Raw genomic sequence first — 201,325 nt, 5'->3', positions numbered from 1 at the left:
GCCCCCGGGGGGGCGGGGGGGGGCGCCCGGGGCGCCCCCCCCGGGGGCCCCCCCGCCCCCCGCGCGGGGCGGGGGGGCCCCCCCCCCGGCCGGGGGGGGGGGGCGCCCCCCCCCCCGGCGGGTGGTGGAGCGGGTGGGCGGCGACGCCCGGATCGGGCTCGTGGTGTGCGGAGGCAATGCCACGGTGACCGACATGGCGGCGTGGGCGGACCGCTTCGGGCCGGCCTGACACCCGGCCCGTCCGGACTTCTCGGAAGAGCGTCGGCTCGGCTTCTTTGAAGGAGAGTCAGAATCCGGGCGGACGGGCGCCCTCGCTGAACGCACCCCGGGGCCCCCGACGTACCACTGGTCGAGCCGGAAGCCGGCGGTGCGAGCGAGGGAGGGCCATGGGCAGGGCGCACGTCTCCACACACGGGCTGGTCGCCGGACGCTACCGCCTGTTCGAGGTCGTCCGGCGCGAGACGAACCGTGTCTGCTGGTCCGGGGAGGACGCCACGACGGGCCACCCGTGCCTGGTCACGCAGATCGAGCTGCCGGCGGAAGGTGCCGGGGACGCCGCCCGCCGTGCCCCGGGCCGGGTGGCCCGCACCTGCGGGACCATGGCGTCGCTGTGCCCCGGACGGATCGCCGCGGTGCTGGACGCGGTGGTCGCCGACGGCACCCTGTGGACGGTGACCGAGTGGGTCGAGGGCGTTCCGCTCGCGGACCTCCTGGAGCGCGAGGGCGCCCTCGACCACGTCCGGGCGGCGCGCATCGGTCTGGAACTGCTGACCGTGCTGGAGGCGGCGCACGCCCACGGCGTGACGCACGGTGAGCTGAGCCCGGGCCAGGTGTACGTGCGCGAGGAGGGCACCGTCGTCGTCACCGGCTTCGGGCTGGCCGGAGCCACGCTCGTCCCCCGGCTGACCTCCCCCGCCTACGCCTCGCCCGAACAGGCCCGCAACGAGCGGATCGGGCCCGCCGCCGATCTCTGGACGCTGGGCGCGATCCTGTACACGATGGTCGAGGGCCGTCCCCCTTTCCGTGACCGGGGCCGGCCCGAGGCGACGCTCAAGGGGGTCGACCGCCTGCCGCTGCGGACGCCGGTGCGCGCCGGTCCGCTCGCCCAGGCCGTACGGGGACTGCTGCGCAAGGACTCCCGGGAGCGGCCGACCCGCCCGGCGGTACGCGCGGCCCTCGCCCGGGCCCTGGCGCAGGACCCCGGCCTCACCGCGAGCGAGGAGCCCCGGCCGGAACCGGTCGCCGCCTCCGCCGCCGCACCGCCCGCGAACCGCTGCCGGCCCCGGCGGCTCCCGGTCGTCGCCGCAGGCGCGCTGGCCCTCGCCGCGGTCGCGGTCGCCGCCCTCGCGGTCACCGGCCGTCTTCCCGGCACGGACGGCGGTGCCCCCGCGGACGCCCGGCAGCGTCCCCCGGCGCCCTCCGCGCCGCCACCCGGCTCCGCCACCCCCTCCTCCTCCGCCTCACCCACCGGGCGGCCGGGCGCGAGTGCGCCGGCTTCCCCGGCTCCGGGGGCCTCCGCCCCGGCCGGATTCCGCCGCTACGACGCGCCGGAGGGGTTCTCCGTGGCCCTTCCCGGCGGCTGGCGGCGACTGGACACCGCACGTGTTCCGGACGGCGCGTACCGGGTGGTCTTCGGCACCTCCGGAGATCCGCGCACCCTCGCCGTCACCTACAGCAGGCGCGCGGGCACGGACCCAGTGGCGGTCTGGCGCGACGACGTCGAGCCCGGCCTCGCGCGCTCGGGCGGCTACCGGCGGATCGGCGAGATCCGCGCGGTCACGTACCGGGGGCGCGAGGCGGCCGACATGGAGTGGCTGGCCCGGTACGACGGTGCCCCAGTGCGCACCTTCGGCCGCGGTTTCCTGCTCGGCGGAGGACGGAGCTTCTCGCTGCGCTGGACGACACCGGCCGGCGACTGGGGCGACACCGCGAACGCGCGAGCGCTCGCCGCCTTCCTCAAGACCTTCCGGGAGGGCGCGGCCTGACCCTCTTGCGCCCCGTTTCCCCCGGTTTTCCCTTCGGCCGGGCGGGGACTCGGCCGCCATGGCACACATCGGATACACCATGATGACCGAGCAGGCCGGACCGCGTGAACTCGTCGGCCATCTGGTACGGGCCGAGGAGGTCGGGTTCGACTTCTCGGTGACCTCGGACCACTACTTCCCCTGGCTGCGCTCGCAGGGCCACGCGCCCTACGCGTGGAGCGTGCTGGGCGCCGCGGCGCAGGCGACCTCCCGCATTCCGCTGATGACCTACGTGACGTGCCCGACGTTCCGCTACCACCCCGCGGTGGTGGCGCAGAAGGCGGCCACGATGCAGCTGCTGTCCCAGGGCCGGTTCCGCCTGGGGCTGGGCTCGGGAGAGAACCTCAACGAGCACGTGGTGGGCGGCGGATGGCCGTCGGTCGACGTGCGGCACGAGATGCTCCAGGAGTCCCTGGAGATCATCCGCGCGCTGTTCCGGGGCGGTCACGTGAACCACCGGGGCACGCACTTCGACGTGGAGTCCGCCCGGCTGTGGGACCTGCCGGAGGACCTGCCGCCCATCGGTCTCGCGGTCTCCGGGGAGCGCTCCTGCAAGCTGGCGGGCGAGTTCGCCGACCTGGTGATCGCCACCGAACCCAAGGCGGAGCTGCTGGAGTCCTTCGACCGGCACGGCGGCACCGGCAAGGCGCGCGTGGGTCAGCTGCCCGTGTGCTACGACCCCGACCGGGACGCGGCGATCGAACGCGCCCACTCCCAGTTCCGCTGGTTCGGCAGCGGCTGGAAGGTCAACTCCGAACTGCCCCACCCGGACTCCTTCGAGGCGGCCACCCAGTTCGTGAGGCCCGACGACGTCGCCGGGTCCATCCCCTGCGGCGACGACCCGGACGCCTTCGTGGACGCCGTGCGGCCGTACGTCGAGGCCGGGTTCACCGAGGTCGCGCTGGTGCAGATCGGCGGCGAGACGCAGCACGCCTTCCTCGACTGGTCGGAGAAGACCCTGCTGCCCGCGCTGCGGGAGGCCTTCGGCCGGGACTGAGAGATGACCTGGACGCATCACTCGAACGACCGAGCATCTTGCCCGTGGAGCGGGTACTAGAGGGCTTTACGTCCGTCCCCCTGGAGGCCCTCGTGAACACCGTCGTGCACAAGACCCTGGTCGTGCAGCTCCAGGCGGGCGAGGCCGCCGACCGGTTCCCCGTCCTCGCCCACTTCCGGTACGACGCGGCGGACCCGTTCGCCCTCTCCGTGGTCTTCAGCCACGACGGCCGGGTGCTCGCCGAGTGGGCGCTGGACCGGGAGATGGTCGGCGAGGGACTGACCCGCCCGGTCGGCGTCGGCGACGTGCGGCTGCGTCCCGAGTCGCGGGGCGTGTGGGACGAGCTGCGCATCGAGCTGCTCGGCAACGACCGGGCCGACGGGGACCGCCACCGCGCGGTGGTGTTCGTGTGGGCTTCGGCCGTGGAGTCCTTCCTGCGGGACACGCACGCGGTGGTCCGGCCCGGGGAGGAAGAGGTGTGCGTCGACGACTTCCTCGCCGGGCTGACCGCCGAGGGCTGAGGGACGACCGGCCGCCCGGCTTCAGCGTGTGGTGTGACGGTGCCGGGTCCACAGGGGGAGCCCGAACCAGCACAGCAGGTACCAGAGCACCACGCCGGTGACGAGGTAGGGCACGAAGCCGTCGTGGGTCGCGACGCGCAGGATCAGCAGGAGCGAGCAACCCGTCGTGGCGAGCAGCAGGACGAGGCCCAGCATGGTCAGCCGGGACGCCCACCGCACCGCCTGGGGTTTCACGCGCCGGCCGGAGACGAGGCGGTGCAGCGAGACCGGTCCGATCAGGGCGCCGGTCGTGACGGCCCCGAGGACCACGGTGATCAGGTAGATGGTCTGGTCGACGTCCGAGAGTTTCTCGTACTTCGGCTGGAACACCACGGTGAGCAGGAAGCCGAACAGGATCTGGACGCCCATCTGCGCGACGCGGACCTCCTGGATCAGCTCCGTCCACATCCGGTCGGCGCGCTCCTCCTCGGTCTCGTTGCGGCCCCTGCGCGGGACCTGCCCCTCTTCGGCCGGTTCCGAGTCCGAGTGCGTCACGTGTTCCTCCGTTGCCGGTCGCCTGCGTTCCCTTCCCCCTTCCCCGCGATCCCCGTCCTCAGCCGCCGCTCCGGTACGGCGACGTCCGGTTTGGGTGATCCGGACACGGTTACACGAGCCGGGAACGACCGAGGCGCGGCAAGGAAGGCGAAGGATGTCCGACACACAGCTCACCGTGACGTTCGACGGCGGCGGTATCGAGGACGCGCGGGCGATCGTCCGCGCACTGGAGGGCGTCTTCGGGGCTCCCGGCGACCTCCCCGCGGACGAGGGGGCGACGGTGCGCACCGCGACCTTCGACTCCCCGGACGCCCCGCGAGCGGCGTCGGACCCGGCGGCGGGCGGAACGCTGTCCACCGCGGTGACCGTCACTGTCCAGGGCACCCCCCAGGCGGTGGAGGCGGCGGCCCGGACCCTGTCCGGTGCCTTCACCGCGCGCGACGACGGAGCGGCCTCCGGCGACCAGGAGCGCGAACGGCAGTTGCTCCTGGTGCCGTGAGGCCGTCCGGCGCGTCGCGGACGCCTACCAGCGGCCCTCGACCTGGTCCTTGATGCGGCGGTCGTAGAGGTCCCGGACCGCGGCCAGGGTGTCCTCGGACAGCTCCGGCAGCCGGGCGGCGTCCGTGTTGGCGCGGGCCTGCTCGGGCGAGCGGGCGCCCGGGATCACACTGGTCACACCGGGCTGCTGGATGATCCAGCGCAGCGCCAGCTGGGCCGGGGCGTACCCCTCGGGCGCGAGCGCCGCGAACTCGGCGGCGGCCTCCACCCCGGTGGCGAAGTCGACACCGGAGAAGGTCTCCCCCTGGTCGAAGGCCTCGCCGTGCCGGTTGTAGTTCCGGTGGTCGTTGGCCGCGAAGACCGTGTCCCTGGTGTACTTGCCCGACAGCAGGCCGGAGGCCAGCGGCACCCGGGCGATGATGCCGACGCCCGCCTCCCGGGCCGCGGGCAGGACCTCGCGCAGCGGCTTCATCCGGAACGGGTTGAGGATGATCTGGACGCTGGCCACGTTCGGCCGGGCGATGGCGGTGAGCGCCTCGGCGCAGGTCTCGACGCTGACGCCGTACGCGGCGACGCGCTCCTCCTCGACGAGGGTGTCCAGGGCGTCGAACACCTCGTCGCTGGAGTAGACGGGCGTCGGCGGGCAGTGCAGCTGCACGAGGTCGAGGCGGTCGACGCCGAGGTTGCGGCGGGAACGGTCGTTCCACTCCCGGAAGTTGTCCAGCACGTAGTTCTGCGGGATCTGCTCCACCCGGCGGCCCATCTTGGTGGCGATGAGCACGTGCAGGTCGGGCCTGCTCGCGAGGAAGGTCGCGATGGTCTGCTCGCTGCGGCCGTCGCCGTAGACGTCGGCCGTGTCGAAGAAGGTCACCCCCGATTCGGCCGCCGCCTCCAGTACCGCGAGGGCCTCCTTGTCGTCCACGTCGCCCCAGTCGGCGCCCAGTTGCCAGGTGCCGAGGCCGACGACCGACGCGTGCTGATCCGACCTGCCGAAAGTACGCTCGTCCATGGCGTCAGTCTGTCATCCGCGGTGCGCGGACACCGCGTCGGGACGCCCGGGGCGGTCCGGCCCGCCGGCGGTGGCGAGCCTGCGTGCCTGCACCGTGCGCGCGATCCTCGGGCCCAGCCGGCGCTTGACCCGGCGCAGCGTCTCCAGCCGGCCGGCCGCCCGGTCGAGCCGGTAGTACAGGCGGGGCGGGAGGTACGGCAGCAGCGGCGAGTGGCGCTGGCCGAGCAGGGCGAACATCTCGTCGGGCGGCAGGTGGACGTAGCGGGGCAGGTTCTCGTACCACTGGGCGCTGAGCCGGGCCGCGCTCTGCACCGGGAGCAGGGCGGCCCGGCGTTCGCGTTCGTAGTGCGCGAGGGCGTCCGGCAGAGCGGCCCGCTCGCGCAGCGCCGCGGACAGCGTCATGGCGTCCTCCAGGGCGAGCGTGGTGCCGGCGCCGATGGAGTAGTGCGTGGTGTGCGCGGCGTCGCCGAGCAGCACGAGGTTGCCCCGGGACCAGGTGCGGTTGGTGACGGTGCGGAAGACGGGCCACGCGGTCCCGGCCCGGCCGGACGGCCGGGCGGTGAGCGGGTGCCCGTCCAGCACGTCCGCGAAGAGCTTCTCCAGCAGGACCAGCGCCTCGGCCTCGCCGGCCCGGTCCAGGCCCAGGCCGGTCCAGGTGGCGGGGGCGCACTCGACGACGCAGGTGCTGCCTTCGGGGCCGTAGCCGTAGCCGTACGCCCAGATCCAGCCGTGGTCGGTCTCGACGAAGGCGAAGGTGAAAGCGTCGAAGGCCTTGGTGGTGCCGAGCCACACGTAGTGGTTGCGGCCGCCGGTGATCCCGGTGCCGAAGTGGTCGGCGTGATGGGTGCGCAGGGCGCTGCCCGCGCCGTCGGCCGCCACCACGAGGTCGGCGGCGGGCGGCGCGGCACCGGTGACCGGGCTCTCGAACTCCAGGCGTACGCCCAGGTCGCGGGCGCGTGCCGCGAGGATCGCGAGGAGCCGGTGGCGGCCGATGCCGAAGCCCTCGTCGCCCTGGTGCCGGGTGGCCCGGTCGCCCACGTGGGCGACGCCGTCGCGCCAGCGCACCGAGTGCTCCTCGACGGCGCGTGCGGAGACCGGGTCGTGCTCGTGCAGCCGGTCGAGCAGCCCGCGCCAGTAGGTGACGCCCCAGCCGTAGGTGGAGCCCTCCGGGTCGCGTTCGTGGACGGTGACGTCGTGGGACGGGTCCTGCCGCTTCAGCAGGATCGACAGATACAGTCCGGCGGGCCCACCGCCGACGCAGGCGACCTTCACACACACCCCTGGTATGCACTCATCACGGTCATTCGGGACCGCAGAGTAACAAGGGGGAGGCACGGGGCCGGTGCCACGCGGCCGTGGGTCGGCGCGCGTTACCCGGCGGCCGCCGTGCGGCACTCCGGGTGGCCCCAGCCCTGGTCGTTCTTGGCGATCGGCTCGCCGGCCCCGTAGGAGCGGCCGCACAGGCAGCGTCCGGCGAACTTCGCCTTGATGGTGCGCGCGGAGGAGCCGCCCTTGCGGGCCGCGCCCGCCCCGCGGCGCGGGGCCCTGCGGGCCGCCGGGACGTCCGGTGCGGGCGGCGGCTCCGGCGAGCCGAGACCGCTGCCCGCGGGCTCCTGGACGACGGCCGCCTGGCTGGCGGCGCGGTCGGCGAAGTCGTTGAGCCGGTCGCCGTCCACCTGGTGGGCGGGTACGTAGCGGAACTCGACCGAGCGTCCTTCGAGCAGCTCGTCGATGCGCACGACCAGCTCCTGGTTGGCGACCGGTTTGCCGGCGGCCGTCTTCCAGCCGTTGCGCTTCCAGCCGGGCAGCCAGGTGGTGACGGCCTTCATGGCGTACTGCGAGTCCATGCGGACCTCGAGCGGCACCTCGGGGTCGGTCGACGCCAGCAGGCGCTCCAGCGCCGTCAGTTCCGCGATGTTGTTGGTGGCCCTGCCGAGCGGACCGGCCTCCCAGCGCACCGGGGTCTCCGACGCGTCGGCGAGCACCCAGGCCCAGCCGGCCGGACCCGGGTTTCCCTTCGAAGCCCCGTCGCACGCGGCCACTGCACGTTCACGCATGCGCTCGATCATGTCATGGTCCGGCGGGGCCCCGGGACCGGGCTCAGGAGACGTCCGTGACCTTCGGCATCTCCCCTTCGGTCGTCGTGGTGTCGATCACCGAGAAGCTCGCGCCCTGCGGGTCGCTCAGTGCGGCGAACCGGCCGAACGGGGTCGTGACCGGGCCGAACCGCAGGATGCCGCCGAGCCCGGTGGCGCGGGCCACGGCCTCGTCGCAGTCACCGACGGTGAAGTAGACGTTGATGTAGGGCGGTACCTCGGGCGGGAAGTCCTCCGTCATGGCCATGCGGCCCAGGACGGGGTCGCCGCCGAGGTCGAAGAGGCGGAAGTCCACCTGGTCGTCCTCCATCTGCCGAGCCCGGTAGGGGAAGACGGCCGGGAAGAAGGCGTCCGAGGTGGCGGGCTCGCGGGTGAAGACCTCGGCCCAGCAGTACGCGCCGGGCACGGCCGTCGCCTCGAAGCCCTCGTGCGCGTCGCCCTGCCAGACGCCGAAGACGACGCCGCCGGGATCCCGCGCCAGGCACATGGTGCCGAAGTCGCCGACCCGCATCGGTTCGAGGAGCAGCTCGCCGCCGGCCCCGCGGATCCGGCCGGCGGTCGCCGCCGCGTCCGGGGAGGCGAGGTAGAGGCACCACTGGGACCGCTCCTCGCGGCCGGGCGGGGGCGGGACCACGGCGGCCACCGCCTTGCCTTCCGCGTAGCACTGCGTGTAGTTGCCGAACTCCGACGACGTCTCGCCGAAGGTCCAGCCGAGGACGGCACCGTAGAAGGTCTTGGCTCCCTCCACGTCGGTGAACATCGCGTCGGCCCAGCAAGGGGCCCCTTCGGGTCGCACGGCCATGGCTGCCGCCTCCTGTACGGACGGACGAGGGTGGGATGCGAGGGGGGACCGGTCCGCTTCTTCACGCTAGCCACCGCGTCCGCGCTCCGCGCGCCGGCGGCCGGCCCGCCGCGGGGTCACTCCCCCGCGTAGGCCCGCTCCAGCGCGGCGATGTCGAGCTTGCGCATGGACATCATGGCCTTGTTGGCGCGTCCCGCCCTGGCGGGATCGGGGTCGCGGAACATCTCTTCGAGCCTGCGCGGGACGACCTGCCAGGACACCCCGAACCGGTCCTTGAGCCAGCCGCAGGGTCCCTCCTCGCCACCGCCCTCCGTGAGCCTGGTCCAGTAGTGGTCGACCTCGTCCTGGTCGTCACAGGTGATCTGGAAGGAGATCGCCTCGTTGAACCGGAACTCCGGGCCGCCGTTGAGCCCCACGAACTTCTGGCCGTTGGCCGTGAACTCGACGGTGAGCACGGTGCCGGCGGGCTGGTGCGCTCCCTCGGGGTAGCGGGTGACGGCGCCGATCCCGGAGTTCTTGAAGACCGAGACGTAGAAGTGCGCGGCGTCCTCGGCCTCGCCGTCGAACCACAGGCACGTGGTGAATCCGTCGCTGCTCATGACTGCCTCCTGGGGGCGGAACACACGGTCACCTCTGTCGACCGGCGCGGGCCGCCGAACTCATCGCTCTGCCGATGGCGAATCTGCCGCGGGCAGAGAAATGCCCGGTGGGGGCCGCGACGGACCGAGAGTGGGAGAGCGCGGAGCGTTCGGCCGCGCACCACGGTCGCCGGCCGCACCACCCGCCACGACTCGACACCCCCGACACCACTCGACAAGGAGCGCCGATGTCCCCACTCATCTCCGGCCCGGCCGCACTGCCCAGGGCAGAGGAGGGCGACACCCCCGCCACCCGGTTCGACGACCGGCTCGCCGAGCAGCTGCTCGACCAGCGGATCGTGCTGCTGGGCACGCAGGTCGACGAGGTCTCCGCGAACCGGGTCTGCGCCCAGCTGCTCATCCTGTCCGCACAGGACCCGCGCACCGAGATCAGCCTGTACATCAACAGCCCCGGCGGCTCCGTGCACGCGGGGCTCGCCATCTACGACACGATGCGGCTGATCCCGAACGACGTCTCCACGCTCGCGATGGGGTTCGCGGCCAGCATGGGCCAGTTCCTGCTGAGCGTCGGCACGGCGGGCAAGCGCTACGCCCTGCCGAACGCGCGGATCATGATGCACCAGCCGTCGGCGGGCATCGGCGGCACCACCGCCGACATCGAGATCCAGGCGGACAACCTGGACTTCACCAAGCGGACCATCGAGCGGATCACCGCCGAGCACACCGGGCAGAGCCCGGAGACCATCTCCCGGGACGGGGACCGCGACCGCTGGTTCACGGCCGAGGAGGCCAGGGAGTACGGAATGGTGGACCACGTCGTGCAGTCCCTCACGGATGTGCGCCCGGCCGCCACCAAGCGACGGATGGGGCTGTGACATGGGGAGCTACACGATTCCGAACGTCGTCGAGCGGACCCCGCAGGGCGAGCGGTCCTACGACGTGTTCAGCCGGCTGCTGTCGGAGCGGATCATCTTCCTGGGGACCGAGATCGACGACGGCGTGGCCAATGTCGTGATCGCCCAGCTCCTGCACCTGGAGTCGTCGGCCCCGGAGAGCGAGATCGCCGTCTACATCAACTCCCCCGGCGGCTCGTTCACCTCGCTGATGGCGATCTACGACACGATGACCTTCGTGCAGGCGCCGATCTCGACGTTCTGTGTCGGGCAGGCGGCGTCCACGGCCGCCGTGCTGCTGGCGGCCGGCGACCCGGGGCGGCGGTTCGTCCTGGAACACGCGCGTGTCCTGCTGGGGCAGCCGGCCAGCGGTGGGCGGCAGGGCACGGTCTCCGACCTGGCGCTCCAGGCCAAGGAGATGGTCAGGATCCGCTCCCAGGTGGAGGAGGTGCTGGCCCGCCACACGCACCACGACGTCGCGGCCCTGCGCGCGGACATGGACCGCGACAAGGTGTTCACCGCCCAGGAGGCGGTGGCGTACGGGCTGGCCGACGAGGTGCTCGCCCGGCGGCTGGCGCGGGTCTGAGCGGCCGGGCCGGCGCCCCGCCCGGGGCAGGGCGCCGGCCCGGGCGGGCGGGGCGCCGGCCCGTGCGAGGCGGGCGCCGACCCGTGCGAGGCGGGCGCCGACCCGTGCGTCTGTTCAGGCGGCCAGGCACATTCCGTCGAAGCGCGCGCCGGACGGCCCCCGGCCGGTCCTCGCCGCCTGTCCCGCACCGGTGTGCCGGGAGGCGATACGGATCAGCTCGCCCTGCGCGCGGGACAGCAGGTCCGCGAGGCCGAGTCCGAGGGCGCCGGCGGCGGCGGCCAGAACCTCCGAGGACGCCTCCTTGCGGCCGCGCTCCACCTCCGACAGGTAGGGCATGGAGATCCGGGCGGCCTCCGCGACCTCCTTCAGCGTGCGCTCCTGTCCGAGGCGTTCACGCCGCAGTACGTCCCCGATCAGGTCGCGCCACAGGGGCTCGCGCACGGTGGGCGGCCGCCGCTCCGGGGGGACCGGCGGGCCGGCGGGACGGGTCCCGGGGCGCGCGGCCTGCGGGCGCAGCGGAATGACGCGGGCTTCGTTCGGCACGTGGCTGGTCACCTCCTCAGCCTAGGGTCCCGGCCGGATCACGGAAGGGGGCGGCGTTCCGCCCTCAGGGAAATCGAGGCGGGACCGCGGGGTGCCGGCCACCTCCCGCAGGACTACCCTGGACAGGTACGCAGCGCCCCGCGAAGACGCCGCGGCACGCACATCGCGCCTCCCGTGAAATCGGGTGGCATGAGTTGCCGCGACCCGGGTACCCGCAAGCGGGAATCAGCCTAGGGAGACGTCCAACCGTGACTTTCGTGGGAGAGGTAATGGAGACCGCCGTGGTCCGGCCGGAAGCGCAGGTCGTCGAGAAGACCGCCGGGAGCGGGACGGGTGAGGGATCGCCACTGGGACAGGTGGACCCCCGCACCGTGGCTCCCCGCGACGCGCGACAGCTGTCCCGCCAGTTCTTCCGGCGTCTGACGGAGCTCGAAGAGGGCACGCACGAGTACCAGTACGCGCGCAACACGCTGATCGAGATGAACATGTCGCTCGTGCGCTTCGCCGCGGGCCGCTTCCGCGGTCGCGGGGACGACATGGAGGACATCGTCCAGACCGGCATGATCGGCCTGATCAAGGCCATCGACCGCTTCGAGCTGTCCCGCGAGGTCGAGTTCACGTCCTTCGCGCTCCCCTACATCGTCGGTGAGATCAAGCGCTTCTTCCGGGACACCACCTGGGCGGTGCACGTGCCGCGACGGCTCCAGGAACTGCGTGTGGAGCTGGCCAGGGCCCGCGAGGAGCTCTCCTCCCGGCTGGACCGCGAGCCGACCGTCGCCGAGCTGGCCACGCTGATGAACATCAGCGAGAGCGAGGTGGTCGAGGGCCAGATCGCGGCCAACGGCTACAACTCCTCCTCGCTGGACGCCGCCCTCACCGGCGACGGACCCGAGGGCGGCGAGTCCGTCCTGGCCGACTTCATCGGCATGGAGGAGGACGGGCTGCGGCTGGTGGAGGACTTCCACTCGCTGGCCCCGCTGATGGCCGAGCTGAGCGAGCGCGACCGTCAGATCATCCACCTGCGGTTCGTCGAGGAGGCCACGCAGGCGGAGATCGGTGAGCGGCTGGGCTGCTCCCAGATGCACGTGTCCCGGCTGATCAAGCGGATCATCACCCGGCTGCGCGAGGGCATGCTGGGCGAGCTGGGCTGCGCCTGAGCCCCGGCCCCGCGGTGACGACGGTGCCCTTCACTCCTCGGTGAGGGGCACCACGGCGCGTACGCGCTTGCCGACCGGGACGCGCTCCACGACGACCGTCTCGACCAGGGCGTGCACGATCTCGAGGCCGTGCCGGCCGATGCGCTCGGGGTCCCGGGGGAAGCGCTCCGGTACGGCGCCGCTGCTGTCGTAGACGGTCACCGCCACCGAGGTGCCGGTGCCCTCCAGCTCCAGGATGTACGGCCCCATGCTGTGCCGGTCGGCGTTGGTGACCAGCTCGCTCACCACCAGGAGCACCGCGCCGTCGGCGCGTGGACCGATCGTGGAGCACCACTCGGTCCTCAGCTGGTCGAGGAAGAGCGAGGCGAAGGCCCGCGCCCGCGCTATGCATCCCGGCTCGCCGGAGTAGTGCGCCGCCCGCCTCAGCGGTTCAACGGGTACGTCGAAACCAGTCGGTATCACTGCCCCGTCCAGGTAGTCGGTCATGCGTTTCTCTCTCGAAGCCGGACTCGCCGGACGCTGCTGCATCTGCCCCCTACCCCGAACCGCGCGTCGCAGTCCCCGTCTCCTCGCGGTGCGGGCATCGTCACAGTGCCGCGGGGAACCCGGAGGAGCGAGAAGGGTGTGCGATCGGGATCGGGGAAGGGTGTGCGATGAACGAACTGATGGCCGCACGAAGCCTCACCACCCGGCCGGTGGTCACCCTCGGCGGCGATGCCGTCGCCCACGTCAAGGACACCGTATGCGACGCGTCCGCGGGCCGGATCACCGGTTTCACCCTGACCGGGCGGGGCCTGCTCTCCGGCCCGCTCAGAGAGGGGCTGCCGTGGTCGGCGGTGTACGCGCTCGGTCATGACGCGGTGATGATCCGGGACCGGCGCGGTCTGGTCAACGCGGCGGTGATGACGGCGGACCAGCAGAACCTGCGGGCCCGGCTGCTGGGGGCCAGGGTGCTGACCGAGGCGGGCGCGGAGGTCGGCACGGTGCTCGACGTCGTGGTGGAGGGCGGCACCGGTGGACGGGTGCTCGGCTTCCGGGTCGCGGCGAACAGGCACTTCGTGCCGGGTCCCTCCCGGCACCGGCGGCGGGTGTACGTGCCGCGCGGGCAGACGCTCACGGTCAGCGGCCGGGCGCTGGTCCTGCCCGAGGACGCCGTCCGGCACGTCGCGGACGACCTGAACGGCTTCACCGCCCTGGTCGGCGGAGTGCCCGGCCACTGGAGGGGCTCGCTGCCGTGATGCTGTTCACCGAGGTGCGCGGGCTGCCCGTACTTCCGCCGGACGGGGCCGGGCCGCTCGGCACCGTGACGTCCCTGACCGTCGACGTCGTGTCCGGATCGGTCAGTCATGTCCGGTTCCGCGACGGCCGGTTCGGCCGGGAGAAGGCACTGCCGTGGGACGCGGTGCACACCGTCGGGCCCGGCGCCGTCCGCGTCCGGTCCGTCACCGTCCCCGATGCGGAGCCCGCCCACCACGAGCTGCTGGGCCACCGGATCCTCTTCGACACGGGCACCGGGCACGGCACGGTGCTGGACGTCGCGTTCGACCCCCGGACGGCTCGCCTCCTCGCGCTGTTCACCACGCGCGGGGAGCTTCCGGCCGACCGCCTGCTGGGCCTCGGCGACTACGCGCTGGTCGTACGCCAGGGCTGAGCGGCAGCCGGACCTGCTGCGAGCCGTCGCGCCGTGCCGTCCCGCCGCGAGCCGTCCCGCCGTGAACCGTCCCGCCGCGAGCCGTCTTGCCGTCCGGCGCGCGGACGGCCCTTCCGGCGGGCGTGCTCCTCGGCGGCTGCATAGCGTGTCAGCGTGAGTTCGCACAACCCACCGGACCCGCCCGTCCCGCCCCGACCACCCGGCCCTCCGCGACCGCCGGGCGCCCCCGGATCACCGGGCTCTGCCGGGCCCTCCGGCCGGGCGGTCGCCCGTCACGGCTGGGCGCAGGCCCTGGGCACGGTGCTCGCCGCGCTGCTCGCGATGGGGCTGGTGGCCGCGCTCGGACTGTGGGCGGCCGGGGCCGCGGACCTGCCCGACGGTGCCTTCCCGCGGGTCGTCGTCGCGACCGTCGTCACCGCCGTGGGCGGCGCGCTCGAGATGTCCGGCGACGCGGGCGATCTGGCGGCCACCGACGCGGGGCTGACCGTGATGCCGCTGTCCGTCACCCTGACCGGTGCGCTGGTCGTCGCCCGGGGCTTTCTGCGGCCGCTGCGCCACCGGACCGTCGCCGGCGCCGGGGAACTGGCCGGCTGGGCGGGCCGGATCGCCGTGCTGTGGCTGCTCGCCCTGCTCGGGACGGCGTTCGCCGCGCGGCAGACCTTCGAGGTCTCCCTCGGGGAGGGCCTGCTGGGCGACCTCGGTGACCTCTTCGACGTCACCCCGACGGTCGGCTTCACCACGGACGTGCCGCTGACCGTCCTCTTCGGCCTGCTGTGGCTGGCGGGGGTACTCGTCCTCGCTCTGCTGGTCTCGCGCTCCGCGCCGCTGCCCGAAGCGCCGGCGCGGCTGCGGGCGTCGGTGCGTCCGGCCGCGTACGCGATGGTCGTGCTGCTCCTAGCGTACGTCGTCCTCGGTGCCGTCGTCGCCCTGGTCGTCGCCGCGACGCGGGACCGTCCGGCGGACACCTTCGCCGTGCTGCTCCTCGGGCTGCCGAACCTGGCCTGGCCCGCCCTCACGATCGGTCTGGGGGCGACCTGGAACGGGCGGGCCGAGGGGCCGTTCGGACTCCCGATGCCCCAGGTGCTCGACGACGTGCTGCGCACGCCGGACGTCTCGACCGTGAACCTGGGCACGCTCACCGAGCGCGACGGGCGGCTGTGGTGGCTCCTGGTGGCCGCGGCGGTGCTGGTCCTGGCGGCCGGGTACCTGATGGCGTCCCGCTCGCCGGTCCGGACGCCGGCCTGGCTGCTGGGGGTGCGCATGGCGGTGGCCCTGGCGCTCACGGTGCTGATGATCGGCCTCGTCGGACGGATCTCCGCCCACTACGGGCTGTCGGTGCTCGGCATCGGCGACCTGGGCGGCGGACTGTCCGGGCGGTTGTTCCTGCGGCCGCGCCTGTGGGGCGCGGTGGGTCTCGCGCTGCTGTGGGGTCTGGTCGCCGGGTTCCTGGGCGCGCTGCTCGCGCGGTGGACGGGCGAACGGTCCGGCCGGGGTCCGCGCTGAAATCCGGCGAGGGCGGCGTCGCGGAGGGTTCAGGCGACGGGGACGACCAGGGGCGGGGCGGCCCGCTGCATGCGCAGCGCGTCCACGGACTCGGCCATCAGCTCGTACTCGGTGGTCTCGTCACTGGTCGCGATACGCACCAGATGCCCCGCGGCCAACTCGTCGGCGACCAGATCCTGCTGTACGTCGTCGGCGCACCAGATGCGCAGCATGCGCGGCACGTCGGGCGCGTCGTCGGCGACGGGGGTCAGGGCGCCGCGCGGTAAGTGGGGGGTCTCGGGCTGCGGATCGAGCCGTTCGGCGATCCACGCCGCCCGGTCCCGCAGCCACCACAGGGCCAGGGCGAGGGTGGGCGCCCGGTAGGTGCCCAGCGGGACGCCGATGCGCCGGCCGTCGCAGACTCCGTAGGCGGTGACGTGGCACAAGAACTCGTCGTGCACTGCTACCCTCCCCCGTCACCGAACCGCCTGCCGGTCCGGCATGACGTCCGTGCGGCTCGTGTGCTGTGCGTGAGGGCGCTGTCGCGTGGTGTGAGAGGCCCTAGTGGTGAGTATGTTCACGACTGAACCACTGTCACCATGAATTTCCGGCCAGTCTCCTGGCATATTCACCACGATTGATGGCCGAAACGCTGCGCCGTGGCGACGGCCGGGTCCCGCCGCGCATCGCCTCCCCGCGCCGCCCTTCGCGGCGGAGCGCCATGACCCCGCGGGTAATCGACGGCGCCGACGGGTGCGGGCATGGTTGCGGTACCGGGTCGCCGGGACCGGAACCCGGCCCCTGACCAGCACACATCCCCTCGACGGAGGCTGATCGCCATGTCCGCACCCACGCGCCGCTTCGAGAACGCCGTCGCCCGTTACTTCGAGGCCTGGAACGCCGCGCCCGACGCGCGGGCCAAGGCGGTCGCCGCGGCCTGGACCAATGACGGCGGCTACACCGACCCGCTGGCCGACGCCCGCGGCCACGAGCAGATCGCGGCCGTGATCACGGCGGTGCACGAGCAGTTCCCCGGCTTCGTCTTCCGCCTGTCGGGAGTGGTGGACGGGCACCACGACACGGCACGCTTCTCCTGGGAGCTGGTGAACGAGGCCGACGGCTCGGCGCCCGTGGCCGGGTCCGACGTGGTCACGCTGGACGAGGAGGGCCGTATCCGGGACGTCTACGGCTTCCTCGACCGGGTGCCCGCCGGAGCCTGAACCGCCCGGCGGCACGCGCGGGCCCGGGTCCGGAGCAGGTGTCGCTCGCTCCGGGCCCGGGCCCGCACTGCCGTCCGCGCGTCCTGCTAGCCCTTGACGATCTTGTCGATACGGGCCAGTTCGTCGGCGTCGAAATCCAGGTTGCCGATGGCCGCGACGCTGTCCTCCAGCTGCCGCGGGCTGCTGGCGCCCACCAGGGCGGAGGTCACCCTGCCCTGCCGCAGCACCCAGGCCAGGGCCGTCTGTGCCAGTGACTGGCCGCGGGACGCGGCGATCTCGTTCAGGGCGCGCAGCCGGCCGACCAGCTCCTCGGTGACCGCGTCGGAGTTGAGGAAGGGGCTGTCGCTCGCGGCCCGGGAGTCCTCCGGGATGCCGTTGAGGTAGCGGCCGGTGAGCAGGCCCTGCTCCAGCGGGGAGTAGGCGATGGAGCCGACCTCCAGCTCGTCCAGGGTGTCCAGCAGGCCGCTGGTCTCGGGGCGGCGGTCGAGCATGGAGTAGCGCGGCTGGTGGATCAGCAGCGGGGTGCCCAGCTCGGCGAGGATGCGGGCCGCCTCGCGGGTCTGCTCCGGCGAGTAGTTGGAGACGCCGACGTACAGCGCCTTGCCCTGCTGCACCGCGGTGTGCAGGGCCCCCATCGTCTCCTCCAGCGGAGTCTCGGGGTCCGGGCGGTGCGAGTAGAAGACGTCGACGTGGTCCAGGCCCATCCGGGACAGGCTCTGGTCCAGGGACGACAGCAGGTACTTGCGCGAGCCCCACTCGCCGTACGGTCCGGGCCACATCAGGTAGCCGGCCTTGGTCGAGATGACCAGCTCGTCGCGGTACGGCGCGAAGTCGGCCTTGAGGGCCGCACCGAGCGCGGACTCGGCCGAGCCGGGGGGCGGGCCGTAGTTGTTGGCGAGGTCGAAGTGGTTGACGCCCAGGTCGAAGGCGCGGCGCAGGATGGCGCGCTGGGTCTCGACGGGACGGTCCGGGCCGAAGTTGTGCCACAGGCCGAGCGAGAGCGCGGGGAGCTTCAGGCCGCTGCGTCCGGTGCGCCGGTAGGGCATCTCCGCGTAGCGGTCGGGGTGTGCGGTGTACAACGCGACTCCAGAGGGGTTGGCCCCCGAGGTACGGGGCTTGGGTGGAACCGTCCTCCACTCTGGCCTGACCTGCGTGCAGTGGTCCAACAGAAGAATCCGATGGGATTGCGCGGTTAGGCTTCTCAATCGTGGAACTACGTCATCTCCAGCATTTCGTCGCGGTCGCCGAGGACCAGCACTTCACCCGGGCGGCGGAGCGGCTGCTGGTGTCCCAGTCCGGCCTGTCGGCGTCCATCCGGGCGCTGGAGCGGGAGCTGCGGGCGCCGCTGTTCGTGCGCACGACCCGCCGGGTGACCCTGACGGAGGCCGGGCGGGCGCTGCTGGACGAGGCCCGGCGGATCCTCGCCCAGGTGCGGTCGGCGCACGAGGCGGTCGCCGCGGTGCAGGGGGTGCTGCGCGGGACGCTGTCACTGGGCGCCGAGCAGTGCATCGCCGGGGTGCCGGTGGCCGGGCTGCTGGCCGCTTTCCGGCGGCGCCACCCGGACGTGGAGATCCGGCTGCGGCAGGCGGGCTCCGGGGAGCTGGCGGAGGAGGTCGCGGCGGGCCGGCTCGACCTGGCCTTCGCCTACCGCACCCAGGAGGACACCGACCAGCTGCGCTCGGTGTCGCTGGCCGGCGAGGCGATGACGGTGCTGTGCCATCCGGACCACCGGCTGGTGGCGGACGGCGCGGTGCTGACCCCGCACGACCTCGCCGACGAGGTCTTCGTCGACTTCCACCCGGACTGGGGTCCGCGCCGCGTCACCGACGCCGTCTTCGCCGCGGCGGGCGTGCGGCGGACCGTGCCGCTGGAGGTGAACGACGTGCACGGGCTGCTCGACCTGATCGACGAGAACCTCGGCATCGCGGTGGTCCCGCGCCACTTCCGCCACAAGCGGGCCGCCCTCACCTCGCTGCCCCTCAAGGACGCCGAAGGCACGGAGTACGAGACCATCGCGCTGCTGCCGCCCGCGCAGGCCACCAGTCCGGCCGCGCGGGCGCTGATGGGTCTGCTGGAGAGGGAGAAGGGGAACGCGTGAACGGGGAGCGCCGGGGCGCCGACTGCGCGATGGTGGACGTATGCATGCGAAGGACATCCTCATCGAGGGCTACGGCCGCATCCAGGAAGAAGTCCACGCCGCCATCGAGGGCCTGGACCCCGACGGCCTGAACGCCCGCCCCGCCCCCGACGCCAACTCGGTCGCCTGGCTGGTCTGGCACCTCACCCGCGTCCAGGACGACCACGTCGCCGGCGCCTTCGGGCTCGACCAGGTGTGGCTCACCGGGGAGTGGGAGCAGCGCTTCGGCCTCGGCCTGCCCCGCCGCGACACGGGCTACGGCCACGAATCCACCGAGGTGGCGAAGGTGCGGGTCGACTCGGGCGACCTGCTGACCGGCTACTACGACGCCGTCCACGAGCAGACGCTCACGGCCCTGCGCTCCCTGTCCGCCAAGGACCTGGAGCGGGTCGTCGACGACAACTGGGACCCGCCGGTCACGCTCGCCGTGCGGCTGGTCAGCGTCCTGTCCGACGATCTCCAGCACGTCGGACAGGCCGCCTATGTGCGCGGACTCGTTCAGAGCGCGGACGCGTAGCCCGGCAGCACGACGTCCTCGATGAGCGCCTTGCGCTCGTCGAACGGGGCGAAGGCGCTCTTGAGGGCGTTCACGGTGACCGTGCGCAGGTCGTCGATGCCCCAGCCCGCCTGCTCGACCAGGAGGGACATCTCGCGTGTCATCGTCGTGCCCGAGACGAGTCGGTTGTCCGTGTTGAGGGTGACGCGGAAGCCGAGGTCCTTGAGCGCCGTGATCGGGTGCTCGGCGATCGAGGTGGCGGCGCCGGTCTGGAGGTTGGAGGTGGGGCACATCTCCAGGGCGACGCGGCGGTCGCGCACCCAGGCGGCGAGCCGGCCGAGCTTGCCCGCGGCGAGGTCGGGGATGTCGTCGGTGATGCGCACGCCGTGGCCGATGCGCTGGGCGCCGCAGACCTGGAGGGCCTGATGGATGCTGGGCAGTCCGTGCGCCTCGCCGGCGTGGATGGTGAACGGCACGTTCTCGCGGCGCAGGTGCTCGAAGGCGTCGAGGTGGTCGGCGGGCGGGAAGCCGTCCTCGGCGCCGGCGATGTCGAAGCCCACGACGCCGGCGTCGCGGAAGGCGACCGCGAGGTCGGCGGCCTCGCGGACCCGGTCGAACATCCGCATCCCGCACAGCAGGGTGCCGACCCGGACCGGGGTGCCCGCCGCGGCCGCCTTGGCCATGCCGGCCGCCAGCCCCTCCTGGACGGTCTCGACGACCTCGGCGAGGGTCAGTCCGCCGTTGGTCATCAGCTCGGGGGCGTAGCGGACCTCGCCGTAGACGACCCCGTCGGCGGCGAGGTCGAGGACGTACTCCTCGGTGGTGCGCAGCAGCCCCTCGCGGTTCTGCATCACGGCGAGGGTGTGCTCGAAGGTGGCGATGTAGCGCACCAGGTCCCCGGAGTTGGCGGCCTCGTAGTACCAGGCGGCCAGCTCGTCGGGGTCGGTGGTGGGCAGGGTGTGGCCGACGCTCCCGGCCAGCTCCACGACGGTCGCCGGGCGCAGGCCGCCGTCGAGGTGGTCGTGCAGGACCGCCTTGGGGAGGCGGCGGAGGGTCTCGGTGTCTATGCGCGTAGATGACATGTGCGGCGGTACCTCGGCGGTTGGATGGTGCGAACGGGGGGCGGGAGACGCGGGTGCGGTCCGTGGAGCGGGGACGGATCAGGGGGCGGCGGGCTGGAGCAGGTCCCAGCGGTTGCCGTACAGGTCCTGGAAGACGGCGACGCTGCCGTAGGCCTCGTGCCGGGGCTCCTCCAGGAAGGTCACGCCCGCCGCCGTCATGCGGGCGTGGTCGCGGGCGAAGTCGTGGGTGTGGAGGAAGAACCCGACCCGTCCGCCCGTCTGGTCACCGACCCGGGCACGCTGGGCGTCACCCTTGGCGCGGGCCAGCAGCAGGGCGGTGCCCTGCTCCGGGCCGCCGGGCTCGACGACGACCCAGCGGGACCCGTCGGGCCGGGGGGCGTCCTCGGCGAGGCGGAAGCCGAGGGCCTCGGTGTAGAAGCGGATCGCCTCGTCGTAGTCGTCGACGACGAGGGAGACCAGGGCGATGCGTGTCATCGGCACCTTCCGGGACGGGCGATTGACGGGAGAGGTTATACGTAAAACCCTCCGGACGCCAAGTCCGGGTGCGGGACACGCCAGGGAAAGGCCGTCGAGGACGATCGCGGTCGGCCGGCCCGCGGGGTGCGGCTGCCGTTCGTCCCGCACGAGCGGAAGCCCTCCCTCGGGCGCATCGCATCGGTAGGTTCGACATCCGATGTGATCATCTCTCCGACATGGAGGAACCGTGCTCGAAGACAGGACTGCCGTGGTCACGGGCGGCTCCCGGGGGATCGGCCGGGCCATCGTCGAACGCCTGTGCCGCGACGGAGCGGACGTGGTCTTCAACTACTCCGCCGCCGACGAAGCCGCCGACGACGTCGTCCGCACCGTCCGGGCGAACGGCGGCAAGGTGCGGGCGATGCGGCTCGACCTGAGGGAACCGGATGCGGCCGAGCGGCTGATGGAGTCCGCCGAGGCCCATCTCGGCAGCGTGGACGTCCTGGTCAACAACGCGGCGACGTCCTTCACCCCGGCTCCCCTCGCAGAGACGGAGGCGGAGGTGTTCGACGGCGTGATGGCAGCCAACACCAGGTCGGTCTTCCTGACGATGCGTTACGCGGCCAGGCGGATGCGCGACGGCGGGCGGATCGTGAACATCTCCACCATGAACACCGTACGGCCCGTGCCGGGCATCGGGCCGTACGCCGCCAGCAAGGGCGCGATCGAGCAACTGACCGCGGTCGCCGCCCGGGAGCTCGGGCCGCGCGGCATCACGGTCAACACCGTCTCTCCCGGCGCGACCGACACCGACCTGCTCCGGGGGACCAACCCGCCGGAGGCTCTCCAGGCCGTCGTCGGCAGGACTCCCCTCGGCCGGCTGGGGCAACCGTCCGACGTGGCCGACGTCGTCGCGTTCCTCGTGGGGCCGGGCGGCGCGTGGATCACGGGCCAGAACCTGCGGGCGACGGGCGGACTGGCATGACGCCCGATCGTCGCTCCCGGGGGTGCGGCGGCACCGGGTGACGAGCGTCGACGGTCGAGGGGCGCTCGGAGCCGCGTGCCGCCGCGCCGCCGCGTCGCCGCGGTGCGGAGGTCCGACGGGAAAACGCCGGGACCGGCCGGCCGCGCGCTGCTACGGTCGGGCCGCGTGAGCTGGCTACCCGATGACTTCGTCCATCCCCTCCTGGTACCGCTGCCGGGCGGTGATCACCACCTGCGTCCGATCCGGGAGACGGACGTCCCGCTCGACTATCCGGCTGTGATGGGTTCGCGCGAGCGGCTGTGGAGCATCTACGGCCCGGCCTGGGGCTGGCCCGCGGCCACCATGACCTACGAGGCCGACCAGGCCGACCTGTTGCGGCACGAGAAGGAGATCACCGCCCACCAGTCGTTCAACTACGCACTGTTCGACACGGCGGAGACGGCTCTGCTCGGCTGCGTCTACATCGACCCGCCGGAGAAAACGGGCGCGGAGGCCGACATCTCCTGGTGGGTGGTGGACGAGCTGGTGGGCAGCACGGTCGAGCGGGCTCTCGACGCGCTGGTGCCCCAGTGGATCGCCGCCGACTGGCCGTTCGAGCGGCCGCGCCTCGTCGGTCGCGACATCTCCTGGTCGGACTACCTCGCCCTGCCGGACGTCCCGACGCCGACGGCTGGGTAGCTTCTGCCGTACCGCACCGAGGACAGCCACCAGCAGGCTGCCTTCTCCTCGCGTTCGCGGTGTCGCTTGTCCGAGCTTGGCGATGTGGGTGAAAGGACCGCCCGGTGACCGATGCCGAGGGACCGCGCCCATCCGTCCGGCGTCATCGTGACTTCCTGCTGCTGTGGGGGAGCCAGACGGTCAGCGAGACGGGGTCGCAGATCACCGTGCTCGCGCTGCCGTTGGTCGCCGTCGTACTGCTGGACGCCTCCGCGTTCCAGGTCGGTCTGCTGGCGGCGGCTGAGACGAGCGCGTACCTGCTGGTGGCCCTGCCCGCCGGGGCCGTCGTGGACCGGGTGGCCAAGCGCCGGCTGATGATCGGCTGCGACCTCGCGCTGTTCCTGGTGATCGGATCGGTGCCGCTGGCCCATGCCTTCGGGAAGCTGACCCTCGCCCAGCTCTTCGCCGTCGCCGTCGTCTCCAGCGTGTTCTCGGTGTTCTTCTCGGTGGCCTACCAGAGCTACCTGCCGGCCCTGCTCGACCGTGACCGACTCCTGGACGGCAACAGCAAGCTCGCGGCTTCCCGGTCGGTCGCGCAGATCGCCGGGCCCGGTCTGGGCGGAGGGCTGGTGACCCTGATCGGTGCCGCCGGGGCGATGGCCGCCGACGCGCTCTCCTTCGCGGCGTCGGCGGGCTCGTTGACGGCGATCCGTCAGCGCGAGCCCCGCCCCGCCCGCCCCGGACCCGGCCGACGGCCCGCACTGCGGTCGCAGATCCGTGAAGGGCTCGCCTACGTCACCCGTGATCCCATACTGCGCAACTCCGTGGCGTTCAACGGCACGGCCAACTTCTTCGTGATCATGGTGGAGAGCCTCGGCCCGGTGTTCCTCATCCGCACGCTGCACGTGGAGGAGGGCCTGGTCGGGCTGCTGCTGGCGCTGGGGGCCGTCGGCGGAGTGGCGGGAGGCGTGACGGCCCGTCACCTGGCCCGCAGGGTCGGCTCGGCGCGGATCAGCTGGATCGCCATGACCCTGCTTTCGCTGCCCGGCCTGCTCATTCCGCTGGCCGGCCCCGGCTGGCGGGCGCTGCTGTTCGGCTTCGGTTGGATCTCGTGGACCTTCGCCTCGACCGTCGCGGGCATCTCGTTGACCAGTTACCGCCAGGCCGTCTGCCCGCCGGACATGCTCGGCAGGGTCAGTGCCGCCGCCCGCTGGATCAACTGGGGCACGCTTCCGCTGGGGGGTGTCGCCGGTGGCGCTCTCGCCGCCGGCGTCGGCGTACGAGGCACCCTGTGGATCGCGGTGACCGGCGGCTGCTGCGCGGGACTGTGGCTGTTCTTCTCACCCCTGCGCGGCCTGCGTGACATCCCGCTCGGAGAGTTCGGCCCCACGCCCATGGGCGCGACGCCGTGACGGCGTGGTCCCCGGTGCGGGCCGGCCACCCGGGCACACGGCACTTAGATGACTCGCCGTCAGCCCGTGCGGGCGCCGTCGAGCCGGGCCAGGTCCTCGTCGGTGAGGCGGAGGGCACCGGCGGCGACGTTCTCGGCGAGGTGCCCGGGATCGCCGGTGCCGGGGATGGCCAGGACGTGCGGGCCCTGGTGGAGGGTCCAGGCGATCCTGACCTGAGCGGGGCTCGCCCCGTGCGCCCGGGCCACCGCGCGCACCTCCTCCTCGTGCGCGGTGCCGGCGCCGCGCGGTCCGGCCTCGCCCGCGATGGCGTAGAACGGCACGAAGGCGATGCCCTGGGCGCGGCACTGGGCGAGGAGCGCGTCGGTGGCGGGGTCGTGGAAGCCGAGTCCGTACCGGTTCTGGACGCTCACCACCGGCGCGATGGCCCGTGCCTCGGCCAGGTGCCGGGGCTCCACGTCGGAGAGGGCGAGGTGGCGGATCAGTCCCGCCTCGCGCAGCTCGGCCAGGGCGCCGAAGTGCTCGGCGACCGAGTCCTGCCGCATGCGGCGCAGGTAGACGACGTCGAGGTGGTCGCGGCCGAGCTGGCGCAGGTTCTCCTCGACGTGGCCGCGCAGGTCCTCCGGACGGGCCGGGGTGCCCCACTCCCCCGACCAGTCGCGGTACGGGCCGACCTTGGTGGCGACGACCAGGTCGTCGGCGTAGGGCGCCAGCGCGCTGTTGATCAGTTCGTTGGCGGAGCGCAGCGAGGAGAAGTAGAAGGCGGCGGTGTCGATGTGGTTGACGCCGAGTTCGACGGCCCGGCGCAGTACGGCGAGGGAGCGTTCGCGGTCGCTCGGGGTGCCGAGGTGGAAGGCGGCGCTGCCCGTCAGCCGCATCGCGCCGAAGCCGACACGGCGGACGGGCAGGTCGCCGAGGTGCCAGGTGCCCGCGGACTCCGCGGTGATCGTTTCCGAGGTCATCGGCGGAGTTTCGCACACCGGGCGAGGGTCAGCAGTACAGGTTCCCGCCCGGGGAGACGCCGAGGATCTGGCTGAACTGCTGGTACTTGGTGACCCGGCTCTGGACCTGGGCGGGGTTCCTGCCGTCGCACTCCAGCGAGCCGTTGATGGAGCGGATGGTCTGGCCGAAGCCTGCGCCGTTGACCATCGCGTTGTGCGGGGTCATGGTGCCGGGCCCGGACTGGGTGTTCCAGTACCACAGGCCGGTCTTCCAGGCCACGGCCGCGTCGTTCTGCACCAGCCAGGGGTTTCCCAGCAGGTCGATGCCGAGCGCGTCGCCCGCCGCCTTGTAGTTGAAGTTCCAGCTGAGCTGGATCGGGCCCCGCCCGTAGTAGGCGGCCTGCCCCGCCGGACAGCCGTAGGGCTGGCTCCAGTCGCAGTAGTGCGGGTAGTTGGCGGTGTTCTGCTCGACGATGTGCACGAGCCCGCCGGTCTCGTGGCTGACGTTGGCGAGGAAGGCCGCGGCCTCCTGCTTCTTCGTGGTGTCGCTGCCGGTGTTGGCGAACCCGGGGTAGGCGCTGAGCGCGGCGGTGAGACCGCTGTAGGTGTAGAAGGAGTTCCGGCCCGGGAACATCTGGTTGAACTGGGCTTCGCTGACCACGAAGTTGCCGACCGGCGTCTGCGAACCGCCGTCGCAGGCGTACGGGTCCCAGTACCAGGTGCTGATGAGCGGGTCGTAGCCCGGGTTGGCGTGCTCGGCGATGTAGGCCTTGCCGTCGGTGTAGCGGACGACGTCGCCGGTGTTGTAGTTCCGGCCGGCGGACCAGGCGGGGTAGCTGGAGCAGGCGGCTGCCGACGCTTCGTCGGCGGGCCCGAGCAGCGGCACGGCGCCCGCGAGGGCGAGCGCGGTCACCAGGGCGGATGTACGGCGCCTCGACACAGGTCTGTCTCCTTCTGCGGAGCACGGCCGCTCCCCGTACAAGGACAGGGAAGAGCGGAACCTTGTGCGCACGTGCCGGTCGGACCGGCCACGACGTGGGGGCGGCCGTGGAGGGGGGTGTGAGGCACACTCAACCGCGTTGGTATGTACCAGTCAAGGGTGTAGACCAATCCAATCCGGCGTGCGAGCCCGGGAGTTGGTGCGGCCCGGCGGCACCCGGGTGACGTGTGCGGCCGACGTCGTACGCCGGTCAGCCCGCCGCCGCGAGCGCGGGGACGGCCGGACGGGCGGACAGGGCCGCCGAGAACCGGTCGACCACCTGGGCGAGGGCCTGCGCGGTCTCCGGCACGACGGTGACGGTGCCGTCCTCGTGCGCCGTGATGTCCCGGTCCAGGGTGAACCAGCCCTGTACGACGTGCGCGGCGCCCATGGAGTTCAGCACGGGGCGGAGCGCGTAGTCGATCGCCAGGACGTGGGCGGTGGACCCGCCGGTGGCGAGCGGCAGCACCGTCTTGCCGGTGAGGGCGTACTGCGGGAGCAGGTCGAGAAGCGCCTTCAGGACACCGGAGTACGACGCCTTGTAGACGGGTGTGCCGACGACGACCCCGTCGGCGCGGGCGAACAACCCGGCCGCCTCGGTGATCGCGGGGTGCCTGAAGTCGGCACCGAGCAGCGCCTGGGCGGGGACGGTGCGGACGTCGAGCGGGATCACCTCGTGGCCCTGTGCGGTCAGCCGCTCGTCGAGGTGACGCAGCAGCCGGTTGGTGCGCGAGGAGGCGGAAGGACTGCCGGAGACGGACAGGACGGTGGCCATGGTGGTCCTCTTTCGGGAAGGCGGGCGCGGCGGAGGGCCGGCAGAGTCTCCAGCGGGAGTGCGTCTACCGGGACATGGGAAGCACCGGGGGCAACCCGGCTGTGCCACCGCCGGGTTCGGGCGGTGCGGGGAATCGCGCGCAGGGCGGCGCGGAGGGACCGCGGCGCGGGGGAACCGGGCGGCGGGACCGGCGGGATCAGGCCGCGGTGCGACAGGAGGCGCTGGAGACGCGCGCGAGGTCGACATGGCGTCGCCGCGTGAGGTCCGGTCGCGTCATCATGTCGGTGATCGTGGCAGTCGCGGTCGAACACGGTCAAGGAGATGCGGACCGGTCCCGGATCGCGGAACCGGATTTCACACGGGCGTGACAATGCGCGGCGCCGGGATCCGGCCGCCGCGCGACGATCACGCGGGCCCGGGATCCCAGAGCGCCCACGACTACACATAAGGCCGAAATAAGAGCAGAATGAACATATGCGGCGCTACCGCACACCGCACCAGAAGCGGTCGGCCTGCGAAGTCAAAGGAGACGACTCATGGCCAACGTCTCGCACCCCCGAGGTGACATCACCAGCCACCCGGACGCCCCGGAAATGCAAGCGCGCTACGCGCGCATGCTCGGTGGTCGCGACGTGGCACTGGTGGACGGGCCGGTGTTCCTGCTCGGCCTCTACTGTGCCGTGTCCCCGTGGATACTCCACTTCACCACCAGTCAGCCCTCACTCGTGGCCCACAACCTGATCGTGGGCATCGCCATCGGTCTGCTGGCCCTCGGATTCACCCGCGCCCCGGAGCGCATGTACGGCCTCAGCTGGGCCATGTGCGCGATCGGCGTGTGGATGATCATCTCGCCGTGGATCGTGGGCTCGAGCCCGGACGCCGGCGTCATCTGGAACAACATCATCATCGGGGCACTGGCCCTGGTCCTGGGCATGGTCTGCGCCGGCACGGCGGCGCGGAGCGCCCCGCACAGGCACTAGACACAGGGGAGGAAACGGCGCCGGGCCGGCCCGCACCAGCGGGCCGGCCCGGCGCGTGTGCGCCCCGCCCGCGCCACCGGTCACGCGCCCGCGGGCGACGGCCGGGACCGCCGGACTGCACCCGCCCGCAGTGGGCAGACGCACTACTGCGAGAACCTTGACATGAAGGGGTGGAGATGGAGATCGACGGCATAATCAGCGCCATCGTCATCGGTGTCGTCATCGGCGTGCTGGGCAGGCTGGTCGTTCCCGGCCGGCAGCGCATCGGCGTCCTGTGGACGATCCTCGTCGGCATCGCGGCCGCGTTCGTCGGGTCGTGGGTCGCGTCGGCGTTCGACGTGGCCGACACCGACGGGGTCGACTGGGTCGAGTGGCTCATCCAGATCGCTCTGGCCGCGGTCGGCGTGGCCGCACTGGACCGTTCCCGGTCGCGCCCCGGCCGTTGAGGACGGACGGACCCGGCCGTCACCGGTTGCGGAGCCACTCCTCGTACCAGGTGACGGTCGCGTCCACGGTGTCCGCGAGCGCGGTCGGAGCCACCCCGAAGAACCGCTCGAACGCACCGGAGTCCATGATCTGCGGCTCCGTGTGCTGGTAGAACATCTCCTCGTACTCGGCCATCATCCGGTCGTCGAAGGGCCCGTAGGGCCGGGGCCGTTCGAGCACCACGACGTTCAGCGGGCGGCCGACGCGCCGCGCGACCATCGCGTGGATCTCGCGCGTACTGACGGCCGGTGCGGACGGCAGGTGCCAGACCCGCCCGTCGCCCTCGGGGTGTTCCCCGAGTGTGGCGAGGCCGGCCGCCACGTCGGCTATGCCGGTGTAGCTGTGCGGCAGATCGATGTCGCCCAGGGCGACGACCTCCCCACCGGTGAGCGCGCCGGGGAAGACGGCCGCGCCCAGTGACGAGTTGAGGACCCCGGGACCGACGAAGTCGGCGCTGCGGCCGAGGACCACCCGGGCCCGGCCGGACCGGTGCGCGTCGAGGTACCGCTCGTCCAGCTCGGCGCGCATCCGCCCCTTGCGGCTGGTCGCCTTCCAGGGGCTCTCCTCGGTCATCACCACTCCCCCGGTCTCGCCGTACGGGTAGAGCGTGTCGAGTACGACCAGGCGGGCGCCGCTCGCCGCGACGGCGGCCAGGACGGCTTCCTGGATCCGGGGCATCACCTCTACCTGGAGGTGATAGGCGACGTTGACGCAGTGGTGCACGACGTCGGCGTCGCCCAGGGCGGCGCGGGCCCCGTCGGCCGTGCTCACGTCGGCGGCGAACCGCTCGACGCCCTCGATCTCGGGACCGGCGGCCCTGCGGTCCACCAGCCGGACCGGATGCCCTCTGCGCACCAGCTCACGGGCGAGCGCCGTGCCGGCCGGGCCGGATCCCAGGACGGTGTGCGGGGCCCGAGGCTGCGGGGTTGGGGTTGCGGTGGTCATGGCACTCCTGTCGTCCGGCACGTCTCGCACACGCTATAACTTTTCCTCTTGGTTATATACCTTAACTCGCGCGACGAGTTCCGACAACGGTGCCGGGTGAAGGGCCCTAGGCTGGGCGGAAAGGATCAAGCCACCGGAAGGGCGGTACTCCATGGCCGTGAAGGACGCCGAACTGCGCCATCTGCGCCGTTGCGTGGAGCTGGCGGCCGAGGCGCTGGAGGCGGGCGACGAGCCGTTCGGGTCGGTACTGGCGGGCGGGGACGGCGCCGTGCTGGCCGAGGACCGCAACCGGGTCGCCTCGGGCGACCGGACCCGTCACCCGGAGTTCGAGCTCGCCCGCTGGTCCGCCGCCCACCTGACCCCGGGGGAACGGGCGGCGGCCACGGTGTACACGTCCGGCGAGCACTGTCCGATGTGCGCCGCCGCCCACGCGTGGGTGGGACTGGGGCGCATCGTGTACGTCGCCTCGTCGGAGCAACTGGGCGCCTGGCTGGCGGACTGGGGCGTACCGTCGCCGCCGGTACGGGCGCTCCCGGTGCGGGAGGTGGCGCCCGGCGTGACCGTGGAGGGCCCGGTGCCCGGGCTCACCGAGGAGATCCACGCATTGCACCGGCGCTTCCACGGCGGACGCGGCTGAGCGGGGGCGCCCGCCTCGACGGCGGGCGCCCCGGGGAGCACGGTCAGCTCTCGGCGCCCGGCCGGAAGCGCCGGCGGAGGGCGACCCCGCCCAGCAGGAGCGCGGCCGAGCCGGCGAGGGCGGGGAGGGTCCCGTCCGCCCCGGTGTGGGCGAGGGAGACCCGCTCCCGCGGCGGCGCGGCGTGCGGGGACGGCGCGGGTGCGGTGCGCTCCTCCTCGGGGGCGGGCGGCTCCGGCTCCGCCGGGGGCCGTACGGGCCGCGGGTGGTCGCCGGGGCCGTTCGTCGACTCGTTGCCGACGGCCGGGTTGCCGATGCCGACCACGTTGACGCTGTTGCCGGTGACGTTCACCGGGAGGTCCACCGGCAGCTGCACCCCGTCGCCGGAGAGCACGCCCGGCGAGTCGTTTCCGCCGCCCTCGGCGACCGCACCGCCGGACGCCTTCCCGGACGTACTGCCTGAGGTGCCCGCGCCCCGGTGCGAAGCCCGCGGGTGCGACGCCTGGGCCCGGCCGGTGTCGGCGCAGCTGTTGCCCGCGGCCGGGTTGAGGAGACCCACCACGTTCACGGTGTTGCCGCACACGTTGACCGGCACGTCCACCGGGAGCTGGACGGTGTTGCCGGAGATCAGTCCCGGCGATCCGGCCGCGGCCCCTTCGGCGCCCGCGCCGTCGGACGCGAACGCCGCGTACGCCGGCATCGTCACGGCCAGCGCGCCCGATGCGGCGACGGCGAGCACACCATTTCGGGTAACCCTTCTCATGAGGTTCCCTGCCTTCCAGACATGGTCGCGGGCGCTCGCCCGCACCGGTTAAACCGTGTGCGCACCATCCGAGTTATGGCTTATCGGTCTTTCACCCCATCGAGTGGGCGGTTCATCGAACAAGCGGTGCGCCGCTCGCCGGGACACCGCCCGGAGGCGGCGGCCGCGGAGCCCCCTTACAGTGAGCGAGGGCGCCGACCCACCGGTCCGCGACGGGGCGTCCTGGAGGCATCGATGCAGGCCAAGCCCATGCTGGAGACTCGGCCCCCGGTCCGGCGCCGCGCGGCCACCGCAGTGCTCGGTCTGGCCCTGCTGGGTGCGGGCCTGCCCGCCGCGGCCGCCGAGAGCACCGACGGCGCCGCGGCCACGGCGGCCGGGCGGGCCGCCCGGCCCGACCTGTCCCGGTTCTACGACCAGAAGGTCACCTGGTCGGCGTGCCGGGGCACGGAGATGCCCCGGGACCTGCAGTGCGGCAAGGTCACCGTGCCCGTCGACTACGCGCGGCCCGGGGGGAGGACCCTCGACGTGGCCCTCGCCCGGTACCGGGCGACCGGCCGCTCACGCGGCTCCGTCCTGCTGAACTTCGGCGGTCCCGGTGGTTCCGGCGTCGACGAACTCGCCGTGAGCGGCAAGGAGTTCATGCACCTCACCAACGGCTACGACGTCGTGACCTTCGATCCCCGCGGCGTCGGCCGGTCCTCCCCGGTCTCCTGCGGACCGGCCACCCTGAAGATCATGGAGGCGACGGGCGGGGACGAGGGAGCGGCCGACCCGCGGGACGTGCTGGCGCGGCTGCGCGACGCGGCGGCCGAGTACTCCGGCCCCGTGCTGCCGCACATAGGCACGGTGGACGCCGCGCGCGACATGGACGTGATGCGCCGGGCGCTCGGCGACGGCCGGCTCAACTACCTGGGCTTCTCCTACGGGACCCGGCTGGGCGCGGTGTACGCGGCGCAGTTCCCCGACAAGGTCGGCCGGATGGTGCTGGACGGCGTGGACACCCTGACGGAGCCGCTGGCCGAGCAGGGACTGGCCGGGGCGCGCGGGCAGCAGACCGCACTGGAGAACTTCCTCGACTGGTGCGTGGAGGACGTCGCCTGCCCGTTCGGCCAGGACGCCCGCGCCGCCCGGGAAGAGGTCGTACGGCTCGTCGCCTCCCTCGACTCCGACCCGGTGCCGTCGGCCTTCGGCGAGCCCTTCACCGGGCAGGACCTGGTCGGTGCGATCGGTCAGGCGCTGTACAGCCGGGATCTGTGGCCCTCTCTGGAGCGGGCGCTGGCGCAGTTGGTCGGGGACGGTGACACCCGCGGCCTGGAGGGCTTCTCCTCCGGCGGCGTCACCTTCCCGGTGCGCGCCCCCGGCCGCACCTCCCCGCACGACAACGGGGGCGGCGCCGGACTGACCGACGAGGAGGACGTCCCCATGGACAACCTCCCGGCCGCCCTGATGGCGATCAACTGCGCCGACGACCCCGACCGGCCCACCGCCGCCCAGGTCACCGCGTCCCTCGGCCGGCTGCGCGCACGCTACGAGGAGGCCTCACCCGTCTTCGGCCGGTACCGGCTCACCCAGGTGCTGATGTGCTACGGCCGGCCCAGGGGCACGGACTACATCCGGGACGACGTGAAGAAGCTCGACACCGCCAGGATGCTGCTGGTCGGCACCCGCGGCGATCCGGCCACTCCGTACCGCTGGACGACGGAGACGGCCGACCGGCTCGGCCCCTCCGCCGTGGTCCTGGACAACCGGGGCGAGGGGCACACCGGCTACGCGTCCTCCGGGTGCGTGCACCGCAAGGTCGACGACTTCCTGCTGTACGGCTCCCTGCCGCCCGACGGCAGCTCGTGCGGTTCCGGGTCCGCCGGCGAGGACGGTTCCGACTGAACGGGCGGCCGTTCCGAATGCCCGATATGCCCATCGGTCCTATCGTGCTGTCATGGAGCACGATCTGAGTCCCGCCACCCTCGCCGAGCTGCGGCGCCCGCGCCCCTACCCGGCCGTGTCCGTACTGACGCCGACGCACCGCCGCGAGCCGGACAACGCCCAGGACCGCGTCCGGCTGCGCAACGCCGTGGCCACGGCCAAGAAGCGGCTGGAGGAGGACCCCGCGGTCAGCCGCGACCGGCGCGCGGCGGTGTCCGAAGAGCTGGACCGGGCGCTGGCCGAGGTCGACCTGACCCACGCCGAGGACGGTCTGGCGATCTTCGCGGCTCCCGGTGAGCACCAGGTCTGGACGCTCAGCCGCTCCGTGCCCGAGCGCGTGGTCCTCTCGGACACCTTCCTGACCCGCAGCCTCGTCGCCGCGCAGGCCGCCGAGCGGCCGTTCTGGGTCCTGTCGGTCGCCGCCGACCGCGTCAAGCTGTGGAACGGCGGCGGGGGCCGGGTCGTCGAGGAACACCTCGGCGGCTTCCCGCTCGACCGGCCCGAGGAGGACTTCGACCCCGAACGCCAGGAGCGGATCGGCGACGCGCCGAGCACGTTCCGGGACGAGGGCACCCGCAGGTTCCTGCGGGACGCCGACTCCGCGATGGGCAAGGTGCTGCGCGCCCATCCCCGGCCGCTGTACGTCACCGGTCCCGAGCCGGCGCTCTCCCTGTTCGACGAGGCGGGCGCGCTCGCCTCGGACGCGGTGCTCGTCCCGCACGGCGGGCTCGCGCACGGTTCCGCCGAGGCGGTGTGGCAGGCGATCCGCCCGGTGCTGGAGGACGAGGCGCGCGGGTCGGTCGAGGCGGTGGCCAGGGAACTGGACGCGGCCCGCGGCCGCAAGGACTTCGCGGCCGGGGTCGACGAGTTGTGGGAGAGCGCCCACACGGGCCGCGTCCGGCTGCTGGCCGTCGAGGAGAACTTCAAGGTGACGATGCGCGACGACGGCGAGCACCTGCTCCCGGCGAGCGACGGCGACCTCGACGCCCGCGAGGACATCGTGGACGAGATCGTCGAGCAGTGTCTGGAGACCGGCGCCGACGTGCGCTTCGTACCGGACGGCGCGCTAGGGGACGTGGAGGGCATCGCGGGCGTCCTGCGGTACTGAGGCGGGCCGCCGCGCCGGCTGCCGCATCCGGGCCCTTGACGGGCGTGAAAGCCTGTTCGTCGTACACGTACCCGCCGTGCGCGGGTGCGCGGCGGACGGCGAAGGAGCGGGCGCGGGTGAGTGAACTTCTGGGTGTGGCGGTCCTGGGCGCGGGGCACATGGGCGCCGACCACGTACGGCGCCTGGACCGGGTGGTGAGCGGCGCCCGGGTGGCCGCGGTGGCGGACACCGACTCCGAGCGGGCGAAGGAGGCCGCGGCCGGGATCGGCGGGGTCACCGTGCACACGGACGCCGAGGCCGCGCTGGACGCGCCGGGCGTGGAGGCCGTCCTGATCGCCTCGCCGGGCGAGGCGCACGAGGAGGCGCTGCTGGCCGCCTTCGCCCGCGGGCTGCCGGTCCTGTGCGAGAAGCCCATGGTGCCGGACTCCGCGGGCGCGCTGCGCGTGGTGGAGGCGGAGGCGCGGCTGGGCAGGAGGCTGGCGCAGATCGGGTTCATGCGCCGCTACGACGCCGAGTACCGGCAGCTCAAGTCCCTCCTGGACGGCGGACGCCTCGGCCGGCCGCTGATGCTGCACTGCGTGCACCGCAACGTCTCCTCCCCGCCGCACTTCACCTCGGCGATGCTGGTCAACAGCTCCGTCTCGCACGAGATCGACGCGGCCCGCTGGCTGCTCGGCCAGGAGCTGAGCGCGGTGACGGTGCTGCGTCCGCGTCCGTCGGCGGGTGCGCCCGAGGGGCTGCTCGACCCGCAGTTGGTGCTCTTCGAGACCGAGGGCGGCGCCGTGGTGGACGTGGAGATCTTCGTCAACTGCGGCTTCGGCTACGAGGTGCGGTGCGAGGCCGTCTGCGAGGCGGGCAGCGCCCGGATCGGCCAGGCGCACACCATGGTGGTGACGGCGGCGGGCGGCGCGCGGGAGGAGGTGCCGCAGGACTACCTCGTACGGTTCGCGGACGCGTACGACCGTGAGGTGCAGAGCTGGGTGGACGCCACCCGGCGGGGACAGGTGACCGGGCCGGGCACCTGGGACGGGTACGCGGCCGCCGCGACCGCCGAGGCCGGGGTGCGGGCGCTGGAGACGGGCGCGCGCACGCCCGTCGAACTGGCGCCCCGGCCGGCTGTGCACGACCCGGCATAGAACAGGGGTCCGACGAACATCCGAGCGACGACGTTCCGGCGCTCCGGCACCCGCCAAGTCCCGTAGGCAGTCTACGACTTGCCCCGAGTGCGGGGTGGGTGGGACGCGTACCGGACTCGCGCCGGGAAGACTATGGCATATGCCAAAAGCACCACCGTATCGTGTGTCGCCGAATCCCTTACGAGCCGTGGCGGCCTGTGCAACAGTCGTAACGGTCCTTCCCGCCCGTCTCGGATCCACCTCGGTCGTACCGTCAGCACATCGGAGTGCGTCATGTCGTCCCATCTCTCCGCGGACCACCCGGCCGCCCAGCCTCCGGGGAACGGCCCGGTCGAGGCACTCATATCGCAGACGCGGCGGCTGCGGGGCGACGTGGACGCGGTGCGGCGGGGCAGCCGGGACGACGCGGCGGACCCCCGGGGACGCTGGCAGCGCGCCCTGTACGACCTGGCGTTGCACCAACTCACCGATCTCGACGCGCACTTGGCGCAGCTGCGGGACGGTCCGGCGCCCTCGCCACGCCCCGGTTCACTGCTCAGCCGGGTCGGCAGCGCGGAGTGGAACCTGCTGACGGACGAGGCCGAGTGGTCCGGGGAACTCTTCCCCATCCTGGGCCGCGACCCCGCTTCCGCCCCACTGAGCCTCGACGAACTGCCCTCCCTGGTGCTCACCGAGGACCGCCCGAAGCTGACCGCGATGGTCACGGACTGCCTGGTCGACGCCCGGCCCATCGACGGCGAGTTCCGCGTCGTCCACCCCGACGGGGCCGTGCGCACCGTGCACATGATGGGCGAGCCCGTGCTCGACGCCGACGGCAGCACCGCCTCGATGTGGGCGGTGCTGCGGGACGTCAGTGAACTGCGGCGCAGCCAGCGGGCGGTGAGCGAGACCCGTGACGGGCTCCGGCACCCTCCGCCGCCGCCCTGGCACGCCCTCCTGCGCTTCCCGGACGAGGGCCGGCCCGGCCTGGACCTGGCCGCCGCGCACCTGTCTCCGACGGCCCAGCGGTCGCCGTACGGCGGCTGGTACGACGCGTGTCCGCTCGCCGACGGCGACGAAACCCTCCTCACCGTCGGCGACTTGGAGGCACCGGGCACCGAGGCGCACGGCCCGGCGGTGCTCATCGGCGCCCTGCGCGGTCTGGCGCTGGCCGGAGGCCCGCCCGCACGACTCCGCGACCGGCTCACCGGCTTGATCGGGGCCACCGCCCTGCCACCGGTGCGCGCGGCCCTGTACTGCGGGTACCGGCCGGGCACCCGCACCCTGAGCTGGGCGCACACCGCGGGGTCCGCCCCGCTGCTGTTCCGCGGCGGGACGGGGCACGTCCTGTCCGGACAGGACAGGACGGCCGCGCAGGACGTCTCATCCACCCAGGACGTCTCATCCGCCCAGGACAGACCGTCCGGGCACACCGAGGCGGCCCTCGAAGCGGGCGACCTGCTGCTCCTGCACACGGGGGCACTCGAACCGGAGGCCGTGGAGCACCTCCTCGCGCTGGCTCCCGATCTGACCGGGGCGGAATCGGCCCACCGTGCCATGGCGATCGTGACGCGGGAACTCGGCGAGCTGCCGGGGCGTCGGGACGCCTGCCTGCTGGTGGCCCGGATCATGCCCTAGTCCCTCGACGGGACCGGCGGAGCGTGTCGCGCCCTACGCCGGCGCGGCGGTGCCGTCCGGCCCCTTCCCCTTGGCCGACCTCGTCTTGGGCAGCGCCAGCTTGATCTCCTCGCGCAGTTCCTGGATCTTCGGGTAGCCGGTGTACTCGGCGGTGAGCCGGTACATCTGGCGCAGCCGGTCCCAGGTCCGCCGGGAGGAGTTGGACCCCATCGACACCAGAGCCAGCCGCGCGTACCGGTCCGCCTGCTCGGGGTCGTCGGCGATGAAGCAGGCGGAGGCCATCGACAGGTAGTCGAAGATCTTCGACCGCTGCCGGCCGTCGATCCTCAGGGCCAGGGCCTTGTCCGCGTAGTGCTGCGCGTGCGCGGCGGCCCCGGGCTCGAACTCGGCGAGCGTCCGGTAGGCCAGAGCCTGCATGCCGTACAGGTCCTCCTCCTTGAACGTCTGCATCCAGTCCGGGGGCGGCACGTCCGCCTTGTCGGAGACGAAAAGGTCCTCGGCCCGGCCCAGGGTGCGGCGCATCGCCTGGCCCTTGCCCATGGCCGCCTGCGCCCAGGCCTCGATGGTGTACAGCATGGCCTTGGTCCGCGGCAGTACCTGCTCGCCGGAGCCGGACTGGGCGAGCTTCATCAGGTCCAGCGCCTCGTCGGGCTTGCCCAGGTGCACCATCTGGCGGGCCGCCCGGGAGAGGGCCTCGCCCGCCCGGGGCCGGTCGCCGCCCTCGCGCGCCGCGTGCGCGGCGATGACGAAGTACTTCTGCGCCGTGGGTTCCAGGCCGACGTCGTGCGACATCCAGCCCGCGAGGACGGCGAGGTTGGCCGCGACGCCCCACAGGCGGCGCTGGAGATGGGGTGGGTGGTGGTAGGCGAGCATGCCGCCCACCTCGTTGAGCTGGCCCACCACGGCCTTGCGCTGGAGTCCGCCGCCGCGGGCGGCGTCCCAGGCGCGGAACACCTCGACCGAGCGCTCCAGTTCCTCCACTTCCTGCGACCCGATGGGGGCGGCCTCGTACCGGTCGAACCCAGCGGGGTCGGCGTGCAGGGGTGTGCGGAGGTCGGGGGCGTCGGCCGCCAGGGCCGGATCGGTGTGCAGCCAGTCGTGCATGGCGCTGCTGAGTGCGGGGCCCGTGGCGAGCGCGGCGCCCGCGCCCACCAAGCCGCGTCGGTTGAGCATGAGGTCCATTCCCGTGAATTCGGTGAGGACCGCCGCAGTCCGCTCGGGCGCCCACGGCACTCCGTCGGGATGCTCTTCGCTCCCGCCGGGCGGCCGTTTCCCCGCACGCCCGTGCCGGACCAGACCGAGGTCCTCGATGGTCACGACACGGCCGAGACGCTCGGTGAACAGAACCGCCAGCACCCGCGGCACCGGATCGCGCGGGATCTCTCCCATGTCGATCCACCGCCGCACCCGCGAGGTGTCGGTCGCCAGCTGGGGGTGGCCCATGGCCGCCGCCTGCCGGTTGACCAGCCTCGCGAGCTCGCCCTTGGACCAGCCGGCCAGGCCGAACAGGTCCGACAGACGGGTGTTGGGTTCTTTGCTCACGTCAAGCCCCCAGGTTCTCGGCTGAGTTGACAGTAGCCCCGTGCGGGTTGCCGGGCGACTATTCGCCACCGTTCGCCAGGGTGCGCCAGATGGTGTGCCACGGGCGGCCGGGTGTCAGGTAGGAATGCGCCACCCCGACCCGGTCGCCGCGGGGGTACTCCCCAGGGTGGTCCCGGGCGGCCGGTCGGGCGGCGCGACGGCTTTCGGAAGGCGCGACCCCCGGCACCGAACGGGCCGGACGGGCAGCGCACTTCAGGCAGGCACAGCAGGCACACGAAGGGATCTGTCTCGCCCATGTACGCAGCATCGTCCTCCGTGTCCGCCCCGCAGCGCTCGCTGCACCCCCGCCCGACGGCGGGCGGCGGCCCCTACCTCGCCCCCGCGCGTCCGGCGGCCCCGGCGCTCGGAGCCGGCAGGGCGCGGCTCGGCGCGGGGCCCGGCACGCAGCCGCTCAGCGGAAGAATCGACCTGTCCGGCCCCCAGGGCGCCCAACTGCGCACGGCGATCGCCGCCGTGCACCGGATCTGCCCGGAGTTCTCTCCCGTGCAGGTGCTGCGGCGCAGCGGGCGTTCCGTGCTCCTGGTCGGGACGACCGGGCGCAGCACGGCGGTGGCCAAGTGTTTAGTGGACCACTCCCCCGCCTGGGCGGAGCGCAGCCGGCACGAGATAGGGGCATACCGCTCGTTCGTCCGGCAGCGCCCTCCGGTGCGGGTGCCGAGGCTGATCGCGGCGGATCCGGACAACGGCACGCTGGTGATCGAGCGGATGCCCGGACGGGTGGCCGCACTGCAGCGGCATCCCCTGGAGGCCCCGCCGCGGGCGGACATCAGGGCGGCGATCGGAGCGGTCTGCCGGCTGAACGCCTGGCGGCCGCCGGCCGGCACCTTCGACGCCCCGCTGGACTACGCGGCCCGGATCGCCCGCTACCACGAGCTGGGGCTGCTCACCGACCGGGACCTGGGCGACCTGCAGAAGCTGCTGCACGGCATCGCCCATGCCGGCGGACGGCAGGGCATGGGCCAGTTCTGCCACGGTGACGCGCTGCTGTCCAACATCCTCATGTCCCCGGCCGGTCCGGTGCTGGTGGACTGGGAGCACGCGGGCTGGTACCTGCCGGGTTACGACCTGGCGACGCTGTGGGCCGTCCTCGGCGACGCCCCGGCGGCCCGCCGTCAGATCAGCCAGATCGCCCAGTCGACGGGCACGGCGGCGCGCGACGCGTTCCTGGTGAACCTGATGCTCGTACTGACCAGGGAGATCCGTACGTACGAGACGGCCGTGCAGCGTTCGATGCACGACACGGTCGCCGCGCCGTCGGCGCCGGCCCATCCGGGTGCCGCGCCGACCGGCGAGGAGCAGCGGCTGCTGCTGCGCCGGCTGCACGACGACTGTCAGATGGCGCGCCGGGCGGTGCGGGCGGCGGTCGGTACGCGCTGACGGGAGGGACGTAGGGAAGACGGTGGTCCGCGGTGTGCTCCTGCTGGGAGCACACCGCTTTCTGGTGTCTCCGCCAACCGGGTGGGTGCAGGGGCCATTGGTGTACGCCACTGACGCCGCGCAGGCCGGTGCGCCGCCGCCACGAAACCCGCCGGACCCCCTGCTGACGTGGGAAATCGCCGCCGCGACGGCATGATTGACGGATCGTCGGACTGCCGGGTACCACTGACCCACGCCCGGCCCCGCACGTCCCCCCACGCCCCGTCCCGCCCGACCGTCTCAGGAGGCCGCTTTGCGAGGATCCCCCGTCGTGCCCGCCCTGGCCACCGCGGCACTGCTGCTGCCGCTGCTCGGCGCGGCACCGTCCGCCGCCGTGGCCCCGGACGCGCCGCCCTCCCCGGACCGCCTGCAGCGGGCGTTCGCCGCCGCGGCGGCCGAGTACCACGTACCGCAGAGCGTCCTCCTCGGCGTCTCCTATCTGCAGTCCCGCTGGGACGCGCACGGTGGAGCGCCGAGCGTGACCGGTGGTTACGGCCCGCTGCACCTCACCGACGCCCGCACGGCACTGGCCGGGACGCCCCGGTCCCACCACGGCGAGGGTGGCGAGGACCCGCGCGGCGACGACGCGCGCGCCCGGCTGCGTGTCGGTGGGTCGGGGCGGACCGCCACCGCGCCCGCCGCCGACCTGCCGGCCCGGCTGACCACGCTGCCGAAGGCCGCCGGCCTGACCGGACTGAGCCCCGAGTCGCTGCGCACCGACCCGGCGGCGAACGTGGCCGGCGGTGCCGCGCTGCTCGCCGCCGCCCAGCGGGAACTGGGCGAGCCGCTGAGCCCCGACCCGGCGGACTGGTACGGGGCGGTGGCCCGCTTCTCGGGGGCGGAGGACTCCGCGACGGCCGCGTCGTACGCGAACGACGTCTACGAGGTGATCCGCACCGGCGAGCAGCGCACCACGGACGCCGGCCAGCGGGTCGCGCTGGCGGCCCGCCCCGGCCTGGCGCCCGACGTCTCCCAGCTGGGCGACGCGGGTCTGCGCGCGGCGTCCGCGGCCGGCACGGAGTGCCCGAGGTCGGTGTCGTGCGAGTGGGTCCCCGCACCGTACGAGGAGTTCGGCGACGGCGACTACGGCAACCACGACCTGGGCGACAGGCCTGCCTCCCAGCGCATCCGCTACATCGTCGTGCACGACACCGAAGGCACCTGGAACGGCGTCCTCAACCTGGTCCAGGACCCCACCTACGTGTCCTGGAACTACACGCTTCGCTCGACCGACGGCCACATCGCGCAGCACGTGAAGGCGAAGGACGTGGCCTGGCACGCGGGCAACTGGTACGTCAACGCGGGGTCGATCGGTCTGGAGCACGAGGGCTTCCTGACGGAGCCGGACGCCTGGTACACGGAGGCGATGTACCGGTCCTCGGCGCGGCTGGTGAGGTATCTGGCCGGGAAGTACGGCATCCCGCTGGACCGGCAGCACGTGCTGGGCCACGACAACGTCCCCGGCACCACCACGGCCACGATCCCGGGCATGCACACCGACCCGGGCCCCTACTGGGACTGGCGGCACTACTTCCAGCTGCTCGGCCGGCCCGTCGAGCCGACCGCGGGCAGGAAGTCGTCCCTGGTGACGATCCGCCCGGACTACGACGCCAACCGTCCCGAGTACACGGGCTGCGAGACGCCGGGCGAGCCCTGCGCGGCGCACGGCTCCAGCGAGGTGCGGCTGTACTCCGACCACGACGTGAAGGCGCCGCTGATCAAGGACGTCGGCCTCGGCGGCACGCCGACGACCGGGGTGAACGACCTGTCCTCCCGGGTCTCCACCGGCCAGCAGTACGCGGTGGCCGACCGGTGGGGCGACTGGACGGCCATCTGGTACCTGGGCCAGAAGGCCTGGTTCCACAATCCGCGCAGGAGCCCGGCGGCGGTGCCCGCGTCGGGCCGGGTGATCACCCCGCGGAAGGGGCTGGACAGCGTCCCGGTGTACGGGCGCGCGTACCCGGAGAAGGCCGCCTACCCGGCGGACGTGCCCGCCCAGGCGGTGTCGCCGCTGCCGTACACCCTGCCCGCGGGGCAGAAGTACGTGGTGGGTGAGAAGGTGCCCGGCGAGTACTACTACGCGGTCACCTTCGACGAGGCGTCCCACCGGGTGGTGCGGGGCGAGGACCAGTACTACGAGATCCAGTACGGCCACCGGGTGGCGTTCGTGCGCGCCGCCGACGCGACTGTCTCGGCCGCGCGCTGACGGGAGCGGTCTCAGCCCTGCTGGAAAAGCTCCGCCGGGAGCGGCTTCAGCAGGGCGTACAGGTCGTCGGTGATGGGGCGGTCCCAGGCGGCGATGGTCACCAGGACGCCGTCGCTGCGGTCGAACTGCACGCAGGAGATCCGGCTCTCGGAGAGCTTGAGGCGGCGCACGATGAGCAGGTTGTCGCCCTGCATCACGGGCACGTCCTCGGCGCCGACGACCGTGATCTCCTCGTCGTTCTCCAGGGCGAGCAGCAGCTGGGCCACCTCGAAGGGGATCTCCCCCTCGGGGATCTCGCGCGCCGGGGAGCCGTCCGGCAGGTTGCCGATGATCATCGCGGGACCGCGGCCGCCGAACAGGTCGTAGCGCAGGAAGACGCCCTGGCAACTGCCGTCGGGCGCGGGCAGCAGACCGGCGCCGAGATTCCCGGGCCAGTCGCCCGGGTCCATGGCCAGTACGTCGAAGTCGGGCCCGGCGGGCGTGGCGCTGCGGCGGCGGAGGAACGACATGCCGCCATGGTACGTGTCCGGACCGGGTGAACGGTGTGCGGGCGGACGCCCGGCCGGGCTCGGCGACGCCCTGGTGGCGCTCCGGGCGGCGGGCGGACCGGACGCGGTCGCCGCGTGCCGGGTGCGGGTCCGGGCGTCACTCCCGCGGTGGTGCCGGGGGGATCACCGCGACCGGGGCCGCCGCGTGCAGCAGGACGGCGTGGGTGACCGAGCCCATCATGCGGGCGGGGGCCAGCAGGCGGCGCCGGTGGCGTCCGACGACGACCAGGTCGGCGTCCCGGGAGGAGGCGACCAGGTGTCCCGCGGCGTCGCCCGGCGCGACGTACGGCTCGGCCCGGACGTCGGGATGACGCTCGCGGTGGGGTGCGAGGAAGCCGTCGGCGAGGACCCTGGTCTCGCTCTCCAGGGAGACCGCGTCGATCACCGGCGGCACGATCTGCCCCGCGGCGGCCCAGGTCTGCACCGGCCACGGGTAGGCGGCGACCACCTGGAGCCGGGCGCCGCGCAGCTCGGCCTCGGTGAAGGCGAAGGCGAGGGTGGCGTCGTCGGGGCTGTCCACGTGCAGCCCGACCACCACCCGGGGGCCGGGTTCGTCCGGTGCCTCGCCGTGGACCTCGCGCCCGGGGCGGGGCACCACCACGACGGGGCATTCGGCGTCGCGGGCGGCGGCCATGCCGTTGGAGCCCAGCAGCAGGCCGGCGAAGCCGCCCCGGCCACGGGAGCCGAGCACCAGCAGCTGGGCGTCGGCGCCCAGTTCCGGGAGCAGGGCGCCCGGTACGCCCTCCATGCCGACGTATTCCGTCGGCACCGCGAAGGCCCGTCCCTGAAGGTGCGCGCGGGCCTGGTCGAGCGCCGGGTCCTCGGTGGTGTCCGGTGGGCCCGCGACGAGGACGTCGGTCTGGGCCCAGGCGGCGTACTGGCGCACGTGCACCACCCGCAGGGGTGCCTCGCGCCGGTGGGCGGCGTCGAGCGCCCAGTCCAGGGCGCGCAGGCCGTCGTCCGAACCGTCGACCGCCGCGATGACCGGCAGGGTGCTCATGGGTCCTCACCTCCGGAGTACGCACTTCCCCCCGGCGGCGGAGCGAACACCCCGGTTCGGCCGGTCGGCGCACCCCGTGGCGGCTACGTGAGGTCGAACTCTCCGTGTCGCGCTCCGGAGACGAACGCACCCCATTCGTCCGGGGTGAAGATCAACGAAGGGCTTTCCGGACTGCCGCTGTTGCGCATGGCGATGAATCCCTCGACGAAGGCGATCTGGACATCCCCCAGGCCCCGGCTGCTGGACTGCCACTGCGCGTTGCTGAGATCCAGTTGCGGCTTGTCCCAGCCCATGAGCGGGCGCTGGTGGGTGGTGCTCTCGGCCACGTCCGTGCTCCTCCCGGTGTCGTCGTGCGCGGCCAGCCTAGCGATCGGGTCCGGCCTCGGACAGGCCGTGCAGGGGTGGCTTCGGATTCAGGAACCGGTGAAGCGGTCCCGCAGCTCCCTCTTGAGGATCTTGCCGCTGGCGTTGCGCGGCAGGGCGTCCACGAACCGGATGTGTTTGGGTGCCTTGAACGCGGTGAGTTTCTCGCGGGCGTGCGCGATCAGTTCGTCCTCGGTGACCTCGCCGCGCGGGACCACGACGGCCGTGACGGCCTCGATCCACCGCTCGTCGGGCAGGCCGATCACGGCCGCCTCCGCGACGGCTTCGTGCGTGTAGAGGGCGTCCTCGACCTGCCGCGAGGCGACCAGCACGCCGCCGGAGTTGATGACGTCCTTCACCCGGTCGACGATCGTGTAGTAGCCCTCCGCGTCCCGCACGGCGAGGTCGCCGGAGTGGAACCAGCCGTCGCGGAAGGCGGCCTCGGTCTCCTCGGGCTTGTCCCAGTACCCCTCGCACAGCTGCGGGGAGCGGTAGACCACTTCGCCGGGCGTGCCGTCGGGCACGTCCTTGCCGTCCTCGTCCACCACGCGCGCGTCGACGAACAGGACGGGGCGTCCGCAGGAGTCCATCCGGCCGTCGTGCTCGTCGGGCCCGAGGACGGTGGCGAGGGGGCCGATCTCGCTCTGGCCGAAGCAGTTGTAGAAGGCCAGGTGCGGCAGGCGTGCGCGCAGCCGTTCCAGGACGGGCACCGGCATGATCGAGGCGCCGTAGTAGGCCTTGCGCAGGCCGCTCAGGTCGCGGGTGGCGAAGTCGGCGCGGTCGGCGAGGCCGATCCACACGGTGGGCGGGGCGAACAGGCTGTCCACGCGGCCCGCTTCGATCAGGTCGAAGAGCCGGTCGCCGTCCGGTGCGTCCAGGACGATGTTGGTGGCGCCGACCGCGAGGTAGGGCAGCAGGAAGACGTGGGTCTGCGCCGAGTGGTAGAGCGGCAGGGCGTGCACCGGGCGGTCGCCCGCGCGGAGGTCCAGGGCGGTGATGGCGCTCAGGTACTCGTGCACCAGCGCCCGGTGGGTCATCATCGCGCCCTTGGGCAGCGCGGTGGTGCCCGAGGTGTAGAGGAGCTGCACCAGGTCCTCGGCGCCCGGTCCGGGGCCGTCGTACGCGGGTGCCGACGTGAGGCGGGCGAGCAGCGAACCGTCGGCGTCGCGCAGTGGCAGGGCGCGCGTCCCGGCGGGGAGCCGGGCGGCGAGGCCGGGATCGGTGAGGACCAGGGTGCTGCCAGACTGTCCGACGACGTAGGCGAGGTCGTCGCCGGTGAGGTTCTGGTTGACGGGGACGTGCACCAGGCCCGCGCGGGCGCAGGCCAGGAAGGCGATGAGGTAGGCGTCGGAGTTGTGGCCGTAGGCGCCGACCCGGTCGCCCGGGGACAGGCCCTCGTCCAGCAGGACGCTCGCCGCGCGGGAGACCGCGGTGTCCAGTTCCCCGTAGGTCCAGGTGCGGTCGCGGTACTCCACCGCGACGCGTGCCGGAGTGCGCCGGGCGCTGCGCCGCAGCACTCCGTCCACGGTGCTGCCGTGTCCGGTCGTCATGACATGATCCTCGGCCGGTCACGAGGGCGGGTCAAGCCGTGTGCACCGGTCCGCCGGCTCCGCGCGTCCGCTCCGCACGCCCCATTGACACGGCCCGCCGCTGACAGGAAAGTTTCACTCCGCACGGCGATCCGGGAAAGATACTTTCAGCTTCGGTGGCGGGAGGCTCTTCGATGGCCGGTCAGGGGACGCACGGATGCACACGGCGTCAACTAGGGGCGGGTGCCTTGGCCCTGGGCGGTGCACTGGCCATCGCCCCGTTCGCGGCGGGGCCGGCCGCGGCCGCCTCCGGCACGGGCCGCCGGCCCACGCTCCGGCGCGGTTCGGCCGAGCGCGCCGGGCTGCTCCCGGGCCATCTGCGCCGGCTCGTCACCGACGCCGAGGCGTTCCTCGGCCCGTCCCCCGAGCACCCGTGGTACGCGGGGGCCGTGCTGCTCGCAGGCCGGGGCGGCACGGTGGCGCTGCACGAGCCGATCGGGATGGCGGTGCGCTACCGGGCCTACGACGAGGCGACCGACACCGGTGTCGAGTTCCCGGCGGGGCAGCAGATCCCGATGGCGAAGGACACGGTGTTCGACCTCGCGTCGATCTCCAAGCTGTTCACCTCGATCCTCGCCGTGCAGCAGCTGGAGCGGGGCGCGCTGGAGCTGGAGGCGCCGGTCGCCTCGTACCTGCCGGACTTCGGCCGGGCGGGCAAGCAGCAGGTGACGATCCGCCATCTGCTGACCCACACCTCGGGTTTCCGCGCGTGGATCCCGCTGTACAGCGTGCCCACGCGCGAGGAGAAGGTACAACTCGTCTACGACGAGGCGCCGGTGAGCGCGCCCGGCACGGCGTACCTGTACTCGGACCTGAACATGATCTCGCTGCAGCTGGTCCTGGAGAGGATCACCGGCCGCGCCCTGGACGTCCTGCTGCGCGACGAGATCACCGGGCCGCTCGGTCTGGGCCGCACCCGCTACAACCCGCCCGCCTCCTGGCGGCCGGGGATCGCGGCCACCGAGGACGCCCGGCAGCCCTGGTCCGGCCTGGACCGGGGTCTGGTGTGGGGCGAGGTGCACGACGAGAACGCCTTCAGCCTGGGCGGGGTCGCCGGGCACGCGGGGGTGTTCTCCTGCGCGTGGGACCTCGCGGTCCTCGGCCGTACGCTGCTCAACGGCGGCTCGTACGGGCGCTCGCGCATCCTGCGGCCGGAGTCGGTGGAGCTGATGTTCACCGACTTCAACACCGACTTCCCGGGCGACGAGCACGGCCTGGGCTTCGAGCTGTACCAGCACTGGTACATGGGCGCGATGGCGACACCGCGCACGGCCGGGCACACCGGATTCACCGGCACCTCGCTGGTGCTCGACCCCACGACCGACTCGTTCCTCGTCGTACTCGGCAACTCCGTCCACCCGGTGCGGAGCTGGCGGTCCGGATCGGCTCCGCGGGTGGCGGCCGGCACCAACCTGGCACGGGCGGTGCCGGTCCGGCCCGAGCACGGGCGCACCGCCTGGTTCTCGGGGACGGCGAGTTCCGCCACGGCCACGCTGACCCTGCCCGCGCTGGACACGTCGGCGGGGCGGGCTCGGCTGCGCTGCTCGCTGTGGTGGGACACCGAGCCCGGGTCGGACACCCTCGTCCTGGAGGCCACGACCGACGGCGGCGCGTCGTGGCGGCCCGTCCCGTTCACCACGACCCGGCACGGGGAGGCGCCCCGCGAGCATCCCGCGGGCTCGGCGACCGGCTGGTCGGGGCGGGTCTGGCACCGGCTGACCGCCGCCCTCCCGGCCGCGCGCGGACTCACCCTGCGCTGGCGCTGCACGACCGACCGGCTGTACGTCGGACGCGGGGCGTACGTCGACGGGCTGCGCGCGGAGGCGGGCGGCGACGTCCTGTTCCACGACGCGCGCCCCGCGGACGCGGCGCGCGTCGAGGCGGTGGGGTGGTCGGCGTCGGCCGACTAGCGCCGGCCGACGGCCGACCCGGGTCGCCCGGGAGCGCTAGCCGTGGAAGACGGCCTTCTGCACCTCGTTCGGGCCGTCGAAGCTGCTTTCCTCGAGTCCGTCGAGACGGCTCACGACCTTGTCGTCGGCCTTGTTCTTGCGGGCGCAGTCGACGAGCGACTTCTTGTCCGCCGGGTAGTCCATGCCGTTGAGGGCCTTCTGCAGGTCGATGGGGCTGAGGTCCGCCATGACAGGCTCCTTGCCGTGCGGGGATCGGGTACGGAATTTCCGTTATGTCGCGGTACCCGGTCCCGGCCCCGGCATGCGCGCCCGCCCTTCAGCCTTCGGTCAGCCTTCGGTCCCCTCCAGCACCGCCATCGCCGCGTTGTGCCCCGGCACACCGCTCACCCCTCCCCCGCGCACGGCGCCCGCGCCGCACAGCAGGACGTTCGCCCGGCCGGTCTCCACTCCCCAGTGGCCGGTGCCCTCCTGGGCGTGAGGCCAGGACAGCTCGCGGTGGAAGATGTTCCCGCCGGGCAGGCGCAGGTCGCGGTCCAGGTCGAGGGGCGACCTGGCCTCGATGCAGGGCCGCCCGTCGGCGTCGGTCGCCAGGCAGTCGGCGAGGGGTTCGGCGAGATGGGCGTCGAGCTCGGCGAGAGTGGATGTCAGCAGTTCCTCGCGTACGGCGTCGTTGTCCCTCGCGAAGAGGCGGGCGGGTGTGTGCAGGCCGAACAGGGTGAGGGTGTGCATGCCCTTCGCGGCCAGACCGGGGCCGAGGATGGTGGGGTCGGTCAGCGAGTGGCAGTAGATCTCGGAGGGCGGTGCGTCGGGCAGCTCACCGGCGGCCGCCCGCGCGTGTGCGGCGGCCAGCTGCCCGTAGCCCTCGGCGATGTGGAAGGTTCCGGCGAAGGCCTCGCGCGGGTCAGCCTCGGGGTCGCGCAGCCGCGGCAGCCGGGTCAGCAGCATGTTCACCTTGAGCTGGGCGCCTTCGGCGGGCGGCGGCGCCGCCTGCCCGGTGAGTGCCGCCAGTTCCCGCGGGGAGGCGTTGACCAGGACGTGACGCGCGGCGGCGACGTGCTCGCCGTCGGCCGAGCGGTAGGTCACCTCGGCGGTGCGTCCGTCGGCGTCGATCCGCACCGCCTCGTGTCCGGTGGCGAGCACGGCACCGGCGGCTCGGGCCGCTTCGGCCAGCGCGTCGGTGAGGGCACCCATGCCGCCGACCGGCACGTCCCAGGCGCCGGTGCCGCCGCCGATCACGTGGTAGAGGAAGCAGCGGTTCTGGACGAGGGACGGGTCGTGCGCGTCGGCGAAGGTGCCGATCAGCGCGTCGGTGAGGGCCACACCCCGTACCAGGTCGTCGGCGAAGTGGTCCTCGATCGCGACACCGACCGGTTCCTCGAACAGGGCCCGCCAGGCCGCCTCGTCGTCGACCCTGCGGCGCAGTTCGGCCCGGGTGGGCAGCGGTTCGGTGAGGGTCGGGAAGACCCGCCGGGCCACGTGGCCGGTCATGGCGTAGAAGCGCTGCCACGCCTCGTACTCCCGCTCGGAGCCGGTGAGCCGGGCGAAGGACTCGCGGGTGCGCCGCTCGCCCCCGCCGACGAGGAGCCCGGTGGGCCGCCCGGCGCGCTCGACGGGTGTGTACGAGGAGACGGTGCGCGCACGTACCCGGAAGCGCAGGCCGAGATCCCGCACGATCTTCCGGGGCAGCAGGCTGACCAGGTAGGAGTAGCGCGACAGCCGTGCGTCGACCCCGGTGAACGGCCGAGTGGACACGGCCGCTCCGCCGGTGTGGTCCAGTCGTTCCAGGACCAGCACGGAGCGGCCGGCCCGGGCCAGGTAGGCGGCGGCGACCAGGCCGTTGTGGCCGCCGCCGACGATGACGGCGTGGTAGGTGCGGGAGGTGCCGGGGGTGCTGGGGGTGCTCGGCGGGGGCGTCATGGCTCTTGGTAACACGACCCGATCGCGGGCGGCCAGCCCGCCGCCGGCACCGACACGGCCGCCCGCCGGTCACCCCCTGGTCTGCCGTGTCGGCCCGCGACGCTCCCCCACGTCTGCCGTGTCGGCCCGCGACGCTCCCCGGTCTGCCGTGCCGGTCCCCCGTCTGCCGTGTCGGCCCGCGACGCTCCCCCGGTCAGCGTGCCGCCGCCCCGCGCAGCACCGCGACCCTGCGGTACAGCTCCGTGGCCTCGCCGGCGTGGCCGAGCTGTTCCAGGCAGTGGGCCTCGTCGTCGCGGGCGGCAAGCGTGTCGGGGTGGTCGGGACCCAGGACGCGTTCGCGGGCGGCGGCGACCAAGCGGTACTCGGTGAGCGCGGTGGGCCAGCGGTTCAGCCAGCCCAGCGCGACCGCGACCTCGCGCCGGCTGACCAGGGTGTCCGGGTGGTCCGGGCCGAGGACGCGGTCGCGGACCGCGCACACCGCGCGGGCCTCGGCGAGGGCCTCCGCCCAGCGGCCCAGCCTGCCGAGGTTGACGCCCCGTGCGTGCCGGGCGCGCAGGGTCTCGGGATGCTCGGGGCCCTGGGCGCGGGCGCGGTCGTCGATCAGCTCCCCGTACACGGTCAGTGCTTCGGCACAGCGGCCGAGGCGGCCCAGGGCGACGCCGGTCTCGTAGCGGGCGGCGAGGGTGTCGGGGTGGCGCGGGCCGAGCACGCGCGCGCGGGCCGCGGCGACCTCGCGGTAGGTCGCGAGGGCCTCCTGCCAGCGGTCCAGCCGCCCGAGTTCGTAGGCCACCTCGTAGCGGGTGACCAGGGTGTCGGGATGGTCGGGCCCGAGTACACGGGCCCGGGCCTCGGCCACCTCGCGGGCCGTCCGGTGGGCCTCCTCGGTGCGGCCGAGCCGCCCGAGGTTGAAGGCCAGGTTGTGCCGGCAGCGCAGGGTGTCGGGGTGGTCGGCGCCCATGGTGCGCTCCCGGGCGGTCAGGACCGACGCGTACACCTGGTGGGCGTCGGTGTACCGGCCCAGCCGGCCCAGGGTGTAGGCCATCTCCTGACGGACGGCGAGGGTGTCGGCGTGGTCGGCCCCCAGCATCCTGATCCTGGCCTCGGCGACGCCCTTGTACGCGCGCAGCGCGTCGGCGGCGTGACCGGTGCGGCCGAGGACGAAGGCGGCCTCGTAGCGGCTGGCGAGCGTGTCGGGGTGGTCGGGGCCGAGCAGGCGCTCACGCTCGGCGGCGACCGCGCGGTGCACCTCGCCCGCCTCCTCCCAGCGGCCGAGCCGGCCGAGGCTCAGCCCCGCGTCGTGCCGTCCGGCCAGCCCGGCGACGGCCTGCGGCACCCGGCCCGGCCGCTCGCCCGGAAGCGGTACGGCGGCCCCGTCCCCAACGGTCCGATCTCCAACGGTTCGGTCTCCAACGGTTTGGTCTCCAACGGTCCGGTCCTCCGCCGCCGCGTCCCCGGTGGTCCGGCCCCCACCGGCCACGTCCTCGGTGGTCCGAGCACCGCCTGGTCCGTCCTCGGCCGTCCGGCCCTCACCGTCGCGGTCCTCGCCGTCCCGGTTCCGGGCGGGGCGCGGGATCCAGTCGCCGGACAGGCCGGCGCCGGGGTCCGGCGGTGTGGCGCGCGGGCCGCTGCGGGCCGCCCTGCGGCCGGTGGTCATACCGCGGCTCCACGACGGCAACCGGTCGCGGTCCGCGGCCGGTTCACGCGTCCGCGGTCCGGCCGCCACCGACGTGGGCCCGAGCGCCGCCGCGCGTCCGTCGGTGATCCGGCGGCCCAGTTCCCGGGCGTCGTCGGGGCGCTGCTCGGGCCGCTTGGCCAGCAGGTCGAGGATGATCCGGTCCAGGTAGCCGGGCAGGCCGGCGCGACGGGCGGCGGGCGGTTCGGGCTCGGTGTCGCGGTGGCCGACGAGGATCGCCCAGGGGTCGCCGAGGTCGAACGGCGGGACGCCGGTGGCCATCTCGTAGAGCACGCAGCCCAGGGAGTACAGGTCGCTGCGCCGGTCGACCTCGTCGCCGCCGATCTGCTCGGGCGACATGTACTGCGGGGTGCCCATGGCGATGCCGGTGCCGGTGAGGCGGGCGGTGAAGCCCCCGTCGTGACCGAGCCGGGCGATGCCGAAGTCGCAGATCTTCACGGTGCCGTCGGCGGTCCGCACGATGTTCGCGGGTTTGAGGTCGCGGTGGACGATGCCCTGTTCGTGCGTGTAGGCGAGCGCGGCGGCGACCTGTTCGGCGATGTCGACGACGTCCGGGACCGGCAGCGGATGGCCTTTGTTGTCCTCCAGGAGCCGGCTCAGGTCGTGCCCCTCCAGCAGCTCCATGACCAGGAAGAGCACCCCGTCCCACTCGCCGAAGTCGTGGACGACGGTCACCCCGCGGTGCTGGAGCGCGGCGGCCACCCGGGCCTCGCGCCGGAACCTCTCCCGCAGGACGTGGGTGAAGGCGTGGTCGTGCTGCGCGCCCCGCGGCTTGAGGCACTTGACGGCGATGCGCCGGCCCAGTGACTCGTCCCGCGCCCGCCACACCTCCCCCATGCCGCCGCGTCCGATCCTCTCCAGCAGCCGGTACCGGCCCTGGATCAGCGTGCTGTCCCCCATGACTTCGCCGCCCCCGTGGTTCCGTCCGCCCCGCCCTCCCCTGGCCGGTCCAGTATGGCCGCCTGTCGTCCGATTTTGTATGGCGCCGGACGCGCGGCCGGGCCGAGCCGTGCCACGGCGCTCAGGATGTGCCGGGGCGGCAGCTGCCAGCGCAGACGGGCGGGGACCGTCCGCAGCAGGGCGCCCGTGGCGCGCAGCCGGCGGGTGACGGTGGCGGGCGGGGCCGCCGGTGTGCCGTAGAGCTCGTGCGCGTACGGCGGTAGGGAGTCGTACGCCAGCCGGGCGACCCTGTGCCACAGCAGTTCACGGGCTGGGACCAGGAGGGGGTGGACGGGCGGGCGGCGCAGGAAGTCGTCCACCTCGTGCGCGTCCGGCCCGGCGGCCAGTTCGGGTCGTACCCGCGTGAAGTAGGCGGCCAGCTCGCTCCGGTCGGCGGGGGCGGAGCCGGGGTCGAGGCCGACGAGGCGGGCGCTGTGCCGGTGTTCGGCGAGGTAGCGGTCGGCGTCGGCGTCGGTGAGCGGGAATCCGGAGCGGCGCAGGACGTGCAGGTAGGAGCCGATCTCGGCGCAGTGCACCCACAGCAGCAGCGCGGGTTCGTCGACGCCGTAGCGCTCGCCCGTGTCCGGATCCGTGGCGCCGAGCATGCGATGAATCCTGCGCACCCGGGCGCCGGCCCGCTCGGCGGCCTCGGTGGTGCCATAGGTCGTGGTGCCGACGAAGCCCGCGGTGCGCATCAGCCGGCCCCAGGCGTCGCGGCGGAAGTCGCTGTTCTCCATCACCGCGCGCACCGCGCGCGGGTGCAGGGCCTGGAGGTACAGGGCGCGGATGCCGGCCACCCACATCATCGGGTCGCCGTGCGCCTGCCAGGTAACCGAGTCGGGGCCGAAGAGTCCGGGGTCGGTGTTCGTCCGCGTCGCCGTCACGGTGGCAGGCTAACGCCCCCGTGCGCCGCCGCCCCAGGGCTCAGCGCAGGGTGGCCAGGAACTCCCCGCAGGCACGGGCGCAGTCGCGGCAGGCCTTCGCGCTCTCCTCGGCGCCCGGGTGCCCGTCGAAGACGTGGGCGCTCTCCAGGCACACCTGGCGGCACCACTCCAGTTGAGCGCGGATGGCACCCTCGTCCACCTGGTTCTGCTCGGACAGCACCCGGCAGGTCGCGTCGCAGACCTCCGCGCACATGATGCCCCTGCGTCGTACGAGTTCCTGGTTCTCGGTCCCGTCCGGGTCGACGAGGCTCGCCCGCAGGGCGCAGGCCCGGGCGCACTCGGTGCACGCCTGTGCGCACGCGAAGCGGTCCTCGAGGAAACGGAACAGTTCCTGCTGGGAAGTCGTCGTCGATGTCACACCGCGCGGGTTGCCGCTGGGGGCGGCACCAAACCGCGGGTCCCGGTGTTTCCAAGGACTGCGGACCGTGCCTCCCGGCCGGACCCGCTCGCGGCGGTCCGCGGCCCGGCATCGGCCGTTCGCGGACGCGAGCGCCACGGCCGCGGTGAGCTGAATGGTGACGAGGGTCGGGGGTACCCGCGCTCCATGACCAATGCATGGATGGACCTGGCCGCGGGCGGTTCCGGCACGACCGCCGTGTGGCTGATCGTGGCGGGTGTCGTGGTGGTGGCCGTGTTGATCGGCGCCTTCGCTTTCGGCAGCCGGCAAAAGCGCCGGGAGTCGCCCCCGCCGCGTCCCGAGGAACAGCCCCGTATGCCCGAGGGCGGGCCCGTCCACGAGGAGCGGGAGCGCCGGGAGCCGTACGAGATGCCCCGGAGCGACGAGCGCACGCTGCCGCACGAACTCGGCCACCAGGGCAGCCGTACCGCCGCCGACCAGCAGCGGCGCCGCTGGGACGAGGGCAGCAGCGGCTCCTTCGGCAGCGGCGGCTCGGGCGGCCGCTGATCCGCGTGTTCCGGCACGGCGCCGGGGAATCCATGCGCCGTGCCCTCGCTGAGGAGATGGGCCCGCGCCGGTGCGCGGGCCTTTCCTATGGCGGAACGTACCGTCGTCCAGCCGACGGACGGCTCCCCGTCTCCGACGGCGGAGGGCTGCTGCGCAAGACCTGTCCCGAGCACTGGTCGTTCCTGCGGGGCGAGACCGCCCCTCACGGCTTTGTCGTGCGCTTGCTGACTTGGGACCGGGTGACGTTGTTCTTCGATCCCTCGATGACGCCGGTCGTCTAGGACGGCTCGCTGTACTCGGCGTACCTCCTGCTCGCGCCCGCGCTGCTCGCCCGCCGGGCCCGAGGTCCGGCGGGCCCTGCGGGGCCGGCGACGCTTCCGCCGGTCGGCGCGGGGGCGCTCTAGGGAGAAACGGTGGGCTCGCTGGTGGCGCCGGACGGGCAGTCGTCGCTGGAACGGCCGGCCAGCCGCCCGCCGGGCTGTTCGACGGTGACCTTCGCGCTCCCCAGCGCCGGGTCCTGCCGCAGCCGGGCGACGGCGACCGTGCAGGCCAGTTGGTCGACGGCGGTGTCGCTGAGGCTTCCGGCGCTTCGCGGCAGCCGGACGTTGACCGCCGTGCCGTCCGTGCGGATGGTCGGAGCCTCGGCCGTGGGTGGCAGTTCGGTGGTCAGGCCCTGGCCGCGCTCCTGCGCGTCGGGCCCTTTGAACAGCATGAGCACGGTGCCCGCGAGGTCGGCCGAGCCCGGTACGGCACGGGACACCGCCGTCAGGTCGCCGTCCGCGACGAAGTACAGCGGGACGTTCACGCGGGGCATCTCCTGAGGCGCCGTCTCCGACGGGGCGGCCGTGACGCCCGGTCGGAGGACGCCGGTCGCGGGTTCGCCCGCCTCGACCACCCCGGTCTCCGGGATGCCGCAGGCGGAGAGCGGAAGCAGCGCCGCGAGCAGAACGGGGAGTGCGCGCACCGCGCTTCGGCCGGGACGGCCGTGCGGCCGTTGCCCGGGCGGGGTCGTGACGTCCGCCCGTGAGCGCGGCGAAGGGTTCATGTCCTGGCCTCCATCGCCGCGTCCGACTCCGGCTCCGAGTCCGACCTCGACTCCGTTTCTGATCGCGGGTTCGGCTCCGATTCGGACTGCGGGTCCGCGTGCGTGTCCGTGTTCGTGTCCGCGTCCGGATTCTTTTCCTGGGTCCGGTGCGGGGCCGAGTGCGGGAGCGTCGCCCGGTCCTCCGTGTCGTCCGGCCGCAGGGGCAGGACGACCGTGAAGACGGCGCCGCCTTCCGGATGGTTGGCCGCACGGAGGGTGCCGCCGTGCAGACGCACGTTCTCCGTCGCGATGGCCAGCCCGAGGCCGCTGCCCTCGCTCCGGGCGCGGGCGTCGGCCGACTTGTAGAAGCGGTCGAAGACATGCGGCAGCACGCTCTCGGGGATGCCGTCCCCGCCGTCGCGGACGGTGACGACCGCCTGTCTCCCGGCACGCGGGCCGTCCTGGACGCCGAGTTCCAGGCGGACCGGGGGTGCGCCGTGCCTGAGGGCGTTGGCGACGAGGTTCGCCACGATCACGTCGAGGCGGCGCGGGTCGACCCGGCCGCGCAGCTCCCCCGGTTCCGGCAGGCCGGTCTCCACGGTGTCCTGCCAGCCGCGGGAGGCGAGCGTGCGCCGCAGTGACTCGGCCAGGTCGATCTCGTCCAGGTGCAGGGCGGCCGCCCCCGCGTCGAAGCGGGATATCTCCATCAGGTCGTCCACCAGGGCGGCCAGCTTCGTGGTCTCCGTGCTGATGAGGCGCACGGCCGTCGCGGTGTCCTCGTCCAGGCCGGCGGCGTCCTCGTCGAGCACGTCCGTGACTGCCGACATCGCCGCCAGCGGGGTGCGCAGTTCGTGGGAGACGTCCGCGGCGAAGCGCCGGGCGCCGGCCTCCATGCGCCGCAGTTCGGCCACCGAGCCCTCCAGCGCGGCGGCGGTTTCGTTGAAGGTGCGGGAGAGGTCGGCGAGTTCGTCGGAGCCGTGCACCGCCAGCCGGGTGTCCAGGTGGCCCTCGGCGATGCTCCGGGTCGCCCGGCGCAGCGCCCGCACCGGCCGCAGCACGCCGCGGGCGGCGAGGAGTGCGATCAGCACGGCCAGGACCAGGGCCGGGACGGTGGCGCGTTCGATGGCGGTGACCAGCGCGTCGACGTAGCCCTGTTCGTCCTGCTGCGGCACGGTGAGGTACACCTCGATCCCGGAGGCGCGCCGCTCGGTGCTGTACAGCCCGGCGAAGGTGACGGGCATGCCGACGACCAGTGAGGAGTGGCCGTCCCGCGACACCCGCTGGAACACGGTGGCCCGTCGGGAGCGCACCGACTGGCGCATCGCCGGGGACAGTTCCCCGAACGCGTCCCCGGGGGCGGAGGTCGCGCTCGCCTGCCGGTAGGCGACCAGCACCCGCCACGGCTGGGACCGCCCGCCCCTGGACACGTCGTCGGCGAACGCCTGCAGGTCGGCGGCGTCGGGCGGGAAACGGTAGTTGGGCACGAGGGTGTTGACGCGGTGCCGGAAGTCCTCGATCACGGTGTCCTGGCTCTGCTGGAGGACGCCGGTGCGTGCCTCGCGGAAGGTCAGCGCGCCGGTGGTCACCGTGGCCACGACGGCGACCAGGGTGAAGGCCACCACCAGCCGCAGACGCAGACCCACCAGCGCGCGCAGCACCCGCGGAAGCTTCACCGCGGCCCGAACCGGTAGCCGAAGCCGCGCACGGTGTGAACGTAGCGTGGACTGCCCGGAGGTTCGCCGATCTTGGACCGCAGTCGTTTGACGCAGGCGTCCACGAGCCGGGCGTCCCCGTGGTAATTGTGCTCCCACACGGCCTCGAGGAGCTGCTGGCGGCTGAACACCTGCCCGGCGGAGGCGGACAGGGTGAGCAGCAGCCGCAGTTCGGAGGGGCCGAGGGCGACCTGCCGTCCCTGGTGGGTGACGGTCAGTCCGGCCCGGTCGATGACGAGGTCGCCGTGGTGTTCGGTGCGCGCCGTCCCCTGGTCGTCCGAGGTGCCGCCCACGCGGCGCAGCACGGCGCGTATGCGCGCGTCCAGCACGCGGGCGCGGACCGGCTTGACCACGTAGTCGTCGGCTCCGGCCTCCAGCCCGACGACGATGTCGGTGTCGTCGCCGCGGGCGGTGGCCATGATGATCGGCACCTGGTCGTGGGCGCGTATGCGGCGGCACACCTCAAGGCCGGACATGCCCGGCAGCATCAGGTCGAGGATCACGGCCTCGGGGCGGAACGACCGGAGCTGCTCCAGGCCGTCCTCTCCCGTCGCGGCGCCGACGACCTCGTGTCCCTGCCGGCGCAGGGCCAGGAGCACGCCGTCCCGGACGGCGCGGTCGTCTTCGATGATCAGGACCCTTGGCATGCACCTCAGTATGCGTGTGCGCGGGCGGGAGTCCGCGTGCGGGTGAGGGCTGTTACACAGAGGTCCAAAAGCCGTCCACACCCGATCACACGGCCGGAGCACGCTTAGTGATCATGAGTGAACGCCGCCGGTCGACTCCCCCGCCCTCCTCCGCCACGGGCCGCCGACGCCACGGTGGCCGCGCCCGCCGACGGGGTGGCCGGCGCCGTCTGCTGTGGCCGGGGATCGCGGCGGGAGCCGTCCTGGTGCTCGCCGGCGGCCTGGCCCTCCAGCGGCCGACGGACTCCTCGGTCGACGCCACCGAAGCGGCCGGTGCGCCGTCGGCGGCCGGGACCGGCGGGACGCAGCAGGCGCGGAAGGCCGAGCCCACACCCGAGACGGGCGGGGAGGCGGACGGAGAGAAGAAGGAAGAGGAGGGGGACGGCAGGAAGGGCGAGGAGAACGGCAGGCAGGGGGGCGGGAAGGAAGACGCGGGGAAGGGCGGCGGGAAGGGGACGGACGGCACGCCGGATCCCGGCTCCATTCCGGCGTCGGGGCCGGGGACCTTCGCCACCGCCGACGGCGGCGGCGACCGCGTCGGCGGGAGCGGACGGACGCTGACGTACGTGGTGCAGGTCGAGGACGGGATCGGGATCCGGGCGCGGGACGTCGCGGCGGAGGTCGAGGACATCCTCGCCGACGAGCGGGGCTGGACCGCCGACGGCGACGTCGGGTTCCGGCGGGTGTCCGGCGGCACGGCCGACTTCCGGGTACGGCTCGCCACGGCGGCGACGGTGGACGACATCTGCGGCCGGTACGGCCTCGACACCGGTGGCGAGGTCAACTGCAACGTGGGCCAGGACGTCATGGTCAACCTCAAACGATGGCTGCTGGCGACGCAGTACTACGCGGACGACGTGACGTCGTACCGGGCGCTGATCATCAATCACGAGGTCGGGCACTTCCTCGGCCACGGTCACGAGGGGTGCCCCGGGGCGGGACGCCCGGCGCCGGTGATGATGCAGCAGATCAAGGGCCTGCACGGCTGCCGGACCAACGTCTGGCCCTACGACGCCGACGGCCACCCCGTCACGGGGCCCGCCCTCGGGTGAGCGTGCGCCTCCCGGCATCGCCCACCGGCGCCGCATGTTCAATATGATGAACGGCATTCACATACCGAGCCATTGACGCGTGCACGGCAATCTTCTAGGGTCCGACGACAGAGTATGTGAAAGCGCTTTCTCCAGCCGATCCTCCCACCCCGTCCCGGTCGGACCCAACCCCCTGGAGACACGATGCACGTGAGACCCGTCGTCGCGAGCGCCGCGCTGCTGGCCGGCACGCTCGCCGCTCTGTCCGGCACTTCCGCACAGGCCGCATCCGCCCGTCACGAGGCGGAGAGCTCCCCGGCGGTCTGCACCGGCACCATCGACTCGGACTGGTCCGGCTACTCCGGCAGTGGTTTCTGCAACGGCACCAACGCCAAGGGCGCCTACGCCCAGTTCACCGTCGGCTCACCGGCCGCGGGCACGGCGACGCTGAGCGTCCGCTTCGCCAACGGCACCGACGGCGCCCGCCCCGCGGACATCATCGTGAACGGTTCGAGCGTCGCCTCGGCGTCGTTCGCCCCCACCGGCGCCTGGGGCACGTGGGTGACGAAGACCCTCACGGTGCCGGTGCGGGCGGGGAACAACACCGTCCGGCTCACTCCCACCTCCGCCGCCGGCCTGCCGAACCTCGACTACGTCGACGCCGAGGTGCCCGGCGGCGACACGACACCGCCGACGTCCGGCTCCGCGCTCTACGTGTCGCCGGCCGGCACCGACGGTGCCTCGGGGACGGAGTCCGACCCGACCACTCTCACCTCGGCGATCGGCCGCGTCTCCCCCGGCGGCACGATCTACCTGCGCGGCGGCACCTACCGCTACGCCCAGACGGTCACCGTACCGCAGGGCAACGACGGCACCCCGGCCGACCGCACCGAGCTGTCCGCCTACCCGGGCGAGACGCCGGTGCTCAACTTCGCCGCACAGTCCGAGAGTTCCTCGAACCGAGGGCTCGCGGTCAACGGCTCGTACTGGCACGTCAAGGGTGTCGTCGTCGAGCACGCCGGGGACAACGGCATCTTCGTCGGCGGCAGCCACAACGTGTTCGAGCGGACGGTGACGCGCTTCAACCGCGACACCGGGCTGCAACTGTCGCGGACGGCCTCCGACACGCCCCGCGACCAGTGGCCGTCCGACAACCTCGTCGTGAGCGCGGAGTCGCACGACAACGCCGACTCCGACGGCGAGGACGCCGACGGTTTCGCCGCCAAGCTCACGGTGGGTCCCGGCAACGTCTTCCGCGACGCCGTCTCCCACAACAACATCGACGACGGCTGGGACCTGTACACCAAGTCCGACACCGGCGCGATCGGCGCGGTCACCATCGAGGACTCCCTGGCCTACGAGAACGGCACCCTCTCCGACGGCACCCAGAACTCCAGCGGTGACCGCAACGGTTACAAGCTGGGCGGCGAGGACATCGAGGTCGACCACGTGGTGCGCCGCAGCATCGCCTACCACAACGGCAAGCACGGGTTCACCTACAACCGCAACCCGGGCAGGATGACGATCTCGGACAACGTCGGCATCGACAACGCCGAGCGCAACTTCTCCTTCGACTCCGGCAGTTCGGTGTTCCGGAACAACACCTCGTGCCGCGACGACGACGGCACGAAGGACAAGACCGTGGGCGACGCCGACGGGTCGAACCAGTTCTGGACCGGCTCGAACGGGTCCCGGTGCGCCGCGTACGCGGGCGCGCTGGACTGGTCCTTCGCCGCGGACGGCACCCTCGTGGTGACCTTCGGCGGCAACCGGGTCACCCCGTAACCGCTCCGCCCCCGCCCGGGGGGGGGGGGGGGGGGCCCCCCCCCCGGCGGCCGGGGGGGGGGGGGGGGGGGGGCGGGGGGCCCCCCCGGCCCCCCCCCCCCCCACCCCCCCCACCCCCCCCCCCCCCCCCCCCCCCCCCCCCCCCCCCCCCCCGGCCCCCCCCCCGCCCGTTCGGGTTCCGGGGCCTTCCCGGACCACGGGCTCCGGTCGAGCGGCGGAGCGTCCGCGCCGCCTCGGCCCCGCCCGCAACTCGTCGCGCTATTGGTCTAGACAAGGGCCCCGCGATGGTTGAAGGTTCGAATGGGCCGTGCGTCCTCTCCTCCCTCAGGACGCCGTCGGCCCCTGCCCCGCACTGCGCACCACCCCCACCGGCCGCCCGGAAACGGCGCGGTCGCTGCGCAAGAGAGGAGCACCATCGTTGGAAGCGCTGGACAAACGCAGGGAGCACGTGATCGCGCTCTTCCGTATCGTCGTCGGCCTGCTGTTCGCCTGTCACGGAGTGGCCACCCTGTTCGACGTGCTGGGCGGTCCGCACGGGCCCGCACCGGATTTCGCCGCGTGGCCCGGCTGGTGGGCCGCCGTGGTGCAACTCGTCGGCGGAACCCTGGTCCTGGGCGGCGTCGCGACCCGCGCGGCGGCCGTCCTGTGCTCGGGATCCATGGCCTACGCCTACTTCGTCGAGCACCAGCCCGGCGGCCTCTTCCCCATCGAGAACGGCGGGGAGTCGGCGGCCCTGTTCTGCTGGTCCTTCCTCCTGGTCGCCGCGGTCGGTCCGGGCCGCTGGAGCCTGGCGTCCCGCCTCCACTCCCGGCGGGACGACGGCGACCGAAGGGTCACGAGGACGCTGCCGTCGGACAGGGCGACGCCCATGTGAGCCGGTGCGTACCCCACCGGAACCGAGCGGGTGGTCAGCCCCGCACGATCACCCGCTCGGCTTCCGGGAAGCCCTTGTCCCACCAGTGCCGGTAACGCCCGTAGACGGCCGGATCCCGGTCGGCGAGCAGGGCGGACAGCCTCTCGGCCTCCTCGGTCAGTCCCCGCCACGCCGACTTGTCCAGCGCGTGGAAGGCGGTCAGTTCCAGTGCGCCGTCGACCGCGCGCCACACCCCGGCGACCCGTCCGTCGACGAGCAGACAGGGCAGCACGTCCCCGTTGCGCCGGACCACCCACGGCCGGTACCGAGGGGGCATGAGCCGGCCGGGGACCACGTGGGCCAGCAGCGCGCTGTCCCACATGGGGAGCAGCCTCGGGGGCGCCGGGGTCCGCTCGTCCGGCACCACCGCCTCCGGCAGGTCGATCAGCGCGGCGCCGTCCGGGCCCGCCACCCGGACCACCCGGTCGCCCAGTTCCCGCAGCGCCTGCGCGATCGCCCGGCTCGTCAGCAGGGTGAACCGGGCGAAGTCCTGGACGGACGCGGGCCCGAACGCGCGCAGGTAGGCCACCAGCAGCCGCCGCACCCCCGCGCCCGCCTCCTCGGGCCCGGCCTCGGAAGCGGCCGGGGCCGCCACGTAGGCGTTGCGCGCCGTGAACGACCACGGGCCGCCGGTCGGCCCGTGGTGCAACGGGGCGTAGGTCCGCAGCGCCCACCACACGCGGTGCGCGTGCTCGCCGAACCGTGCGGTGACCTCCGCCTCCACCTCGGCGCCGGTGCGCGGCCGCGCCAGGAACGCCGCGAGTTCCGGGAGCAGCGCGTCGGCGTCGGCAGGGGTCAGCGCCGTCGAGGTGTAGCGGCGGTCGGACAGGCGCGAGGACCGCAGGGTGCTCAGCATGGCCGCGCGGAAGGGCTCGTGGTCCTCGCTGTGCACGGCGTGCAGCGTGATCCGCATCAGGGGCGCCTTCACGACGCGGCGCTGGGCGAAGGCCGCGTCGAGATCCTCGGGCGCGAAGTCCTCCAGCCGGTTCCACAGCGCCAGGTAGGGCGACGCCGGCGACTGGGCCTGCAGGGCGCACAACCGGCGGACCGCCTCCGCCACGTCCAGTCTCCGGCGTTCGAGGAGGAGTTGGCGGTCCAGGGTGGACAGGGCGAGCTGCCGCGGGGTGAGGGTCACCCCCGGATTCTGCCCGGCTCCCGCGCCCCGGGCGACCACCGACGGCCCGCGCATCGCCGCTCGCAGGCGCCGGCGCGCCGACCCGCTAGTCCTGTCCGGCGAACATCCTGATCAGACCGTGCGGCGCGTCGTCGCCGAACATCAGCGCGTGCAGGCGGGAGGCGTCGGCGGCCGCCGCCGCGCTGCGCGGGAACAGGTCCCGCTCGTACGCGGTGAGCGCGGCCTCCACGTCGCCGGGGTGGGCGGCGAGGGCCGTGCCGAGTTCCGCGCCGTCGTACATGGCGAGGTTGGCGCCCTCGCCGGAGGGAGGCATGAGATGGGCGGCGTCGCCGAGCAGGGTCACTCCCGGCACGCGGTCCCACCGGTGTGCGGCGGGGAGGGTATGGAGGGGCCGCACGACCGGCGCGGTGTCGGCGTCGGTGATCAGCGCGGTCAGTTCCGGTGCCCAGCCGGCGAACTCCTCCGCCACCCGTGCCACGGCCGCCGGGTCGCCGGGACCGATGCCGTCGAACCATGTGGACGGCTTGCGCAGCGCCACGTACGCGTGGAGGTCCCCGCCGCTCTCCCGGTGGGCCTGGATCGCCCGGCCCGGTGCGAGCGCGAACATCGCGCCGCCGCCGACCGCCATCGCGGTGGCCGGGTGCCTCGCGTCGGCGCCGAGCAGGTAGGTCTCGACGAAACTCATGCCGACGTATTCGGGCACGGCACCGGACAGCAGCGGGCGGACCCGGGACCAGGCGCCGTCCGCGCCGACCAGCAGGCTCGTGACCCGGGAGGTGCCGTCGGCGAAGGACACCTCGTACCGGCCCCCTCCGAGGGCGTGGACGGCACGGACCTTGTGCCCCCAGCGGACGGTGCCCGCGGGGAGTGACGCGAGCAGGGTCCGCCGCAGTTCGCCCCGCATCACCTCCGGACGCCCGCCCGTGCCGTCGTCGTCCTCCTCGTACAGCACCGTCCCGTCCGGGGCGAGGGCCCGTGTGGCCTGCCGGCCCTCCAGGACGAGCCCGCGGAACTCCTCGGTCAGGCCCGCGGCCCGCAAGGCGGGCCGGCCCGTGCCGTCGTGGATGTCGAGCATCCCGCCCTGGGCGCGGGCCTCCGGCGAGGCCTCGGCCTCGTAGACGGTGGCCGGTATGCCGTGCACGTGCAGGACGCGGGCGAGCGTGAGGCCGCCGAGTCCGGCGCCGACGATCGTGACGTGTGCGGTCATGGCGCATCTCCTCCTGGTCGTGGACTGCCGCACCGGAAACCGGCCGGCCATCTCGCTGGAACACCGTTCCAGCGCTTCCACTCTGGAACGCCGTTCCATCACCTGTCAAGCTGGAACGGCGTTCCACGACGTCTAGGATGGGCGGCATGGCAACCAGGTCGCGCCGTCCGGACCGGCGGCAGGAACCCCTCTCGCGGGAGCGCATCGTCGGGGCCGCCGTCGAACTCCTCGACACGGTGGGCGAGCGCGGCCTCACCTTCCGCGCGCTGGCCGAACGCCTCGCCACCGGCCCCGGGGCGATCTACTGGCACATCACGGGGAAGGCCGAACTGCTCGGCGCCGCCACGGACGCGGTCGTCGGCGCCGCCGTGACGGTCGAACCGGCCGGGGCCGCCGACTCCCCCGAGGACGTCGTACGCGCCGTGGCGCTCGGCCTGTTCGACGCGACCGAAGCACATCCGTGGCTCGCCGCACAGCTCGCGACGCAGCTGTCCCGCACCCCCTGGGGGACCGTGGCGCCACGGATCTTCGAAAGCCTCGGCCGGCAGGTCCGGGCGATGGGCGTACCCGAGGCCGGCTGGTTCACGGCGTCCTCGACGCTGATGCACTACATCCTGGGCGCCGCCGGCCAGAACGCCGCGAACGGCGCCGGCGCCGAAGCCGGCGCCCTGGGGCCCGACGTGGACAGGACCGAGTTCCTGGAAGCCGTGTCGACGGCCTGGGAGGGACTCGACCCGGACGACTACCCGTTCACCCGCGCCGTCGCGGCCCAGGTGCGCGGCCATGACGACCGGGAGCAGTTCCTCGCCGGGATCACGCTGGTCCTGGCCGGCATCACGGCACTTCACCGGACCGGCGCGTAGCGCACCGGGCCCGGCCGGGCCGGACCGCGTGCCGCCGGGACGGCCTTCGGCGTGTGTGCCGTCTCACGCATCCCGAGGCCGCCCAAGTTGCGTGGGTCACTGCGCAAATGCCCGTTTCGCGTCCATGCTCGAAGTACGAGGCGCCGCCCGAAGTGACGCGCGCCGTCGCCGACTTGGACGCAGAGCGCCGAAGTGACCCACGCCACGGCTCGCGTGACACTTCCTCCCTTCTCCACCAAGCTCCCCTGCTCGGCGCCGCTCCACCTGCACGCCCGCACGCCCGCACACCGCAGAATCCGTAGAAAGGTGCCGATCGTGGCCGCATACCTGTGCCCTCCCGCCGTCATACACGGCGAGCATTCCGTGGACACCCGCCAGATCGTGGCGGAGGTACACGACCGGCACCCGGACGCGGCGTGGGCGCCGCGGGTAGACGGCATCGCGGCCAGTACCGGCATCGAGACGCGCGGGTGGATGCTGCCCCTGGAGGCCGCCGTCGCCCCGGGCAACGGCGGCGCCCTGGCAGACGCCGGGCGCGGGCCCGCCCGGGAGGCGCTGATCCGCGACGGGTTCACCGAGCAGGACGCGGACCGCGTGCTCACCGCGATCGACGCGGTGCCCGCGGCGCAGACCGTCCAGGAGCGCACCGCCCCGGCCTGGGAGGCCGTGCAGTCCTACGGCGAGCGTGCGGCGCGCGGGGCCCTGCAGATCGCCGGGCTGGACGTCGCGGACGTCGACTGCCTGATCACCAGCAACTCCACCACCCCGGCGCTGCCCGGTCTGGACGTCGCCCTGGCCAACCGGCTTCCGCTCCGCGGCGACACCATGCTGCTGCCGGCCACCCAGTGGGCGTGCGTCGCCGGGACCCGTTCCCTGGCGCTGGCGGCGGACCTGGTGGCGGCGGATCCCGACCGGGTGGTCCTGGTCGTGATCTCCGAGGCGCTCAGCACGACCTACCAGCCCGGCGACGACACCCTCGAGTCCCTGATCGTCCGGCTGCTGTTCGCGGACACCGCGGTCGCCGCGGTGGTCACCGGCCGCCCGAGGCCCGAGTCGGTGCTGCGTCTTGACGCCTCCTGGCACCACACCCTGCCGGGCACGCAGGACCTGCACCGCCTGGACACCCGCGCGGACGGCACGCACTTCGTGATGGACCGGCGCGGTCCGCGCGCGGTACAGGACACGGTCACCGCGATGTGGGAGTGGCTCCGCGTCCGCTACGAGGACGATCCCTCCTCCTGGCACCCCGACGTGCTGCTCGCGCACCCCGGCGGGACCCGGGTGCTGGAGTACATGGAACAGACGATGCCCGCGGACTGGCCGTCGGGCCTCCTGGAGTACAGCCGGGACAGCTACACGAGCGGCAACCGCGGCGGCGCCGCCGTGTTCGACATCCTGCGCCGGGCCTGCGACGCCGGGCAGAAGGCGGGCAGCCGGGCCGTGCTGTACGCGGCGGCACCGGGCCTGACGGCCACCGCCCTGGAAGGGCAGTGGCTGTAGGGGCGCCCTTCGGTCACTTTCCGTGCTCACCGCCCGGTCCGCTGGTGTGGGCGAAGCGTCCGCGGGTGTTATTGAATGGGGTGTGCGGTCGGGATGCTCGGGGCTCTTCCGCACGGGTTCGGGTACGGCCCCGGCACTGTGCCGGGGTTGGCGAGTGAGCTGAGGGAGCCGCATGGACTCCACCCCCTCCCCTTCGTCCTCGTCGCCGTTCCACCTGGTCAGCAGCGCCCTGGGGCGGTACATCCCGCGTGACGGAGCGGCGGCGTCCGGCTCTGCCGAGTCACCGGCCGACCCCGCCGGGCAGTCGTCTCAGGTCGGGCACCCCGCAGCGGGCCGCCAGGAGCAGATCCTCGGCGCGGTCAATCTGGACCGGGAGCTGAGAGTCACCGACCGCAATCTGGAGGCTCCCGTTTTCGCGGGGCTGGACGCCGTGATCGGGAGACCGTTCGTCGACCTCCTGCCGCAGGGGGACGTCCCGACGGTCACCCGGCGGTTGCGGCAGGTCCTGGAGACCGGGGAGGCGCACGTCGCCCGGGTCCAGCGCCTGCGGCGGACCGACGGGTCGGAGCTGGTGGTCTCGATGAGCATCCTGCCCGCGGCGGCTCCGCAGGAGGGCCTGACCGTCTCCGTGATCGCCATGGCCCGCAGGCTGCACCTGTACGCCGCCGAGACCGCGATCGGCACCTCGCTGGACATCGGCGAGACCGCGCAGTCACTCGCGGAGTCGCTGCTGGCCTGGGGGGACGTGGCCGCCATCGATCTCGACTTCGCCGTGTGGACGGGCGAGGGGGTCACCGGGCGGGCGCAGGGCCGCATCCGGCTGCGGCGGGCCGCCCTGGTCCCCGACCGGGCGTGGCCCGAGGGCTACGTCACCCTCGGCGAGGACCTGCCCGGCGACGCGAGCCGGCTGCTGGCCCAGGCGATCCGTCGTGGTGACGCCCCGCAGTCCGTCGTCATCCCCGACCGGGAGGCGATCGAACGCCTGCTGGGGAGCCCGCGGCTGGTGCGCGCCCTGGTGCCCGGGGAGCGTTCGGCCGGGGTGGCGTGCGTGCCGCTGGTCCTGGAGGGGGATCCGCCCGTCGTCCTGGGCGTGGCGGAGGTCTGGCGGCGCGCGGACCGTCCTTTCGCCGACAGTGAGCTGTTCGACCTTCAGGAACTGGTGGCCAGGACTTCCCACCACGTGGACCTGGCCCGCCAGCACCAGCGCGAGCACACACAGGTGCTGGCCCTGCAACGCCGGCTGCTGCCGCGGTCCGGCAGCGGCACCGTCCAGACCGCCAGTGTCTACCAGCCCACCACCCCCGACAGCGCGGGCGTCGGCGGTGACTGGGTGAACAGCTTCCCGCTCCCGGACGGCCGTACCGCGCTGGTCGTCGGTGACGTCGTCGGTCACGGCCTGGGGGCCGCGGCGACCATGGGGCAGCTGAGCATGGAGGCCCGCGCGCTGCTGTCCGCGGGGCTCGCGCCCGACGAGGTGCTGGAGCACCTGGACGAGACCGTGACGCTGCTGGACGACGCGGAGTCCGGGCTGGCGGCCGGTTACAGCGCCCTCGGGTCGACGTGCTGCATCGCCGTCTACGATCCGGTCAGCCACCGGGTGGCGTTGTCCAGCGCGGGGCATCTCCCCCCGATCCTGGTGTCGCCGGACGGACGCGCCGCACCGCTGGCCGTCCGCCCGCACCCCGGTCTGGGCGCCGAGTTCGCCCTGCGGGAGCCGTTCGGCGTGCACACGTTCGTCGCGCCTCCGGGCTCCCTGCTCGCCCTCTACACCGATGGTCTGGTCGAGGATCCGGCGACGCCGATCGACGAGGGCATCGGCAGACTGGCGGACGCCGTGGCCTCGGTGCACCCCTGGGACGCGCTGCAGCAGGCCGCGCGGCGGGTGGTGTCCGAGGTGATGCCGGCGCGGCAGCGCGACGACGTGACCCTGCTGCTCGCGCGGATGATCGGTTACCGCAAGGGCGACACGGCGACCTGGCGGCTGCCCGCCCGCGAGGACGCGGCCGCCCGGGCCCGCGCGCTGGTCTCCGCGCTGCTGCGGCAGTGGGACGTCAGGGACACCACCCGGGACAGTGTCCTGCTCCTGGTCAGCGAACTGGTCACCAACGCGGTCCGCTACGCGGGCGGCCCCATCACCGTACGGCTGATCAGGTCCGGACCCGGCCTGCTGTGCGAGGTCGGCGACACCGGCAACGGCAGACCGCGGCTGGGCCGGAACGGGCTGCTCGACGACCGGGGCCGCGGCCTGCACGTGGTGCACCGGCTCACCACCCGGTGGGGGGTGCGCTGGACGGAGACCGGCAAGGTGGTCTGGGCCGAGGTGGTGCGCTGACCGAGCCGCGGGGCCGTACCCCGCCGGGCCGCGGGAGGCCGCCGACGCCCCCGGGCGCGGGGAACCGGGGGGAACCGGGGCGCGGGGGCCCGGCGTCCGTGGGAGCACGAGATCACCAGTGCGTCCCGAGGAGCCCGAGATGACCGGCACGGCCACCCGTTACCTCTACCTGGCGCGGCACGGCGAGGCGTCACCCGACGAGAGCGGGCTGACGGACACCGGCCGGCGCCAGGCCACCCTGCTCGGCAGGCGCCTGAGGGACGTCCCCCTCACGTCCTTCCACCACGGCCCCCTGCCGCGGGCGGCGCAGACCGCACACCTGATCGCCGACGAACTGGAGAACGTCACCCCGTGCGTCTCGGAGATCGCCGGTGACTACGTGCCCCACGTGCCGCAGCGGTCCGAACTCCCCGACGACTCGGCGGACTTCTACCTCCGTTTCCTCGCCGACACCGACGAGGAGGAACGCGTGCGCGGTGCGGAGCTGGCCCGCCGGGCGCTGCGGCGGTTCACCGGGCCGGTGACGGACGGCACGGAGGACCGGCACGAACTGGTCGTCACCCACAACTTCCTCGTCGCCTGGCTCGTCCGCGACGCGATGCACGCGCCGAAGTGGCGCTGGCTCGGCCTCAACCACGGCAACGCGGCCCTCACCGTCATCCGCTACCCGCCCGGCCGGGCGGCCTCCGTCGTGGTCTCCAACGACATGCGACACCTGCCCGCCGAGCTGCGCTGGACGGGTCTTCCCGCCGAGGCACACGTCTGAGGACGGGCGGGCCTCCGGCACCCGCGAACGCGTGACCCCCTACGGGTGAACATCCCGGCGGCGCGGTGTGTCGCGGCTCTCGCACCAGCACTCTTCCGCTGACGGCACACGCGGTGCGAAACGGTAGGGGGCAGACGTGGTGCGGCGGCAGCAGCCGGATTCCTTGCGACAACGGGCGCGCTATGTCTTCGACCGGACACTGGCCCGCAGCACCGGTGCGCTGCTCGGTTGGCTCGCCGTGTGCTGTCTGGTGGTCGTCGTGCCCGTCAGCACGCTGCTGGTGTGGACGGACCCCGCAGCGCCCCGCTCCCTCTCGGCGCGGCTCCTCGCGGTGTGGCGCACGAGCGCCGAGACCCTCCGCCTCGGCGGGGTGACCGGCGCACCGCTGCGGATGCTCCTGTCGGTGTTCCTCGGGCTGATCGCCCTGCTCTGCGTGTCCACGCTGGTGGGTGTGATCACGACCGGGCTGGGTGACCGGCTGGAGGAACTGCGGCGGGGCCGGTCTACCGTGCTGGAGCGGGGACACGCGGTGGTGCTCGGCTGGTCCGACCAGGTCTTCACCCTTGTCGGCGAGATGGTCGCGGCCCAGGCGGGCCGGATGCGGGGAGCCGTGGCCGTGCTCGCCGAACGGGACTCCACGGTCATGGCGTCGGAGCTGGACACCGTGCTGGGATCGACCCGTGGCGTACGCGTGGTCTGCCGTACGGGAGCTCCGACGGACCCCGCCGCCCTCACGCTCCTCTCCCCTGCCGCCGCACACTCCCTCCTGGTCGTGCCGGGCGACGACGACGCGGCCAACGCGGAGGTCGTCCGGACCCTGTTGGCCCTGCGGTCGCTGCTCGGAGCCGAGGCGGGCCCACCGGTCGTGGCCGCCGTGCGCGACGAGCGGTTCCTGGCCGCGGCCCGGCTGGCCGCCGGACCGCGGGGCGTCGTCCTGGACGTCGAATCCACCACGGCGCGATTACTCGTCCAGGCCGCCCGCCACCCGGGTCTGGCGGGGGCGCTGCGGGACCTGCTCGATCTGGCGGGAGCCGAACTGCACGTGATCCGGGCACCGGACGCCCTGGGGCTGACGTTCGCCGAGATCTCGCTGCGGTACGACAGGGCCTGTGCCGTCGGCTTCCTGACCGCCGGCGGCCGCGCCCTGCTCACACCGGCGCGCGAGACTCGTATGGGTCCGGGTGACCGGTTGGTCGTCGTCGCCGAGGACGACCGGCCCGCCCTCCGGACTCCGGAGGTCGCCGCCGTGGACCTCACCGTCATGCCCGACCCGGTGCCCCGGGAACAGCGCCCTTCGAGAACGTTGCTGCTGGGCTGGAACCGCCGTGCTCCACTCATCGTGGACCTGCTCGGCCGCACGGCGCGGCAGGGCTCACAGCTGCACGTCGTCTCCCGTCCCGACGACGGCCCGGGGCCCGGGAGCCTCACCGAGGACATGAGAATCACCGTCGCCCATCACGAGGGAGAGCCGACCCTGCCCCACACCCTTAGGACGATGGATCTCTTCGGCTACGACAGTGTGATCGCACTCGGCCCGGACGCCGGACCGGAACGGTCCCGGCCCGACGACGAGACCCTGCTGACGTTATTGGCGCTGAGCGCGCTGGAGGAGGAGACGGGCCGCGCGCTCCCCGTGGTGGCCGAGTTGAGTGACCACCGCAGCCTGGCGCTGGCCCCGCTGGGTCCGATGTCAGCCGCGGTCGTGCGCGGAGAACTCACCTCGCTGGTCATGGCCAGGATCTCCCAGAGCACCGGCATGGCGGCCGTTTTCGAGGAGCTCCTCGCCACCCGGGGCGGCGCCCTCGCCCTGCGACCGGCCCGCCACTACGTGCTTCCCGGCAGGGCGGCGTCCTTCGCCACCGTGGTGGCGTCCGCCCTCAGGCACGGGGAGTGCGCGATCGGGTACCGGGCTGACGACGGCGGTGCCACGAGCCTCGATACCGGCGTTCGGCTGGCTCCGGGCAAGTCGGAACGACGCGTCTGGGCCGCCGCGGACCACGTGCTGGTCGTCGCCGCACCGGACGAGGCGCCCCGCTCCCCCGAAGGCTCGCCCGACGGACCCGGGACGCTGCTCGGCAAGCTGCCCGAATCCCGGCGGGACCCGGGCAGCGCGCCGGCGCCCGGTTCCGTCGACGAGTGAGACGGCCACGCCGGTCAGCGCCCGCTGCGAGGAGCCGTCTCCGGCGAACGGCCGGCCGGGTCGGACAGGGTCGCCGCGAACAGCGCCGCGTCGTCCTGAAGGTCACCCCCGGTGTGCCGGAGGACGGCCCCGAGCACGGCGTCGACCACGGCGTCCGGGTCGGCCGGCCAGCGCCGCGCCAGTACCGAGGCGGGGTCGAAGAAGACACCGTCCGCGTCGCGGGCCTCGTTGATGCCGTCGGTGAACAGCACCAGAGTGGATCCCACGGGCAGCTCGAACCGGTCGATCAGCACGTCGTCGCCGACGAGGTCACCCAGGCCCAGCGGCAGCGACGGCGCGGCGGGTTCCAGCGGGTCCGCCCTCCCGTCGCGGACCAGCAGCGGCGCCGCGTGACCCCGGTTGGCCACGCGCAGCACGGAAGAGTCCGGGGGCAGCTCCGCGACGACGGCCGTGGCGAACGACTCGGCCGCCGCCCCGCTCGACTGCCGGACGTCCTCCCTCATGCGGCTCTCCAGTTGCCGCACGACACCTGCCAGCTCCGCCTGGTGATGGCAGGCTTCGTGGAACGAGCCGAGGAGTGCGTTGACCGTGCGTACGGCCTGGAGTCCCTTGCCCCGCACATCGGCGATGATCATGCGGATGCCGTGGGCCGTGTCGTGGATCGCGAAGAGGTCGCCGCCGATGGCGGCCTCCTCGTGGGCGACCTCGTAGCGGGATGCGACGGTCAGCCTGCCCACCCGGCGCGGCGGGTCGGGGAGCACGGCACGCTGCACCGCGGCCGCCACCTCGCGGCTGGTCCGCAACTGCCGCCGGTTGGACGTCAACTGCACGTTGAGGACGGCGGCGATGGCGGTGAGCACGACCAGACTGCTGAACGAGACCAGGTCCTCGCGGACCGGCTCCCTCTCCAGGTACACCAGGGCGATCCCCACCACATTCACCGCGACACCCGTCGCGATGGTCCCGCTCAGGGTCAGCACGCTGGCGGCGACTCCGGGGGCGGCCGCGAGCACGGGGAACGAGTTGACACCTCCCCCGGTGGCGACGTCGAGCACGAACGCCGCGGCGATCACCACGGCGGGCAGCCACCGCAAGCGCCCTTCCCCGGACGCTCCCCCGGGACGGCCGTCGCGCTTCCACTTCCGGGACCCCCTCACACGAGTGGACAGGGCGTCATGGTGTGCCTCCCGGGGCCGAGGACGATCCACGCACCGTTGCCGTGCCCGTACACCGGCGGCGCGCGCTGACTCCCCGGCAGTGTCCCCGTCACGGACGCGCCCGGGCCACCGCTTGCGTTCCGCGCCCCCGGTGTTCCCCCTGGTGGGCCAACCGGCACCCCGGCTGCCGGGTGCGCCGGCCCCGCAGTTCGCCCGCCCGGGCCACCGGGGCCACACTGGAAGGCGTGACGGAGACGGACCGGCAGCTCACCCAACGCCTCGAGCAGGCCATCCTGGCCCTGCTGGAGCGACGCCGGGAGGGTGCTTCGATCTGCCCGTCCGACGCCGCACGCCATGCCTACGAGGGTGACGACGAGGGCTGGCGAGCGCTCATGGAACCGGCCCGCCGAGCGGCCTGGCGGCTGGCGGCGGCCGGCGAGGTGGAGGTGACCCAGGCCGGCCGGCCCGTCACGCGGGCCGAAGCCCGCGGCCCCCTCCGCATCCGCCGCGCGCCCCACTGACCGCCGCGGGCGGACAGCGCCCGTTGTGACAGGCTCCCCCGGCGGCGGTGCCGGCGCGTGACCCTGGGGTCACGCGCCGGGCCGGTCAGCGACGTACGACCTGTGGAGCGATGTCCTCGGTGTGGCCGTCGGCGGCGGCGGAGCGGCTGAGGGTCGTCGTCCGCGTCGGGTCGGTGCCGCAGAAGGCGGCCTCGAGGGTGCCGCCGAGGATGGTGTTCACCGTGCCGTTGTTGGAGGTGTTCGCCATCGACGACATGCTGCGCCGGCCGTCGGCCGTCGTGAACGCGTAGGTGTAATAGCCCTGGACGGTGCCGGTGTGGCCGTAGACGGTGACACCGCAGGAGAGCTTCCTGCCGCGCAGCCCGAGGCCGTAGGACTGGGTCTGGTCCGCGTTGACCGGGACCATGCTCATCATCTCGCGCAGCTGCGCGGGGGCGACGAGCTTTCCGGAGACGACCGCGGCGAAGAAGCGGTTCAGGTCCGCGGAGTTCGAGATGACGGCACCGGCCGACTGCGCCCATGAGACGGTCTGCTCGGTCGAGTCCACCAGGGGCAGCGTGGTGTCGTCGTCGCGGACGTACCCGCGCGCGTACGAGCCGGTGAGGGTCGTCCGCGGGTGGACGTACGAGGTGTTCTTCAGGCCGAGCGGCTCGAAGATCCGCTGCTGGTACTGCGTGGCCACCGGCACGCCCGTGACGTGCTCGATCATCAGGCCCAGCACCACGAAGTTGGTGTTGGAGTAACTGTAGGCGTCACCCGGCTGGTTGGTGGGGGCGTGCGCCGTCGAGAGGTCGATGAGTTCCTGGTACGTGAACACCTTGTTCCGTACGGCTTCGAAGCCGGGAACGGTGTGGTAGAACAGGTCGTTCGTGTAGTCCCACAGCCCGCTGCGGTGACTCAGCAGGTGCCGCACGGTGATGCGGTCGTCGGGCAGGGCCTGCGGCAGGTAGTCGTTGGCCGGCGCGTCCAGGTCGATGCGTCCCTCGGCGACGAGCTGCATGAGCACGACGGTGGTGAAGCTCTTGCTGACGCTGCCGACGCGGAACCTGCGGTCGGCGTCCATGGGCGTGCCGGCGGCCCGGTCCGCCTTGCCCATGGAGAGCCGGTAGACCGCGGAGCCGGAGTCGATCCGGGTGAGGGCGCCGGGCGCCCCCGCGGCCATCGCCTGCTTCTGCACGGCGAGGACACCGGTGAGCGAGGGCTTGGGAGGTGTGGGGGTCGAGTCCGCGACGGCCGGTGAGGCGGTGACCAGAGCGGCCACCATCGCGGAACCTGCAAGCGCGAGGCTCGTGTTTCTGATGCGCATCCGATTCTCTCTGCGTGTGATCGGGCGGAGGCCCTGAGCTCCGGTCAGGAGTGGTGAATCCCGCCTGTACAAGGGCGTGTTGCAGCTCCTTGTCCGCGCGACGGGCGTGATCTCCAGGGTGCTCAGAACGATAGCCCAGACCGGATCACGCCAGGTCGAGGTCGGCGTAGAACAGGTGGTGGTCGGAGTACCGGGAGGGGTGCACGCGGTACTCGCCCGGGGCGATGCCGCGCAGAAAGACGTAGTCGAATTTGCTCTGCCAGTCCGTGGTGGCCCGGCAGGTACCGGCGGCGGTGCGCGCGGGACGGCACCCGGAGTCCGCGTCGACGGCCAGGGTCCAGAGGCGCGAGAGTTCGGGTGCCTCCGGCACCGCGTTGAAGTCGCCGAGGACGATGGCACGTTCGAGCCGCGCGATCTCGGTGGCGAGCACGGCGGCCTGCCCCGCCCGGACCGCCTCCTGTCGGCGCTGGGCGAGGTGGGTGTTGAAGACCCGTACCTGCCGGCCGTCGACCTCGGTGGTGACCGCCATGTAGCCGCGGTCCTCGGAGCCGCCCTCGGGGTACTCCTCGCTTACGTGGGCGGTCATGGGCGCGGCGGAGAGGACGGCCTGACCGAACGCACCCGGGTTCCAGGGCGTTCCCCCGCAGCGGCTCCGCTTGGTCAGGACCGTCCCGTACCGGACGTGGTAGACGAGCCCGTGGATGCTCTCCAGGTGGTCCCGGATCGCCTCGACGTCCCGCACACAGGCCTCCTGCACGCCGAGGACCTGAGGGGCGAACGCGGCGATCTCCGCGGCCCGGTGGACGTTGCTCTCCTTGCACGGGTTGCAGAGGTTCCACGTCATGACGCGGTTCGCCACCACGTCGCGCGCGGGCCGGCTCCGGCCGGTGTCGGGGCTCCCGGGAGAACGGGAACCGACGAGGATCACGCAGAGCACGGCCACCGTGCCCACGAACCACCGTGTCCCTTTGGCGAGCACGATCGCCTCCCCCGGTGTCGACGCGCGGAGCGTCCGCCCGTCCTCACGCACGAGATTAGGGGACCGGTGCGCCGCAGGGGTCGCGGGTCCGCGGTCGTGCCCTGTCCCGAGCACACGCCGATCGGGCCACCTGCCCGCGCGGACACGGCCTGCTCACCGGATCGCACTATTTACATGTTTCTGCCATGATCGACTCTCTCATCCCGTATGGTCCTGGACTACGGCGGACGTCCACTCCCTTTCCAGCCACCTGGCCGGTCGGTCAGGGCGCGGACCCGCCTGCGGCAAGAGCCCGTTCGGGCGAGCAGGCGGCTGCCGGGGGGCACCGCCGGGGGGACGACGACATGACACGACTCCAGGAAGAGCCGCGTACGCGCGGCACCGGCCGACCGCGTCCACCGACGCGGCGCGTCGTCGCAGCACTGAGCTGCTGCCTGCTGGCGGTCTCGGTGGTCACCGCGTGCGGCGACGGTGACGGCTCGGACGCGGCCGACGCCACGACGAGCGCGAGCAGTAGTACGACCACGACCGACGCGACCGGCTCAGGACCGGCCGCCGACACACCGCTGGATGCCGGTACGACACCCGCCGGGCCCACGTTCGCGGAGGAGAGCGAACCCGACGAGAACCCGTACGGGACGGGCTCCGGCACGGAGGACGGCACCGGGGGCGACGACGTGCCCGAGGACACCGCCGGGGTGCCGCACGGCGAATGGACCGGCACCGCCCACGTCACCGTGGACTTCGCCGATCCGGGCTGCGCCGCCGACTCCCGGTCCTACGACCTCCCCGCCACGCTGATCATCGACGATCCGGTGGGCACGGAGGGCAACTCCTTCCACCTCTCCTGGGCCAGTGACGACCAGACCGCGGACGGTGCCTTCGGCGTCACCTCGGCGCAGAGCGGTACCGACACCGTCGACGGGGAGGCGGTCGAGATCGTCTACTGGTCGCTGTCCGACGACGGGGACGGCTCGTTCTCCGGGCAGCTGACCGACACGGCCTCCGTCTCGGCAGCCTCCCTGAACCTGCTCTTCGTACCCAAGCCCCTCTTCCAGTGCGGGACGTACACCAGCTTCCCGTACGGCATGAACACCGACACCACGATCGGGGGCAACGTCACCGACGCCTCCGCGTCCGTCACGCTCAGCGGCACCACGGTCGACGGCACGAGGAGCTTCCGTGTCGAATGGTCGTGACGGCGTGCCCGCCCCGCCGGATGCGTGGGCCACGACCATCGCCTACGCGTCCGCACCGCACCGCACCGCACCGCACCGCACCGCACCGCACCGACGGGCCGACTTCGCCGTGCACACGGCACTCATGTGCCGCGCGGCGCGGGCAGCGGACCGGCACAAGGCAGCGGTCTGCGGGCGGCCTGCCGTCGAGCAGGTGCTGGAAGAGATCGGCGGGGGGCAGCCTGACCCATCAGCCGTCGCGTCTGCGCCGGTGATGCGCCGAGCAGGCTGAGGGGTGACCGGTCCCGCCCTGCCGGTGCTGGCGGGACCGGTGGCTCTGCTCGCGCACGCGGTGTGGTTGCCTGCCCCACCACCGTCGCCCTGGTGCTGGCGGGTGGTTGTTGGTCCGCCGCCGGCAGCCCGGACCTGGCCCCGCAACGTGCTCACGGTCCCGTCGGGTCCGCCCCGGTGGGCGGCCCGCCGCCCCGCACCGTCAGGCTCAGGAGAGCCAGTCGGTGTACCGGGTTGCAGCCAGGTGGGCGTCCGTGTCGGTGAGCACGTCGCCCCTGACGGCCGCGAACATCCCGGCGGTGGGGTCGGTGATCACTGTGCGGCTGTCGCCCTTGCGGGACAGGATGAGCCGGCCGAGGTCGTCGAGGGCGAAGACCTCGGGTCCACCGATGTTGCGGATGCCGTTCAGTGGCGCGCCGACGGCGACCTCCGCCACCGCGGCGGCGACGTCCTTCGCGGCGATCGGCTGGATCGGGGTGGCCGGCAGCCGGACGCTGTCGTCGTCGGCCGTCCAGGTCAGGACCGCGTCCATGAACTCCATGAACTGGGTGGCCCGGACGATCGAGTACGGAACGGGACCGCTCCGCAGCAGCTCCTCCTGGAGGGCCTTGGCGCGGTAGTAGTCCAGTTCGGGCACCTTGTCGACGCCGACGATGGAGAGGATGACGAAGTGCCCCACCCCGCCGGCTCCGGCGGAGGCCAGCAGGTTCCCCATGGAGGCCTCGAAGAAGGCCGGGGAGGCGTCGTCGAAGGTCGGACTGTTCGTCAGGTTGACGACTACGTCGGCTCCCTGGACCGCCCGGTCCACCCCCTGGCCGCTGACGACGTCGACCCCGGTGGACAGCGAATGCGGTACCGCCTCGTGTCCGGCGGCGTTCAGGTTCTCGACGACCTGCGAGCCGATCAGCCCGGTGCCGCCCATGACCGCGATCTTCATGACGTGCCTCTCCCTCTTCTCGGAAAACGTGTGGCTCGGGAACCACTGTGTGCGGGCCGGCGGGAAACGGCGCTCCGAGCGCCCCGAAGGAAGGAGTCTCACGGGCCGTCGACGAAGGTGACCGTCTCCTCCAGGGCGGCCCTGCCCGTGCGGGCGGGATTCGCCGCCGGCTCCTCGTAACCGATCGACATGCCGCAGAAGAGCATCAGGTCGCGCGGCGGGGCCAGGGTCTCCGCGACGGTGCGGTGGAACTTCGCCCAGGCCATCTGTGTGCAACTGTGCAGACCCTCCTGGCGCAGCAGGAGCATCACGCTTTGCAGGAACATGCCAACATCGGACCATTGAGGGCGCCCCAGCTCGCGGTCGATGTAGCAGAACAGCGCCGCGGGCGCCCCGAAGCACTCCCAGTTGCCGGACGCGGCCCGCTGGCGCGCCTCCGTGTCCTCGCGCGCGATGCCGAGGGCGCCGTAGCGCTGCTCACCGAAGGCAGCCCTCCGCTCGTGGTACGGCGACTTCAGACGCTGCGGGTACTGCTCGTACTCCGGCTCGTCGAAGGGGTCACCGGCGGCCAGGCGGGCCCCCGCACGCTTCTTCAGGGTGGCCAGCGGCCCGTCGCTGAGCACGAAGGCGCGCCAGGGCTGGAGGTTCGATCCGGAGGGCGCCCAGGCGGCGGCGGACAGCACGCGCTCGAGGACTTCTCGCGGGACGGGCCGGTCGGAGAAGCGGCGGACCGATCGCCAGCTCTTGACCGCCTCGTAGACATCCATGAGGTCACATCTCCCTAGTCGTCCATGATCATTGTTGCGATTGCGACAGTATCATTCGCGACCATCTCGTGTATAACTAGATGCCGAGCCGACCAGCGCCCGGCCGCTTCCGGGCGCGATACCGCCGTCTGGAGAACCCCATGGCCACGCTTCTGCACATCGACTCATCCGTGTTCCCGGCCGAGGCGTCCGCTTCCAGGTCCGTCACGGCCGCGTTCCGCCGGACCTGGGAGGAGCAGCACCCGGAGGGCACGGTGATCTACCGCGACCTCGCCGCCGACCCGGTCCCGCACATCACCGCGGACGCCTGGTCCGCCGGGTACGCCGAACCGTCCGAGCGCACCGCGCGCCAGTCCGCCGCGTTCGCCGCACGCCTGGAGCTCATCGAGGAACTGGAGCGGGCGGACGTCGTCCTGATCGGGGCCCCCATGTACAACTACACGGTCCCCTCCACCCTCAAGGCGTGGCTGGACGGCGTACTCCTGCTCGGCCGCACGGCCGGCGAGGCGCCCTCCGCACAGGGCACCCCCACCGTGGTGGTCGCCAGCCGCGGCGGCTCCTACGCGCCGGGCACCCCGCGCGAGAACTTCGAGTTCGTGCAGAACTACCTGGAGGCCGTCCTGCGCAGCACCCTCGGGCTGGACCTGGAGTTCATCGTCCCGGAGCTCACCATGGCCCCGCGCAATCCGGCGATGGCCGAGCTGACCCCGCTCTTCGAGAGCTCACGAGAGCGCGCCCACAGCGACGCGGTCACCAGGGCGAAGGAGCTCACCGAACGCCTCACCGCGGGCAACGGCGCGAGCAACGGCAGCTGACGCCCGCCGCCGACCTGCCCGAGATCCCAGCGACGCCTCCTATGCCTCACTGCCACCCGGATGCGCGAGGCGGGTCAGCAGGCGCGTCAGCTGTTCGGTGTCGTCGGGGCCCAGGTCGGCGACCAGCCCTTCGGCCAGCGGCTCCGCCGCGACGTGCGCCGCGTCGAAGAGCTCCAGCCCCTCCGGGGTGATCTCCACGGCCCGTGCCCGGCGGTCCCCGGGGACGGGCCTGCGCACGGCGAGGTTCCTGCGTTCCAGGTCGTCGACGACCCGCATGATCCCCGCCTTGTCCGTCCCCGTCTCGGCCGCCAGGTCGCGCTGCACCGTGGGGCCGCGATCGACGAGCACGATCAGTACCGCGAAGTGCCGCAGCTCGATCCCGAGCGGCCGCAGCGCCTCCGACATCACCCCCGCCGCGCGCCAGTGCGCGCGGCGCAGCAGCAGCCCCAGGGCGAACGGCGAGGCGTCTCCGGGGCGGTCGCTCGCGCGCGACGCGGCGTGCCGGGAGGAAGCGTGAGCGGCCATGACGGCATCGTACCGCCGCCGAGTCACCCGATACCGTTTCACCTGAAACAGCCGCCTGCGCCCTGCCGGTACCGGCAGGGCCCTCGGGATGTGCCCCCCTTCCGAGAGGTGACCGTGTCTGCCGGATCGGCACCTTCCGAACTCTCCCGACCTCGCTTCAGGTGACCTACACACCCCCAAGGCTGATACTGCCCCTGTAGGTCTCTTGCCGGTGCGCAGTCTGCACGCGGCACTGCCTGACACCTCGTCACCACGTCTCACCCCAGCTCCGACCAGGAAAAACACCCGCCACAGGCCCGTCCACCGCTCTTCCTAGGAGATACCTTGAGGATGCTCATCAACGTTCCCGAGACCGTCGTCGCGGACGCGCTGCGCGGTATGGCGGCCGCCCATCCCGAGTTGACCGTGGATGTCGAGAACAGGGTGATCGTGCGCCGGGACGCGCCCGTGGCGGGGCAGGTCGCCCTGGTGTCGGGGGGTGGTTCCGGGCACGAGCCGCTGCACGGCGGGTTCGTGGGACCCGGGATGCTGTCGGCCGCGTGTCCGGGTGAGGTCTTCACCTCGCCGGTGCCGGACCAGATGGTGCGGGCCGCGGCAGCCGTGGACAGCGGGGCCGGGGTGCTCTTCGTCGTCAAGAACTACACCGGTGACGTGCTCAACTTCGACATGGCCGCGGAACTGGCCGAGGACGAGGGCATCCAGATCGCGAAGGTGCTCGTCAACGACGACGTGGCGGTGACGGACAGCCTCTACACGGCCGGCCGGCGCGGTACGGGGGCGACCCTGTTCGTGGAGAAGATCGCCGGGGCGGCGGCGCGGGAGGGGCGGCCGCTGGAGCAGGTGGAGGCGATCGCCCGCCGGGTCAACGACGGCTCGCGCAGTTTCGGCGTGGCGCTCAGCGCCGTCACCACGCCCGCCAAGGGCAGCCCCACCTTCGACCTGCCCGCCGGTGAGCTGGAGCTGGGCATCGGCATCCACGGGGAGCCCGGCCGGGAGCGGCGGCCGATGATGACCTCGGGCGAGATCGCCGAGGCCGCCGTGGAGGCGGTGCTGACCGACCTCGACCCGCGCAATCCCGTCCTGGTCCTGGTCAACGGCATGGGCGCGACGCCGCTGCTGGAGCTGTACGGGTTCAATGCCGAGGTGCAGCGCGTCCTCGGCGAGCGGGGCGTCGCCGTGGCCCGCACCCTCGTCGGCAACTACGTCACCTCCCTCGACATGGCCGGCGCCTCGGTCACCCTGTGCGAGATCGACGAGGAACTGCTCGCCCTGTGGGACGCGCCGGTCAGCACTCCGGGGCTGCGGTGGGGCATGTGACGGCAGGCGGGGGAAGAATCGCGACGTACCTACCAGGCAAGGAGATCCTGTGCTCGACGCCGACTTCTTCCGCCGTTGGATGACGGCGACCACGGCGCTGGTGGACCGCGACGCCGAGCGGCTCACCGCCCTCGACTCACCCATCGGCGACGCCGACCACGGCAGCAATCTGCAGCGCGGGTTCACGGCCGTGTCCGCCGCACTGGAGAAGGAGGCACCCGATACGCCCGGCGCCGTCCTCGTCCTCGCCGGACGGCAGCTCATCTCCACGGTCGGCGGTGCCTCCGGCCCGCTGTACGGCACGCTGCTGCGCCGTACCGGCAAGACGCTCGGGGACGCGGCCGAGGTGAGTGCCGGCCAGCTCGCCGAGGCGCTGCGGGCGGGGGTGGACGCCGTCCGGACGCTGGGCGGTGCCGCGCCGGGTGACAAGACCATGGTCGACGCCCTGACGCCCGCCGTGGACGCCCTGGGCGACTCGTTCGCCGCGGCCGGTGCGGCGGCCGCCGAGGGAGCCGAGGCGACGACGCCGTTGCAGGCCCGCAAGGGCAGGGCGAGCTATCTGGGCGAGCGCAGCATCGGGCACCAGGACCCGGGGGCGACCTCGGCCGCACTGCTCTTCGAGGCACTGAAGGAGACGGCCGGTGAGTGACGGGCAGCAGTCGGTGGGGATCGTCCTGGTCTCCCACAGCGCCGAGGTCGCCGCCTCCGTGGCGGAGCTGGCGAAGGCCCTGTCGGGCGGCGCCGGGGACGTGGCCGTCGCCCCGGCGGGCGGTACCGCCTCCGGCGGTTTCGGCACCAGCTCGGAACTGGTCGCGGCCGCCGCCGCGTCCGTGGACCGCGGCGCGGGGGTGGCCGTCCTCACCGACCTCGGCAGTGCGGTGCTCACCGTCAAGGCGCTGCTCGCCGAGGGCGACGAACTGCCGGACGACACCCGTCTGGTGGACGCCCCGTTCGTCGAGGGCGCGGTGGCGGCGGTCGTCACGGCCGCGACCGGGGCCGACCTGGCGGCCGTGGAGGCGGCGGCCACGGAGGCGTACTCCTACCGGAAGGCCTGAGCGGACGGTCCGGGAGCACGGCCGGGAAGCGGCGGGCACTGCGCCGGCCCCCCGGCCGGTCGCGGCCCGCTCAGTCGCCCGCCGCGAACTTCCGGGCCAGCCGCTCCCCCGCCTTCCGCGCGGCGGCCGTGTCCTCGATGGGCTCGGCCTCGCTGCCCTTGAAGACGATGTACGTCACGTCGGAGGCGACGCCGCCGCCCTCGGGGTCGGCGGGGATGTCGAGGGAGCGGGCGGCGGCGTAGGAGGCCTCGCCGATGAGGTCGCGCGGGCCGACGTCGCCCACGACGGCGTACCGCACCCGGTCTCCGTGCACGAGCGCCGCGAGGGATCCGCCGCGGACGTCGTCCTCCCGGTGGTCCCAGATGTCGCTGGGGCCGGGTACGACGACGTAGGGCAGGTGTTCCGCGTCCAGCGGGCGGCCGTCCGACTCCGTGTAGGCGGTGGACGGGCTGAACTGCGCGTCGGTGTGGCTGTTGCACCGGTCGCCGGGCCGGCCGTCGCAGTCCACGTCCAGATCGGCCTTCCAGTACACGGCGTCCCGCGTGCCGCAGACCGGGATGTCGGCCGGTGCTCCGGCGTCGTTGCGGTAGCGCCCCGGCGACACCGGGTCGCAGTCCCGGACCCTGGCCAGCAGGTCGGCGGCGCGGACGGGCCCGTCGCCCGCGCCGTGCCCGGGCCCGGCTCCGGTCCCGGAGCCGGGCCGGACCCGCGAGGGGGGCCGGGACCGGCCTGCGGGGCCGTGCGGGACGGGCCCTACCCGGACCCCGGACCGGTCCGCCCGCACGGCCCCGGGACGCTCCGGGACACCGGGCAGCAGGACGCGCGCCGACGGGCCGGCCTCCGCAGGGGGCGGGGCGGCGGGGAACGTCGTGGGGGCGAGCAGGGCGGCGCTGGCCGCGACCAGTGTGAGCGACTGGGCACGCACGGATGTGGCCTCTCCTCGGGGACATGGCAGCACTCGGCCCCATCTGTCCCCGAAACGCTCCCGGCGGCCACCTTTGCAGGGCCAGACGGTGCACACCCGCCGTCCGGCCCGTGGGCCGGGAGGCGGGCGACCGGGGGCCGGCGGGCCGGGCCTGCGACGGCTGCGGCCCCTCCGGTCGCCCGCGCCCGCGCGGGGTCGGCGACGACATCGGCCGCCACGCCATCGGCCCGTCGTCCCGGGAGAAACCGGGGAGTTGGGCCGCACGGTGCCTCGGCGTACGGAACACATCCGGACGATTGTCCTCCACGGCCCTCTTGATGTGACGCCCTCTTGATGTGACGGCACCTGGGGCGCCATATTGGTCCGGACCATTACGGGTCCTCGCCGTCGGGACGGCGCCGTTGGGAGGCAGATCCGTGCGTGACGTACCCGTTCCGGCCCTCCGGCGCCGGTGCGCCCTGCTCGGCGGGGCGCTGGTCCTGCTCACGTCCTGCGGCTGGGGTGCGGGCGAGGACGACGGCGGCGGCGGGCTGCCCGCGGTGCCCATGGGCGTCACCGCGCAGGCCGGCAGCGCGACGAGCGTGCACGTGATGTGGAACGCGGTGGACGGTGTCGAGGGCTACGAGGTGTACCGCGGCGGCACGCTGGTGAAGAAGGTGCCGGCCTCCGAGCGGATGGTGGACGTCACCCGGCTGCGCCCCTCGACGGCGTACGCCTTCACCGTGCGGGCGCGGGACGGCGACGGCCGGCTCGGACCGCGCAGCCGCGAGGTGCGGGCGACCACGCCCGCCGCGGCGACCGACGCTTCCGCCCCGGCCCCTCCGGGCGACCTGCGCGGCCGGGCGGCGGGCAGCCGGGCGGTCCAGCTGACCTGGTCGGCCGCGAAGGACGACCGCGCCGTCGTGTCCTACGACGTCTACCAGGGCGACGCGAAGGTGCACAGCGTCGGTGGCGCCCAGACGGCCGCCGTGGTCACGGGGCTGCGGCCGGGCACCCGCTACTCGTTCACCGTCCGGGCGCGGGACGCCGCCGACAACGTCTCCCCCGCCGGTGCCGCAGTCCGGCTCACCACCCCGGGCTCCGACGACGGGCACGCCACCGCGCCGACCGCGCTGCGCGCCGCCTCCCACCGGGCCGACGGGGCGTACTACCTGGATCTCTCCTGGGTACCGCCGCACACCGAGACGCCGGTGACCGAGTACCAGATCCACCTGGACGGCCGTGCGGCGACCTCGCTGGTCTACGGCGCCGACGCGCCGCGCGACAGAGCCGAGTACAGCTTCTACGCCGGACGCGAGGCCGGGGTCACCCATCGGGTGCGGATCCGGGCGCGGCTGGCCGACGGGACCTGGGGCGGCTTCTCGGCGGAGCGGAAGGTGACCACGGGCACGGGCTGACGCCGTACGGCCGCCACCCGGCGAGGGCGGGCGAAGAGCGCGTCACCTGGGCGGTCGCGCTCCGCATGCGGGCACGGCCGGTGCCCTGTTGGCTGCCAGAGGGGGCACGGGCGTTCCCGATCCCGGCGGCGCAAGGGATGTACCGCCGACCGTGCCGCCGAAAGGGCAGTCGACATGCGCATCTCATCGCCACTTCTCCGCTCGGGTGCGACCGTGGCGGCGGCCGCCGCGCTGCCCGTCCTCCTGGCCGCCGCACCGGCCCTCGCGGGGCCGGGCATCTCCGTGAGCACCACCGGGACCACCGTGTCGGTCACGACCACCGCCTGCGCCCAGCTGAACGGCAGTTGGGGCACCGCCTCGCTGCTCACCAGCAGCCAGCGGGACTTCGCGGAGGGGCGCCAGGTGGCGCTGTCCGGCAGCGGCTCGGGGCAGTCCGCGGCCTGGTCGGGGATCTCGCCCGGTACGTACACGGTGATCGTCATGTGCTCGAACAACAGCAACGCCGGCGCCCAGACCGTCATCGTCTCCTCGGCGCCCTCGCCCTCCCCCAGCCGCTCCGCCGTCCCCTCCCCGTCCGCGTCGCCGGGCGGTGTCATGGGCGGTCTCGGCGGGGCGATCCAGGACTACGGCACGGCCACCCTGGTGGCGGGCGGCGCACTGGTGGGGGCCGGCGTCATCGCCGCGGCCTGGTTCCTGCGCCGCCGCTCGAAGCCGTACCGGTTCTGAGCCGTACCGGTCCCGAGCCGTACCGGTCCTGGGCCGTGTCCGCGCCGACGCCGTACCGACCGCGGTCCCGCGCCGGGCTCCGTCCGGGTGCCCCCACCGCCTTGGCCGCGGTCAGGCCGGTTCGTCGTGGCCCCGGTCAGGCCGGTTCGTCGCCGGGCAGTTCGGCGAACTCCGCCACCGCGTGCCTGAGCCACCCGGTCCAAAACGTCTCCAGGTCGATGCCGGCCCGCAGCACCAGGTGCCGCAGCCGGTCCTCAGTGCTGTCCCGGTCGGGTGGGAAGTCCCGCGCCTCGATCTCCTCGTACTCGGCCAACTGCCGCTCGTGCAGTTCCAGATGGCGACGCAGATCGGCCTCGACCCCGGCGGTGCCGACCACCGCGGCGGCGCGCAGCCGCAGCAGCATCGTGTCCCGCAGGGGTTTGGGGTCGTGCGGGGCGGCGGTCCAGCGGGCCAGTTCGGCGCGGCCCCCGGGCAGGACCTCGTAGGACTTCTTCTGCCCGCGGGCCGGCTGCTGGCCGGGCAGAGCGCGGATCAGGCCCTGCGCCTCCAGCTTTCCCAGCTCGCGATAGATCTGCTGGTGCGTGGCCGACCAGAAGTAGCCGATCGACCTGTCGAACCGGCGGGTCAGCTCCAGGCCCGACGACGGCTTTTCGACCAGGGCGGTGAGGATCGCGTGCGGGAGTGACATGGGCTCATCCTAGGGACGGCCCACGCGCCTCCTACAGCGCCGCCGCCAGCTCGGTGCCCTGCTTGACGGCGCGCTTGGCGTCCAGTTCGGCGGCCACGTCGGCGCCGCCGATGAGGTGCGCGCTGTGCCCAGCGGCGACCAGGTCGTCGTACAGGCGCCGGCTCGGCTCCTGGCCCGTGCACAGGACGACGGTGTCGACCTCCAGCACGGTGGACTCGTCGCCGACGGTGATGTGCAGTCCGGCGTCGTCGATACGGTCGTAGCGCACGCCCGGGACCATGGTGACGCCGCGGTGCTTCAGCTCGGTGCGGTGGATCCAGCCGGTGGTCTTGCCGAGTCCGGCGCCGACCTTCGTGGTCTTGCGCTGGAGCAGGTGGACGGTGCGCGGCGGTGCGGGCCGCTCGGGCGCGGCGAGGCCGCCGGGCGCGCGGTAGTCGGTGTCGACGCCCCAGAGGCGGAAGTACGTCGCGGGGTCCTCGTGCGCCTTGTCGCCGCCGTCGGTGAGGAACTCGGCGACGTCGAAGCCGATCCCGCCGGCGCCGAGGATCGCGACGCGTTCGCCGACGGGGGCGCCGTCGCGCAGGACGTCGAGGTAGCCGACGACGCAGGGGTGGTCGACGCCGGGGATGTCGGGCGTGCGCGGGGTGACGCCGGTGGCGACGACGACCTCGTCGTGGCCGGTGAGGTCGTCGACGCCGACGCGGGTGTTCAGGCGGACGTCGACGCCGTGGGCCGCGAGCTGGGTGCGGAAGTAGCGCAGCGTCTCGTCGAACTCCTGCTTGCCGGGGACCTTGCGGGCGACGTTCAGCTGCCCGCCGATCTCGCTCGCGGCGTCGAACAGGGTGACGTCGTGGCCGCGTTCGGCGGCGCTCACCGCGCAGGCGAGGCCGGCCGGTCCGGCGCCGACGACGGCCACGCGCTTGCGCCGCCGGGTGGGCGCGAGGACCAGCTCGGTCTCGTGACAGGCGCGCGGGTTGACCAGGCAGGAGGTGATCTGCCCGCTGAAGGTGTGGTCCAGGCAGGCCTGGTTGCAGCCGATGCAGGTGTTGATCGCCTCGGGGCGCCCGGCCGCGGCCTTGGCGACGAAGTCGGGGTCGGCGAGCATCGGGCGGGCCATCGAGACCATGTCGGCCGTGCCCTCGGCGAGCAGTGCCTCGGCCACCTCGGGCGTGTTGATGCGGTTGGTGGTGACGAGCGGGACGGACACCTCGCCCATCAGCCGCTTGGTCACCCAGGTGTAGGCGCCGCGGGGCACGGAGGTCGCGATGGTGGGGATGCGGGCCTCGTGCCAGCCGATGCCGGTGTTGATGATCGTGGCTCCGGCGGCCTCGACGGCCTTGGCGAGGGCGATCACCTCGTCGAGGGTGGAGCCGCCGGGCACCAGGTCGAGCATGGAGAGGCGGTAGACGACGATGAAGTCCTCGCCGACCGCCTCGCGCACCCGGCGGACGATCTCGACGGGGAAGCGGCAGCGGTTCTCGTACGAGCCGCCCCAGCGGTCGGTGCGGTGGTTGGTCCGGGCGGCGATGAACTCGTTGATCAGGTAGCCCTCGGAGCCCATGATCTCGACGCCGTCGTACCCGGCCTCGCGCGCCAGGCGGGCGGTGCGGACGTAGTCGTCGACGGTGCGCTCGACCTCGGCGTCGGTCATCTCGCGCGGGACGTGCGGGCTGATCGGGGCCTGGAGCGCGCTCGGGGCGACCAGGTCGGCGTGGTAGGCGTAGCGGCCGAAGTGCAGGATCTGAAGGGCGATGCGGCCGCCCTCGCGGTGCACGGCGTCGGTGACGGTCCGGTGCTGTACGGCCTCCGCCCCGGTGGTGAGCTTGGCGCCGCCGGGGTAGGGGCGGCCCTCGTCGTTGGGGGCGATGCCACCGGTGACGATCAGGCCCACGCCGCCGCGGGCCCGGGCGGCGTAGAAGGCCGCCATGCGTTCGAAGCCGCGCTCGGCCTCCTCCAGGCCGACGTGCATGGAGCCCATCAGGACCCGGTTGGGCAGCGTGGTGAAGCCCAGGTCCAGCGGGCTCAGCAGGTGCGGGTAACGGCTCATCGGGCCCTCCGTGCGCGGTGTGGTGCCTCTGTTGTAGAGGACCGCCACCCTGTTGTGCAACTAGTTGCACAACAGGGTGGCGCACACCTCACCGGCCCCGGGCCGTACGCGGAGATCCCTGGTCAGTGGCTTTCGAGACGGACGTGCAGTTCCCGCTCCTGGTCCCCCGAGGCCGTGCTCAGGTCGTGCACGGTGAACAGGGAGTCCAGCGTCGTGCGGAACCTCTCGATCGCCCAGTAGCCGCCCTGCACGTCGGCCTCCACGGACGAACCGAGCCGGGCGGGATCGCACGCCCCGCTGTGGGCGTCGGCCACGTCGAAGGTGCCGAGCCACACCGTCGGGCGCACCTCGTGGTACTCCCGGGTCGTGTCGCCCGCGTGCCGGTCGGAGGAGTAGCACGCGCACAGGGCGTCGAACACGGTCCGGGCGTCCTCCTTGCTGCATCCGCTCAGCTCCACCGAGACGGACTCCGGATGCAGTCGCTCACCGTCCATCGTGATCGCTTCCTCTCGTGGGCACCGCCGATACCCCCAGAAAAGCACCACGCGCGGCCCGGCGCGAAGCGGCCGGGTCAGCCCCGGGTGAACCGGTACGTCTTGCTGTCCGTCAGGACGCAGAAGCCCGGCGACACGACGATCACGCGCAGGGTCCCGGTACGCCGGTCGTAGTCGACGCCCTCCGCCTCGAAGCCGCCCGAGCAGGCACTGCGCAGGGGCAGCTGCCGCAGCGCGGTGACGTGCCCGGTGACGTCGCCGCCGCCGGGCGCGGCCGACAGGTCGACGCGCAGCAGCGGCTTGGTGAGGCCGAAGAGCGTGCCCTCCGGATCGTCGGAGGAGCACAGCAGCGTGGTCGCGTCCAGGAAGTCGCAGCCCTGGACGTCGCGCACGGCGTGGTCCAGGCGGACGGTGGCCGCCCGGGGCAGGTCGGCCGAGGGCGAGGTGGCGGGGTTGACCCCGGGGGTCGGGAAGACCAGGAGCCGGTCCATGGTGCCCCACTCGCCGGCCAGCATCCACTGGCCGTCCGGGGAGACGGCGGACCACGAGTTGTTCAGCGCCTCCCCGGCACTCAGCGTGTGCACGTACTCGGACCAGCGGCCGTCCGGTGCCTGCACGCGGAACATCTTCGTGTTCCCGTTGTCCCGCTGGTACGGCTCGATGTAGTGGCCGTCGTAGGTGGCGTCGGGGTCGCCGACGTGGTTCCAGCCGCGCGCGCTGAGGCCGAGGGGAACGGTGCCGATGCCGGTGTAGCGGTTGGGACTGCCCGCCGGGACCTCGACGGAGGCCAGGCCCTGGCTCTCGGTCAGCGGATCGGCACGGTCGGAGCCCACCTCCGTCCAGGAGTCGGCGGCCGGTGCGGCCGCGTGCGCCGGACCGGCGAGCGCGAGGGAGAGGGCGAGGACGGCGAGTCCGGTCAGGACGGTGTGACAACGTTGCCGGGCACGCAGGGACATGGAGGCTCCTCGGGTGGGGGGCGGCCGGGCGGGTGCGGGGCCCGGCGCACAGTCTGGACGGCTCATACCGTCATGTACAGACCAACTTCGGACGCGCTCCGGGGGTCCTCGGACGTGCCCCGGACCGCTCCGTCCGGCGGCGCCGGGGCCCGGCCGTCCGGCGATGCCCGCGCCCGGCCGTCCGTCGATGCCCCCGCCCGGCCGTCCGGCGGCCCGGCGCGCTCCGTGCGGCACTCCCCGGCCTGCGGGAAGATGCTGGGAGGAGATGGTGGAGGCTTGACGAACCGGCTCCGTTCGCGGTGGAACGCGGTAGAACAAGGAAGCCGGCATCGAAGGGCGTGCCGCGTCGGACGGCGAAGGCGGGACGTGGGATGAGTGCAGCGGGGTCTGCCGGGTTCGGGGGCGAGCCGTCGCCACGCGGCCCGGTACGGCCCAGCGGGCTGCTCGACCTGCTGAACGTGGCCTCGATCGTGCTGGACACCGAGGGACGGATCGTCCTGTGGAGCCCGCAGGCCGAGGAGCTGTTCGGGTATTCGGCGCCGGAGGCGCTCGGGCAGTACGCGGCCCGCATCATGGTCCACGAACGCCACCTCGACCTGGTCGTGAAGCTGTTCGGGGACGTCGTGAAGACCGGCCGCAGCTGGGCCGGGGCCTTCCCCATCCGGCACAAGGACGGCAGCACCCGGCTGGTCGAGTTCCGCAACATGCGGCTGCTGGACGACCGCGGGGACGTCTACGCCCTCGGGCTCGCGGCCGACCAGTCGACGGTGCGCCGGCTGGAGCGGGACGTGGCCCTGTCCACGCGGGTGGTCACGCAGTCGCCGGTCGGTCTGGCCGTCCTCGATCCCGAGCTGCGGTACGTCTCGGTCAACCCGGCTCTGGAGCGGCTGAACGGCGTCCCCGCCGAGGAGCACCTGGGCCGGACGATCAGTGATCTGCTGCCCCAGGTGGACACCGTCCCGCTGGAGGAGGCGGCGCGCCGGGTACTGGAGACCGGGGAGCCGGTCGTCGATCAGCCCGCGACCGGGCGGACCCCCGCGGACCCGGACACGGAGCACGCCTGGTCGGTGTCGCTGTACCGGCTGGAAGACGCCCTGGGCGCCGTACTGGGCGTGGCCATCTCGGTCGTCGACGTCACCGAGCAGTACCGGACGGCGGCCGAGGCCGAGGACGCGCGGCGCCGGCTGGCCGCCGTGGCGGACGCGTCCGCCCGGATCGGCACCACGCTGCAGCTGGACCGGACCGCGTACGAGCTGGCCGACGTGGCCGTGCCCGGCCTCGCCGACATCGCCGCCGTGGACCTCCTGGACGCCGTGGTGGAGGGCCGGCGCAGCACGCTGGGTCCGGCCGAGTCCGCGGTGATGAGGGCGCTGGCCGTACGCGCGGACGACGGCGCCCGGGACGCCCTGCGGGCGGCCGACCAGCCCGGCCGGGTCGCCCGGTACGGACCGGACCGCCTGGTCACCGAGTGCGTGCGCACCGGCCGTCCGGTGATGGTGGCGCGGGTGACGCGCGAGGACCTCGGACGCATCGCCCGCTCCCCGGAGGCGGCCGGACTGCTGGCCCGGGCGGGCGTGCACTCGTACCTGGCCGTGCCCCTGATCGCGCGCGGCGAGGTGCTGGGCGCCCTGGACCTGAAGCGGATCGCCAACCCGGCGTCGTTCGACGAGGACGACCTGCTGCTGGCCCGGGAACTGGCCGCCCGGGCGGCGCTGCAGATCGACAACGCCCGCTGGTACCAGAACGCCCGCGACACCGCGCTCACCCTCCAGCGCAGCCTGCTGCCGAGCCATCCGCCGGTCACGGGCGGGCTGGAGGTCGCCTCCCGCTACCAGCCGGCCGGGGGCACCAGCGAGGTCGGCGGTGACTGGTTCGACGTGATCGAGCTGGCGGGCGGCAGGACCGCCCTGGTGGTGGGCGACGTGATGGGCAGCGGCATCACGGCGGCGGCCTCCATGGGGCGGCTGCGCACCGCGACCAACACCCTGGCCGCCCTCGAAATGGACCCCGCACTGCTGCTCGGCCACCTGGAGCGGACCACGGCCGGCCTGGACCAGGCCATCGCCACCTGCCTGTACGCCGTCCACGACCCGCACCGCCGGCAGTGCCGGATCGCCAACGCCGGGCACCTGCCCCCGATCCGCCTGCGGGCGGGCCGGCCGCCCGAGCTGCTCGACCTGCCCACCGGGGTGCCGCTCGGGGTGGGTGGTGTCGCCTTCTCCACCACCACCGTCGACCTGGAGCCGGGCGACCGGCTGGTGTTCTACACCGACGGTCTGGTGGAGACGCGCCGGCAGCCGCTGGACGAGCGGCTGGACGCGCTCCTCGCCCTGCTGGAGGGCCCGGACCGCCCGCTGGAGGAGGTCTGCGACCTGCTGCTGCGCACCCTGCACGAGCCGGAGAACTCCGACGACGTGGCCCTGCTGATCGCCCGGGCCACGCCGCCGGTGCCGTGACCGCGGGTTCCGCGGCGGCAGGCGGCGAAAAGGCCGGCGGCGCAGACGGTCAGCTCCGGACGCCGACCACCACGTGGGCGTACAGCTCGGCGCAGACGGCGAGGCGGGTCGTCAGACCGGCCCGGGTGAAGGCGTCGACGGCGTCGGCCGCCTGGCGTTCGCTCGTCTCGACCAGCAGGCAGCCGCCCGGCGCCAGCCAGCCGGGCGCCGCGGACGCGACCCGGCGCAGCACGTCGAGGCCGTCGGCCCCGCCGTCGAGGGCGACCAGCGGTTCGTGGTCGCGGGCCTCGGCGGGCAGCAGGGCGACCTCGCCGGTGGGGACGTACGGCACGTTGGCCGCGAGGATCTCCACCCGGCCGCGCAGCGTGCCGGGCAGCGCGTCGAACAGGTCACCGGTGTACACCCGGCCGCCCGCGCCGGCGAGGTTGCCCCGGGCGCAGCGCACGGCGGCCGGGTCGACGTCGGCGGCGTGCACCTCGGGCCGGTCGAGGGCGGCCGCCAGGGCGGCGCCGACGGCGCCCGAACCGCAGCACAGGTCGACGACGACGCCGGCCCGCGGTGCGTGGGCCAGGGCCTCGGACACCAGGAACTCGGTGCGGCGGCGAGGCACGAAGACGCCGGGGGCGACGGTGATGCGCAGGCCGCGGAAGTCGGCCCAGCCGAGGACGAGTTCCAGGGGCAGGCCGGTGACGCGGCCCTCGACCAGTGCGGTGAGTTCCGTGGCCGTGCGGGCGGTGGTCAGCAGGAGTTCCGCCTCGTCCTCGGCGAAGACGCAGCCGGCGGCGCGCAGCGCGCGGACGACGGAGTCACGCGAGGGGAGGGACGCGGAGAAGAGGTGCGCGGGAGAAGCGGGGAGAGGCGCCCCCGAGGGCGACGCCGGGAAGGTGGGAGGCATGGAAGCCGAGAGCCTTTCGGGAACCGAAGGACGCTCTCCCGGTCACTCGCTCGCGGTGACCGCACTGCCGTGGGAGGAGAGCATCCGGGCCGACACAGCGGTAATCGGTCTCACCTCCCGGTCTCCGGCGGCCGGGGCGGTCCGCGGCCGCCGGTCACACTACCCCAATGATCAGACGGCGACGACCTCCCGCGAGCGGCCGGTGTACGCGGCGTCCGACCAAGTTGTACTGTGCAACCAGTGCGATGCGAGGAGGATCCGTGCCGGCTGCCGAGACACCCGACGAGACGGCGGTCGCCCCCGGCGCACCCCCCGCGGACGCGGCCGTGGAGACCATTCACCGGGAGATGACGGCCTTCGCCCGCCGGGCCCGTGCCTCGGCGGGGCGCATGCACCCGGAGCTGTCGCTGGTGTCGTACACGCTGCTCGGGCATCTGGAGGAGCGCGACGGCCGCCGGGCCACGGACCTGGCCGCCCACTACGCGCTGGACAAGTCCACCGTCAGCCGTCAGGTGTCGGCGCTGGAGCGCGCCGGACTGGTCGAGCGGCGGGTCGACCCGGACGACCACCGCGTGCAGGTGCTGCACCTTACGGAGGCGGGACGGCACATCCTGGGCCAGGTCACCGAGAGCCGGCGGGCCGCCTTCCGGGAGCGGCTCGCGGACTGGCGCGAGGAGGACCTGCTCCGCTTCGCCGCGTATCTGGAGCGGTACAACGCGTGGCCGGGCGCGGCCGGCGGCGAGGACGAGGACCGGGCACGGCCGCGGGACACGTACGGTTGACGGGTACGCACCGTCGACGGGTACGCACCTGCGACGGACGCGCACGGACGACGGGCACGCACAGATCACGCCGGTCGCGGGCAGGCCGCCCCGACGGGCCGAAAGGCTCCACCGCATGAACACCACCCGAGGCTTCACCGGGCGCCCGCGCGCCGCCCGGCCGGGGCTGCCGCCCGGCCAGTACGACGCGGGCGACGACTGGCCCGTGCTCTCCGCCGAGGTCACCCCCGAGATCGCGCCGTCCGACTGGACCTTCCGCGTGGGCGGTCTGGTGGCCGAGCCCAGGACCTGGGACCTGACCGGGGCCCGCGCGCTGCCGGCGTCCGGGTACGCGGGTGACATCCACTGCGTGACCGGCTGGTCGAAGTTCGGGGTGCGGTTCGGTGGCGTGTCCCTGGACGCCTTTCTGGACGCGGCGGGCCCGCTGCCGTCCGCCACGCACGCCGTCGCGCACGCACACACCGGCTACACCGCGAACCTGCCGCTCGCGGAGCTCACCGGCGGGCGCGCCTGGATCGTGTGGGAGTACGACGGCAGGCCGCTGGCCCCCGAGCACGGCGGCCCGGCCCGGCTGGTCGTTCCCCACCTGTACTTCTGGAAGAGCGTCAAGTGGATCGCCGGTCTGGAGCTCCTCGACCACGACGAGCCCGGCTTCTGGGAGCAGAACGGGTACCACGCCCGTGGCAACCCCTGGGAGGAGCAGCGGTACTCCGGTGACTGAGACGGCCACGCACACGGCAGGGGCCTCCACGCCCCCGGCACGGTTCGCCGTGCCCGGACGCATCGAGGTGAACGGCGCGGTAGCCGGGAGGTGGCAGACGGCCACGCTCACCGAGATCCGCCGCGAGACGCCCCGTGCCTCGACCTTCCGCCTCGCCGTGCCCGGCTGGGCGGGCCACCTGCCCGGCCAGCACCTGATGCTGCGGCTCACCGCCGAGGACGGCTACCGGGCGCAGCGCCACTACTCGCTGGCCTCCGCGCCGGACGAGTCCGGGCACATCGAGCTGACCCTCGACCGGGTGGCCGACGGGGAGGTGTCGGGCTGGTTCCACACGGTGGCGCGGCCCGGTGACGAGATCGAGGTGCGGGGACCGCTCAGCGGCTTCTTCGCCTGGCCGGGTGACCGGCCCGCCCTGCTCCTGGGCGCCGGCTCCGGGGTGGTGCCGCTGATGTCGATGGTGCGGCACCACCGGGCGCGGGGCCTGACGGTGCCGCTGCGGCTCCTCGTGTCCGCGCGGAGCCCCGAGGAGCTGATCTACGCCCGTGAGTACGGCGCGGAGACGACGCCCGTGTTCACCCGCACCGCGCCGGCCGGGACGCCCGTGGGACGCCTGTCCTGCGCCCATCTCGCGCCGCTCCTGGCCGAGCCGCCCGCCGGCGGCTGGGAGGCGTACGTCTGCGGGTCCAACTCCTTCGCGGAGCACGCGTCACGGCTCCTGGTGGCGGCGGGGCAGCCGGTGGACCGGATCCGGATCGAGCGTTTCGGCTGATCCCGCCCGGATCGTGAGCGAGGTCCGCAGGACGGGGTACCTGGCCTGTGCGGGCACTCGCACACGTGGCGCGACACGAAGGCGCGGCGGCCTCCCCCGCGTCCCCTGGCCGTCCGTCCGCCCCTCGGGTCGCGGTGAACGCGGGGAGGTCGACATGCGAACCCGGGTACGCGGCCGGCGCCGGCCGCGCAATCCGCTGCGGCGCCGGTCGGACGTCGTGGAGGCGTGGACCACGGTCCTGTTCACCCTGTTGCTGTTCGTGGGCGCGCCGCTGCTCGGGGCCGCCACGGCCTGGTGGGGCTACGGCCAGGCCCAGGCGATCGTCGCCGAGCAGCGGGCGGAGCGGCGGCACGTGCGTGCCGAGGTGGTCGAGAGGGTCTCGGAAAGTCTGCCGACGGGGGAGCTGGGCGGGCAGCACTCGTACCGTGCGACCGTCCACTGGAAGGCGCCGGACGGCTCGCGGGAGAGCACCACGGCACGGGTGCCGGCCGGTGCTCGCGACGGTGACGCGGTCGACGTGTGGCTGGACTCTCGCGGCCGGAGCGTGCCGCCGCCGTCGGACGGTGCCGAGATCTGGCAGCACAGCGCCACCGTCGGCTCGTTCACCGCCATCGGGACGGGGCTCACGGTGTTCCTCGCGCACCGGGCGGTGCGCGGGGTGGCGCTGCGTCGGCGCATGGCGGAGTGGGACCGCGACTGGGCGCTCACCGAGCCGCAGTGGTCGCACCGCCGGGCCTGAGCGCCCCGTGCGCGGTGGTGCCTGCGGCCGGACCTGGCGGGCTCTTCGCACGCTCACGTACGGTGTGATCATCTGCACGGTCTGGCACGACTCCCCGCAAAGGCGGTTCTCGATGGCCCTGTTCGACCTTCCGCTCGACGAACTCCACGCGTACCGCAGCGCGTCGGCCGAGCCCGAGGACTTCGACGCGTTCTGGAGCAAGACGCTCGCGGAGGCGCGCGAGCACGATCTGGACGCCCGCTTCGAACCGGTCGAGACGGGGCTGTCCACGGTGCGGGTGTACGACGTGACGTTCGCCGGGTTCGGCGGTCACCCGGTGAAGGGCTGGCTGACCGTGCCCGCCGCGGCGGCCGAGCCGTTGCCGCTGGTGGTGGAGTTCGTCGGGTACGGCGGCGGGCGCGGGCTGCCGCACGAGCACCTGCTGTGGGCGTCCTCGGGCCGGGCGCACTTCGTGATGGACACCCGCGGCCAGGGCAGCGCCTGGGGCGGTGGCGGCGGAACGCCGGACCCGGTCGGCGGCACGCCCGCCTACCCGGGGTTCATGACCCGCGGTCTGGACGCCCCCGAGAACTACTACTACCGCCGGGTCTTCACCGACGCCGTGCGCGCGGTCGAGGCGGCGCGCTCCCACCCGCTGACCGACGCGTCCCGCACGGTCGCGCTGGGCGCCAGCCAGGGCGGCGGCATCACGATAGCGGTGGGCGGTCTGGTGCCGGATCTGGTCGCGGTCGCGCCCGACGTGCCGTTCCTGTGCGACTTCCCCCGCGCCACCACGCTCACCGACCGGCATCCCTACCGTGAGGTCGGGCTGTACCTCAAGACGCACCGCGGCCGGACCGAGGACGCGCTGCGCACGCTGTCGTACTTCGACGGCGTGCACTTCGCGGCGCGGGGCCGGACCCCCGCCCTGTTCTCGGCCGCGCTGGAGGACCAGACCTGCCCGCCGTCGACCGTTTTCGCCGCGTTCAACGCCTGGACGCACGAGGACAAGAGGATCGAGGTGTACGACTTCAACGACCACGAGGGGGGCGGGCCGTTCCAGGAGGCCGCGAAGCTGCGCTGGCTGAGCCGTCACGCCTGAGGTCCGTGGGTGGTGTTTCGGCCGATCCGGCGGTCCGGGCTTCCCAGCTGGTTTAGACCAATGGTAATTCTGGTGGCGCACCGAGCCCGCGCGGCTACCGTACGTCATCAACAGGAGGCGCGGCATGGCCCGCACCACCCCCCAGGACCAGTCCCCCGCCGATGCCCGGCCGCCCCTGTACCGGCGGGTGGCGGACCAACTGCTCGGCGAGTTGCGCGACGGGACCGCCCCGCCGGGCGAACGGCTGCCGGGTGAGCGCCGGCTCGCGGAGCACTTCGGGGTCAGCCGGGAGACCGTGCGCCAGGCGCTGGACGTGCTGCGCCGCGAGGGCCTGCTCACCACCGACCGGCGGGGCAGTCACGTCGCCCTGCCCGGGCCGCCGACCGCGAGCCCGGCGCCCCTCGTCTTCCCGGTCGGTGCCCGGGCGGCGGAGCCCCGTACCGGGGACCGGGCCACCGTCGTCTGGGCGGCGCCGCCTCCCGAGCACGCGGCGGCGCTGGGACTGGTGCCGGGACGGCCGACCCTGATGCACCGCTTCACGTCGGCGGCGGCCGGAGGAAGCGGCACGCGGACGGCGGTGACATCGTTTTCCGCCGTGGCGCTCGCCGAGGTCGAGGAACTGGCACGCTACCGGGACCGCGCCGACGGCGTCGCCTGCGCGCAACTGCGCCGGGCCTACGACTGGATGCGCACGGCGGGCCTGACGCTGCACCACCGGGACACCATCACCCTCCAGCCCGACGCCGCGTCGGTACGGGTCGTGCGGCGGGTGCACGACCAGTACGCGCGGCCGCTGGAGATCACGGACCTCCTGGTGGACACCCGACGGGACGCCCTGGTCTACGAGTTCACCCTGCCGGCGGCCGGCTGAGGGCGGCCTGCCCGGGCCGCCGGGCCACGACGAGCCGGACCCGGGGGCTGCCGTCGGGCCGGCGGCCGAACTCCGGCAGGGCGTGCAGGTCGGCCCGGAATCCGGCGCGGGACAGCGCACGGCCCGCGTCGCCGAGCCGGAACGTGCGGTAGTACATGACGAACGGAGGCCGCCACAGCGCGTTGCGCACCCGCATCGCCGCGTCGAAGCCGAGCAGCGTCCAGTACCCCGCCGAGCCGGGCCGGGGCGGCGCGACGACCGGGAAGGCGAAGCAGCCGCCGGGGCGGAGCACGGAGCGCACCCGGCCGAACAGGCCCGGCAGTTCACGCGGCAGGAAATGCCCGAACGCCCCGAAGCTCACCACCAGGTCGAAGGCGGGGCCGAACGGCAGGGCGCGGGCGTCCGCACGCACCCAGGAGACCGCCGGGGCAGGCGGCAGGGTCCGGGCGCGCGCGACCTCCAGCATGCCCGCGCTGAAGTCGACCCCGGTCACGCGCTCCCGGCACACCCGGGCCAGGACGTCCACGCCGGCGCCGGTGCCGCAGCACAGGTCGAGGCCGGCGGCGAAGGGTCCCATCGGCTCCAGCGCGCGGGCGACGGCGTCCAGCAGCCGGTCGGGCGTCCGGTAGGGGGTGTGGTCGAACTTCGGCGCGAGCAGGTCGTAGCCCCGCTCGACCGACGACAGCGCCTGGACGGCGAGTTCGCGCAGGGTGGGGCCTTCGGGGCTGAACATCCGGTCAGCCTAGGGCTTGTCCGGCGGACCCGGCGGACCCGGTGGGCGCGCGGCGCCCGTCGAGCACGGCGAGCACGCGCTCGCACCAGCGGGCGTTATCCCGCTCGAAGGTGATCCCGGCGGCCAGGGTGAGGTAGGGCCCGACCCGGTCCGCCTCCCTCAGGTGCTCCTCCTCGGAGCGGCCGCCCAGGAGACGTTCCCGCACCCGCTCGTAGCGGGCGAGCTTGCCCAGCGCCCAGGCCCTGCGCTCCTCGACCAGCGCGCGGACGACGTCCGGGGCGACGCCGTCCATCGCCTGCATCTTGATCAGGAACTCGTCGCGGACGGCGGTGGGCCGCCGGGTCGGCTCGGCGGCGAAGGCGCCCAGCTGCTCCCGGCCGGCCGCGGTGAGCGAGAACAGCCTCTTGGTGGGCCTGCGTTCCTGCGGCACGGTCCGGGCCTCGATGAGTCCGTCGCCCGCGAGGCGCTCCAGCTCCCGGTAGAGCTGCTGCGGTGTGGCGGGCCAGAAGTTGGCGAGTGACACGTCGAACACCTTGGACAGCTCGTAGCCCGAGGCCTCGCCCTCCAGCAGAGCGGCCAGGACGGCGTACTTGAGAGACATGTCGACACGCTAGCAAGCGGCGGCCGAGGCGACTACTCTACTCCACACCTATTCAAATAGTTCAGTATGAGGGAGTGGCGATGCGGGCATTCCGCGAGGCGGTCGAGGCACACGACCTGGACGCCGTCGAAGCACTGCTGGCCGACGACGTGGTCTTCTCCAGCCCCGTCGTCTTCAAGCCCTATCGGGGCAAGGCGATCACGGCGGCGATCCTGCGCGCGGTCGAGCGGGTCTTCGAGGACTTCCGCTACGAGCGCGTCATCGGCGAGGCGGACGGTCGCGACCACGCGCTGCTCTTCACGGCACGGGTGGGCGACCGCGAGATCGGCGGCTGCGACTTCCTGCACCTGGACGCGTCCGGCCGCATCGCCGAACTGACGGTGATGGTCCGTCCGTTGTCGGGCGCCCAGACCCTCCAGGCCGCCATGGCGGCGCAGTTCGAGCGGGTCGCGCAAGAAGCGGCGGAGGCCGGGGCGCGTTCGGCCGACTGACCCCGGCGGGCACGTGCGGAACACGTGTGAGCACGTGCGGAAGAGGAATGCCGCACGTGCGGGGCGCGTGCGGAAGAGGAACGCGGCACGTGCGGAGGCGGGAACAAGCACCTGACCGGCCGTGTTGCAGGGGTCGGGACCTCGCTGGTCCCGCCCCACCGCCACGGCACCGCATCCCGTGGTACGGTGCGGACAGCACTTGTGTACGCCCCTTCGTTCGGGGCGCCGGTGCCAGTTTCCCTTCGGTTCGCGGACCCGCCCGTCCTGGTGCGACCGGCTCGTCCGCTTCTCAGTACGACCTCACCAGCGGGATTCTCGTCCCCGCCCGGTCCGAGGCGCTGTTCCCCGCCGTCCGGAGGCGTGTCGTCCGACCCCTCGCGCGGCTTCCCCCCTTCCCTCCGCATGTTCCATGCCCGTGTCCTCGAAAGGACCGACCACCATGACCACCACACTCGAACACCCCCCTGCCCAGCAGTCCCCGGCCGAGATCGCGAGCGGTGTCCTCGACATCGAAGCGGGCGGCAAGGGGCGTCTGCGCGGCAAGAGCCTGCACGCCGAACCCACCGACCCCGTCCTCCCGGCCGCGTTGATCCGCCGGCACGGGCTGCGCAGGGGCGACCTCGTCGAGGGGGTGCGCGGCGACCGGCTCACCCTGAGCGACGTCGTCCGCGTCAACGGCCGCTCCCCCGGCCGGCCGGGCGCACGGCGGCACTTCGCCGACCTGACCCCGCTGCACCCGCACGAGCGGTTGCGGCTCGAACACCCGGCGGCGGGCCTCACCGGGCGCGTCACCGACCTGATGGCCCCCGTCGGCAAGGGTCAGCGCGGCCTGATCGTCGCGCCGCCCAAGACCGGCAAGACCGTCCTCCTCCAGCAGATCGCGGCCGCGGTGGCCGGCAACCACCCCGAGTCCCGCCTGATGGTGGTGCTGCTCGACGAACGCCCCGAGGAAGTCACCGACATGCGGCGCTCCGTACGGGGCGAGGTGTACGCCTCGACCTTCGACCGGAGCGCCAAGCAGCACATCGCGCTCGCCGAGCTGGTGATCGAGCGGGCCAAGCGGCTCGTCGAGGCCGGGGAGGACGTCGTCGTCCTCCTCGACTCCCTCACCCGGCTGTGCAGGGCGCACAACAACGCCGCCTCGTCCGGCGGCCGCACGCTGAGCGGCGGCGTGGACGCGGGGGCACTGCTGGGTCCCAAGCGGTTCTTCGGCGCGGCCCGCACCGCCGAGGAGGGCGGCTCCCTCACCATTCTCGCCACCGCCCTGGTGGAGACCGGCTCACGTGCCGACGACTTCTACTTCGAGGAGCTCAAGGGCACCGGCAACATGGAGCTGCGGCTGAACCGCGAGCTCGCCTCCCGCCGGGTCTTCCCGGCCGTGGATCTGACCGGCTCCGGCACCCGGCGCGAGGAACTCCTGCTGTCCGCCGCCGAGACGACCGCCGTGCGCGGGCTGCGGCGAGCCCTGGGGACCCGCGACGGGCAGTCCGGCGTGGAGACCCTGCTGGAGCGGCTGCGCCGGACGCCGGACAACGCCACCTTCCTGCGGCAGGTGCAGCCGACCCTGCCCGCCGGCTGACTCCGCGCTTCCGGACTGCCGCCACGGCGTTCCCACCGGCCCGTCGCTACGGCATCCGGGTGCTCGCGGGCGCGACCCGGCCCGGTCAGCGTGGCGGTTCGGGGCCCCGTTCCTACGTTTGCGGTATGACTATCGGATTCTCATCCCGGGCGGTTCGATCCACCTGCTTGCTCTGCGTGGCGGGCCTGCTGACGCTCGTGCCCGCCGCCGCGGCAGCCCGTCCGGGACGGCCGGACCCCCTCCCGCCCGGCGGCACGACGGCGCGGACGTCGCCGCTGTACCGCTCGGGTACGCAGGTCCGGCCGCACCCCGGGGCGCCCCGGGTCCCCGAAGTCTCCGCCCTGTCCTGGGTCGTGGCCGACGCCGGCACGGGCGACGTGCTGGCGGCGAACGACGCGCACCGCAGGCTGCCGCCGGCCAGCACCCTCAAGACGCTGTTCGCCCTCACGGTGCTGCCGGCGCTGCCGGGCGGCCTCCACCACACGGTCAGCACCGAGGACCTGTCCGGGATCGGCCCGGGCAGCAGCCTGGTCGGTGTCGTCGAGGGGCAGACCTACCGGGTCTCCGACCTGTGGAACGGCGTCTTCCTCAACTCGGGCAACGACGCCGTGCACGTCCTCGCCTCGCTGACCGGCGGCTGGAGCGCCACCGCCGCCCGGATGCAGGCCGTGGCCCGTGCGCTCGGCGCCCGCGACACCCATGTCAGCTCACCCGACGGGTACGACGCCCCCGGGCAGGTCTCCTCGGCGTACGACCTGGCCGTCTTCGGCCGGGCCGGGCTGCGGCGGCCCGACTTCGCCCGGTACTGCGCCACGGTCGACGCGCTGTTTCCGGGGCGCGACGGGGGTGCGTACGGGATCATGAACACCAACCGGCTGCTCACCGGGGCCGACGGGGTGGCGCCGTACCCGGGGATGATCGGCGTCAAGAACGGCTACACCAGCAACGCCGGCAACACGCTCGTCGCCGCCGCCCGCCGCGACGGGCGGACCCTGGTCGTCACGGTGATGAACCCTCAGGACGGCGGCGGTCACGCCGTGTACGAGGAGGCCCGTGCGCTGCTCGACTGGGGTTTCGAGGCGGACGGGGAGGTGGATCCGGTGGGCTCGCTCGTTCCGGAGAGCGGCCGGCCCCGGCAGGGACCGCAGGCGGCGCCGGCGGTGACGGCCGCGGCGAAGCCCGCCGGGGACGGGCCGGGCTGGCCCGGGACCGGCGCGATCGCGGGTGCCGCGGTCCTCGGCGCGGCCGTCGTGGCGCTCGTCCTGCGGCTCAGGCTCGTACGCGACGAGGGGAGTTGACGGCCGCGTCCGGTCCGGTCAGAACACCGACGACTCGCTCAGAACACCGACAGTCCGGTCAGGGTCGTGAAGCGGTCCAGGGCCGCCACCCCGGCGACCGAGTTGCCCCGCTCGTCCAGGCCGGGGCTCCACACGCACAGCGTGCAGTGGCCCGGCACGACCGCGATGATGCCGCCGCCGACCCCGCTCTTGCCCGGCAGGCCCACCCGGTGCGCGAAGTCGCCGGCCGCGTCGTAGGTGCCGCAGGTCAGCATCACCGCGTTGACCTGCTTGGCCCGGCTGCGGCTGAGCAGCCGGGTGCCGTCGGCCCGGATGCCGTGCCGGGCGAGGAAGCCCGTCGCCAGGGCCAGGTCGGCGCAGGAGGCGGCGACGGAGCACTGGCGGAAGTACTGCTCCAGGAGCACCGGTACGGGGTTGTCGATGTTGCCGTAGGACGCCATGAAGTGGGCGAGGGCGGCGTTCCGGTCGCCGTGCGCGGCTTCGGAGGCGGCGACCTCCTCGTCGTAGGTCAGATCCGGGTTGCCGCTCTCCGCGCGCAGGAACGCGAGCAGTTCACCGGCCGCGTCGCCGGTCCGGGTGTGCAGCCGGTCGGTGACGACGAGGGCGCCCGCGTTGATGAACGGGTTGCGCGGGATGCCGTTCTCGTACTCCAGTTGCACCAGGGAGTTGAACGGGTTGCCGGACGGTTCCCGGCCCACGTGCTCCCACAGGGCGTCGCCCTCCCTGGCCAGGTCGAGCGCGAGGGTGAAGACCTTGGTGATGGACTGCGCGGAGAACGGCTCCCGCCAGTCCCCCACGCCGTACACCGTGCCGTCCGGTTCGGCGACGGCCATGCCGAAGCGGCGCGGGTCGAGGGCGGCGAGCGCCGGGATGTAGTCCGCGGGCCGGCCGCTGCCCGGCGTCCGCTCGATCTCCTCGGCGATGCGTTCCAGGACCGGCCGGAAGGTCGTCGGTGTGCTCATGAACGCCATTCTCCCCTCGGGCCGGGCCGGGCGCCGGAGGGGCCAGCGGGAGGACCCCCGCCCGGCGGTGGTGCTGGCCACACCCCGGTTTCGGGGGCGGACGCCATTCTTCGGCCGGTGTCCCGTTCACATACTCGAGTACATGGTCAATTCAACGGTGCTCGTCGAGAGCCGGCCCTCGGGCGCACAGGGGAAGAGCCGCGACAAGGGGAGCGACTTCTCCGAACTGTCACGGCGCATTGCCGACGCGGGGCTGCTCAGGCGCCGCCCGCTCTACTACACGGTGCGGTTCGGCGCGGTCGCCCTCGCGCTCGCGGGCGGTGTCGCCGCGTTCGTCGCCCTGGGGGACAGCTGGAGCCAGTTGTTCGTCGCGGTCGCACTCGCCGTCGTCTTCGGCCAGCTCGGGCTCGCGGCCCACGACCTCGCCCACCGGCAGGTCTTCTCCCGCCGGCGCCCCAGCGAGGCGGGCGGTCTGCTGGTGGCCGACCTGCTGCTCGGCATGAGCTACGGCTGGTGGATGAACAAGCACACCCGCCACCACGCCAATCCCAACCACGAGGAGAAGGACCCGGACGTCTCCCCCGACATCCTGGTGTGGTCCCGGGGGCAGGCGAGCCGGGCGACCGGGCTGCCGCGTTTCGTCGGCAAGCACCAGGCCGCCCTGTTCTTCCCGCTGCTGACGCTGGAGGGGCTGAACCTGAGCTTCAACAGCTTCAAGGCGCTGGGCGGCCGGGCCGTGAAGCGTCCGGTCCTGGAGGGCACGCTGCTCGTCGCCCACTTCGCGGTGTACTTCGGCGGTCTGTTCACGGTCCTCTCCCCCGGCAAGGCGCTCGCCTTCCTCGCCGTGCACCAGGGGCTGTTCGGCATCTACCTGGGTTCGGTCTTCGCGCCCAACCACAAGGGCATGCCGATGATCGAGGAGGGCACCCGGCTGGACTTCCTGCGCCGTCAGGTCCTGACCTCCCGCAACGTGCGGGGCGGCGCGCTCGTGGACGCCTACATGGGTGGCCTGAACTACCAGATCGAGCACCACCTCTTCCCCAGCATGCCGACCCCCGCCCTCGGCCGGGCCCAGGCCATCACCGAGGCGTACTGCGCCGAGCTGGGCGTGCCGTACCACCAGACGGGGCTGCTGGCCTCGCACCGCGAGGCACTGCGCCACATGCGCAGCGTCGGGGAGCCGCTGCGCGCCGCCGGCTGAGCGGCCGCGGTCCCACGGTCGGCTGCCCGGGCCGCACGGCGGTCCCGGCCGGCCCGGCGGTCAGCTGTGCAGCACGCCCGTGCCGAGCAGCCCGAACAGCAGGACACCGACGACGATCCGGTAGACCACGAAGGCGTTGAATGTGTGCTGGGCGACGAACTTCAGCAGCCAGGCGATGGAGGCGTAGGCCACCACGAAGGAGACGAGGGTGCCGACCGCCAGCGGTGCGGCGCCCGTCCCGGTGCCCAGCGCGTCCTTCAGCTCGTACAGTCCGGCCCCGGTCAGGGCCGGGATGCCGAGGAAGAAGGACAGCCGGGTGGCGGCGACCCGGTCGAGGTCGAGCAGCAGGGCGGTGGACATGGTGGCGCCGGAGCGGGAGAAGCCCGGGAAGAGCAGCGCGAGGATCTGGGAACCGCCGACCAGCATGGCGTCCGTGAAGGACGTGTCGTCCTCGCCCCGCTTGTGCCGGCCGGTGCGGTCGGCCCACCACATCACGCCGCTGCCGACGATCAGCGAACCCGCCACCACCCACAGCGAGGCGAGCGGGCCCTTGATCAGCGACTTGGCGGCCAGACCGACGAGCACCACGGGGACGGTGGCGAAGATGACCCACCAGGCGAACCTGTAGTCGTGGTGGTACCGCTCCTCCCGGTCGCGCAGGCCGCGTCCCCAGGCGGAGACGATCCGCGCGATGTCCTTGGAGAAGTAGACGAGCACGGCGGCGATCGCACCGACCTGGATGACCGCGGAGAAGCCGATGACGGCGTCGTCGTCGACGGGGATGCCCATCAGCCCCTCGACGATCTTGAGGTGCCCGGTGGAGGAGACGGGCAGGAACTCGGTCACCCCCTCGACGGCTCCGAGGACGACGGCCTGACCGATGCTGATGGCGCTCATGGCATCCAGTTCCTACTACACCCGGCCGGGTGCCCGGCGTCAGCTCCAGAGCGCGTCGGCCAGAGTCACTCCCGCGAACGCCGCCGCGAGCCCGGCCGCCACGCTCGCGAGGACGTTCACGGCGGCCGGCAGGCGCGCGCCGGTCTCGGTCAGCCGGAGCGTCTCGTAGGAGAAGGTCGAGTACGTCGTCAGGGCGCCGCACAGTCCGGTCCCCAGCAGCAGCCGCACCTCCGAACCGGCCGCTCCGGCCAGGGCGGCCCCCGTCAGCAGACCGAGGACCAGGCTGCCGGTCACGTTGACCGTGAAGGTGCCCCAGGGGAAGGCGGAGCCGTGCCGGGACTGCACGGCCCGGTCGGTGAGGTAGCGCAGCGGGGCACCGATCATGCCGCCCGCGACGACCAGCAGCCAGTTCACGACGGCCTCCGCTCCAGGACGCGGCGGGCCGCCCAGGTGGCGAGCGACACCGCAGTCAGGGCCGCGACCGGGGTCGCGGCCAGGTAGACCAGGCCGGTGGGGATGCGGCCGTCGGCGAACAGGGACCGGCTGTCGACCGCGTAGGTGGAGAAGGTGGTGAAGCCGCCGAGCACGCCGGTGCCGAAGAAGGGCCTTACCAGGCGGTGGACGGACCACACCTCGGTGACGGCCACCATGAACACCCCGATCAGGACGCAGCCGGTCACGTTGACCCAGAAGGTCGTCCAGGGGAAGCCGCCGGCCGCCGTCGGCCACCACAGGGAGGCGGCGTAGCGCGCGACGGCGCCGGTGCCACCGCCGAGTGCCACGGCGGCGACGACCGGTGCCTCGGCTCTCGGGCCGGACCGTCCCGCGGTCTTCGGCCGGGCGCCGCCGGAGCGACCGGTCCTGGGGGCTGTCATGCTCGTCCGTCTCCCACTCGCCGTGCCGGGGGCATCCCCGTGCGCAAGCAGGGACCGTCGGCGGCACCTGAGCCGCGGTTCGGGTACGGCGGGCCCCACCGCCGCGCCGCACCCCTCCGGGGCACGGCCGGTACTCAGCCTAACGCGGCCACTTCATTTGCACATTCAACCAATTTCGGTTCCGGTGCTACCGTTCAGGCATGGCAGCCAGGACCGCCGGTGCGCGGCTCGAGGAACGGTGGCGGGGCATCCTCTCGGTGCACGCGCGCACGATGTGCGAGATCGACCGGGCCCTGCATCCTCACGGACTGGGCGCGAGCGACTTCGAGGTGCTCGACCTCCTGGTGAGCGAGGGACCCGAGGACGGCGACCGGTGCCGGGTGCAGAACCTGGTGGGCCGGGTCCACCTCAGCCAGAGCGCGCTGTCCCGGCTCATCGCCCGGCTGGAGAAGGACGGTCTTGTGCAGCGCTCCATGTGCACGGAGGACCGGCGCGGCGTGTACGTGGCGCTGACGCCCCGGGGCCGCGACCTGCACGCCGAGATACTGCCGCTGCAGCGGGCGGCACTGGCCCGCGTACTCGGCGACGACGAGGCCGGCCCCCGCCCCTGACGCGGGACGAGGGCCGGCCGTCGCCTTCGCGGCCTAGGGGCGCGCCAGCAGGGTGCGCACGCCGTCCGACGTGAGGGTGAGCCGGTGTTCCGAGCCGGCGTCGATGGACAGCGACAGGTCGTCGGCCGGCCACTGCGCCGCGAGGGCGCCGAGCGGCACCATGCGGTAGCGCGAGACGTACGGCAGCAGGTCGGCCATCTCCAGTTCCGAGGTGAACACGGGCACCACCTGGCGGCCGCCCTGCTGTTCCAGCACCGGCAACGCCAGCATGCCGGGGTCGGCGGCGTCCTGGTCGTTCGCGTCGTCGGGCACCGGCACGAGGACGTCGCTGCTCGCGAGCGTGTCGAGCGCCGCCGTGTTGTCGGCGGTCTCGGTGGTCTCGGCCAGCGTGTCGAGCGCCCGCTGGGCCGGCGTGACGGGATGGTCGTTCGCGGGTGTCTCCATGGCAGATTCCCTGGTAGCGGCGTCGTTTCGGTCCACGCGCACGAGCGGCGCGGACGCGGTCCAGGCTCGCGTACCCCGGGGGTCCGTGGCGCAATCACGTTCGCCGCCCGCGCCCGGGGCCCGCCCCCGGCCGACGGGGCCGGTCCCGCCCGGGATGTGCGCGGTCACGTACTCATCTGATGGACGAGGGGCCCACTTGATCGATCAGAAGTGTGGTCGGGTTAGCATATGAGCGCCGCCTAGCTCGAAAGATAGAGACGTGACTGTCAACGACGACTCGTTCACCAACTGGAAGCACCGCGAAGAGACCGCGGAATCGATGATCCCGATGATCGGGAAGCTGCACCGGGAGCAGGACGTCACGATCCTGCTGCACAGCCGTTCCCTGGTGAACAAGTCGGTGGTCAGCATCCTCAAGACCCACCGCTTCGCCCGCCAGATCGCCGGTGCGGAGCTGTCGGTCACCGAGACGATGCCCTTCCTGCGGGCGCTCACCACGCTCGACCTCGGGCCCTCGCAGATCGACATCGGCCTGCTCGCCGAGACCTACCGGAGCGACGACCGCGGACTGTCGGTCGAGGAGTTCACCGCCGACGCGGTGGCCGGGGCCACGGGTGCCCACAAGATCGACCGGCGCGAGGGGCGCGACGTCGTCCTGTACGGCTTCGGCCGCATCGGCCGGCTCGTCGCCCGGCTGCTGATCGAGAAGGCCGGCTCGGGCAACGGGCTGCGGCTGCGCGCGATCGTGGTCCGGGGCGGTGGCGAGCAGGATCTCGTCAAGCGCGCCTCGCTGCTGCGCCGCGACTCGGTGCACGGCCAGTTCCAGGGCACGATCACCGTCGACGAGGAGAACAGCACCATCCTCGCCAACGGCAACGCGGTCAAGGTGATCTACGCGGACGACCCGACCCAGGTCGACTACACCGCGTACGGCATCAAGAACGCCATCCTCATCGACAACACGGGCAAGTGGCGCGACCGCGAGGGCCTGTCCAAGCACCTGCGGCCGGGCATCGACAAGGTCGTGCTGACCGCGCCGGGCAAGGGCGACGTCCCGAACATCGTCCACGGCGTCAACCACGACACCGTCAAGCCGGACGAGCGGATCCTGTCCTGCGCGTCCTGCACCACCAACGCGATCGTCCCGCCGCTCAAGGCGATGGAGGACGAGTACGGCGTCCTGCGCGGTCACGTGGAGACGGTGCACTCCTTCACCAACGACCAGAACCTGCTGGACAACTACCACAAGTCCGACCGCCGGGGCCGCAGCGCGCCGCTGAACATGGTCATCACGGAGACCGGTGCCGCCTCCGCCGTGGCCAAGGCGCTGCCCGACCTCAAGGCGCGGATCACGGGCAGCTCCATCCGGGTGCCCGTGCCGGACGTGTCGATCGCGATCCTCAACCTCCAGCTGGCCCGCGAGGCGAGCCGCGAAGAGGTCGTGGAGCACCTGCGCGAGGTGTCGCTGACCTCGCCGCTCAAGCGCCAGATCGACTTCATCAACGCCCCCGACGCGGTCTCCAGCGACTTCATCGGCTCGCGCCACGCCTCGATCGTGGACGCCGGCGCGCTGAAGGTAGAGGGCGACAACGCGATCCTCTACCTCTGGTACGACAACGAGTTCGGCTACTCCTGCCAGGTCGTCCGCGTCGTCCAGCACGTCTCCGGGGTGGAGTACCCGACGTACCCGGCTCCGGCGGTCTGATCCGCACGACGAGCGGCGCGACGGGGCGCGAGGGGCGGTGGGCCGAGGGTGCCCACCGCCCCTCGCGCGTGCCGGGCCGGGGAGCGGGGCGTCCGCGAGGGACCGCAGCGGCGACGGGTATCGGCCGGTCCGCGCGGGGCATGTGTGTGAGAGCACTGCCCGTCCCGGCGTCCGTGCGCTGCGGCGGCCGGCTGACACGAGAATGGCTCCATGAACGCACTGGGTCGGCGCTCGCCCTGGGTCGGGGCGCTGATCTGGTGCGTGGCGGTGCTGAGCCTGACCGTCCTGGCCGCGGCGGCCGTCGTCCGCAGCACCGTGCTGGACGCCGGGTTCTACGGCAAGGTGCTGGAAAACGAGCGGGCCTACCAGCGCTTCTACGACGAGGTACTGGTGGATCCGGGCAGTACGCCGCTCACCAGCGACCTGCTGGAACGGCTGCCGGTGCCCCAGTCGACCATCACCTCGAACCTCAAGGTGGTGGTCCCGCCCGAGACGCTGCGGGCCATGGGCCAGGGCCAGATCACGGAGATGGTCCAGTACCTGGAGGGCGACCGCGACCGGCTGCGGCTCAGAGTCGATCTGGAGCCCGTCGTCGAGAACGTCGAGCGGCTCAGCCAGGCGTACTTCGGTGATGCCGTCGCCGCCCTGCAGAAGCGGTCCGAACCCGACTTCCGGGCCTTCGTGCAGCACCTGTCCGAACTGGTGGCGCGGGTGGTGGCCGGTGAGGCTCCGCTGGACGAGCTGCCGACGCTGCCGCTCTCCCACGGCCAGGCGGTCGCGGCCACGGACGCGCTGATGCGGGTGGTCCCGGACGGCGCGACGCACGACGACGTCAGATCGACCGTGCGGACGGCGCTGGACCGCGGGGACGTGGCCTCGGCGCTGGCCGCGATCGCCCCGGTGACCCTGACCGACCAGGTGCGGGACGCCGCCGAGGAGCTGCTGCGGGAGGCGAGGCAGGGCACGTGGGTGGTGACCGTCGACGTCGAGCCCGGGACCGAGGCGCTGGCTCCGCTGGACCGGGCCAGGGGCGTCACCCGGCTCTTCCAGGACGTGGTGGAACCGGCGGCGGCCGTGCTGTGTGCCGCCGCGCTCACCCTGCTGTGGCTTCTCACGCCCTCGCCCGCCAAGCGGCGGCTGATGCCGCTGGGCTGGGTGCCGGCCGCCGCCGCCTCGCTGCTGGCGCTGACCGTGCTCGTGCTGCGCCTCACGCTGCGCGACACGCTGTTCGGCACCCCGGCGTCGTGGCCCCCAGCGGCCTCGGGGCTGCTCGCCGACGTACAGGCCGCCGCGCTCGACCGGCTGCTGAGCACCGCCGTCGTCGTCGCGGTCATCCTGCTCGCCGCGGGCGCCCTGCTGATCACCGTCGGCTGGGTGTGGCAGACCCGGCCCGGCGTGCCCGTCCTCACCGATCCGCGGCACGTCCCGGCGCTGACGTTCACCGTCACCGCCGTCGCCCTGGTCGGGACGATGCTGGCGCCGGTGGCGATCACCGGTTCCTCGCCGCGCATCTGCCAGGGCAGCGCCGAGCTGTGCGACGCCCGCTACGACGAGATCGCCCAGCTCGCCTCGCACAACGCGATGGCGACGACGGCGGACCGGTTCATCGGCCCCCTCCAGGACCCCGACATCGTCGGCCAGCTGGGCGCCGGGGTGCGCGTGCTGCTCCTCGACACCCACCGCTGGGAACGGCCGCAGGAGGTGGCCGAGCGGCTGAGCACCTCGGACTTCTCCCCCGCCGAGCGCCGCCGGCTGACCTCGATCCTGGAACGGGTGAACCCGCCCCACCCGGGCCTGTGGCTGTGTCACTCGGTGTGCGGCGCCGGCGCCCTCGAACTGGAGCCGGCGCTGCGGCAGATCGGCCAGTGGCTGCGCGACAACCCCACGGAGGTGGTCACGCTGATCCTCCAGGACGGCGTGGACGCGGTGACGACGCAGGACGCCTTCGCCCGGGCCGGCCTCTCGGATCTGCTGTTCGAACCGGACCCGGACCCGGACCGCCCGTGGCCGAAGCTCAAGGACATGATCGACGGTGGCCGGCGGCTGGTCGTGTTCGCGGAGAAGGCGGACGGCCCCGCGCCCTGGTACCGCAACCTCTACCGGTACGCCATGGAGACGCCCTTCGCCTTCCGCAGCCCGGACGAGATGTCCTGCCTGCCCAACCGGGGCGGCTCGGACGGGCGGCTGTTCCTGCTGAACCACTTCGTCACGGCGGGCGGCGGGCTGCGGCTGGACGCCGGCGTCGTCAACTCCCGGCAGCGGGTGCTGGAACGGGCGCACAGCTGTGAACGGCAGCGCGGCAGGCCGGTCAACTTCGTCGCGGTGGACTACGCGACGATCGGCGACGCGCTCGGCGCGGTCGGGGAACTCAACGCCGAACGCGTCGAGGACGACGGCCGCCGCCCTCCCGTGGAGCGCTCGCCGGGCCGGCTGGAGGGCGCGGCGGAAACCCGGCGACGCGGTGGTGCTCCGCGCCGCCGGGCGATGTCCCGCTTTCCAGCCGTGGGCTGACCGGCCGGCGACCGGCTGAGCCCGTGGCCGGCCGATCGGCTGACCGGCCGGCGCCTGCTGCCGGACGGCTCCTACTGGTTGATCTTGAACTGGGAGCCCGGTTCGATCCGCACGTCCCCCTCGGCCGAGTTGGTGATCGTGACGTCGGTCAGGGTCGCGCTGCCGCGGGCGCCGCCCATCGCGAGGATGCCGGAGCCGTTGTTGGACTTGTCGATGCGGACGTTCTGGATCTTCACGTCCGGCATCGCGCCGCCTCCCGTCTTGAACTGGATGCCGTCGTAGGTGGAGTCGAGGATCTCGGTGTCCCGGATGGTCACGCCCGGGATGTCCTGGCCCTGCGCGAAGAGGGTGATGGCGCCGAACTCCTGCGCCTCTCCCCAGAACGCGCCGCCCGTGCGGTGCAGGGCGTTGCCCGCGATGAGGGTCTGCCCGGAGAAGGGCAGCGGGTCGTGGTCGGTGGCGAGCATGATGCCGGGGTAGTTCATGGTGTCGGATACGACGTTGTTCTCGATGGTGTTGCCGTAGCCGCCGTACACGGCGATGCCGTTGGCCCGCCACGGCAGCTGGACGGTGTTGTTGCGGAAGTGGTTGTCGTGGCCGACGTCCACGGACGGATCCTTCACGTACTTGTTGGCCCAGACCGCGAGCGAGTCGTCGCCGGTGGTGCGGAAGGAGGAGTTGTAGACGGTGGAGTTGCGGGTGCCGTTGGAGAAGTTGATGCCGTCCGCGTAGGTGTCGCGGATGCGCATGCCCGTGAACTCCAGGCCGTCGGCGGGGCCCCACAGCTCGGGGATGTTCGAGTAGTCGCGGCCGACCCAGACGCCGACGTTGGCGTGCTCGATCCACACGTTGCTGATCTTCGTGTTCTTGCCGAACCGGCCGTTGAGGCCGACGCCGCCCTCCGCGTTGCCGTCGCCGCCGCGGATGGTGCCCGAGCCGAAGACGGCGATGTCGGAGATCTGCGTGTTGTCGTCGATGTCGAAGCCGAAGTTGCCCTCGTGCGGGTGGTTGATGCCGCCGGCGTCCTGCGGCGCGGTCAGGGTGTAGAGCTGGGAGTGCCACATGCCGGCGCCGCGGATGGTGACGTCGCTGATGCCGACCTGGTTGTACTGGCCGCGGTTGAGCGGGTCGTCGGTGAGGATCTTCTGCTCCTGGCGCCACTGCCCGGCCGGGATCCACACGCAGTCGATCCTGCCGTTCTGGTCGTCGGTGACGGCGCGCTGGATGGCGTCGGTGTCGTCGAGGCCGTCGCCGGGGACGGCGCCGTACGCGGTGATGGAGGTGCACTCGGCGGGCTTGGTCTTCGCGGGCGCGACCTGCTCCAGGTCGATCAGGTCGATGACGTAGAAGGCGGCCGAGTCTCCCGCGTCGCGCTGGAGGCGGAACTCGGTGCCTTGCGGGAAGGTCCGGTCGAGGAGTGCGTGGGACTCGTCGAAGAGGCGCCGCGCGTCGCCGCCGGGCCGGTTGGTGAGCCCCTCGGGGTCGTCGGTGCTGCCGTAGAGCCAGCTGTGCCTGGACGACAGGTCGAGCTTCTGCACGAACCGGCCGTCGGCGTAGAGGCTGATGGTGGCCTCGGCCCCGCCGCCGCCCGGGGCGTCCGGGATCGAGTTGCGCACCACTATGGAGTTGGTGGGTGTGGTGGAGGTGAACTCGACGTACTGGCCGGTCGAGTTCAGCCGGACGGACTTGCGGCCCGAGGACTCGGTGCCGAAGTCGGTGTGCCCGAAGGTCCGCTCGGCGTCGGTGGTGAGCAGGGTGCCGTCGTACCGGCCGTCCTCGGCCTCGTACTCGGTGTACGGCACGGCGGCGCCGCGTCCGACGACGAGGGACTTGGCGAGCACGTTGTTGTTCTCGTTGGTCTCGGCGATCCGTGCGGTGGCGTCGGCGGTGGCGGTGAGGTTGACCCCGCCGCCGGTCGCCGTCCAGGTGCCGCTGATCGGCACGTTCACCGTGGCGCCCGCCGCGACCTGGCCGGTCGTGCCGTCCAGGCTGGTGGAGCCGGCCTGGACCCGGGTCACCGAGCCCGCCTCGGCGGCGTCGGTGCCGCGGTTGTGCACGGCGACGGTGAAGGAGACCTTGGCGCCCACCGCCGGGTTGGCCGGGCTGGTGGTGAGGGAGCGCACCTCGAGGTCGGGCCCGGGTGCCTGGCCGACGACGAGGCGTTCCGCGGCGGCGCGGCTGTTGTTGGTGTCGTCCAGCTCGGCGACGGTGTTCTTCGGGTCGGCCACGGCGGTGACCGCGTAGCTGCCGGCCGGGTGGGTGCCGGTGGCGACGGCGACCTCGGCGGACTGGCCGGGGTCGAGCGCGGGGACCTTGGCGCTGCCGGCCGTCGTGCCCTCCACGGTGACCTCGGCGGTCGTCTCCTTCGAAGCGGCGGTGCCGGTGTTGCGGACCGTGGTGTTCACGGTGACCTCGTCGCGCTCGTTCGGCGCGGCGGGCGACCAGTCGAGGCCGGTGACGGTGAGGTCGGGTGCGGGTGCGGCGGCGCCGATGACCTGGAACTCGGCGACCTGGCCGCCGGGTGCGCCGGTGTTGGAGAAGAACCGGAGCCGTACGTCGGAGACCCGGCCGCCGACCGGGATGGTCACCGCGTTGTCCTGGCCGGGGCTGAAGGCGTAGTCGGCGCGGTCGCGCAGCGAGGTGAAGCCGCTCTCGCCCTGGGCCCGGCCGAGCACCTGGATGCTCTGGGTGCGGGCGGACCACACCGGGTCCGGATTGAGCTTGACCACGACACCGCTGACGTCGGCGTCGGAGCCGAGCTTGACGGTGAGGTCGGCCGGGTTGCCGGCGGCCTCCCAGTAGGTGGAGGTGGAGTCGTCGGTGGCGTTGGCGGCGACGTAGTTCTGCGTCGTCGAGGTGGCCTCGGCCGGCTTGTTGCGGGCGAGGTTGGTGCCGGCGGGCGGCGGGCCGGTGTCGACGTCGTCGCCGTAGACCTCCAGTTCGGCCAGCTGGGCGGCGTTCCAGCCGGTGTTGCCGGTGATGTCGACGCGGACGTAGCGGGCCTCGGAGGGGGAGTCGAGGTCGATGGCGACGGTGCCCGCCCCGGAAGGCCCGAACGCCCGCCCGTCCGAGGCGTCGAGGCTGTGGAAGGCCGAGCCGTCGGTGCTGCCCCGCACGGAGAGCGTCTGCGTCCTGCTCTCCCAGGCGGCGGGCAGCTTCAGGACCACCCGGTCGACGTTCCGGGCGGTCCCGAGGTCGACCTGGAGCCACTGCGGGAAGGAACCGGCCGGCCCCTCCCAGTAGGTGGCCTGCTGTCCGTCGGTGGCGTTGCCGGCCGGGTAGGCGCCGTGCGAGCCGCCCGCCCTCGCCGGGCGGCCGAGCGCCAGGTTGACGTCGGCGGCGGCCACCGTCGGCGTCGCCGCGTGTGCGGTGGCGGCGAGGGGCAGCGGCAGCAGCCCGACCGTCATCAGCCCGGCGACGGCGGCGCCCGAGAGCGTCCGCCGGCCGAGGGATCTCCGTCTCATGGGGGTCCTCTGTTCCGTGGGGAGTCGGGGAGGGCGCGACGGTCCGGCAGTTGGGGGGAGCACCGAATCTGCGCGCCAATTGAGCGGGACAGTCGATTCTTTGCGGAAAGTGCGTCATCAGGTTTCTAGCGCGTCACCCGTTTGTCAACGGTCGCGGCTGAGGCGGCAGTTGGCACGCAAGCGACTTGCGTCGCTTACAAGTTGCTTGCGTTGCCTCTGAGATGACGTTTCGTGGACACGGAGATCGGAGTGAGCCGTTCGAAGCTCATGAGGAACGCAAGCCCTGCGCGACGGGGTGAAACGGGCGTGACAAACGGAAGGGCCGGCCCGACGCTCTGAGGCGTCGGGCCGGCCCTTGCCGGTACGCGGTCCCCGCCGACGGGGACGCGGGGGGTCAGTCGGTGCCGGACTCCATCGCGGCGCGGTCGAGCAGCTCGTCGTCGCCGGAGACCTCGCCGCGGGAGGCGATGGCCTGCGCGCCGCCCTCCGGCATGGCGCCGATCAGTCCGGTCGCGGCGGCCTGGGCGGCGCCGATCGCGGGGTTGGCGGTGCCGATGAGGCCGAGCCCCGCGTACTGCTCCAGCTTGGCGCGGGAGTCGGCGATGTCCAGGTTCCGCATGGTGAGCTGGCCGATCCGGTCCACGGGGCCGAACGCGGAGTCCTCGGTGCGCTCCATCGACAGCTTGTCCGGGTGGTAGCTGAAGGCCGGTCCGGTGGTGTCGAGGAGGGAGTAGTCCTCGCCGCGCCGCAGCCGCAGCGTGACCTCTCCGGTGACCGCCGAGCCGACCCAGCGCTGCAGCGACTCCCGGATCATGAGGGACTGCGGGTCGAGCCAGCGGCCCTCGTACATCAGCCGTCCCAGCCGCCGCCCCTCGGTGTGGTACTGGGCGAGGGTGTCCTCGTTGTGGATGGCGTTGACCAGGCGCTCGTAGGCGGCGTGCAGCAGGGCCATGCCGGGGGCCTCGTAGATGCCGCGGCTCTTGGCCTCGATGATCCGGTTCTCGATCTGGTCGGACATGCCCATGCCGTGCCGGCCGCCGATGGCGTTGGCCTCCATCACCAGGTCGACCGCGGAGGCGAACTCCTTGCCGTTGATCGTCACCGGCCGGCCCTGGTCGAAGCCGATGGTCACGTCCTCCGGCGCGATCTCGACCGACGGGTCCCAGAACCGCACGCCCATGATGGGCTCCACGGTCTCCACGCCGGTGTCGAGGTGCTCCAGCGTCTTGGCCTCGTGGGTGGCGCCCCAGATGTTGGCGTCGGTGGAGTACGCCTTCTCGGTGGAGTCCCGGTACGGCAGGTCGTGGGCGACCAGCCACTCCGACATCTCCTTGCGCCCGCCCAGCTCCGTCACGAAGTCCGCGTCGAGCCAGGGCTTGTAGATCCGCAGCTGCGGGTTGGCGAGCAGGCCGTACCGGTAGAACCGCTCGATGTCGTTGCCCTTGAACGTGGAGCCGTCGCCCCAGATCTGGACGTCGTCCTCGAGCATCGCCCGGACGAGGAGGGTGCCCGTGACGGCACGGCCCAGCGGCGTGGTGTTGAAGTAGGCACGCCCGCCCGAGCGGATGTGGAACGCCCCGCAGGTGAGCGCGGCAAGACCCTCCTCGACCAGCGCCTCGCGGCAGTCGACCAGCCGCGCGACCTCGGCGCCGTACGTCTTGGCACGGTCGGGCACCGAGGCGATGTCGGGCTCGTCGTACTGGCCGATGTCGGCGGTGTACGTGCAGGGGACGGCGCCCTTGTCACGCATCCACGCGACCGCGACCGAGGTGTCGAGGCCGCCCGAGAAGGCGATACCGACGCGCTCGCCGGTGGGGAGGGAGGTGAGGACCTTGGACATAGGAAGAGTATGCATGATTACGCATGACCATGCAAAGCCCCCTCCCGGGCGACCTGCGTCACCCCCTCCCGCGCGGCGTGCGTCACCCCGTCCCCCGTCGCACGCGTCACCTCGTCGGCAGCGCCACGTACTGGTACTCCAGGAACTCCTCGATCCCGACCCGGCCGCCCTCCCGGCCCAGGCCCGACTGCTTGACGCCGCCGAAGGGCGCGGCGGGGTTGGAGACCAGGCCGGTGTTGAGCCCGACCATGCCCACCTCCAGGCGTTCGCTGACCCGCAGGGCGCGGTCCAGGCCCTCGGTGAAGACGTAGCCGACCAGTCCCCAGGGGGTGTCGTTGGCCCGCCCGACCACCTCGTCCTCGTCGTCGAAGGTGAGGAGCGCCGCGACCGGACCGAAGATCTCGGTGCCCATCAGGCGGCTGTCCGGGGAGACGTCGGTGAGCACCGTGGGCGGGTAGAAACATCCGGGGCCCTCGGGCGTGGTGCCGCCGACCAGGACCCGCGCACCGCGCTCCACCGCGTCGGCGACCAGTTCCTCGACCTTGGCGCGCCCGGCGGCGTCGATGAGCGGGCCGACGTCGACGCCGTCCTCGGTGCCGGGACCCACCACCAGCGCCCCCATCCGCCGGGCCAGCCGGTCCGCGAACTCCCGGGCCACCGACCGGTGCACGAAGAAGCGGTTCGCGGCGGTGCACGCCTCGCCCATGTTGCGCATCTTGGCGACCAGTGCGCCGTCCAAGGCGGCGTCCAGGTCCGCGTCGTCGAAGACCACGAACGGCGCGTTGCCGCCCAGCTCCATTGAGGTCCGCACGACCGTGTCGGCGCACTGTGCCAGGAGCAGCCGTCCGACGGCCGTCGAGCCGGTAAAGGAGAGCTTGCGGATCCGCCCGCCGCGCAGGAGAGGTTCGCACACCTCCCCGGCCCGTGAGGTCGGGACGACGTTCAGCACCCCGTCGGGCAGTCCCGCCTCCTGGAGGATCGCGGCGAGGGCCAGGCCGGTGAGCGGCGTCTGCGGGGCCGGCTTGAGCACCATCGTGCAGCCGGCCGCGATCGCGGGGCCGATCTTGCGGGTGCCCATGGCGAGCGGGAAGTTCCACGGGGTGATCAGCAGACAGGGGCCGACCGGGCGCCGGGAGAGCAGCATGCGGTGGCGTCCGTCGGGCAGCACGCCGTGGCCGCCGTCGATCCGGACGGCCTCCTCGGAGAACCAGCGGAAGAACTCCGCGGCGTAGGCGACCTCGCCCCGGGCCTCGGCCAGCGGTTTGCCCATCTCGGAGGTCATCAGGCGGGCCAGCGCGTCCGCGCGCTCCAGGACGATCTCGTAGGCCCGGCGCAGAATCTCGCTGCGGGCCCGGGGTGCCGTGCGGGCCCACTCCCGCTGCGCCCGGACCGCCGCCTCCTCGGCGAGCCGGGCGTCCTCGGGGCCGGCGTCGGCGACGTAAGCGAGGATCTCGCCGGTGGCGGGGTCGTCGACGGGCATGAGGGCGCCGTCCGCGGCGTCCACCCAGGCTCCGCCGACGAACAGCCGCGTGGGGGTGTCGGTCATGAGGTCGCTCCTTCGTGCCGGTGCGCGATCGGTGCGGGACGGGTCGTGGGGCGGCGGATCGCGGCGTCCGTCATCGTCCCGTCGCCTCCGACGTGCCGGCCTCCACGGCGGCGGCCCACGCCCGCAGGCCCTCGTCGACGGCCGTCTCGTCGATCACGAGGGCCGGGATCATCCGCACCACCTGGTTCCAGGCCCCGCACAGCAGGAGGAGCAGCCCTTCGTCGACGGCGGCCCGCTGCACCCGGGCGGCGGTCTCCGGGTCCGGCTCGCCGTCCTCGGTGACGAACTCGCTCGCCAGCATCAGCCCCATGCCCCGCACGTCGCCGATGGCCGGGGTGCGGGACGCCACCGCCTCCAGGCCGTGGCGCAGCCGGGCTCCCATCGTCTCGGCGTTCTCCACGAGTTTCTCGTCGCGTACGACGTCGAGGGTGGCGCAGGCAGCCGCGCAGGCGACCGCGTTGGCCCCGTACGTCCCGCCCTGCGAGCCGGCCCAGGCCTTGCGCATCAGCTCCTCGGGGGCGGCGATGCCGGACAGCGGGAAACCGCTGGCCAGACCCTTGGCGGTGACGAGGATGTCGGGGGCGACGCCGAAGTGCTCGTGGCCCCAGAACCGGCCGGTGCGGCCCACGCCGGTCTGCACCTCGTCGAGGATCAGCAGGAAGCCGTGCCGGTCGGCGCGCTCGCGCAGGCCCTGGAGGAAGGCCCGGTTCGCGGGCACGTACCCGCCTTCGCCGAGGACCGGTTCGACGATCACAGCGGCCGTGTCGGCGGGTGACGAGATCGTCTGGAGGGTGTAGTCGAGTTCCTTGAGGGCGAAGCGGGTGGCGGTCTCCTCGTCCCAGCCGTAGCGGAAGGCGGTCGGGAAGGGGGTGACGACGACGCCGCTCATCAGCGGGGAGAAGCCGGACCTGAAGCGGGTGCCGGAGGTGGTCATGGCGGCGGCGGCCACCGTGCGGCCGTGGAAGCCGCCGTGGCAGACCAGCACGTTGGGCCGACCGGTGGCCTGGCGGGCCAGGCGCAGCGCGGCCTCGACCGCCTCGCTGCCGGAGTTGGCGAAGAACAGGCTGTCCAGGCCCTGGGGCAGCACCTCGCCGAGCTTGCCGACCAGGCGCCGCAGCGGCGGATGCATGACGGTGGTGTACTGCCCGTGGACCAGGGTGGCGACCTGCTCCTGGGCGGCGGCCACGACCCTGGGGTGGCAGTGGCCGGTGCTGGTGACGCCGATGCCGGCGGTGAAGTCCAGATAGCGGCGGCCGTCCTCGCCGTGGAGGTGGACGCCCTCGCCCCGGACCGCCGTCACGGGGGTGGCCTGGCGAAGGTGCGGCGACAGTGCGGTCATGCTTGTCTCCCGGCCTGCTCGTCGGTCTCCTGCGGTCCCCCGAGCCTTCCCGGCGCGGCGGGCGCGGCAACGCCTGATCTGTCCGGCCGGGGCACGCCGTCCGGACGATGTGTCAGGTGTGCGGCGTAGCCTGAGTGCCAGGGAGGCACCGTGAGCGAGAACCGGCAGCCGGGCCCGTCGGGCCGGGCGCCCACCGTGGCCGACGTGCTGGCGCTTCCGGTGGTGGCCGGGGGTGATCCACGGGTGGTCGCCGGCGAGGAGCACGTGGACCGTCCGGTCCGCTGGGTCCACGTCACCGAACTGACGGACCCCGCCTCCTTCCTCAAGGGCGGCGAACTCGTCCTCACCACCGGCATGCCCCTGCCGGACGACCCGGCCGGTGTCCGCCGCTACGTCGACGAACTCGCCGGCGTCGGGGCCGCGGGCCTGGTCATCGAGCTGGTGCGCCGTTACCACCGGCCGCCCGAGGCCCTGGTCCAGGCCTGCCGCGCGCGGAGTCTGCCCCTGGTGACGCTCGCCAGGGACGTCAACTTCCTGGAGGTCACCCAGGTGGTCCACACGCTGATCCTCGGCCACCAGGCGGAGGCCATGCGCAGGACCCAGCGCGTGCACGAGGCGTTCACCGCCCTCACCCTGCGCGGCACGGGCCCCGAGGAGGTGCTGCGCGCGGCCGCGGAGATGAGCGCCCGCACGGTCGTGCTGGAGAACCTGGTGCACCGGGCGCTGGTCTGCGAGCCCTCCGGGTCCGTGGAACGGGCCGCGCTCACGGACTGGGAACGCCGCTCGCGCACCACGCCGGCCACCGACCGGGTGGGGGTCTCGGGCCCCGAGGGCTGGCTGGCGGCGCCCGTGGAGTACCAGGGCGAGAGGTGGGGCCGGGTGGTCATGCTGCCCGCCGCGCATCCCGGCCGGGCCTTCGGGCCCGAGGACGTCACGGTGCTGGAGCGGACCGCGATGGCGCTCACCATCGCCCGCCTCACCCACCCCACGCCCTGGGAGCGCACCGCTCACCGCAACGCCCTGCGCGAGCTGGTCGAACAGCGTCACCGCTCCCCCGCGGACGCGCGGGCCCGCCTCACCGCCCTGGGACTGCCCGCGGACGGCACCCGCTTCGTCGCCGTCCTGGCGGACCTGCCCTCGGCGGAGGACGCCGCGGCCGCCGAGGTGCGGCTCTGCGAGGAGTCGGCCACACAGGTTCCGCGGGTGCTCGTCGGGCTCCTCTCCCCCACCCGTCTCGGGGTGCTGCTGGCGCTGCGCCCGTCCCGCCCCTGGCGCGAGGCCGTGCAGCGGGTGAGCCGCACCGCCCTGGAGGCGGCCCCGGGTGCCACGGTGAGCGCCGGCGCGCCGGCCGGTGACCTCGCCGACGTGGCCCGCTCGTTCCGCGAGGCGGCCCGGGTGGCCGAGGCCGCCGACCCGGGCCTGCCGCTGCCGCCCGGCCGTTCCTTCCACGAGCGGTCCGACATCGGCCTGCGCCGCCTGCTGTTCGCGCTGCGCGACGACACCCGCGTCCAGGACTTCGCCGAGCGGCAGTTGGGGCCGCTGCTCGACCACGACGCCCGGCACGGCACCGACCTCGTGACGACCCTGCGGGGTTACCTGGACTCCGCGGGCAACAAGACGGTCGCCGCCCGTTCGTCGGGCCTGTCCCGGGAGACCGTCTACCAGCGGCTGCGCACCATCGAGCGGTTGCTCGGCCGGGACCTGGAGTCCGGCGAGCAGCGCACCGAACTCCACGTGGCCCTGCACGCCGTCGACGCGCTGCGGGTTCTCCCGCCCATCGGCCGCGACCGCGACCGATGAGTTCTCCCCGGGGCCCGGGTCATAGTGGTGTCCGACCGCACACGAAACGTTGAGGACTTCGCATGCGTACTCTGATCAGCACCGCTTTCGTCTCGCTCGACGGTGTCGTGGAGGCCCCGGGCGGCGAGCCCGGCTACCGGAACTCCGGGTGGACCGTCAAGCACGTGGATTTCCTCCCCGAGGCGTTCGAGATCAAGGGCCGGGAGCAGAGCGAGGCCACGGCGCTGCTCCTCGGCCGGGTCAGCTACCAGGCGTTCAGCCCGGTGTGGCCGGACATGGAGGAGTTCCCCGAGTACCGGAAGATGCCGAAGTACGTCGTCTCCACCACCCTCACCGAGGACGACCTGGTCACCAACTGGGGCGAGACGACGATCCTGCGTTCGCTCGACGAGGTGGCCGCGCTGAAGGAGACCGGGGGCGGGCCGATCATCGTGCACGGCAGCGCCGCCCTGAACCGGAGCCTGTCGGACGCCGGCCTGATCGACCGCTACCACCTGCTGGTCTTCCCGCTCCTCCTCGGTGCGGGCAAGCGGCTGTTCAGCGACGCGGACAACGACGCGCGGAAGCTGCGGCTCGTCGAGCACGAGGTCTACGCCAACGGCCTGCAGAAGAACGTCTTCGACGTCGTCCACTGAGCCGTACGGCGAGCGGGGTGCCGGGGCCGGAGCCCGGGACCACCGCTCGCCGTCCGGCGGAGACTCAGACGCCCTGGGCGTCCTGGATCTCCAGCGGCTCCTGGTTCTCCACCGATTCCTGCGTGAACACGGCGTGCAGTCGCCGGGTGTGGTCGACCTGCCGTTCCGGTCCGTTGAGCACGACCGTCGCGGTCAGCCGCGTCTCCGTGCTGGACGCGGCGAACCGCAGCTCCAGCTCCCCGGGTTCGACGACGCGGCGGCCGTCGCGGCCGGTGAAGGAGGCGAGGTCGGCGGGTACCTCGACGCGCACCCGGCGGGCCTCGCCCGGGGCCAGCGGCACCCGCGTGTAACCGACGAGGCGCTGCACCGGCTGGACGACGGAGGCGACCGGGTCGTGCAGGTACAGCTGCACCACCTCGGTGCCGTGTCGTTCGCCGGTGTTGCGCACGGAGAGTTCCACCGAGAACGCACCGTCCGTGGACGCCTGCTCCCCGTGCGCCACGAGGTCGCTCCAGGCGAACGTGGTGTACGTGAGTCCGTGCCCGAAGCCGAAGGCGGGGGTCGGGTCGATGTTGGACACCTCGCTGGCCTGGGCCAGCCGAGCCCCGAGGTAGGTGGTCGGCTGGGCGCCCGGGCCGCGGGGCACGCTGACGGGCAGCCTGCCGGAGGGGCTGGTGCGCCCGCTGAGCACGCCGGCGATGGCGGCGGTGCCCTCTTCGCCGGGGAAGAACGACTGCACGATCGCGGCGGACTCGGTCACGGCCCGGCCCAGCGCGTAGGGCCGCCCGGCGAGCAGGACGGTGACCACGGGACTGCCGGAGTCGAGCAGCGCGTCGAGGAGCTGCTGCTGGGCCCCGGGCAGGGTGAGGGACTCGGCGTCGCAGCCCTCGCCGCTCGTGCCGCGGCCGAACAGGCCGGCCCGGTCACCGAGGACGGCGACGACCACGTCCGCCTCGCGGGCCGCGTCCACCGCCGCGCCGATGCCGGAGAGGTCGCCGTCGTCGACGCCGGTGCCCCGCGCGACGGTGATCTCCGCGTCGGGGAACTCGGTGGTCAGCGTGTCGTGCAGGGTGGGCAGGCCGATGCCGACCGGCACCTCCGGGTGCTGCACGCCGACGTGCCGGGGGAAGGAGTAGCAGCCGAGCACGGCGGTCGCCTCGGTGGCGTTGGGGCCGACCAGGGCGATGCGGCGGGGACCGGTGAGCGGCAGGGTGCCGTCGTTGGTGAGCAGCACGACCGCCTTGTCGGCGATCTCGCGGGCCAGTTCCCGGTTCTCGGGCCGGTCCAGGTCGATCCGGCCGCGCAGCGCCTCCGGGTCGTCCAGGTCCACCCCGTCGAGCGCGGGCGGGACCGGGCTCCAGTCCGGGTCGAGCAGGCCGAGCTGCGCCTTCTGGCCGAGGACCCGGCGCAGCGCCCGGTCGATGAGCGCCTCGGGAACCCGGCCGTCGGTGACCGCCTCGACGAGCGGGGCCCCGAAGGTCTTGACGGTGGGCAGCTCGACGTCCAGGCCCGCCTTCAGAGCGGCCGAGGCGGCGTCGGTCCAGTCGGCGACGACGCCGTGCAGCGTCTTGAGGAAGGCGATGCCGAAGTAGTCGGCGACGACCGTTCCCTCGAAGCCCCAGGTGTCGCGCAGCAGCCCGGTCAGCAGCGTCTCGTCGCCCGCGGCGGGCACGCCGTCGATGTCGGTGTAGGCGGACATCACGGAGCGGGGGCCGCCCTCGCGGACGGCCATCTCGAACGGCGGGAGCAGGACGTCGGCCCGCTCGCGGGTGCCCACGGAGGAGGGGGCGAGGTTGCGGCCGGCGCGGGAGGCGGAGTAGCCCACGAAGTGCTTGAGGGTGGCGACGATCCCGGCGGACTCCAGGCCCTGGACGTACGCGGTGCCGATGGTGCCGACGAGGTAGGGGTCCTCCCCGATGGTCTCCTCGACCCGGCCCCAGCGGGCGTCGCGGACCACGTCGAGGACGGGCGCGAGGCCCTGGTGGATGCCGAGGGACCGCATGTCGCGGCCGATGGCGGCGGCCATCCGGCGCACCACGTCCGGGTCGAAGGTGGCGCCCCAGGACAGGGGGACGGGGTAGGCCGTGGCGCCCCAGGCGGCGAAGCCGGCCAGGCACTCCTCGTGGGCGACGGCGGGGATGCCGAAGCGGCCGGCCGAGGTGATGCGGGCCTGGGTGCGCATGAGGGAGAGCGCGCCGAGCGCAGGGTCGACGGGGACGGTGCCGAAGGGGCGGGTGAGCTGGCCGAGCCCGGCGGGCACGAGCGCGTCGAGGTCGACGGCCTCCTCCATGTCGTGCTGGTGGGGGGCGACTTCACCGCCCTTGTCGGAGGCGCCGACCCACACGCCGTACAGCTGGGCGATCTTCTCCTCGAGGGTCATCGCGGAGACGAGCGCGTCGACTCGGGCGGCGACGGGGCGGGTGGGGTCGTTCCAGAGGGGAATTTCGGGGGTGGTCTCTACAGCCACGTCGGCAGTCACTTTCCTCCGACACCCATCAGCCCCTGGACCAGGGCGCGACGGGCGAACAGGTAGACGAGCAGGATGGGCACCATGGACAGCACCACGGCCCCCAGCAGACCGGGGATGTCGATCCCGTGCGCGGTCTGGAAGTTGTACAGACCCAGGGTGACCACCTTGGTGGACTCCGACTGGGTCAGGACCAGCGGGAACAGGAAGCCGTTCCACGCCTGGAGCGCGGAGAACACCACGATCGTGGAGAGTCCGCCGCGGGACAGCGGGACGACGAGCTGGAAGAACATGCGCCGCGGACTGGCGCCGTCCATCGCCATGGCCTCGTACAGCTCCGAGGAGATGTCACGCATCGCGCCGCTGAGGATCAGCGCGGACATCGGCAGGCAGAACGCGGCCGTCGGCAGGATGACGCCGAGCAGGTTGTCGTACAGCCCCGCTTCACTGATCAGGTAGAACATCGGCACGATCACGGCCTGGGCCGGGATGGCCAGGCCGAGCAGGAACAGCCGGAAGATCGCCGACGTGGCCCGGCCGCGGCTGCGGACGATCGCGTAGGCGAGCGGCGGGACCAGCAGCAGCACGATGCCGATCACGCAGGCAGTGACGACGAGCGTGTTGAAGAAGTACTGGCCGAAGCCGGAGTCGAAGGCACCGGTGAAGTTGTCCAGCGTGAAGCTGTCCGGGAACGAGACCGGGCCGTTCTCGGCGTAGTCCTGGCGGGTCCGCAGGGTCGCGGCGAGCATCACGTACAACGGCAGCCCGACCAGGACGAGCCAGACGAGCGAGCCGACGCCGGCCACGTAGTTGGGTCGGCGCCTCATGACACACCCTCCATGGAGCTGCGCATCTTGTCGTAGCCGGAGACCCGGACGACGACCAGCGAGATGACGGTGGCGGCGACGACCAGGGCGAGGGCGATCGCGGAGCCGGTGCCGTAGTCGAAGCCCTTGAACGCCTTGTCGTACATGTAGTAGGCGCTGATGGTGGTGTCCGTGCCGGGGCCGCCCTGGGTCAGGATGAGGACGGTCTCGAAGGTGGTCAGTCCGCCGACGATCATCAGGATCATCGAGGTGATCATCGAGGTCCGCAGCTGCGGCAGGGTGATGTGGAAGAACTGCCGGTAGCGGCCCGCCCCGTCGATCTCCGCCGCCTGGTACAGCACCTGCGGGACGGAGCGGGCGGCGCCCTGGTAGATCAGCGTGTGGAACGGGGTGAACTGCCAGGTGCTGACGAAGGCCAGCACGCCGATGGCGGTGGTCTGTTCGCCGAACAGGTTGCCGTCGCCGAAGAGCCACGTGGCCTCGGCGGGTATGCCGAAGTTCGGGTCGAGCAGCGCCCGCCACAGCACGGACACGGCCGTGGCGGACAGCAGCAGCGGGATGAAGTAGATGACGGACAGGACGGCGCGGTTGCGCTGGTGACCGGCGGCCCAGACGCCGAGCAGGATGCTCAGCGGGGTCTGCAGGACCACGCCCAGCGCGGTCAGCAGCAGGGTCAGCCAGATGCTCTTGAGCATCACCGGGTCGTCGATGAGGCGCGACCAGTTGTCCGTGCCGACGAACTCGGGCGAGCTGATGCCGTCCCAGGTCATGAAGGACAGCACCGCCACCATGATCAGCGGGACGATCGCGAAGAGGAAGAAGAACACTGCGGCGGGCACCGCCCAGCCGAAGCCGGGGCGGCCCACCGTCGTCGCGGACGAGGCGGGCGGCCGCCGCCGGGACTCCTTGCGGGGTCCGGCGGCGGGCCGTGCGCTCGTGAGGTCTGTGGTCATGAGCCGTTCGTCACTCGGTCGGGAGGGCCTGCATGGCCTTGATGAAGCCGTCCGCGTCGAGCTGTCCGTTGAAGAACTGCTGGATGGCCTTGTGCATGTCCGAGCTGGCCTTCTGCGGGTACGCCTGGTCCCAGGAGAGCTGGAAGGACGGGGCGTCGGAGACCAGGTCGTACTGGAAGCGCGAGTACTCGGGGGTGCCCGAGCCGTCGATGAACTTGTCGGTGTTCGTCGTGGTCGGCAGGTTGCCGATGTCCAGCTGCGCCTTGACGAAGTCGTCGGAGTACATGAGCTTCAGGAACTCGGCGACCGCCTCGGGGTGCTTGGTCTTCTTCATCACCGAGTAGTAGTTGTTGGTGTTGCCGGCCACGTCGGCCGGGTCGCCCTTGCCGCCCGCGACGGTCGGGAAGGCGGTGTAGCCGAGGTCCTTCTCGGCGAACTCCTTGTGGTCCGTGAGCTGCTGGGAGTAGTACCAGGAACCCATCAGCTCGAAGCCGGCCTTGCCGGAGGCCACCAGCTGGACCGAGCCGCCGTTGGTGTACTTGACGGAGTCGTAGTTCTTGCCGAAGGCGCCCGAGTCGACCAGCTCCTTGATCATGTCCAGGGCCTTCCTGCTCTCCGCGCTCTCCCAGGCGCTCTTGTCGCCGCCGACGGCCTTCGCGAACAGCTCCGGTCCGGCTATGCGGTCGTAGAGGTACTGGAACCACATCTGGGTGGGCCATACGTCGCCGCCGCCGAGCGCGATCGGCGTGACGCCCGCGTCCTTGAGCTTGCCCACCGCGTCGAGCAGCTCGTCCCAGGTCTTCGGCGGCTGGACGCCCGCGTCGTCGAGGACCTTCTTGTTGTGGAACAGCAGCACCGGCTGGGTGCCGCGCATCGGGACGCCGTACGGCTTGCCGTCGACGACGGCACTCTCGAAGACGGACGGCAGGAACTTCTTCTCCAGGTCCGGGTTCTTCTTGATGAAGTCGTCCAGCGGAAGCAGCAGGTCCGCCTTGACGAACGGCTTGATGCTGCCGCCGCCCCAGTTGAAGAAGACGTCCGGAGCCTGCGGGGTGTTGATGATCGTCTGGAGCTTGGTCTGGTAGTCGGCACCGGGGATGGTGTCGAGCACCGCCTTGACGTCGGACGTCTCGTTGAAGGTCTTGACGATCTGCTCTTCGACCTTGTTGCTGGCGTCCCCGTAGACCAGGACATGGATCTTGCCGTCGTCCGACGACGCCCCGCCGTTCCCGTCACCGCAGGCCGACAGGCTCAGCGCCAGGGCGAGCGTCGCGCCGGTGGCGACCAGTCTGGGCAAGCGCGCACGTGTCTTCATCGTTCGCCTTTCGAAAGTTTCGGCACCATCACCGAAAGTCCATGCTGGTCGGACAGTAAAGTGCGACCGGATTTCCGGTCAATGGCCGTGCGTCCGCCGTCTCAAAACGTTATCGACCGCATGCCCTATCCTTCCTGCATGCACGAGGAAGTTGAGGTGAGCGCCAGGGTGACCCTGGCCGAGGTGGCGAAAGAGGCGGGAGTCTCGCCCCCGACAGTTTCGAAGGTCCTCAACGGTCGTTCGGATGTCTCCCGCTCCACCCGGGCCAAGGTGGAGCGGCTCCTCGAGGTGCACGGTTACCGGCGCCGGAGCGCGACCCCGCCGCGTTCGCCGCTGGTCGAACTCGTTTTCCACGAGCTGGACAGCGTCTGGGCGATGGAGCTGGTCCGCGGCGTGGAGGAGGTCGCCAAGGCCAACCGGACCGAGGTCGTGCTCACCCGCAGCGGCACCCGGCACGCTCCTGCTTCGGACTGGATCGAGGGGGTGCTCGGGCGCAGGCCGCTCGGTGTCGTGCTGGTTTTCTCCTCGCTCCCCGCCGAGGTCAAGCACCGGCTGCGGTCCTGGGACATCCCGTTCGTCATCGTCGACCCGGCCGGCGACCCCGACCCCGACGTCCCGTCCGTCGGCTCCGCCAACTGGGCCGGGGGCCTGGCGGCCACCCGCCATCTCACCGACCACGGGCACCGGCGCGTCGCGATCATCACCGGTTTCGAGGACATGCTGTGCTCGCTGGCCCGCCTCGACGGCTACCGCTCGGCGATGACCATGGCGGGCCTGCCCATCGACCCGGCCCTGGTCCGCTACGGCGACTACAGCGTGGAGAGCGGCTTCGAGCACGGCATGGACCTGCTCGCCGGGCCCGACCGGCCGACGGCCGTGTTCGCGGGCAGCGACCTCCAGGCTCTCGGCGTGCTGGAGGCGGCCCGGGTCAGAGGGCTGAGGGTCCCTCAGGACCTCTCGGTCGTCGGCTACGACGACGTGCCGCTCGCCCAGTGGTCGAGCCCGCCGCTGACCACCGTGCACCAACCGCTGCGGCACATGGCCGAGGAAGCCACCCGCATGCTCTTCCGGCGGGAAGACCCCCGCGGGGCCGGCCGGCGCATCGAGCTGGCGACCCATCTCGTGGTCCGGCAGAGCACCGCACCGCCGGCCGGCGCGGCGACGGCACCCGGCGGCGCGGTGGCGTGACGGACCGCCCGGCGTACGCTTCGGCGACGTCACGGGCGTCGCCGGCGGCCTTCCCGGCGCACTGCCCGACGACGGCGGAGATCAACGGAACGACGGAGAGCACGAAGAAGGCGGAGAAGGCGGAGAACACGGAGGAGCAGCGTATGAAGCCGTCCGAACTGCGTCGCGCGGTCGCGGCGGGACGAGCGACCGCCACGGCGCTGGGGCTTCGTGCCGACGAGGTGAGCGTGGTCCACGACTCGGACCGGGTCGCGCTGCGCCTGCTCCCCTGCGACGTGCTGGCCAGGGTCGCGCCCGCGGTGCAGCGGGCCGACTCCGAGTTCGAGGTGGAGATCGCCCGCCGGCTGGCCGGCGTCGACGCTCCGGTGGCCGGGCTCGACCCGCGGGTGGAGCCGCGCGTCCACACGCGCGACGGCTTCGCCGTCTCCCTGTGGACCTACTACGAGCCGGTGGGTCCGGAGGTCGCACCGGCCGCCTACGCGGACGCCCTGACGCGGCACCATGCCGCCCTGCGCCGGATCGATCTGCGCGCACCCCACTTCACCGATCGGGTGGCCGCTGCGCTGAAGCAGGTGGGCGACCGCGAGCGCTCACCCGAACTCTCCGCCGAAGACCGGGAGTTCCTCAGCGGCACGCTCGGTGGACTGCGCGCCTCGCTCGGTGCCGACCGCTCCCGCGATCAACTGCTGCACGGCGAGCCCCACCCGGGCAACCTCCTGAGCACGAGGCGGGGGCCGCTCTTCGTGGACCTCGCCACCTGCTGCCGCGGACCGGTCGAGTTCGACCTCGCCCATGCGCCCGAAGCGGTGGCGGAGCACCGCCCGGAGGCAGACCCCGGGGTCCTCCTCCGGTGCCGCGCCCTGAACTGGGCACTGTTCTCGGCCTGGCGCTGGCGCCGGGGCGACCAGATGCCCGACCGGGACCACTGGCGGACGGAAGGGCTCGCCCGGGTCCGTGCGGCACTCGACCGCTGCGGACCGGACTGAGCCGCACCACCACCGCCACGTGCGCACCGCCGGGCCCAGTGATCGGTCGGGCACGTCACGCGCGGCCCGGAACGCCGGGCGGCCCGGGGCCCGGAGCTCCGGCCGTCCCGGGGCCCGGACGCCGGGGGCACCATCGGTGCTCCGGCCGGGCGTCACCCGGTACGGGTGCCGGTCATCCGGCGGATCCGGGAGTGGGCGCGCCGGGCGGCAGCAGGTCCCGCTCGCGCAGTGCCTCCCACACGGCCCCCGGCACGGACCGGCGGTACTGCTCGACGGCGTCGCGGGCCTCGGCGGCCGAACGGGCGCCGACGAGGACGGCCGCGACCGCCGGGTGCCCGAAGGGGAAGCGGAGGGCCGCGGCCCGCAGCGGCACGCCGAGTGCCTCGGTGGCGTCGCGCATGCGCAGGGCGCGGCGCAGGAGCCGGCCGGGCGCCGCCGCGTAGTCGTACGTGGCGCCGGGCGCGGGGTCCGCCAGCAGGCCGGAGTTGAACACTCCCCCGACGATCACACTCTTGCCGGCGGTTTCCGCGCCGGGCAGCAGCTCCTGGAGCGCACCCTGGTCGAGCAGCGTGTAGCGCCCGGCGCAGAGCACCGCGTCGACGTCGGTGTCCGTGACGAAGCGGGCCAGCATCCGGGTCTGGTTCATCCCGGCGCCGATGGCCCGGACGACGCCTTGGGCGCGGAGGTCCTCCAGGGCCGGGTAGGCCTCGTCGAAGGCCTGCCGCTCGTGGTCGTCGGGGTCGTGCAGCAGCACGAGGTCCACGCGGTCGAGACCGAGCCGGGTCAGGCTGGCCTCCAGGGAGCGGCGTACTCCGTCGGCGCTGAAGTCCCAGCGGCGCCGGTGGGTGGCGGGTACGGCGAATCCGTTCGCCAGGTCGTCGCCACCGCCGTCGTACGGTTCGAGCAGGCGGCCGACCTTGGTGGACAGGGTGTAGGCGTCCCGCGGCCTGCTCCGCAGGGCCGCGCCCAGTCGGCGTTCCGACAGGCCCAGGCCGTAGTGCGGGGCGGTGTCGAAGTAGCGGATGCCCGCGTCCCAGGCCGCCTCCAGGGTCGCCGCCGCCTGCTCCTCCCCCACCTCCTCGTAGAGTCCGGCGACGGCGGCGGCACCGAAACCGAGGGCGGTGACGGGTACGCCGCTGCGCCCGAGGGTGCGCACCGGCAGTGCGGTGGGCGTGTCGCCGGTGCCGTCCGTCGCCATCCCCGCCCCTTCGGTCGCGGTCCGTGCGTCCCGGCGCCCACTTCGCGGAGCCTGACGCCCGGCGGTCACGGCGCCTCGGATCACGCAGGACTCTCGGCCCGATGCTCGGGGAGGGCGGAGCACCGCGTCAAGATCCGCGCATCCCGGCACCCGGGAGAGAGCACAGAATCCACCATGAACGCCCTCTTTCCCTCAGACCCCAACGCCCCTACTGTGAGCGCGCGTTGACGATGCGTGTCTCCCCGCGCACCGCTTCCGACGAACAGCGGAGGAGTGGAACGATGCGTCACCTTGCCATGCGTGAACCGCGCGTCACCGGCCGCAGAGCCCTGGCCGTGGTGGCCGCCGGACTGATCGCCGCCGCGGGCCTGGGGGTGAACGCACAGGCCGCGCCCGCGGTCCCGGCCCCGGCGCCCGTGAGGTCCTTGGCGGCCTCCGGTCACGAGGGACTGGCCCTCACCCCGCCGATGGGCTTCAACAACTGGAACTCCACGCACTGCCGCGACGAGTTCGACGAGTCGATGGTCAAGGGCATCGCCGACCTCTTCGTGGAGCGCGGCCTGAAGGACGCCGGCTACGAGTACGTCAACCTGGACGACTGCTGGGCGCTGCCGGAACGCGACGCCGACGGCCGCCTGGTGCCCGACCCCGAGCGCTTCCCCAACGGCATCGGGGCCGTCGCCGACTACGTCCACTCCAAGGGCCTGAAGTTCGGCATCTACACCAGCGCCGGCACCAAGACGTGCAGCGACATCGGCTTCCCCGGCGCCCTCGGCCACGAGTACGGCGACGCGCGGCAGTTCGCCGACTGGGGCGTCGACTACCTCAAGTACGACAACTGCAACAACCAGGGTGTCGACGCGAAGCAGCGCTACACCACCATGCGGGACGCGCTCGCGGCGACCGGCCGGCCGATCGTCTACAGCATCTGCGAGTGGGGACAGAACAAGCCGTGGGAGTGGGCCGGCGAGCTGGGCCAGCTCTGGCGCACCACCGGTGACATCAGCGACAGCTGGAGCTCGATGTCCTCGATCATGAAGGCGAACCTCGCACTCGCCCCGTACGCGCACCCCGGCGGATGGAACGACCCCGACATGCTGGAGGTCGGCAACGGGGGCATGACGGACACCGAGTACCGTACGCACTTCTCCATGTGGTCGGTCATGGCGGCGCCGCTGCTGATCGGCTCCGACCTGCGCACGGCGCCCGAGTCGGCGTTCGACATCCTCACCAACGACGAGGTGATCGCCGTCGACCAGGACCCGCTGGGCAGGCAGGGCGAGGTCGTCTCCTCGGAGGGCGGCCGGTGGGTCGTGTCGAAGGAGCTGGCGGACGGCGGCCGCGCGGTCGCGCTGTTCAACGAGGGCTCCCGCGCGCAGCGGATCGAGACGACCGCGCGGGCCGTCGGCCTGCCGCAGGCGCGCGGGTACGCGATGCGGGACCTGTGGAAGCACAGCGACGCCGGCACGACGGGCACGATCGCCGCGACCGTCCCCGCGCACGGCACGGTGCTGGTGCGGGTGGCGGCCGACAGGAGGTGGGCGCAGTACCCGCCCGCCGTGGACGTGAGCGCGGACGGTGACACCGTGACCGAGGCCGGGCGCACCGAGCGGATCACCTCCGAGGTCACCGACCTGGGCGGCAGCGCGGCCCACTCGGTGCGGGTCGCCCTGACCGGTCCCGAGGGCTGGCGCATCACCCCCAGGTCCGCCGCTTCGGCGCGTGCCCTCGAACCGGGCGGGACCCTGGCGACGGACTGGGACGTCACGGTTCCCGCGGGCACCTCCGCGGGCGACCGGGACCTGACGCTCACGGCGAGGCACCGCACGCGTTCCGGCGCCTGGGTCACCTCGGCGGTGCCGGTGACGGTGCGCGTCGGCGTGCCGCTGCCCGCGGGCCGGACCGCCCTGTCGGACGCGGGTCCGCTCAGCTCCTCCAACGGCTGGGGCCCCGTCGAGCGGGACCGGAGCGTGGGCGAGAGCCAGGCCGGCGACGGTGGGCCGATCACCGTGGGCGGCCAGGAGTTCGCCAAGGGCCTCGGCGTCCACGCGCCGAGCAGCGTGGAGTACTACCTCGGCGGCGCGTGCAGCGAGGTGACCGCGCAGGTCGGTGTGGACGACGAGTCGGGCGACCGGGGCAGCGTGGCCTTCGAGGTCTGGGCCGACGGGACCCGGGCCGCGTCGACGGGCACGGTGACCCACGCCGATCCGACGCTCCCGGTCTTCGCCGACGTCTCCGGGGCGGACGTGGTCCGCCTGGTGGTCACGGACGCCGGGGACGGTGTCGACTACGACCACGCGGACTGGGCGGACCTGCGGGTCACCTGCGCCTGAGCAGCCGGCGCGGGGCGTCGCCCCCGGGTGGGCGCGCCCCGTGCCTCAGAGGGAAGCGGCGGGGTCGAACCACGCGGGGGCGTCGGACAGGGCCTGCTTGACCCGGGCCTGCCCGAACTCCCCGATGTCCGGCAGCGCGTCCACCGCGAACCAGCCGACCTCCAGCGACTCGTCGTCGTTGACCCGGGCCTCGCCGCCCACGGCCCGGCAGCGGAAGGTGATGTCCATGAACTGGCAGACGTCGCCGTTGTCGTAGGTGACCGGCTTCAGTGCCTGGACGAGGACCAGCCGCTCGACGACGCACCGGACGGCGGTCTCCTCCTCGACCTCGCGCACGGCGCAGGCGGCGGGCTGCTCGCCCGGCTCCGGGATGCCTCCGATCAGGGACCAGCGCCCGTTGTCGGACCGGCGGCCGAGCAGCACCCTGCCCTCGTCGTCGAGGACGACGGCGGTGACTCCGGGGAGCCACAGGAGCTGGTGCCCGGCCGAGGCGCGCAGGTCGCGGATGAAATCGGGAGTACTCATGGGCCCGACCCTAACGGGGGTGCCCCGGCCGCTCCCGCCCGTGCACCGGGGCGTGCGGCGGGCGTACCGCTACACGGCGCGGGCGCGTCGGCCGCGCACACCGGCGCCGACGGCCCAGCCGACCCCGCCGGCCGCGAGCAGCACCAGGGCGATCTCGGGTGCGATGCCGAGCCGGGTGGCGGGCGTCTCGGAGGAGCGCAGGGGCACCTCCTGGACCAGGGAGTCCGCCACGAACATGCCGGTCTTCTGGGTGATCCTGCCGTCCGGCATGATGATCGCGCTGACGCCGCTGGTCACCGGGACGGTGACGGTCCGGCTGTGCTCGACCGCGCGGATCCGGGACATGGCGAGCTGCTGGTAGGTCATCTCGCTGCGGTCGAAGGTGGCGTTGTTGCTGGGCACGGAGATCATCCGGGCGCCGTCCGTGACCTCGGAGCGCACGGCCCAGTCGAAGGCGGCCTCGTAGCAGGTCACCAGGCCGACCTTGGTGCCGGCCATGGTGAACACGCCGGGCTCGGTGCCCCGGCTGAAGTCCCGGCTGACCATGCTGGTCCACGTCTCGTTGATCGCCCCGATGAGCGAGCGCAGCGGCAGGTACTCGCCGAAGGGCTGGATCTGCCGCTTGTCGTAGGTGTCGACGGGGCCCTTGTCCGGGTCCCACAGGATCTGCTCGTTGAGCAGCTTGCCGTCGCGGTCCACGACGCCGCCGACCGAGATGGGCGCGCCGATCGCCTTGGCGGCCCGGTCGATGATCCCGCGGGCGTCGGCGTTGGCGAAGGGGTCGATGTCCGAGGAGTTCTCCGGCCAGAGCACGAAGTCGGGACGGGCCGCCTTCCCCGCCTTCACGTCGGCGGCCAGACGCAGGGTTTCCCGCGCGTGGTAGTCGAGTACGGCACGGCGCTGGGCGTTGAAGCCGAGGCCCGCGCGCGGCACGTTGCCCTGGATCACGGCGACGGTGGCGGTGCCGTCCTCCGCCTTGTCGCTGACCAGCGGCCGGGCGGCCACGGCCGCCGCGACGGGTACGGCCATGCCGAGCAGCGCCACCGCCGCGGCACCGCGCCGTACCTCGTCCCCGCGGCGGGCCCGGACGGCCAGGCGCACGGCCTCACCGAGACCGAAGCCGCACAGGACGACCGCGAAGCCGAGCACCGGTGTGCCGCCGAGCGCGGCGAGCGGCAGGAAGACGCCGTCCGCCTGGCCGAACGCGATCTTGCCCCAGGGGAAGCCCTCGAACGGAGCACGCGCGCGTGCCGCCTCCCCCGCGGTCCACAGTGCCGCCGCCCACACCGGCCATCCGGGCAGCTTCGACACCGCGGCCACGCCGGCGCCGACCGCCGCGACGAAGAGCGCCTCGATCGCGACCAGGGCGAGCCAGGGGCCGGGGCCGACCTCCACGCCGGTCCACACCAGCAGGGGAAGCAGGAAACCGAGCCCGAAGAGGTAGCCGAGGCCGAGGCCCGCCTTCCAGCCGCGCCCGTGCAGCAACAGGCCGAGGGCGGCGAAGGCGGGCAGCGCGAGCCACCACAGGGTGCGCGGCGGGAAGCTGACGTAGAGCAGCACCCCGGAGAGTGCGGCGACGACGGCCGGCAGGAGACGCAGGAGGCGCGCGACGGCCCGGGAAGCGGGCGTGGTCTGCGGCTGCGTACGGTCCGACTCGCCGACGGAGGTTGCGGTGGCTGTCACCCACCGGAGTGTACGGCGGGTGCGCGGGCCCCGGACAGGACGGTCCGGGGAGGTCGGGGGCTGTGGGCCGCCGGTGCCGCGGCGTCCGCTCCGCCCGCGCGCCGACGGCTCGGGCGCCCGGTGGGTCAGTGTGCCGGGCCCGGTGCTTTCGGGCGGAGGCGGTCCTTGATGACCTGGACGGCCGCCTCCGCGTCGTCGACGGTGATCGTGAAGGTGTGGCCGTCCCACAGCCGCAGGACCAGCCCCTCCCCGCGCCGGACGACCACGGCGGTGCCCCGCTCCGGGCGCCAGCGGTAGCCCCAGCCGCCCCAGTGGCGCGGGGTGACGTGCGGCGCGAACTCGGCACCGGCGACGTGCGAGAGGGGGATGCGGCGGCGGGGGACGCCGATGTGGCCGCAGCGCACTTCGAGGCAGTCGTCGTCGACTCTGAGCGCGACGTGCACGAACGCGAGCGTGCCGAAGAGCACCAGCAGTCCCGCCGCGATGCAGCCCACTACGGCCATGGCGAGCGGGGCGACGCCGGACTCCCAGGCGGACTCGACGGCCAGGGCGATGCCGAGCGCCACGCTGGCGACGCCGATGAGCGCCAGGAACCACTGGACGCGGTTGGTGGCACGGCCGGTCCAGACGTTCGGCTGGGGGACGATCTCGCCGGGGCGATGCCTCATGGCTATGAGACTACTCAGGTTTCGCTGCGCGGGTACCTCGTCGCACAGGGTGACTGGGCCGACCGGGCGGACGGGCCGGTCAGCCGGCCGGTGTGACCGTGCGCAGGAGCCTGCCCTCGTCGTAGGCCAGCGCGGGCGCGGGCAGCGCTCCCTCGCGTCCGCTGAGGAGCACCGTCAGGGTGCCCTCCGCGGGGGCGCCGGGGTCGGGCCGGGCGCCGATCCGGCGCAGCGCCTGGGCGGCCACCGCCCCGGCGGAGCCGTGCAGGACGAGGCGCGGGGCGCCGGGGCGCTGCACGGCGGCGCGGATGCGCTCGGCGACCAGCTCGTAGTGGGTGCAGCCCAGGACGACGGTCGTCACGTCGTCGGGGGTGAGGGCGGCCGCGGCGGCGACGGCCCCGGCGATGGCCGCCTCGTCCGCGTGCTCGACGGCGTCCGCGAGGCCCAGGCAGGGCACCTCGGTGACCGCCGCGTCGCCGGCGAACTTCTCGATCAGGCCGCGCTGGTAGGGGCTGCCGGTGGTGGCGGGCGTCGCCCAGATCGCCACCGGTCCGCCGCCCGCCGCCGCGGGCTTGATCGCCGGCACGGTGCCGATCACGGGCACGCCGGGTTCGAGCCGGGCGCGCAGCGCGGGCAGCGCGTGCACGGTGGCGGTGTTGCAGCCGACGATCAGGGCGTCCGGACGGTGCGCGGCGGCTGCCTCGGCCACGGCGAGGGCACGCCCGGTCAGGTCCTCGGGGGTGCGCGGTCCCCAGGGCATGCCGTCGGGGTCGAGGGAGAGGATGAGATCGGCGTCCGGTCGCAGCCGCCGTACCGCGGCGGTGGCCGCCAGCAGACCGATTCCGGAGTCCATGAGCGCGATCTTCACCCGGCCACCATAGACGATGCGCCCGCCACCGGCCGGTGCCGTGGGGCAGACTGCGCACGTGAGCGCCGATGCGTGGACTTCCGTCCAGACCGTCGAGACCGTCGTGGCAGCCCTCTCCCTCGCCGTCTGGCTGTGGCTGCTGCTCGCCCGTGGCTTCTTCTGGCGCACCGACGTCAGACTCCCGGCCCGCACGGAGCCCGCCGTCTGGCCCTCGGTGTGCGTCGTCGTCCCGGCGCGCGACGAGGCGGCGGTGCTGCCCGCGAGCCTGCCCTCGCTGCTGGCCCAGGACTACCCGGGGCGGGCCGAGGTCTTCCTCATCGACGACGGCAGCACGGACGGCACGGGCGAACTGGCCCGCGAGCTGGCCCGGCGGCACCAGGGGCTGCCGCTCACGGTGGCCTCGCCCGGGGAGCCGCCCGCCGGCTGGACGGGCAAGCTGTGGGCGGTGCGGCACGGGATCGGCCTGGCACGCGCGCGTGGACCCGAGTACCTGCTGCTGACGGACGCCGACATCGCGCACGCGCCGGACAGTCTGCGCGGGCTGGTGGCGGCGGCGGGCACCGGAGGGTTCGACGTCGTCTCCCAGATGGCCAGGCTGCGGGTGGAGAGCCTGTGGGAGCGGCTCGTGGTGCCGGCCTTCGTCTACTTCTTCGCCCAGCTCTACCCGTTCCGGTGGATCGGCGGCGACGGGAGGAACGCGGCGAGTGACAGGAGGACCGGGAAGAAAGGGACGCGGACGGCGGCCGCGGCGGGCGGCTGTGTGCTGCTGCGTGCCGACGCCGCCGAGCGGGCGCGGATCCCGGACGCCATCCGGCACGCGGTCATCGACGACGTGGCGCTCGCCCGCGCGGTGAAGGGTGCCGGCGGCCGGGTCTGGCTGGGCCTGGCCGAGCGGGTGGAGAGTGTGCGTCCGTACCCGCGGCTGCGCGACCTGTGGCGGATGGTCTCGCGCAGCGCGTACGCGCAGCTGCGGCACCAGCCGCTGGTCCTCGCCGCGACGGTGCTCGGTCTGGCGCTCGTGTACCTGGTGCCGCCGGCGGCGCTCGTGCTCGGCCTGGCGGCGGGGCGGGGCGCGACGGCCGTGCCGGGCGCCGCCGCCTGGCTGGTGATGGCGGCGACGTACCTGCCGATGCTGCGCTACTACCGGCAGCCCTGGTGGCTCGCCCCGCTGCTGCCGCTCACCGCCTTCCTCTATCTGCTGATGACGGTCGACTCGGCGGTGCAGCACTACCGGGGGCGGGGCGCGGCCTGGAAGGGCCGCACCTACGCCCGCCCGGACGCCGTGCCCGAGGAGGGCTGAGCACCGGCCCCGGGCCGGTCACTTGCGGCCGGGGGTCCAGTTCATGCCCCAGCCGTAGGCGTAGTCGACGGTTCGCTGCGGGCTCACCCCGCGCTCGGGCACCAGGTAGCGGGCCTCGCGCTGGACGACGAGGTCGTTCCCGGTGTTGGTGATCAGTGCGAGGGCGCACACCGTCGAGGGCACGGTGCACTCGTCCAGCGAGAAGTCGACCGCGGCACCGTACTGCGGCTGGAGGGTGACGGTGGCGTGCAGGTCGGCGAAGGAACGGGCGCCCTCGTAGATGGTCACGAAGACGAGGATGCGCCGGAAGTACCGCTGGTGGTCGAGGCTGATGGTGAGGTTCTCGCCGGTCGACACGGCGCCGGTGCGGTCGTCGCCGTCGAGGTGGATGAACGGCGGCTGGTGCAGCGCGCCGAAGGCGTTGCCGAGTGCCTGGACGACTCCCTTGCTGCCGTCGCTCAGTTCGTACAGGCAGCACAGGTCCAGGTCGAGGTCGTCGTGCATGGCGACCGGGCGGCCGAGCTTGCGGCCCCAGCCCGAGAACTGCTTGCGCACCTGCCAGTTGAGGTTGACGCGCATGGCACCGGAGGTGCCGCCCTGCTTGGTCAGCGAGACGGCGGGCGCCGCCTTGGTGAGCGTGACCTTGGACAGGCTCACCTGCGCACCGGCGGGCGGCGCGGCCGGCGGGGGCGGGGCGGCGGGCGGCGCGAGGGGGGCCGGCGCCCGCGTCATGGCCGCCGGAGCGGGCGGGGCCACCGGCGCGGGCGGTGCCGCCGGGGGCGCGTGCTGCGGTTCGTCCACCGAGATGCCGTAGTCGGTGGCCAGTCCCTCGAGTCCGCTGTCGTAGCCCTGACCGACGGCGCGGAACTTCCAGGCGCCCTGCCGCCGGTAGAACTCGCCGAGCACGAAGGCCGTCTCGACGGTCGCGCCCGGGTTGTCGAAGCGGGCGACGACGGTGTTCCGCGCGGCGTCGTTGACCTCGATGTACAGATCGGGCACCTGCCCGAACGCTCCGCCGTCGGAGGAGGCGGCGAGGATCACGGTCTCGATCGCGGGCTCCACGCGGGCGAGGTCGACGAGCAGGCTGTCGGTCACCCGGCCGTCGGCGTCGCGCTTGCCCTCGTGCCGGACCGCGCCGGAGGAGTGGGAGGGCTGGTTGTAGAAGACGAAGTCCGCGTCGGAGCGGACCTTTCCGCCCACCAGGAGCAGGGCGGAGGCGTCCGCGTCGGGTACGCCGGGGCCGGATCTCCAGCCCAGTTCGACCCGCAGTGCCGTGGTCGGCACCGGGGTGTTCGATCCCTTCGACATTGACATGTCCGCCCCCATCACGTGTCACCGAGCCGGGCCGTGTCCCGGCGCTTCTTCGAGTTTCCGACGCCCAACCTATTCTCCGTGCCGCCCGCGCGCGGAGGGAGTGCCGCGGAAAACGCGATCAACCGTCGGTAACCCGCCGGTAACCCTTGCGGAGCTTGGCCTTTACCGCAAAATCGCGCGGCATGACGCCCTATTTTGCCAAGTTCGCTCGCATTGGCGTGGCCGGGTCACCGCGGACACGGAAAACAACCCTCTTATCGGTCTCCCCAACCAGCACATCGTGGGCTTAACTTATGGCCATGACCTCCCCCCGCTCCACTTATGGCGGCGGCTACTACTCCGCCTCCTTCCCGGACACCCCGATCTACGACTCTCTCGTGGCCGAACGGGGCACACCGCAGATCGCCCCGATCCGGGTCCCCGCCGCGTACGACATGCCGAGCAGCAGCCACCTGCCCGCACTGTCGTCCGCCCTGCCCGCCCTCCCGGCGGGCCCCTCGCAGCCGTCCTACGGATACCCGCAGCAGGCCCCGCAGCCCGCCCCGCTGCAGCAGGCCCCCGCCGCGTACATCCCGCACCAGGCCACCGCGCCCCGCGGCTACCCCGGCCCCCAGCAGCCGCAGCACCCGCGCCCGGCCGCTCCCGGCCCCGCGGGGTACGAGGCGATGCGCCCCGCGGCTCCCCGGCCGGCCCCGGCGCCGTACCAGGATCCGTACAACCAGCAGCAGTACCGCGGCTACTGAGCCGTCGACCGGGTCACCGGTGCCGCCTGGCACGATGACCCCATGAGGTACGCGCGACTGCAGTCGATCCACGTCCATCCGGTCAAGGCCTTCCGGAGCCTGTCGCTCCAGGAGGCCGTCGTGGAGCCCTGGGGGCCGGCCGGGGACCGACGCTGGATGCTGGTCGACGACGGGGGAAAGGTCGTCACGCAACGCACGCAGCCGCGCCTCGCCCTGGCCGCCGCCGAGCTTCTGCCCGGCGGCGGCGTACGGCTGTCCGCGCCCGGCACGGCGCCGCTCACGGTGCCGGTGCCGCCCGCGGTGGGCACCGTGACGGTGCGGATCTTCCGGGACAAGGTCGAGGCGGTGCCCGCCGAGGACGAGGCCGTGCACGCCTGGTGCAGCGCGCTGCTCGGGACCGACGTGCGCCTGGTGCACCTCGACGATCCCGCCACCCGCCGGCCCGTGGACCCCGCGTACGCGCGGGCGGACGAGACCGTCTCGTTCGCGGACGGCTTCCCGCTGCTGCTGACCGCCACCGCCTCGCTCGACGCCCTCAACTCCCTGATCGCGCGGGGCGAGCACGCGGCCGAGGGCCCGCTGCCCATGGACCGCTTCCGGCCGAACCTGGTCGTCTCCGGCACCGAGCCCTGGGCGGAGGACGGCTGGTCGCGCGTCGCCGTGGGGGAGGTCGTCCTGCGGGTCGCCAAGCCGTGCGGGCGGTGCGTCGTGACGACCACCGACCAGGGCACCGCGGCCCGGGGCGCCGAGCCCCTGCACAGCCTCGCCCGGCACCGGCGCATCGACGGCAAGCTGGTCTTCGGGCAGAACCTGGTCCCGCTCGGCCGCGGCACGGTCCGGGTGGGCGATCCGGTGCGGATCGTCGGGTGACGCACCGGCGTCGCCCCGGACGGGTTCCTCGTTCCGGACGAACGGCCCGGTGACGGGAACCCGGTGCGGGGTCCGCGCGTTGGGCTGCGTGAGAGCTTCATGAGGACTCGGCCGGCGGGTCGACCGGCCACGGGCGGCACGCTCCCGCGGCCGGCCCGGTCACGGCCCGGGTGACCTGCTCGACGGGGGGGGAGCGGAAGGGGGTGCGCGCGTGCGAGTGATCAGTGGTCTGTGGCGCTGGCGGGGCAATCCGCTGTGCCGCGCGAGCGATCTGGCCGAGGCCTGGGTGGCCCTGGCGGCGCTGCTGCTGATCGTGTCCGTGGCGCCCCTGGTCGGCGTTCTCGTGGGCGGCGCGGCGCAGGGCACCCTGCAGCGGTCGGTGCGCGAGCAGCACGAGTCCCGGCACCGGGTGACGGCCACCGTGGTCCGGGCCCTGGAGCGTTCACCCCTGGCCGTCGACCCGGAGGGCGCCTCGGGCGAGGACGTGCGCAGCCGTGTCCTCGCCGCCTGGACCGGGCCGGACGGCTCGCGGCACGAGGCCGGCGTCCTGGTGGCCGTCGACGATCCGGACAGCGGCGACCGGTTCGCGCTGTGGACGGACGCGCGGGGCCGGGCGGTGGCCCGTCCGCTGGACTCCGCGACCGCGACCACCCACGCGGTGCTCGCCGGGACGGGCACCGCGGTGGCCGCCGCGGCCTCGGTGGAGGTCGCCCGGCGGATCGTGGTCTGGCGCCTGGTCCGCCGGCGGTACGCCCGCCTGGAGCGGGAATGGGAGCGGGCGGGACCGGACTGGGGCCGGACCGGCGCGGGCAGTTGACGGGCTTGCGCCTCCGGTCAACCCACCACCTGCGCGCACGCTACGGTGGACCGGGCCGAACGGATTCGGCGACGACCCGCGTACGACGAGGTGGGGGCACAGCAACGCCATGGCACAGGGCACGGTCCAGGTGACGCACACCGGCACCTCGCGGTGGCGGCGCCGCACGGGTGAGTACGCATCGCTCGCTGCCGCCCTGGAGGCCGCGGCCGACGGTGACGTCCTCACCATCGCCCCCGGGACCTACCGGGAGAACCTCGTCGTCCAGCGGGCGGTGACCCTGCGCGGGCCCGAGGGCGGTCAGGGGTCGGTGCGCATCGCGCCCGCCGACGGCGTCCCGCTGACCGTGCGCGCCTCGGCGGTGGTCCAGGACCTGCACGTCGAGGGGCAGGACGCGGCGGCGCCCGCCGTGCTCGTCGAGGACGGCACACCGGAGCTGCTGGGCCTGCGCGTCGTCGCGCGTTCCGCCTCCGGGATAGAGGTGCGCGGCAGCGCGCGTCCCACGGTGCGGCGCTGCACCGTCGACAATCCGGCCGGTGTCGGCATCGCCGTCCTGGACGGCGGGGGCGGGGTGTTCGAGGAGTGCGAGGTCGTCGCGGCCGGCCAGGCGGGCGTCGCGGTGCGCTCCGGCGCACACCCCCGGCTGGAGCGCTGCCGGGTGCACCACGCCGCGGGCAGCGGACTGACGGCGACCGGCGAGGGCTCCGCCCTGGAGGCCGTGGGCTGCGAGGTCTACGAGGTCCGGGGCAGCGGCGTGCAGGTGACCGGCCGGGCCACGGCCCACCTGACCGACTGCGACGTGCACCGGACCACCGGGGACGGCGTCACCCTGGACACGGACGCGGTGCTCACCCTGGCCGACTGCCGCATCCACGACATCCCGGAGAACGCGGTCGACCTCAGGTCTCGCTCGGTCCTCACCCTGACCCGCACCAGCGTGCGTCAGTTCGGGCGCAACGGCCTGTCGGTGTGGGACCCGGGCACGCGCGTGGACGCCAACCAGTGCGAGATCTTCGACAGCACCGGCGACTACCCGGCGGTCTGGGTCAGCGACGGCGCCACCGCGGTGCTCGACTCCTGCCGGGTGCACGACGTGCCGGACGCGCTGTTCGTCCTGGACCGCGGTTCGCGCGCGGACGTCGTCGACAGCGACCTCTCCCAGGTGCGCAACACCGCGGTGTCGGTGAGCGACGGCGCCACCGCGCAGCTCGACGACTGCCGCATCCGGGACGCCGCGACCGGCGCCTGGTTCCGCGACCACGGCAGCGGCGGCACCCTCAACAACTGCACCCTGGACGGCAACCGCACCGGTGTGATCGTCACCAAGGGCGCCGACCCCACCATCGAGCGCTGCACCGTCGACTCCCCTTCCGAGGCGGGCGTCTACGTGTCCGCCGGCGGCCGCGGCAGCTTCCTGGGCTGCCGGGTCACCGGCAGCGCGGGCTACGGCTTCCACGTGATCGACGGCTGCCGCACGACGCTGAGGAAGTGCCGCACGGAGCGGTGCGCGCGCGGCGGGTACGAGTTCGCGGAGGGCGGCCCCGACACGGCGTACGACTCCGGTCCGCTCGTCGAGGACTGCACCAGCGACGAGAGCACCGGCCTGGCGGCGTCGGCGGCGCCGGAGCCGGTGGTGCAGACGGCGGCCCAGTCCCCCGGGCTGCTGGGCTCGATCCCCGGTCAGCGCACCATGGAGCAGGAGCCGCTGATCACCGCCGCGGCCCCGGCGGAGCCGGCCCGCACCTCGCAGGCCGTCCTGGGTGAACTGGACGCCCTGGTCGGCCTGGACAGCGTCAAGCGCGAGGTGCGTTCGCTGACCGACATGATCGAGGTGGGCCGGCGGCGGCAGCGGGCGGGCCTGAAGGCCGCGTCGGTCAAGCGGCACCTGGTCTTCACCGGCTCCCCCGGCACCGGAAAGACGACGGTCGCCCGGCTGTACGGCGAGATCCTCGCGTCCCTCGGGGTGCTGGACAAGGGGCACCTGGTCGAGGTGTCCCGGGTGGACCTGGTGGGCGAGCACATCGGGTCGACGGCGATCCGCACCCAGGAGGCGTTCCAGCGGGCGCACGGGGGCGTGCTGTTCATCGACGAGGCGTACGCGCTCTCGCCCGAGGACGCGGGCCGGGACTTCGGCAAGGAGGCCATCGACACCCTGGTCAAGCTGATGGAGGACCAGCGGGAGGCCGTCGTCGTGATCGTCGCCGGGTACACGGCGGAGATGGAGCGCTTCCTGTCCGTCAACCCCGGTGTGGCGTCCCGGTTCTCACGCACCATCACCTTCGGCGACTACGGGCCCGGGGAGCTGCTGCGGATCGTGGAGCAGCAGGCCGACGAGCACGAGTACCGGCTGGGGCCGGGCACGCCCGAGGCGCTGACGGCGTACTTCACGAAGATCCCCAAGGGCCCGGCGTTCGGCAACGGCCGCACCGCCCGGCAGACCTTCGAGGCGATGGTGGAGCGTCACGCGAGCCGGGTCGCCCAGCTGTCCGACCCGAGCACCGACGACCTGACCCTGCTGTACCCCGAGGACCTGCCCGAGCTGCCGTAGGGGACCGCGGCCGGCCGGGGCGGCCGGGGCGGGCTGGGGCCGGCCGGGGCGGGCCTCAGCAGGTTTCCGTCGCGTCGTCCGCGGCCGGGACGGGCGGGGCCGCGCCGCCGGTGTGGCGCGGTGCCGGCACCTCCGGTCGCAGCCGGGCCAGCAGCCGCCGCCGTTCCTCGACGAAGGCCGGGTCGGCCTGGTAGTCGGAGTGGCCGAGGATCGGCGCGGGCAGCGGGTGCAGTTCGGTCCGGCCGTAGGTGAGCGGGTCCTTGAGGGGGGCGCGGTCCACGGCGGGGCCCGCGTCGCCCGGCAGCCGCACCGGGCCGCCGATGGGGTCGGTGCGCCGGTACAGGTTGCGCCAGCAGTCGACCTCCTGGTGCAGCGAGGCGAGCGCGTCCGGCCCGAAGTGGGCCGGGAACCAGCGGCCGTACAGCCGCTCCAGCGGGGAGCCGTAGGTGAGCAGCGCGACGCGGCTGCGGGCGGACGGTTCCAGCTGCCAGGACGCGGCGGCGGCCAGGACGCTGCCCTGCGAGTGGCCGGAGATGACGAGCCGCCCGCCGGTGGCGCGGGTCCAGGTCGCCATCCGCCAGGTGAGGTCGGGCACCGCGCGCTCGGCGTAGCAGGGCGGCGCGAAGGGATGCGCCGCGCGCGGCCAGAAGGTGCCGACGTCCCACAGGATGCCGATGGTGCGCCGCGCGGAGGCGTCCTTGTAGGCGCGCCTGCCCCAGGTGACGAACAGTATGAAGCCGAGGCCGATCAGCCAGGAGCCCAGCTCCTGCGCGGTCTGGGCGGCCCCCTGCACGACGGCGTACGTTCCGCGCGCGGCCTCGCCGGGCACCTTCCCGGTCGTCAGGGCACCCACCAGGGCCCCGGCGCCGAGCAGCAGGGTGGCGGCGGAGGTGACGGCGACGAGGACGGGAGCCAGGTCGGTGAGCGTGGCGGTGGCGCGGGTGAGGGCGATGCGCCGGGTGCGCCCCGGGTCTCCGCTCTCCCCCGGGTGATCGCGTTCCACGGCGTCCCGTTCCGCGCGGGCCAGCCGCAGGGTGTGCCGGGCGAGCACGGCGCACATCAGCAGGACGACGACGAGCAGCGGCGGGATGACGGACGCCTGCCAGGTGAGCAGGACCGGCGGGCCGTCGAGGAAGGTGCCGGTGCCGTCCATCCAGTCGGAGACGCGCTGGGAGACGCCGCCGGACATGACACCGCCCAGCGCGCAGGCCAGCATGGCGACGGCGGGACCGCCGAGGCCCCCGATCGCGGCGCGGGCGTCGGGGCGGGCGCGATGGAGCAGGCGGGCGACCACGGCCAGCGCGATCACCAGCAGGCCCTGCACCAGGGCGATGCCGCCGAAAGCAGCGTCCCCGGACAGCCGGCCGTCCGACGTCCACCCGGGGCGGGCCCAGCCGCCGTACAGCAGGGCGAGGACGAACAGGAGGAGGGCGGCGAGCGGCAGGAGGCGTACGAGGTGCTCGTCGAGCCGCCGGTCCACGTGCCGCTCGCTGCGGCCCCGGCGGCACACCACCGCGACCACGGCGACCGCCGCCGCGGCCAGCGCGCCCACCAGCGCCCACCCCAGCGTGTCGAGCGACGCGGGGCCGCCCGGGCGCCGGTCGAAGCGGGCCGCGGGCAGGACGACCGCCACGGCGACGGTCAGCAGTCCGGCGGCGGTGTGCGCGGCACGCAGCCGGGCCACCAGGCGGCGTCCGTACCAGAATCCGGGGCGGCCGAGCGCGGCGCGGCGGGAGTGGTCCTCGGGGTCGGGCTCGCGGTCCATCGGCTGCTGGGACTCGTAGGCCCGCCAGGTGCGCAGCGACAGGTACCACAGCAGCCCGGTCAGCGCGGCGGGCACCGCTGCCGCGAGCGCGAGCCTGCGGCCGGGCAGGGTCCACCAGCCGCCCTCCGACGTCGCCGGTGACAGGAAGCCCAGCCAGGAGTGCCGCTCGGCGCACGCGCGCGTGCCGGCGCACTGCCAGGCGACGAGGTCGAGCGCGACCTCGCAGGCGGCGGCGACGAGGAGCACGGTGAGGGTGAGGCCGGCGAGCCGCACCAGCAGCCCGTAGAGGCGGACCGTGCGGACGCGGCCGTCGGCGGCGGGCCGCATCCAGTGGGCGATGTTGACGACCATGAAGGGCAGGAGCAGCAGCCACAGGGCGCGGGTGCCGTTGCCGGAGGTGAGGTTGCACCAGACGTAGGCCTCGGGCACCGGGCGGCCCCGGTAGTCGGCGGGCCGGGACTCGGCGTCGGCGTCCTCGGCGCGCCGAAAGACGGCCGCGACGTGGTCGCCGGTGATCCGGACGGTCCGCGGGTCGTCCAGCATCTCGGCGGGCGACGTACCGCCCACTCCGTGCACCAGGAGTTCCAGAGCGGTGCCGCTTCTCGCGTCCGTCCCGCCGCTCCCGGGCCCTTCCTGCGTCTGCTCCACTGTCGGCACCCCCGTGACGCGCCGTCGGCCGTGTCCGTGCGGGCACCAGGATCTCCGTTCCGCGGGCGTCCCGCACCCCTCGGCACGGAATCTCCCCGATCCGTGTGACCGGTGCCGCCGTGCCGGGCGGTGGCGCGGGCCGCGGTGGGGCGTGCGAGGATGGGACGTCCGCGCACGGGTGCGGGGAGAAGTCCTCATCGGAGCGAGTGCGTCGGCGTGTCGGGCGGTTGTGCGGCGAAAGGACCGAAGCGTACGTGAGCGAGAATCCGAACCTCCTCGCGGAGCAGCGGCGCGCCCTGATCCTGGACGAGGTGCGCCGCCGGGGCGGGGTCCGGGTCAACGAGCTGACCCGCAAGCTCGGCGTGTCGGACATGACGGTCCGCCGCGACCTCGACGCGCTGTCCCGGCAGGGTGTGCTGGAGAAGGTGCACGGGGGCGCGGTCCCGGTGGCCGAGGCGAGCACCCACGAGCCGGGGTTCGAGGCCAAGTCGGGTCTGGAGCCGACCGCCAAGGAGGACATCGCGCGGGCCGCCGCGGAGCTGGTCGCGCCGGGCGCCGCGATCGCCCTGTCGGGCGGTACGACGACGTACGCGCTGGCGCACCGGCTGGTGGACGTGCCGGACCTGACGGTGGTCACCAACTCGGTGCGGGTGGCCGACGTGTTCCACGTCGCGCAGCGCACCTCCGGGGCGCGGCAGGGCGCGGCGACGGTGGTGCTCACCGGCGGTGTGCGCACGCCGTCCGACTCGCTGGTGGGCCCGGTGGCCGACCAGGCGATCGCGACGCTCCACTTCGACGTGCTGTTCCTGGGGGTGCACGGGATATCGGCGGAGGCCGGCCTGTCCACGCCGAACCTCGCGGAGGCGGAGACGAACCGGCGTCTCGTGCAGTCGGCACGGCGTGTCGTGGTGGTCGCTGACCACACCAAGTGGGGTGTCGTGGGCCTGAGTTCGTTCGCGGCGCTGGATCAGGTGGACACGCTGGTGACCGATTCCGGCCTGTCCGGACAGGCGCGCGCGGAGGTCGCCGAGCACCTCGGGCTGGTCGTCGCGGGCGAGCCGGAGCCGTCGGCCGACTGACGCCCGCCGGCACCGGGACGCGGGTGCGGTGGACGTTGGCGGCGGACGGTACGGCGCTATTCCGCTTCGTGCTCCGCCCGGGCGCGTCCGGGGCTGGGTCGGGGCTTCAGGGGCGCGGTCACTTCGCCGGACCGGCGGCTGCGGCGCGCGCAGCCCGCGGCCGGTGTCAGCAGGGCCAGGTGCCCGTCCGCAGCAGCGACTCGATCGCCGCCGTGTACGGCGCGATGTCGAGCCCCTGTTCGGCGAGCCAGGCGTCGGAGTAGTACTTGTCGAGGTACCGGTCCCCCGGATCGCACAGCAGCGTCACGACGCTGCCCCGGTCCCCCGCGGCGACCATCTCGGCGACGATCTTCAGCGCGCTCCACAGCCCGGTGCCCGTCGAGCCGCCCGCCTTGCGGCCGACGACCTGCTCCAGGGCGCGTACGGCCGCGACACTCGCCGCGTCCGGCACCTTCATCATGCGGTCGATCGCGCCGGGCACGAAGCTCGGTTCCATGCGGGGCCGGCCGATCCCCTCGATCCGGGAGCCGCGGTCGCAGGCCACGTCGGGGTCGCCGGTGGTCCAGCCCTCGAAGAAGCAGGAGTTCTCCGGGTCGGCGACGCAGACACGGGTGTCGTACTGCATGTAGTGGACGTAGCGGGCGAGGGTCGCCGAAGTGCCGCCGGTGCCGGCCGTAGCGACGATCCAGGACGGCTCCGGGTACCGCTCCAGCCTCAGCTGCCGGAAGATCGACTCGGCGATGTTGTTGTTGCCGCGCCAGTCGGTGGCGCGTTCGGCGTAGGTGAACTGGTCCATGTAGTGGCCGCCGGTCTCCGCCGCGAGGCGGGCGGACTCCTCGTACATCCGCCGGGAGTCGTCCACGAAGTGGCACCGTCCGCCGTGGAACTCGATCAGGCGGATCTTCTCCGTGCTCGTCGTGCGGGGCATGACGGCGATGAACGGCACGCCGACCAGGCTCGCGAAGTACGCCTCGGAGACGGCCGTCGAGCCGCTGGACGCCTCGATGACCGGCCGGTCCGGCCGGATCCAGCCGTTGCACAGACCGTAGAGGAACAGGGAGCGGGCGAGGCGGTGCTTGAGGCTGCCGGTGGGGTGGGTCGACTCGTCCTTCAGGTACAGGTCGATACCCCAGTGTTCGGGGAGCGGGAACAGGAGGAGATGGGTGTCGGCCGAGCGGTTGGCGTCGGCCTGGACCTTGCGGACGGCCTCTTTCAGCCAGGTGCGGTAGGCGGCGTCGCTGTGGTCGACGTCGAGGGTGGCGCCGGTGCCGGACTGCCGGTCAGTGCTCACTTCGGGGGCTCCTTACGCTGCGCGCCGACGGCGGACAGCGCGGCCGACAGCCCGATCATAAACACCTTCCACACGCTTCTCACCTGCATAAACACCCCTTTGGGTGCCTCAAAGCCACTCCTGGGGAGCCGAGGTGGGCGCGGTGCGGGCGCTACGGGGGGCGCATTCGCGCGAGTGCTCCGGTCGCCTCCGGAAAGGGGCAGTGCGTACTGGTGCTCGGCGCGCGGTGCGGGCAGACTGCCTGCGGCGGGAACGGATTCCCGTCGCGGACGTACACGGGAGCACGACACGAGCCGGTACCGGGAGCACCGCGGTCGCTGCACGGTTCGGCAACCGACGCGCACGAGGGGGCGACGGCCATGGCGGAGCCGGAGTTCAGGGCCACGGGGGTGCGGATCGGCAAGCGGCTGCGTTCCCTCACCCGGGCCGGGACGGTCCGGATCAGCGGTGGCAGGGTCGAGTTGCTCACCAGCTACGGCAGCGAGATAGACAGCGCGCCGGTGCAGGCGGTGCGGGCCTCCCGCCCGTGGTTCGCCCCGCACGACCGGGCACTGGCCGACCTCGACGGCAAGCGGTACCTGCTGACGCTCGGCGAGCGCGACCCCGCCCCCGGTGAGCCGGGCCCACCGGCGGCCGGCCGCTTCATCGAGGCGGTGCGCAGGGCGGCCGGACGCCGCGCCTGAGAGATGGCCGTAAGTTGCGGTGCCTCACCCCTTGCGTCACGCTGGTCTCACGTCACTCTGGGTTTACCGGCGATAACGCTGCGAACCAGCCCGCCGGCCACGAAAGCGGGCGGCGTGTGCCACGTGCGCCCCGCTGGATCCGAACTCCGTGTTCTTCCGGACCTCTATGTCGGGGAGTCGCAGCCGTGATCACTCACCCAAGCAGACACTGCACGGTGGAGCTCCAAGCCCTGCCGTCGCGGATCGGCCAGGTCCGCAGAATCGTATCTGCGCAATTGCGCTACTGGCATATGGACCTCCTGATCGACCGGGCCGTGCTCGGCGTGACGGAGTTGCTGACCAACGTCCACCTGCATGCGCGGCCGGACAAGACCTGCACCGTGGAAATGGAACTGCTCCTGGACCGGCTCACGGTCTCGGTGCGCGACCAGGATCCGAGCCTGCCCGTCGTGGACGACGCCGGGCCCCTCGCGACGCGTGGGCGTGGGCTCGCCATGGTGGCCGCGATGAGCGAGAGCTGGGGCGCACGGCCGGACGGCGAGTCGGGCAAGGTGGTCTGGTTCACGCTTCCGACGGCGGTCGGCACCGTGCCGCCCGTGCCGGCGCGCCCGCCGCGCCGGCTGGTCGATGACGTACCGGTCGCCGCGTTCGCCGAGGCCGAGCACGCGGTCGACCTCGGCAGCCCCCAACCCGCTCCCGCCCGGCCGGCCGTTGTCGGCTGACCGGGCGGTGACTCCACGCCGCCCTTGACCGTACCGCGGCGTTGTGGCCCGCGTCCGGGCGAGTCGCCGTGCCCGGCGCGGCCGGCGGACCGCCGCGGGCCGCGGTCACGGGGCGGGGGGTCCGGCGGCCACGGACAGCGGGCCGGCGGCGGTCGGCGCAAATCCCGCGGACGGTGGGCGGGCTCCCGGAACGGGCGCCGGAGGGCCCCATGACGGCGGTGAAGCGGCCGGCCGGGAAGTCGACGCTCACGCCGTCGAGAGCGCGTACGGCGGTGTCGCCACCGCCGTACACCCTCACGGCGTCCACGACCCGGGCGGGGGCCCGGGTGGCGGTCGTCGTGGTCATGCCGCGCCCCTCCTTCCGGACCTGCCGAACTGCTCGTCCAGCACGGACAGGCGACGCCAGTACTCGTCCTCGTCGATCTCGCCGGAGGCGAAGCGGTGGCCGAGCACCGTGATGGGCGAGTTGTCCTCGGCGCTCCTCGGCCGCCCGGGCCCGCGGCGCCCGCGCCACACCGTGCGGCGCAGCAGGGTGACGCAGCCGCCGATGACCAGCGCCCAGATCACCGGGAAGAGCAGGATCCACGGGCCGGGCCCGCCGTCGCCGAACTGTGCCAGGGTCTCCATGTCGTCCAACTCCTCGGTCGCGTTCTCCTCGTGTCGCTTCCGAGCCTCGCTCCGGGAGGGGGTCCCGGTCGTCGTACGGCCAGCGGCAGTGTGCCTACGACGCGGGGAGTACTCCGGCGGTGCGCGTCTGCTCCCCCTCCCCGCTTCCCTCTCCCGCGCCGTGTTTCCCCGATCACTCGACTTCTGTAACTACTAGTATGTACAGTGCGTGCATGAGCACCTCGGAACGACTGATCGAGTCCACCCGTGAGCTGTTGTGGGAGCGGGGATACGTGGGCACCAGCCCCAAGGCGATCCTCGAACGGGCCGGCGCCGGGCAGGGCAGCATGTACCACCACTTCAAGGGCAAGCCCGACCTCGCGCTCGCCGCGATCCGGCGGACGGCCCAGGAGATGCGGGCCACCGCCGCCGCCCTGCTCGACGGCCCCGGGACGCCGTACGAGCGGATCGAGACGTATCTGCTGCGCGAGCGCGACGTGTTGCGGGGGTGCCCGGTCGGCCGTCTGACCATGGACCCTGACGTGATCGCCGACGACGCCCTGCGCGCCCCCGTGGACGAGACCCTCGACTGGCTGCGCGAGCGGATCGCCGGGTTGGTCGAAGAGGGGCGGGAGCAGGGCGAGTTCGCGCCCTCGCTGGACGGGGCGGAGATCGCGGCGGCGGTCGTCGCGACCGTCCAGGGCGGCTACGTGCTGGCCCGCGCGTCCGGCTCCCCCACCGCCTTCGAGGCGGGCGTCCGAGGGCTGCTCTCGCTGCTCGCCACTCACAAGAACACCAACGCGTAGAGGAGTTCGAGGACCCGTGCACATCACCCGACAGCGCCCCACGACCGAGCAGGGCCCGGCCGAGAACTTCACCGGCGCGGTCTGGCTGGACGAGATCGCCGTGCCCCCGGCGCCCTCCCGGCTCCGCATGTTCAACGTCCACTTCGCACCGGGCGCGCACACCGCCTGGCACCACCACCCGCACGGCCAGGTCCTGCACATCCTGGAGGGCGAGGGCCGGGTGCAGCGCAGGGGCGGCGCGGTCGAGCACGTCCGCGCGGGCGACACCGTGTGGATCGCACCGGGCGAGTGGCACTGGCACGGCGCCGGGCCGCGTACCTTCATGACTCACCTCGCGGTCGTCGAGGCCGCCGGGGACGGCACGACCACCGAGTGGGGCGCGCACGTCGCCGACGAGGACCAGCACGCCTGAGGGGGCATCCATGCACGCCATGCAGTACACGTTCACCCTGCCCGCCGGCTATCCGATGGGCGTCATCAGGGACCGGGTGGCCGGCACCGGGCACCTGCTGGACGACTGGCCCGGCCTCGGACTCAAGGCCTACCTGGTGCGCGAGCGCGGGCGGGACGGCTCGCCGGTCAACCAGTACGCGCCGTTCTACCTGTGGCGGAGCGTGGAGGGCATGAACGCCTTCCTCTGGGACGGTGCCTTCCAGCGGCCCGCCGACGACTTCGGCCGGCCCGCGGTCCGGCAGTGGACGGGCCTCGCGTACGAGGAGGGCGGCGCCGCCGGCTCCCCCGCGCGGGTGGCGGTCCTGCGCAGGCAGCCGGTACCGGAGGGCGGGCCGCTGTCGGAGGTGGCGGAGCGGGCGGTCCGGGAGGCCGGACGGCTGGCGGCCGCGGACGGGACGCTGCTCGCCGCGGCGGTCGTGGACACCGCCCGTTGGGAGCTGGCGCACTTCTCGCTCCACGCGGACGAGGCGCCGGACGCGTCGGAGGGCGAGGTCTTCCACGTGCTGCACCTCTCCGAACCGGGGCGGGGCCTGCTGGCGAGGGGGCGGCAGTGGTGAGCGCCGTCCGCACCGTGCTCGGGGACGTGCCCGGCGGGGAGTTGGGCGTGTGCAACGCGCACGACCACCTGTTCTTCGCCTCTCCCCGGCTGCCCGGCGAGGAGCTGAACGACGCGGCGGCGGCACGTGCCGAGCTGACCGCGTTCCGGGAGCGGGGCGGCGGCGCCGTGATGCAGTGGACGCCGTACGGGCTGGGCCGGCGGGCCGCGGATCTGCCGGGCCTGTCCCGGGAGACCGGGGTGCACGTGGTGGCCGCGACCGGGCTGCACCAAGGGGTCCACTACGCCGAGGAGACCCTGGCCGCGCTGCGGGGCCGGCTCGCCGAGGTCTTCGTCGGCGAGCTGACGCGGGGCATCGGGACGTCGGGCGTGCGCGCCGGCCTGATCAAGGTGGCCGGCGGTTTCCACGCGCTCGACGCGCACGCGCGGTGGACCATGTCGGCGGCGGCCGAGGCGCACCACGCTACGGGCGCGCCCATCGCCGTCCACCTGGAGCTGGGCACCGGCGCCCTGGACGTACTGGACCTGCTGTGCGGCGAGTTGGAGGTGCCGCCGGACCATCTGATCCTCGGGCACCTCAACCGCGCCCCCGATGCCATGACACACCGGCTGGCCGCCCGGTCGGGGTGCTGGCTGGCCTTCGACGGACCGTCGCGGGGCAACCACGCGACCGACTGGCGGATGCCGGACGCGGTGCGGGACCTCGCCGAGGCGGGGTTCGGCGACCGGCTGCTGCTCGGCGGCGACACGACGACCGCGTCCGCCCGGTCGGTCGACGGCGGCCCGGGGATGCCGTACCTGCTGCGCCGCGTGGCGCCCCGGCTGGCGCTCGCCGTGGGGGACGACCTGGTGCGCCGCATCCTCACCGACAATCCCGCGCGGGCGTTCGCCGTCGCCTGGCACTGACGTCCGCGCCACCCGCGGCAGGCTGCCGCACCCGCGTCCGGGCACCGGCACCGGCACCGGCACCGGCACCGGCACCGGCACCGGCACCGGCACCGGGTGCGGCCTACCACTCGACAGGGGATCCCCCATGCCTTTCGTACGCATAGACGCCTACGGCACCGACTCCCGCCCCGACCGGCTCGACGCGCTCGGCCGGGCCGTCCACGACGCCCTCGTGGAGACGCTCGGCATCCCGCCCGACGACCGCTTCCAGGTGCTGACGGCGCACGACGCCGCCCGCGGCACCCTGCGCCACGACGACTACCTCGGCGTGCACCGGGACGAGGGCATCGTCTTCGTGGCGATCACCCTGCGGGCGGGGCGGACGACCGGGCAGAAGGAGGCGCTGTACCGCCGGATCGCCGAACTCGCCGAGGAGTACGCGGGGACGGCCCCCCGCAACGTCCTCGTCACCCTGAGCGAGAACACCTCCGCCGACTGGTCGCTGGGCAACGGGCTCGCCCAGTACGTAGGGTCGCGATCATGCTGAGACTCGGAATTCCCGTCATCGGTGTCACCGACATCCCCCGCGCGGTCGCGTTCTGGACCCAGGCGCTGCCGCTGGTCACCACGGAGGAGTGGCAGAGCGAGACGTGGCGCACCCTGTACCACGCGGACGGCTCCGGCCGCGCTCTCGGAGTGATGCGCAGCGACTCGCCGGTGGAGCCGCGCCCCCGTCTGCACCTCGACCTGTTCACCGACTCCGCCGAGGAGCAGGAGGCGGAGGTGCGGCGGCTGATCGCCCTCGGTGCGCGGACCGTCGAGTGGGACCTGTACCCGCCCGACCCGGACTTCGTCGTCCTGGCCGACCCGGACGGCAACGTCTTCTGCGTCGTCGACCTCGGCCACGCGCCGAGCGGCGGCGACGGGCCCGCGACCTGAGGCGTACTCCGGCTGCTACGCCGGTACGCCCAGCGGGTCGTCCAGGACCGGCTGCCAGGCCAACTCGGCCGCCCCGACGAGGCTGTTGTGGTCGAGACCGCAGGGCAGGATCGGCACGCCGCCGCTCTGGCCCCACAGGCTGCGCCCGGCGACGACCGCGCGCAGCCGCTCCGGGTCGGCGTCGAGGAGCGCCCGGTGCAGTCCGCCGAGGACGATGCGGTCGGGGTTGAGGATGTTCACCAGGCCGGCGAGGCCCAGGCCGAGGCGGTCGATGAGGGTCTCGGTGGCGGTGCGGACGGCCGGGTCGGCATAGTGGTCGCGGATCAGGTCGTAGGACCGCTGGAGCAGTGACACGTCGGGGCCCGGCTCGCGTCCGGCGGCCGTGAGGAAGGCCAGCGGGTCGGTCTCCACGTCGAGGCAGCCCCGGCTGCCGCAGTGGCAGGGGCGCCCCTCGGGGTTGACGGCGAGGTGGCCGACCTCCAGGGCGAGACCGGAACTGCCGGTGTGCAGGCGGCCGTCGAGGACCAGCGCACCGCCGACCCCGCGGTGGCCGGTGGCCACGCACAGCAGGTCGCGCGCGCCGCGTCCGGCGCCGTGGCGGTGCTCGGCGAGGGCCGCGAGGTTGACGTCGTTGGCGGCGAAGGCGGGGCCCTCGATCCCGGCGGCCCGCACCTGCCGGGCGAAGATCTCCCGCACCGGGGCGCCGGCCGGCCAGGCCAGGTGCAGCGGGTTCAGGGCCAGGCCCTCCGGTTCCGCGACGGCCGACGGCACGGCGAGTCCCGCGCCGACGCAGCGGCGCCCGGTCCGGCTCAGGAGTTCCGCGCCCGCCTCGACGACGGAGCCCAGCACCTTCGCCGGGTCGGCGTCGACGACCTCGCAGCCGGGTGCGGTGGCGACGATCCGGCCGCCGAGACCGACCAGGGCCGCGCGGAAACCGTCGGCGTGGATCTGGGCGGCGAGGGCGACGGGCCCGTCCTCGGCGACCGACAGGCGGTGCGAGGGGCGGCCCTGGGACCCGGCCGCCGCCCCGGGCCGGGCGTCCACCCGGATCAGGCCGAGCGCCTCCAGTTCCGCGGCCACCGCGCCCGCCGTGGCGCGGGTCACCCCCAGTTCCGCGGTGAGGACGGCCCGGGTGGGGGCGCGGCCGGTGTGCACCAGCTCCAACGCGGGTCCGAGCGCACCGCGCCCCCGGTCCAGCCGCGTCCTCGAGGTGGTCCCTTCCCCCGCCGCCCGGGGGTCCGCCTTGCCGCTCATGAGGGGGAGTCTCCCATGATCCGCCCGCGGTGCGGGCCCAGGACGCTCCTCCCGGATCCGGGTCCGGACGCCCAGCACGACCACCCCGCCCGGCCCTGCGGGAGTTCCGTGCCACGATCACTTGGCTGGTCCTGGAGGAGGCACACTGACCCGAGTGGGAGGCGGAGGTGCTCACGACCGGGCTGCGCCTACGCCGCGAGAGTGTCCAGGACGGCTGTGACGGGAGCGGGGTCCAGAGGGCCCACGTGGGACGCCTCCGGGAAGTCGTGTACGCGGAAACGGTTGCCGGGGGTGAGCGCGTCGGCTTCCGCGACCATCCGGTCCTGGAGTGCGGTGGCTATCGTCCGGTCTCTGCCGAAGCGCAGGTAGGTGCGGCGAACGCGTCCCCAGCTCTCGGCTCGGCCGACGGCTCGACCCGCGTAGGCGGCGACGGGCTCATCGGTCTGCATGCCGGCCAGTACCCGGCGGAAGTCGGCTTCCGGGTAATCGGCGCAGATCATCTCCTTGAGCAGGGCGAGTTCACGACGCTCGCCTGTCCGGAAGTTCAGCCGCAGCACGCCGAGGCGGTCCGGGTCGCCCACCGTCAGCTCGACCGGACTGACGGCGTCGGCGTTCTCGGGTGCCGCCGTGCAGGCGTCCGCTGTGGGCAGGGCACGGCTGGGGCAGAAGGCGGCCATGTAGCAGATGTGGTGAAGCAGGTGCGGGACGGCGTTGCCGACGCGGCTGACCGACACGCCCCCCAGACTGTGCCCGACCAGCACCACCGGGCCGTTCCTCGCCGCGCGCCGCACGACCCCCGTGACGCGCGCCTCGTAGTCGTCCAGCCCGAGGCCCATCAGCGGGGAGGGCTCGGCCGCCATCGCTTCGAGGTCCTGCCGCTGGTACGACTCCGGGAGGAAGGCCTCCGTGCCGTGCCGCGGCTGGTCCACCATGACGACGCGGTACCCCCGGAGCGTCAACTCCCGCGCGATCGGCATCCAGAACGCGCCGGCACTGTGGGTGCCGTGCACCAGCACGTAGGTGGTGGACCCACGACGTGGCTCAGCCGCCGCTCGCGATGCTCCGACCCCGCCGGAGAGGGCCGTGGCACCCACCGCGAGCCCCAGACCGCGCAGGGCCGTCCGCCTGGAGGTTCCCGTTCGCTGTTCGTTCGTGGAATCCGTCATGCTCCGACGCTATGAGCGGCCCGCGGAGCCCACCAGCGGCTCAGCACCCCTGCCGGGGTGGGCCTGGCAACACCTCCGGGCGTGGCCCGGTCGCCCAGGCCCCGCCGTACCCGCAGCGACGGACGCGTTCTCCGTCCGGCCTCGGGCAAGGGAACTGCGCGTGCGATCCTGCACGGATGAACGATCTCGGCGATGCGAAACTTCGCGACTGGTCGCTGCATGGCTTGGCCCTCTTCGCGGCCGAGACTCCTGATCAGCTTGCCTGGGTGGGCGAGCGGGACGTGGAGACGAAGGAGGTCGTCGAGGAGGTGGAGCTCATCTGCTCCCTCGCTGAAGGACTCACGGAGCGCGGGGCGTTCGGGCCCGAGGATCTGCGCGGCTTCCAGGCGATCGGCCGTTGCGTCGGCGAGATCGATGCCGCATGCCGCGTCGGCCTCTGGGCCGGCGCCCTGCTCACGGATCCGGCGTGGGACGAAGTACGCCTCCTCACCCGCCACCTTCTCCTGAGGACGCAGGGCGACTGGCGTCAGCCACTGCCTCGCCCCATGGGCGCACACCCGAACGGCCGTTGAGCCCGACTGGGCCCGCCCGGCGCAGGCGTTCCTAGCGCCAGGGGTCGAGGGCGAGCTTGCCCCGGGTCCGGCCCGCTTCGAGTCGCCGCAGCACTGCCGGGCCCTCGGCCAGGGGATGCACGTGGGGAGTGCCGGGTGGGTACACGCCCTCGGCGATCAGGCTCTCGATCTCGACGAGCAACGACTGGTACAGGGACGGGGCCGCGACCGCCAGTGCACCGATGTGCAGCCCCTTGACCTGGACCGGGTGGGTGAAGACCAGGTCGTGGGTGGTGAGGGTGGCGTCGCCGGAGGCGGCGCCGAAGACGACGACGCGTCCGGTGAAGCGTCTGGCGACGGACAGGCTGGTCTCGAACGTGGTCCGTCCCACTGATTCCAGGACCAGATCGACACCGCCGGTCAGGCGGATGATCTCGTCGGCCAGATCGGGGCGCCGGCTGTCCAGGACCTCGTCGGCGCCGAGCTCTTCGACGGTGTGGTGCTTCTCCGGTGAGGCCGTGGCGATCACGCGCGCGCCGTAGTGGCGGGCGAGGCGGACGGCGGCCTGCCCGACGCCGCCGGCCGCGGCGTGCACGAGGACGGCCTCACCCGTCTTGATCTCGCCCAGCGGCTTCAGTGCCGCCAGGGCGGTGGCCCAGTTCAGCACCAGGCCGAGGGCTTGGGCGTCGCTCCAGCCGGACGGCACGGGAAGCACACTCGCGGCCGGCATCGTCATGTACTGCGCGAAGGCGCCCGGCCCGGTTCCGACCACGTGGGTGCCGGGCTGCAGCGCGGTCGCCACGTCCGGGCCGACCGCCACGATCTCGCCGGCGGCCTCGAAACCCGCCACGTAGGGAGCCTGTGGCCCTCCTCCGTAGGCGCCGTTGCTTTGCAGGACGTCGGCGAAGTTGACCCCGGCGGCGCCGACGCGGATCAGGTACTCGCCGGGCCCCGGGTCGGGGCGGCGGTGATCAGCCGTGAGAGCCAGGTCCCCCGGTCCCCGGTGCGAGTGCTGCACCAGCGCCCGTACGGTCTGCCCGACGGTGTTCTGCGGCTCGTCGATGTCCATGCATCCGACCGTAGGAGCTTGACACTTGCGTCAAGGTCAAGCGGCCGTCAGAGATCAGTACGGCGGGCCTCTCGCAGGTAGGCGTCGAGTGCGGCCTGCTGATCGCTGAGCACGGCGATGCGGGCAGCGAGCCGATCGCGATGGCTCTGCACCTCGCGGAGGAACTCCTCGCACATCACACCGGTGCCGGCGCCGGATCCGTCGGCGAGGCCGGGCAGGACTTCCCTGATCAGTCGCACGGGCAGCCCGGACTCCAGCAGCGAGCGGATGACGAGCACCCGGTCGACGGTCGACTGGCAGTAGTCACGGAACCCGTTGCCGAAACGGCCGGGGACGATCAAGCCCTCGGCCTCGTAGTGCCGCAACGATCGCGCGCTCACACCGCTGGCTCTGGACGCCTCGCTGATCTTCATGCATGCAGCCAACGTCCAGGAGCACCGCGATCTTCCGGCCCGCGCGGGACGCGTCCTAGAGCCCGCTGACCCGGAGCGTGATGTTCAGCCGTCCGGTGAGTCCCGACCCGGGCGGTGCGGTGCCCGGGTGCACCCTCGGGACGCCGTGGTACGCGAGCCGGGAAGGGCCGCCGAAGACGAACAGGTCGCCGCTGCGCAGCTCGATGTCGGTGTAGGGGCGGGTGCGGGTCTCGGGGTTGCCGAAGCGGAAGACGCAGGTGTCACCGAGGCTCAGGGAGACCACGGGGGCGTCGGACCGCTCGTCGGCGTCGCGGTGCATGCCCATGCGCGCGTCGGCGTCGTAGAAGTTGACCAGTGCGATGTCGTACGGCGCCGGTGCCACCGCCTCGGTGCCCAGCGCGTCGGTCACCGCACGGCGGGCGAGATCGTCGAGCCGGGCGGGGAAGGGCTTGACCGGGGCGCCGTCGCCGTCGACCGCGGTGGAGGCGTAGCCGTACGGGTACCAGTGCCGGCCGAGGCAGACCTGCCGGGCGGTCATGGTGCCGCCGCCCGGGGTGCGCACCGTGCGCAGTCCCGCCGGGGGACGGGCCCAGTCGCGGCAGGCGTCCAGCAGCTCGCGCTGCGCCTTCGCGTCCAGCCAGTCCGGCACGTGGACGGCACCGGGCGCGATCACGGTCGGGGTCCTGGGGAACAGCTCGGCGTCCATGCCCCCATCGTGCCTCCGCGCCCCGCCTCACCGCCGCGACCGGCGCTGAGCTGCGCTCGGCTAGCCTGGGCACACGATGAACGACCGCAGCACGAACCACCGCAGCACGAGCGGCCCCGGTACGAACCACCGCAGCACCAACACCTCCGGCCCCGGCGAACGCGGCGCGGACGACCGCGGTGCGCGCGACCGCGGCGACCGCGACGGCCGGATGGCGACGCCTTGGGGCGAGCACGTGCTGTCCCGCTATCCGGAGGACCCGCGGGACCGGCTGCGTGCCTGGGACGCGTCCGACGAGTACCTGCTGGGGCACCTCGCCGAGCGGGAGGTGCCGCTCGACGGCACGGTCGTGGTCGTCGGCGACCGCTGGGGAGCGCTGGTGACGGCGCTCGCGGCGCACCGGCCGGTACAGATCACCGACTCGTACCTCGCCCGGGAGGCGACGCGGGCCAACCTGGAGCGGGCCGGCGCCGCACCCGGCGCGGTGCGCCTGCTCACCACGCAGGACCCGCCGCCGGACCGCGTCGACGTACTGCTGGTGCGGGTGCCGAAGAGCCTGGCGCTGCTGGAGGACCAGCTGCTGCGGCTGGCGCCCGCGCTGCACGAGGGCACGGTCGTGGTGGGCACCGGGATGGTGAAGGAGATCCACACCTCGACGCTCCGGCTGTTCGAGCGGATCGTCGGGCCGACCCGGACCTCGCTGGCGGTGAAGAAGGCCCGGCTGATCTTCTCGGAGCCCGACCCCGCGCTGGAGCGGCCGGCCAACCCCTGGCCGCTCGGCTACCGGCTCCCCGACGACGTGGGGCCTCTCTCCGGCCGCCCCGTCGTCAACCACGCGGGGGTCTTCTGTGCCGACCGGCTCGACATCGGCACCCGCTTCTTCCTCCGGCACCTGCCAGGCCCCGGGGCCTTCCGGCGGGTCGTGGACCTCGGCTGCGGCAACGGTGTGGTCGGTACGGCGGTGGCGCTGGCCGATCCGGACGCCGAGGTGCTGTTCACCGACGAGTCGTTCCAGGCCGTGGCCTCGGCCGAGGCGACGTACCGGGCGAACGGCGCCCCGGGCCGGGCGGAGTTCCGCCTCGGCGACGGGCTGGCCGGGGTGCCGGACGGCAGTGTCGACCTGGTGCTCAACAACCCGCCGTTCCACTCCCACCAGGCGACGACGGACGCGACGGCCCACCGGATGTTCACCGGGGCGCGGCGGGCGCTGCGCCCCGGCGGCGAACTGTGGGTGGTCGGCAACCGGCACCTGGGGTACCACGTCACGCTGCGGCGCCTGTTCGGCAACAGCCGGCTGGTCGCGGGCGACCGGAAGTTCGTGGTGCTGAGGGCGGTCAAGGAGTAGCGGACGGGGTGGCCGCGGGAGGGGGCGCGGTCCTGGCGACCACCTGGATGAGCGTCGTCACCGTGCGGGCCATGGCCTCCCTCCCCGCGGTGAGGTAGTCGCGCGAGTCCACCGCGTCGGGCCGGGCGGCCAGGTGCTCCCTGATCGCGCCGGTCATGGCGATGTTGAGGGCGGTGCCGACGTTGACCTTGGCGATGCCGCCCGCGACGGCCGCGGCGAGCTCGTCGTCCGGGACGCCGGAGGAACCGTGCAGGACGAGGGGCACGTCCAGGGTGCCGGACAGCGCCTTGAGCAGGTCGTGGTCGAGGGCCGCGGTGCGTGTCGTCATGGCGTGGGAGCTGCCGACGGCGACGGCCAGGGCGTCGACGCCGGAGTCGGCCACGAAGGCGCGGGCCTCGGCGGGGTCGGTGCGGGCACCGGGGGCGTGGGCGTCGAGCGGCGGTGCGCCGTTCTTCCCGCCGACCTGCCCCAACTCGGCCTCGATCCACAGCCCCTGGGCGTGGGCCCAGTCGGCGGCGGCCCGGGTCGCCGCGAGGTTGTCCGCGTACGGCAGCCGGGCGGCGTCGTACATCACGGAGCTGAACCCGGCGTCCGGGGCCTGTCGCAGCAGGCCGTCGCTCTGGACGTGGTCGAGGTGCAGGGCGACGGGCACGGCGGCGCTCTCGGCGGCGGCGACGGCCGCGCGGGCCAGGGGCAGCAGGCGGCCGTAGCGGTACTTGACGGCGTTCTCGCTGACCTGGAGGACGACGGGCATCCGCGCGGACTCGGCGCCCGCGACGACGGCCTCGATGTGCTCCAGGGTGATGACGTTGAAGGCGGCGACCGCGGAGCGCGCGGCGGCGGCACGTCCGACCAGGTCGCCGGTGGTGGCGAGGGGCACGGTCTGTCCTATCCGGGCGTAGGGGACGGGCTTCGGGAGCGGGCCTCGGGGGGGCGCCCTTCACGGGGCGGGCTTCACGGGGCGGGCCTCGGGGGGCGCCCTTCACGGGGCGGGCCTCACGAGGCGGGCCCACGGGACGGCCTTCACGGGGCGGGGCCCACGAGGCGGGCCTCACGGGGCGAGGATCACCGAGCGGGTCAGATGGCGCGGGCGGTCCGGGTCGAGGCCGCGGGCGGCGGCGACGGCCACGGCCAGCCGCTGGGCGCGGACCAGTTCGGCCAGCGGGTCAAGCTCGCCGGGCACCCACATCGCGCCGGTCTCCCGGACCTGCTCGGCCAGCCCCTCGGGCGCCTCGCCGAACATCCAGGTGGCCGTGCCCGCGGTGCTGATGCTGATGGGGCCGTGCCGGTACTCCATCGCCGGGTAGGCCTCGGTCCACGACAGGGAGGCCTCGCGCATCTTCAGCCCGGCCTCGTTGGCCAGTCCGACGGTCCAGCCCCGGCCGAGGAAGGTGAACTGGGTGCGCTCGACGAGCCCTTCGGGCAGTTCGACGGCGAGCGCGGTGCGGGCGTCGGCGACGACGGCGTCGGTGTGCAGGCCCAGGTGGGCGCGGAGCAGGGTGAGCGCGGTGGTCGCGAACCGCGTCTGCACGACGGACCGCTCGTCGGCGAAGTCGAGGACGACCAGGTCGTCGGCGGCGGTCATGACCGGCGTCCCCGGGTCGGCGGTGAGCGCGACGGTCTGCGTGCGGCCCTTCAACTCGGCAAGCAGCGCCAGCACTTCGGTGGTGGTGCCGGACCGAGTGAGGGCGACGACCCGGTCGTACCGGCGGCCCCGCGGGAACTCGGAGGCGGCGAACGCGTCCGTCTCCCCCAGGCCCGCGTCCTCGCGCAGGGCCGCCGCCGCCTGCGCCATGAAGTACGAGGTGCCGCATCCGACGATCGCCACCCGCTCCCCCGCCGCCGGCAGCACCGGCGCGTGGTCCGCCGCCCGGGCCGCGGCGCGTGTCCAGCACTCGGGCTGGCTGTTGAGCTCGTCCTCGACGTACGTCATGTCGCACTCTCCCCGAACACAGGCTGATTGTTCCTGCAAGATATAGCGAGCTTTCAAGCACAATCAAGCAACAGGACGAACCGTGCGGTGCGCTAGGGTCGGCGGGGGTCGAGGAACGGAGGCGCGGATGTCGCGCGACGCCCGCTGGAAGGCGCTGCTGGAGCTGCTCGTCGAGCGCGGCCGGCTCGACGTCGAGGAGGCGGCGACCGAGCTGGAGGTCTCGGCCGCGACGATCCGCCGCGACTTCGACCGGCTCGCCGAGCAGCAGATGCTGGTGCGCACGCGCGGTGGCGCGGTCGTGCACGGGGTGTCGTACGAACTGCCGCTGCGTTACAAGACGGCCCGCCGGGCGTCGGAGAAGCAGCGCGTCGCCCAGGCGGTCGCGGCGCTGGTGGCGCCCGGCGAGGCGGTGGGACTGACCGGGGGCACGACCACCACGGAAGTGGCGCGCGCCCTGGCCGTGCGCGCTGACCTGGCCTCCGGCACCCCCGCGCTGACCGTGGTCACCAACGCCCTCAACATCGCCAACGAGCTGGCCGTGCGGCCCCAGTTCAAGATCGTGGTGACCGGTGGTGTGGCCCGGGCTCAGTCGTACGAGCTGATCGGTCCGCTCGCGGACGGGGTGCTGGGCCAGGTGACGCTCGACGTGGCCGTGCTGGGCGTCGTCGCCTTCGACGTCGCGCACGGCGCGGCCGCCCACGACGAGGCGGAGGCCGCGATCAACCGGCTGCTGTGCGAGCGCGCCGAGCGGGTGGTCGTGGCCGCCGACTCCAGCAAGCTGGGCCGACGGGCGTTCGCCCGGATCTGCGCGACCGAGTCGGTGAACACCCTGGTGACGGACGGCGCGGCTGACCCGGAGCTGGTGCGCCGGTTCGAGGACGCGGGCGTCCGGGTCGTCACGGCCTGAGGGCCCGCCGGCGACGGTGCGGTTCAGTGACCGTGGCCGCCGGAGTGCTCCGGCGTGCCTGCCGGGGCGGGTTCGTCCGCGCCCGGCACCGACCCGGCGCGTACGGTGAACACCGCGGTGCGCACCTCGCCGCGGTGCCGGAAGTCGAGGAAGAGACGGTAGGTGCCGCCACTGGGTGCGGTGGCCGTGAAGGAGATCTCCGGGCCGGGTTCCGTGGTGCCGTCGCCGGGTTCGCCGTTCGGGTGGACGTGCAGGTACGCGAGGTCGCCGGAGCGCAGGGCGACGAGGTGGCCGTAGGCACCGAGGTAGGGCTGGAGGTCGTTGACGGGTTCGCCGTCGCGGGTCACCGTCAGTTTCAGCTCGCTCGCCTTGCCCGGTCGCAGGGAACCGGCGAGTGCCACCTGGTAGCCGTCGACCCGGGCGGTGCGGTTCGGGGCGGGCAGCCGCGCCGGCTCGTAGCGGCCGGAGGCGGCCAGGTCGGCGCCGAGGGTGAGGTTCCTGGCGTCCTTGCCCGCCGGGGTGAAGTCGGCGAAGACGCGGTAGCCGCCCGCCGCGGGCAGGTCGACGGGGGTGCTCCAGGTGCCGTCGGCTGCGCGGGTGGGGTGCAGGTGGCGGTAGGTGACCAGGTCGCGTGAGGCCAGGACGAGGTGGAGCTCCTTGTCGTGCTCCCGCTGGTACGCGGTGACCGCCGCGCCGCCCGCGTCCCGGACCGTGAAGCGCAGTTCGCCGCGCTGTCCGGCGGTGACGTGCGGGGTGGCGAGGTCGAGGGTGTAGCCGTCCTCGGAGACCTGCAGACCGCCGGCCGGGGTGTCCTGGTGTCCCCCGTGACCGCCGCCCCCGTCCGGCCGCGGCACCTCCGCATGCTCGTCGTCCCGTTCGCCGTGCCCGTCGTGGGGCGCGGGTGCGCCGTCCGCGACGATCGGGTCCACTCCCGCGCCGACGCCGTAGGCGGTGCCGAAGGTCGCGGCCAGGGCGGCGGCGAACGCGGTGATCCTCAGTCCGGTGTGCATGACGGTCGTCTCCTCGATCACGGGTCTCCGAGGGGAACGCGAAGACCTCCCTGCACCTCACGATACCCCCGGGGGGTACCTGGTCAAGCGGCGGGAACACTTGCGTCACATACCCCCTAGGGGTATACATGACTGCGCCGGGTCGGATACCCCCGCCCCGTATCGGAACAGTCGCGCGATTCGACAGCGGACGGGTCACCGTCGCGGCCACCGCGGCACCGGACGACGCCGTGATCGCCCGGGTGGTCGGCGAAGCAGGCTACGAGCTGACCGGTCGTGTCCGACCGACCCGCGCCCCCCGCCGCACACCGGGACCCGCATCGCCGGATCCCGGCCGACGTCCCTCTCATCAGGAGCACCCATGACCACCGGCACGACCAGCGCACCAGCCGAGGTGGAGCTCGCCATCGGCGGCATGACCTGTGCCTCGTGCGCCGCCCGGATCGAGAAGAAGCTCAACCGGCTCGACGGAGTCACCGCCACCGTCAACTACGCGACGGAGAAGGCGAGGATCTTCCGTACCGGTGACGTGTCCGTCCCGGAGTTGATCGCCACGGTCGAGGCCACCGGGTACACGGCCCGCCCACCGGAGCCGGCCCGGGCCGAGCCCGCGAGCGGCGCGGAGGGCGCCGAGCCGGACGACGCACTGCGGCCGCTCCGGCAGCGGCTGGTGACCGCCGTGGTGCTGGCGGTCCCCGTGATCGCGATGGCGATGGTGCCGGCGTTGCAGTTCACCTACTGGCAGTGGCTGTCGCTGACCTTGGCGGCCCCCGTGGTGACGTACGCGGCCTGGCCCTTCCACAAGGCCGCGTTCACCAACGCCCGCCACGGCGCGGCCACCATGGACACCCTGGTCTCGGTCGGCACGTCGGCGGCGTCTCTGTGGTCGCTGTGGGCCCTGTTCCTCGGCACCGCGGGCACTCCCGGCATGACCCACCCCTTCGAACTCACCATCGCCCGCGGCGACGGCTCCGCGAACATCTACCTGGAGGCCGCGGCCGGGGTGACCGCCTTCCTCCTCGCCGGGCGCTACTTCGAGGCACGGTCCAAGCGCAAGGCCGGTGCCGCGCTCAGGGCCCTGCTGGAGCTGGGCGCCAAGGACGTCACCGTCATCCGGGAGGGCCGTGAGGAGCAGGTCCCGGTCGGGGAGCTGAAGGCCGGCGACCGTTTCCTGGTCCGCCCGGGGGAGAAGATCGCCACCGACGGCACGGTCGTCGAGGGCACTTCGGCCGTCGACGCGTCGATGCTCACCGGCGAGTCCGTCCCGGTCGAGGTCGGCGTCGGCGACGGCGTCACCGGAGCGACCATGAACATGGGCGGCCGGCTGACGGTCGAGGCGGTCCGGGTCGGCGCGGACACCCAGCTGGCGCGGATGGCGAAGCTGGTCGAGGACGCCCAAAACGGCAAGGCGGCCGTCCAGCGGCTCGCCGACCGCGTCTCCGGTGTCTTCGTCCCCGTCGTCATCGCCCTCTCTCTGGCCACCCTCGGCTTCTGGATCGGCAACGGCTCCGGACCGACGGCCGCGTTCACCGCGGCCGTCGCCGTCCTGATCATCGCCTGCCCCTGCGCCCTGGGCCTCGCCACCCCGACCGCGCTGCTGGTCGGCACCGGGCGCGGCGCCCAGCTCGGCATCCTCATCAAGGGCCCCGAGGTCCTGGAGTCCACCCGCAGGGTCGACACCGTCGTCCTCGACAAGACCGGCACCGTCACCACCGGCCGCATGACCCTGCTCGCCGTGCACACCGCCACAGATGCCGAGGAGACCGAAGTCCTGCGGCTGGCCGGGGCGTTGGAGCACGCCTCGGAGCACCCGATCGCCCGGGCGGTGGCCGCGGGCGCCGCCGAGCGGGTCGGCGCGCTGCCCGTCCCCGAGGACTTCACCGGCGTCCCGGGTCTCGGTGTCCAGGGCGTCGTCGACGGGCACGCGGTTCTGGTCGGCCGCGAGAAGCTGCTCGCCGAGTGGGCCGTGGAACTGCCCGCGCGGCTGGCCGGGGCCAAGGCCGAGGCGGAGCGGGCCGGCCGCACCGCGATCGCCGTCGCCTGGGACGGCGAGGCGCGCGCGGTCCTGGAGGTCGCCGACGCGGTCAAGGACACCAGCCCCGAGGCGATCACCCGGCTGCGCGCCCTCGGCCTGACGCCGATGCTGCTGACCGGCGACAACGAGGCGGTGGCCGCCTCCGTCGCGCGCGAGGTCGGCATCGACGCCGAGCACGTCGTCGCCGAGGTCCTGCCGCAGGACAAGGTGGCCGTCGTCGAACGCCTTCAGAGCGAGGGACGCTCGGTGGCCATGGTCGGCGACGGTGTCAACGACGCCGCCGCGCTCGCCCGGGCCGACCTGGGGCTCGCCATGGGCACCGGCACGGATGCCGCCATCGAGGCGGGCGATCTCACCCTGGTCCGCGGTGACCTGCGCACCGCCGCCGACGCCATCCGGCTGGCCCGCAGGACGCTCGGCACCATCAGGTCCAACCTGTTCTGGGCCTTCGCCTACAACCTCGCCGCCCTGCCGCTCGCGGCGGCGGGACTGCTCAACCCCATGATCGCCGGAGCGGCCATGGCCTTCTCCTCCGTCTTCGTCGTGGGCAACAGCCTGCGGCTACGGGGCTTCAAGGCCACGGCCTGACCCGCCACCGGGCCGCCGCACCGCCACCTGCGAAGGGCAGCCGCCCAGGGAGCAGACCGGTCCGGCGGCTCGGTGCTGCCGCCCCCGGCGCGCCGTCCCCCGTCCCCCGGACGGGTCCGCCCGCGCGCCGGCAGGGCCGGGGGCGAGCAGGATGGTTCGGGTCCCGTCTCCCCGCGGAGCAGGAGCCCATGACCGGACCGACCAACGCCGACGGCGACACGCGGGGCCCGCTCGGGCCGGCCGCGGGCCGGATGCCGGAGCGCGGGCGGGCCCTCGCCGCCGTGCTCGCCGAACTGCGGGCCGTGGACGGCGCCCTGTACGCGGCGGTGGCCGCCACGTCCACGCCCGCCCTCGACCGGGCCCTGCGGCGCCTGTCCCACGCCGCCGACCATTCGAAGGTCTCCCTCGGGATCGCCGCCGCGCTCTCGCTGAGCGGAGCGCGGGCGCGGCGGGCGGCCCTCGTCGGCGTGGCGGCGGTCGCCGTGGCGTCGGCCTCGACGAACCTGCTCGGCAAGCACCTGGTGCACCGGGCGCGACCGGACCGGGAGGCGGCGCGGGTGACCACGGACCGGTACGTGCCCATGCCCGCGTCGGCGTCGTTCCCGTCAGGGCACACGGCCGCGGCGGTCGCGTTCGCCACGGCCGTCGGCGTGGTCCTGCCCGAGGCCGCCGTGCCGCTCGGCGCGCTGGCGAGCGCCGTGGGCTACTCCCGGGTCCACACCGGCGTGCACTATCCCGGTGACGTTGCCGCGGGCGCCGTCCTGGGCATCGCCAGCGCCGCCGCGGCGCTCGCGGCGGTGTCCCGTCAACCGAACACCTTCACCGCCTGGTAGTACGTCCACGCGGTGCTGTTGCAGGCGGTCTTGGTGGCGCCGCCGTACCCGGCGCAGACGCGCTTGAGGTCCTCGTAGAAGGCGCTGTCGATCCGGGACTTGTTGGCGTCGAAGGTCCCCGCGGCCTTGTAGTTGCGGTAGCCGAAGTCGTGTCGTGCGCAGGAGGTGCTGAAGGGAAAGCCGAACGGGTTGTCCGGCGAGGTGGAGCAGTAGTCGGTGGTCCAGTCGAATCCGTAGGCGGACCACGCGGACTTGTCGGCGCGCGCGGCGTTCCAGGCGTTGTAACTGGACGCGCTGGTCTGCGTCCAGCTCGCGAGTACCTGTGTCTTGTCGGAGGGAACGGCGTCGGCGGTCGCGGCGGTGGCGACGACGGTGGTCACGGCCAGCGCGGCGGCACTGAGTCCGGTGGCGAGTCTGCGGTGCATCCCACACCTCCATGAGGCTGCGACCCGCCACTCGGGCCGCAGGTTCATGACAAGATGATGCGCACCTGGACCACCCGTTCACACCTCCGACGGCCCAACTCGTCGTGAACACCCCGTTCTTGTGACGCTACGCGCGTTCTCCTGGCAGCCGATCCGGATCCCCGCCGTGCATGGCGAGGTGAAACGGATCGCCGGGAGTGATCTCGCCCGCACGGACCGGCCGTCCGGTGAACGCCGCCTTGTACAGGGCCGCGGCGAACTCCAGCGTGGCGCGCGCCTGCGGGCCGCTGCCGGGCGGCCGGACACCGGCGTCCCAGGCGTCCAGCACGGCGCCGAGCTGCGCCGTGTGGGAGCTGGGCACGTCGGCGGGCGGCGTACGCCAGGCGGCGGCACGCTCGCGGGCGACGTGCCGGGCCGGGGTGTAGGTCCAGTCGTCGTTGCGGTGTCCGTACAGGTGGGTCAACTCGACCGTCGCGTCGGCGCAGTCGACGCGTATCCGGCTCGTCTCGTCCGGCGAGAGCACGCTGTTGACGACGGTGGCGAGGGCGCCGCTCTCGAAGCGCACCAGGGCGGTGGAGACGTCCTCGCTCTCGGTGTCGTGGACCAGACGCGCGGCCATGGCCCTGATCTCGGCCCAGGGGCCCAGCAGATGCAGCAGCAGGTCGTACTGATGGATGCCGTGGCCCATGGTCGGGCCGCCGCCCTCGGTGGACCAGCGTCCGCGCCAGGGCACCGCGTAGTAGGCGGCGTCGCGGTGCCAGGTGGTCTGGCAGTGGGCGACGAGCGGGGCGCCCAGCTCGCCGCTCGCGATCAGCTCGCGGGCGTGCGCGGCCCCGGAGCCGTACCGGTGCTGGAAGACCACGGACGCGTACGCGCCGGACGCCTCCTCGGCCGCCGCGATGTCGTCGTACTCGGCGAGGGAGAGGCACAACGGCTTCTCGCACAGCACCCAGGCGCCCGCCTTCAGCGCGGCCACCGTCTGCTCCCGGTGCAGGGACGGCGGCGTGCCGACAAGGACGAGGTCGGGGCGTACGTCGTCCAGCATGGCCCGCGTCGACGCGTACCCGGCGATGTCGCCTGGCACCTGCGCACGGAAGGCGTCGAGCCGCGCGGGGTCCACGTCGACGGCGGCGACCAGTTCGGTGCGGTCGGCGTGGGCGGCGAGGGCCGGCAGGTGGCCGCCGGTGACGATGGCGCCGGTGCCGACCACGGCGACCCTGCGGCGGACGGGGCCCGGCGGCGTGCGGTCCTCCTCTGCGGACATGCGGTCCTCCTCGGACGGCGGCGCACGGGACCCGGACACCACCGATAGAAAGCGCTTTCAACAGCGCAGACAATAGGCGGGGAGCCATAGCCCGGACAACCCCCACCGTTTGCGGGCGGGGCGTGCGGCTGGTCGACTGGCGCGGGGGGAAGCGGGGCCGGCGGTGACGCCCGGGCCCGTTCTCCAGTCGTCTCCAGAAGGAGTCCAGGCGTGAGTTCCCCGAAGCCGAATCCCTCGTCGCCCGCGGAGCACCGGTCGGACGGCAGCCAGCCCTGGCTGCACCAGCGGGGCCGGACCATCCAGGAGTACGGCACCGTCAAGCAGTTCCCCGTGGCCCTGACCATGGAGACCCGCCTCTACTCCTGCCAGCGGCTCAACAAGGTCCTCGCGGACACCCGGATCCTGCACGACCTGTACAAGAAGTACCACTGGCTGATGCGCGGGGCGACGTTCTACCAACTGCACCTGCTCCTCGACAAGCACGCCGGCGAGCAGCTGGAACTGATCGACACCGTCGCCGAGCGCGTCCAGACGCTGGGCGGCGTCGCGGTGGGCGATCCCCGGCACGTCGCCGAGATCACCACCGTGCCGCGTCCGCCGGACGGGGTCGAGGAGGTGCCGTCGATGCTGTCGCGGCTGCTGGAGGCGCACGAGCTGATCCTGACCGAGTGTCACGACGCGGCGGCCCGCACCCAGGAGTACGGGGACGACGGCACCAACGACCTCCTGGTCTCGGAGGTCCTGCGCACCAACGAACTCCAGGCGTGGTTCGTGGCGGAACACCTCGTGGACACTCCGCTGGTCCACGCCTGACCCCGCCCGGACATGGCGCACACGTCCCAGGACACCGAAGGCGGTCCCCCGGCGCGCGGCCGGTGGTCCGCCTTCCGGCAGTCGCCGTTCTGGCCGGCCACCGTGCTGGTGCTGATCCTCGCGGCCGCGGCGGGTCTCTTCGCGGGCTCGTACACCTACTCGATGGCGAACCCGACACCGCGGCTGATCCCCACGGCCGTGGTCGGTTCCTACGAGAAGGCGGGCGGACAGGCCTACCTGCTCGGCCTGGAGAAGGCGCTCGACACCTCGGTGAAGGTGCATCCGTACCGGACCCGTGCCGCGGCCCACGAGGCGATCGAGCAGCAGGAGGTGTTCGCGGTCTTCGAGCTGCGCGAGGACGGGCGGCGGGCCGTTCTCGACGTGTCCGGCGCGTCCGGCTCGTCGGTCGCGGAGCTGCTCTCGCAGACGGCGCCGGCCGTGGGCGAGAAGCTCGGCGTCCAGGTCACCGTCCGGGACGTCAACCCCCTCCAGGAGGGCGACCCGCGCGGCCTGGCCATCTTCTACATCTCACTGGCCGCCGTGATCATCGGTTTCGTCGGGGCGATCCAGCTGAGCGTGCACGCGCGCTCGCTCACCCCGGTCGAGCGCATCCTGTTCACGGTGGCCTACGCGCTGCTGGGCGGATTCGCCATCGCCGCCACGGTGGACTGGCTGCTGGGCGCGCTGGACCTGCCGTTCGCCGAGTCGTGGCTGATCCTGGCGCTCACGATGTTCGTGTCCGGCATGGTCTTCACCATGTTCAACACCCTGTTCGGCCGCTGGGCGATGCTGCCGACCTGGGGCCTGATGGTGATCATCGGCAACCCCTCCTCGGGCGGCGCGGTGTCCTGGCCGCTGCTGCCGTCGCCGCTGGGGCTGATCGGCCGGTGGCTGCCGCCCGGGGCCTCGGTCAACGCCCAGCACACGGCGGTGTACTTCCAGGGCCATCAGCACGCCTTCCCCTTCCTGGTGCTGGCCGGGTGGGCGCTGCTGTCCTGCACGGTCTTCTGGGTCTGGCGGCACCGGCATCCCGGCGGACGCGAGAAGGACCCGTCGGAAGCCGGGCCCGAGGCCACCCCCTCCTGACGCCGCGTCCTGCTCACGGGGAGGTGAGGGCACGGCAGGCCGTCTGGAGGGCGAGCCGGTTGCCGGGGCCGTCCAGCGGGACGCCGAGCCGTTCGCGGACCCGGCGCGACCGGGCGGCGGCGACGGTGTCGTGGTGCAGGCCGAGGACGCGGCCGGTGGCGGCCCGCCGTCCTCCGGGGACGCCTCGCGGCCGAGGGCCCCTTCGCCCCTGTCGTCGACCCCACCGGGGCTGCGATCATGTGACTGGAGCCGCAGGTGCGGCTCGGGGCGGACCCAGGGGGTGTCGTTTGGAACGTGCCGCGGTCGCGGGGCCCGGCAGGCACATCCGCGGCGTTGTCGTCGGTTGCCGGGGCTCCGCCCCGGCGCCCTCCTCCGTCTTGCGGCCGCACGCCCCGGACCCCGCTCGGGCCGGCACCAGGGCATCGTGGCCCGGAGCCGGCCTGAACCGAACGACACCCCCGTTCGCACCACCTCCCCGCCGCCGCGGCCGAAGGCCCGCATCGCCCGACCACCGCCCCGTCCGTCCGTCCGTCCGGACCACGATCCTGGAGTTGCCCCCATGGCCCTCGACGTCGCCGCGATCCGCGCACACGTGCCCGCCCTCAAGTCCGGTACCGCGCGGTTCGACGCGCCGGGCGGTACGCAGACCCCGCAGCCGGTGATCGACGCGATCGCCGCGGCGCTGACCGCTCCGCTCGCCAACCGGGGCCGCAACACCGAGGGCGAGCGCAACGCCGACCGGATCGTGGCCGAGGCCCGGTCCGCGCTCGCCGACCTCCTCGCCGCCACGCCGCAGACGGTCGCCTTCGGGCGCAGCGCCACCCAGCTCGCCTACGACCTGTCCCGGACGCTGGGCAAGGGCTGGGGGCCCGGCGACGAGGTGGTGGTCACCCGGCTCGACCACGACTCGAACATCCGGCCGTGGGTGCAGGCGGCCGAGGCGGCGGGGGCCCGCGTGCGGTGGGCGGACTTCGACCCCGCGACGGGCGAGCTGCGGCCCGAGCACGTCGCGGCGGTACTGGGCCCGCGCACCAGGCTGGTCGCGGTCACCGCCGCGTCGAACCTGATCGGGACCATGCCGGACCTGCCGGCGCTGGCGTCCCTGGTCCACGCGCACGGGGCGCACTTCCACGTCGACGCGGTGCACTACGCCTCGCACGCCGTGGTGGACCTGGCGGAGACGGGCGCGGACACGCTGGTGTGCTCGCCGTACAAGTTCCTCGGCCCGCACCTGGGCGTGCTGACCGGCCGGGCCGAGGTGCTGGAGTCGCTGCGCCCGGACAAGCTGCTGCCGTCCGCCGACGCCGTGCCCGAGCGGTTCGAACTGGGCACGCTGCCCTACGAGTTGCTGGCCGGGGCGAGCGCGGCGGTGGATTTCCTGGCCGGGCTCGCCCCTGAGGCCCGGGGCTCGCGCCGGGACCGGCTGGTCGCCTCGTTCGCCGCGCTGGAGACCCACGAGGACGTGCTGCGCGAGCGGATCGAGGAGGGGCTGGCCGCGCTGGACGGCGTCACCGTGTACTCGCGGGCCGCCCGGCGCACGCCGACCCTGCTGTTCACCGTGGCGGGCCTGCGGCCGGCCGAGGTGTACCGGCAGCTGGCCGAGCGGGGCGTCGACGCCCCCGCCGGGTCCTTCTACGCCCTGGAGGCCTCGCGCCGCCTGGGCCTGGGCGACGAGGGCGCCGTCCGCGTCGGACTGGCGCCCTACACCGGCGCGGACGACGTGGAGCGTCTCCTGACCGCGCTGGACGGCCTCGACCGCTGACCGCGTCCCCGCGTCACGACAGCGGCACGGTCACCTCCCCTTCGCCCTCCGCGCTCCCGCCGCCCGCGATCCGGACGGTGAAGGGGCGGTCGGTGCCGTTCGCGGTGACGCGCAGGGCGTCCCCCTCGCGCCGCACGCGGAAGGCCGCGGCCGGTGTGCCCAGGAGGTCGGGCACCCGGACCTCGGCCGCGTAGTCGGCGTCGGCGGTCGGATGGACCAGCAGGGTCGGGGCGTCCAGCCAGTCGCCGTCGGGGCGCGTGTCGTCGGCGGCGAGCGGCAGGACGGCGCCCTCCCTGACGTACAGGGGCAGGCTGTCGTAGGCGTGCCGTTCGGTGCGCCAGGCCGGGCCGGTGACGCGCTCGCCGGTCAGCAGGTGGGTCCAGGTGCCTGCGGGGAGGTAGACCTCGACCTCGCCGTCCTCGGTGAAGACCGGGGCGACGAGGAGGTCGGGGCCGAGCATGTACTGGCGGTCCAGCGGGCGGCAGGCCGGGTCGTGCGGGTACTCCAGGACCATCGGCCGCATCATCGGCATGCCGGTGCGGTGGGCCTCGGCGGCGACGCCGTACAGGTAGGGCATGAGGCGGTGCTTGAGGAGGGTGAAGCCGCGGGCGACGTCGACCGCCTCCTCGCCGAACTCCCACGGCACCCGGTAGGACGAGGAGCCGTGCAGCCGGCTGTGCGAGGAGAGCAGGCCGAAGGCGAGCCAGCGCTTGAAGACCGCCGGGTCGGGCGTGCCCTCGAAGCCGCCGATGTCGTGGCTCCAGAAGCCGAAGCCGCTGAGGGACAGGGAGAGCCCGCCCCGCAGTGACTCGGCCATCGCCTCGAACGACGACCAGCAGTCGCCGCCCCAGTGGACGGGGTACTGCTGGCCCCCAGCGGTCGCCGAGCGGGCGAAAAGGACGGCCTCGCCCTGACCGCGCTCCTTCTCCAGGAGTTCGAAGACGGTGCGGTTGAACAGGTGCGTGTAGTAGTTGTGCATGCGCTGCGGGTCGGAGCCGTCGTGCCAGACCACGTCGGTGGGGATGCGCTCGCCGAAGTCGGTCTTGAAGCAGTCCACGCCCTGGTCGAGCAGCGGCTTGAGCTTCCCGGCGAACCAGTCGCGGGCGGCCGGGCTGGTGAAGTCGACCAGACCCATGCCCGCCTGCCACAGGTCCCACTGCCAGATGTCACCGTCGGGCCTGCGCACCAGGTGCCCGAGGGCCGCGGCCTCGTCGAAGAGCGGGGACTTCTGGGCGATGTAGGGATTGATCCAGGCGCTGACCCTCAGCCCCTTGGCCTTGAGCCGGGCGAGCATGCCGTCCGGGTCGGGGAAGACGTCCGGGTCCCACTGGAAGTCGCACCACTGGTACTCGCGCATCCAGAAGCAGTCGAAGTGGAAGACGGAGAGCGGGATGCCGCGCTCGGCCATGCCGTCCACGAACTTCGTCACCGTCCCCTCGTCGTACGAGGTGGTGAAGGATGTGGTGAGCCACAGGCCGAAGGACCAGGCCGGCGGCAGGGCGGGGCGGCCGGTGAGGGCGGTGTAGCGGGTGAGGACGTCCTTGGGCGTGGGCCCGGCGACGACGTAGTACTCCAGCGTCTGGTCCTCGACGCTGAACTGCACCTGGCCCACCGACTCGGAGCCGACCTCGAAGGAGACCGCGCCGGGGTGGTTGACGAAGACGCCGTAGCCGCGCGAGGACAGGTAGAACGGGACGTTCTTGTAGGCCTGTTCGCTGCTCGTGCCGCCGTCCGCCTGCCACATGTCGACGACCTGGCCGTTCTTGACGAACGGGGTGAAGCGTTCGCCGAGGCCGTAGATCTGCTCGCCGACGCCGAGGGTGAGGCGGCCGAGCATGTGGTGCGCTCCGTCCCCGGTGGTGGCGAAGGCGGTGCCCTTGGCGTCGGCGCGGGTCAGCTCGCGCCCGTCGGCGTCGTGGAAGGTGAGGCCCCAGGGGCCCTCGCGGTCCAGGCGGAGGGTGAGCGGACCGCTGGTCAGCTCGGTGAGGCCGCCGTCCTGGCGCACCTCGCCCGCGCCGTCCGGCGCGCCCGCGAGGGCGAAGTCGGGGCCGGGCCGGCGCTTCCCGGCGTGGTGGGTGACGCGGACGCCGATGACGCCCTCGGCGGGAGAGAAGCACTCGACCGTGAGGAGCGGCACGTTGAGCGTGTCCCCCCTCCGCGTCACCTTCTTCACGGCGGCATGGGCGGTGAAGCGCTTCGATTCGGGGCGTACATCGCGTACCTCGGTGGCGTACGAGAGATGCACGCCCTCGCGGATGAGCCAGAAGCCGTCGGTGAACTTCATGATCTTCCTCGGGTGGGGCGGGAGCTGTCGGGTGGGAAGCACGGGGGCCGTCTCACAGCGTTTTGATCGTACACAGAACAAATCCGTCCACCGAGTCGTTCACGGCCACTCCACCGCGCTGAGCTGGGAGTATCACCTAAGAGAACGCATCGCTCACCGCACGGAACCAGGAGACCGGGGCCACTTTCCTCTAGCGCGGGAGTGGGTCGGTGACGTATTAGTCATCACATCAAACAAAACAGTCCGGCGGCGGAGCCGGACAGTACGACAGCAAGGGCCGCACCATGTCGAAGCGCTTCACCTCGCTCGCCTTGACAGCACACCCTCCGGCTGCCACGCGCCGCGGGCGAGGACGCTCACGCCGAGTCGTCGCCCCGTTCACGGCCGTGTCCGTACTGGTCGCCGGGGCGGCACTGGCCGGCTGCGGGCAGCAGCGCGACGCCGACACGTACACCGTGATGAACTCGTCGACCGACGAGTCGTACCACCGCTGGGACGCGGAGGCGATGGCCCGCTGCGGCGAGCAGCTGGGCGTCACGATCGAGCAGCAGAGCGTCCCGGCGGCGCAGGTGATGACGAAGGCCCTGCGCATGGCCTCGTCCAAGTCGCTGCCCGACATCGTGCAGTTCGACGCGTCCGAGATGCCGACGTTCGCGGACGCGGGCGGTCTGGTCGACCTGCGGACGATCGGGCTGAGCACCGACGGCATCCCCGACGGCATCGTCGACTTCGGCTCCTACAAGGGCACGTACTACGGCGCGGCCCGCTCCGTGAACACCCTGGCCCTCTTCTACAACAAGGACGTCCTCGACGAGGCGGGCGTGAAGGTCCCCGCCACCTGGGCCGAGTTGCGCGAGACCGCGAAGCAGCTCACGCAGGGCAAGCGGTACGGCCTGGCTCTCAGCGCCGGCGGCGCGGAGGACGGCGTCTTCCAGTTCACGCCGTTCATGTGGTCCAACGGGGGCGACGAGACCGACCTGGGCGGTCCGAAGGTCGTGGAGGCCCTGGACTACTGGAAGAGCCTGCTCAAGGACCGTTCACTGTCGAAGTCGACGGTCAACTGGACCCAGGCGGACGTCAACGACCAGTTCATGGCCGGCAACGCGGCGATGATGATCAACGGGCCGTGGCAGGTGGAGACCCTCAACAGCGACACGTCGCTGCACTGGGGCATCGCGCCGATCCCGGTGCCCGCGGCGGGCGACGACTCGGTGGGCCCGCTCGGCGGCGCGGTCCTGACCGTGCCCAACACCGGCGACGAGGCCCGGGAGAAGACGGCCGGGAAGATCGTCGCGTGTCTGGCGAGCGAGAAGGAGCAGCTGACGTACGCGCTCAACAGCTGGATGGTCCCGGCCAACGCGAAGGCCGCCGCCGAATGGCGCGAGAAGGTGCCCGAGCTGGACTCCCTCGCCGACCAGGTGGCCGTCGCCCGGTCCCGGACCGCGAAGCTCGGCGCCGGCTGGTCGAGCGTGTCGCTCGCCCTGCAGAGCGCCTTCCAGTCGGCCCTGACCGGCCAGTCCAGTGAGACCGCCCTGAAGCGCGCCCAGCAGCGGGCCACGAGCGGGAACTGAGGTACGCCGCCATGACCACGCCCATGCACACGTCCACCGTCTCCGGGCAAACGCCCGTGAAGGCGTCCACGCCGCCCGCCGCTCCCGACCCCGGCCGGATGGCGCGCCGGCGCAGGCTCACCCGGTGGGGGTTCGTCGCCCCCGCGGTCGTCTTCATGCTGCTGTTCTTCGGCTACCCGCTCGTGCGCAACGTCGTGATGAGCTTCCAGGACTACACGCCGAAGACCTTCTTCACCGGTGAGGCGCCCTTCAACGGCGCCGACAACTGGTCCAACGTCTTCCAGGACGCCCTGTTCGGCAAGGCCCTGTGGCACACGCTCGTCTTCACGGCGGGCTCGCTGCTCGGGCAGTTCTGCATCGGACTGGCGCTGGCGGTCTTCTTCAGCCGCCGCTTCCCGCTGGACGGGGTGCTGCGCTCGCTGATCCTGCTGCCCTGGCTGGTGCCCATGGTGGTCTCCGGCATCGTCTGGCGGCGCATCCTCGACCAGGACACGGGTGTGCTCAACTCGTTCCTGGACACCCTCGGCCTCGGCGGCCACACGCCGTGGCTGACCAGCCCCGAGATGGCCCTGCTGTCGGTGATCCTGGTCAACATCTGGATCGGCATCCCGTTCAACATGGTCATCCTGTACGGCGGTCTCCAGGAGATCCCGAAGGAGCTGCACGAGGCGGCCGCCCTCGACGGCGCCTCGGCCTGGCGGACCTTCCGCTCGGTCACCCTGCCGATGCTCAGGCCCGTCGTCACCGTCGTCCTGGTGCTCGGCTTCATGTCGACGGTCAAGATCCTCGACCTGATCCTGGCCCTGACCGACGGCGGCCCGGCCGACGCCACGCAGACGCTGGGCACCCTGACATACCAGAACTCCTTCGTTCAGCTGGACTTCGGCGCGGGCGCCGTCGTCGGCAACGTACTCATCCTGATCTCCGCCGTGTTCGCGGTGTTCTACCTGCGGGCCAACCGCACCGAGGGGAAGTGACGTCCATGGCCTCCCACACGCCCACCGCCTCCCGGCGCCGCTGGGGCTCCACCGTCGCCGGCGTTCTGATCCTGTGCGTGATGCTGTTCCCGCTGTACTGGATGCTCAACACCGCGCTGCAACCCGACGCGGGCCTGCTCCAGGTCGACCCGGTGCCGGGCAGCCCGGACCTGTCCGGCTTCTCCAAGGCGATCAGCGACCAGGGCGGGCACCTGCTGACCTCGCTGGCGGTCTCGCTGGGCGCGGTCGCCATCTGCCTGGTGATCTCGGCGCCGGCCGCCTACGGGCTCGCGCGGTTCGGGCTGCGCGGCTCGCGCACCATCGTCTTCGGCACGCTGATCACCCAGATGGTGCCGGGCATCGTCATCGCCAACGCGCTCTACAACTCCTACGTCGACCTGGGCCTGGTCAACTCCTACTTCGGCCTGATGCTGGCGGACGCCTCGCTGGGCATCCCGTTCTCCATCGTGCTGATGCGCTCGTTCATGGTGTCGATCCCGGGCGAGGTGATCGAGGCCGCGCAGATCGACGGGGCCGGGCCGCTGCGGACGTTCGTGCGGGTGGTGCTGCCGATGAGCCGCAACTCGCTGATCACGTCGGGGCTGTTCGCGTTCCTGTTCTCGTGGAGCGACTTCATGTTCGCCCTCACCCTGAACACCACCGACGACGTCAAGCCCATCACCCTGGGCATCTACCAGTACATCGGCGCGCACGTCGGGGACTGGGGCTCGGTGATGGCCGCCTCCGTGCTGTCCGCGGTGCCGGCGGCGATCCTCCTCGTCCTCGCCCAGAAGTACATCGCCGCCGGAATCTCCGGCGGTTCCGTCAAGTGAACCCACCACCGCACCCCGCACGTCACGCAAGCACGGAGATGAGCACCACAGCATGAGCGACTACCCCGGTTTCCCGCCCGGTTTCGTCTTCGGCGCCGCGACCGCCTCGTACCAGATCGAGGGCGCGGCGACGGAGGACGGCCGCGGTCCGTCGATCTGGGACACCTACAGCCGCACCCCGGGGCTGGTGGTGAACGGCGACACCGGTGACGTGGCCTGCGACCACTACCACCGCTACCCCGAGGACGTGGCCCTGCTGCGCGGCCTCGGGGTGGACTCCTACCGCTTCTCGATCGCCTGGCCGCGGATCGTGCCGGACGGCTCGGGCGCGGTGAACCCCAAGGGGCTCGACTTCTACTCCCGGCTGGTGGACGAGCTGCTCGCGGCGGGCATCGAGCCGGCCGCCACCCTCTACCACTGGGACCTGCCGCAGGCCCTGGAGACTCCGTCCGGCAGCGGCTCCGCCGCGGGCGGCGGCTGGCGGGTGCGGGAGACGGCGGAGCGGTTCGCCGAGTACACGGCGGTGGTCGCGGAGCACCTGGGCGACCGGGTACCGCGCTGGATCACCCTCAACGAGCCGTGGTGCAGCTCCTTCCTCGGCTACTCCATCGGCCGGCACGCGCCCGGTGCAAAGGAGGGCCGGGGTGCGCTGGCCGCCGCCCACCACCTGCTGGTCGCCCACGGACTGGCCGTGCGGGCGCTGCGCGCGGCCGGGGTGCGCGAGGTCGGCATCACGCTCAACCTGGACCGCAACCTGCCCGCCACCGACTCCCCCGCCGACCGGGCCGCGGTGGTCCGCGCGGACACCCAGCACAACCTGGTGTGGACCGAGCCGATCCTCGCGGGCCGCTACCCGGCCACCGAGGAGGAGACCTGGGGCGAGCTGATCACCGGCCAGGACTTCCGCCGGGACGGCGACCTGGAGCTGATCTCCCAGCCGCTGGACTTCCTCGGGATCAACTACTACCGGCCGATCGTGGTCGCCGACGCCCCGCACCGCGAGAGCGACCCGGCGCGGCGGGTGGCCACGGACAACCGGTACGAGGAGGTACGGCTGCCCGGCGTGCGGCACACCGCGATGGACTGGCCGGTCGTGCCGGACAGCTTCACCGACCTGCTGGTGGAGCTGAAGGAGCGGTACGGCGACGCCCTGCCGCCGGTCCACATCACCGAGAACGGCTCGGCGGAGGACGACACGGCGGCCGCCGACGGCACGGTGCACGACACCGACCGGGTCGCCTATCTGCGCGACCACCTGACCGCCCTGCGGGCGGCGATGGACGCGGGCGTGGACGTGCGCGGGTACTACGTGTGGTCCCTGCTGGACAACTTCGAGTGGGCGTACGGCTACGACAAGCGCTTCGGCATCGTGCGGGTCGACTACGGCACACAGCGGCGCACGCCGAAGGACAGCTACCACTGGTACCGGGAGATGATCGCCACGAACCGCGGGTGACGCCGGGGGCGGGGGCGCTGGACGGCCACGGCCCGGCCGCGCACGGCGTCACGGGAACGGCGCCGTCACGGCCGAACAGCGGGCGGGCCGCTCCCGCGTCAGTCCGAGGCCCGTTCCGCGTACGCCGCCGGGTCGGCCAGGACCTCGCGGACGATCACGCCGGCCGCGCCCCGCGCCGCGTCGCCGAGCGAGGACGCGGCGCGCAGCCGCTTGCCGTCCTCGCTCCACAGCCCGGAGACCACGCGCCGGGCGAGTTCCCGGTCGACGGCGGGGGCGAGCCAGTCCATCAGCTCGCGGTAGACACCGCCGAGCATGACGGCACCGGGGTCGAAGAGGTTCACCGCGCCCGAGACGACGACGCCCAGCCGCCGTCCGGCCCGTTCGATCGCCGACAGCGCGGCCGGGTCGCCCCGCCCGGCGCGGCGTTCCAGTTCGGCGACGCCCTGCACGCCCGCGTCCGCGTCGATTCCGGCGGCGGCGAGCAGCGCGGCCTGGCCGACGTACTGCTCCAGGCAGCCGTGGGCACCGCAGCGGCACCGCGGACCGTCGGGGTCGACGACCATGTGGCCGATCTCCCCGGCGAAGCCGTGCGCGCCGCGCAGCAGCTCGCCGTCCAGCACGAGGGCACCGCCGACGCCGATCTCGCCGGTCAGGTACAGGAAGCTGCGCACGCCCTCGGTGCCCGCGCCGAACCACAGCTCGGCGAGGGCGGCGGCGTTGGCCTCGTTGTCGGAGCTGACCGGCAGCGGGCGGTGAGCGGGGCGCAGGGCGAGGAGCGCCTGGGCGAACAGGCCCTCGACCGCGACCCGTTGCCACCCCAGGTTGGGGGCCTGGCGCACGCTGCCGCCGGTGACCAGGCCCGGCAGGGCGACGTGGGCACCGGCCGGGACGAGTCCCTGCTCGGCCGCCGAGCCGATGGCGCGCGCCGCCAGCCGGGCCGCGCGCGTGACGACCTCGCCGGGCTGGACCCCGCGGTTGTCGGAGTGCTCCACCAGCCGCACCCGGTCGGTGCCGGCGAGGTCGACGACGCACACGGCGATGTAGTCGATGTTGATCTCGACGCCGAGGCCCGCGGGGCCCGACCTGGACACCTTCAGGACGGTGCCGGGCCGCCCCGCCTGGCCGCTGCTGGTCTTGCCCCCTTCGGAGACGAAACCGTATGCGAGGAGCTGTTCCACCAGGGACGACACCGCGGCGCGGGTGAGGCCGACGTGCGTGGCGACGCCGGCCCTGGTCGCCTCCCCCGCGTCGTGCACGGCCCTCAGGACCAGGCTGAGGTTGTGCCGTCTGACCGTGGCCTTGTCGGCCTTCGGTTCCAAGGGGGTGAGGTTGTTCATCATCGTGCTGTCGAGCGTATGCGAGCACTCGGGGCGCCGGTTCCCGGGTGCTCCGCCCGCCGCGGCCGGAGTGTCCGTCCGGGAGTGCGGCCGGGAGTGCGGCCGGCCGGGGCGCGGGCATGCTCCCTCCTTCGCCCTTGCCTCCTCCCGCTGCCGACCGTTCACCCTCCCCTGTTCGCCCCCCGTCCGCGCACCCTCTCCGCACTCTTGCCGCCGCCCCGCCCGACCCCTAGCCTGACTTTGTGCCGCAGATAAACAAAACCCGATCGCACAGTGTCGTGCCGGGTCCCCGCCCCGATCTCACCCGTCTCCGCATCGCCCTGACCGCCTTCTTCGCCCTCGACGGCTTCGTCTTCGCCGGCTGGGTGGTGCGCATCCCCGCCATCAAGGAGCAGACCGGCGCCTCCGCCAGCGCCCTGGGCCTCGCCCTGCTCGGCGTCTCGGCGGGTGCCGTCGTCACCATGACGCTCACCGGGCGGCTGGTCCGGCGCTACGGCAGTCACCCCGTCACCGTCGTCTGCGCGGTCCTGCTCTGCCTCAGCATCGCCCTGCCCCCGCTGACCCGTTCGGCCCTGGCCCTGGGTGCCGTGCTCCTGGTCTTCGGCAGTGCCTACGGGGGGATCAACGTCGCCTTCAACAGCGCCGCCGTCGACCTGGTGGCCGTCCTGGAGCGCCCGATCATGCCCAGCTTCCACGCGGCGTTCAGCCTCGGCGGCATGGTCGGCGCGGGGCTCGGCGGGCTGGTCGCCGGGGCGCTGTCGCCGACGCGGCATCTGCTCGCCCTCACCGTGACCGGTCTGCTGGTCACCCTGTTCGCCGGCCGGGCCCTGCTGCGCTGCGAGCCCGCGGCGCCACCGGACCGCACCGACCGCACGCCCGGGAAGGACGGTGCCCCGCACCGCCGGGACCGCCGCACCCGCCGCCTGGTGATCACCTTCGGCCTGATCGCCCTGTGCACGGCCTACGGCGAGGGTGCCATGGCCGACTGGGGCGCCCTGCACCTGGAGCAGGACCTCGACGCCTCGCCGGGCCTGGCCGCCGCGGGGTACTCGTGCTTCGCCCTGGCCATGACCGTCGGCCGGCTGACCGGGACGACCCTGCTCGAACGCCTGGGCCGGACGGCCACCGTGGTGGCCGGCGGTACCACCGCCGTGGCCGGCATGCTGCTCGGCTCGCTCGCCCCGTCCCTGTGGGCGGCGCTGTTCGGCTTCGCGATCACCGGTCTCGGACTCGCCAACATCTTCCCGGTCGCGGTCGAGCGGGCCGGTGCGCTGGGCGGTCCGAGTGGGGTCGCGACCGCGTCCACGCTGGGCTACGGCGGGATGCTGCTCGGGCCGCCCGCGATCGGCTTCATGGCCGACTGGTTCTCCCTGTCGGCCGCCCTCGTCAGCGTGGCGGCGCTCGCGGCGGTGGCGGTGCTGGTAGCGGTCGCGACGCGGCGGGCGGCGGTGCCCGACTGAGCCGCTCGGCCGTTCCCGGTGCGCGCGGACCTGCCGCCGCGCCCGGGCCCTGCGGCACACTCCCTGTCATGAAGACTGCCGCTCTCATCGAAGTCCTGGACCGCGAAGGCGTGTTGCTGGCGGCCGCCGCCGAGTCGGCCGGCACCGACGCCGCGGTACCGACCTGCCCCGGCTGGCGGGTGCGGGACCTGTTGCGGCACACGGGAATGGTGCATCGCTGGGCGACCGCGTTCGTCGCCGAGGGGCACACCGGTCCCCGGCCCGCCGAGGATCTCACCGACCTCGACGGAGCCCCGCTCCTGTCCTGGTTCCGGGAGGGACACGGGCGGCTCGTCGACACCCTCGCCGGCGCCGCGCCCGGCGTGCGGTGCTGGTCCTTCCTGCCGGCGCCCTCGCCCCTGGCCTTCTGGGCCCGGCGGCAGGCGCACGAGACGACCGTGCACCGGCTCGACGCCGAGTCGGCCCGGGGCGGTGAACCGACCGGCATCGGCGTGGAGTTCGCGGTGGACGGCGTCGACGAACTGCTGTGCGCCTTCCACGCCCGGCCGAAGAGCGCCGTACGCACCGAGGAACCCCGCACGCTGCGGGTACGGGCGACGGACGCACCGGACGCCGTGTGGACCGTCCGGCTGTCCGCGCAGCCGCCGGTGACCGTGCGGGAGGACGCGGAGGACGCCGACTGCGAGCTGTCCGGACCCGCCGCCCAGCTCTACCCGGCGCTGTGGAACCGCCGGCCGTTCCCGGCGGTGACCGGCGACGGTTCGCTCGCCGCGTTGTGGCGGGAACGGTCGCGCGTCACGTGGAGCTGAGGCGTTCAGAAGCTGGGGCGTCGGTCGCTCGGCACCGTACCCCCTGCCGGGCCGCAGTCGCTCTGGGAGACTTGCGGGCATGGACGCATACGGGGGACGGCGTACGCAGGGCGAGCGGGACGCCATCACGGTCGAGATCGGTTACGCGCTGTGCAGTGCGGCGTTCGCGGCGGCCGTGCTGTTCGGGGCCGTGGCCGGACCGGCGTATCTCTTCGGTCTGCCGGGCCGGATGCGCGGCGCCCTCGTCGGGGCGGGCGTGGTGCTGGCCGTGGCCGTGTTCCTCGTCCGGGTGGTGAGCGTACTGGTCCGGTTCGCTCGCGGCGGTCAGCCCAGCCAGCCCGGCCGCACCAGTCCCGACTCGTAGGCGAGGACCACCAGTTGGGCCCGGTCGCGGGCGCCCAGCTTCACCATGGTGCGGCTGACGTGGGTCTTGGCGGTCAGCGGGCTGACGACCAGTCGGCGGGCGATCTCCTCGTTGGACAGTCCGATGCCCACCAGGGCCATCACCTCGCGCTCCCGCTCGGTCAGCCGGGCCATCTCACCGGCCGCCGCGGGCTCCTTGGAGCGGGCCGCGAACTCGGCGATCAGCCGGCGCGTCACCCCCGGTGACAGCAGCGCGTCGCCGTCCACCACCGCCCGTACGGCGCGCAGCAGTTCCTCGGGCTCGGTGTCCTTGACCAGGAAGCCGGAGGCCCCGGAGCGGATCGCCTCGAAGACGTACTCGTCGAGTTCGAAGGTGGTGAGCATGACCACCTTCACGTCGTGCAGCCCCGCGTCCTCGGTGACCCGGCGGGTCGCGGCGAGGCCGTCCAGCAGGGGCATGCGGATGTCCATGAGGACGACGTCGGGCCGCAGTTCGCGGATCGCCCGCACGGCCTCCTCGCCGTCGGCCGCCTCCGCGACCACCTCGATGTCCGGCTGCGCGTCCAGCAGCGCCCGGAAACCGGCTCGTACCAACGACTGGTCGTCGGCGAGCAGTACGCGGATCACCGGTCGTCCCCTTTCGCCTGCGTCGTGTCCTTCGCCTGTGCCGTGTGCCCCACGTCGACCGGCAGGGCCGCCAGGACGCGGAAGCCGCCGTCGGGACGCGGGCCCGCCTCGATGGTGCCACCGAGAGCCGCCGCCCGCTCCCGCATCCCGGCCAGCCCGTTGCCGCTGCCGCCCGCGTCGGCGCCCGTCGCGGGGCCGTCGTCGTCGACGCGCAGCCGCAGCGTGCTGCCGTCCCGGGCGAGCCGGACGCGCGCGTGCCGGGAACCCGAGTGGCGTACGACGTTGGTGAGCGCCTCCTGCGCGATGCGGAACGCGGCCAGGTCGGTTCCGGGCGACAGGCGCGGCGGCTTGCCCTCCACCTCGACGGTGAGTCCCGCGCTCGCCGCCTGTTCGACCAGTTCGGGGAGCCGGTCGAGGCCGGGGGCCGGAGCGCGCGGCGCGTCGCCCGGGGTGCGCAGGGTGTCGAGCACCTGCCGTACCTCGCCGAGCGCCTCCTTGCTCTGGTCCTTGATGGTGGTGAGCGCCGTGCGGGCCTGCTCCGGGTCCGTGTCCAGGAGGGCCAGCCCGACGCCGGCCTGCACGTTGATGACGGAGATGCTGTGCGCGAGGACGTCGTGCAGCTCGCGGGCGATCCGCAGCCGCTCCTCGTCCGCGCGCCGCCGGGCCGCCCGGGCCCGCTCCGCCCGCTCCCTCGCCCACTGCTCGCGGCGGGCCCGGGCCAGCTCCGACAGGGCCGCGACGGCCACGACCCAGGCGGCGATCCCGAGTTCCTGTCCCCAGGACGCGGCGGAGTCCCCGGCCGGTGGCAGCCAGCGGTAGAGCCAGTGCGCCATCAGGGCGTGCCCCGCCCACAGGATCCCCATCGCCGCCCATGCGGCCTCGCGGTGCCCGGCGACCACGGCGCTGAAGCAGGCCACCGCCACGGCCAGGAAGACCGGGCCGTACGGGTAGCCGGCGCCCAGGTAGACCAGGGTGGCGACCGCCGTACCGAACACGACCGGCACCGGGTACCGCAACCGCCACAGCAGGGCGGCCCCCGTCACGAACAGCAGCGCCCGGGCGAGAGGGTCGAGACCGGCCCGCTCCCCTTCCTGCACGTGGGCGGCGAAGTTCGAGCCGACCAGCACGAACGCCGTGACGAGCGCGGTGGAGGCCCACGGCCACCGGGGGCGGCGCTCCTCGTCGACCCGCCGGTTCCACCACGGGGGCCCGTGCCACCGCCACTGCGGTGCCCGGTCCCCGCGCTCGCGCTGTCCGTCCATGTCCGCCACGCTAGACGCCGGGCAGCGCGGCCGGCGTCACCCGCGCGCGGTGCCCGCACGTACTCCCGGGGAAGTACGCCCCCGCCCGGCCCCGGGCCGGTCCCGGCCGCGACGGACGGTCAGGGGTGCGACGACCCGAGCGCGGGTCAGGCGCCGGACTCCTCCCCGGAGGACGACCCCGACGACCCGGTCGACCCCGACGACCCGGTCGACGCGGACGGTCCGGTCGGTTCGGACCCCCCGGAGGGCTCGGGCGAGGAGGACGAGGCGGACGGCTCGGGCCGCCGGTCCATCGCCGCCAGCGCCCGCTGGGCCAGCGGATGACCGCGCACCAGCTCGCCCAGCGAGGTCGAGCCCTGCGTGATGTCCCGGAACGCCTTCCAGGCCGGACGGAACCCGGTCAGGGCCGCGTGGAACAGCCCGGGCCGGCGCTCGAACACCGCCAGCATCCGCTTGCCGACGCTCATCTCCACGCCCAGCCCGGCCTTGATCGCGAACGCGTAGTTCAGGGCCTGCCTGCGCGCGTCCACCGCGTCGTGCGCCTCGGAGACGCGCACCGCCCACTCCCCCGCGAGCCGTCCCGAGCGCAGCGCGAAGGAGATGCCCTCTCGGGTCCACGGCTCCAGCAGCCCGGCGGCGTCGCCGCACACCAGGACCCGGCCTCGCGACAGCGGCGAGTCGTCCGCGCGGCAGCGCGTCAGATGGCCGGAGGAGATGCTCGGTTCGAAACCGGAGAGCCCGAGCCGGGCGACGAAGTCCTCCAGGTACCGCTTGGTCGCCGCGCCCTCGCCGCGCGCCGAGATCACCCCGACCGTCAGCGTGTCGCCCTTGGGGAAGACCCAGCCGTAACTGCCGGGGATCGGACCCCAGTCGATGAGCACCCGGCCCTTCCAGTCCTCGGCGACCGTCTCGGGCACCGGGATCTCCGCCTCCAGGCCCAGGTCGACCTGGTCGAGCTTCACCCCGACGTGCGCGCCTATCCGGCTGGCGCTGCCGTCCGCGCCGACCACGGCCCGGGCCAGGACCGTCTCGCCGCCCTGCAGGACGACCGCGACCGTGCGCCGGTCCGGCACCGCCGACCCGTGTTGCTCCACCCGGGTCACCGTCGCCCCGGTCCGCAGCTCGGCACCGGCCTTCTGGGCGTGCTCGACGAGCTGCAGGTCGAACTCGGGCCGGTTGATCAGCCCGAACAGCATCTGCCGGGAGCGGCGGGTCCGGGTGAAGCGCCCGTTGTTCGAGAAGGTCACCGCGTGCACCCGGTCCTGGAGGGGCAGCTCGAAGCCGGGTGGAAGGGTGTCGCGCGAGGGGCCGATGATGCCGCCGCCGCACGTTTTGTAGCGGGGCAGCTCGGCCTTCTCCAGCAACAGCACGCGCCGCCCCGCGACCGCCGCCGCGTAGGCGGCCGAGGCCCCTGCCGGTCCCGCGCCCACCACGACCACGTCCCAGACCTGACGCGCGTCGTCCGCCGAAGAGTTCTCGCTGCTCACGATGGTCTACTGCTCCGATCAAACCGCATGCCGCACCTGACCCCCGCATCCTACGGCGGGCATCGCCGCAGGCCACTGTGGGAGGATCGGCCCGATCATTCCAAGTACTCCTTGGTACAACGTCGCACCCACAAGGAGCGTGCCCATGTCGCCGAATCCGGTCGCCGAGACCGTCGCTTCGCTGATGCCCCGCGCGAAGGAGGAACTCGCCGCGCTGGTGGCCTTCAGGTCGGTGGCCGACTTCGACCAGTTCCCGCGCAGCGAGAGCGAGGGTGCCGCCGACTGGATAGCGACGGCCCTGCGCGCCGAGGGCTTCCAGGACGTCGCCCTGCTGGACACGCCGGACGGCACGCAGTCGGTGTACGGATACCTGCCCGGCCCCGAGGGCGCGAAGACGGTGCTGCTCTACGCCCACTACGACGTGCAGCCGCCGCTGGACGAGGCCGGCTGGGCCACTCCGCCGTTCGAGCTGACCGAGCGCGACGGCCGCTGGTACGGACGGGGCACCGCGGACTGCAAGGGCGGCGTGCTGATGCACCTGCTCGCGCTGCGCGCCCTGAAGGCCGACGGCGGCGTGCCGGTGCACGTCAAGGTGATCGCCGAGGGTTCCGAGGAGCAGGGCACGGGCGGCCTGGAGCGGTACGCGGAGGCGCACCCCGAGCTGCTGGCCGCGGACACCGTCGTCATCGGCGACGCGGGCAACTTCCGCGTCGGCCTGCCGACGGTCACCTCCACGCTGCGCGGCATGACGATGCTGCGCGTGCAGGTCGACACGCTCGAAGGCAACCTGCACTCCGGCCAGTTCGGCGGTGCGGCACCCGACGCGCTGGGCGCCCTGATCCGCGTACTGGACTCGCTGCGCGCCGAGGACGGCTCGACGACCGTCGACGGGCTCGCGGCGGACAGCACCTGGGAGGGGCTGGTCTACGACGAGGAGCAGTTCCGCCGGGACGCACGGGTGCTGGACGGTGTGGAGCTGATCGGCAGCGGCTCCGTCGCCGACCGGATCTGGGCGCGCCCGGCCGTCACGGTGCTCGGCATCGACTGCCCGCCGGTCGTCGGCGCCACCCCGTCGGTGCAGGCGGGCGCGCGGGCGCTGGTGAGCCTGCGGGTGCCGCCGGGCGTGGACGCGGCCGAGGCCACCAAGCTGCTTCGGGCCCACCTGGAGGCGCGGACGCCGTGGGGCGCCCGGGTCGCCGTCGAGCAGATCGGCCAGGGCCAGGCGTTCCGCGCCGACACCACGAGCCCCGCGTACCAGGCCATGGCGGACGCGATGGCGGTGGCGTACCCCGGCGAGGAGATGCAGTACGCCGGTCAGGGCGGTTCCATTCCGCTGTGCAACACCCTGGCGGCCCTCTACCCGGACGCGGAGATCCTGCTGATCGGCCTGAGTGAGCCCGAGGCCCAGATCCACGCCGTGAACGAGAGCGTGTCCCCCGAGGAGCTGCAGCGGCTGTCGGTGGCGGAGGCGCACTTCCTGCTCAACTACGCCGCGAGCTGAGCCGGGCCGCGTTTCGCGCTCTGCCGTCGGCAGAGGTGTCTCGCCCCCGGGCGGGGCCCCTGTCTACGGTCGCCGTATGGATGTCGTCGAGCTCCTCCCGCGGCTGAGTCTGCTGCGCTTCCCGGTCGGTCAGGCCTACCTCTGGCGTGACGGGGACGAGGTGACGCTGATCGACGCGGGGCCGGCCGGGTACGGAGCGCGCGTCGTCGAGGCCGCGCGGGCCGCCGGCCGGCTGCGGCGTGTGGTGCTCACCCACTTCCACGAGGACCACGCCGGCGGGGCCCAGGAGGTCGCCGCGCTGACCGGGGCCGAGGTGGTGGCGCACACCGTCGAGGCGCCCGTCGTGCGGGGCGAGCTGCCCGGTCCGCCGCCCGTCTTCGAGGACTGGGAGCGTCCGTTGCACGCGGACGCCGTGCGCCGGCTCCCACCGGGTGACTTCGCCCGGCCGGCCCGGGTGACGGAGGTGGTGGACGGTGACGTCCTGGACTTCGGCGGCGGGGCCCGGATCGTGCACGCGCCGGGTCACACGGACGGGAGCATCGCGGTGCACCTCCCGTCCCACGGCGTGCTGTGCACGGGGGACGCGGTCGCCGTGTCGCCGGTCGACGGCGGTGTGATGCTCGGTGTGTTCAACGTCGACCGGGACCTGGCCGTGGCCTCCTTCGGACGGCTGGCGGACCTGGACACGGAGGTCGCCTGCTTCGGTCACGGGGATCCGGTGACCGTACGGGCCGGGGACGCGCTGCGGGCCTCGGCGCGGACGTACCGGACCGTCGGCTGACGTCAGCCGACCGGCGTGCCCGCGGGACTTCAGCCGACCGGCGTGCCCGCCTCCAGGTAGTGGGCGGCGCCGCGTTCCCTGGCCCGCAGCGCCCAGCGCAGCCGCTCGTAGCGGACCGGGGGCAGCAGGGCGGCGGCCTCGTCCTCGGTGGCGAAGCACCAGTCGCGCAGCTCGGCGCCGGGCAGCAGGACCCGGTCCGCGTCCGCCGAGTCGAGCCGGCCGCCGTCGAAGAGCAGCCGCAGACCGCCGTGGGCGGGGGGCGCCGGTGGTTCCCAGTCGACGACCAGCAGCGCCGGTACGTCGTCGAGGCTGAGCCCGGTCTCCTCGGTGACCTCGCGCATGCCGGCCCGGGCCGGGGCCTCGCCGGGTTCGACGACGCCGCCGGGGAACTCCCAGCCGGGCTTGTAGGTGGGGTCGACGAGCAGGATCCGGTCCCGCTCGTCGAAGAGCAGGACGCCGGCGGCGACGGTCTCGCCGGTGGGTTCCGGTGTCTGCACGATCTCGCAGGCCGGCACGGCGCCACTGCCGACGGCCTCGGCCACCCGGGCGGCGGCCTGGTACGGGGTGAGGGCGCCGGTGTCGACGGGGTGGGCGTCGGCGGTGAGCCAGGAGGCGAGGGCCGTGCGGTAGGGCTCGATGTGGTCGTAGCACCACTGCCGTACCCGTATCTCGCCGTCCGGCAGGTCGTCGGGTGTCTCACGGCGGGCTATGCGCTCCCGCAGGATCGTTTCCGCCGGGGCCAGCAGGATGTGGTGGACCTCGATCCTGCGGGCGGCGAGGCCGCCGAAGATCTCGTCCCGGTACTCCTGGCGCAGCAGGGTCATCGGGACCACCAGCGTCCCGCCGAGGTCCGCGAGCAGCGCGGCCGCGGTGTCGGTCACCAGGCGGCGCCAGATCGGCAGGTCCTGGAAGTCGCCCACCTCCGCCAGGCGTTTGGGCGGCAGCAGGTGTGCGAGCGCCGCGCCGACGACTTCGGGATCGAAGAGCGTGCTGTTCGGGATCAGTTCGATCAGTTCCCGTGCGGTGGTGGTCTTTCCCGCACCGAACGCGCCGTTGATCCAGACGACGGTCACAGGTCCCCCTCTTCTGTTGGCCCCCTGTGGCTTGCCCGCTTCACCCTGCCACGAAAACCAGGCCCGGTCGGTGGACGGCGAAAAGGGCATATGACAGCGGCGCCGGCGCCCTTTCGGGGCACCGGCGCCGCGTGGCCCGGCGGGGGCCGGACGGCCCTGCCGTGGACGTCAGCCCAGCGATCCCAGGGCGTCGTCGTCGAGGGACAGGCTCTCGGTGGCGACGGTGTCCTGCAAGGAGCTGACGGTGTCGTCCACGTCGAGGTGGAGCGGGAGATCGCTCGGGGCGGCGTGCGACGGGCTGACGGCGGCGACGACGAAACCGGTGGCGAGGGTCGCGAGGGCGAGCATGCTGCGCTTCTTCATGCCCCGTTCAACTGCGCCGCGGCGCCGGAGTCACGGGCGCGGCCCCGGAAGTCCCGGAAGGCATCACTCCGTACCGGCGCCGCGCGGGGGCTCAGACGTGCGCGGCGGTCACGCCCGCCGTCGTCGAGAGGGCCGCCGCGGCCGCTCCGACCAGCCCGGCGTCCGTCCCCGTCTGGGCCGGGACCACCGCGAGGCGCTGGACGAAGGACAGGGTCGCGTACGCGGTGAGTGCCTTGCGCAGCGGGGTGAAGAGGACGTCCCCCGCCTTGCCCACTCCCCCGCCGACCACGGCGATGTCGATCTCGACCAGGGTCGCGGTGGCGGCGATGCCGGCGGCCAGCGCCTGCGCGGCCCGCTCGAAGGAGGCGACGGCGACGGGGTCGCCCGCGCGGGCGGCGGCGGCGACCGCGGCGGCGGAGGTGTCCCCGTCCGGGCCGGGAAGCCAGCCCGCGTCCAGGGCTCGGCGGGCGATGTTGGGGCCGCTCGCTATGCGCTCCACGCAGCCGCGCGCGCCGCAGGGGCAGGGGTCCCCGTCCAGATCGACGCTGATGTGTCCGATGTGACCGGCGTTGCCGGTCGGTCCGGGATGCAGCCGGCCGCCCAGCACCAGGCCGCCGCCGACTCCGGTCGACACCACCATGCACAGCGCGTTGTCGTGCCCGCGGGCCGCGCCCTGCCAGTGCTCGGCGGCCGTGATGGCCACTCCGTCGCCGATCAGCTCCACGGGCAGCCCACCGGTGGCCGACCGCACCCGCCGGACCAGCGGGTAGTCGCGCCAGCCCGGCACGTTCACCGGGCTGACCGTGCCCGCCGAGGCGTCCACCGGGCCCGCGCTGCCGATCCCGACGGCCGTGGCCCGGCCCCACAGGGGCGACGCGGCCAGGTCCGCGAGGACGGCCTCGACGGCCCCCATCACGGTGTCGCCGTCCTCCCGGGCCGGTGTCGCACGCTGCGCGCGCGCCTGGATGCGGCCGTGGCCGTCCACCAGCGCGCCGGCGATCTTGGTGCCGCCGATGTCCAGCGCTGCCACGAGGTCGGTGTGCATCAGAGTCGGATCTCCCCGTCGGACCGAAAGCGAAAAAGCCGTACAAAAAAGCCGTACACGAGAGCGCGCAGCGACCGGCCCCGTGGTGGGGACGAGAGGCCGGAGAGTGCGATGGACAGTGTCTCCCGCATCTGACAACGTTGTCCAGGCTCTATGCTCGACGCCACATCCTCATACAAGCCCATGACCGACACATCCCCCCGGACAGCAGGAGCCGACGCATCCCCGTGGACGACAGGACAGGACACCGCACCGTGCCCGACGCGACCCGCCGCGCAGACCGCCTCCCCGGGAACCGTTACGGCAACCGCCCGACCATGAAGGACGTCGCCGCCCGGGCGGGTGTCGGCCTCAAGACCGTGTCCCGGGTGGTCAACGGGGAGCCCGGCGTCACCCCGGAGACCGAGCGCCGGGTCCAGGAGGCCATCGACGCACTGGGCTTCCGCCGCAACGACAGCGCGCGGGTGCTGCGCAAGGGCCGCACCGCGAGCATCGGCCTGGTCCTGGAGGATCTGGCGGACCCGTTCTACGGGCCGCTGAGCCGTGCCGTGGAGGAGGTCGCCCGCGCCCACGGCGCGCTGCTGATCAACGGATCAAGCGCGGAGGACCCGGAGCGCGAGCAGGAGCTGGTGCTGGCGCTGTGCGCGCGGCGTGTGGACGGTCTCGTGGTGATTCCCGCCGGCGACGACCACCGGTACCTGGAGCCGGAGCTGAAGGCGGGCGTCGCCACGGTGTTCGTGGACCGTCCGGCGGGGCAGATCGACGCGGACGTGGTGGTGTCGGACAACTTCGGCGGCGCCCGGGACGGCGTGGCGCACCTGATCGCGCACGGGCACCGCAGGATCGGCTTCATCGGCGACATGCCCCGCATTCACACCGCCGCCGAGCGGCTGCGCGGCTACCGGGCCGCCATGGAGGACGCCGGGATACCGGTCAAGGACTCGTGGATGTCCCTGGGCGTCACCGATCCGGTGCGGGTGCGCCGGGCGGCCGAGGAGATGCTCGCCGACCCGCACCCGGTCACCGCGATCTTCACGGGCAACAACCGGGTGACGGTCACCGTGATCCGGGTCCTGGCCGAGCGCACCCGGGACGTGGCCCTGGTCGGCTTCGACGACATCGAACTGGCCGACCTGCTCCGGCCGGGCGTCACGGTGGTCGCGCAGGACGCGGCCGCCCTCGGCCGCACCGCCGCCGAGCGGCTCTTCCGGCAGCTGGACGGCACCCTGCTCGCGCCCGACCGCATCGAACTGCCGACCAGACTGGTCACCCGGGGCTCGGGCGAGCTGCCGCCCTCGCACTGACGGGGCCGGCCGCCCCACGCACCGCCGCCGGGAGGAACCACACCGTGTCGCGACCACCGCACCAGGACCGGGAGACCGCACGGCCGCCCGGCGGGGACCGGACCCTGGCGGCGCTCGGGCTGGCCGGGGTGCCGCGCGAGGAGCCGTTGCTGTACCCGGGTGCCTGGCCCCGTGAGTCCGGGCTGCTGGACGGGGACCGGTTGCTGCCGCTGGAGCGGCCGGTGCCCGAGGACGCGGACCGCCGGGTCCCGGTGCTGGCGATCGGCTCCAACGCGAGCCCGGGCCAGCTGCGGCACAAGATGGCCGAGTTCGGGATCGGCTCGCCGATCCCGATGGTGAGGTCGCGGGTCACCGGCCTGGACATCGGCGTCTCCGCGCACGTGAGCCGCATGGGCTACGTGTCCGCCTCGCCGGTGGCCGCCCCCGGCGTGGTACGGGAGCTGTTCGTCCTGTGGCTGGACGCCGAGCAGCTCGCGGTGATCGACGCGAGCGAGGGCGTGCCGATGGCGGGCGGCAACTTCGACCGCGTCTGGCTGCCCGCTCCCGAGGTGCGTGTCGAGCCGGGTGACGGCTCGGTGCTGCGCGGCGCCTACGCGTACGTCAACCGTCACGGCGTGCTGCACGACGGCACCGGTGCGCCGCGGCGGCATCCCGGCGAGCAACGGCCGCTGATCACCGAGCTGCTGCTCGCGTCGGCCCCGCTGCGGGAGCTGTTCGGCCGGACGCCGGAGGAGTTCTGCGCCAGGGCGCGGGCGGACCGGCGGCTGTGCGACCGGGGGACGCGCCTGTTCGCCGAGGAGCGGCGGGTGACGGCGTCCGGCCTGGAGCGTTACGCGGGCTCCGGGCCGGACGATCCCTTCGCCGGGACGGGGCCGCCGACGGGACCGGGGCCTACTGCGCCGACGCCGTGAGGTCGCCGCGCCGCGGGCCCGAGAAGCCCTCCAGGTCGGCGCGGGTCAGGCCGGTCAGCCGGGCGACCTCGCCGATGTCGAGGGCGCCGCAGTCCAGGCCGCGCAGCAGGTAGCCGCTGAGGGCCTTGGCGGTGGCGGGCTCGTCCATGACGTCGCCGCCGGCGCGGTTGGCGTAGCGGGCGAGACGGGCGGCGGCCTGCTCGAAGCCCTCGCGGTAGAAGGCGAAGACGGCCGCGTACCGGGTGGGGATGTGGCCGGGGTGCATGTCCCAGCCCTGGTAGTAGGCGCGGGCGAGGGCACGGCGGGTGAGGCCGTAGTGCAGCCGCCAGGCGTCGTGGACCTGCGCGGTGGGGCCGACGGGCAGGACGTTGGTGGAGCCGTCCGAGACGCGTACGCCGGTACCGGCCGCGGCGACCTGCATGACCGCCTTGGCGTGGTCCGCGGCCGGGTGGTCGCTGGCCTGGTGGGCGGCGGAGACGCCGAGGCAGGCGCTGTAGTCGAAGGTGCCGTAGTGCAGGCCGGTGGCGCGGCCCTCGGCGGCCTGGATCATGCGGGCGACGGTGGCGGTGCCGTCGGCGGCCAGGATGGACTGGCTGGTCTCGATCTGGATCTCGAAGCCGATCCGGCCGGGCGTGAGGCCGCGCGCCTTCTCGAACGCCTCCAGGAGCCGCACCATGGCGGTGACCTGCTCGGGGTAGGTCACCTTGGGCAGGGTGAGGACCAGACCGTCGGGCAGGCCGCCGGCCTCCATCAGCCCGCTGAGGAAGACGTCGAGGGTGCGGATGCCGCGGGCGCGCACCGGCGCCTCCATGCACTTCATGCGGATGCCCATGTAGGGGGCCGCGGTGCCCTGCTCGTACGCCTCGGCGACCAGCCGGGCCGCGCGGGCGGCCGCCTCGTCCTCCTCGGCGTCCGTACGGTTGCCGTAGCCGTCCTCGAAGTCGACGCGCAGGTCCTCGACGGGCTCGCGCTCCAGCTTGGCGCGCACGCGGGTGTACACGGGCTCGGCGAGGTCGTCGGCGAGGCCGAGCACCGCGGCGAACGAGGCGGCGTCCGGGGCGTGCTCGTCGAGGGCCGCGAGGGCCCGGTCGCCCCAGGAGCGGATCGTGTCGGCGGCGAAGACGTCGCCGGGTACGTAGACGGTGTGGACGGGCTGGCGGGTGCCCGGGTCTCCGGGGTAGCGGCGCTCCAGCTCCGCGTCGACCGGTGCGAGGGAGGCACTGATCTCCTCGCCGACGGCGCCCGCGAGGCTCGTTGCCACCTTCTCCTGCTGACCCATCCGACACCCTCCTGATGTTCATTTTTCCGCTGAACGGAATCACTTATCCGTAGAGCGAAGTTATCTGTCGGTCTCCCGCCGGTCAACACCCATCCTGCGCACGTGCCGAGGCCCCCGCGACCACGGTCGGTCGCGGGGGCCTCGGCACGTGCTGCGGCCGGGAGGGTCAGCCCTTGCGGGACTTGACCTCCTCGGTGAGCTGCGGGACGACGTCGAAGAGGTCGCCGACGACGCCGTAGTCGACCAGCTCGAAGATCGGGGCCTCGGCGTCCTTGTTGATCGCCACGATCGTCTTCGAGGTCTGCATGCCCGCGCGGTGCTGGATCGCGCCCGAGATGCCGGAGGCGATGTACAGCTGCGGCGAGACGGACTTGCCGGTCTGGCCGACCTGGTTGGTGTGCGGGTACCAGCCCGCGTCCACCGCGGCGCGCGAGGCACCGACGGCCGCGCCGAGCGAGTCGGCCAGTGCCTCGATGATCGCGAAGTTCTCCGCGCCGTTGACACCGCGGCCGCCGGAGACCACGATCGCGGCCTCGGTCAGCTCCGGGCGTCCGGTCGACTCGCGCGGGGTGCGCGCGGTGACCTTGGTACCGGTCGCGGCGTCGGAGAAGGTGACCGACAGGGCCTCGACGGCGCCGGCGGCCGGGGCGGGCTCCACGGCGGCCGAGTTCGGCTTGACCGTGATGACCGGAGTGCCCTTGGAGACACGGGACTTGGTGGTGAAGGCGGCGGCGAACACCGACTGGGTGGCCACCGGGCCCTCGTCGCCGGCCTCCAGGTCGACGGCGTCGGTGATGACGCCCGATCCGAGACGCAGCGCCAGGCGGGCGGCGATCTCCTTGCCCTCGGCGGAGGACGGGACCAGCACGGCGGCCGGGGAGACCGCGGCGACGGCGGCCTGCAGGGCGTCCACCTTCGGTACGACCAGGTAGTCGGCGTACTCGGCGGCCTCGTGGGTGAGGACCTTGACCGCGCCGTGCTCGGCGAGGGCGGCGGCGGTGTCACCGGCACCGTTGCCCAGCGCGACGGCGACGGGCTCGCCCACGCGGCGGGCCAGCGTCAGCAGCTCCAGGGTCGGCTTGCGGACGGCGCCGTCCACGTGATCGACGTAGACGAGAACTTCAGCCATGGGACTTCTTCTCTCCTGCTTGCGAAAGATGAGGGGCGGTAAGGGGGCGGGCCTCAGATGAACTTCTGGCCCACGAGGAACTCAGCGAGCTGCTTGCCGCCCTCGCCCTCGTCCTTGACGATCGTGCCCGCGCTGCGCGCCGGACGCTCGGCCGCCGACTCCACGACCGTGTACGCGTTCTCCAGGCCGACCTCGTCCTCGTCGATGTCGAGGTCGGACAGGTCCCAGGACTCCACCGGCTTCTTCTTGGCCGCCATGATGCCCTTGAAGGACGGGTAACGGGCCTCGCCCGACTGGTCGGTGACCGACACGACCGCCGGCAGCGACGCCTCCAGCTGCTCCGTGGCCGCGTCGCCGTCGCGACGGCCCTTGACCGTGGCACCCTCGACCGAGACCTCGGACAGCAGCGTCACCTGCGGCACGCCCAGGCGCTCCGCGAGCAGCGCCGGGACGACGCCCATGGTGCCGTCGGTGGAGGCCATGCCGGAGACGACCAGGTCGTAGCCGGCCTTCTCGATCGCCTTGGCGAGCACCAGGGAGGTGCCGATGGCGTCGGTGCCGTGCAGGTCGTCGTCCTCGACGTGGATCGCCTTGTCCGCGCCCATGGACAGCGCCTTGCGCAGGGCGTCCTTGGCGTCCTCGGGGCCCACCGTCAGGACGGTGACCTCCACGTCGTCGTCCGAGTTCTCCGAGATCTGCAGCGCCTGCTCGACCGCGTACTCGTCCAGCTCGGAGAGCAGACCGTCCACGTCGTCCCGGTCGACGGTCAGGTCATCGGCGAAGTGCCGGTCGCCAGTGGCGTCGGGCACGTACTTCACAGTGACAACGATCCTCAAGCTCACGCCGGCTCTCCTACTGCGTCGACATTTCAGTGCTGCCTCTTGCAGGCAGCATAGGCGCCCCAAGCGGCCGATCCCGGTCGGGGCGACCCGCGCTCCGCCCGGAATATTACTCGTCAGTACATCCAGTTCTTTCCCGCTAAGCAAGCGCTTTGAACTGTGACCTTCGCAACGCAGCGTAACCGGAACCCGACACCCCCGCAGAAGGCGCCCCGCGGGCCGATCAGTCGCGCAGCCCCTGGTAGCGCCCCTGGTGGTACAGAAGTGGCCTGCCCTCTCCCGCCGGGTCGCCGAGGAGTACCTCCGCCAGCACGATCCGATGGTCCCCGGCGGGCACCCGGGCGACCGCACGGCACACCAGCCAGGCGAGCACACCGTCCAGTACGGGCACCCCCTTCGGCCCCTCCCGCCAGGCCGTGGGCGCCGCGAAGCGGTCGGCGCCGCTGCGGGCGAAGGTGGCCGCGAGCTCCTCCTGGTGCTCACCGAGCAGATGGACGCCGACGTGCTCGGCCTCGGACACCGCGGGCCAGCTCGACGAACCGGTGCCGATCCCGAAGGAGAGCAGCGGCGGGCGGGCGGAGACGGAGGTGAGGGACGTGGCCGTGAAACCGACCGGGCCGCCGGGACCGGGTGCGGTGATCACGGCGACGCCCGCCGCGTGCCGCCGGAAGACGGACCGCAGCAGGTCGTCGGTGGCGGGCCGCGGCGCGGCGAGGTCGGGGCCGACCGGCATGCGGGTCCCTCCTTCCGCGTTGCGCCTCGGCCCCGGGAGCGGGGAACGGGACGCGGGGGCAGGCTGACGACGGGTGGTACACACAGTCAATTACGTCTCGGGGTCTCGAAGCAGTGGAGAAGACCTCACGACTGCCGTGTCGCTCGTCACACCGCCTCGCCCAGCGCGGCGACGACGTCCGCCTTGCGCGGCAGGCCCACGGCACGGCGTACGACACGGCCGTCGGCGTCCAGCACCAGCACGGTGGGGGTCTTGACCACGTCGAGGGCGCGGACGAGGTCCAGGTGACCCTCGGCGTCGATCTCGACGTGGGTCACGCCTGGGACCATACCGGCCACCTCGCCGAGGACCCTCCGGGTGGCCCGGCAGGGCGCGCAGAAGGCGCTGGAGAACTGCACCAGCGTCGCGCGCGGGCCGAGTTCGGCACCCAGGTCGGCCGCACCCAGCCGCGGGACGGCGGCCTCGGACCGCCTGCCGTCGTGCCGCTCGCGCATCGGCGCGCCCCCGTTCCGCCGCCGTCGCGGCACTCATCGGCACGCGTTCGCCCGCGCGCCGCCGGTCGGTCCTCCGCAGGTGCAGCGCTCGCGGGGCGGCGGAGATTCCCGCTCACCAACGCTTTTCGGCCACGACAGGGCCGCGCGAGTGATGAGGATTACGCCGCACCCGGGCACCAAGGCTGGTACACCGGCCGTTCTTGGGGCACGATCTGCGACAAGCCGCAAACCTACGGCTGCGTAACTTTCGACTGGGAGTTTCCCTTCCCAGGCTGACAAGGAAGGGCCCGACCCGCCCATGGCAGAACTCGTCTACCGCCCGGTCATCGGTCTCGCCTGCACCATGTTCAAGGTGTGGGACCTCAAGATCGACTGCCGTGGGTCGGAGAACATCCCGCGCACGGGCGGCGCCGTCCTGGTGAGCAACCACATCAGCTACCTGGACTTCATCTTCGACGGTCTGGCCGCGCTGCCGCAGAAGCGGCTGGTGCGCTTCATGGCGAAGGAGTCGGTCTTCCGGCACCGCGTCTCCGGTCCGCTGATGCGCGGGATGAAGCACATCCCGGTGGACCGCAAGCAGGGCGAGGCGGCCTACGCCCACGCCCTCGACTCGCTGAAGTCCGGGGAGATCGTCGGGGTCTTCCCGGAGGCGACGATCTCCGAGTCGTTCACCCTGAAGAGCTTCAAGTCGGGAGCCGCGCGGCTCGCGCAGGAGGCGGGCGTCCCGCTGGTGCCGATGGCGCTGTGGGGCACCCAGCGTCTGTGGACCAAGGGCCACCCGCGCAACTTCAAGCGCAGCCACACCCCCATCACCATCCGGGTCGGCGAGGCGATGGAGGCCCCGCGCGAGCAGTACGCGGGCGCCATCACCCGGCGGCTGCGCGAGCGCGTGCAGGAGCTGCTGGAGGCGGCGCAGCGCGCGTATCCCGTGCGCCCCAAGGGCGCCGACGACACCTGGTGGATGCCGGCCCATCTCGGCGGCTCGGCGCCGACGCCCGAGCAGCTGCGCACCGCCCAGGCGCACTGAGCCGCACGCCTCACAGCGCGGCCGGCAGGGTCCGCCACAGGTGCGGACGGTCGGTAGCCGCCTTGAGGACGTCCAGCACCACCGGATGCGGCGCGGCGTACAGCTCCGGGTAGTCCGCCTCGCCCGCCGCCCGGTCCGGCGTGAAGGCCAGGTGCTCCCTGCCCAGGGAGAACCGCGCGTCCACGCCGGGCTTGTTCCCGCGCGGGTCCTGCCGGTGCCAGGCGCCGTCGAGGCGGACCGCGACCAGACCGTGCACCACGTCGAACCGCTGGTAGCACAGCGCGGTGGGGATGTCCTCGGCCCGCAGCAGCGCGGCCAGCGCGTGGGCCTTGGCGTAGCAGATGCCGGTGCGCTGCTCCAGGACGTCGGAGGCCCGCCAGGTGACGCGCGGGTCCCCGGAGTCCTGTGAGTGCGGGATGGTGTCGCGCACGAACTCGAAGGCCAGCCGCGCATAGGCATACGTGTCCTCCGCCTCTTTGGCGAGCAGGCCGGCCGTCTCCCGCACGCGCGGGTGCTCGTGGTCGATGGCCTCGTCGGACGCCAGGTAGGCGGACAGGTCAGGGGTTTGCTGGATCAGCTCCATGCCCGCAGAGCATAGGAAAGCGATCACCCGTCAGTCAATGACTTTTCAGGTGACCGCATACCTATGCAGCCTCGCTCGATCCATGGGGATCTCGCGTCAGCGCGCCGTCTCCTCCTTCAGGGCGGCCACGAACGCGTCGACGTCGTCCTCGGTGGTGTCGAAGGCGCACATCCAGCGCACGTCCCCGGCGGCCTCGTCCCAGAAGTAGAACCGGAACCGCTTCTGCAGGCGCTCGCTCACGTCGTGCGGCAGCCGGGCGAAGACCGCGTTGGCCTGCACCGGGTAGAGGATCTCGACCCCGTGCACGGCGCGCACGCCCTCGGCCAGGCGCTGGGCCATCTCGTTGGAGTGCCGGGCGTTGCGCAGCCACAGGTCCTTGGCCAGCAGAGCCTCCAGCTGCACGGACACGAAGCGCATCTTGGAGGCCA

At 73.3% G+C, this 201,325-nt stretch carries 190 protein-coding genes and 4 pseudogenes (1 of these 194 cut by a window edge); 98 read left to right on the top strand and 96 right to left on the bottom strand.

Annotated elements, in window-relative coordinates:
* Positions 1–85 precede the first annotated feature (85 nt).
* The 4 genes and pseudogenes from ACIBCJ_RS28580 to ACIBCJ_RS28565 all read left to right on the top strand — a co-directional run.
* Positions 86–229: pseudogene (locus ACIBCJ_RS28580) on the top strand (threonine/serine dehydratase); the annotation flags it as partial.
* A gap of 157 nt (positions 230–386) precedes the next feature.
* Positions 387–1,985 carry a serine/threonine-protein kinase gene (locus ACIBCJ_RS28575; protein ID WP_365979881.1) on the top strand — a complete coding sequence of 533 codons (1,599 nt, stop codon included), beginning with the start codon at positions 387–389 and terminating at the stop codon, positions 1,983–1,985.
* Positions 1,986–2,043: 58 nt separating this feature from the next.
* Positions 2,044–3,021: an LLM class F420-dependent oxidoreductase gene (locus tag ACIBCJ_RS28570; protein WP_362095733.1), complete on the top strand. Its 978-nt coding sequence runs from the start codon at positions 2,044–2,046 to the stop codon at positions 3,019–3,021.
* A gap of 92 nt (positions 3,022–3,113) precedes the next feature.
* Positions 3,114–3,542 (top strand): SsgA family sporulation/cell division regulator, encoded by a 429-nt coding sequence (locus ACIBCJ_RS28565; RefSeq protein ID WP_362096732.1) that lies wholly within the window; start codon positions 3,114–3,116, stop codon positions 3,540–3,542.
* A gap of 21 nt (positions 3,543–3,563) precedes the next feature.
* Here the strand turns inward: ACIBCJ_RS28565 and ACIBCJ_RS28560 are convergent, their stop codons facing one another.
* Positions 3,564–3,989 carry a DUF6328 family protein gene (locus ACIBCJ_RS28560; protein WP_362096735.1) on the bottom strand — a complete coding sequence of 142 codons (426 nt, stop codon included), beginning with the start codon at positions 3,987–3,989 and terminating at the stop codon, positions 3,564–3,566.
* A 241-nt stretch (positions 3,990–4,230) separates the two neighbouring features.
* Here ACIBCJ_RS28560 and ACIBCJ_RS28555 point away from each other — a divergent pair, with 241 nt between their 5' ends.
* Positions 4,231–4,575: a hypothetical protein gene (locus ACIBCJ_RS28555; RefSeq protein ID WP_365979880.1), complete on the top strand. Its 345-nt coding sequence runs from the start codon at positions 4,231–4,233 to the stop codon at positions 4,573–4,575.
* A 24-nt stretch (positions 4,576–4,599) separates the two neighbouring features.
* Here the strand turns inward: ACIBCJ_RS28555 and ACIBCJ_RS28550 are convergent, their stop codons facing one another.
* The 5 genes from ACIBCJ_RS28550 to ACIBCJ_RS28530 form a co-directional block, all read right to left on the bottom strand.
* Positions 4,600–5,583, bottom strand: coding sequence for an aldo/keto reductase (locus tag ACIBCJ_RS28550; RefSeq protein ID WP_365979879.1), 984 nt, complete (start codon positions 5,581–5,583; stop codon positions 4,600–4,602).
* Positions 5,584–5,595: 12 nt separating this feature from the next.
* On the bottom strand, positions 5,596–6,855 hold the full coding sequence (locus tag ACIBCJ_RS28545) for an FAD-dependent monooxygenase (RefSeq protein WP_362095742.1): 1,260 nt from the start codon (positions 6,853–6,855) through the stop codon (positions 5,596–5,598).
* A 98-nt stretch (positions 6,856–6,953) separates the two neighbouring features.
* Positions 6,954–7,652 carry a ribonuclease H gene (locus tag ACIBCJ_RS28540; protein ID WP_365979878.1) on the bottom strand — a complete coding sequence of 233 codons (699 nt, stop codon included), beginning with the start codon at positions 7,650–7,652 and terminating at the stop codon, positions 6,954–6,956.
* Between the two features lie 31 nt (positions 7,653–7,683).
* The gene (locus tag ACIBCJ_RS28535) at positions 7,684–8,481 is read right to left on the bottom strand and encodes a VOC family protein (RefSeq protein ID WP_365979877.1); all 798 of its coding nucleotides are present in this window, start codon (positions 8,479–8,481) and stop codon (positions 7,684–7,686) included.
* A gap of 116 nt (positions 8,482–8,597) precedes the next feature.
* Complete coding sequence (locus ACIBCJ_RS28530; RefSeq protein WP_362095751.1) at positions 8,598–9,080, bottom strand: VOC family protein; 483 nt, start codon at positions 9,078–9,080, stop codon at positions 8,598–8,600.
* A gap of 227 nt (positions 9,081–9,307) precedes the next feature.
* On the opposite strand from ACIBCJ_RS28530, the gene ACIBCJ_RS28525 reads away from it, so the two are divergent.
* Both ACIBCJ_RS28525 and ACIBCJ_RS28520 read left to right on the top strand, forming a co-directional pair.
* Positions 9,308–9,955: an ATP-dependent Clp protease proteolytic subunit gene (locus ACIBCJ_RS28525; RefSeq protein ID WP_133886618.1), complete on the top strand. Its 648-nt coding sequence runs from the start codon at positions 9,308–9,310 to the stop codon at positions 9,953–9,955.
* Position 9,956: 1 nt separating this feature from the next.
* On the top strand, positions 9,957–10,559 hold the full coding sequence (locus ACIBCJ_RS28520; RefSeq protein ID WP_362095754.1) for an ATP-dependent Clp protease proteolytic subunit: 603 nt from the start codon (positions 9,957–9,959) through the stop codon (positions 10,557–10,559).
* A gap of 114 nt (positions 10,560–10,673) precedes the next feature.
* On the opposite strand, the gene ACIBCJ_RS28515 is transcribed toward ACIBCJ_RS28520, so the two are convergent.
* The gene (locus ACIBCJ_RS28515) at positions 10,674–11,114 is read right to left on the bottom strand and encodes a helix-turn-helix transcriptional regulator (protein ID WP_365979876.1); all 441 of its coding nucleotides are present in this window, start codon (positions 11,112–11,114) and stop codon (positions 10,674–10,676) included.
* A gap of 257 nt (positions 11,115–11,371) precedes the next feature.
* Between ACIBCJ_RS28515 and ACIBCJ_RS28510 the strand changes: the two genes are divergently transcribed.
* Positions 11,372–12,259, top strand: a complete 888-nt coding sequence (locus tag ACIBCJ_RS28510; RefSeq protein ID WP_362096738.1) for an RNA polymerase sigma factor SigF — start codon at positions 11,372–11,374, stop codon at positions 12,257–12,259.
* A 30-nt stretch (positions 12,260–12,289) separates the two neighbouring features.
* On the opposite strand, the gene ACIBCJ_RS28505 is transcribed toward ACIBCJ_RS28510, so the two are convergent.
* Positions 12,290–12,745, bottom strand: a complete 456-nt coding sequence (locus tag ACIBCJ_RS28505; RefSeq protein WP_133886621.1) for an ATP-binding protein — start codon at positions 12,743–12,745, stop codon at positions 12,290–12,292.
* A 167-nt stretch (positions 12,746–12,912) separates the two neighbouring features.
* Here ACIBCJ_RS28505 and ACIBCJ_RS28500 point away from each other — a divergent pair, with 167 nt between their 5' ends.
* The 3 genes from ACIBCJ_RS28500 (at position 12,913) to ACIBCJ_RS28490 (ending at position 15,413) form a co-directional block, all read left to right on the top strand.
* A complete protein-coding gene (locus ACIBCJ_RS28500) occupies positions 12,913–13,497 on the top strand; it encodes a PRC-barrel domain-containing protein (RefSeq protein WP_362095761.1) in 585 nt (194 codons plus the stop codon).
* Positions 13,494–13,910: a PRC-barrel domain-containing protein gene (locus ACIBCJ_RS28495; protein ID WP_362507075.1), complete on the top strand. Its 417-nt coding sequence runs from the start codon at positions 13,494–13,496 to the stop codon at positions 13,908–13,910. The genes ACIBCJ_RS28500 and ACIBCJ_RS28495 overlap by 4 nt, the downstream gene beginning before the upstream one ends.
* A 153-nt stretch (positions 13,911–14,063) precedes the next feature.
* Positions 14,064–15,413 (top strand): streptophobe family protein, encoded by a 1,350-nt coding sequence (locus tag ACIBCJ_RS28490; RefSeq protein ID WP_362507072.1) that lies wholly within the window; start codon positions 14,064–14,066, stop codon positions 15,411–15,413.
* Between the two features lie 29 nt (positions 15,414–15,442).
* On the opposite strand, the gene ACIBCJ_RS28485 is transcribed toward ACIBCJ_RS28490, so the two are convergent.
* Positions 15,443–15,853, bottom strand: coding sequence for a hypothetical protein (locus ACIBCJ_RS28485; RefSeq protein ID WP_362095770.1), 411 nt, complete (start codon positions 15,851–15,853; stop codon positions 15,443–15,445).
* A 378-nt stretch (positions 15,854–16,231) separates the two neighbouring features.
* Between ACIBCJ_RS28485 and ACIBCJ_RS28480 the strand changes: the two genes are divergently transcribed.
* Positions 16,232–16,612 (top strand): nuclear transport factor 2 family protein, encoded by a 381-nt coding sequence (locus tag ACIBCJ_RS28480; RefSeq protein ID WP_362095773.1) that lies wholly within the window; start codon positions 16,232–16,234, stop codon positions 16,610–16,612.
* An 86-nt stretch (positions 16,613–16,698) separates the two neighbouring features.
* On the opposite strand, the gene mgrA is transcribed toward ACIBCJ_RS28480, so the two are convergent.
* Entirely contained in the window at positions 16,699–17,691 is a 993-nt protein-coding gene (gene mgrA, locus ACIBCJ_RS28475) for an L-glyceraldehyde 3-phosphate reductase (protein ID WP_365979875.1), read from the bottom strand.
* A 128-nt stretch (positions 17,692–17,819) separates the two neighbouring features.
* On the opposite strand from mgrA, the gene ACIBCJ_RS28470 reads away from it, so the two are divergent.
* Positions 17,820–18,710: a LysR substrate-binding domain-containing protein gene (locus ACIBCJ_RS28470; RefSeq protein WP_362095778.1), complete on the top strand. Its 891-nt coding sequence runs from the start codon at positions 17,820–17,822 to the stop codon at positions 18,708–18,710.
* A 40-nt stretch (positions 18,711–18,750) separates the two neighbouring features.
* The gene (locus tag ACIBCJ_RS28465; RefSeq protein ID WP_365979874.1) at positions 18,751–19,266 is read left to right on the top strand and encodes a DinB family protein; all 516 of its coding nucleotides are present in this window, start codon (positions 18,751–18,753) and stop codon (positions 19,264–19,266) included.
* Here the strand turns inward: ACIBCJ_RS28465 and ACIBCJ_RS28460 are convergent.
* Both ACIBCJ_RS28460 and ACIBCJ_RS28455 read right to left on the bottom strand, forming a co-directional pair.
* Positions 19,248–20,327: an adenosine deaminase gene (locus ACIBCJ_RS28460; RefSeq protein WP_362507063.1), complete on the bottom strand. Its 1,080-nt coding sequence runs from the start codon at positions 20,325–20,327 to the stop codon at positions 19,248–19,250. The genes ACIBCJ_RS28465 and ACIBCJ_RS28460 overlap by 19 nt on opposite strands.
* A gap of 78 nt (positions 20,328–20,405) precedes the next feature.
* Positions 20,406–20,801, bottom strand: a complete 396-nt coding sequence (locus ACIBCJ_RS28455) for a VOC family protein (protein ID WP_365979873.1) — start codon at positions 20,799–20,801, stop codon at positions 20,406–20,408.
* 229 nt (positions 20,802–21,030) lie between these two features.
* On the opposite strand from ACIBCJ_RS28455, the gene ACIBCJ_RS28450 reads away from it, so the two are divergent.
* From ACIBCJ_RS28450 to ACIBCJ_RS28440, 3 genes are all read left to right on the top strand, one after another.
* Positions 21,031–21,768 carry a glucose 1-dehydrogenase gene (locus ACIBCJ_RS28450; protein WP_365979872.1) on the top strand — a complete coding sequence of 246 codons (738 nt, stop codon included), beginning with the start codon at positions 21,031–21,033 and terminating at the stop codon, positions 21,766–21,768.
* Between the two features lie 165 nt (positions 21,769–21,933).
* A complete protein-coding gene (locus ACIBCJ_RS28445) occupies positions 21,934–22,446 on the top strand; it encodes an N-acetyltransferase (protein ID WP_365979871.1) in 513 nt (170 codons plus the stop codon).
* 104 nt (positions 22,447–22,550) lie between these two features.
* The gene (locus ACIBCJ_RS28440) at positions 22,551–23,837 is read left to right on the top strand and encodes an MFS transporter (RefSeq protein WP_365979870.1); all 1,287 of its coding nucleotides are present in this window, start codon (positions 22,551–22,553) and stop codon (positions 23,835–23,837) included.
* Positions 23,838–23,896: 59 nt separating this feature from the next.
* Here ACIBCJ_RS28440 and ACIBCJ_RS28435 read toward each other — a convergent pair whose 3' ends face one another.
* From ACIBCJ_RS28435 to ACIBCJ_RS28420, 4 genes are all read right to left on the bottom strand, one after another.
* A complete protein-coding gene (locus tag ACIBCJ_RS28435; RefSeq protein ID WP_362095794.1) occupies positions 23,897–24,796 on the bottom strand; it encodes an aldo/keto reductase in 900 nt (299 codons plus the stop codon).
* A gap of 28 nt (positions 24,797–24,824) precedes the next feature.
* Positions 24,825–25,715, bottom strand: a complete 891-nt coding sequence (locus ACIBCJ_RS28430; RefSeq protein WP_362095797.1) for a glycoside hydrolase family 19 protein — start codon at positions 25,713–25,715, stop codon at positions 24,825–24,827.
* A 250-nt stretch (positions 25,716–25,965) separates the two neighbouring features.
* Positions 25,966–26,529, bottom strand: a complete 564-nt coding sequence (gene ssuE, locus ACIBCJ_RS28425; protein WP_365979869.1) for an NADPH-dependent FMN reductase — start codon at positions 26,527–26,529, stop codon at positions 25,966–25,968.
* A gap of 196 nt (positions 26,530–26,725) precedes the next feature.
* Positions 26,726–26,806, bottom strand: coding sequence for a putative leader peptide (locus ACIBCJ_RS28420; RefSeq protein ID WP_362507136.1), 81 nt, complete (start codon positions 26,804–26,806; stop codon positions 26,726–26,728).
* 259 nt (positions 26,807–27,065) lie between these two features.
* On the opposite strand from ACIBCJ_RS28420, the gene ACIBCJ_RS28415 reads away from it, so the two are divergent.
* Together ACIBCJ_RS28415 and ACIBCJ_RS28410 are read left to right on the top strand one after the other, a co-directional pair.
* On the top strand, positions 27,066–27,509 hold the full coding sequence (locus ACIBCJ_RS28415; RefSeq protein ID WP_133886637.1) for an SPW repeat protein: 444 nt from the start codon (positions 27,066–27,068) through the stop codon (positions 27,507–27,509).
* A 176-nt stretch (positions 27,510–27,685) separates the two neighbouring features.
* Positions 27,686–27,955, top strand: a complete 270-nt coding sequence (locus ACIBCJ_RS28410; protein ID WP_133886638.1) for a GlsB/YeaQ/YmgE family stress response membrane protein — start codon at positions 27,686–27,688, stop codon at positions 27,953–27,955.
* Positions 27,956–27,974: 19 nt separating this feature from the next.
* Here ACIBCJ_RS28410 and ACIBCJ_RS28405 read toward each other — a convergent pair whose 3' ends face one another.
* Positions 27,975–28,940 (bottom strand): SDR family oxidoreductase, encoded by a 966-nt coding sequence (locus tag ACIBCJ_RS28405; RefSeq protein WP_365979868.1) that lies wholly within the window; start codon positions 28,938–28,940, stop codon positions 27,975–27,977.
* Positions 28,941–29,091: 151 nt separating this feature from the next.
* On the opposite strand from ACIBCJ_RS28405, the gene ACIBCJ_RS28400 reads away from it, so the two are divergent.
* Complete coding sequence (locus tag ACIBCJ_RS28400; protein WP_365979867.1) at positions 29,092–29,577, top strand: nucleoside deaminase; 486 nt, start codon at positions 29,092–29,094, stop codon at positions 29,575–29,577.
* Between the two features lie 43 nt (positions 29,578–29,620).
* On the opposite strand, the gene ACIBCJ_RS28395 is transcribed toward ACIBCJ_RS28400, so the two are convergent.
* Positions 29,621–30,337 carry a chaplin gene (locus ACIBCJ_RS28395; RefSeq protein WP_365979866.1) on the bottom strand — a complete coding sequence of 239 codons (717 nt, stop codon included), beginning with the start codon at positions 30,335–30,337 and terminating at the stop codon, positions 29,621–29,623.
* Between the two features lie 234 nt (positions 30,338–30,571).
* Here ACIBCJ_RS28395 and ACIBCJ_RS28390 point away from each other — a divergent pair, with 234 nt between their 5' ends.
* From ACIBCJ_RS28390 to ACIBCJ_RS28375, 4 genes are all read left to right on the top strand, one after another.
* Complete coding sequence (locus ACIBCJ_RS28390; RefSeq protein WP_365979865.1) at positions 30,572–32,221, top strand: alpha/beta hydrolase; 1,650 nt, start codon at positions 30,572–30,574, stop codon at positions 32,219–32,221.
* A 52-nt stretch (positions 32,222–32,273) separates the two neighbouring features.
* Positions 32,274–33,368, top strand: coding sequence for a chemotaxis protein (locus tag ACIBCJ_RS28385; protein ID WP_362507035.1), 1,095 nt, complete (start codon positions 32,274–32,276; stop codon positions 33,366–33,368).
* Positions 33,369–33,484: 116 nt separating this feature from the next.
* Entirely contained in the window at positions 33,485–34,504 is a 1,020-nt protein-coding gene (locus ACIBCJ_RS28380) for a Gfo/Idh/MocA family oxidoreductase (protein ID WP_365979864.1), read from the top strand.
* 273 nt (positions 34,505–34,777) lie between these two features.
* Positions 34,778–36,121: a PAS domain-containing protein gene (locus ACIBCJ_RS28375; protein WP_365979863.1), complete on the top strand. Its 1,344-nt coding sequence runs from the start codon at positions 34,778–34,780 to the stop codon at positions 36,119–36,121.
* Between the two features lie 33 nt (positions 36,122–36,154).
* Here ACIBCJ_RS28375 and ACIBCJ_RS28370 read toward each other — a convergent pair whose 3' ends face one another.
* On the bottom strand, positions 36,155–37,663 hold the full coding sequence (locus ACIBCJ_RS28370) for a hypothetical protein (protein WP_365979862.1): 1,509 nt from the start codon (positions 37,661–37,663) through the stop codon (positions 36,155–36,157).
* A gap of 294 nt (positions 37,664–37,957) precedes the next feature.
* On the opposite strand from ACIBCJ_RS28370, the gene ACIBCJ_RS28365 reads away from it, so the two are divergent.
* Positions 37,958–39,100 (top strand): aminoglycoside phosphotransferase family protein, encoded by a 1,143-nt coding sequence (locus tag ACIBCJ_RS28365; RefSeq protein WP_362095827.1) that lies wholly within the window; start codon positions 37,958–37,960, stop codon positions 39,098–39,100.
* A 310-nt stretch (positions 39,101–39,410) separates the two neighbouring features.
* Positions 39,411–41,345: an N-acetylmuramoyl-L-alanine amidase gene (locus ACIBCJ_RS28360; protein ID WP_365979861.1), complete on the top strand. Its 1,935-nt coding sequence runs from the start codon at positions 39,411–39,413 to the stop codon at positions 41,343–41,345.
* An 11-nt stretch (positions 41,346–41,356) separates the two neighbouring features.
* Here the strand turns inward: ACIBCJ_RS28360 and ACIBCJ_RS28355 are convergent, their stop codons facing one another.
* From ACIBCJ_RS28355 to ACIBCJ_RS28340, 4 genes are all read right to left on the bottom strand, one after another.
* On the bottom strand, positions 41,357–41,854 hold the full coding sequence (locus ACIBCJ_RS28355; RefSeq protein ID WP_362095833.1) for a hypothetical protein: 498 nt from the start codon (positions 41,852–41,854) through the stop codon (positions 41,357–41,359).
* Positions 41,855–41,990: 136 nt separating this feature from the next.
* Positions 41,991–42,893, bottom strand: coding sequence for a universal stress protein (locus ACIBCJ_RS28350; protein ID WP_362095836.1), 903 nt, complete (start codon positions 42,891–42,893; stop codon positions 41,991–41,993).
* Positions 42,894–42,976: 83 nt separating this feature from the next.
* Entirely contained in the window at positions 42,977–43,219 is a 243-nt protein-coding gene (locus ACIBCJ_RS28345) for a DUF397 domain-containing protein (protein WP_362095839.1), read from the bottom strand.
* A gap of 87 nt (positions 43,220–43,306) precedes the next feature.
* On the bottom strand, positions 43,307–44,806 hold the full coding sequence (locus tag ACIBCJ_RS28340; protein WP_365979860.1) for an acyl-CoA synthetase: 1,500 nt from the start codon (positions 44,804–44,806) through the stop codon (positions 43,307–43,309).
* Positions 44,807–44,979: 173 nt separating this feature from the next.
* Between ACIBCJ_RS28340 and ACIBCJ_RS28335 the strand changes: the two genes are divergently transcribed.
* The gene (locus tag ACIBCJ_RS28335; protein ID WP_362095845.1) at positions 44,980–46,755 is read left to right on the top strand and encodes a serine hydrolase; all 1,776 of its coding nucleotides are present in this window, start codon (positions 44,980–44,982) and stop codon (positions 46,753–46,755) included.
* A gap of 36 nt (positions 46,756–46,791) precedes the next feature.
* Here ACIBCJ_RS28335 and ACIBCJ_RS28330 read toward each other — a convergent pair whose 3' ends face one another.
* From ACIBCJ_RS28330 to ACIBCJ_RS28310, 5 genes are all read right to left on the bottom strand, one after another.
* On the bottom strand, positions 46,792–46,983 hold the full coding sequence (locus tag ACIBCJ_RS28330; RefSeq protein ID WP_362095848.1) for a DUF2795 domain-containing protein: 192 nt from the start codon (positions 46,981–46,983) through the stop codon (positions 46,792–46,794).
* A gap of 99 nt (positions 46,984–47,082) precedes the next feature.
* A complete protein-coding gene (locus ACIBCJ_RS28325; protein ID WP_365979859.1) occupies positions 47,083–48,672 on the bottom strand; it encodes an NAD(P)/FAD-dependent oxidoreductase in 1,590 nt (529 codons plus the stop codon).
* A gap of 193 nt (positions 48,673–48,865) precedes the next feature.
* Positions 48,866–51,265 (bottom strand): serine/threonine-protein kinase, encoded by a 2,400-nt coding sequence (locus ACIBCJ_RS28320; protein WP_365979858.1) that lies wholly within the window; start codon positions 51,263–51,265, stop codon positions 48,866–48,868.
* Positions 51,247–52,188 (bottom strand): oxygenase MpaB family protein, encoded by a 942-nt coding sequence (locus ACIBCJ_RS28315; RefSeq protein WP_365979857.1) that lies wholly within the window; start codon positions 52,186–52,188, stop codon positions 51,247–51,249. The genes ACIBCJ_RS28320 and ACIBCJ_RS28315 overlap by 19 nt, the downstream gene beginning before the upstream one ends.
* Before the next feature lie 40 nt (positions 52,189–52,228).
* Positions 52,229–52,606, bottom strand: a complete 378-nt coding sequence (locus ACIBCJ_RS28310) for a four-helix bundle copper-binding protein (protein ID WP_133886656.1) — start codon at positions 52,604–52,606, stop codon at positions 52,229–52,231.
* Between the two features lie 186 nt (positions 52,607–52,792).
* Here ACIBCJ_RS28310 and ACIBCJ_RS28305 point away from each other — a divergent pair, with 186 nt between their 5' ends.
* Positions 52,793–53,152 carry a DUF6479 family protein gene (locus ACIBCJ_RS28305; RefSeq protein WP_362095861.1) on the top strand — a complete coding sequence of 120 codons (360 nt, stop codon included), beginning with the start codon at positions 52,793–52,795 and terminating at the stop codon, positions 53,150–53,152.
* A 400-nt stretch (positions 53,153–53,552) separates the two neighbouring features.
* On the opposite strand, the gene ACIBCJ_RS28300 is transcribed toward ACIBCJ_RS28305, so the two are convergent.
* Genes ACIBCJ_RS28300 through ACIBCJ_RS28290 form a run of 3 tightly spaced genes read right to left on the bottom strand, consistent with a single transcriptional unit; the run spans position 53,553 to position 56,535 of the window.
* Positions 53,553–54,197, bottom strand: coding sequence for a hypothetical protein (locus tag ACIBCJ_RS28300; protein ID WP_362095864.1), 645 nt, complete (start codon positions 54,195–54,197; stop codon positions 53,553–53,555).
* Positions 54,194–55,849, bottom strand: coding sequence for an ATP-binding protein (locus tag ACIBCJ_RS28295; protein WP_399283621.1), 1,656 nt, complete (start codon positions 55,847–55,849; stop codon positions 54,194–54,196). The genes ACIBCJ_RS28300 and ACIBCJ_RS28295 overlap by 4 nt, the downstream gene beginning before the upstream one ends.
* The gene (locus ACIBCJ_RS28290; RefSeq protein ID WP_133886659.1) at positions 55,846–56,535 is read right to left on the bottom strand and encodes a response regulator transcription factor; all 690 of its coding nucleotides are present in this window, start codon (positions 56,533–56,535) and stop codon (positions 55,846–55,848) included. The genes ACIBCJ_RS28295 and ACIBCJ_RS28290 overlap by 4 nt, the downstream gene beginning before the upstream one ends.
* Positions 56,536–56,648: 113 nt before the next feature.
* Here ACIBCJ_RS28290 and ACIBCJ_RS28285 point away from each other — a divergent pair, with 113 nt between their 5' ends.
* The 3 genes from ACIBCJ_RS28285 to ACIBCJ_RS28275 all read left to right on the top strand — a co-directional run bounded on the left by ACIBCJ_RS28285 (position 56,649) and on the right by ACIBCJ_RS28275 (position 60,264).
* On the top strand, positions 56,649–57,626 hold the full coding sequence (locus ACIBCJ_RS28285; RefSeq protein WP_365979856.1) for a DUF3152 domain-containing protein: 978 nt from the start codon (positions 56,649–56,651) through the stop codon (positions 57,624–57,626).
* A 183-nt stretch (positions 57,627–57,809) separates the two neighbouring features.
* Positions 57,810–59,390, top strand: coding sequence for a carbohydrate-binding protein (locus ACIBCJ_RS28280; RefSeq protein WP_365979855.1), 1,581 nt, complete (start codon positions 57,810–57,812; stop codon positions 59,388–59,390).
* Between the two features lie 418 nt (positions 59,391–59,808).
* Positions 59,809–60,264, top strand: a complete 456-nt coding sequence (locus ACIBCJ_RS28275) for a DoxX family protein (RefSeq protein WP_362095876.1) — start codon at positions 59,809–59,811, stop codon at positions 60,262–60,264.
* A gap of 34 nt (positions 60,265–60,298) precedes the next feature.
* On the opposite strand, the gene ACIBCJ_RS28270 is transcribed toward ACIBCJ_RS28275, so the two are convergent.
* On the bottom strand, positions 60,299–61,438 hold the full coding sequence (locus ACIBCJ_RS28270) for a winged helix DNA-binding domain-containing protein (RefSeq protein WP_365979854.1): 1,140 nt from the start codon (positions 61,436–61,438) through the stop codon (positions 60,299–60,301).
* 85 nt (positions 61,439–61,523) lie between these two features.
* Positions 61,524–62,645, bottom strand: a complete 1,122-nt coding sequence (locus tag ACIBCJ_RS28265) for an NAD(P)/FAD-dependent oxidoreductase (protein ID WP_365979853.1) — start codon at positions 62,643–62,645, stop codon at positions 61,524–61,526.
* Between the two features lie 146 nt (positions 62,646–62,791).
* Here ACIBCJ_RS28265 and ACIBCJ_RS28260 point away from each other — a divergent pair, with 146 nt between their 5' ends.
* From ACIBCJ_RS28260 to ACIBCJ_RS28240, 5 genes are all read left to right on the top strand, one after another.
* Complete coding sequence (locus ACIBCJ_RS28260; RefSeq protein WP_365979852.1) at positions 62,792–63,508, top strand: TetR family transcriptional regulator; 717 nt, start codon at positions 62,792–62,794, stop codon at positions 63,506–63,508.
* Between the two features lie 315 nt (positions 63,509–63,823).
* Positions 63,824–65,008, top strand: coding sequence for a type III polyketide synthase (locus ACIBCJ_RS28255; RefSeq protein WP_365979851.1), 1,185 nt, complete (start codon positions 63,824–63,826; stop codon positions 65,006–65,008).
* Between the two features lie 172 nt (positions 65,009–65,180).
* Positions 65,181–67,340, top strand: a complete 2,160-nt coding sequence (locus ACIBCJ_RS28250) for a SpoIIE family protein phosphatase (protein ID WP_362095889.1) — start codon at positions 65,181–65,183, stop codon at positions 67,338–67,340.
* A gap of 139 nt (positions 67,341–67,479) precedes the next feature.
* On the top strand, positions 67,480–68,106 hold the full coding sequence (locus tag ACIBCJ_RS28245) for a histidine phosphatase family protein (RefSeq protein ID WP_362095892.1): 627 nt from the start codon (positions 67,480–67,482) through the stop codon (positions 68,104–68,106).
* Positions 68,107–68,269: 163 nt separating this feature from the next.
* The gene (locus ACIBCJ_RS28240; protein WP_399283614.1) at positions 68,270–70,246 is read left to right on the top strand and encodes an NAD-binding lipoprotein; all 1,977 of its coding nucleotides are present in this window, start codon (positions 68,270–68,272) and stop codon (positions 70,244–70,246) included.
* Between the two features lie 14 nt (positions 70,247–70,260).
* Here ACIBCJ_RS28240 and ACIBCJ_RS28235 read toward each other — a convergent pair whose 3' ends face one another.
* Positions 70,261–71,340 carry a PP2C family protein-serine/threonine phosphatase gene (locus ACIBCJ_RS28235; RefSeq protein WP_365979850.1) on the bottom strand — a complete coding sequence of 360 codons (1,080 nt, stop codon included), beginning with the start codon at positions 71,338–71,340 and terminating at the stop codon, positions 70,261–70,263.
* A 308-nt stretch (positions 71,341–71,648) separates the two neighbouring features.
* Here ACIBCJ_RS28235 and ACIBCJ_RS28230 point away from each other — a divergent pair, with 308 nt between their 5' ends.
* Positions 71,649–71,924 carry a DUF3253 domain-containing protein gene (locus tag ACIBCJ_RS28230; RefSeq protein ID WP_365979849.1) on the top strand — a complete coding sequence of 92 codons (276 nt, stop codon included), beginning with the start codon at positions 71,649–71,651 and terminating at the stop codon, positions 71,922–71,924.
* A gap of 85 nt (positions 71,925–72,009) precedes the next feature.
* Here the strand turns inward: ACIBCJ_RS28230 and ACIBCJ_RS28225 are convergent, their stop codons facing one another.
* Both ACIBCJ_RS28225 and ACIBCJ_RS28220 read right to left on the bottom strand, forming a co-directional pair.
* Complete coding sequence (locus ACIBCJ_RS28225) at positions 72,010–73,230, bottom strand: serine hydrolase domain-containing protein (protein WP_365979848.1); 1,221 nt, start codon at positions 73,228–73,230, stop codon at positions 72,010–72,012.
* 145 nt (positions 73,231–73,375) lie between these two features.
* Positions 73,376–74,212 carry an endonuclease/exonuclease/phosphatase family protein gene (locus tag ACIBCJ_RS28220; protein WP_362510100.1) on the bottom strand — a complete coding sequence of 279 codons (837 nt, stop codon included), beginning with the start codon at positions 74,210–74,212 and terminating at the stop codon, positions 73,376–73,378.
* Between the two features lie 341 nt (positions 74,213–74,553).
* Here ACIBCJ_RS28220 and ACIBCJ_RS28215 point away from each other — a divergent pair, with 341 nt between their 5' ends.
* A complete protein-coding gene (locus ACIBCJ_RS28215; protein WP_362095907.1) occupies positions 74,554–75,408 on the top strand; it encodes a hypothetical protein in 855 nt (284 codons plus the stop codon).
* Between the two features lie 478 nt (positions 75,409–75,886).
* Here the strand turns inward: ACIBCJ_RS28215 and ACIBCJ_RS28210 are convergent, their stop codons facing one another.
* Positions 75,887–76,615 (bottom strand): NAD(P)H-binding protein, encoded by a 729-nt coding sequence (locus ACIBCJ_RS28210; protein WP_365979847.1) that lies wholly within the window; start codon positions 76,613–76,615, stop codon positions 75,887–75,889.
* Positions 76,616–76,713: 98 nt separating this feature from the next.
* A complete protein-coding gene (locus ACIBCJ_RS28205) occupies positions 76,714–77,382 on the bottom strand; it encodes a nitroreductase (protein ID WP_365979846.1) in 669 nt (222 codons plus the stop codon).
* 140 nt (positions 77,383–77,522) lie between these two features.
* Here ACIBCJ_RS28205 and ACIBCJ_RS28200 point away from each other — a divergent pair, with 140 nt between their 5' ends.
* Entirely contained in the window at positions 77,523–78,197 is a 675-nt protein-coding gene (locus ACIBCJ_RS28200; protein ID WP_362095915.1) for an NAD(P)H-dependent oxidoreductase, read from the top strand.
* A 39-nt stretch (positions 78,198–78,236) separates the two neighbouring features.
* On the opposite strand, the gene ACIBCJ_RS28195 is transcribed toward ACIBCJ_RS28200, so the two are convergent.
* Positions 78,237–78,722 (bottom strand): MarR family winged helix-turn-helix transcriptional regulator, encoded by a 486-nt coding sequence (locus ACIBCJ_RS28195; RefSeq protein ID WP_362510059.1) that lies wholly within the window; start codon positions 78,720–78,722, stop codon positions 78,237–78,239.
* 324 nt (positions 78,723–79,046) lie between these two features.
* Here ACIBCJ_RS28195 and dhaK point away from each other — a divergent pair, with 324 nt between their 5' ends.
* From dhaK to ACIBCJ_RS28180, 3 genes are read left to right on the top strand one after another with little or no spacing between them, the layout of a single operon-like run.
* Positions 79,047–80,039, top strand: coding sequence for a dihydroxyacetone kinase subunit DhaK (gene dhaK, locus ACIBCJ_RS28190; protein WP_362095920.1), 993 nt, complete (start codon positions 79,047–79,049; stop codon positions 80,037–80,039).
* 49 nt (positions 80,040–80,088) lie between these two features.
* On the top strand, positions 80,089–80,688 hold the full coding sequence (gene dhaL / locus ACIBCJ_RS28185; RefSeq protein ID WP_362095923.1) for a dihydroxyacetone kinase subunit DhaL: 600 nt from the start codon (positions 80,089–80,091) through the stop codon (positions 80,686–80,688).
* Positions 80,681–81,094, top strand: a complete 414-nt coding sequence (locus tag ACIBCJ_RS28180; protein WP_362095926.1) for a PTS fructose transporter subunit IIA — start codon at positions 80,681–80,683, stop codon at positions 81,092–81,094. Before dhaL ends, ACIBCJ_RS28180 begins: the two co-directional genes overlap by 8 nt.
* A 70-nt stretch (positions 81,095–81,164) precedes the next feature.
* Here ACIBCJ_RS28180 and ACIBCJ_RS28175 read toward each other — a convergent pair whose 3' ends face one another.
* The gene (locus ACIBCJ_RS28175; protein WP_365979845.1) at positions 81,165–82,019 is read right to left on the bottom strand and encodes a glycoside hydrolase family 75 protein; all 855 of its coding nucleotides are present in this window, start codon (positions 82,017–82,019) and stop codon (positions 81,165–81,167) included.
* A gap of 416 nt (positions 82,020–82,435) precedes the next feature.
* Between ACIBCJ_RS28175 and ACIBCJ_RS28170 the strand changes: the two genes are divergently transcribed.
* Complete coding sequence (locus tag ACIBCJ_RS28170) at positions 82,436–83,416, top strand: fibronectin type III domain-containing protein (protein ID WP_365979844.1); 981 nt, start codon at positions 82,436–82,438, stop codon at positions 83,414–83,416.
* A gap of 174 nt (positions 83,417–83,590) precedes the next feature.
* Positions 83,591–84,142: a hypothetical protein gene (locus tag ACIBCJ_RS28165; protein ID WP_362510050.1), complete on the top strand. Its 552-nt coding sequence runs from the start codon at positions 83,591–83,593 to the stop codon at positions 84,140–84,142.
* 136 nt (positions 84,143–84,278) lie between these two features.
* Here ACIBCJ_RS28165 and ACIBCJ_RS28160 read toward each other — a convergent pair whose 3' ends face one another.
* The 4 genes from ACIBCJ_RS28160 to ACIBCJ_RS28145 all read right to left on the bottom strand — a co-directional run bounded on the left by ACIBCJ_RS28160 (position 84,279) and on the right by ACIBCJ_RS28145 (position 88,327).
* Complete coding sequence (locus ACIBCJ_RS28160) at positions 84,279–84,830, bottom strand: PadR family transcriptional regulator (protein ID WP_362510047.1); 552 nt, start codon at positions 84,828–84,830, stop codon at positions 84,279–84,281.
* A 31-nt stretch (positions 84,831–84,861) separates the two neighbouring features.
* Positions 84,862–86,877 carry an NADPH-dependent 2,4-dienoyl-CoA reductase gene (locus ACIBCJ_RS28155; RefSeq protein ID WP_365979843.1) on the bottom strand — a complete coding sequence of 672 codons (2,016 nt, stop codon included), beginning with the start codon at positions 86,875–86,877 and terminating at the stop codon, positions 84,862–84,864.
* Between the two features lie 122 nt (positions 86,878–86,999).
* A complete protein-coding gene (locus tag ACIBCJ_RS28150; protein ID WP_362095941.1) occupies positions 87,000–87,371 on the bottom strand; it encodes a hypothetical protein in 372 nt (123 codons plus the stop codon).
* A gap of 77 nt (positions 87,372–87,448) precedes the next feature.
* Entirely contained in the window at positions 87,449–88,327 is an 879-nt protein-coding gene (locus tag ACIBCJ_RS28145; RefSeq protein ID WP_362510039.1) for a hypothetical protein, read from the bottom strand.
* 371 nt (positions 88,328–88,698) lie between these two features.
* Between ACIBCJ_RS28145 and ACIBCJ_RS28140 the strand changes: the two genes are divergently transcribed.
* Positions 88,699–90,783 (top strand): SpoIIE family protein phosphatase, encoded by a 2,085-nt coding sequence (locus ACIBCJ_RS28140; protein WP_365979842.1) that lies wholly within the window; start codon positions 88,699–88,701, stop codon positions 90,781–90,783.
* 49 nt (positions 90,784–90,832) lie between these two features.
* On the opposite strand, the gene ACIBCJ_RS28135 is transcribed toward ACIBCJ_RS28140, so the two are convergent.
* A complete protein-coding gene (locus ACIBCJ_RS28135) occupies positions 90,833–91,678 on the bottom strand; it encodes a putative protein N(5)-glutamine methyltransferase (protein WP_365979841.1) in 846 nt (281 codons plus the stop codon).
* Positions 91,679–91,938: 260 nt separating this feature from the next.
* Here ACIBCJ_RS28135 and ACIBCJ_RS28130 point away from each other — a divergent pair, with 260 nt between their 5' ends.
* The 6 genes from ACIBCJ_RS28130 (at position 91,939) to ACIBCJ_RS28105 (ending at position 96,641) form a co-directional block, all read left to right on the top strand.
* Positions 91,939–92,460 carry a MarR family winged helix-turn-helix transcriptional regulator gene (locus ACIBCJ_RS28130; protein ID WP_362095952.1) on the top strand — a complete coding sequence of 174 codons (522 nt, stop codon included), beginning with the start codon at positions 91,939–91,941 and terminating at the stop codon, positions 92,458–92,460.
* Positions 92,461–92,575: 115 nt separating this feature from the next.
* Positions 92,576–93,181, top strand: a complete 606-nt coding sequence (locus ACIBCJ_RS28125; protein WP_365979840.1) for a sulfite oxidase-like oxidoreductase — start codon at positions 92,576–92,578, stop codon at positions 93,179–93,181.
* On the top strand, positions 93,174–93,950 hold the full coding sequence (locus ACIBCJ_RS28120; protein WP_365979839.1) for a ferredoxin reductase: 777 nt from the start codon (positions 93,174–93,176) through the stop codon (positions 93,948–93,950). The genes ACIBCJ_RS28125 and ACIBCJ_RS28120 overlap by 8 nt, the downstream gene beginning before the upstream one ends.
* A 154-nt stretch (positions 93,951–94,104) precedes the next feature.
* Positions 94,105–94,689 carry a hypothetical protein gene (locus tag ACIBCJ_RS28115; protein ID WP_365979838.1) on the top strand — a complete coding sequence of 195 codons (585 nt, stop codon included), beginning with the start codon at positions 94,105–94,107 and terminating at the stop codon, positions 94,687–94,689.
* Positions 94,690–94,801: 112 nt separating this feature from the next.
* A complete protein-coding gene (locus ACIBCJ_RS28110) occupies positions 94,802–95,770 on the top strand; it encodes an acetylxylan esterase (RefSeq protein ID WP_362095961.1) in 969 nt (322 codons plus the stop codon).
* A 124-nt stretch (positions 95,771–95,894) separates the two neighbouring features.
* Positions 95,895–96,641, top strand: coding sequence for a GntR family transcriptional regulator (locus ACIBCJ_RS28105; protein ID WP_365979837.1), 747 nt, complete (start codon positions 95,895–95,897; stop codon positions 96,639–96,641).
* Here the strand turns inward: ACIBCJ_RS28105 and ACIBCJ_RS28100 are convergent.
* Positions 96,619–97,374 (bottom strand): class I SAM-dependent methyltransferase, encoded by a 756-nt coding sequence (locus ACIBCJ_RS28100; RefSeq protein WP_365979836.1) that lies wholly within the window; start codon positions 97,372–97,374, stop codon positions 96,619–96,621. The two genes, ACIBCJ_RS28105 and ACIBCJ_RS28100, sit on opposite strands and share 23 nt — an antisense overlap.
* 4 nt (positions 97,375–97,378) lie before the next feature.
* The gene (locus ACIBCJ_RS28095; RefSeq protein WP_362095970.1) at positions 97,379–97,975 is read right to left on the bottom strand and encodes a PadR family transcriptional regulator; all 597 of its coding nucleotides are present in this window, start codon (positions 97,973–97,975) and stop codon (positions 97,379–97,381) included.
* 80 nt (positions 97,976–98,055) lie between these two features.
* Between ACIBCJ_RS28095 and ACIBCJ_RS28090 the strand changes: the two genes are divergently transcribed.
* The 3 genes from ACIBCJ_RS28090 (at position 98,056) to ACIBCJ_RS28080 (ending at position 101,343) form a co-directional block, all read left to right on the top strand.
* Positions 98,056–98,466 carry a nuclear transport factor 2 family protein gene (locus ACIBCJ_RS28090; RefSeq protein WP_365979835.1) on the top strand — a complete coding sequence of 137 codons (411 nt, stop codon included), beginning with the start codon at positions 98,056–98,058 and terminating at the stop codon, positions 98,464–98,466.
* A 439-nt stretch (positions 98,467–98,905) separates the two neighbouring features.
* Positions 98,906–100,045, top strand: coding sequence for a transcription termination factor Rho (rho, locus tag ACIBCJ_RS28085; RefSeq protein WP_365979834.1), 1,140 nt, complete (start codon positions 98,906–98,908; stop codon positions 100,043–100,045).
* A 125-nt stretch (positions 100,046–100,170) separates the two neighbouring features.
* Complete coding sequence (locus tag ACIBCJ_RS28080) at positions 100,171–101,343, top strand: serine hydrolase (RefSeq protein WP_365979833.1); 1,173 nt, start codon at positions 100,171–100,173, stop codon at positions 101,341–101,343.
* A 38-nt stretch (positions 101,344–101,381) separates the two neighbouring features.
* Here the strand turns inward: ACIBCJ_RS28080 and ACIBCJ_RS28075 are convergent, their stop codons facing one another.
* A complete protein-coding gene (locus tag ACIBCJ_RS28075) occupies positions 101,382–102,314 on the bottom strand; it encodes a glutaminase (protein WP_365979832.1) in 933 nt (310 codons plus the stop codon).
* A 133-nt stretch (positions 102,315–102,447) separates the two neighbouring features.
* Here ACIBCJ_RS28075 and ACIBCJ_RS28070 point away from each other — a divergent pair, with 133 nt between their 5' ends.
* Positions 102,448–103,506, top strand: a complete 1,059-nt coding sequence (locus ACIBCJ_RS28070; protein WP_365979831.1) for an acyl-CoA desaturase — start codon at positions 102,448–102,450, stop codon at positions 103,504–103,506.
* 60 nt (positions 103,507–103,566) lie between these two features.
* Here the strand turns inward: ACIBCJ_RS28070 and ACIBCJ_RS28065 are convergent, their stop codons facing one another.
* The 3 genes from ACIBCJ_RS28065 to crcB (ACIBCJ_RS28055) are packed head-to-tail and all read right to left on the bottom strand — an operon-like array spanning position 103,567 to position 105,278.
* Complete coding sequence (locus ACIBCJ_RS28065) at positions 103,567–104,403, bottom strand: undecaprenyl-diphosphate phosphatase (RefSeq protein ID WP_365979830.1); 837 nt, start codon at positions 104,401–104,403, stop codon at positions 103,567–103,569.
* A 39-nt stretch (positions 104,404–104,442) separates the two neighbouring features.
* Positions 104,443–104,817, bottom strand: a complete 375-nt coding sequence (gene crcB / locus ACIBCJ_RS28060) for a fluoride efflux transporter CrcB (protein WP_362095991.1) — start codon at positions 104,815–104,817, stop codon at positions 104,443–104,445.
* Positions 104,814–105,278: a fluoride efflux transporter CrcB gene (gene crcB, locus ACIBCJ_RS28055; RefSeq protein ID WP_365979829.1), complete on the bottom strand. Its 465-nt coding sequence runs from the start codon at positions 105,276–105,278 to the stop codon at positions 104,814–104,816. Before crcB (ACIBCJ_RS28055) ends, crcB (ACIBCJ_RS28060) begins: the two co-directional genes overlap by 4 nt.
* A 200-nt stretch (positions 105,279–105,478) precedes the next feature.
* On the opposite strand from crcB (ACIBCJ_RS28055), the gene ACIBCJ_RS28050 reads away from it, so the two are divergent.
* The gene (locus ACIBCJ_RS28050) at positions 105,479–105,889 is read left to right on the top strand and encodes a MarR family transcriptional regulator (protein ID WP_362095996.1); all 411 of its coding nucleotides are present in this window, start codon (positions 105,479–105,481) and stop codon (positions 105,887–105,889) included.
* 33 nt (positions 105,890–105,922) lie between these two features.
* Here ACIBCJ_RS28050 and ACIBCJ_RS28045 read toward each other — a convergent pair whose 3' ends face one another.
* Positions 105,923–106,333, bottom strand: a complete 411-nt coding sequence (locus ACIBCJ_RS28045; protein ID WP_133886699.1) for an SseB family protein — start codon at positions 106,331–106,333, stop codon at positions 105,923–105,925.
* A gap of 259 nt (positions 106,334–106,592) precedes the next feature.
* Here ACIBCJ_RS28045 and ACIBCJ_RS28040 point away from each other — a divergent pair, with 259 nt between their 5' ends.
* Together ACIBCJ_RS28040 and ACIBCJ_RS28035 are read left to right on the top strand one after the other, a co-directional pair.
* Complete coding sequence (locus ACIBCJ_RS28040; protein ID WP_362096002.1) at positions 106,593–108,038, top strand: glyceraldehyde-3-phosphate dehydrogenase; 1,446 nt, start codon at positions 106,593–106,595, stop codon at positions 108,036–108,038.
* A gap of 210 nt (positions 108,039–108,248) precedes the next feature.
* Entirely contained in the window at positions 108,249–110,549 is a 2,301-nt protein-coding gene (locus tag ACIBCJ_RS28035; RefSeq protein ID WP_365979828.1) for a hypothetical protein, read from the top strand.
* 71 nt (positions 110,550–110,620) lie between these two features.
* Here the strand turns inward: ACIBCJ_RS28035 and ACIBCJ_RS28030 are convergent, their stop codons facing one another.
* The 4 genes from ACIBCJ_RS28030 to ACIBCJ_RS28015 form a co-directional block, all read right to left on the bottom strand.
* Positions 110,621–114,013, bottom strand: coding sequence for a CARDB domain-containing protein (locus ACIBCJ_RS28030; RefSeq protein ID WP_365979827.1), 3,393 nt, complete (start codon positions 114,011–114,013; stop codon positions 110,621–110,623).
* Positions 114,014–114,407: 394 nt separating this feature from the next.
* Positions 114,408–115,853 carry an argininosuccinate synthase gene (gene argG / locus ACIBCJ_RS28025; protein WP_362096011.1) on the bottom strand — a complete coding sequence of 482 codons (1,446 nt, stop codon included), beginning with the start codon at positions 115,851–115,853 and terminating at the stop codon, positions 114,408–114,410.
* Between the two features lie 106 nt (positions 115,854–115,959).
* Positions 115,960–117,399, bottom strand: coding sequence for an NAD-dependent succinate-semialdehyde dehydrogenase (locus tag ACIBCJ_RS28020; protein WP_365979826.1), 1,440 nt, complete (start codon positions 117,397–117,399; stop codon positions 115,960–115,962).
* A 70-nt stretch (positions 117,400–117,469) separates the two neighbouring features.
* Positions 117,470–118,738, bottom strand: a complete 1,269-nt coding sequence (locus ACIBCJ_RS28015; protein ID WP_365979825.1) for an aminotransferase class III-fold pyridoxal phosphate-dependent enzyme — start codon at positions 118,736–118,738, stop codon at positions 117,470–117,472.
* Positions 118,739–118,888: 150 nt separating this feature from the next.
* Here ACIBCJ_RS28015 and ACIBCJ_RS28010 point away from each other — a divergent pair, with 150 nt between their 5' ends.
* Both ACIBCJ_RS28010 and ACIBCJ_RS28005 read left to right on the top strand, forming a co-directional pair.
* Positions 118,889–120,538: a PucR family transcriptional regulator ligand-binding domain-containing protein gene (locus ACIBCJ_RS28010; RefSeq protein ID WP_365979824.1), complete on the top strand. Its 1,650-nt coding sequence runs from the start codon at positions 118,889–118,891 to the stop codon at positions 120,536–120,538.
* A 62-nt stretch (positions 120,539–120,600) separates the two neighbouring features.
* A complete protein-coding gene (locus ACIBCJ_RS28005; protein WP_362510420.1) occupies positions 120,601–121,173 on the top strand; it encodes a dihydrofolate reductase family protein in 573 nt (190 codons plus the stop codon).
* Between the two features lie 64 nt (positions 121,174–121,237).
* Here ACIBCJ_RS28005 and ACIBCJ_RS28000 read toward each other — a convergent pair whose 3' ends face one another.
* From ACIBCJ_RS28000 to ACIBCJ_RS27985, 4 genes are read right to left on the bottom strand one after another with little or no spacing between them, the layout of a single operon-like run.
* Entirely contained in the window at positions 121,238–123,652 is a 2,415-nt protein-coding gene (locus ACIBCJ_RS28000; RefSeq protein WP_365979823.1) for a glycoside hydrolase family 3 N-terminal domain-containing protein, read from the bottom strand.
* A complete protein-coding gene (locus tag ACIBCJ_RS27995) occupies positions 123,649–124,467 on the bottom strand; it encodes a carbohydrate ABC transporter permease (protein ID WP_362096029.1) in 819 nt (272 codons plus the stop codon). The genes ACIBCJ_RS28000 and ACIBCJ_RS27995 overlap by 4 nt, the downstream gene beginning before the upstream one ends.
* Positions 124,464–125,420, bottom strand: coding sequence for a sugar ABC transporter permease (locus ACIBCJ_RS27990; RefSeq protein ID WP_362096032.1), 957 nt, complete (start codon positions 125,418–125,420; stop codon positions 124,464–124,466). The genes ACIBCJ_RS27995 and ACIBCJ_RS27990 overlap by 4 nt, the downstream gene beginning before the upstream one ends.
* Positions 125,421–125,430: 10 nt before the next feature.
* Positions 125,431–126,735: an extracellular solute-binding protein gene (locus ACIBCJ_RS27985; protein ID WP_365979822.1), complete on the bottom strand. Its 1,305-nt coding sequence runs from the start codon at positions 126,733–126,735 to the stop codon at positions 125,431–125,433.
* A 138-nt stretch (positions 126,736–126,873) separates the two neighbouring features.
* Between ACIBCJ_RS27985 and ACIBCJ_RS27980 the strand changes: the two genes are divergently transcribed.
* Together ACIBCJ_RS27980 and ACIBCJ_RS27975 are read left to right on the top strand one after the other, a co-directional pair.
* Complete coding sequence (locus ACIBCJ_RS27980) at positions 126,874–127,923, top strand: LacI family DNA-binding transcriptional regulator (RefSeq protein WP_365979821.1); 1,050 nt, start codon at positions 126,874–126,876, stop codon at positions 127,921–127,923.
* Between the two features lie 143 nt (positions 127,924–128,066).
* A complete protein-coding gene (locus tag ACIBCJ_RS27975; protein ID WP_365979820.1) occupies positions 128,067–128,909 on the top strand; it encodes a phosphotransferase in 843 nt (280 codons plus the stop codon).
* 172 nt (positions 128,910–129,081) lie between these two features.
* Here the strand turns inward: ACIBCJ_RS27975 and ACIBCJ_RS27970 are convergent, their stop codons facing one another.
* The gene (locus tag ACIBCJ_RS27970) at positions 129,082–130,107 is read right to left on the bottom strand and encodes an aldo/keto reductase (RefSeq protein ID WP_365979819.1); all 1,026 of its coding nucleotides are present in this window, start codon (positions 130,105–130,107) and stop codon (positions 129,082–129,084) included.
* A 281-nt stretch (positions 130,108–130,388) separates the two neighbouring features.
* Between ACIBCJ_RS27970 and ACIBCJ_RS27965 the strand changes: the two genes are divergently transcribed.
* Positions 130,389–132,440, top strand: coding sequence for an NPCBM/NEW2 domain-containing protein (locus ACIBCJ_RS27965; protein WP_365979818.1), 2,052 nt, complete (start codon positions 130,389–130,391; stop codon positions 132,438–132,440).
* Between the two features lie 45 nt (positions 132,441–132,485).
* Here ACIBCJ_RS27965 and ACIBCJ_RS27960 read toward each other — a convergent pair whose 3' ends face one another.
* From ACIBCJ_RS27960 to ACIBCJ_RS27945, 4 genes are all read right to left on the bottom strand, one after another.
* Positions 132,486–132,965, bottom strand: coding sequence for an NUDIX domain-containing protein (locus ACIBCJ_RS27960; protein ID WP_362096049.1), 480 nt, complete (start codon positions 132,963–132,965; stop codon positions 132,486–132,488).
* 69 nt (positions 132,966–133,034) lie between these two features.
* Positions 133,035–134,648: an apolipoprotein N-acyltransferase gene (gene lnt, locus ACIBCJ_RS27955; RefSeq protein ID WP_365979817.1), complete on the bottom strand. Its 1,614-nt coding sequence runs from the start codon at positions 134,646–134,648 to the stop codon at positions 133,035–133,037.
* Positions 134,649–134,773: 125 nt separating this feature from the next.
* Positions 134,774–135,316 (bottom strand): hypothetical protein, encoded by a 543-nt coding sequence (locus ACIBCJ_RS27950; protein WP_362096055.1) that lies wholly within the window; start codon positions 135,314–135,316, stop codon positions 134,774–134,776.
* A 79-nt stretch (positions 135,317–135,395) separates the two neighbouring features.
* On the bottom strand, positions 135,396–136,181 hold the full coding sequence (locus ACIBCJ_RS27945) for an aspartate/glutamate racemase family protein (protein ID WP_365979816.1): 786 nt from the start codon (positions 136,179–136,181) through the stop codon (positions 135,396–135,398).
* Between the two features lie 40 nt (positions 136,182–136,221).
* Here ACIBCJ_RS27945 and ACIBCJ_RS27940 point away from each other — a divergent pair, with 40 nt between their 5' ends.
* Entirely contained in the window at positions 136,222–137,481 is a 1,260-nt protein-coding gene (locus ACIBCJ_RS27940; protein WP_362096061.1) for a glycosyltransferase, read from the top strand.
* An 18-nt stretch (positions 137,482–137,499) separates the two neighbouring features.
* On the opposite strand, the gene ACIBCJ_RS27935 is transcribed toward ACIBCJ_RS27940, so the two are convergent.
* A complete protein-coding gene (locus ACIBCJ_RS27935; RefSeq protein ID WP_365979815.1) occupies positions 137,500–138,789 on the bottom strand; it encodes a TerD family protein in 1,290 nt (429 codons plus the stop codon).
* A 305-nt stretch (positions 138,790–139,094) separates the two neighbouring features.
* Here ACIBCJ_RS27935 and ACIBCJ_RS27930 point away from each other — a divergent pair, with 305 nt between their 5' ends.
* The 4 genes from ACIBCJ_RS27930 (at position 139,095) to ACIBCJ_RS27915 (ending at position 143,773) form a co-directional block, all read left to right on the top strand.
* Positions 139,095–139,538, top strand: coding sequence for a DUF6643 family protein (locus ACIBCJ_RS27930; protein ID WP_362096064.1), 444 nt, complete (start codon positions 139,095–139,097; stop codon positions 139,536–139,538).
* A 42-nt stretch (positions 139,539–139,580) separates the two neighbouring features.
* Positions 139,581–140,408, top strand: coding sequence for an MOSC N-terminal beta barrel domain-containing protein (locus tag ACIBCJ_RS27925; protein ID WP_365979814.1), 828 nt, complete (start codon positions 139,581–139,583; stop codon positions 140,406–140,408).
* Positions 140,409–140,619: 211 nt separating this feature from the next.
* Positions 140,620–141,225, top strand: a complete 606-nt coding sequence (locus tag ACIBCJ_RS27920; protein ID WP_362510390.1) for a hypothetical protein — start codon at positions 140,620–140,622, stop codon at positions 141,223–141,225.
* A 109-nt stretch (positions 141,226–141,334) separates the two neighbouring features.
* Positions 141,335–143,773, top strand: coding sequence for a right-handed parallel beta-helix repeat-containing protein (locus tag ACIBCJ_RS27915; RefSeq protein WP_365979813.1), 2,439 nt, complete (start codon positions 141,335–141,337; stop codon positions 143,771–143,773).
* A gap of 55 nt (positions 143,774–143,828) precedes the next feature.
* Here the strand turns inward: ACIBCJ_RS27915 and ACIBCJ_RS27910 are convergent, their stop codons facing one another.
* Positions 143,829–146,186, bottom strand: coding sequence for a hypothetical protein (locus ACIBCJ_RS27910; RefSeq protein ID WP_365979812.1), 2,358 nt, complete (start codon positions 146,184–146,186; stop codon positions 143,829–143,831).
* Positions 146,187–146,440: 254 nt separating this feature from the next.
* Between ACIBCJ_RS27910 and ACIBCJ_RS27905 the strand changes: the two genes are divergently transcribed.
* Both ACIBCJ_RS27905 and ACIBCJ_RS27900 read left to right on the top strand, forming a co-directional pair.
* Positions 146,441–147,265, top strand: a complete 825-nt coding sequence (locus ACIBCJ_RS27905; protein WP_362096077.1) for a DeoR/GlpR family DNA-binding transcription regulator — start codon at positions 146,441–146,443, stop codon at positions 147,263–147,265.
* Positions 147,259–147,412, top strand: a pseudogene (locus tag ACIBCJ_RS27900) (SRPBCC family protein); the annotation flags it as partial. The gene ACIBCJ_RS27905 and the pseudogene ACIBCJ_RS27900, both read left to right, overlap by 7 nt.
* 19 nt (positions 147,413–147,431) lie before the next feature.
* Here ACIBCJ_RS27900 and ACIBCJ_RS27895 read toward each other — a convergent pair.
* Positions 147,432–148,556, bottom strand: coding sequence for a PLP-dependent cysteine synthase family protein (locus ACIBCJ_RS27895; RefSeq protein ID WP_365979811.1), 1,125 nt, complete (start codon positions 148,554–148,556; stop codon positions 147,432–147,434).
* Positions 148,557–148,915: 359 nt separating this feature from the next.
* Between ACIBCJ_RS27895 and ACIBCJ_RS27890 the strand changes: the two genes are divergently transcribed.
* Both ACIBCJ_RS27890 and ACIBCJ_RS27885 read left to right on the top strand, forming a co-directional pair.
* On the top strand, positions 148,916–149,239 hold the full coding sequence (locus tag ACIBCJ_RS27890; protein WP_133886728.1) for a hypothetical protein: 324 nt from the start codon (positions 148,916–148,918) through the stop codon (positions 149,237–149,239).
* A 215-nt stretch (positions 149,240–149,454) separates the two neighbouring features.
* Complete coding sequence (locus ACIBCJ_RS27885; protein WP_362096084.1) at positions 149,455–149,961, top strand: ATP-binding protein; 507 nt, start codon at positions 149,455–149,457, stop codon at positions 149,959–149,961.
* Between the two features lie 193 nt (positions 149,962–150,154).
* Here ACIBCJ_RS27885 and ACIBCJ_RS27880 read toward each other — a convergent pair.
* Positions 150,155–150,307: pseudogene (locus tag ACIBCJ_RS27880) on the bottom strand (ABC transporter ATP-binding protein); the annotation flags it as partial.
* Positions 150,304–150,588, bottom strand: coding sequence for an SHOCT domain-containing protein (locus ACIBCJ_RS27875; protein ID WP_365979810.1), 285 nt, complete (start codon positions 150,586–150,588; stop codon positions 150,304–150,306). The gene ACIBCJ_RS27875 and the pseudogene ACIBCJ_RS27880, both read right to left, overlap by 4 nt.
* Positions 150,589–150,800: 212 nt before the next feature.
* Here ACIBCJ_RS27875 and ACIBCJ_RS27870 point away from each other — a divergent pair, with 212 nt between their 5' ends.
* The 6 genes from ACIBCJ_RS27870 (at position 150,801) to ACIBCJ_RS27845 (ending at position 154,209) form a co-directional block, all read left to right on the top strand.
* Positions 150,801–151,373, top strand: coding sequence for a TetR/AcrR family transcriptional regulator (locus ACIBCJ_RS27870; protein WP_365979809.1), 573 nt, complete (start codon positions 150,801–150,803; stop codon positions 151,371–151,373).
* A gap of 16 nt (positions 151,374–151,389) precedes the next feature.
* On the top strand, positions 151,390–151,785 hold the full coding sequence (locus tag ACIBCJ_RS27865) for a cupin domain-containing protein (protein ID WP_362096093.1): 396 nt from the start codon (positions 151,390–151,392) through the stop codon (positions 151,783–151,785).
* A 10-nt stretch (positions 151,786–151,795) separates the two neighbouring features.
* Positions 151,796–152,383, top strand: a complete 588-nt coding sequence (locus ACIBCJ_RS27860) for a DUF4865 family protein (RefSeq protein WP_365979808.1) — start codon at positions 151,796–151,798, stop codon at positions 152,381–152,383.
* Complete coding sequence (locus tag ACIBCJ_RS27855; RefSeq protein ID WP_362510369.1) at positions 152,380–153,288, top strand: phosphotriesterase; 909 nt, start codon at positions 152,380–152,382, stop codon at positions 153,286–153,288. The genes ACIBCJ_RS27860 and ACIBCJ_RS27855 overlap by 4 nt, the downstream gene beginning before the upstream one ends.
* A 127-nt stretch (positions 153,289–153,415) precedes the next feature.
* The gene (locus ACIBCJ_RS27850) at positions 153,416–153,817 is read left to right on the top strand and encodes a tautomerase family protein (RefSeq protein WP_362096102.1); all 402 of its coding nucleotides are present in this window, start codon (positions 153,416–153,418) and stop codon (positions 153,815–153,817) included.
* Positions 153,811–154,209, top strand: coding sequence for a VOC family protein (locus ACIBCJ_RS27845; protein WP_365979807.1), 399 nt, complete (start codon positions 153,811–153,813; stop codon positions 154,207–154,209). The genes ACIBCJ_RS27850 and ACIBCJ_RS27845 overlap by 7 nt, the downstream gene beginning before the upstream one ends.
* 15 nt (positions 154,210–154,224) lie before the next feature.
* On the opposite strand, the gene ACIBCJ_RS27840 is transcribed toward ACIBCJ_RS27845, so the two are convergent.
* A complete protein-coding gene (locus ACIBCJ_RS27840) occupies positions 154,225–155,463 on the bottom strand; it encodes an ROK family protein (protein WP_133886739.1) in 1,239 nt (412 codons plus the stop codon).
* Between the two features lie 188 nt (positions 155,464–155,651).
* Entirely contained in the window at positions 155,652–156,479 is an 828-nt protein-coding gene (locus tag ACIBCJ_RS27835) for an alpha/beta fold hydrolase (protein WP_365979904.1), read from the bottom strand.
* A gap of 326 nt (positions 156,480–156,805) precedes the next feature.
* On the opposite strand from ACIBCJ_RS27835, the gene ACIBCJ_RS27830 reads away from it, so the two are divergent.
* Positions 156,806–157,201: a hypothetical protein gene (locus ACIBCJ_RS27830; RefSeq protein ID WP_365979806.1), complete on the top strand. Its 396-nt coding sequence runs from the start codon at positions 156,806–156,808 to the stop codon at positions 157,199–157,201.
* 31 nt (positions 157,202–157,232) lie between these two features.
* Here ACIBCJ_RS27830 and ACIBCJ_RS27825 read toward each other — a convergent pair whose 3' ends face one another.
* Genes ACIBCJ_RS27825 through ACIBCJ_RS27815 form a run of 3 tightly spaced genes read right to left on the bottom strand, consistent with a single transcriptional unit; the run spans position 157,233 to position 159,368 of the window.
* A complete protein-coding gene (locus ACIBCJ_RS27825; RefSeq protein ID WP_365979805.1) occupies positions 157,233–158,249 on the bottom strand; it encodes an NADPH:quinone oxidoreductase family protein in 1,017 nt (338 codons plus the stop codon).
* Positions 158,250–158,296: 47 nt separating this feature from the next.
* Positions 158,297–158,662: a MerR family transcriptional regulator gene (locus ACIBCJ_RS27820; RefSeq protein ID WP_365979804.1), complete on the bottom strand. Its 366-nt coding sequence runs from the start codon at positions 158,660–158,662 to the stop codon at positions 158,297–158,299.
* Between the two features lie 55 nt (positions 158,663–158,717).
* The gene (locus ACIBCJ_RS27815; RefSeq protein WP_365979803.1) at positions 158,718–159,368 is read right to left on the bottom strand and encodes an alpha-ketoglutarate-dependent dioxygenase AlkB; all 651 of its coding nucleotides are present in this window, start codon (positions 159,366–159,368) and stop codon (positions 158,718–158,720) included.
* A 211-nt stretch (positions 159,369–159,579) separates the two neighbouring features.
* On the opposite strand from ACIBCJ_RS27815, the gene ACIBCJ_RS27810 reads away from it, so the two are divergent.
* Complete coding sequence (locus tag ACIBCJ_RS27810) at positions 159,580–160,713, top strand: methyltransferase (RefSeq protein WP_365979903.1); 1,134 nt, start codon at positions 159,580–159,582, stop codon at positions 160,711–160,713.
* Here the strand turns inward: ACIBCJ_RS27810 and ACIBCJ_RS27805 are convergent.
* Both ACIBCJ_RS27805 and ACIBCJ_RS27800 read right to left on the bottom strand, forming a co-directional pair.
* Positions 160,703–161,593 carry a class II fructose-bisphosphate aldolase gene (locus ACIBCJ_RS27805; protein WP_362096120.1) on the bottom strand — a complete coding sequence of 297 codons (891 nt, stop codon included), beginning with the start codon at positions 161,591–161,593 and terminating at the stop codon, positions 160,703–160,705. The two genes, ACIBCJ_RS27810 and ACIBCJ_RS27805, sit on opposite strands and share 11 nt — an antisense overlap.
* 171 nt (positions 161,594–161,764) lie before the next feature.
* Positions 161,765–162,646 (bottom strand): SIS domain-containing protein, encoded by an 882-nt coding sequence (locus ACIBCJ_RS27800; protein WP_365979802.1) that lies wholly within the window; start codon positions 162,644–162,646, stop codon positions 161,765–161,767.
* A gap of 127 nt (positions 162,647–162,773) precedes the next feature.
* Here ACIBCJ_RS27800 and ACIBCJ_RS27795 point away from each other — a divergent pair, with 127 nt between their 5' ends.
* Positions 162,774–163,553, top strand: a complete 780-nt coding sequence (locus ACIBCJ_RS27795) for a DeoR/GlpR family DNA-binding transcription regulator (RefSeq protein WP_365979801.1) — start codon at positions 162,774–162,776, stop codon at positions 163,551–163,553.
* A gap of 23 nt (positions 163,554–163,576) precedes the next feature.
* Here the strand turns inward: ACIBCJ_RS27795 and ACIBCJ_RS27790 are convergent, their stop codons facing one another.
* Positions 163,577–164,563 (bottom strand): hypothetical protein, encoded by a 987-nt coding sequence (locus ACIBCJ_RS27790; protein WP_365979800.1) that lies wholly within the window; start codon positions 164,561–164,563, stop codon positions 163,577–163,579.
* 361 nt (positions 164,564–164,924) lie between these two features.
* Between ACIBCJ_RS27790 and ACIBCJ_RS27785 the strand changes: the two genes are divergently transcribed.
* Both ACIBCJ_RS27785 and ACIBCJ_RS27780 read left to right on the top strand, forming a co-directional pair.
* Complete coding sequence (locus ACIBCJ_RS27785; RefSeq protein ID WP_365979799.1) at positions 164,925–167,186, top strand: heavy metal translocating P-type ATPase; 2,262 nt, start codon at positions 164,925–164,927, stop codon at positions 167,184–167,186.
* Between the two features lie 188 nt (positions 167,187–167,374).
* Positions 167,375–168,019 (top strand): phosphatase PAP2 family protein, encoded by a 645-nt coding sequence (locus ACIBCJ_RS27780; RefSeq protein WP_365979798.1) that lies wholly within the window; start codon positions 167,375–167,377, stop codon positions 168,017–168,019.
* Here the strand turns inward: ACIBCJ_RS27780 and ACIBCJ_RS27775 are convergent.
* Positions 167,992–168,444 (bottom strand): phospholipase, encoded by a 453-nt coding sequence (locus ACIBCJ_RS27775; RefSeq protein ID WP_362512872.1) that lies wholly within the window; start codon positions 168,442–168,444, stop codon positions 167,992–167,994. The genes ACIBCJ_RS27780 and ACIBCJ_RS27775 overlap by 28 nt on opposite strands.
* 127 nt (positions 168,445–168,571) lie before the next feature.
* Positions 168,572–169,708: a Gfo/Idh/MocA family oxidoreductase gene (locus ACIBCJ_RS27770; protein ID WP_365979797.1), complete on the bottom strand. Its 1,137-nt coding sequence runs from the start codon at positions 169,706–169,708 to the stop codon at positions 168,572–168,574.
* Positions 169,709–169,918: 210 nt separating this feature from the next.
* Here ACIBCJ_RS27770 and ACIBCJ_RS27765 point away from each other — a divergent pair, with 210 nt between their 5' ends.
* Positions 169,919–170,521: a Dps family protein gene (locus tag ACIBCJ_RS27765; protein WP_133886754.1), complete on the top strand. Its 603-nt coding sequence runs from the start codon at positions 169,919–169,921 to the stop codon at positions 170,519–170,521.
* 12 nt (positions 170,522–170,533) lie between these two features.
* On the top strand, positions 170,534–171,607 hold the full coding sequence (locus tag ACIBCJ_RS27760) for an ABC transporter permease (RefSeq protein ID WP_365979796.1): 1,074 nt from the start codon (positions 170,534–170,536) through the stop codon (positions 171,605–171,607).
* Between the two features lie 13 nt (positions 171,608–171,620).
* Here the strand turns inward: ACIBCJ_RS27760 and ACIBCJ_RS27755 are convergent.
* Positions 171,621–171,770: pseudogene (locus ACIBCJ_RS27755) on the bottom strand (helix-turn-helix domain-containing protein); the annotation flags it as partial.
* 396 nt (positions 171,771–172,166) lie between these two features.
* Here ACIBCJ_RS27755 and ACIBCJ_RS27750 point away from each other — a divergent pair.
* The gene (locus ACIBCJ_RS27750) at positions 172,167–173,369 is read left to right on the top strand and encodes a cysteine desulfurase-like protein (RefSeq protein WP_365979795.1); all 1,203 of its coding nucleotides are present in this window, start codon (positions 172,167–172,169) and stop codon (positions 173,367–173,369) included.
* Positions 173,370–173,382: 13 nt separating this feature from the next.
* On the opposite strand, the gene yicI is transcribed toward ACIBCJ_RS27750, so the two are convergent.
* Positions 173,383–175,653 (bottom strand): alpha-xylosidase, encoded by a 2,271-nt coding sequence (gene yicI / locus ACIBCJ_RS27745; RefSeq protein WP_365979794.1) that lies wholly within the window; start codon positions 175,651–175,653, stop codon positions 173,383–173,385.
* Positions 175,654–175,937: 284 nt separating this feature from the next.
* Between yicI and ACIBCJ_RS27740 the strand changes: the two genes are divergently transcribed.
* The 4 genes from ACIBCJ_RS27740 to ACIBCJ_RS27725 are packed head-to-tail and all read left to right on the top strand — an operon-like array spanning position 175,938 to position 180,490.
* The gene (locus tag ACIBCJ_RS27740; RefSeq protein ID WP_365979793.1) at positions 175,938–177,224 is read left to right on the top strand and encodes a sugar ABC transporter substrate-binding protein; all 1,287 of its coding nucleotides are present in this window, start codon (positions 175,938–175,940) and stop codon (positions 177,222–177,224) included.
* 23 nt (positions 177,225–177,247) lie between these two features.
* The gene (locus tag ACIBCJ_RS27735; protein WP_365979902.1) at positions 177,248–178,201 is read left to right on the top strand and encodes a sugar ABC transporter permease; all 954 of its coding nucleotides are present in this window, start codon (positions 177,248–177,250) and stop codon (positions 178,199–178,201) included.
* A 5-nt stretch (positions 178,202–178,206) separates the two neighbouring features.
* On the top strand, positions 178,207–179,034 hold the full coding sequence (locus ACIBCJ_RS27730) for a carbohydrate ABC transporter permease (RefSeq protein ID WP_362096156.1): 828 nt from the start codon (positions 178,207–178,209) through the stop codon (positions 179,032–179,034).
* Positions 179,035–179,086: 52 nt separating this feature from the next.
* Positions 179,087–180,490 (top strand): GH1 family beta-glucosidase, encoded by a 1,404-nt coding sequence (locus ACIBCJ_RS27725; protein ID WP_365979792.1) that lies wholly within the window; start codon positions 179,087–179,089, stop codon positions 180,488–180,490.
* Positions 180,491–180,588: 98 nt separating this feature from the next.
* Here the strand turns inward: ACIBCJ_RS27725 and ACIBCJ_RS27720 are convergent, their stop codons facing one another.
* The gene (locus ACIBCJ_RS27720; RefSeq protein ID WP_365979791.1) at positions 180,589–181,830 is read right to left on the bottom strand and encodes an ROK family protein; all 1,242 of its coding nucleotides are present in this window, start codon (positions 181,828–181,830) and stop codon (positions 180,589–180,591) included.
* A 275-nt stretch (positions 181,831–182,105) separates the two neighbouring features.
* Between ACIBCJ_RS27720 and ACIBCJ_RS27715 the strand changes: the two genes are divergently transcribed.
* From ACIBCJ_RS27715 to ACIBCJ_RS27705, 3 genes are all read left to right on the top strand, one after another.
* Entirely contained in the window at positions 182,106–183,287 is a 1,182-nt protein-coding gene (locus ACIBCJ_RS27715; RefSeq protein ID WP_365979790.1) for an MFS transporter, read from the top strand.
* A gap of 68 nt (positions 183,288–183,355) precedes the next feature.
* On the top strand, positions 183,356–184,096 hold the full coding sequence (locus tag ACIBCJ_RS27710; protein ID WP_365979789.1) for a maleylpyruvate isomerase family mycothiol-dependent enzyme: 741 nt from the start codon (positions 183,356–183,358) through the stop codon (positions 184,094–184,096).
* Between the two features lie 79 nt (positions 184,097–184,175).
* Positions 184,176–184,460, top strand: a complete 285-nt coding sequence (locus ACIBCJ_RS27705; RefSeq protein WP_365979788.1) for a DUF6332 family protein — start codon at positions 184,176–184,178, stop codon at positions 184,458–184,460.
* Here ACIBCJ_RS27705 and ACIBCJ_RS27700 read toward each other — a convergent pair.
* From ACIBCJ_RS27700 to ACIBCJ_RS27690, 3 genes are all read right to left on the bottom strand, one after another.
* Positions 184,421–185,086 carry a response regulator transcription factor gene (locus ACIBCJ_RS27700; protein WP_362096171.1) on the bottom strand — a complete coding sequence of 222 codons (666 nt, stop codon included), beginning with the start codon at positions 185,084–185,086 and terminating at the stop codon, positions 184,421–184,423. The genes ACIBCJ_RS27705 and ACIBCJ_RS27700 overlap by 40 nt on opposite strands.
* Complete coding sequence (locus ACIBCJ_RS27695; protein WP_365979787.1) at positions 185,083–186,348, bottom strand: sensor histidine kinase; 1,266 nt, start codon at positions 186,346–186,348, stop codon at positions 185,083–185,085. Before ACIBCJ_RS27695 ends, ACIBCJ_RS27700 begins: the two co-directional genes overlap by 4 nt.
* 146 nt (positions 186,349–186,494) lie before the next feature.
* On the bottom strand, positions 186,495–187,835 hold the full coding sequence (locus ACIBCJ_RS27690) for a geranylgeranyl reductase family protein (protein ID WP_362512835.1): 1,341 nt from the start codon (positions 187,833–187,835) through the stop codon (positions 186,495–186,497).
* 145 nt (positions 187,836–187,980) lie between these two features.
* On the opposite strand from ACIBCJ_RS27690, the gene ACIBCJ_RS27685 reads away from it, so the two are divergent.
* Together ACIBCJ_RS27685 and ACIBCJ_RS27680 are read left to right on the top strand one after the other, a co-directional pair.
* Positions 187,981–189,336, top strand: a complete 1,356-nt coding sequence (locus tag ACIBCJ_RS27685) for a dipeptidase (protein WP_365979786.1) — start codon at positions 187,981–187,983, stop codon at positions 189,334–189,336.
* A 76-nt stretch (positions 189,337–189,412) separates the two neighbouring features.
* A complete protein-coding gene (locus ACIBCJ_RS27680) occupies positions 189,413–190,117 on the top strand; it encodes an MBL fold metallo-hydrolase (RefSeq protein WP_362096182.1) in 705 nt (234 codons plus the stop codon).
* 29 nt (positions 190,118–190,146) lie between these two features.
* Here ACIBCJ_RS27680 and ACIBCJ_RS27675 read toward each other — a convergent pair whose 3' ends face one another.
* The 3 genes from ACIBCJ_RS27675 to ACIBCJ_RS27665 form a co-directional block, all read right to left on the bottom strand.
* Complete coding sequence (locus tag ACIBCJ_RS27675) at positions 190,147–191,190, bottom strand: NUDIX domain-containing protein (protein WP_365979785.1); 1,044 nt, start codon at positions 191,188–191,190, stop codon at positions 190,147–190,149.
* A 168-nt stretch (positions 191,191–191,358) separates the two neighbouring features.
* Positions 191,359–191,553, bottom strand: a complete 195-nt coding sequence (locus ACIBCJ_RS27670; RefSeq protein WP_362096187.1) for a hypothetical protein — start codon at positions 191,551–191,553, stop codon at positions 191,359–191,361.
* Between the two features lie 91 nt (positions 191,554–191,644).
* Complete coding sequence (locus ACIBCJ_RS27665) at positions 191,645–192,598, bottom strand: ROK family protein (RefSeq protein ID WP_365979784.1); 954 nt, start codon at positions 192,596–192,598, stop codon at positions 191,645–191,647.
* Positions 192,599–192,825: 227 nt separating this feature from the next.
* On the opposite strand from ACIBCJ_RS27665, the gene ACIBCJ_RS27660 reads away from it, so the two are divergent.
* Both ACIBCJ_RS27660 and ACIBCJ_RS27655 read left to right on the top strand, forming a co-directional pair.
* Positions 192,826–193,902: a LacI family DNA-binding transcriptional regulator gene (locus tag ACIBCJ_RS27660; protein WP_362096193.1), complete on the top strand. Its 1,077-nt coding sequence runs from the start codon at positions 192,826–192,828 to the stop codon at positions 193,900–193,902.
* A 44-nt stretch (positions 193,903–193,946) separates the two neighbouring features.
* Entirely contained in the window at positions 193,947–194,813 is an 867-nt protein-coding gene (locus tag ACIBCJ_RS27655; RefSeq protein WP_365979783.1) for a hypothetical protein, read from the top strand.
* On the opposite strand, the gene ACIBCJ_RS27650 is transcribed toward ACIBCJ_RS27655, so the two are convergent.
* The 5 genes from ACIBCJ_RS27650 to ACIBCJ_RS27630 form a co-directional block, all read right to left on the bottom strand.
* Complete coding sequence (locus ACIBCJ_RS27650) at positions 194,794–196,092, bottom strand: DUF6986 family protein (protein ID WP_362502894.1); 1,299 nt, start codon at positions 196,090–196,092, stop codon at positions 194,794–194,796. The genes ACIBCJ_RS27655 and ACIBCJ_RS27650 overlap by 20 nt on opposite strands.
* Before the next feature lie 166 nt (positions 196,093–196,258).
* Positions 196,259–197,221 carry an electron transfer flavoprotein subunit alpha/FixB family protein gene (locus tag ACIBCJ_RS27645; RefSeq protein WP_362096202.1) on the bottom strand — a complete coding sequence of 321 codons (963 nt, stop codon included), beginning with the start codon at positions 197,219–197,221 and terminating at the stop codon, positions 196,259–196,261.
* A gap of 53 nt (positions 197,222–197,274) precedes the next feature.
* A complete protein-coding gene (locus ACIBCJ_RS27640; RefSeq protein WP_365979782.1) occupies positions 197,275–198,063 on the bottom strand; it encodes an electron transfer flavoprotein subunit beta/FixA family protein in 789 nt (262 codons plus the stop codon).
* A 220-nt stretch (positions 198,064–198,283) separates the two neighbouring features.
* Positions 198,284–198,793 carry a flavin reductase family protein gene (locus tag ACIBCJ_RS27635; protein ID WP_362502897.1) on the bottom strand — a complete coding sequence of 170 codons (510 nt, stop codon included), beginning with the start codon at positions 198,791–198,793 and terminating at the stop codon, positions 198,284–198,286.
* Positions 198,794–198,939: 146 nt separating this feature from the next.
* Positions 198,940–199,287: a thioredoxin family protein gene (locus ACIBCJ_RS27630; RefSeq protein WP_362096209.1), complete on the bottom strand. Its 348-nt coding sequence runs from the start codon at positions 199,285–199,287 to the stop codon at positions 198,940–198,942.
* Positions 199,288–199,585: 298 nt separating this feature from the next.
* On the opposite strand from ACIBCJ_RS27630, the gene ACIBCJ_RS27625 reads away from it, so the two are divergent.
* Positions 199,586–200,314, top strand: coding sequence for a lysophospholipid acyltransferase family protein (locus ACIBCJ_RS27625; RefSeq protein WP_365979781.1), 729 nt, complete (start codon positions 199,586–199,588; stop codon positions 200,312–200,314).
* A 10-nt stretch (positions 200,315–200,324) separates the two neighbouring features.
* Here ACIBCJ_RS27625 and ACIBCJ_RS27620 read toward each other — a convergent pair whose 3' ends face one another.
* Positions 200,325–200,897, bottom strand: coding sequence for a transglutaminase domain-containing protein (locus ACIBCJ_RS27620; RefSeq protein WP_365979780.1), 573 nt, complete (start codon positions 200,895–200,897; stop codon positions 200,325–200,327).
* Positions 200,898–200,993: 96 nt separating this feature from the next.
* On the bottom strand, positions 200,994–201,325 hold the 3' portion of the coding sequence (locus ACIBCJ_RS27615; protein ID WP_365979779.1) for a low specificity L-threonine aldolase. It continues 739 nt past the right edge of the window; 332 of the gene's 1,071 nt are visible here — the last part of the coding sequence; the start codon falls outside the window, past its right edge; the stop codon is at positions 200,994–200,996.

Origin of the sequence: Streptomyces sp. NPDC051136 (assembly GCF_044455745.1) — a bacterium.
GTDB lineage: Bacteria > Actinomycetota > Actinomycetes > Streptomycetales > Streptomycetaceae > Streptomyces.
Note: the sequence above shows the minus strand (reverse complement) of the source record. Positions and strands in the feature narration are given on the sequence as shown.

Bases quoted from the DNA above. Each gene is read 5' to 3' on its own strand.
- ACIBCJ_RS27935 (WP_365979815.1), bottom strand. From the start codon at position 138,789: ATGTCGAAGGGATCGAACACCCCGGTGCCGACCACGGCACTGCGGGTC.
- ACIBCJ_RS28165 (WP_362510050.1), top strand. From the start codon at position 83,591: ATGCGCATCTCATCGCCACTTCTCCGCTCGGGTGCGACCGTGGCGGCG.
- ACIBCJ_RS28340 (WP_365979860.1), bottom strand. From the start codon at position 44,806: ATGACGACCGGACACGGCAGCACCGTGGACGGAGTGCTGCGGCGCAGC.
- ACIBCJ_RS27750 (WP_365979795.1), top strand. From the start codon at position 172,167: ATGGCCCTCGACGTCGCCGCGATCCGCGCACACGTGCCCGCCCTCAAG.
- ACIBCJ_RS27740 (WP_365979793.1), top strand. From the start codon at position 175,938: ATGTCGAAGCGCTTCACCTCGCTCGCCTTGACAGCACACCCTCCGGCT.
- ACIBCJ_RS27950 (WP_362096055.1), bottom strand. From the start codon at position 135,316: ATGAGGCATCGCCCCGGCGAGATCGTCCCCCAGCCGAACGTCTGGACC.
- ACIBCJ_RS27795 (WP_365979801.1), top strand. From the start codon at position 162,774: ATGTCGCGCGACGCCCGCTGGAAGGCGCTGCTGGAGCTGCTCGTCGAG.
- ACIBCJ_RS28115 (WP_365979838.1), top strand. From the start codon at position 94,105: ATGCGAACCCGGGTACGCGGCCGGCGCCGGCCGCGCAATCCGCTGCGG.
- ACIBCJ_RS27775 (WP_362512872.1), bottom strand. From the start codon at position 168,444: ATGCACCGCAGACTCGCCACCGGACTCAGTGCCGCCGCGCTGGCCGTG.
- ACIBCJ_RS28560 (WP_362096735.1), bottom strand. From the start codon at position 3,989: ATGTGGACGGAGCTGATCCAGGAGGTCCGCGTCGCGCAGATGGGCGTC.
- ACIBCJ_RS28510 (WP_362096738.1), top strand. From the start codon at position 11,372: ATGGAGACCGCCGTGGTCCGGCCGGAAGCGCAGGTCGTCGAGAAGACC.
- ACIBCJ_RS28535 (WP_365979877.1), bottom strand. From the start codon at position 8,481: ATGGCCGTGCGACCCGAAGGGGCCCCTTGCTGGGCCGACGCGATGTTC.
- ACIBCJ_RS27890 (WP_133886728.1), top strand. From the start codon at position 148,916: ATGGCGGAGCCGGAGTTCAGGGCCACGGGGGTGCGGATCGGCAAGCGG.
- ACIBCJ_RS28210 (WP_365979847.1), bottom strand. From the start codon at position 76,615: ATGAAGATCGCGGTCATGGGCGGCACCGGGCTGATCGGCTCGCAGGTC.
- ACIBCJ_RS28035 (WP_365979828.1), top strand. From the start codon at position 108,249: ATGAACGCACTGGGTCGGCGCTCGCCCTGGGTCGGGGCGCTGATCTGG.
- ACIBCJ_RS27645 (WP_362096202.1), bottom strand. From the start codon at position 197,221: ATGGCTGAAGTTCTCGTCTACGTCGATCACGTGGACGGCGCCGTCCGC.
- ACIBCJ_RS28245 (WP_362095892.1), top strand. From the start codon at position 67,480: ATGACCGGCACGGCCACCCGTTACCTCTACCTGGCGCGGCACGGCGAG.
- ACIBCJ_RS28325 (WP_365979859.1), bottom strand. From the start codon at position 48,672: ATGACGCCCCCGCCGAGCACCCCCAGCACCCCCGGCACCTCCCGCACC.
- ACIBCJ_RS27815 (WP_365979803.1), bottom strand. From the start codon at position 159,368: ATGGACGCCGAGCTGTTCCCCAGGACCCCGACCGTGATCGCGCCCGGT.
- ACIBCJ_RS27790 (WP_365979800.1), bottom strand. From the start codon at position 164,563: ATGCACACCGGACTGAGGATCACCGCGTTCGCCGCCGCCCTGGCCGCG.
- ACIBCJ_RS27875 (WP_365979810.1), bottom strand. From the start codon at position 150,588: ATGGAGACCCTGGCACAGTTCGGCGACGGCGGGCCCGGCCCGTGGATC.
- ACIBCJ_RS28365 (WP_362095827.1), top strand. From the start codon at position 37,958: ATGTACGCAGCATCGTCCTCCGTGTCCGCCCCGCAGCGCTCGCTGCAC.
- ACIBCJ_RS28465 (WP_365979874.1), top strand. From the start codon at position 18,751: ATGCATGCGAAGGACATCCTCATCGAGGGCTACGGCCGCATCCAGGAA.
- ACIBCJ_RS28015 (WP_365979825.1), bottom strand. From the start codon at position 118,738: ATGACCGCACTGTCGCCGCACCTTCGCCAGGCCACCCCCGTGACGGCG.
- ACIBCJ_RS27685 (WP_365979786.1), top strand. From the start codon at position 187,981: ATGTCGCCGAATCCGGTCGCCGAGACCGTCGCTTCGCTGATGCCCCGC.
- ACIBCJ_RS28195 (WP_362510059.1), bottom strand. From the start codon at position 78,722: ATGGCCGCTCACGCTTCCTCCCGGCACGCCGCGTCGCGCGCGAGCGAC.
- ACIBCJ_RS27930 (WP_362096064.1), top strand. From the start codon at position 139,095: ATGACCTCCCCCCGCTCCACTTATGGCGGCGGCTACTACTCCGCCTCC.
- ACIBCJ_RS28260 (WP_365979852.1), top strand. From the start codon at position 62,792: ATGGCAACCAGGTCGCGCCGTCCGGACCGGCGGCAGGAACCCCTCTCG.
- ACIBCJ_RS28135 (WP_365979841.1), bottom strand. From the start codon at position 91,678: ATGCCTCCCACCTTCCCGGCGTCGCCCTCGGGGGCGCCTCTCCCCGCT.
- ACIBCJ_RS28075 (WP_365979832.1), bottom strand. From the start codon at position 102,314: ATGGCGTTCATGAGCACACCGACGACCTTCCGGCCGGTCCTGGAACGC.
- ACIBCJ_RS28280 (WP_365979855.1), top strand. From the start codon at position 57,810: ATGCACGTGAGACCCGTCGTCGCGAGCGCCGCGCTGCTGGCCGGCACG.
- ACIBCJ_RS28550 (WP_365979879.1), bottom strand. From the start codon at position 5,583: ATGGACGAGCGTACTTTCGGCAGGTCGGATCAGCACGCGTCGGTCGTC.
- ACIBCJ_RS28555 (WP_365979880.1), top strand. From the start codon at position 4,231: ATGTCCGACACACAGCTCACCGTGACGTTCGACGGCGGCGGTATCGAG.
- ACIBCJ_RS27625 (WP_365979781.1), top strand. From the start codon at position 199,586: ATGGCAGAACTCGTCTACCGCCCGGTCATCGGTCTCGCCTGCACCATG.
- ACIBCJ_RS27650 (WP_362502894.1), bottom strand. From the start codon at position 196,092: ATGGGTCAGCAGGAGAAGGTGGCAACGAGCCTCGCGGGCGCCGTCGGC.
- ACIBCJ_RS28415 (WP_133886637.1), top strand. From the start codon at position 27,066: ATGGCCAACGTCTCGCACCCCCGAGGTGACATCACCAGCCACCCGGAC.
- ACIBCJ_RS28110 (WP_362095961.1), top strand. From the start codon at position 94,802: ATGGCCCTGTTCGACCTTCCGCTCGACGAACTCCACGCGTACCGCAGC.
- ACIBCJ_RS27925 (WP_365979814.1), top strand. From the start codon at position 139,581: ATGAGGTACGCGCGACTGCAGTCGATCCACGTCCATCCGGTCAAGGCC.
- ACIBCJ_RS27720 (WP_365979791.1), bottom strand. From the start codon at position 181,830: ATGATGAACAACCTCACCCCCTTGGAACCGAAGGCCGACAAGGCCACG.
- ACIBCJ_RS27870 (WP_365979809.1), top strand. From the start codon at position 150,801: ATGAGCACCTCGGAACGACTGATCGAGTCCACCCGTGAGCTGTTGTGG.
- crcB (WP_365979829.1), bottom strand. From the start codon at position 105,278: ATGACAGCCCCCAGGACCGGTCGCTCCGGCGGCGCCCGGCCGAAGACC.
- ACIBCJ_RS27760 (WP_365979796.1), top strand. From the start codon at position 170,534: ATGGCGCACACGTCCCAGGACACCGAAGGCGGTCCCCCGGCGCGCGGC.
- ACIBCJ_RS28335 (WP_362095845.1), top strand. From the start codon at position 44,980: ATGGCCGGTCAGGGGACGCACGGATGCACACGGCGTCAACTAGGGGCG.
- ACIBCJ_RS27860 (WP_365979808.1), top strand. From the start codon at position 151,796: ATGCACGCCATGCAGTACACGTTCACCCTGCCCGCCGGCTATCCGATG.
- ACIBCJ_RS28150 (WP_362095941.1), bottom strand. From the start codon at position 87,371: ATGGACGGTGAGCGACTGCATCCGGAGTCCGTCTCGGTGGAGCTGAGC.
- ACIBCJ_RS27735 (WP_365979902.1), top strand. From the start codon at position 177,248: ATGCACACGTCCACCGTCTCCGGGCAAACGCCCGTGAAGGCGTCCACG.
- ACIBCJ_RS28575 (WP_365979881.1), top strand. From the start codon at position 387: ATGGGCAGGGCGCACGTCTCCACACACGGGCTGGTCGCCGGACGCTAC.
- ACIBCJ_RS27695 (WP_365979787.1), bottom strand. From the start codon at position 186,348: ATGGACGGACAGCGCGAGCGCGGGGACCGGGCACCGCAGTGGCGGTGG.
- ACIBCJ_RS28480 (WP_362095773.1), top strand. From the start codon at position 16,232: ATGTCCGCACCCACGCGCCGCTTCGAGAACGCCGTCGCCCGTTACTTC.
- ACIBCJ_RS28395 (WP_365979866.1), bottom strand. From the start codon at position 30,337: ATGAGAAGGGTTACCCGAAATGGTGTGCTCGCCGTCGCCGCATCGGGC.
- ACIBCJ_RS28225 (WP_365979848.1), bottom strand. From the start codon at position 73,230: ATGCGCATCAGAAACACGAGCCTCGCGCTTGCAGGTTCCGCGATGGTG.
- ACIBCJ_RS27850 (WP_362096102.1), top strand. From the start codon at position 153,416: ATGCCTTTCGTACGCATAGACGCCTACGGCACCGACTCCCGCCCCGAC.
- ACIBCJ_RS28045 (WP_133886699.1), bottom strand. From the start codon at position 106,333: ATGGAGACACCCGCGAACGACCATCCCGTCACGCCGGCCCAGCGGGCG.
- ACIBCJ_RS27680 (WP_362096182.1), top strand. From the start codon at position 189,413: ATGGATGTCGTCGAGCTCCTCCCGCGGCTGAGTCTGCTGCGCTTCCCG.
- yicI (WP_365979794.1), bottom strand. From the start codon at position 175,653: ATGAAGTTCACCGACGGCTTCTGGCTCATCCGCGAGGGCGTGCATCTC.
- ACIBCJ_RS28140 (WP_365979842.1), top strand. From the start codon at position 88,699: ATGAGTGCAGCGGGGTCTGCCGGGTTCGGGGGCGAGCCGTCGCCACGC.
- ACIBCJ_RS27840 (WP_133886739.1), bottom strand. From the start codon at position 155,463: ATGAGCGGCAAGGCGGACCCCCGGGCGGCGGGGGAAGGGACCACCTCG.
- ACIBCJ_RS27705 (WP_365979788.1), top strand. From the start codon at position 184,176: ATGGACGCATACGGGGGACGGCGTACGCAGGGCGAGCGGGACGCCATC.
- ACIBCJ_RS28005 (WP_362510420.1), top strand. From the start codon at position 120,601: ATGCGTACTCTGATCAGCACCGCTTTCGTCTCGCTCGACGGTGTCGTG.
- ACIBCJ_RS27670 (WP_362096187.1), bottom strand. From the start codon at position 191,553: ATGAAGAAGCGCAGCATGCTCGCCCTCGCGACCCTCGCCACCGGTTTC.
- ACIBCJ_RS28155 (WP_365979843.1), bottom strand. From the start codon at position 86,877: ATGAGCCGTTACCCGCACCTGCTGAGCCCGCTGGACCTGGGCTTCACC.
- ACIBCJ_RS28090 (WP_365979835.1), top strand. From the start codon at position 98,056: ATGCGGGCATTCCGCGAGGCGGTCGAGGCACACGACCTGGACGCCGTC.
- ACIBCJ_RS27820 (WP_365979804.1), bottom strand. From the start codon at position 158,662: ATGAAGATCAGCGAGGCGTCCAGAGCCAGCGGTGTGAGCGCGCGATCG.
- rho (WP_365979834.1), top strand. From the start codon at position 98,906: ATGACCACCACACTCGAACACCCCCCTGCCCAGCAGTCCCCGGCCGAG.
- ACIBCJ_RS28350 (WP_362095836.1), bottom strand. From the start codon at position 42,893: ATGAGCACCCTGCCGGTCATCGCGGCGGTCGACGGTTCGGACGACGGC.
- ACIBCJ_RS28125 (WP_365979840.1), top strand. From the start codon at position 92,576: ATGAACACCACCCGAGGCTTCACCGGGCGCCCGCGCGCCGCCCGGCCG.
- ACIBCJ_RS28420 (WP_362507136.1), bottom strand. From the start codon at position 26,806: ATGACGCGACCGGACCTCACGCGGCGACGCCATGTCGACCTCGCGCGC.
- ACIBCJ_RS27620 (WP_365979780.1), bottom strand. From the start codon at position 200,897: ATGGAGCTGATCCAGCAAACCCCTGACCTGTCCGCCTACCTGGCGTCC.
- ACIBCJ_RS28525 (WP_133886618.1), top strand. From the start codon at position 9,308: ATGTCCCCACTCATCTCCGGCCCGGCCGCACTGCCCAGGGCAGAGGAG.
- ACIBCJ_RS28355 (WP_362095833.1), bottom strand. From the start codon at position 41,854: ATGTCGTTCCTCCGCCGCCGCAGCGCCACGCCCGCCGGGCCCGACTTC.
- ACIBCJ_RS28500 (WP_362095761.1), top strand. From the start codon at position 12,913: ATGAACGAACTGATGGCCGCACGAAGCCTCACCACCCGGCCGGTGGTC.
- ACIBCJ_RS28215 (WP_362095907.1), top strand. From the start codon at position 74,554: ATGACACGACTCCAGGAAGAGCCGCGTACGCGCGGCACCGGCCGACCG.
- ACIBCJ_RS27975 (WP_365979820.1), top strand. From the start codon at position 128,067: ATGAAGCCGTCCGAACTGCGTCGCGCGGTCGCGGCGGGACGAGCGACC.
- ACIBCJ_RS28540 (WP_365979878.1), bottom strand. From the start codon at position 7,652: ATGATCGAGCGCATGCGTGAACGTGCAGTGGCCGCGTGCGACGGGGCT.
- ACIBCJ_RS27725 (WP_365979792.1), top strand. From the start codon at position 179,087: ATGAGCGACTACCCCGGTTTCCCGCCCGGTTTCGTCTTCGGCGCCGCG.
- ACIBCJ_RS28070 (WP_365979831.1), top strand. From the start codon at position 102,448: ATGGTCAATTCAACGGTGCTCGTCGAGAGCCGGCCCTCGGGCGCACAG.
- ACIBCJ_RS28405 (WP_365979868.1), bottom strand. From the start codon at position 28,940: ATGACCACCGCAACCCCAACCCCGCAGCCTCGGGCCCCGCACACCGTC.
- ACIBCJ_RS28100 (WP_365979836.1), bottom strand. From the start codon at position 97,374: ATGTTCAGCCCCGAAGGCCCCACCCTGCGCGAACTCGCCGTCCAGGCG.
- ACIBCJ_RS27770 (WP_365979797.1), bottom strand. From the start codon at position 169,708: ATGTCCGCAGAGGAGGACCGCACGCCGCCGGGCCCCGTCCGCCGCAGG.
- ACIBCJ_RS27985 (WP_365979822.1), bottom strand. From the start codon at position 126,735: ATGAAGACACGTGCGCGCTTGCCCAGACTGGTCGCCACCGGCGCGACG.
- ACIBCJ_RS28400 (WP_365979867.1), top strand. From the start codon at position 29,092: ATGGCCGTGAAGGACGCCGAACTGCGCCATCTGCGCCGTTGCGTGGAG.
- ACIBCJ_RS27665 (WP_365979784.1), bottom strand. From the start codon at position 192,598: ATGCACACCGACCTCGTGGCAGCGCTGGACATCGGCGGCACCAAGATC.
- ACIBCJ_RS28285 (WP_365979856.1), top strand. From the start codon at position 56,649: ATGAGTGAACGCCGCCGGTCGACTCCCCCGCCCTCCTCCGCCACGGGC.
- ACIBCJ_RS27630 (WP_362096209.1), bottom strand. From the start codon at position 199,287: ATGCGCGAGCGGCACGACGGCAGGCGGTCCGAGGCCGCCGTCCCGCGG.
- ACIBCJ_RS28520 (WP_362095754.1), top strand. From the start codon at position 9,957: ATGGGGAGCTACACGATTCCGAACGTCGTCGAGCGGACCCCGCAGGGC.
- ACIBCJ_RS27915 (WP_365979813.1), top strand. From the start codon at position 141,335: ATGGCACAGGGCACGGTCCAGGTGACGCACACCGGCACCTCGCGGTGG.
- ACIBCJ_RS28080 (WP_365979833.1), top strand. From the start codon at position 100,171: ATGACTATCGGATTCTCATCCCGGGCGGTTCGATCCACCTGCTTGCTC.
- ACIBCJ_RS28105 (WP_365979837.1), top strand. From the start codon at position 95,895: ATGGCCCGCACCACCCCCCAGGACCAGTCCCCCGCCGATGCCCGGCCG.
- ACIBCJ_RS28570 (WP_362095733.1), top strand. From the start codon at position 2,044: ATGGCACACATCGGATACACCATGATGACCGAGCAGGCCGGACCGCGT.
- ACIBCJ_RS27830 (WP_365979806.1), top strand. From the start codon at position 156,806: ATGAACGATCTCGGCGATGCGAAACTTCGCGACTGGTCGCTGCATGGC.
- ACIBCJ_RS28205 (WP_365979846.1), bottom strand. From the start codon at position 77,382: ATGGATGTCTACGAGGCGGTCAAGAGCTGGCGATCGGTCCGCCGCTTC.
- ACIBCJ_RS28300 (WP_362095864.1), bottom strand. From the start codon at position 54,197: ATGAACCCTTCGCCGCGCTCACGGGCGGACGTCACGACCCCGCCCGGG.
- ACIBCJ_RS27965 (WP_365979818.1), top strand. From the start codon at position 130,389: ATGCGTCACCTTGCCATGCGTGAACCGCGCGTCACCGGCCGCAGAGCC.
- ACIBCJ_RS28160 (WP_362510047.1), bottom strand. From the start codon at position 84,830: ATGTCACTCCCGCACGCGATCCTCACCGCCCTGGTCGAAAAGCCGTCG.
- ACIBCJ_RS27730 (WP_362096156.1), top strand. From the start codon at position 178,207: ATGGCCTCCCACACGCCCACCGCCTCCCGGCGCCGCTGGGGCTCCACC.
- ACIBCJ_RS27810 (WP_365979903.1), top strand. From the start codon at position 159,580: ATGGCGACGCCTTGGGGCGAGCACGTGCTGTCCCGCTATCCGGAGGAC.
- ACIBCJ_RS28410 (WP_133886638.1), top strand. From the start codon at position 27,686: ATGGAGATCGACGGCATAATCAGCGCCATCGTCATCGGTGTCGTCATC.
- ACIBCJ_RS28385 (WP_362507035.1), top strand. From the start codon at position 32,274: ATGGAGCACGATCTGAGTCCCGCCACCCTCGCCGAGCTGCGGCGCCCG.
- ACIBCJ_RS27785 (WP_365979799.1), top strand. From the start codon at position 164,925: ATGACCACCGGCACGACCAGCGCACCAGCCGAGGTGGAGCTCGCCATC.
- ACIBCJ_RS27845 (WP_365979807.1), top strand. From the start codon at position 153,811: ATGCTGAGACTCGGAATTCCCGTCATCGGTGTCACCGACATCCCCCGC.
- ACIBCJ_RS28305 (WP_362095861.1), top strand. From the start codon at position 52,793: ATGACCAATGCATGGATGGACCTGGCCGCGGGCGGTTCCGGCACGACC.
- ACIBCJ_RS28200 (WP_362095915.1), top strand. From the start codon at position 77,523: ATGGCCACGCTTCTGCACATCGACTCATCCGTGTTCCCGGCCGAGGCG.
- ACIBCJ_RS28505 (WP_133886621.1), bottom strand. From the start codon at position 12,745: ATGACCGACTACCTGGACGGGGCAGTGATACCGACTGGTTTCGACGTA.
- ACIBCJ_RS27970 (WP_365979819.1), bottom strand. From the start codon at position 130,107: ATGGCGACGGACGGCACCGGCGACACGCCCACCGCACTGCCGGTGCGC.
- ACIBCJ_RS27825 (WP_365979805.1), bottom strand. From the start codon at position 158,249: ATGGACATCGACGAGCCGCAGAACACCGTCGGGCAGACCGTACGGGCG.
- ACIBCJ_RS28145 (WP_362510039.1), bottom strand. From the start codon at position 88,327: ATGTCCCTGCGTGCCCGGCAACGTTGTCACACCGTCCTGACCGGACTC.
- ACIBCJ_RS28330 (WP_362095848.1), bottom strand. From the start codon at position 46,983: ATGGCGGACCTCAGCCCCATCGACCTGCAGAAGGCCCTCAACGGCATG.
- ACIBCJ_RS27960 (WP_362096049.1), bottom strand. From the start codon at position 132,965: ATGAGTACTCCCGATTTCATCCGCGACCTGCGCGCCTCGGCCGGGCAC.
- ACIBCJ_RS28320 (WP_365979858.1), bottom strand. From the start codon at position 51,265: ATGGGGGACAGCACGCTGATCCAGGGCCGGTACCGGCTGCTGGAGAGG.
- ssuE (WP_365979869.1), bottom strand. From the start codon at position 26,529: ATGGCCACCGTCCTGTCCGTCTCCGGCAGTCCTTCCGCCTCCTCGCGC.
- ACIBCJ_RS28375 (WP_365979863.1), top strand. From the start codon at position 34,778: ATGTCGTCCCATCTCTCCGCGGACCACCCGGCCGCCCAGCCTCCGGGG.
- ACIBCJ_RS28050 (WP_362095996.1), top strand. From the start codon at position 105,479: ATGGCAGCCAGGACCGCCGGTGCGCGGCTCGAGGAACGGTGGCGGGGC.
- ACIBCJ_RS28030 (WP_365979827.1), bottom strand. From the start codon at position 114,013: ATGAGACGGAGATCCCTCGGCCGGCGGACGCTCTCGGGCGCCGCCGTC.
- ACIBCJ_RS28390 (WP_365979865.1), top strand. From the start codon at position 30,572: ATGCAGGCCAAGCCCATGCTGGAGACTCGGCCCCCGGTCCGGCGCCGC.
- ACIBCJ_RS28065 (WP_365979830.1), bottom strand. From the start codon at position 104,403: ATGAGCGCCATCAGCATCGGTCAGGCCGTCGTCCTCGGAGCCGTCGAG.
- ACIBCJ_RS28530 (WP_362095751.1), bottom strand. From the start codon at position 9,080: ATGAGCAGCGACGGATTCACCACGTGCCTGTGGTTCGACGGCGAGGCC.
- ACIBCJ_RS28095 (WP_362095970.1), bottom strand. From the start codon at position 97,975: ATGTCTCTCAAGTACGCCGTCCTGGCCGCTCTGCTGGAGGGCGAGGCC.
- ACIBCJ_RS27980 (WP_365979821.1), top strand. From the start codon at position 126,874: ATGCACGAGGAAGTTGAGGTGAGCGCCAGGGTGACCCTGGCCGAGGTG.
- ACIBCJ_RS27990 (WP_362096032.1), bottom strand. From the start codon at position 125,420: ATGACCACAGACCTCACGAGCGCACGGCCCGCCGCCGGACCCCGCAAG.
- ACIBCJ_RS28250 (WP_362095889.1), top strand. From the start codon at position 65,181: ATGGACTCCACCCCCTCCCCTTCGTCCTCGTCGCCGTTCCACCTGGTC.
- ACIBCJ_RS28435 (WP_362095794.1), bottom strand. From the start codon at position 24,796: ATGACCTCGGAAACGATCACCGCGGAGTCCGCGGGCACCTGGCACCTC.
- ACIBCJ_RS27780 (WP_365979798.1), top strand. From the start codon at position 167,375: ATGACCGGACCGACCAACGCCGACGGCGACACGCGGGGCCCGCTCGGG.
- ACIBCJ_RS27800 (WP_365979802.1), bottom strand. From the start codon at position 162,646: ATGACGTACGTCGAGGACGAGCTCAACAGCCAGCCCGAGTGCTGGACA.
- ACIBCJ_RS28455 (WP_365979873.1), bottom strand. From the start codon at position 20,801: ATGACACGCATCGCCCTGGTCTCCCTCGTCGTCGACGACTACGACGAG.
- ACIBCJ_RS28265 (WP_365979853.1), bottom strand. From the start codon at position 62,645: ATGACCGCACACGTCACGATCGTCGGCGCCGGACTCGGCGGCCTCACG.
- ACIBCJ_RS28460 (WP_362507063.1), bottom strand. From the start codon at position 20,327: ATGTCATCTACGCGCATAGACACCGAGACCCTCCGCCGCCTCCCCAAG.
- ACIBCJ_RS28290 (WP_133886659.1), bottom strand. From the start codon at position 56,535: ATGCCAAGGGTCCTGATCATCGAAGACGACCGCGCCGTCCGGGACGGC.
- ACIBCJ_RS28020 (WP_365979826.1), bottom strand. From the start codon at position 117,399: ATGACCGACACCCCCACGCGGCTGTTCGTCGGCGGAGCCTGGGTGGAC.
- ACIBCJ_RS27635 (WP_362502897.1), bottom strand. From the start codon at position 198,793: ATGCCGGTCGGCCCCGACCTCGCCGCGCCGCGGCCCGCCACCGACGAC.
- argG (WP_362096011.1), bottom strand. From the start codon at position 115,853: ATGTCCAAGGTCCTCACCTCCCTCCCCACCGGCGAGCGCGTCGGTATC.
- ACIBCJ_RS27710 (WP_365979789.1), top strand. From the start codon at position 183,356: ATGAAGACTGCCGCTCTCATCGAAGTCCTGGACCGCGAAGGCGTGTTG.
- ACIBCJ_RS27995 (WP_362096029.1), bottom strand. From the start codon at position 124,467: ATGAGGCGCCGACCCAACTACGTGGCCGGCGTCGGCTCGCTCGTCTGG.